Origin of the sequence: Microbacterium sp. SORGH_AS_0888, assembly GCF_030818905.1 — a bacterium.
Lineage (GTDB): Bacteria > Actinomycetota > Actinomycetes > Actinomycetales > Microbacteriaceae > Microbacterium.
This window is the reverse complement of the sequence record NZ_JAUTAZ010000001.1, coordinates 1019251-1248566: the sequence shown is the minus strand read 5'-3', so window position 1 is coordinate 1248566 and position 229316 is coordinate 1019251. Positions and strand designations below refer to the sequence as shown.

Here is a 229316-nt window from a genome sequence, read left to right as displayed (position 1 = left end):
ACCGCCGCGATCCCCACTCCGTACGAAGACCTCATGCGCGACGTGCTCGCCGAGGGAACCCACAAGTCCGACCGCACGGGCACGGGGACCACGAGCGTGTTCGGGCGTCAGATCCGGTTCGACCTCTCGCAGGGCTTCCCGCTCGTGACGACCAAGCGCCTCCACCTCAAGTCGATCGTCTACGAGCTGCTGTGGTTCCTCCGCGGCACCTCGAACGCGCGCTGGCTGCAGGAGCGCGGGGTCACGATCTGGGACGAATGGGCCGACGCGGAGGGCGAGCTCGGGCCGATCTACGGTGTGCAGTGGCGTTCGTGGCCTGCGCGCAACGGCGAGACGATCGACCAGATCTCCCAGGTGATCGAGCAGATCCGCACGAACCCCGACTCCCGTCGTCTCATCGTCTCGGCGTGGAACCCGGCCGACATCCCGCAGATGGCGCTCGCGCCCTGCCATGCCTTGTTCCAGTTCTACGTCGCCGACGGCAAGCTGTCGTGCCAGCTCTATCAGCGCAGCGCCGACATGTTCCTCGGCGTGCCCTTCAACATCGCCTCCTACGCGCTGCTCACGCTCATGATCGCGCAGCAGACCGACCTGGAGCCGGGCGACTTCGTCTGGACCGGCGGCGACTGCCACGTGTACGACAACCATCTCGAGCAGGTGCGCGAGCAGCTCACGCGCGAGCCCTACCCCTACCCCACGCTGCGCTTCGCACGCCGCCCCGCGTCGGTGTTCGACTACGAGTACGACGACATCGTGGTCGAGGGGTACCAGCACCACCCGACCATCCAGGCGCCCGTCGCCGTATGACCGGCACGGGGCTCGTGTGGGCGCAGGCCCGTGGCGGCGTGATCGGCCGCGACGGCACCATGCCCTGGCACGTGCCCGAGGACCTCGCCCACTTCCGGCGCCTCACGGGCTCCGACCCGGTCGTCATGGGGCGCCGCACGTGGGAGTCGCTGCCGGAGCGCTTCCGGCCGCTTCCGGGACGTCGCAACGTGGTCGTCACGCGACAGGCCGACTGGGCGGATGCCGGCGCCATCCGGGCCGCATCGCTCGACGACGCCCTGTCCGCGGCGGGGGAGCGGGCGTGGGTCATCGGCGGGGGGCAGCTCTACGCCGAGGCGATCGGCCGTGCCGATGTGCTCGAGGTCACCGAGCTCGACGTCGAGATCGACGGCGACACGCACGCGCCGTCGACGACGGGATGGGTCCCGGTCGCGGTCGACCCGGAGAGCGGGTGGCACCGCTCAACGAGCGGCATCCGGTACCGCTTCCTCACGTACCGGAGGTCCGCGTAGATGCCCACGGCCCTCATCACCGGCGCCAGCTCCGGTCTCGGTGCGGAGTACGCCCGTCGATTGGCGGCTCGCGGAGCCGACCTCGTGCTCGTCGCGCGCGACGTCCGGGCGCTCGAGGAGGTGGCGACCGAGGCGAGAGTGCGATGGGGTGCCTCGGTCGAGGTGCTCGCCGCCGACCTGCTCGTGCCCGAGGAGCGCGCGCTGGTCGAGCGACGGCTGCGCGACACGCCGGTGGACGTGCTGATCAACAACGCCGGCTTCGGGCTTCCGCTCTCCTTCGAGACGAACGACATCGAGGCCGAGGCGCGGCATCTCGCGCTTCACGTCGAGGTGCCGATGCGGCTCATGCACGCGGCTCTGGGGCCGATGCTCGCGCGCGGCCGCGGTCGCATCCTCAACGTCGCCTCCGCCGCCGCGTTCATGCCGCGTTCGACGTACGGCGCCTGCAAGCGCTGGCTCGTCTCGTTCAGCCGGTGGGCCGACGCCGAGTACGCGCCGCGCGGCGTCCGCGTCACGGCCGTGTGCCCGGGCTACACGCACACGAGCTTCCACGAGCGGATGGGCCTGGCGCCCGGTCGTGAGGGCGTCCCCGGATGGATGTGGCTCGACGCCGGCACCGTGGTCGAGCAGTCGCTTCGTGACCTCGCCCGTGGTCGCGCCGTCTCGATCCCCTCCCTGCGGTATCGCGTGCTCACCGTGCTCGTACGGCTGCTGCCCGATCGGATCGCGGCGCGGCAGGGCCGTCGGGGGCGCTGACCGCTACGCGAAGCGGCCCAGGCGGATGCCGGCCATCGCGACCGCGGCGATCGTCTCCCCGTCGGTGAGCCGGTCGTCGGCGATCATCCCGACGACCTCGGCGAAGGGCACCCAGGCGAGCTCGTCGATGCCCTCCTCGTGCTGGGTGGCCGCGGCATCCGTCGCCTCGCGCAGCCCCCGGGCGAGGAACACGTGCTCGGGCGCGTCCGCGATGCCGTTGAGCGCGGTCATCGAGCCGAGCGGCGTCCACTCGTCAGCGGCGAGGCCGGTCTCCTCCGCCAGCTCCCGCCGCGCGGCGACGAGCGGCTCCTCGCCGTCGCTGCCCCCGGCGGGGACCTCCCACGAGGGCCCCACGGTGTACCGGTCGACGCGGACGAGGCAGACGCGCTCCTCGTCGTCGAGCGCCACCACGAAGACGGCAGGATGCTGCATCCGCACGACGCCGTAGATGCCGTCGCCGTGCGGCCCCGTCACCTCGTCCTCCCGCACGTGGATCCAACGGTTCTCGTAGACGGTGCGCGTCGCGCGCGTTCGCCAGGCCATACGGCTCAGCGTAGGGGGTCCCGTGAACCGATAGCCTGGAGGCATGTCGCACACGAGCAACCCCTTCGGTCAGGTGCTCGTCGCGCTCGTCACCCCCATGACGGCCGACGGCGAGGTCGATTGGCCGGCCGTCGAGAAGCACATCGACGACGTCATCGTCTCCGGTGCGGACGGCATCGTCGTGACCGGCACCACCGGCGAGACCAGCACCCTGACGGACGCCGAGAAGCTGCGCCTCGTCGAGGTCGGCAAGGACGTCGCGGCCGGCCGCGCGAAGATCATCACGGGCGGCGGCTCGAACGAGACCGCGCATGCGATCGAGCTCTACAAGGCCAGCGAGAAGGCCGGTGCGGACGGGATCATGATCGTCACGCCGTACTACAACAAGCCGACGCAGGCCGGCATCCTCACCCATTTCCGGCTGGTCGCCGACGCGACCGACCTGCCCGTGATCCTCTACGACATCCCCGGCAGGACGGGCGTGCCGATCAGGTACGAGACGATCCTGCGGCTCGCCAAGCACCCCAACATCCTCGCGATCAAGGACGCCAAGGGCGATTTCAGCGAGGTCAGCCGGGTGCTGAACCAGACCGACCTCATATACTTCTCGGGCGACGATGCGAACGTGCTCCCGCACCTGTCGATCGGCGCGACCGGCATGATCGGCGTCACGGCGAACATCACCGCCCGCCCGTACCGCACGATCGTCGACGCCGTGAACGCGGGCGACCTGACGGCGGCGACCGCCGCCCACCGCAAGCTCGAGCCCCTCGTGCGCGCGGTCATGACCCACATCCCCGGCACCGTGAGCGCCAAGTACATCCTCCACGGCCTCGGTCGCATCGGCAGCCCCCGCGTGCGGCTCCCGCTCGTGGGCCCGGAGGAGTGGGAGGCTGCTCTGATCGAGGACGAGCTCGCCCTCGTGCACGATGTCCCGGGCGTCGACTTCTCCAACTTCCGTCCCGATCGCAACGCCGCCGCCGGCGGCGCGCTGCCGAAGGTGCACGGGACCACGCGCTGACACACGCCGGCAGGAGCCGGCACCACATGCGTCGCCAGACGCGAAGAACGGATGCGGTGACAGACCGCCTCCGGAAAGGCAGGCATGGCCACCACTGTTTACGATCCGCCCGCCCTCGACTCCGGAACCCTGCGCGTGACACCGCTCGGGGGGCTCGGCGAGGTCGGACGCAACATGACGACGTTCGAGTACGACGGGAAGATCCTCATCGTCGACTGCGGCGTGCTGTTCCCCGAGGAGCACCAGCCGGGCGTCGACCTCATCCTCCCGGACTTCGCTCCGCTCCGCGGGCGCCTCGACGACATCGTGGGCGTCGTGCTCACCCACGGACACGAGGACCACATCGGGGCGGTTCCCTACCTCCTCAAGCTCAAGAACGACATCCCCCTCATCGGCTCGCAGCTGACCCTCGCCCTCACCGAGGCCAAGCTCAAGGAGCACCGGATCAAGGCGTACACGCTCACGGTCGCCGAGGGACAGCGGGAGAAGGTCGGCCCGTTCGATCTGGAGTTCGTGGCCGTCAACCACTCCATCCCGGATGCGCTGGCGGTCGCGATCCGCACGCCCGCCGGGCTGGCGCTGGCAACCGGCGACTTCAAGATGGACCAGCTGCCCCTCGACGGCCGCCTCACCGACCTGCGCTCCTTCGCGCGACTCGGGGAGGAGGGCGTCGACCTGTTCCTCGTCGACTCGACCAACGCCGACGTGCCCGGCTTCACGCCCACGGAGCGATCGATCGGTCCGGTGCTCGATCAGGTGATCGCGCGCGCGCCGCGCCGCGTCATCGTCGCGAGCTTCTCGAGCCACGTGCACCGTGTGCAGCAGGTCATCGACGCCGCCCACGCGAACGGACGCCGCGTCGCATTCCTCGGGCGCAGCATGGTGCGCAACATGACGATCGCCGAGAACCTCGGCTACCTGACGGTTCCCGACGGCGTGCTCATCGACTACAAGAAGGCGCGGGACCTGCCGGACGACCGGATCGTCTACATGTCGACGGGCTCGCAGGGCGAGCCGATGGCGGTCCTCAGCCGCATGGCGAACCTCGACCACGAGATCGAGCCGGGACCCGGCGACACCGTGATCCTCGCCTCGAGCCTCATCCCGGGCAACGAGAACGCCGTGTACCGCGTGATCGACGGGCTCACGAAGCTCGGCGCGAACGTCGTGCACAAGGCCAACGCGAAGGTGCACGTGTCCGGACACGCCGCCGCGGGGGAGCTGCTGTACTGCTACAACATCCTCGGTCCGCGCAACGTCCTCCCGGTGCACGGCGAGTTCCGCCACCTCATGGCCAACGCCAAGCTCGCCCGTGAGACCGGTGTCCCCGCCGACCGCACGATCCTCGGCGAGAACGGCACGGTCGTCGATCTGCGCGACGGTGTCGCACAGGTGGTCGGACAGCTCGACCTCGGATTCGTGTACGTCGACGGATCGACGGTGGGCGAGATCACGGACGCCGACCTCAAGGACCGCCGCATCCTCAGCGAGGAGGGGTTCATCTCCGTCATCGCCGTGGTCGACGCCGCGACCGGCCGCGTCATCACGGGGCCCGAGATCCACGCTCGCGGCTTCGCGGAGGACGACGCCGTGTTCGAGGACGTGAAGCCCAAGATCGCGGCGGCACTGGCGGAGGCGTCGGCGTCCGGTGTGCGAGACACGCACGCGCTGTCCCAGGTGATGCGGCGCACGATCGGGCGCTGGGTCAACCAGCGGCTCCGCCGGCGTCCCATGATCGTGCCGCTCGTCATCGAGGCCTAAGCCTCGCCGCGCGCGGCGACCGCCGCTGTGCGGATGTCGCAGAATCGCGCGGATGTCGCAGCCAGGGGCCGAGGGGCTGCGACATCCGTGCCGTTCGGCGACGTCACGGTCGGAGCCCGGTCGGTAGGATGCGGGCATGCCGACGTTCCGCATCCGTCCTGCCGTGCAGGGCGACGGCGCGTTCCTCGCCGACATGGTGGTCGAGGCGGCCAACTGGCACGCGGGCGCGGCCGCCCCGCGTCACGAGGTGCTCGCCGACCCGCGCCACGGCCGGTACCTGGCCGGCTGGATGCGGCCCGGTGATGCGGGGGTCGTCGCGCTCGACGCGCAGGACGACCCGATCGGCGCGAGCTGGTACCGGATGCTGCCGCGTACCGAGCCGGGGTTCGGCTACGTGGGAACCGGGGTTCCGGAGCTCATCATCGGCGTGCGTCCGATCTGGCGCGCGCACGGCGTCGGGCGGGCACTGCTCCAGGCGCTCGTGGAGCGCGCCAAGGCGCAGGGGCACTCCCGTCTGAGCCTCAGCGTCCAGCGCGGCAACTACGCGGTCACGCTCTATCGCAGCGAGGGCTTCGTCGTGACGGAGGCCGGAAACGGCCGAGACACGATGGTCAAGCGGCTGCACTGAGCGGGATAGCCGCGTCGCTGCCCGCGGATGTCGGCGGGGCGGCCTACCGTGGGATCCATGGCCAAGAGCACGGGGACGACCACGCGCGGCCGCACGAAGTCACAGGCGTCGTCGCGGGCGGCGAAGCCTGCGCCGGCGCCCAAGCGCTACGTCGGCGAAGAAGAGAAGCCGCCGCTCGCCGCGCGGGCGTGGATGGGTCTCGCACACGGCGTCGGCGCCCTGTTCCGGGCCTTCGGCCCGGAGAACCTCGAGAAGGAGCAGCGGCGAGACGGCTTCCCGTTCTTCCTCGTGCTCCTCGCCATCGCCGGCGCGGTGGTCGAGTGGTTCTTCATCGGCGCCGAGGGGGCGACGCTCGTCAGCGCCTACACCGTGGGTCTCCTCGTGGGGCGCGTGGCGTTCCTGCTGCCCGTCCTGCTCGTCCTCCTCGCCGGCTGGCTGTTCCGACACCCGCCGTCGGTGCACGACAACGGGCGCATCGGCATCGGCTTCGCGCTGTTCATCGTCACGATCGCCGGGTTCTGCCACGTCTTCGGGGCGAGGCCCGCGCCGAGCGCGGGCCTGCCCGCCCTGAGCGCCGCCGGCGGTCTGTTCGGCTGGATGGTCGGCGAGCCGCTCGCGACACTGTTGACGCCCATCGGCGCCGCGATCGTGCTCGGGCTGTTCACCGTGCTCAGCGTGCTCATCCTCACCAAGACGCCGCCGAACCGCATCGGCAGCCGACTCGGCGACCTCTACGCCTGGATGTTCGGCGCCGAGCGCCCGGCAGCGGCCGAGCCCGCCGCCGGGACGGGCGCGGTCACGAAGTCCCTCGCCCCCGCCGACGACGTCCCCACGGAGTCGATCCCGTGGTGGCGCCGCACCAAGAGCGGCCGCGAGGAGGACCCCGACAGCGCGTCGGGAGACGACCTGCTCGGCCTGCTCGACACGACCGGTCCCGTCGCGGGCGGCTTCGACCAGGCACTCGAGCCGGCGCCCGCCGCTCCCGACGCGCTCACCGAGGTCATCGACCCCGCGGTGCTCGCCGCCGCCGAGCGCGCCGCCGCGGAGCACGGTGCGACCTCGCTGCGAGACGACGCCGACAGCGGCGAGATCGAGCCGCTCACGCTGCCGGATGCCGCCGGCTACGGCGCCGACGGTGACCGCCTGCCGCCCTCTGCCCCCTATGTGCTGCCCTCGGTCGCGGCCCTCGCCGCCGGAAGCGCGCCCAAGGCGCGGTCCGAGGCCAACGACCGGGTCGTCGCGGCGATCACGGGCGTCTTCGAGCAGTTCGGCATCGACGCCCGTGTCACGGGCTTCTCGCGCGGTCCGACCGTCACGCAGTACGAGGTCGAGGTCGGCCCCGGCGTCAAGGTCGAGCGCATCACGGCGCTGACCAACAACATCGCCTACGCCGTCGCCTCGAACGAGGTCCGCATCCTCGCCCCGATCCCGGGCAAGAGCGCGATCGGCGTCGAGATCCCCAACGCGGATCGCGAGATCGTGACGCTGGGCGACATCCTCCGATCGCCGGCCGCGCAGCAGGCGACGCACCCCATGACGATCGGCGTCGGAAAGGACGTCGGCGGCGGGTTCGTCGTGGCGAACCTCGCCAAGATGCCCCACCTGCTGGTCGCCGGCTCCACCGGCTCGGGCAAGTCGAGCTTCGTGAACTCGATGATCACGAGCCTGCTGATGCGCGCCAAGCCGAGCGAGGTGCGCATGGTGCTGATCGACCCCAAGCGGGTCGAGCTCACGAGCTACGCCGGCGTGCCGCACCTCATCACGCCCATCATCACGAACCCGAAGAAGGCCGCCGAGGCGCTGCAGTGGGTCGTGAAGGAGATGGACATGCGCTACGACGACCTGGCGTCGTTCGGGTTCCGTCACATCGACGACTTCAACAAGGCCGTGGTCGCGGGCTCGATCCAGCTGCCCCCGGGCAGCGAGCGGGTGCTCAAGCCCTACCCGTATCTGCTGGTCGTCGTCGATGAGCTCGCCGACCTCATGATGGTCGCTCCGCGCGACGTCGAGGACTCGATCGTCCGCATCACCCAGCTCGCCCGCGCCAGCGGCATCCATCTCGTGCTCGCCACGCAGCGACCCTCCGTCGACGTCGTGACCGGTCTCATCAAGGCGAACGTGCCCTCCCGTCTCGCCTTCGCGGTGACGAGTGTGACCGATTCCCGCGTCATCCTCGATCAGCCGGGCGCGGACCGGCTGATCGGCCAGGGCGACGGCCTGTTCCTGCCGATGGGCACGTCCAAGCCGATCCGCGTGCAGGGCGCCTGGGTCAGCGAGCCCGAGATCGAGAAGGTCGTCGCGCACGTCACCGGTCAGGCCCGGCCGGAGTATCGCGCGGATGTGGCGGCGGCGGCCGAGAAGAAGGAGATCGACGCCGACATCGGTGACGACCTCGAGCTGCTCCTGGCGGCGGCCGAGCAGATCATCTCGACCCAGTTCGGGTCGACCTCGATGCTGCAGCGCAAGCTCCGCGTCGGATTCGCGAAGGCCGGCAGGCTCATGGACCTGCTCGAGTCGCGCGAGATCGTGGGCCCCTCCGAAGGGTCGAAGGCGCGCGATGTGCTCGTGACGCCCGACCAGCTGCCCGAGGTGCTGGCGCGGCTGCGCGGCGACGAGCCGCCGACGACGGCGGCATCGGTGCCCGCGGGCGATCCCTACGGCCCGGACGCGGTCCAGGCGCAGTACGACGGCTACGAGACGATCGATGGCGACGAGGGCTCCGAGGACGCCTGGCAGCTGACCGGGCGCGACTGACGCCGCGGCGGCGGGTGCCGAGTCGCTAGGCTCGCAGGGTGGGAGTCCCGAGGCAGTTGCCCAACACGATCACGATCGTGCGCATCCTGTGCGCGCCGGTCTTCCTGTGGATGCTGCTGGCCGATGCCGGCGCGGACGGGGGACTGCGGTGGGGTGCCGCCGTCCTCTTCATCGTCGCGATCGCGACGGACGGGATCGACGGCCACCTCGCACGGCGCTACGAGATCGTCACCGACCTCGGAAAGCTGCTCGACCCGATCGCGGACAAGGCCCTCACCGGATGCGCGTTCGTCGGACTCTCGATCCTGGCGGAGCTGCCGTGGTGGGTCACGATCATCGTCCTCGTGCGCGAGATCGGCATCACGGTGTACCGGCTGGCCGTGGTGAGCGATCACGTGCTCGCAGCGGCCTGGATGGGCAAGCTCAAGACCGTCGCCCAGGCCGTGGCGCTCTCGTTCGCGCTCCTGCCGCTCGCCGCCGTGGCGGGGGAGTGGGTGGTCTGGGTGAACGTCGTGACGATGTGGATCGCGGTGATCCTGACGATCGCGAGCGGAATCGACTACGTCGTCTCCGAGGTACGGGGCGCGCGTCGTGCGCGCGCCGCGGACGGACGGGGCTGACACGGTGTTCGACGAGGAGCCCCTCGACGGCGCGACCACGATCGTGCGCCGCGGCCGGCGCACGGATGCCGAGCGCGTGATCGAGCGGCTCGGCGAGCTCGGGTGGAGCGTCGGCGTCGCGGAGTCGCTCACCGGAGGGCTGTTGACCGCGGCTCTGGTGGAGGTGCCGGGCGCGTCCGCGTGCGTGCGGGGCGGGGTCATCGCCTACGACAGCGCGATCAAGCACAGCCTGCTCGGGGTGGACGCCGATTTCCTCGCCGAGCATGGCGCCGTGCAGCCCAAGGTGGCCCGGCAGATGGCCGACGGCGTCCGCGACGCGCTCGCGATCGGCGGCGGCCGGGCCGACGTCGGAGTGTCCACGACGGGGATCGCCGGTCCCGCCTCGCCCGACGGCCAGCCCGTGGGCACCGTGCACATCGCCGTCTCGACCGCGCTGGGCACCCGGGTGGAGTCGGCGCTGTTCGAGGGCGGCCGCGCGGAGATCCGCGAGCAGACCGTGCGCCGCGCGCTGTGGCTGCTGCTGGAGGCGCTCTGACGGAATACGCCGTGTGTCGCCTCGGTTACATTCGGTGATTCTGACCCCGTCCTCAGCGAGCGGGTTTAGATTTGTCAGCACCGGGTGCGGTACCGTAGGCCACCCGGACGACGCGAGAGAGACGAGGAGGGGACCCGACATGATCCTGGTACGCCACGAGATCGGTGACGTCCTGCGGGATTTCCGGCAGCAGAAGGGTCGCACCCTTCGTCAGGTCGCGAGCCGCGCCAGCGTCGCGCTCGGCTATCTGAGCGAGGTCGAGCGCGGGCAGAAGGAGGCCTCGAGCGAGATCCTCGCCGCGGTCGCCGAGGCCCTCGACGTGCCGATCGCGATGATCATGCGCGAGGTGGCCGATCGCCTTTCCGTGCTGGAGGGGCTGCAGGTGTTCCCGGATGTCGTCCCCGACGATCTGGTCGCCGAGGTCGAGCCCGAGCTGTCGCTGCGCTGACGCCGTCGTGCGTCGCAGCGAGTTCGACCGTGCCGTCGCCGAGGAGTTCGGAGCGCAGGCGGGGCACCTGCTCGCCGACCTCTCCCTGACCGCCTGCGGGGGTCTGAGCGCGGGAGCAGCGCTCGACGCGGGAGCCCCTGTGAAAGACGTCTGGCTCGCACTGTGCGAGGAGATGGGCGTGCCGAGCGAACGCCGCTACGGCGTGGGACGACTCGAGCCTCGTCGACACTGAGCGCGCGGCGTGTCGTCGAAGATCTGTTCGATCACTGCGTAGGCTCCTGCACAGGAGTCGTCGATAGGACGTCTCTCCACGGATGCGGAGGATCCGCCGGCCGATGTCGGAGGCCCCTCGTACCGTGTGAGACAAGACGACCCCTCCGCCTTGTCGCAGCACACGGGCCACCCGGTCCGGGGCGCGACAGCCTACAGGCGACGGAACGCGAGCAGAAGGAGCACGTCATGCCATCACCCGCCGACCGCGAGAAGGCCCTGGAATCGGCCCTCGCCCAGATCGACCGGCAGTTCGGGAAGGGCTCGGTCATGCGGCTGGGCAGCGATGACCGAGCCCCCGTCGAGGTCATCCCCACCGGCTCCATCGCCCTCGACGTCGCCCTCGGCGTCGGCGGCCTGCCGCGGGGTCGCATCATCGAGATCTACGGGCCGGAGTCGTCGGGTAAGACCACTCTCACCCTGCACGCGATCGCCAACGTCCAGCGTGCCGGTGGCATCGCGGCGTTCATCGACGCCGAGCACGCGCTCGACCCCGACTACGCCAAGAAGCTCGGCGTCGACATCGACTCGCTTCTGGTCTCCCAGCCCGACACGGGTGAGCAGGCGCTCGAGATCGCCGACATGCTCGTCCGCTCCGGGGCCATCGACCTGGCCGTCATCGACTCCGTCGCGGCGCTCGTGCCGAAGGCCGAGATCGAAGGCGAGATGGGAGACTCGCACGTCGGCCTGCAGGCACGGCTCATGTCGCAGGCGCTGCGCAAGCTCACGGGTGGCCTGAACCAGACCAACACGACCATGATCTTCATCAACCAGCTGCGCGAGAAGATCGGGGTGTTCTTCGGCTCGCCCGAGACCACGGCCGGCGGCAAGGCGCTCAAGTTCTACGCATCGGTCCGCCTGGACATCCGTCGCATCGAGACCCTGAAGGACGGCACCGAGGCGGTGGGAAACCGCACGCGTGTGAAGGTCGTCAAGAACAAGATGGCGCCGCCGTTCAAGCAGGCGGAGTTCGACATCCTCTACGGCACGGGCATCTCGCGCGAGGGCTCACTGATCGACTTCGGCGTCGAGCACGGCATCGTCAAGAAGTCGGGCGCGTGGTACACCTACGACGGCGAGCAGCTGGGGCAGGGCAAGGAGAACGCCCGCAACTTCCTGCTGAAGAACGCCGATGTGGCCGCCGAGATCGAGACGAAGATCAAGCAGAAGCTCGGCATCGGCGCGCGTGGCGCGACCGACGAGGCGGCTGTGGCCGACGAGCTCGCGGCGCGGCGCCCGGCCTGAGCCGATGGTCCGATTCGTCGAGGATGACGGGGGAGAGGAGCCCCTCGCCCCCGTCATCCCGCTCTTCGGAACGGGGCACGGCGTCGACCGTCCGGTGTCGGGGCCGGCCGTGACGGCCCCCGGTGTCGAGCCCGCCCGGCCTCGGGACGTCGGCGGCCGCGCGTCCGATGCCGAGGCGACCGATGGGGCCGCCGAGGCCGAGCGCGTGCTGCTCAAGCGGCTCCGGCTCCGCTCGCTGTCGATCCGGGAGGCCCGGGCCGTGCTCGCCGCGGAGGGGCTCGATGCCGAGGCGGCCGATGAGCTGGTCGAGCGGTTCTGCGAGCGCGGATATCTCGACGACGCCCGGCTGGCGGAGCAGCTGGTATACGCCGGCGTCGACCGCAAGAGACAGGGACGCCAGGCCATCGCGCAGACGCTGGCCAAGCGCGGAGTGCCGCGTGAGATCGCAGACGAGGCGCTCGACGCGTTGCCGGACGATGACGACGACCGTGCGCTCGACTACGCGCGGAGCAAGGCCGCGTCACTCGTGAGCCTCGATCGCGACACGGCGCTGCGCCGGCTGATCGGGCAGCTCGCGCGGCGCGGTTTTCCCGGCTCGGTTGCGATGCGGGCCGCCGGCGCCGCGCTCGACGAGGCCGGAGCGGCGCGGGGCGGGTCCGGCGTCCGATTCCGCTGACGACGCCGACGAGCAGAGCGACCGGGCCGATGTCGCCCGAACGTAGAATGGGGCATCATGTCTTCGCCGTCCGCCACCCCCACGCTCATCGAGGCGTCCGTCGCCGCCGTCGCCGCTGACGGCCGGGCGCGCACCTATGAGGTCCGCACGTTCGGCTGTCAGATGAACGTGCATGACTCGGAGAGGCTGTCGGGCTCGCTCGAGTCGGCCGGCTATGTCCGCGCGGCGGAGGGCGTGGAGGCCGACGTCGTGGTGATCAACACGTGCGCCGTCCGCGACAACGCGGCCGGCAAGCTGTACGGCACCCTGGGGCATCTCAAGTCCCGCAAGGACAAGCACGACGGCATGCAGATCGCGGTCGGCGGCTGCCTCGCGCAGATGGACAAGGACGTCGTCCAGCAGAAGGCGCCGTGGGTCGACGTCGTGTTCGGAACCCACAACATGGGCTCTCTCCCGAGTCTGCTCGAGCGGGCGCGCCACAACGGCGAGGCGGAGCTGGAGATCCTCGAGTCGCTCGAGGTGTTCCCTTCGACGCTTCCCACCAAGCGCGACAGCGTCCACAGCGGCTGGGTCTCGATCTCGGTCGGATGCAACAACACCTGCACGTTCTGCATCGTGCCGAGTCTGAGGGGCAAGGAGAAGGACCGGCGCCCCGGCGACATCCTGAGCGAGATCCGGCTTCTGGTCGACGACGGCGCGGTCGAGGTCACGCTCCTCGGCCAGAACGTGAACTCCTACGGCGTCGAGTTCGGCGACCGCCAGGCGTTCGGCAAGCTGCTCCGGGCGGCGGGCGAGATCGAAGGTCTCGAGCGCATCCGCTTCACCAGTCCGCATCCGGCCGCCTTCACCGACGACGTGATCGACGCGATGGCAGAGACGCCGGCCGTGATGCCCCAGCTGCATATGCCGCTGCAGTCGGGAAGCGACCGCGTCCTGCGCGCCATGCGCCGCTCGTATCGCAGCGAGCGCTTCCTCGGGATCCTCGATCGCGTGCGGGAGCGCATCCCTCACGCCGCGATCTCCACCGACATCACTCGTGGGCTTCCCCGGCGAGACCGATGAGGACTTCGAGCAGACGCTGCGGGTCGTCGAGCAGGCGCGGTTCGCCAACGCCTTCACGTTCCAGTACTCGATCCGCGAGGGAACGCCTGCGGCGACCATGCCCGACCAGGTGCCCAAGCACGTCGTGCAGGAGCGCTACGAGCGTCTCGTCGCCCTGCAGGACCGCATCTCGCTCGATGAGAACCAGAAGCAGGTCGGCCGCGAGGTCGAGGTGCTCGTCTCCACCGGCGAGGGCAAGAAGGACGCGGAGACGCGCCGACTGACCGGCCGAGCCGAAGACAACCGGCTCGTCCACTTCGAGGTGCCGGACGGATCTGAGCTGCCGCGTCCCGGTGATGTCGTCTCCGTCACGGTCACGCACGCGGCGCCGTTCCACCTGCTGGCGGACTCCGTGGACGGCGCGCCGCTGCGCATCCGCCGGACGCGCGCGGGCGATGCCTGGGATCGCGCGCAGTCGGAGTCCTGCGCCGTCCCGACCGAGCCCGGCGCCCCGCGTCCCGTCTCGCTCGGCCTCCCGTCGCTCCGCGCCCCTCGCTGAGCCGTGCCCTCCGCCGGCACGGCGACGCCGCCGCCCAGCCTCTGGGCGCTCGTCGGGGCGACCGGAACGGGAAAGTCTGCGCTCTCGCTCGATCTCGCCGAGGGGCTCGCGGCCCGGGGACGTCACGCCGAGATCGTGAACGCGGATGCCATGCAGCTCTATCGCGGCATGGACATCGGGACCGCCAAGCTGCCGGTGGCCGAGCGACGGGGCATCCCTCACCATCTGCTCGACGTGCTCGACGTCACCGAGGAGGCGGCGGTCGCACGCTATCAGGAGGACGCCCGCGCAGCCATCGCGGCCGCGCACGCACGCGGCGCGGATGCGATCCTCGTGGGCGGATCGGGCCTGTACGTCTCGGCGGTGCTCTTCGACTTCCGGTTCCCGCCGCGCGATCGGGCCATCCGGGCCGCGCTGGAGGCCGAGCTCGACGCCCACGGTCCCGGCGCCCTGTACGAGCGGCTCAGCGCGCAGGACCCCGCCACGGCGGCACGGGTGGACCCCCGCAACGGACGCCGGATCGTGCGTGCCCTCGAGGTGCTGGCGCAGGGCTCCGCCACCCACGGTGCGGCGCTGCCCGAGGAGCCCGCGCTCTGGCATCCACGCACGCGGATCGTGGGGCTTCAGACGCCGCGGGACGTGCTCGTTGCGCGGCTCGACGCCCGTGTCGAAGGGATGTGGCGCGACGGCCTGCGCGACGAGGTGGCGGCGCTGCGCGACCAGGGGCTCGAGAGCGGGGTCACGGCCGCGCGTGCGATCGGCTACGCCCAGGCGCTCGCGGAGCTGCGCGGCGAGCTCACGCGGGAGGAGGCGATCGCCCAGACGCAGGCGCTGACACGTCGCTACGCGCGACGGCAGGTCTCCTGGTTCCGCCGCTACCGAGATGCCCTGTGGCTGCCGACGGGCGCGACGGCGGCGGAGCTCCTCACGGACGACCGCTGAACCGGCGAGGGGAGCCGTCCCGTCGCTAGACTCGTCCCATGGCGCATTCCCTCCCGTTCACCAAGGGCCACGGGACGGGAAACGACTTCGTGATCGTCGCCGACCCCGACGGTGAGCTGGCGCTGACCGACGACCAGGTCGCGGTCCTCTGCGACCGGCGGTTCGGCGTGGGCGGCGACGGCATCCTGCGGGTCGTCCGTTCGCGGGCGATCCCCGAGGGCGCCGACGCGGCAGCCGCCGGCGCGGAGTGGTTCATGGACTACCGGAACGCCGACGGATCGGCCGCTGAGATGTGCGGCAACGGCATCCGGGTCTTCGCACGCTACCTGACCGAGTACGGACTCGCCGAGATCGGGACGGCGCCGGTCGGCATCGGCACGCGAGCAGGCGTCAAGTCGCTCACCCGCACGCCGGACGGGTTCGAGGTCGACCTCGGCGCGTGGACGGTCGACGAGAGCGACCTGCTCGTCCAGGCCCGGGGCCTGTCGGTGGCCCGGCCCGGTCTGGGCATCGATGTCGGCAACCCGCATGCGGTCGTCGCCCTCTCCGGGGACGAGGAGCTGACGGGACTCGATCTCGCCTATCAGCCGGTGCTGCACCCCGCGCCGCCCCACGGGGCGAACGTCGAGTTCGTCGTGCCCGCCGATCCGCTCGTGCGCGCCGGCGTCGGTGCGATCCGCATGCGCGTGTTCGAGCGCGGCGTGGGGGAGACGCTCAGCTGCGGCACCGGGGTCGCCGCGGCCGCTCTCGCCGTGCGGCACTGGGCGGGCGCCGCCGCCCCCGACGACTGGGAGGTCGAGGTGCCCGGAGGCACGCTGCGCGTGCGCATGCGCGACGGCCGCGTCCTCCTGGCCGGGCCCGCGACCCTCGTCTACACGGGCGAGCTGACGCTGGCCTGACCCGATCAGGCCTCGCGGACCATCCGGCGGCGGGTGGCCGTCGTGATCGCCGCGGTCAGTCCGAGCAGGAGGAGCACGGATGCCGCGGACACCACGACCGTGAAGCCGCCGGCGGAGCCGCCCACCTGGGCGAGTGCGCCGGCGACCGCCGACCCGAGCGCGATGCCCACGACGACGCCGCTCGCCGTCAGCGTCATCATGACGCCGCCGCGCCCCTGCTCGGTGACCGATCCCGAGGCGCCGAAGATCGTCAGCAGCAGCGGACCCTGGAACGCCCCCGCGATCACACCGGCGATGATGACCATCGGTATCGTGCTCGCGGCCATCATCAGCACACTGCCCGCCAGCATCCCGGCGGCCGACAGCCACCAGCGCGTCCACGGACCGATCCGCTCCGGCACGAGCACCATCGAGAGGGTGGTGGCGGCCGAGCCGACGGCCATGACGGCGTACAGCAGAGCGCCGGCGTCGGGGACGCCCGCCTCTGCGGCGAAGGCGGTGAGACTCGTCTGCGTGGCGCCGAAGAACGTCCCCATCGCCACCATGCCGGTGAAGGCGATCAGCATGACGACTGCTCGGCGGCGCGCGCTGATCCGGGGGGTCGCGACATCCGCGTCCCCGGTCTGCGGCTGGCGTCGTGGCACGAGGCGGTGCGTTCGGTGCACCGCGAACTGCGTGACGAACACGCCGACCAGCACGGCGGCCACCAGAACGGCCGCGTGCGGTCCCGCGGCGACGGCCAGGATGCCCACCAGCGCCGGACCGAAGATGTAGACGAGCTCGTCCATGACGCCCTCGAACGCGAACGCGGTGTGCACGTCGTCCGGAGCCATCGCGAGCCACCGGGCCCGGGAGAGCGCGCCGACCTGCGGCAGGGTGAGACCCGCGGCCGCGGCCAGTGCGATCGTGACCGCGTCGGGGGACACCCCGGCGGTGAGCGTGAAGGTGCAGAGCACGGCGAGGTTGACGACGACGCCCACCAGCAGCACCGGGCGCTGGCCGAGACGATCGGTCAGCGCCCCCGAGAGCGGGGCGCCGACGGCCTCACCGAGCGCCGCGGCCGCGGCCGCGAAACCGCCCACCGCGATCGACCCGGTCGCGGAGGTCGCGAGAGTCAGGATCGTCAGCGGGATCATGGACATCGGCAGCCGGCCGAGCGCGGTCGCGACGAGATAGCCCCACCCGGCGATGCGGGGGAGGGCGGCATAGCCGGACATGCCGGCGGGACGAGTGGACACGGGACTCCTCACCGGCGCGTCCCCCACCCGGATCGCGCCCTCGTCCCGCGCAGCGCTCCGCGCCGCGTCGTAGCGATGCTAGCAGCAGGCGGTCACGGCAGCGCGATCGGTGCCGTCGCGGGTGTGCCGTGGCGTCGCACCTTCAGGACGCGGTAGCCGCGCGCCGTCGCGGCGCGTTGCACGCTGTATCGGCGGGGGAAGGATGCCGCGAGCCACCGCTGCAGCGAGTCCGCGCCCAGATTGCGCGCGACCACGAGCCACGCGTCGGAGCGCTCGTCCAGGCGTGGCAGCCATGTCTCGAGCATGTCGTGCAGCACGTGCTTGCCGACGCGGATGGGGGGATTAGACCGGATCGACCGGAAGGCGATGTCCTCCGGGACCTCCTCCGGCGTGACCGCCCTGATGTTCGGGAGCTCCAGCGCCTCGGCGTTGCGTCGGACGAGGTCCAGTGCGCGCTGATTCACGTCCACCGCCCAGACGTCCGCGTGCGGTGACAGCATCGCGACGCTCAGCGAGATCGGTCCCCAGCCGCATCCGAGATCCAGGACGTGGCCGCTCGGCGGCGGGGGCGGGGTGTGCGAGAGCAGCACGGCCGTGCCGGCGTCGAGTCGGTCCGGACTGAACACCCCGCTCGCGGTCGTGACCTCGACATCGCGATCGGCCAGCGTCACTCGCAGGGGGCGGAGGTTCTCGGGACTGGCTGGCGACGCGCTGAAGTAGTGGTCGCTCGGCATGGAGCGAGCGTAGCGGAGCGACGGCCGCCGCGGGAGGCTAGAGTTGTCCTCTCGTGGCCCGAGCCCACGGAAAGGCGATATGACCGACAGCACAGACGCGCCGGACCAGGATTTCTCCGATCCCGTCGACCGGGTGCTCTCCCGTGCCCAGCCGCGCGCGACCGTGCGGCTGGCGGGCGAGGCGCAGGCGCTGCAGGATGCCGCGACGGCTGCGGGAGCGGACACCGACGGCGAGCAGTGGGACCGTGAGGAGCGAGCGGCCCTTCGCCGCGTTCCGGGCCTGTCGACCGAGCTCGAAGACGTCACCGAGGTCGAGTACCGACAGCTGCGGCTGGAGAACGTCGTCCTGGTGGGAGTGCATCCGCAGGGCGCGACCGAGGACGCCGAGAACTCGCTCCGCGAGCTCGCCGCCCTCGCGGAGACGGCGGGCGCGGTCGTGCTCGACGGCGTTCTCCAGCGGCGTCCGCATCCGGACCCCGCGACCTACGTGGGTCGGGGAAAGGCGGAGGAGCTCCGCGGGATCGTCGCCGCCGTCGGCGCCGACACGGTCATCGCGGACACCGAGCTCGCCCCGAGCCAGCGGCGCGCGCTGGAGGACGTCGTCAAGGTCAAGGTGATCGATCGCACGACCGTCATCCTCGACATCTTCAGCCAGCACGCGAAGAGTCGCGAGGGCAAGGCGCAGGTCGAGCTGGCACAGCTCGAGTACCTGCTGCCGCGGCTGCGAGGCTGGGGCGACTCGATGAGCCGGCAGGCCGGTGGACAGGTCGGTGCGGGCGGCGCCGGAATGGGCTCGCGCGGCCCCGGTGAGACCAAGATCGAGCTCGACCGCCGCCGCATCCGGACGCGGATGGCGCAGCTGCGCCGCCAGATCCGCGACTTCGCGCCCGCCCGCGACGCCAAGCGCGCCGAGCGAAAGCGCAACGTCGTCCCCGCCGTCGCGATCGCCGGGTACACGAACGCCGGCAAGTCCAGCCTGCTCAACCGCCTCACCCACGCGGGCGTGCTCGTCGAGAACGCGCTGTTCGCCACGCTGGATGCGACCGTGCGCCGCGCCGAGACCGAGGACGGCCGCGTGTACACGCTCACCGACACGGTCGGGTTCGTGCGCAACCTGCCGCACCAGCTCGTGGAGGCCTTCCGTTCGACGCTCGAGGAGGTCGGCGACGCCGATGTCATCGTGCACGTCGTCGACGGGTCGCATCCGGACCCGGCGGCTCAGCTGGCCACCGTCCGCGACGTGATCGGCGACGTCGGCGCACGGGACACGCGAGAGATCGTGGTGTTCAACAAGTCGGACCTCGTCGACGAGGACGCACGGTTGCTGCTGCGGGGGCTCGAGCCGACCGCCCTGTTCGCCTCGTCCCGCACGGGCGAGGGCATCGACGAGCTCCGGGCGGCGATCGAGGCGGCGCTGCCGCTGCCGGCGGTCGAGCTGCGTGCGCTCGTGCCCTACGACCGGGGCGACCTGGTGTCCGCGGTTCACGAGCAGGGCATGATCCTCGGTCAGGAGCACGAGGCCGGGGGAACGGCGCTGCACGCGCGCGTGCCCGCCGCCCTCGCCGGACGCCTCGCCCCCTACGTCCGCTGAGCCCGCGCGCCTACGCTCCGTCGAGCGCCGGCAGGAGGACGGCGAGCCCGCTCTCGTCGACCGGGGTGAAGCCGTGGGCGGCGAAGACGGCCGCCCACGCCGCATCCGGGGTGCGGACGTAGAGCGGACGGACCGGCTCCCGCGACACGGCGGTCGCCACGTCCCGATCGCCGTGATCGGAGGCGGCGGCGCCGGGGGCGATCACGAGCTCGCGGCCGTGCGCTCCCTCGGACGAGGTGATCGCGCCGACCGTGAGGGGGAAGGGCGGGACGTCGGGGGTCGCGAATCCGAACACCTCGCCGAGGAAGGCGAGCTCGGACTCGAGCGCATGGACGACGGTCTCCCGGCGGCGGAACCCGTGCCCCTCGCCGGGGTAGAGCACATAGCCGTAGGGCACGCCGCGGGCGGAGAGCGCCGCGCGGATCGCCTCGGCCTGCGCGGGCGGCACGACCGCGTCCTCCTCGCCCTGGAGGATCAGCAGCGGCACCCGGAACCGTTCGGGGTGCGACAGCGGCGACCGTTCGATGTACATGTCCTCCGCCTCCGGCAGCGGCCCGATGAGGGCATCGAGGTAGCGGGACTCGAAGTCGTGGGTGTCCTCCGCCAGCGTCCGGGCATCGCCGACGCCGTAGCGGGAGACGCCCGCCGCGAAGACATCGGTGTTCACGAGCGCGGCGAGAACGGTCCAGCCGCCCGCCGAGCCGCCCTCGATCGCGAGCCGGTCCGGGTCTGCGGCGCCCGAGGCAGCGAGCCCCTCCGCGGCGGCCGCGACGTCGTCGACGTCCACCACGCCCCACTGGCCCAGCAGCCGCTCGCGATAGGCCCGTCCGTAGCCCGTGGAGCCGCCGTAGTTCACGTCGAGCACGCCGATGCCGCGGCTCGTGAAGTAGGCCACCTTCGCCGAGGCCGCCGGCTGCGCCTGGCTCGTGGGGCCGCCGTGCACCCAGACGAGATAGGGCGGCAGCTCGCCGGCGGGCGCGGCGACTCGCGGGTTCTTCGGCGCGTAGTCGATCGCATGGACGGGGCCGTGCGGACCGTCGACCGTGATCTCCCGCGGCGTCGGCAGCCACGAGCGGTCCCAGGGCGCCGCGGATGCCGTCACCGGCTCCGCGGAGCCGGCATCCACATCGACCAGCCACACCGCGGACTCCGTCGTCGCCCCCGCGCCGATGACGAGCGCGCGGGTGCCTCGCACGTCTTCCACGGCGACGCCGGCGGTCAGGTCGAGGCCGAGGTCCGTGGCCGCGCCGTCCGCGTCGATCACGACGAGCCGGCTCGCGCCGTCGGTGCGGACCGCGAGCACGCGTCCGTCCGCCAGGACGCCGTACCAGCGGGCCCCGAGCACCCAGAGCGCCCCGCCCGTGTCGGCGTCGGCGGGCGAGAGGGGCGCCGGAGCGCCGTCCGACATCCGGAACAGGTTCCAGCGTCCATCGGGGTCGTCCGCGAACAGCAGGCTCTCCCCGTCCCATTCGGGCTGCAGCGGGGCGGTGCCGCGGTCGACGAGCGTGACCGCATCGGCGCCGAGCTCGCGCACGCACAGGCGCGTGCGGTCCCACGGCATCGCCGGATGATCCCACTCGATCCACGCGAGCCGGCGCCCGTCGCTCGAGAGCGCGGGCTGGGCGAGGAAGTCGGCACCACCGGCCAGCACGTCGATCCGCGACGGGTCGGCGGCGGCCGAGCCGTCCAGGGGCACGGCCACGATCTCCCGCCGCGGGTTACGCGCCTCGCCCTGCGTCTCGCGGATGCCGAGCAGTCGCGCGGACTGCCAGCGCAGGCCGCCGTAGCGCTGCGCCGGGTCCTCCGGAGTCAGGGGGCGCGGCCGCTCGTCCGGACGGCAAGCCCACAGCCGGCCGTCGGCGCGCTCGACGAACACGAGCTCGCCGTCGTCCGTGACGGTCCAAGCACCGCCGCCGTACTCGTGGACCGAGGAGCGGGCGTTCCAGGGCGCGGGAAGAACGGTCTCGATCGTCCCGTCCGCGCGTCGCCGTCGCACCGCGACCCGCCCGCCCTCGTCCGGGACGGATTCGCCCCACCAGATCTCCTCGCCGGCGAAGCGAGCACCGTCGAGACGGGGAGCGGCCGCGGTGACCGCCTCGGCCGTCAGGGGCGAGGGCCAGGATCCATACGGAAGTGCGTCCACCCTGCCACGCTACGGTGCGTCGGCGTCGGACGCGACCGGAGGAGCCGCGCTCCGCGCGACGACGACGCTCTCGCCCTCGCCGTCCTCGGGACGCCCGAGCGTGCCCGCTTCGGCGGCGGTGGTCGCGGCATCCCCCGGGTCCTGGACGAGGAGCTCGAGCACGAGCCAGGCGACGAGCACCCCCGCGGTCGTCCCCAGCACGACGCCGGTCGTGAGCGGCGTGGCGAGCGCGAGGACGAGGATCGCGAGCACCAGGAGCACGATCCGCACGAGCGGGCGCCGGGAGAAGAGCCATCGTCCGATGCGGCCCGTGTCGACGCCGCGGACCCGGAGACCGCGGCGTGCACTCGCCGTCAGCGACGACGACACCGCCCGGATGCGGCGGGCCGGCGCCCAGTGACCCGCGAGCCAGGCGGCGAGCCCCACCACGATGCCCAGCACCATGAGCACGACGGCCGTGTCCTGCATCCGGCCGACGACGGCGTCGTAGACCGCGCGCAGCGTGGCGGCGGGGACCCCGAGCGCCGGCGCCTGCAGCGAGAGCGCCACGCCGCCGATGCCGACGCCCGCGGCCACGGAGCCGGCGCCGAGGACGAGGCCGACGCCGGTGCCGAGCGCGGCCGTCGAACGCCGTCGGGCGACGAGGACACCGAGCAGGAAGAGGGCCACGGCGACCAGCGGCAGCACGAAGCCGACGGTCGCCGCGAGCACGTAGAGCGGTCCGACCAGCGTCAACGCATCCGACCGGGCGACGACGATCGAGACGTCGATGGCGGGGATCGCGGCGGCGAGCGCGAACCCCTGCTGCGCGAGGGTCGACCTGACCTCGTCGATGACGGGCCCCAGCTGCACGCGGAGCTCGCCGGACCCGGAGATCGCGAGGACGTCGCCGTCGCCCCCCGTCGCGGCCGCCGCCAGGGCACGGTGCGCCGCGACCAAGGATCTGTTCCAGACGGTGGCGAAGGCGTCGGACTGGACGACGCGCGTGACCGCCGAGGTCACCGCACTCCGCGCCCCGGCGGCCGCGGGCGCGCGCAGCAGACCGAGCGCCCGCTGCGACGCGGCGGGGAGATCGAGCGTCGCGATGCCGTCGAACAGGTCGTTCGTCAGGCCGTCGATGTCGATGGCCGCATCCAACGCGGAGCTGGTCCGATCGATCACGAGCGCCTGCACGGCCGGGTCCTTCGCCAGGGGTGCGAAGGTGTCGACGAAGCGCTGCTCGTCGACCAGCTGCGCGCGCGTCCAGCCGCCCACGACGGACACGGGCACCAGCAGGGTCGCCAGGACGATGCACAGCGCCGAGACCCACGCACGCCAGCGCCGGCCGGCCGGTGCGGACCGTACGGCGCGTCCGGGAGACGGGGCCGCGGAACGCAGCTCGGCGTTCTCGTCGCGGAGCCGCTCGACCTGCTCACGCAGGCGCTCGATCTCGGTGCTCGTCACGCGCGTGCCTCCCCACGGGACCGCTTCCCCCTCGGGGGCACCCTAGGGCCTGTCTGCTCGTGGCCGATCCGTCGGCGGCCGATCGACGCCTGGAACCGGAGGAGATAGCCGTCGGGATCGGTGACGAGGAACTGTTCGACGCCGGCCTCGGTACGGTCGTCGATGCGGTACCACTTCGTCTCGGATGCCAGGAAGAGCGGGTGGCCCGCGTCTTGCAGGGCGGTGAGGATCGGCTCCAGGCTCGGGACACCGATCTGGAGGTTGACTCCTCGCCCCAGGGGCGGTTCCAGCGGTCCGGTGATCCAGTTCCGGCCGACGCCCTGCTGCTCGAGCATGACGTGGGCGGACCCCAGCGAGATGTATGCGAAGCCCTCTTCGGGGCGCTGGTAGCTGACACGGAACCCGCAGAGCCCGCACCAGAACTCGATGCTTCGTGCCGCATCGCTGACCAGCAGCTCGGGCACCAGTGCCGGGTCGGCGGGTGAGTCATCCACCCGCTCATCGTCGCAGACCGGGCCCGCCGGCCGCAGGGGGCGTCTCAGACGGCGCGCATGAGGGCGACGACCTTGCCGAGCACGACGGCCTCGTCGCCCAGGATCGGCTCGAAGGCCGAGTTGCGGGGGAGCAGCCAGGTGTGGCCGTCGCGCTGCCGGAAGGTCTTGACCGTCGCCTCGCCGTCGAGCATCGCGGCGACGATGTCGCCGTTCTCGGCCGTCGACTGCGACCGCACGACGACCCAGTCGCCGTCGCAGATGGCGGCATCGATCATCGACTCGCCCGCGACCTTCAGCATGAACAGGTCGCCCTTCCCGACCAGCTGGCGGGGAAGCGGGAAGACCTCCTCGACCTGTTGATCCGCCGTGATCGGGACGCCGGCCGCGATGCGGCCGACCAGCGGCACGAGAGCGGCGTCGCCGACGGCCGGTCCCGTGTCGGCCGGGTTCTCCGCGGCGGTGCCGGGCAGATCGATCAGGACCTCCATCGCCCGGGTCTTGCCCGGGTCGCGCCGCAGGTAGCCGCTGAGCTCGAGCTGGTTCAGCTGGTGGGTGACGCTCGAGAGCGACTTGAGGCCGACGGCGTCGCCGATCTCGCGCATGCTCGGCGGATACCCGTGCCGGGCGATCGAGGTCTGGATCACCTCGAGGATCGCGAGCTGCTTGTCGCTGAGGCTCTTCCGGCGTCGGGTCTGAGGCTTCTGCGGTGCGCTCATGTCCGTGTCTCCCTGGGTCCGTACCGCTCGCCCCTTCGAATGTCGGAGGTCGGTGATTCGGTGTTGGTGTCGAAACCGTATCCGCTCCGGCGGCGGCACGAGGGGAGGACTCCCGCGTGTCGCCTTCGAAGGTCGAAGGATCCGATCCGGTCTTGACATCGTCCAGTATCGAATATAGCTTCGGAAGAGAGATTCGCATCCGACCTCCCCGGCCGGAAGCCGGATGCGAATCTCTCCCCGGAAAGGAGCCGAGATGTCCACGATCCAGTACCCCGCACCCGCGGTCTCGACCGTGCGTCTGCGCCTGACGCCTCGCGGTCGCCGCGTCATCGCCGCGCTGGCCGCGACCCCGATCGTGATCGCGATCGGGGCGGCTGTCCTGTTCGGCGGCTCCGCGCTGGCCTCCGGCGAGCAGGGCGCCTCGACCGGCTCCTTCCAGACGGTCACCGTGCTGGCGGGCGAGTCGCTCTGGTCGATCGCCGAAGAGGTCGCTCCGAACGCCGACCCGCGCGATGTGGTGGCGGACATCATGCGCCTGAACGCCCTCGACGACTCCGATGTGTCGGCGGGCGCTCGCATCGCCATCCCGGCCGAGTACGCACAGCGATAGGCGTTCTGGGCTCTCCTGGCGCCGCCGTCGACCTGATCGTGTGCGCGATTCTCTACGATTGAGGGATGAGCACCCGACTCGAAGACCTCCCGATACGCGACGATCTTCGCGGTATGGTCCCCTACGGCGCACCGCAGGCGCCGCTGCCCGTCGCGCTCAACGTCAACGAGAACACGCACCCGGTGCCGCAGGAGGTCGCCGACGACATCCTCGATCAGGTGGCACGCGCCCTCGGCGACATCAACCGTTACCCCGACCGCGAGTTCACCCAGCTGCGGGAGGCCTTTGCCAACTACCTGGGCGAGGGCCTGTCGCGTGACCAGCTCTGGGCAGCCAACGGCTCCAACGAGGTGCTGCAGCACCTGCTCCAGGCCTTCGCCGGCCCGGGGCGCACGGCCATGGGATTCGCACCCACCTACTCGATGTATCCCCTGCTGACACGGGCCACGGGCGCGGCGTGGATCGCGGGAACGCGGGACGCGGGATACGGCTTGAGCGCGGAGTCGGTCTCGAGCCAGATCCGTGAGGCAGACCCGGACATCGTCTTCCTCTGCGCGCCCAACAATCCCACCGGGACCCCCCTCACGATCGATGTGATCGCTGCGGCGTACGAGGCCGCGCGGGGCATCGTCATCGTGGACGAGGCGTACCACGAGTTCGCGCCGCGAGAGGCGGCATCGGCCGTCACGCTGCTGCCCGGCCGCGAGCGGCTGGTCGTCTCGCGCACCATGAGCAAGGCCTTCGCCTTCGCCGGCGCCCGTGTCGGCTATCTCGCCGCCGACCCGGCGGTCATCGACGCGCTCCGGCTCGTCCGGCTTCCATACCACCTGAGCGCCCTCACCCAAGCCGCCGCTCTCGCCGCGCTGCGCCACGCCCCGCTCATGCTGTCGATGGTGGACGAGATCGTCGGCCAGCGCGACCGCATCTCCGCGACCCTCGAAGCGCTCGGCTACCAGCCGCACGAGTCCTGGACGAACTTCGTGCTCTTCGGCGGCGTCTCCGACACGGCCGCCGCGTGGCAGGGGCTGTACGACCGGGGCGTGCTCATCCGCGACGTCGGCATCCCGCACCACCTGCGCGTGACGGCCGGCACGCAGGCCGAGACGACCGCGTTCCTCGACGCCCTGGCCTCGGTAGGATCGGCCGCATGACCCTCCTCTACTCCCGCACGGCCTCGATCCGTCGTGCCACGAGCGAGTCCGCCGTCGAGCTCGAGCTGGATCTCGACGGCACGGGTGCGAGCACGATCGATACCGGCGTGCCGTTCTACGACCACATGCTGACGGCGTTCGCGAAGCACTCGCTCACGGACCTCACGGTCCGCGCGAGCGGAGACATCCAGATCGATGCCCACCACACGGTCGAGGACGTCGCGATCGTGCTGGGGCAGGCGATCCGGCAGGCGCTCGGCGACAAATCCGGGATCGCGCGATACGGCGATGCGCTCGTGCCCCTCGACGAGGCCCTGGCTCAGGCCGTGGTCGACATCAGCGGTCGTCCCTACCTCGTGCACACCGGTGAGCCGGCAGGCTTCGAGCACCACCTGATCGGCGGTCACTTCACGGGATCGCTCGTGCGTCACACCTTCGAGGCGCTCGCCTTCAACGCGGGGCTGACCGTGCACCTCACGGTCCTCGGGGGCCGCGACCCGCACCACATCGCCGAAGCCGAATACAAGGCGTTCGCGCGAGCGTTCCGACAGGCCAAGGCGTTCGATCCGCTCGTGTCCGGCATCCCCAGCACCAAGGGCGCGCTGTGAGCGCTGCCCCGCTCGTCGCGGTGCTCGACTACGGCTCGGGCAACGTCCACTCCGCCGTCAAGGCGCTCGTCGCCGCCGGCGCCGACGCGCGGCTCACCGCTGACCGTGCGCTCATCGAGGAGGCCGACGGGCTGGTCGTCCCCGGCGTCGGTGCCTACCGTGCCGTCATGGACGCCCTGCGCGCGAGCAGGGGCGACGAGCTCATCGATCGCCGCCTCGCCGGCGGCCGGCCGGTGCTCGGCATCTGCGTCGGCATGCAGGTGCTGTTCGGCCGCGGCGTGGAGCGCGGCGTGGACACGGACGGGCTCGGCCAGTGGCCGGGCGTGGTGACCGAGCTCGACGCGCCGGTGCTTCCCCACATGGGCTGGAACACCGTCAGGCCGGATGCCGGGTCCGCGCTGTTCTCGGGCATCGAGCAGGAGCGCTTCTACTTCGTCCACTCCTTCGGCGCGCGTGACTGGCTCCTCCAGACGCAACCGCCCTTCCCGCAGCCGCGCCTGACCTGGTGCGATTACGGCGCCCCGTTCCTCGCCGCGGTCGAGAACGGACCGCTCTCGGCGACGCAGTTCCACCCCGAGAAGTCCGGAGCCGCGGGCATCCGACTCCTGGCCAACTGGCTCGGCACCCTCCGCGCCGACTAGTGTCGTACCTCGTGCGCGGCGGGTGTCCGCGCGAGTCCCGAGGAGCTATGAACGATTTCGCGTCCACGCCCGCATTGACACTGCTGCCCGCGGTCGACGTCGCCGACGGCAAGGCCGTGCGCCTCACCCAGGGTGAGGCCGGCAGCGAGACCCACTACGGCGATCCGGTCGACGCCGCCGTCGAGTGGGCGCGCCAGGGCGCCGAGTGGATCCACCTCGTGGATCTCGACGCCGCGTTCGGTCGCGGCAGCAACGCCGCGACCATGCGCAAGGTCATCCGGCAGGTCAAGGGTGTCCAGGTCGAGCTGTCCGGCGGGATCCGTGACGACGCCTCGCTCGAGGCCGCGCTGGAGTCCGGCGCCGCTCGCATCAACCTCGGCACGGCCGCTCTCGAGAACCCCGAGTGGGCCGCCGATGTGATCGGCCGCTACGGTGACGCGATCGCCGTCGGGCTCGACGTGCGCGGCACGACGCTCGCCGCGCGCGGCTGGACGCGCGACGGCGGCGATCTGTGGACCGTGCTCGACCGGCTCGAGGACGCGGGCTGCAGCCGCTACGTCGTGACCGACGTGACGAAGGACGGCACCCTCAAGGGGCCGAACATCGAGCTGCTGCGCGAGATGACCACGCGCACCCCCAAGCCGGTCGTCGCGTCCGGTGGCATCTCCAGCCTCGACGACATCGCCGCCCTCCGCGAGCTCGTGCCCCTCGGGGTCGAGGGCGCCATCGTCGGCAAGGCGCTGTACGCCGGGGCGTTCACGCTGGCCGAGGCGTTGGATGTCGCCGGAGGCTGAGCACGCGCCCGACGCCGGGCACGCGTGCGGCACCGACTCCGCCGGAGTCCCCTGGGAGGGACGCCGGTTCGAGCCGAACCCGCACGCGGGCGATGACGGCTCAGCCGATCCGGCCCTCGCCGCCGCGTTACGGGCCTTCCGTGCGGGCGAGGGCGACGAGGTCGCCGTCGTCGACGCGTACCGCGACGCGCGTCTGCTCATCCCCCTCGTCGCCGAGAAGGGCGACGAGGGCATCGGGCCCACCGGCCTCGTCGTCGACAAGACGCAGGAGCTCTCGATCGTCACGGTCGCCGCCCCCGACGGGCGGCGGGTGCTCCCCGTCTTCACCTCGGTGGACACGCTCGGCCGCTGGGATTCGGTCGCCCGTCCGGTGCCCGTCGAGGGGATCAGGACAGCGCTGGCGGCCGTCGTGGACGACACCGACCTGATCGTGGTCGATCCCGGCTCGGACACCGAGTTCGTCGTCCGCCGCCCCGCCGTGTGGGCGATCGGGCGGGGAGAGCCGTGGGAACCCTCATGGCGCAGTCCGGAGGTGTTCCGCGGCCTCCAGGAGAGCATCGGCGCGGAGCTCGCGGTGCTCGATCTGGGCGTCGAGCCGGGGGATGCCGGCGCGCGCGGCGCAGGGCCGGAGCTGATCGTGCACCTGGAGCTCACGGACGGGCTCGAGCAGCAGGAGCTCGACGCCGTCCTCGCGCGGCTCGCGCGCCGGTGGGCGGCGGATGACCGCATCGCGACCCTGGTGGACTCGCTCACGGTGAAGCTCCATCGCTCCCGCTGACGAGCATGTCCCCGCGTGAACCGCCGGCGAGCCTGCGCCATCGCTTCCGCTGGCGAGCATGTCCCAGTTTGAACCGCTGAGCGTGCCGCCGAGCGGTCACAACTGGGACACCGACCGTTCGAAAGTGGGACATGGTCATGGTGCCTCCCTCCCGCGGTGCGGGCCGGCGCAGGGCGGGGCGGGGGCGCGGGGCGCGGGAGGGCGCAGGGCCGGGCGGGGACTGGGCCGGGCGAGGGCGCAGGGCCGGGCGGGGACTGGGCCGGGCGAGGGCGCAGGGCCGGGCGGGGACTGGGCCGGGCGAGGGCGCAGGGGGAGGGGCTCAGGTGACGGGGCCGGTGTACTTCTCGCCGGGGCCCTTGCCGATCGGGTCGGGGATCACGGAGGCCTCGCGGAAGGCGAGCTGCAGCGACCGCAGGCCATCGCGGAGCGAGCGGGCGTGCATGTCGCTGATCTCGGGCGCGCCCGCCGTGATCAGCCCCGCGAGCGCGTTGATGAGCTTGCGTGCCTCGTCGAGATCGGTCTGTGTCGCGGGGTCGTCGGCGAGGCCGACCTTGACCGCGGCCGCGCTCATGAGGTGCACCGCGGTCGTCGTGATGACCTCGACCGCCGGGACGTCGGCGATGTCGCGAGTGGCGGCGGATGCGGCTCGCTCCTGCTCCCGCCACCGCTCCTCGCGGGCGTCGTCGGAGTGGGAGGAGGCGGGAGTCGAGTCCACGGCGTGCTTTCTGCTAGACTATGCGGGCACCGGAGCGTCTGCTCCGTTCGAAAGAGGATCACATCCCACCCGCGTTGGCCGTTCCAGGCTACCGGGTCATCGTGCCCCGTTCTCCCGTCAGGGAGCAGACGAGGGTGCATGAAGTCGGCGCGAGAGCGTCGGCGGGTGGCGTGCGCTCTCTTTCGCCCGCGCCGCACCCGTGGCGTGGTGGCAGAGTTCGCTACGTCAGAGGAGTTCCGCATCAGCGATCCCCGCACCAACGACCGCATCCGCGTCCCTGAGGTCCGCCTCGTCGGCCCCGCGGGTGAACAGGTCGGCGTCGTCCGCATCGAGGTGGCGCTGCGCCTGGCTCAGGAGGCCGACCTCGATCTCGTCGAGGTGGCCCCCAACTCGAAGCCTCCCGTGGTCAAGATCATGGACTACGGCAAGTTCAAGTACGAGGCTGCGCAGAAGGCCAAGGAAGCGCGTCGCAACCAGGCGAACACGGTCCTCAAGGAGGTCCGTTTCCGTCTGAAGATCGAAGCTCACGACTACACCACCAAGCTCAAGCGCGCCGAGGGCTTCCTGCAGGCCGGCGACAAGGTCAAGGCCATGATCCTGTTCCGCGGCCGTGAGCAGCAGCGTCCCGAGCTGGGCGTGAAGCTGCTCCGCAAGTTCGCGGAGGACGTCGAGGAGTTCGGCACGGTCGAGTCGAACCCCACGATCGACGGTCGCAACATGGTGATGGTGATCGCCCCGCACAAGAACAAGTCCGAGGCGAAGGCGGAGCAGAACGCCCAGCGCGCCGCCAACAAGGAAGCGGCGCGACAGTCGCGCACCCCCGGTGCGACGCCGGCTCCGGCCGAAGCGGCGCCCACGGCCGAGTAAGGCCCCCACGACTCCCGCTCCGCGGGAAACACAACGAAGGAAGAGAAATGCCGAAGCAGAAGACGCACTCTCCGGTGCCAAGAAGCGCTTCAAGGTCACCGGTAGCGGCAAGATCAAGAAGCAGCAGGCGAACCTCCGCCACAACTTCGAGGGCAAGCCCACCAAGCGCACCCGCCGTCTGTCGGCGGACAAGATCCTCGCCCCGGGTGACGCCAAGGTCGCCAAGAAGCTCCTCGGCATCTGAGCGCCCCGCACGATTGGAATAGATAGACATGGCTAGAGTCAAGCGGGCAGTAAACGCCCACAAGAAGCGTCGGGTCATCCTCGAGCGCGCCTCCGGTTACCGCGGCCAGCGGTCCCGCCTGTACCGCAAGGCGAAGGAGCAGGTCACCCACTCCCTCGTCTACGCCTACCGCGACCGTCGCAAGCGCAAGGGCGACTTCCGTCGTCTGTGGATCCAGCGCATCAACGCTGCGGCCCGCCAGAACGGCCTCACCTACAACCGCTTCATCCAGGGCCTCGGCCTCGCGGGTGTGCAGGTCGACCGCCGCATCCTCGCGGAGCTCGCCGTCAACGAGCCGGCCACCTTCGCCTCGCTCGTCGCGACCGCCAAGGGTGCGCTGCCGGCCGATGTGAACGCCGCCAAGGCCTCGGCCTGATCATCGTTCGGAAGGCGCCCGCCGTTCTCGGCGGGCGCCTTCCGCATTCCCGGGCGGTCGGCGCGCCCTAAGCTGGTGTCGTGCTGGAGAACCCGCGATCACCGCGCGTGCGTGCCGTCGCGAAGCTTGCCAAACGCAGTGCGCGCGAAGACACCGGGCTGTTCCTGCTCGAAGGGCCGCAGGCCGTGCGGGAGGCCATCGCCTTCCGCCCCGAGTCGCTCGTCGACCTGTTCGCCACGCCGACGGCGATGGAGCGGCATCCGTCCCTCCGCGACGACGCCCGCGCGGCCGGCATCGAGGTGCAGTACGCGAGCGAGAGCGTGCTCGACGCGATGGCCGACACCGTCACCCCGCAGGGGATCGTCGCCGTCGCACGGCAGTTCCCCGTCGCGCTGCGCGATGTCCTCGCGGACGCGCCGCGGCTGCTCGCCATCTGCGAGGAGGTGCGCGACCCCGGAAACCTCGGAACGATCATCCGGGCGGCGGATGCGGCGGGCGCAGACGCCGTCGTCCTCACCGGACGCACGGTCGACCCCTACAACCCCAAGGTCGTGCGGGCCACGACAGGCTCGCTCTACCACGTGCCGGTGGCGCGCGCGGGCGAGCTCGCCGACGTCGTGTCCGCCGTGACCGCGGCCGGCCTGCGCGTCATCGCCGCCGACGTGAAGGGCGACGATCTGCTCGAAGCCCGCGGCAGCGGACTGCTGGCGGCGCCGACGGCGTGGCTGTTCGGCAATGAGGCGCGCGGCCTCGCCGACGAGGCCCTCGCCCTCGCGGAGACCGCGCTCCGACTGCCCATCTATGGCAAGGCGGAATCGCTGAACCTCGCGACCGCCGCCAGCGTCTGCCTCTACGAGTCGGCGTTCGCGCAGCGCGCGGCATCCTCGTGAGAAGACCTCTCATCTTGATGAGAAGAAGATGAGAGCACGATGAGATACCTGTGGATAACCATGAGCGAGGCCTGATCGCTTCCTAGCCTGTCGAGATGACGGCCTCGGACTCTGCGGCACCACGCACCTCGAACATCACCGTTCGACGGGGCGATCCCCTCGTCGTGCTCTCAGGCGTTCAGAAGCATTACGGCGACTTCCATGCCCTCAAAGACATCGACCTGACAGTGCACCGCGGCGAGGTCGTGGTCGTGATCGGCCCGTCCGGGTCGGGCAAGTCGACGCTGTGCCGCACGATCAACCGACTCGAGACCATCACCAGCGGCACCATCACGATCGACGGGCAGGAGCTGCCGCGCGAGGGCCGTGCGCTCGCCGCGCTGCGCGCCGACGTCGGCATGGTGTTCCAGTCGTTCAACCTGTTCTCCCACCTGACGATCCTGGAGAACGTCACGCTCGGACCCGTCAAGGTCAAGAAGATGCGCAAGGCGGATGCCGAACGCGAGGCGCGGACGCTCCTCGAGCGCGTCGGCGTGGCCGCCCAGGCGAGCAAGCTGCCCGCGCAGCTGTCGGGCGGCCAGCAGCAGCGCGTCGCGATCGCCCGTGCCCTGGCGATGCAGCCGAAGGTCATGCTCTTCGACGAGCCGACGAGCGCGCTCGATCCCGAGATGATCACGGAGGTGCTGGAGGTCATGACCTCCCTCGCCGAAAGCGGCATGACGATGATCGTCGTGACGCACGAGATGGGCTTCGCCCGCAAGGCCGCCGATCGGGTCGTGTTCATGGCGGACGGCCAGATCGTCGAGGAGGCGGCGCCCGAGCAGTTCTTCACCTCACCGCAGAGCGACCGCGCCAAGGACTTCCTGTCGAAGCTGTTGGCGCACTAGGCCTCCGCGCCCGCACCGGCGCGGCGGAACACACGGATACGGAACCAGGAGGACATCACATGCGACACAGAGGATTCACACGGGCCATCACGGCCGCCGCGGGCGTCGCGGTCGCGGCGCTCGCGCTGGCCGGCTGCAACAGCGGGGCGCCGGGAGCGTCGGGCTCCGACGCGGCATCGGGGAGCACCCCGTGGGAGGTCGCGAGCGGCGTCACGATCGAGGGCAGCCCCACGTTCGACCGCATCAGCGCCGCGGGCGGCGTCACGATCGGGGTCAAGGAGGACCAGCCGGGACTCGGATACCTCGACCCCGTGTCGGGTCAGCGCAGCGGCTTCGACATCGACATCGCGCGCTGGATGGCGGCATCCCTCGGCTACGACGAGAGCAAGATCACCTTCAAGGCGATCCCCTCGGCCAACCGGGAGCAGGCGATCGTGAACGGCGACATCGACATGTACGTCGGCACCTACTCGATCACCGACAAGCGCAAGCAGCAGATCTCGTTCGCCGGCCCCTACTTCGTCACCGGACAGGGTCTGCTCGTCGCCGCCGACAACACCAGCATCACGGGCAAGGACTCGCTGACCGCCTCGGACACGGTCTGCTCGGCGACGGGATCGACCTCGATCCAGCGGATCAAGGAGGAGACCCCCGCCAAGACGAAGGAGTACGACACGTACTCCACGTGCGTGGAGGACCTCAAGTCCGGCCAGGTGGATGCGGTGACCACCGATGAGGCGATCCTCATCGGCTACGCCGCCCAGGACCCCTCGAACCTGAAGGTCGTCGGCGACGTCTTCAGCGAGGAGCGGTACGGGATCGGCATCCCGAAGGGCGACACCGCCTTCCAGTCCTTCCTGGACGAGACGCTCACCAACGGCGGCTCCACGTGGCAGGCGATCTTCGATCGCAACCTCGGCGCATCCGGTGTGAGCGCGACCCAGCCCGCGGTCGACGCCGTCGGCTGACCGCGTGATCGGGCGGCGGGGTGCGCTCCGCCGCCCGATCCCTCGGCACACGTGAACCGGAGAAGCAAGGGAGGACGCGCATGGGGATCATCACGGACAACCTCGACCTGTGGGGCGAGGCGATCGTCGGGACGATCGCGCTGCTGGTGGGCGGCGGCCTCATCGCGATCGTCCTCGGTCTCGTCGTGGGGGCGATGCGCGTCTCGCCGATCCCCGCGGCGCGGGCCGTCGGCACCGTGTACGTCAACTGGATCCGCAACACCCCGCTGACGCTGGTCATGTTCTTCTTCGCGTTCTGTCTGCCGCAGCTCCTGGAGCAGCGCATCGACTCGATGCCGCTCGCGATCGGCGCGCTCGGGGTCTACACCGCGACCTACGTCGCCGAGACGCTGCGCTCGGGGGTCAACACGGTGCCGCTCGGTCAGGCGGAGGCGGCCCGCGCCCTCGGTCTCACCTTCACGCAGGTGATGAGCCAGGTCGTCCTGCCCCAGGCTGCGCGCTCGGTGATCCCGGCGGGGATGAGCGTGCTCATCGCCCTCCTGAAGAACACGACGGTGGCCGCGGGGTTCTCCGTGCTCAACCTCGGCTCGGTGCGCTCCTGGCTGAGCGAGCGCGGGGAGAACCAGCTCGCGGTCCTCCTGTGGGTCATGGTCGTCTTCATCGTGCTCGCCCTCCTGCTCGGGTGGGTGCAGCGATATGCGGAGCGCCGATGGAAGGTGGCACGATGAGCGGCTCGGTCCTCTACGACGCCCCGGGTCCCCGCGCGATCGCGCGCAACCGGATCCTCGGCGTGCTCACGATCATCGTCGTGGCCGCCATCCTCGGCTGGGTGATCTGGCGGTTCGCCGCCAGCGGTCAGTTCACGGCCGAGAAGTGGCAGATCTTCTCGTACGGCACGATCTGGCTGCAGTTCGTCGAAGCCGCCGGCCGTACGCTCGCCGCGTTCGCCGCGGCGGCGGTCGGCGCGGTCGTCCTGGGCCTCGTGCTCGCCATCGGAAGCCTCTCCGACCACGCCTGGATCCGCGTGCCGGTCGGCGCCGTCGTCGAGCTGCTGCGTGCCGTGCCGGTGCTCGTCTTCATGATGCTGCTCTACTACGGCCTCCCGGTCGTCGGGATCAAGATGCCGACCTACTGGGCCGTCGTCATCGCCCTCGTCGCCTACAACGGCTCGGTGCTGGCCGAGGTCATCCGGGGCGGCGTGCAGGCGCTTCCCCGTGGGCAGAGCGAGGCCGGCTACGCCCTCGGGCTGCGGAAGGCCGGCGTCCTGCGGCTCGTGCTGCTGCCGCAGGCGGTGCGGGCGATGCTGCCCGTCATCATCGCCCAGCTGGTGGTGACCCTGAAGGACACCGCGCTCGGCTTCATCATCACCTACCCGGAGCTGCTGTTCCTGGTCAAACAGCTCGGCTCCAACGCCCCGTACGGCTCGCCGCTCATCCCCTCGGCGATCGTCGGCGGTGCGATCTACGTCGTCCTCTGCCTCGCGCTGTCGTACGTGGCCTTCGTCGCCGAGCGCGCGACGCGTCGTTCGCCCCGCACGCCCTCCCTCGAGCCGGAAGGGGATGCGGAACCCGCCACCGCGACCGAGACGATCGCCGCCCAGCGCGGACTCGGCAAGTTCGACGGCACGGCGGGAGGCGCCGCAGGCTGAGCTTCCCGTCGCCGCGTAGACTCGATCTCCGTGTCCGACACCCCTTCGAACCCGATCACCCCGGAGGCGGTCGCCCAGGCGACCGACGATGCGCTCGCCGCGATCGCGGCCGCATCCGACTCCGCCGAGCTGAAAGCGGCACGCGCCGCGCACCAGGCCGAGGGCTCACCGCTCGCACGTCTGAACGCGAGCCTGCGGGACGTGCCGAACGAGCGCAAGGCCGAGTTCGGCAAGCTCGTCGGGCAGGCCCGAGCGCGCGTCACGCAGGCGTTCGCCGCGCGTGAGGCCGAGCTGCAGGCCGCCGAGACCGCCGCGCGGCTGGAAGCGGAGCGGGTGGACATCACGGCCGTCCCCTCGCGCACGCGCGTGGGCGCGCGCCATCCGCTCAGCCTGCTCCAGGAAGAGGTCGGCGACATCTTCGTCGGCATGGGCTGGGAGGTCGCGGAGGGCCCGGAGCTCGAGCACGAGTGGTTCAACTTCGACGCGCTGAACTTCGATGTCGACCACCCCGCGCGCCAGATGCAGGACACCTTCTTCGTCGCGCCCGAGGAGCGGCACCTCGTGCTGCGCACCCACACGAGCCCCGTCCAGGTGCGCTCCATGCTCGAGCGCGAGCTGCCGATCTACGTCGTCTGCCCGGGTCGGGTGTACCGCACCGACGAGTTCGACGCGACGCACCTTCCGGTGTTCAGCCAGTTCGAGGGGCTCGTCGTCGACCGCGGCATCACGATGGCCCACCTGCGCGGCACGCTCGACCACGTCGCGCGACAGCTGTTCGGGTCCGAGGCCAAGACGCGGATCCGGGCCAACTACTTCCCCTTCACGGAGCCGAGCGCCGAGTTCGACCTGTGGCACCCCACCTTCAAGGGCGGGGCGCGATGGATCGAATGGGGCGGATGCGGCATGGTCAACCCGAACGTGCTGCGCGCCGCGGGGATCGACCCGGAGGTGTACTCCGGGTTCGCGTTCGGGATGGGGTTCGAGCGGACCCTCATGTTCCGCAGCGACGTGAAGGACATGCGCGACATGGCAGAAGGCGATGTCCGCTTCAGCGAGCAGTTCGGGATGGTGGTGTGATGCGCGTCCCGCTGTCGTGGTTGCGTGAGTTCGTCGAGGTGCCCGCGGAGGCGACCCCGGAGGACGTCCTCGCCTCCCTCGTGAGGGTCGGCTTCGAGGAGGAGGACGTCCACCGCTTCGAGCTCGAGGGCCCGATCGTCGTGGGTCAGGTGGTCTCGTTCGAGCCGGAGCCCCAGTCCAACGGCAAGACGATCCGGTGGTGCCAGGTCGACGTCGGTCCCGAGCACGGGGGAGTGCGCGGCATCGTCTGCGGCGCCGCCAACTTCTTCGCCGGTGACAAGGTCGTCGTGACCCTCCCGGGAGCGGTGCTCCCCGGGCCTTTCCCGATCGCTGCGCGCAAGACCTACGGCCACGTCTCGGACGGCATGATCGCCTCCGCCAAGGAGCTCGGGCTCGGCGCCGACCACTCCGGCATCCTGCGCCTGGTCGAGGTCGGGATCGACGCGCCGGTCGGCACGGACGCGATCTCCCTGCTCGGGCTCGACGACGTCGCGGTCGAGATCAACGTCACGCCCGACCGCGGGTATGCGCTCTCGCTCCGCGGGGTCGCCCGTGAGTACTCGCACGCGACCGGCGCGCCCTTCCGCGACCCGGGCCTGCGCGACAGCGCGGAGGTCCACCCGGGGGAGGGCTTCCCCATCGCGGTGCGCGACGACGCCCCGATCCGCGGCCGCGTGGGCGCGACCGAGTTCGTCGTGCGCGTGGTCCGGGGCGTGGATGCGTCCCGCCCGACGCCCGCGTGGATGGTCACCCGGCTGACGCTCGCCGGCATCCGTTCGCTGGGCGTGCTCGTGGACATCACGAACTACGTCATGCTCGAGCTCGGCGCTCCGATCCACGGCTACGACCTCGCGAGGCTCACGGGTGGCCTCACGGTGCGACGCGCGGCGCCCGGCGAGACGCTTCGGACCCTCGACGGGCAGGTGCGCACGCTCGATCCGCAGGACCTCGTGATCGCGGACGAGAGCGGCCCCGTCGGCCTGGCCGGCGTCATGGGCGGAGCATCGACCGAGATGAGCGTGGCGACGACCGACGTGCTGGTCGAGGCGGCGGTCTTCGACAGCGTCTCGATCGCCCGCACGGCGCGCCGCCACAAGCTGTCCTCGGAGGCGTCGCGCCGGTTCGAGCGCGGCGTCGACCCGGCGATCCCCTTCGTGGCCGCGCAGCGCGTGGTCGACCTCCTGGTGCAGTACGCCGGCGGCACGGCCGATGCCACCGGCGGCGCGCTCTACACCGAGATCGAGCGTCCCGTTCTCGAGCTCCCCGAAGGCTTCGTGTCGGGGCTCATCGGTGTCGACTACACGCCCGAGCAGGTGCGGGGAGCGCTCGAGCGGATCGGCTGCGACGTGCGCGAGGAGACGTGCGGCTGGGAGGTCGTGCCGCCCACGTGGCGACCCGATCTGACGGACATGTGGACGCTCGCCGAGGAGGTCGCCCGGATCGACGGGTACGACCGCATCCCCTCGGTCCTCCCGACCGCCCCGTCCGGGCGCGGGTGGACCCCTGCGCAGCAGGGGCGCCGCCGCATCGCGAACGCGCTCGCCGCGACGGGCTTCGTCGAGACGCCGTCGTTCCCGTTCACGACCGAGGAGGAGAACGACCGTCACGGCTCGGCGTCGGGCGGACACCTTCCCTCGGTGACGCTGGCGAATCCGCTCGCCGGCCAGGCGCCGGCACTGCGGCGCTCGCTCGTGCCGGGTCTGCTGCAGGTCGCACACCGCAACGTCTCGCGCGGTCTCACGGACCTCACGCTGTTCGAGGTCGGCACCGTCTTCCTGCCCCAGCCCGGCGTGGCCTACGGCACCGTCTCGGTGCCCCCGCTCGCGGTTCGGCCGTCCGCGGCGACCCTGACCGAGCTGGACGCGGCCATCCCGCCCCAGCGCCGTCACCTGGGCCTTCTGCTGGCCGGTCTCGTGTCGCCGAAGCAGCCGGGCCGCGCTCCCGAGCCGGCCGGTCTCACCGAGGCGCTCGACGCCGTCCGTGTGATCGCCGTCGCCGCGGGGGTGGAGATCGAGGTCACCCAGGGGGAGCGGAGCGCACTGCACCCGGGGCGCACCGGCGTGCTGACGGTGCAGGGCACGGAGGTCGGCTACGTCGGGGAGCTGCTGCCGGATGTCGCGGCCGCCGCAGACCTGCCCGGCCGCGTCACGGTCGTCGAGCTCGACCTCGACCTGCTGCTCGAGCGTGCGGGGGAGCGGGTCGTCGTCGCGTCGCTGTCGGGGTATCCCGCCGCGACGCAGGACGTCTCGCTCGTCGTGCCGGTCGCGGTGCCCGCCGCGGAGGTCTCCGCCGCCCTCGCGGAGGGAGCGGGGGACCTGCTGGAGTCGCTGCGGCTCGTCGACGACTACCGTGGCGCGGGCGTCGAGGAGGGCACGAAGAGCCTCACCTTCGCCCTGCGCTTCCGCGCCCCTGACCGCACGCTGACCTCGGCGGAGGCGAGCGAGGCGAAGCTCGCCGGCGTCGCCGTCGCCGCCGAGCGGTTCGGAGCGGTCCTGCGCGACTGACCCGCCCGCCCGGCGTGCGCCGGCCCCGGTGCCGGATCAGGAAGGGTGGCGGTGCCCTCCTCCTGGCCCGGCGAGGTGTCCTGATCCGGCGCAGCGGAGGCGTGCCCGGACGGCGGCGATTTGCCGCGGACGCCGTGGACGGATAAGGTCTCGGCATGCCCGTCGGTCAGAATGTCGCCGCCCCCCTCGTGGGCCGCGCTCTGCCCGGGCGACGTCAGGGCGGCCGCCGACGCTAGGCGACCCCCGTCCTCCCGCCGTGCGGCGGGTTCCGCCGAGCGCGGGAACGGGTGTCGCCCAGTAACGACCCCGACCCAGACTCTAAGGTGGAATCCATGACCTATTCGGTCGCCGTCTCCGGCGCTTCCGGCTACGCGGGTGGCGAGATCCTGCGGCTTCTCGCCGCCCATCCCGATATCGAGATCCGCACCGTGACCGCGCACTCGAACGCGGGCCAGCCTCTCGCGCTGCACCAGCCACACCTGCGTTCGCTCGCCCACCTCACGCTCGAGGACACGACGCCCGAGGTGCTCGCCGGACACGACATCGTCGTGCTGGCGCTGCCGCACGGCCAGTCCGGGCAGTACACCGATGCGCTCGCGGACGTGCCGCTCGTGCTCGACGCCGGTGCCGACCACCGGCTCACCTCGCCCGAGGCGTGGGACGCCTTCTACGGCGGCGCGTTCCACGAGCCGTGGGCCTACGGCGTGCCCGAGCTCCCGGTGGCGGGCGGCAAGCAGCGCGAAGCGCTGCGGGGTGCCACCCGCATCGCCGCGCCCGGCTGCAACGCGTCGACCGTGTCGCTGAGCCTCGCCCCGGGCGTCGCCGCGGGCGTCATCGACCCGGGCGACATCGTCAGCGTCCTCGCCGTGGGGCCCTCGGGGGCGGGCAAGAGCCTGAAGCCGCATCTGCTGGGAAGCGAGATCCTCGGCAGCGCGAACCCGTACGCCGTTGGAGGCACGCACCGGCACATCCCCGAGATCCAGCAGGCGCTCGTCGCCGCCGCGTCCGCCGAGGCGACGGTGCGGATCTCCTTCACCCCGGTGATCGTGCCGATGGCCCGCGGAATCCTCGCGACCTCCACCGCCCCGATCGCCCCCGGCGCGACGGATGCCGACATCCGCGCCGCCTGGGAGGCCGCCTATGCGGGGGAGACGTTCGTGCAGCTGCTGCCGGAGGGGCAGGTCCCCCGCACCGCCGACGTCCTGGGGGCGAACACGGCTCTCCTCGGCCTCGCGATCGACCGGGCGGCGAATCGTGTCGTCGTCGTCGCCGCCGTCGACAACCTCGTCAAGGGCACTGCCGGCGCCGCCGTGCAGTCCATGAACATCGCGCTCGGCCTCCCCGAGGACCGGGCCCTGACCGTGAACGGAGTGGCACCGTGAGCGTCACCGCAGCCCAGGGCTTCGAGGCGGCGGGAGTCGCCGCGGGATTGAAGTCCACCGGCAAGAACGACGTCGCGCTCGTCGTGAACCGTGGCCCCCTCAAGGTCGGCGCCGCCGTCTTCACGACCAATCGCGCCAAGGCCAACCCCATCCTCTGGTCGCAGCAGGCGATAGCGGACGGGACGGTCGAGGCCGTCGTGCTCAACTCCGGCGGGGCCAACTGCTTCACCGGCTCCTTCGGGTTCCAGACCACGCACCAGACCGCCGAGCGTGCCGCCGAGCTCCTCGGTGTCAGCGCGGGCGACGTCCTCGTCTGCTCGACGGGACTCATCGGCACGGGCGACGAGGTCTTCCGGCAGAAGGTGCTCGCGGGCGTCACGGCCGCCTCGGCCCAGCTCTCCGCCGACGGCGGCGAGGCGGCCTCCCTGGCCATCATGACGACCGACTCGCGGCCCAAGCGCTCCGTGCGGGCCCGTGACGGCTGGACGATCGGCGGCATGGCGAAGGGCGCGGGGATGCTGGCGCCCGGACTGGCGACCATGCTCGTCGTGATCACGACCGATGCGGTGCTCGACGCCGCCGAGGCCGATGCGGCGCTGCGGCAGGCCACGCGGGTGAGCTTCGACCGGCTCGACTCCGACGGCTGCATGTCGACGAACGACCAGGTGACGCTCCTCGTGAGCGGGGCCTCCGGGGTGACGCCCGACGCGGACGCCTTCGCGGCGGAGCTTCGCGAGGTCTGCCTGGACCTCGCACGTCAGCTGCAGGGCGACGCCGAGGGCGCCAGCCACGACATCACGATCCGCGTCGAGAACGCCGCGAGCGAGCTCGACGCGGTCGAGGTGGGCCGCTCGGTCGCCCGCAACAACCTGTTCAAGGCTGCGATCTTCGGCAACGACCCCAACTGGGGCCGGGTGCTGGCGGCGATCGGGACGACGGGCGCGGCCTTCGACCCCTACGACGTGGATGTCTGGATGAACGGCGTGCGGGTGTGCACGGCGGGCGGTCCGGACGCTCCGCGTGAGGCGGTCGATCTGACTCCGCGGGCCACCGAGCTCGTGATCGACCTGCGGATCGGCGACCACACCGCCACGATCCTCACCAACGACCTCACCCACGACTACGTGCACGAGAACAGCGCCTACTCCTCATGACCGAGATCGATCTCCAGGACACCGACCCCGACGAGGCCAGCGCCAAGGCGGCGACGCTCATCGAGTCGCTGCCGTGGCTGCAGCGCTTCCGCGACCAGATCGTGGTGGTCAAGTACGGCGGCAACGCGATGGTCTCCGACGAGCTGCAGGATGCGTTCGCCGCCGACGTCGCCTACCTGCGCTACGTGGGCGTCAAGCCGGTGGTCGTGCACGGCGGCGGCCCGCAGATCTCGAGCATGCTCGATCGCCTCGCGATCCCGAGCGAGTTCAAGGGCGGTTACCGCGTCACCTCGACCGAGGCGATCAGCGTCGTCCGCATGGTGCTGACGGGCCAGATCAACCCGCAGCTCGTGGCGAAGATCAACGCCTACGGCCCGGTCGCGACGGGGCTCTCCGGCGAGGACGCGGGGCTGTTCGGCGGACGCCGCCGCGGCGTCGTCGTGGAGGGCGTCGAGCACGACCTCGGCCGGGTGGGCGATGTCGTGACGGTCGATCCGCAGCCGGTACTGGACCAGCTCGAGGCGGGGCGCATCCCCGTGGTGTCCTCGATCGCTCCGGATCTCGACCATCCCGGCCACTCGCTCAACGTCAACGCCGATGCCGCCGCCGCCGCCCTCGCGATCGCGCTCGGCGCGACCAAGCTCGTCGTGCTCACCGATGTGCCCGGACTGTACGCCGACTGGCCGAACCGCGACTCGCTCGTCTCACATCTGACGGCGGACGAGCTGCGCGAGATGATGCCGCGGCTGGAGTCCGGCATGATCCCCAAGATGCAGGCGTGCCTGGACGCCGTCACGGCGGGGGTCGAGACGGCGGCGATCATCGACGGCCGTGTGCCGCACTCGGTGCTCGTCGAGATGTTCACTCAGAAGGGGATCGGAACCGAGGTGGTGGCGAAATGACCGAGCACGATTGGCGGGACGACGCGGGACGGGATCTCGTCCGCAACTCCGGCGACCGGATGGCGCTGTTCGCGCGCGGGGAGGGCGCCTACCTCTGGGACGAGGAGGGCAATCGCTACCTCGACTTCCTCGCCGGCATCGCGGTCGACTCGCTGGGCCACGCGCATCCCGTGTTCGTGGATGCGGTCTCCCGGCAGGCCGCGACCCTCGCGCACGTCTCGAACTACTTCGCGACGCGCCCGCAGCTCGAGCTGGCCGCCCGCCTCAAGCGGCTCGCCGGCACGGGCGAGCGGGGCCGCGTGTACTTCGGCAACTCGGGCGCGGAGGCGAACGAGGCGGCGTTCAAGCTCGCCCGCCTGCACGGCGGAGCCGAGCGCCCCCGGATCCTGTCGCTGAAGGACGCCTTCCACGGTCGGACGATGGGCACCCTGGCGCTCACCGGGAAGCCCTATATGCAGGAGCCGTTCGGCCCGATGGTGCCCGGTGTCGAGTTCATCGACTCGACGATCGACGCGCTCACCGCGGCGATCGACGATCGCGTCGCGGCGCTGTTCGTCGAGCCCATCAAGGGCGAAGCCGGCGTGGTGGAGCTTCCCGAGGGCTTCCTCACGGCCGCGCGCGAGCTCACGTCCCGTCACGGCGCGCTGCTCATCATCGACGAGATCCAGACCGGCGCCGGGCGCACGGGCGAGTGGTTCGGGTTCCAGCACGAGCAGATCGCCCCGGATGCGATCACGGTCGCCAAGGGCGTCGGCGGCGGCTTCCCGATCGGTGCGCTCATCACCTACGGCGACGCGAGCGACCTGTTCTACCCGGGCACGCACGGCTCGACCTTCGGCGGCAACGCGCTCGCGACCGCGGTGGCCAACGCCGTGCTGGAGGAGATCGAGCGGGCGGATCTCGTCCGCGCCGCCGCCGTCCGCGGGCAGCAGGTGCGCGAGGCGATCGCGGCGATCGGATCGCCGTTGGTCGAGTCCGTCCGCGGCACCGGCCTCCTGCTCTCGGCGTGGCGTTGACACATCCCGTCGCCGGCGCCGTCACGGCCGCCGCGCAGCAGCACGGCCTCATCGTCAACGCCGCGAACGAGCGGACGGTGCGTCTGGCTCCGCCGCTGATCATCGGCGACGTCGAGATCGACGAGTTCGCGCGGCTGTTCGCCGCGGCGCTCGCGACGGCCGCCGACGCCCTCCTCCTCGAAGACCAGCCCGCCGCGGCATCCACTCCCGAAAAGGCACGCACATGACCCGACACCTGCTGCGCGATGACGACCTCACGCCGGCCGAACAGGCCGAGATCCTCGATCTGGCGGCCGAGCTGAAGACCGACCGCTGGAAGCTCAAGCCGCTCGAAGGCCCGCAGACCGTGGCCGTCATCTTCGACAAGTCCTCCACCCGCACCCGCGTCTCGTTCGCGGTCGGCATCGCGGACCTCGGCGGCTCGCCGCTCATTATCTCCACCGCCAACAGCCAGCTCGGCGGCAAGGAGACCCCGGCCGACACCGCGCGGGTGCTGGAGCGCCAGGTCGCGGCGATCGTCTGGCGCACCTACGCGCAAGCGGGGCTGGAGCAGATGGCCGCCGGCACCCGGGTGCCGGTCGTCAACGCGCTGAGCGATGACTTCCACCCGTGCCAGCTGCTCGCCGACCTGCTGACGATCCGTGAGCACAAGGGGGAGCTCGCCGGCCTCACGCTCGCCTTCTTCGGCGACGGCCGCACGAACATGGGGCAGTCCTATGTCCTGGGCGGGGTCACCGCGGGGATGCACGTGCGCGTCGCCTCGCCGGTCGCCTACGCGCCGCGGGAGGACGTCGTGGCCGATGCCGACCGTCGCGCAGCGGAGACGGGCGGCTCCGTGACGCTGTACACGGATCCGATCGAGGCGGCGGCGGGCGCCGATGTCATCGTCACCGACACCTGGGTCTCCATGGGCAAGGAGGACGAGAAGCTCGAGCGTCTGCGCGATCTCACGCCCTACAAGGTCTCGCAGGAGATCATGTCCCTCGCCGCGGACGATGCGATCTTCATCCACTGCCTGCCCGCCGACCGCGGCTACGAGGTCGACGCCGAGGTCATCGACGGGCCCCAGAGCGTCGTCTGGGACGAGGCGGAGAACCGTCTCCACGCCCAGAAGGCCCTCCTGGTCTGGTTGCTGCGTCAGGGCTGAGAGAGGGCATCGGCCGGTGAGCGCGCGTACGGAGAGCTCCCGGCCGGTGTCCCCGCGCGGGCGGATGGATGCGATCCGCCGCCTGGACGGCCCGGCGCGGCTGGCGGGCGTCGACCTCGCGCGGGGACTCGCCGTCGTCGGGATGCTGGCGGCGCATCTGCTGGTGATCCGCCCGTTCACCTGGGGCGACCCATCGACGTGGATCGGAGTGGTGGACGGCCGGTCCTCGATCCTCTTCGCGCTGCTGGCGGGAGTGTCGATCGGCCTGACGACGGGAGGCCCGCGTCCCGTCGGCGGTGTCGCTCTCACGGCCGCACGCTGGCGGCTGGCGCGTCGGGCGGGTCGCGCTCTGGGTCATCGGGGTGCTCCTGATCCTCACCGGCGTCCCCGTGTACGTCATCCTGCCGGCCTACGCCGTGCTCTTCCTGCTCGCGATCCCGATGCTGCGTCTGCGGGCTCCTGCGCTGCTCGTCACGGCCGGGATCGGACTGGTCGTCATGCCCTTCGTGCAGGCGGCGCTCGACATCCTGCCCTTCTGGCAGACGGCTGAGGGGGAGTCGATCGCGCTCGCGATCGGGTGGGCGTATCCGTTCCCGCTGTGGTGGGTCTATCTCGTGGCGGGGCTCGGCATCGGGCGGCTAAAGCTGCGGGACCCGTTCGTCCAGGTGCTGCTGCTCGTCGCCGGTGCGGGGGCGGCGATGGTCGGCTATGGGATCGGGGGGATGTTCAGCACGGGGGCGGATGTCGTCCCCGCGGCCTACCTCGACCGGGTGGTCAGCGTCCTCCCGCACTCCGGCGGACTGCCGGAGGCCCTCGGGTCGACCGGGTTCGTGATCGCGGTGCTCGGGCTGTGCCTGCTGGTGTGCCGAGGGCCCGCGCGGTGGGCGCTGCTCCCGCTGCGAGCTGCCGGGAGCATGCCGCTGACCGCCTACACCGCACAGATCCTCGTGTGGGCGGTGTGGGCGTTCCTGGTGCTGGGCGGCACCGGCGATCTCGGGGCCTTCCGTGCTCTGCAGCCGTTCTGGCCGATCGCGATCGGTGTCGTCGCCGGATGCACGGTGTGGGGGCTGACGCTCGGACGGGGCCCGCTTGAGTCGCTTCTCGCGCGCCTGCGCTGATGCGAGCCCGTTCGGCCGGCGCCGAGAGCGGAGCCGGCGGGCGAGGGACGCGCGCGGGGCGTCGATAGGCTGTCGGGGTGAACGACGAAACAGCTGAGGGCCCCTACGACGCCGCGATTCGGGCGGACGGCCAGGACGCGCGTGAGTCCCGGGCCAAGGACGAGGGCACGAACCAGGGGGCGCTGTGGGGCGCCAGATTCGCCTCGGGCCCCTCGCCGGCGCTCGCCGCGCTGAGCCGTTCCACGAACTTCGACTGGGCGCTCGCCCCCTACGACCTCGCCGGCTCGCACGCGCACGCGACGGCGCTCGCCGCCGCCGGCTACCTGACTCCGGATGAGGCGGAGCGCATGCACGCCGGGCTGGACGCGCTCGCCGCCGCGATCGCCGACGGCATCCTGGTTCCCGACCCCGCCGACGAGGACGTGCACGGCGCGCTCGAGCAGGCGCTGATCCGCACCGTCGGGCCCGAGCTGGGCGGCAAGCTGCGCGCGGGCCGCAGCCGCAACGACCAGATCGCAACGCTCGTGCGCCTCTACCTGCTCGATCACGCGCGCACCGTCGCCCACGGCATCCTGCGGGTGATCGATGCGATCGTCGCCCAGGCCGAAGCGGCGGGGGATGCCGTGATGCCGGGCCGCACGCACCTGCAGCACGCGCAGCCGGTTCTGCTCGCGCACCACCTGCAGGCCCATGCCTGGCCGCTGGTGCGCGACCTCGAGCGGCTCCGCGACTGGTCGGCGCGCGCCCGTGTCTCGCCCTATGGCGGGGGAGCGCTGGCGGGGGCGACCCTGGGCCTCGACCCGCAGCTGGTCGCGACGGAGCTCGGCCTCGACCGCCCGGCGGAGAACTCGATCGACGGGACGTCGTCGCGCGACGTGGTGGCCGAGTTCGCGTTCGTGGCCGCCATGATCGGCATCGACCTGTCGCGATTCGCCGAGGACGTCATCATCTGGAACACGAAGGAGTTCGGCTTCGTGCGGCTCGACGACGGGTACTCGACGGGGTCGAGCATCATGCCGCAGAAGAAGAACCCCGACATCGCCGAGCTGACGCGCGGCAAGGCGGGTCGCCTGATCGGCGACCTGGCGGGCCTGCTCGCCACGCTCAAGGGCCTGCCGCTCGCGTACAACCGCGACCTGCAGGAGGACAAGGAGCCCGTCTTCGATCAGGTCGCGACGCTGGAGCTCGTGCTCCCCGCCTTCGCGGGCATGGTCGCGACGATGCGCTTCGACACGGCGCGGATGGCGGAGCTCGCACCGCAGGGGTTCTCGCTCGCGACGGATGTCGCGGAGTGGCTCGTCAAGCGCGGTGTGCCCTTCCGCGATGCCCACGAGGTGTCGGGGGCGCTCGTGCAGGCGTGCGAGAAGCACGGAATCGAGCTGCATGAGGCGACTGACGCCCTGCTCGCGGAGGTGTCGCCGCTGCTCGCACCGGAGGTGCGCGAGGTGCTGGTGGTCGCGGGGAGCGTGGCGAGCCGCGACGGCATCGGGGGCACGGCTCCCGTGCGGGTCGACGAGCAGCGGTCGCACCTGGTGACGCGTGCGCAGGAGCTCGCGCACGCGCTCGGTCTGTAGCGCGGGGCAGGCCGTCCGGCACGTGCTCCTCAGAAGGGGATCTCTTCGGGTGGGTCGGTGCCCTCGGCTGGGTTGGTGTCTTCCGGGGGGTCGCCGACGGTCCGCAACCCGCTGACCCCCACTTCGTCCCCTCCCGTTCACCCCTCCGTCGTCCCCACGTGGCCGAGGGCGGGCACGATCCTGAGCGATACCCAGCCCGCTCCGGGGTATCGCATAGGGGGATGTCAGGTGTCCGCGCAGTTCGTCGTGGCGCGCTTTCCGAGTGACACCCACCGCGCGGCCATCGACTGGCTCCGTGCGGTGGACGACATCGTCTCCGTGCACGGTGGCGACCTGATCGTGGCGACACGGGGGGAGCCGCCGTCGGGAGCGGTCGCCGGATGGCGGCTCATGAGCGACAACCATCGCGAGATCGCCCGGGGCGCGGCGCTGTTCGCTTCGGAACGTCTGGCGCAGGCTCATGCGGTGCGCGTGCGTGAGAACGTGGCGGGCCTCGCCGTCCACGCCGCCGTCGAACCGCGCCTTCGAACGACGGGGTGGTTCGCAACCCACGACGACGAGCTCGTCATGGTCGGTGCACGGCGATACGAGAACCGGTCCGTCGCGCGCAACGCGGGCGCTCTCGCACTTCGGCTGATCGCCGCGATGGCGGTGCCTCCCGGATCCATCGGTGTCACCCCGGCGGGTCTCACACGATGAGCGGTCGGCGGTCGTGATCGACGGACTGGTGGCGGGCCGGTTCGCCATCCGTCGTCTTCTCGGCAGCGGCGGCACGGCGGCCGTCTTCGCCGCCTGGGACCAGCAGCGGGGCCACGAGGTCGCCCTGAAGCTGCTGCACCCGCATCTCGCGGACGACCCGCGGGTCTGGGACGCCTTCTTCGAGGAGGTCGGCGCGGCGCAGTCGATCTCCCACCCGGCGCTCGCCGAGGTGTACGACGCGGGCGCCGACGAGCAGCGGCCGCCCGTCGTGTGGATCGCGATGGAGCTCGTCCGGGGCGTGACGCTCGCCGACCACGTCGCCGCCCAGGGTCCGCTCGCGACGGCGGATGCCGTCACGCTGGCCGACCGTCTGCTGGCGGCGCTGGCGGCGGCGCACGAGGGCGGTGTCGTGCATCGTGACCTCACCCCGGCGAACGTCATGTTCGATCCTGACGCGCGAGGGGACGTGGGCCGCTTCGGCGACAGCGTTCGACTGCTCGACTTCGGGCTCGCCGATGTGCCCGGGCGCAGCACGATCGGTGCGGACGCCTTGCTCAGCGACACCGCGGCGCCGGCCGGCGTCGTGGCGAGTGCCCCGTACGCGTCGCCGGAGCAGCTGAGCGGCGCGGCCGTGACCGAGGCGAGCGACATCTACCAGGCCGGCGCGACGCTGTACTTCGCCGTGACCGGTCAGGCACCGTTCTCCGGGACCACAGCGGAGATCGTGCGCGCCCACCTGTCGGCGCCTCCGCCGGTCCCATCGGTCCGGCGCCGGCGCATCGGGCGCGACTGGGATCGGGTCCTCACGACCGCGATGCTGAAACGTCCGGGCGATCGATACTCCTCCGCCGCAGCCATGGCGGCAGCGCTGCCGCGTGCGACGACGGATGCGTCCGCCGTCACGGCGCCTGTCGCTCCGGCGCCCGCCGAGACCGGCCTGACCCGGGTGTACCGCACGAATCTGCCCGAGGTCGCGTCGCCGGTCTCCGGGCCGCCGGCCGGCTACGAGCGCACGCGCGGGTCACGCTGGCCCATCTGGGCGGCGACGATCACGGGTGCGGCGGCGATCGTCGGGGTGATCGCCCTCTCGGCGACGGCGGGGTCGGCTCCCTCGCCCGTGCCCACCGCATCCGTGTCCCTCGCGCTCCCCAGCCCCACGGCGTCCCGGGAGCCGACGCCGACCGCCGCCGCGCTGGTGACGGTCCCGGTGCTGAGCGGGCTCTCACTCGCCGACGCGACGTCGCAGCTGACACGGAACGGGCTGACGACGGGGGCGATCACCCGCGTGAGCGCGGCGCTCGCGGCGGACACGGTGATCTCCTCCGAGCCCGCCGCCGGCGTCCCGCGCCCCGCGGGCTCGAGCGTCGCGCTCCAGGTCGCGTCCGGAAGCAATGCGGTGCCCCCCGTGGTGGGGCAGACGGTGGCCGACGCCACCGCTGCGCTGACCGCGGCAGGCTTCGCCGCCGTCGTGAGCGAGACCGGGGGAGGGACGCCCGACACGGTCACGGCGTCATCGGTCGCCGCGGGGCAGGTGCTCGCGATCGGCTCGACCATCGTGCTCTCGACGCCGCCGAGGCCGCCTGTCGTGACCCCCACACCGGCGCCGACCGCCAGTCCTTCCCGTACCGCCACGCCGACGCCGAGCGGGACGGCCACGCCGTGAACGGACGTCGTCACCTGCGCAGGCGCATCCGGTCACGGCGCAGACACCCGTGCAGCATCTCGCGTTCAGATGCCGCCGAGATGCTGACATCCGAACCCTGGGGATGCGTCCGCGTGTCCGAAGTGCGGAGGAACGCGTGAGCGACAGCGTGACGGAGGTGATCCCTCCCGCCGACTGTTCGTCGCAGGCTCCCGTGCGCTCCCTGCGGTCGTTGCCGGTGTTCTCGGACCGCGTGTTCCGCACCGTCTGCTACGCGGCCGGCGGCGTGACGGTCGCCATCATGCTCGCCGTGGGGATCTTCCTGACCGCGCGCGGCGGACAGGCGCTGGCCACAGCCGGTCCGAGCTTCCTGTGGACGCAGCAGTGGGAGCCCGTTCAGGGAGCGTCGGACTCGTTCGGCATCGCCGCCGTGCTCTTCGGCACGGTCACGATCGCCGTCGTCGCACTCGGCTTCTCGTTCCCGCTCGCCGTCGGAACGGCTCTGCTCATCAGCGAGGTACTGCCGGAAGCGATCAAGCGCCCCATGATCACGATCGTCGACCTGATGGCCGCGGTCCCGAGCGTCGTCTTCGGACTGTGGGGCGTGCAGTTCCTTCAGGCCAACGTCATCCCGGTCTCGCAGTGGATCTCGACCTACGTCGGCTGGGTACCGATCTTCGCCGTGACCGGCGACGACGGCACCCGGCTCACGGATGCGAGCGCGTTCACCTCCTCCGCCCTCATCGCGGGCATGGTCGTCGCTCTCATGGTGCTGCCCACTCAGACCTCCATCATGCGGGAGGCGTTCTCACAGGCACCCGTCGGGGAGCGCGAGGGCGCGCTCGCGCTCGGGTCCACGCGCTGGGGGATGATCCGCACGGTCGTCCTGCCATTCGGACGCGGCGGTGTGATCGGGGGCATGATGCTCGGTCTCGGACGAGCGCTCGGCGAGACCATCGCGGTGTACATGATCATCTCCCCGATCTTCACGATCAACTGGCAGGTCCTGAAGACCGGAACCAACTCGGTGTCGGCTCTCATCGCGCTCCGTTACGGCGAGTCCAACGAGTTCGGGCTGTCGGCCCTCATGGCGGCCGGACTCGCGCTGTTCCTCATCACGCTCGTGATCAACTTCAGCGCGTCATCCATCGTCGCTCGTTCGCGTTCCGGGGCGGAGAGCAACGGATGACGATGATCGATGAGTCCACGTCGCCGCGGCAGGCCGTACGGTCTGACTCCGTCCGCACGACGACGCCCGCTCCCGTCGAAGGGCCCAGGCCCGAGCGGCGTCGCCCCGGCAGAGCGGCCCTCGAGGACGGGTTCAACGTCGTCGGCGCCCTGCTCGCCGCCGCAGCGGTCGCGACCTTGCTGTTCGGGTGGCTGACACCGATGACCGGCGTGATCGGCTGGATCGCGGTGGCATTCCTCGTGTTCATCGTCGTCTACGCCGTGCTCGTCTCGCTCCGGGCAGATGCCAAGGCGGTGCTCGATCGTGTGGTCACCGTCCTGCTGTACAGCGCCGGCGGCGTCGTCATCCTGGTCTTGGCCTTCGTCGTCGCCTATACCCTGCTCCGCGGGGTGCCCGCGCTGTCGAACGTCAGCTTCTTCGTCCAGACCATGCGGCTGGCCGGTCCGCTCGATCCGCTCGATGTGGGCGGTATCGCGCACGCGATCGTGGGAACGCTCATCCAGATCTCCATCGCCCTGGCCATCACGGTGCCGCTGGGCATCACGACCGCGGTGTTCCTCAACGAGATCGGCGGTCGGTTCGCGCGTTTCGTGCGCACCATCTCGGACGCGATGACGGCGCTCCCCTCGATCGTGGCTGGCCTGTTCGTCTACGCCGCGATCGTCACGCTCGTGACCCATCAGCGCTCCGGCTTCGCCGCCTCGCTGGCGATCACGGTCATGATGCTGCCGATCATCATCCGCTCGGCCGATGTCGTGCTGCGTCTCGTGCCGCACCAGCTGCGCGAGGCCTCCTACGCGTTGGGGTCGTCGCGATGGCGGACGGTGTGGCGGGTCGTCCTCCCGACCTCGCGGTCCGGACTCGCGACGGCGGTCATCCTCGGAACCGCCCGCGGGATCGGCGAGACCTCGCCCGTGCTCCTCACCTCGGGGGTGACTGCCGAGATCAACACGGATCCCTTCAACGGGCCCATGATCTCCTTGCCGCTGCAGGTGTTCACCTTCGTCCAGTCGCCGGAGCCGAGCATGATCGTCCGCGGCTTCGGGACGGCTGCGGTCCTGATCCTGCTGGTGCTGAGCCTGTTCGTCGTCGCCCGCCTCATCGGCGGACGCGGCGCCGGCGTCCTCTCCGACGGCCAGCGACGTCGCGCGGCCCGCCGTTCGCAGGACGATCTGATGCGGATGGTCCGGCGGACCGCCGCGTCGGGGGACGACGACGCCTCGCGCCCCTCGCGGGCGATACCGGAAACGACCCGTCTGCAGGAGAAGCCGTGAACCGTCGGCCCCATCGCATCCTCCGTGGCGCCATCGTCGCGTTTCTGCTCGCGGGCGTCGTCACGGGTGTCACGGTCCCGGCGCACGCCGACTCCTACGTCGCCATCGCCGGCTCCGGCTCGACATGGTCGCAGAATGCGCTCGACCAGTGGCGCCGCAACGTCGCCAGCAACTACGGCATGACCGTGAACTACTCCGGCAACGGCTCGTCGGCGGGACGCAGCGACTTCATCAACGGCACGGTCGATTTCGCGATCAGCGAGATCCCGTTCCAGACGCAGTCGACTCCCGACAACCCGGTTCCCGAGAACCCGCCACGCGGCTACGCCTACCTGCCGATCGTGGCCGGCGGCACCTCGCTCATGTACAACGTCAAGGTCGCGGGCAAACAGGTGACGAGCCTGCAGCTGTCCGGTGAGACGATCGCCAGGATCTTCGCCGGCCAGATCACGAAGTGGAACGACCCGGCCATCACGGGCGCGAACCCCGGTCTGGATCTGCCGGAGAAACAGATCACGCCGGTCGTGCGCTCCGACGGCTCCGGCTCGACGGCGCAGTTCACCAAGTGGATGTCGACTCAGTACCCGTCGGTCTCCTCCTCGATCCTGCCGAACGGCATGACCTCGTACTTCCCGGCCAACAGGCTGCCCAACTCCAAGGCGCAGAGCGGCTCGCTCGGCGTCTCGGGGTACGTCGCGCAGGGGTACGGCGAAGGCTCGATCACATACGTCGAGTACTCCTACGCCCTGAAATCGGGGTTCCCCGTGGTGAGCGTGCAGAACCCCGCCGGCAACTACGTGCAGCCCACGGCGTCCAACGTCGCGATCGCGCTGACCCGCGCTCGGATCAACGAGGACTCGTCGTCGCCGGACTACCTCACGCAGATCCTCGACGACGTCTACAACAACGGGGATCCCTCGTCCTACCCCATCTCCAGTTACTCGTACATGATCGTCCCCACGGCTCCCGGCGGAATCTTCACGGCGCAGAAGGGCGCCACCCTGGGCGCGTTCCTGAAGTACGTCCTCTGCGACGGCCAGGATCAGGCGGGGCCGCTCGGCTACTCGCCGCTGCCGATGAACCTCGTCACGGCGGCATTCGCCCAGATCAAGCGAGTGCCGGGGTCGAACGTGGGCGATTTCGACGCCAACACCTGCACGAACACCGGGGCGGCCCCCGACGGGGCCGCCGGCGGAAACGGCGCCGGCGGTGCAGGAGGGGGCGAAGCGGCCGCCGCGACCGCGACCGCGGCGGCCGGCGTAGCCGCGGGAACCGGCGACGCCGTCTATGACGCCAACGGGAACCTGGTCTCCGGTTCCGGAGCGGGTGCCGCTGCGACGTCGTCCCGGTTCGCGCTCGCCTCCCACGCGTGGGGCCCGGCCCAGGTCGGGATGGCGATCGCGGGCATCATGCTGTTGGCCGTCGTCGTCCTGCCGCCGCTGCTGCTGCGTCGTGCCAAGCGGTGACGTCGGCGTCACCCGTCGTTCACGCGCCGCTCGGTCACTGGCCGTCTGCCCGAATCCGGTGTTCCCAGGCTGGACATAGCCGATTCGTACCGGATCTCTAGCTTTGCCCCGAGGCTGCCGGAGCGGCCGGAACTGGGGTGTCGAGCAGTGAATCATCAAGGCCGAGGGCGCATTTGGCTGCGTTCGCTGATCGCCGGTGCGGCCGCGTTCGGACTGGTGTTCATCGCGTCGGTGTCGCTGGCCACGGGTGCCTCCGCCGACGACTCCTCGGCGGTCACGGTGGCGGCGCGCGACAGCGGGCAGGACCCGAACTGGGCCAGTTCTCCGATGCCGAATCTCCGTGTGAAGGTGTCGCAGACCCGCAATCTGCTCGCTCAGGCGATCACGATCGACTGGAGCGGGGCCCCCGGCGGCTCTACGCGCCCCAGCGGTCAGACGGGTGGGGAGAGCTACCTGCAGATCATGCAGTGCTGGGGCAACGTCAAGATGTCCGACGGCACGCTCGGACCCGACCGGACGACGTGCCAGTTCGGCGGCTTTCTAACCCCGGGAGCGACCCGAGACCTCATCCGGGACAGCCCTTCGGACGTCGACCCCGCCGATCGGCTGTACACCACGACCGGCGCATCCGAGCACCCGTACACCGGCATCCCCTTCAAGGCGGCCGTGATCGATCCCGACACCGGGGCCAACACGGTGATCGAGAAGGTCGACGCCCAGGGCAGGCAGATCGCCGGCGTCGACCTCAACACGAACCAGTTCTTCACGAAGTACACGACGAACGAGATCCCGTGGGCGGGCTCCGCCGCGGACGGCACCGGATCGATCACCTTCGAGACCCAGACCGCCCTGCAGGCGCCGGGGCTCGGCTGCGGCGCGTCGGAGAGCGGCGCTGCCGCCTCGGGGACGGGGAAGCCCTGCTGGCTCGTCATCGTTCCCCGGGGCTCGGGCACCAACACCAGATCGCCGCTGTTCGCAGACGTCTGGCAACATCGACTCGCCGTACGACTCGACTTCCAGCCCGTGGGCGAGCACTGCGCGATTGGCGCCGTCGAGCAGCAGCTCGCGGGATCGGAGCTCGCTTCCGACGCGGTGTCGTCCTGGCAGCCCGCCCTGTGCGGCGCGGCAGGCGGAAACGCCTACACCCTGCTGACGACGACGGATGCGGACGCCGCGGCGTCCGCGAACACGATGCCCGACGCCCCGCTCGCCCTCACCTCCGGCGCGCTCGAGACGAGCGGCGGTGCCACGGACAACCTGACCTATGCGCCGATCGCCCTCACGGGCGTAGCGGTGACTTTCGCCATCGACCAGTTCCCGTCCTCGAACGCGCCGGCCCAGGCGCAGGCTCGGGCACGGCAGCCGCTGACGTCCATGAACCTCACGCCGCGGCTGCTGGCGAAGCTCCTCACGTCGTCGTACACGGGCTCGCTCCCGACGAACGCCCTGTATCTCGCCGGCAATCCTCGGAACCTGCTGTTCGATCCCGACTTCCTCGCCATCAACGACGCGGTGTGGCGTGATCAGGCGATCGTGAGTGCCTCCGTCTCGGATCTCATGGTGACGCAGGGGCGCTCCGGATACGCCGAGGCGATCTGGAAGTACATCCTCGCCGACGCCGACGCCCGCGCCTTCCTGTCCGGGACGCCAGACGAATGGGGGATGAAGGTCAATCCTTACGCCTCGACTGACGCCACCGTCAACCCGAACGGCTCTCCGTTGGACCTTCCGCGCTCGGACTTCCCGAAGGTCGATCCGAGCGAGCTGTACTCCGGTCAGCCGCAGGCGCTCAACTCCGTCACCTGGCGCCCGTTCATCTCCGACCTCGCGTCGGGCGCGTACCTGACCCTCCGGGGTGACGGTGTGACGTTGGGCGACTGGGACCCGACCGCCCAGCCGCCGCGGTACACGAAGAACCCCCGCAAGCTCGTGGGCGAGCGCAGCGTGATCGCGCTGACCGACACCTCCGCGGCGAGTCGCTACTCGACAGTGACGGCGGCGCTGCGCAACCCGGCCGGCTCCTACGTGACGCCGACGGCGGCCGCGCTGTCCGCAGCCGCCGCGGTGATGACCCCGGTCCCCGGACAGCCGCAGGTGGTGAGTTTCGACGCATCCTCCCGCGCCGCCGCCGATCGGACGTCCGCGGACGCGATGTCCGCGTATCCGCTCGCCATCCCGGTGTACGCGGCGACGAACGTCGCAGTGAACTCGGCCAGCGTTCGCAAGGGCTATAGCCGGTTCGTGCACTACGCCGTGAGCGACGGCCAGACGCCCGGCGCACAGGAGGGGCAGCTGCCGGCCGGCTATGCGCCGCTGCCGCAGAGCTGGCGCATGCAGGCCCTGGACGCGTCCGAGAAGATCGCCGACGGCGGCGTCGCCACCGGCTGCCGCCGCGGCAGCCGCGAGCGCGCCCGCCGCGGCGGTCCCGAAGCCCGCGGCGGCCGCTGCGGCCCCGGCGCCCGCTGCGGCCCGCGCCGACCCCGCCGCGTCCGGCGTATCCGCGAAGGCGCTCTCGTCCGGATCGACCCCGGCGGATCCCGACCTCGGGCCGCTCTCGAGTGCTCTGCCGCTCAGCGTGCTCGCCGGCGTGGCGGCGGCCGGTGCCGTTCCGTTCGTCGGCCGTCTGCGCCGCCCCTGACTCTTCCGACGCACCTTCCCAACCCGAAAGAAAGAGAAGCTCATGAAGTTCAAGCGGTTCGCCGCTGTCACCGCGGCGCTCGGCGTCATGGTGGCCGGTGGCATCGTGGCGAGCTCGGCCAACGCCGACGTCGTCTCCAACAGCTATGTCATGGTCGGTTCGGACACGCTCCAGGACGCGGCCAACGCCCTCGCAAACGGAACCACGATCACCGGACCGCGCGTCCGCGTGACCGCTTCCGGCGAGACCATCGGATCCTTCAATGCCTTCCCCAGCACGGGCACGGGCAGCATGATCCAGACCAAGCCCACGGGTCCGTACTTCCTCCGCCCCTCGGGATCGGGCAACGGTGTCACCGCTCTGCGTGCCTCCATCACCGGGGCAGCGTGGAACGGTGCGACGATCACCGGTCAGATCGACATCGCCCGGTCCTCCAGCGGTGCCGGCAGCAACGCCAACGCGGACGGCAAGCTCGCCTACATCCCCTTCGGCCGTGACGCGGTCGCCTACATCTACACGGGCGGCACCTCGGCGTGGGCCAACCTCACGCCCGCGCAGCTGAAGCAGGTCTACGAGGGCACGCTCACCTCGATCGACGGTGTCGCGGTCACTCCGCGTCTGCCGCAGGTCGGCTCGGGAACCCGTTCGTTCTTCCTCTCCGCGATCGGCAGCCCCGCCCTGCCTGCGGGCTTCGACAGCGGCAACACGACGGCGGAGAACGACGCCACCGTGCTCGGGGCGAACCAGATCATCCCCTTCTCCGTGGCGAGCTGGACGGCCCAGTCCACCGGCGCCGCGCCGTCCACTCTGGGCGGTGCCTCGGTGAGCCTCGGCAGCCCTGTCTCGGGCGTGGCGCCGGTCTCGGGCGCCGGCACCTCGACGGTGCCCAACTCGGCCTACTACGCGAACACCACGTTCGGTCGCGACACCTATCTCGTCGTCGAGCGCGCGCGCATCACCTCGGGCGATGCGAAGTACGACCCCACCCTGGCCGCGCTGGTGAACTCCAGCCTCGGAACCAGCCTCACCAACTTCACCGCCACGCTGTCCGGCTCGCCGCGCCGCGTGAAGGAGAAGTTCGGCTTCCTGGCCCCGTCATCGACGGCGCCCATCTACGCCTTCGCCACCCTGTGATCCCGCATCGGATAAGGAACAGAACTGACATGAAGATCTCCCTCAAGAAGGCCGCCGCCGCGGTGCTCGCCGTCTCGGTGGGCCTCGGTGCGGCTGGTCTCAGCGCCACGGCGGCCAACGCCGCCGTGGGCGACTGGACCCCCGATGGCACGCCCGAGCCCTACTTCCTCTACTCGCTGGACACGGGCGCGGTGGTCCCCTCCGGCACGCAGCTCGAGTACACCTCCGGGCTCGTCGCCGCCCCGTCGCCGACCGATCCCGACCAGCGTTTCGCCGATGCTCCGTCCGACGCGACGTCGACGTACATCTTCATCGCCCCTTACGGTGGCGAGTCGACGATCTCGCAGTGGCTGTCCAAGGTCGACATCGGCTTCGAGCCCGGCACCAAGCGCGCCTACCAGCCGACCGCCCAGCTCTCGCAGTTCCCGGCCAGCACCTTCGGCGCGGTCAAGGCCGCCGGCGGCGACTACAGCCTGGGCATCGCGTACACCAAGAACAACGGCGTGACGTTCGTCGGTCTCGGCGCGTTCGTCCACGTCCACATCACCGCGGGCAGCGGCGCGTGGACGTACGACTACCCGACCGCGATCGCGCCGCAGCCTGCGGCGGACACCACGGGCGACATCGCGCTGAGCGCGCCCGTCGTCCTGCCGCCCGACGGCGCGCTCTCGCTGACGGTCCCCTCGGGCGCGACCGCTGCGCTCGGGAGCGCGACGATCGCCAATGGTCAGTCGACCGCGACCGGCACGCTGCCCACCTTCTCCGTGAACGACAAGCGCTACTCCGCGAAGCCGGGCTGGACCGTCAACGCGTCGGTCGCCCAGTTCGCGAGCGGCAGCAACGTGTTCAATCCGAACGCGCTGTCGATCGTCCCGGCCATCGTGTCCGGCTCGACCGCACCCGGTGTCACGACAGTCGCCTCGCTCGTCGGCTCGACCACCGCCGCCAAGTTCGCCGAGGCGGCGGCAGGAGCCGGTGTCGGCGTGACCAACCTGAACGCTGCGCTGACCCTGGCCGCTCCGGTGGGCACTCCGGCGGGCACCTACACCTCGACGATGACGGTCACCGTCGTCTCGAAGTGATCCTGGGGGAGGGGCGGAGGTGCAGCCGTCCCTCCCCGTCGGCCGTGCCCGGGCGCAGCCCGGGCACGGCATCCCGCCGTGCGTGCGTCGCCGGCAGTTCACGTCTCGGACGCATCCGGGACAGCCCGATGTGGAGTAAATAGTCCGTGTTCACGACCCGCCCCCGAACGGGCCTTCTTCGCGCGCGCTTCCTCTCGATCGCGCTGGTGACGGCCGTGCTGAGCGCGTTCGCCCTGGGGGTGATGCCGCCCGATCCCGCCCATGCGGACGAGACGGAGTCGATCGCCGGCGCGCCGTGCGGTGACGCCGGGCAAGCCGACGGCCGCTCGCGCTTCACCTACCAGGCAGAGCCCGGCCAGGTGGTGACCGACTGCTACCTCGTGGAGAACACCGGCACGACGCCGCAGCGGGTCACGGTGTACGCGACCGATGCGTTCAACACAGAAGACGGCGACTTCGCCCTGCTGGACTCTGCTGCCGCTCCCACGGATGCGGGATCGTGGATCGCGCTGGAGGACGGGTCTGCCCGGATGCAGTTCGACCTCGGCCCCGGCGAGAGCCGGCCCGTGCGCTTCACCCTCGCCGTCCCCGACAACGCGCGACCCGGCGACCACGTCGGCGGCCTCATCGTCTCGGCGCAGTCGCCGTCGAACCAGATCCTCGTCGACCGTCGCGTAGGCACCCGCCTCTACACGCGCGTCGCCGGCGATCTGCAGTCGCTCCTCAGCATCACGGGGATGACCGCGACCTACAACCCGAGCCTGAACCCCTTCGACGGCACGACGTCGGTGACGCTCACCGTCACCAATCAGGGCAACGTCGCTCTCGCACCCTCTCTCGTGCTCGCGGTGAAGAGCTTCTTCGGCTCCGAGCTCACCGAACGCAGGCTCGAGATCCTCGACGAGATGCTCCCCGGCGCCTCCCGGACGGTCACGTACGATCTCGGCCCGGTGGGACAGTACGTGTACGTCTCGCCCATCGTGTCCCTGTACTCGCGCGGCGATCAGACGGGCGCTGCCGGTGCGGTCCCCGACGCGCCGCAGGTCGACCGAGAGGTCGGCGTCTGGGCGATCCCCTGGGTTCTCGTCGGCGTGCTCGTCCTGGTGGCGGGGTTCTTCCTCTACCGGCGCTGGCGCCGCCGCAGCGACGAGATGCGTGCAGCCGAATGGATGGCGTTCACGCAGGCGGAGGCGCGTCGTGCCGCCGCCGCGGAACGCGCCCCCGCCCGGGTCGGCGGCCCCCGTTCGGGAGACTGAGATGGGAACGCGAGCGATGCGGGTCTGGATGCGGCTGTTGGTGACCGCCGCCGTAGCCCTCGCGGCGGCGACATCCGTCGTGGCCCCGGCGGTGGCCGACGACGGACAGCCCGGATCCGACATCGGCGTCGGGATCTGGGTTCCGGTCCTGCCGACGCACGCGAAGACGCCCCCGCCCGCGGCGTCCGGCGGCGCGGGCGCTGGTGCGGCGGCCTCTGCGCCCAGTTCCGTCATCACTCAGACCCAGAACACGCCGGGGCCCGGCGACATGGTCATCGCGGGCGGTCTGTACCTCAGCGATGTGAACGCCGCATCGCGGCCGACGCTGAATCCCCTCGAGGGCAGGACCGAGCTGTGGTTCACGGTGCGCAACCTGTCGACCGACACCGTCGATGCGACGTCGGACTTCTCGCTCGCGACGTTCTACGGAGAGCGCATCGACGGCGCACGCGTGGACGTCTCGGCGTTGAGGCCGGGAGAGACGCGGGTCGTCGGCACGACGCTGCAGGGAAGCGGTCAGTGGCCGTTCGTCATCGGACGGGTGACACTCGATCCGCCCGACACGATCGGCGGGCAGAAGACGGCGCCGGTGAGTCGTGCGACGGTGGTCTACGTCTTCCCGTGGCTCCTCGCGATCGTTGCGGTGCTCCTGGCGCTCGCGGTGGTGCTGCGCAAGCTGTCCGCCAGCGTCCTGGGCGCCACCACGGTCCCGGCGGCGAGCAACGCATGAGTCTTGACACTCGGGACCCGGAGTCCCGGTCACCCGCGGGTGCCGTCTCGCCCTCGCTCACGTCGCAGGGTCGGTCCCCGCGGCCGCCGCGGCGCCCGCCGGCGTTACCGAGACCGCCCCTGACGAAGCAGCAGGCCGTGACCCGCGGCATCCTGCTGCTCCTCGCCTCGCTCGTGGTGATGTTCCTCCTGTCGATCCTGGTCTTCGGGCACGTGTCGTACCGCGCTGCTCAGCAGCAGCTGGAGGATCGCTTCGCCGCGGAGCTCGGAAGCGGGACCGCCCCCGTCAGCGAGGGCGACTTCGAAGACACACTGCTCCCGGACGGCGCGCCGGTCGCGATGCTCAGCATTCCGTCGATCGGCCTCTACGACGTCGTCGTGGAAGGCACCTCGTCGGCGGTGCTGATGAAAGGTCCGGGTCACCGCAGGGACTCGGTGCTCCCCGGACAGGCGGGAGTGAGCGTGGTCATGGGAAGAGCGCTGGCCTACGGCGGCCCGTTCGGCGGGATCAGCGGACTGACGCCGGGCGAGCGTTTCAGCGTGATCACCGGCCAGGGCGAGCAGGTCTTCGAGGTCATGGGTACGCGGTACGCGGGCGACCCCGCGCCCGCCGCGCTCGCGTCCGGCGAGAGCAGGCTCATCCTCATGACCGCCCGCGGCGGCCCGCTCGCGCCGGTGGGTGTGGAGTACCTGGACGCGAAGCTCGTCGGAAAGGCGCAGCCGCAAGGAGCGCGGCAGACAACCGGGGTCTCGCTCCCGCCTGAGGACAGACCCCTGGCGACCGACACTCGCACTGTCTGGGCGTTGGTGTTCGCCCTGCAGTTCCTGGTCGCCGCGGAGATCGGCGCGATCTGGTCCCTGCGCCGGTTCGGCTGGCCCCAGACCTGGATCGTCTTCGTGCCCCTCCTGCTGCTTGCGAGCCTGGTGACCTCGTCCCAGGTCGCGGTCCTCCTTCCCAACCTGATCTGAATCGGAGCTTCCATGTCGATGTCCCAGAACCGGGATGAGTCGGCCGATGAGACCATCACCGAGGTGGTCTCGAGGGTCGGGTCCGAAGCCGAGTATCCACCACAGGCGGAGTGGGAAGCACCCGGTGTGCCCCTCACGGCTCCGTTCGAACCCGTCCTAGGGACATCCTTCGAGTCCATGCCCGGCGTCGTCCCTCCTTCCGCCTCGGAGCCCTCGCTCGCCTCGTCGCGGCGTGCGCAGCGTCCGAAGGGCCACCGCTTCCTCGGCCGTGCGATGAGGCGTCGCGAGGGCACGGGGAACCCGACGGCGTCGGCTGTGGTGTTCACGGGCAGCGCGAGCATGGACGCCGAGCATCGTGCGACGCCTGAGGTGGACGCGTCGGGCGGTCTCGCTGGCCTCGGTGTCGCCTCTGACCCAGCATCGCTGGACGCACGGCTGATCTCGGCCTGGTTCGGCGAGCATCAGGTGTTGCAGGACGTGTCGCTGCGGATGCCGGCTGGTCAGGTGACGGCGCTCATCGGCCCGTCGGGGTGTGGCAAGTCGACCTTTCTCCGCATCCTCAACCGCATGCACGAGCTGGTGCCGTCGGCGACCCTCGCCGGGGAGGTGCTGCTGGACGGCGATGACATCTATGAGGCGACGTTGCCGGTGGTCGAGGCCCGTAAGAAGATCGGCATGGTCTTCCAGAAGCCCAACCCCTTCCCGGCGATGTCGATCTACGACAACGTGCTCGCCGGGCTCGCCCTCACCGGCATCCGGGCGGACCGCGACCGCAAGGACCACCTGGTCGAGACCTGCTTGACCAAAGCCGGGCTGTGGAACGAGCTCAAAGATCGCCTCCGAGCGCCGGGAGGCGGTCTCTCGGGCGGCCAGCAGCAGCGTTTGTGCATCGCTCGCTCGCTCGCGGTGCGACCTCGGGTGCTGTTGATGGATGAACCGTGCTCGGCTCTCGACCCGACCTCGACGCGCGTGATCGAGGAGACGATGGGGGAGCTCGCGCGAGAGGTCACGATCGTGATCGTGACCCACAACATGCAGCAGGCGCAGCGCGTGTCGCAGCAGTGCGCGTTCTTCCTGGCCTCGCAGGGCCAGCCCGGGCACATCGTGGAGCACGGCGACACGGATGCCATGTTCAGCGAGCCCATTGACCCTCGTACCTACGACTATGTCAACGGGCGTTTCGGATAGCCGACGATGCAAATATCAGTAAATGCCTAATTTAGTCCAAATATAAGTAAATAGCTGATACCATGACGACATGGTCGCCGCCATCACCGCCGACATCATCGGCTCCCGCGAACTCGAGGACCGCGCTGCCGCGCAGACCGCGATCGAGCAGGCTGTCGCCCGGGTCGAAGCAGACGCGCCGAGCGCCGTTCGCCCGTTGACGGCTACCGTGGGCGACGAGCTCCAGGGTGTGTACCCCACGCTCGAGGCGGGACTCGCCGCCGTCTTGCTGCTGCGTCTCGCTCTCCCCGACGGGGTGGACTGCCGCTTCGGGATCGGGGTGGGCGAGATCGGCACCGTGCCCTCGGCATCCGGCGACATCGCGGAAGGCCCCGGATGGTGGGCGGCGCGCGAGGCCATCGACGCCCTTCACGCGCGACAGGTGCGCGCCATGCCGCACGCACGCACCTGGATCGCCGCCGCGCCGGGCGCGGACGAGCCGATCCGGGATGCGGTGCGCCTGGCCAACGCCTACGTCTGGGCGCGCGACGAGCTCGTCACCGCGATGAGCGCACGCACGCGGCGTCTCGTCTACGGGCGCTGCCTCGGCCATCCGCAGCGCCGGCTCGCCCAGCAGGAAGGCATCACCCAGTCGGCCGTCTCCCAGGCGCTCACGAGCGCCGGGGCATCCGTCGTCGTCGCCGGCTACCTCCAGCTCAGACCGAAGTGACGCTTCACCAGAGGGCGAGCCGTACGAGCGCACCCACGAGGCAGGCCCAGAGCAGGCTCGCGAGGGTGCCCACGATGAACCGCTCGCGCGCCGCGGCGGAGGCCAGCTCCGAGAAGCGGCCGATGCCCTTCACGGCCACGACCACCGCGATCGCCTCGGGGTAGCCCGCGATGATCGCCACGACGACCGACAGCCGTTCGAGGTATCCGATCACGGCGCCCCCGCGCATGACCTCCTGCGGGTCGGCGTCCGCACGGGACTCGAACACGAGGATGCCGCCGGCGGTGCCTTCGCGCACCTGGCCGCGCGTGGCGATCGTGAGGATGCGCCGCGTCATCGGATCGCCGCCGATCACGGCGACGGCCACCCCGAGCACAGCCAGGATCACGCCGAACATCGGTGCGGCGTTCTCCGGGACGACGACCACGGTCATCAGGCACAGCACGACGAGAGCCGCGGCGACGCCGAGCGGCAGGTTGGCCGGCTTGCGCAGGCTCACGGTCACCAGGATCAGCGCTGCGCAGAGCGCGAGGAACAGCGCGATCGAGACGATCGCCGTCACGAGGGCATCCGGGGTGAACGTCAGCATGCGTCCAGTGTGGCATCGGCCTCCGACGCGGCCGCCGGAGCGCTGCGGAGTCCCGCTGATATCGTGGGACGCGTGTCTACGCCCGTCGTGAGCGCGACCGCCCCCGCCAACGATCCCACGTTCGAGAACGTCTGGGATGAGCTGGTCTGGCGCGGACTCGTGCATGTGTCCACCGACCCCGAGGCGCTGCGCGCTCTCCTGGCCGGAGACCCGATCACGTATTACTGCGGTTTCGACCCCACGGCCCCGAGCCTCCACCTGGGAAACCTCGTCCAGCTGCTGACTCTGCGCCGTCTTCAGCTCGCCGGGCATCGTCCCCTGGGACTCGTCGGGGGCTCGACCGGTCTCATCGGCGACCCGCGTCCGACGGCGGAGCGCACGCTCAACACCCGCGAGACGGTCGAGCAGTGGGTGGACCGTCTCCGCGCCCAGGTCGAGACCTACCTCAGCTTCGAGGGCGACAACGCCGCCCGCATCGTCAACAACCTCGACTGGACCGCCCCGCTGTCGGCCATCGACTTCCTGCGCGAGATCGGCAAGCACTACCGTGTCGGGACGATGCTGAAGAAGGATGCGGTCGCCGCACGCCTGAACTCCGAGGCGGGGATCAGCTACACCGAGTTCAGCTACCAGATCCTCCAGGGGCTCGACTTCCTCGAGCTCTACCGCGAGTACGGGTGCGTGCTGCAGACCGGCGGCTCGGACCAGTGGGGCAACCTCACCAGCGGCACCGACCTCATCCACCGCGTGGAGGGCGCCTCGGTCCACGCGATCGGGACCCCGCTGATCACCAACAGCGACGGAACCAAGTTCGGCAAGAGCGAGGGCAACGCGATCTGGCTCGACCCGGAGATGTGCAGCCCCTACCGCATGTACCAGTTCTGGCTGGGCACCACGGATGCCGACGTGATCGATCGACTCAAGGTGTTCACGTTCCTCACCCGTGAGGAGATCGAGGACTACGCCCGACAGGTCGAGGCCGAGCCGTTCCGGCGGGCGGCCCAGCGTCGCCTCGCGCTCGAGGTGACCGCGACCGTGCACGGCGCCGAGGCGACCGCGTCGGTGATCGCGGCATCCGAGGCGCTGTTCGGTCGTGGCGACCTGCGCACTCTCGATGCATTGGCGCTGCGTTCCGCGCTCGAGGAGCTCCCGCACGCCGAGGTGTCGCTCGAGACGACGGTCGCGCAGGCGCTCGTGGAGACCGAGCTGGTCGCCTCCCTCTCGGAGGCACGCCGCGCGATCGCGCAGGGCGGCGTCACCCTCGACGGCGAGAAGGTCGACGACGAGGGCGCTCTCGTGACCGGAGCGCTGCCCGGCGGCGTGTCCGTGCTGCGTCGCGGCAAGAAGACCTTGGCCGGCCTGTTCGTGTCGCCGGGAGCCGGCGCCGGTCGCTAGCGGCAACGACTGAGGAGGCTGCCGATGCCGTTCACCCCGAGCCACGCGGTCGTCGCGCTGCCGTTCGTGCGCACACCGCTCGTTCCTGCGGCGATCGCGGTCGGGGCGATGACTCCGGATCTGCCCCTGTTCGTGCGCGGCACGCTGTTCGACTATGCCGTCAGCCACTCGTTCGTGTGGATGCCGGTGACGGTCATGGTCGCCCTCGTGCTGCTGCTCGTGTGGCGGTGCGTGCTGCGTCCGGCGGCGACCGAGCTCGCGCCGCGGTGGCTCGCCGCCAGACTGCCGAGGGCGTGGGATGCGGGTGCTGCTCGCGGTGCGCACGAGACGTTCGCGCGTCGCGGCAGCACGGTGGTCTCTACCGGGGGAGTGGCGCTGCTGGTCGTGTCGCTCGCCCTCGGGGCGGCCTCGCACATCGCGTGGGACCTGTTCACCCACGAAGGACGGTGGGGAACCGTGATCCTTCCGGTGCTCGATCGTCCGTGGGGACCCTTCACCGGCTACAAGTGGCTGCAGCACGGCTCCAGCGCGGCCGGACTCGGCGTGCTGGGCGTCTGGGGGATCCTGTGGCTCCGCCGTGCCCCGGCTCGACGCGTCGCACGGATCGTGCCGGATGCGGTGCGGCTGCTGTGGTGGGCATCGCTGCCCGCCGCTCTGCTCGCCGCGGCCATCGGCGGGTACGTCGCCCTGGGGCCGTTCTCGCCGGAGTTCACTCCGGCCCACCTCGGCTACGCGGTGCTGCCCCCTGCCTGCGCGGCGTGGGGGGTCGTCACGGTCGTGCTGTGTCTGCTCGTGCAGCGCGCACGCGGGCGTGTGGCGAGCCCGTGACGCGCGACACGCCCGGGGTCCGATGCGGATTTGCCGACGGGCGCGGTGTCACGTAAGTTATTACTTGTTCGCCCCACAGGGAGAGCGGTGAGGCCGAGAGCCTGCGCCCCCTCAAGCGGAGAACGAATCCCCATCCGATCGAGTCGCTCGCTTGCATGAGTGTGCGTCTGGGATATAAGATGGGGGTCTTGGCTCGTGAGGGCCGGATCTGGGACCACTGCATCGATACGTCGAGGCGAAGCGCCGATCCGATACCTCGTTCGAGACAGGATGTAGTGAGGTTGCCCAGCGGTGATGGTCGTGAGACTTGATGGTTGGAGCGTCCGTTCCTTGAGAACTCAACAGCGTGCACTTGTCAAATGCCAATTTTACCTCGTCCTGGCCTTTTTGGTTGGGTTGAGATTCCTTTGGATCAAAGTCCTCCTTCTTTGTGGGGGAGGCGTTTGGATCGTCAGTTTTGATGGTTCAGCTTTGGTCAGATTGAACTCGCTGCATTGTCGTTTTCCCGATGGTGTGGCTTTTTTCTTTTACGGAGAGTTTGATCCTGGCTCAGGATGAACGCTGGCGGCGTGCTTAACACATGCAAGTCGAACGATGAAGGGGTGCTTGCACCTTGGATTAGTGGCGAACGGGTGAGTAACACGTGAGCAATCTGCCCCTGACTCTGGGATAAGCGCTGGAAACGGCGTCTAATACTGGATATGCACCAGGGCCGCATGGTCATTGGTGGGAAAGATTTTTTGGTCAGGGATGAGCTCGCGGCCTATCAGCTTGTTGGTGAGGTAATGGCTCACCAAGGCGTCGACGGGTAGCCGGCCTGAGAGGGTGACCGGCCACACTGGGACTGAGACACGGCCCAGACTCCTACGGGAGGCAGCAGTGGGGAATATTGCACAATGGGCGGAAGCCTGATGCAGCAACGCCGCGTGAGGGATGACGGCCTTCGGGTTGTAAACCTCTTTTAGCAGGGAAGAAGCGTGAGTGACGGTACCTGCAGAAAAAGCGCCGGCTAACTACGTGCCAGCAGCCGCGGTAATACGTAGGGCGCAAGCGTTATCCGGAATTATTGGGCGTAAAGAGCTCGTAGGCGGTTTGTCGCGTCTGCTGTGAAATCCCGAGGCTCAACCTCGGGTCTGCAGTGGGTACGGGCAGACTAGAGTGCGGTAGGGGAGATTGGAATTCCTGGTGTAGCGGTGGAATGCGCAGATATCAGGAGGAACACCGATGGCGAAGGCAGATCTCTGGGCCGTAACTGACGCTGAGGAGCGAAAGGGTGGGGAGCAAACAGGCTTAGATACCCTGGTAGTCCACCCCGTAAACGTTGGGAACTAGTTGTGGGGTCCATTCCACGGATTCCGTGACGCAGCTAACGCATTAAGTTCCCCGCCTGGGGAGTACGGCCGCAAGGCTAAAACTCAAAGGAATTGACGGGGACCCGCACAAGCGGCGGAGCATGCGGATTAATTCGATGCAACGCGAAGAACCTTACCAAGGCTTGACATACACCAGAACACCGTAGAAATACGGGACTCTTTGGACACTGGTGAACAGGTGGTGCATGGTTGTCGTCAGCTCGTGTCGTGAGATGTTGGGTTAAGTCCCGCAACGAGCGCAACCCTCGTTCTATGTTGCCAGCACGTTATGGTGGGAACTCATGGGATACTGCCGGGGTCAACTCGGAGGAAGGTGGGGATGACGTCAAATCATCATGCCCCTTATGTCTTGGGCTTCACGCATGCTACAATGGCCGGTACAAAGGGCTGCAATACCGTGAGGTGGAGCGAATCCCAAAAAGCCGGTCCCAGTTCGGATTGAGGTCTGCAACTCGACCTCATGAAGTCGGAGTCGCTAGTAATCGCAGATCAGCAACGCTGCGGTGAATACGTTCCCGGGTCTTGTACACACCGCCCGTCAAGTCATGAAAGTCGGTAACACCTGAAGCCGGTGGCCTAACCCTTGTGGAGGGAGCCGTCGAAGGTGGGATCGGTAATTAGGACTAAGTCGTAACAAGGTAGCCGTACCGGAAGGTGCGGCTGGATCACCTCCTTTCTAAGGAGCATCTGACTCTTCGGAGTCCAGAACCCAGGTCGAAGGCGTATGTTCTTCGCTGGGAGCTCATGGGTGGAACATTTGACATGCCGTCAGCGCGGTTGACTCCAGTTAGTACGGTCTTCGGATCGGGAACGGTGGGGGATGCAAGCGGGCGGCTGCACGCTGTTGGGTCCTGAGGGACCGGGCCGGCCTTTTGGTCGAACTGGGACTTCTGGGCCTTTTCTTGTCTCCTGTTTTTGGGGGGTGGGGGAGGGTACCGCCCGTACTTTGAGAACTACACAGTGGACGCGAGCATCTTCGAGATGATTTTTCATCTCGTGAAGATGATCTTAAAGATCATTAGTCAATTTCGATTGACGATTCGAACTCATGTGATTTCAAGTCTTTAAGAGCAAACGGTGGATGCCTTGGCATCTGGAGCCGAAGAAGGACGTAGCAATCTGCGATAAGCCTCGGGGAACTGATAAGCAAGTTTTGATCCGAGGGTGTCCGAATGGGGAAACCCCGCCAGGGCGCGTGCGTACCTGGTGACTCCCGTCTGAATATATAGGGCGGGTAGAGGGAACGTGGGGAAGTGAAACATCTCAGTACCCACAGGAAGAGAAAGCAACCGCGATTCCGTGAGTAGTGGCGAGCGAAACCGGAACAGGCTAAACCTAGCGTGTGTGATAGCCGGCAGGTGTTGCACGTTGGGGGTTGTGGGACTTTTCTGATCATTCTGCCGAGTGGTCGGCGTTACAAGAAGGTATAGACGAACTGGTTTGAAAGCCAGGTCATAGAGGGTGCCAACCCCGTAGTCGAAATGCTTCTCTTGGCGTGAAGAGTATCCCAAGTAGCACGGGGCCCGAGAAATCCCGTGTGAATCTGTCAGGACCACCTGATAAGCCTAAATACTCCCAGATGACCGATAGCGGACAAGTACCGTGAGGGAAAGGTGAAAAGTACCCCGGGAGGGGAGTGAAATAGTACCTGAAACCGTTTGCTTACAAACCGTTGGAGCCTCCTTGGTAGGGGTGACAGCGTGCCTTTTGAAGAATGAGCCTGCGAGTTAGCGATACGTGGCGAGGTTAACCCGTGTGGGGTAGCCGTAGCGAAAGCGAGTCTGAATAGGGCGATTGAGTCGCGTGTCCTAGACCCGAAGCGAAGTGATCTATCCATGGCCAGGCTGAAGCGACGGTAAGACGTCGTGGAGGGCCGAACCCACTTAGGTTGAAAACTGAGGGGATGAGCTGTGGATAGGGGTGAAAGGCCAATCAAACTTCGTGATAGCTGGTTCTCTCCGAAATGCATTTAGGTGCAGCGTTGCGTGTTTCTTGCCGGAGGTAGAGCTACTGGATGGCCGATGGGCCCTACAAGGTTACTGACGTCAGCTAAACTCCGAATGCCGGTAAGTGAGAGCGCAGCAGTGAGACTGTGGGGGATAAGCTTCATAGTCGAGAGGGAAACAACCCAGACCACCAACTAAGGTCCCTAAGCGCGTGCTAAGTGGGAAAGGATGTGGAGTTGCTTAGACAACCAGGAGGTTGGCTTAGAAGCAGCCACCCTTGAAAGAGTGCGTAATAGCTCACTGGTCAAGTGATTCCGCGCCGACAATGTAACGGGGCTCAAGCACGCCACCGAAGTTGTGGCATTGACATTTTTGGTAGGCCTTCGTGGTCCAGCCGTGTTGATGGGTAGGAGAGCGTCGTGTCGCGAGTGAAGCGGCGGGGTGACCCAGCCGTGGACGCGACACGAGTGAGAATGCAGGCATGAGTAGCGAAAGACGTGTGAGAAACACGTCCTCCGAAAGACCAAGGGTTCCAGGGTCAAGCTAATCTTCCCTGGGTAAGTCGGGACCTAAGGCGAGGCCGACAGGCGTAGTCGATGGACAACGGGTTGATATTCCCGTACCGGCGAAGAACCGCCCAAGCTAATCCAGTGGTGCTAAGTGCCCGAATCCAGTGGCTCAACCCTTCGGGGAGCGGCTGTTGGGCTAGCGCATGACCCCATGCTGGTGCGGTTAGCGTATTAACAGGTGTGACGCAGGAAGGTAGCCCAAGCCAGGCGATGGTTGTCCTGGTGCAAGTGCGTAGGCTGAGTGATAGGCAAATCCGTCACTCGTGAAGGCTGAGACACGATGCGGATGAAAAGTGGGTGATCCTATGCTGCCGAGAAAAGCATCGACGCGAGGTTCTAGCCGCCCGTACCCCAAACCGACTCAGGTGGTCAGGTAGAGAATACCGAGGAGATCGAGAGAATCGTGGTTAAGGAACTCGGCAAAATGCCCCCGTAACTTCGGGAGAAGGGGGGCCATCCACTTATACGGACGTGCTCCGAAAAGGGTGTGGTGGCCGCAGAGACTAGTGGGTAGCGACTGTTTACTAAAAACACAGGTCCGTGCCAAGTCGCAAGACGATGTATACGGACTGACGCCTGCCCGGTGCTGGAAGGTTAAGAGGAGGGGTTAGCGTAAGCGAAGCTCCGAATTTAAGCCCCAGTAAACGGCGGTGGTAACTATAACCATCCTAAGGTAGCGAAATTCCTTGTCGGGTAAGTTCCGACCTGCACGAATGGCGTAACGACTTCCCAACTGTCTCAACCGCGAACTCGGCGAAATTGCATTACGAGTAAAGATGCTCGTTACGCGCAGCAGGACGGAAAGACCCCGTGACCTTTACTACAGCTTGGTATTGGTGTTCGGTGTGGCTTGTGTAGGATAGGTGGGAGACGGTGAAGCATGGACGCCAGTTCGTGTGGAGTCATTGTTGAAATACCACTCTGGTCACTCTGGATATCTAACTTCGGACCGTAATCCGGTTCAGGGACAGTGCCTGGTGGGTAGTTTAACTGGGGCGGTTGCCTCCCAAAAAGTAACGGAGGCGCCCAAAGGTTCCCTCAACCTGGTTGGCAATCAGGTGTCGAGTGTAAGTGCACAAGGGAGCTTGACTGTGAGACTGACAGGTCGAGCAGGGACGAAAGTCGGGACTAGTGATCCGGCAGTGGCTTGTGGAAGCGCTGTCGCTCAACGGATAAAAGGTACCTCGGGGATAACAGGCTGATCTTGCCCAAGAGTCCATATCGACGGCATGGTTTGGCACCTCGATGTCGGCTCGTCGCATCCTGGGGCTGGAGTAGGTCCCAAGGGTTGGGCTGTTCGCCCATTAAAGCGGTACGCGAGCTGGGTTTAGAACGTCGTGAGACAGTTCGGTCCCTATCCGCTGCGCGCGTAGGAAGTTTGAGAGGATCTGACCCTAGTACGAGAGGACCGGGTTGGACGAACCTCTGGTGTGTCAGTTGTTCCGCCAGGAGCACCGCTGATTAGCTACGTTCGGGATGGATAACCGCTGAAAGCATCTAAGCGGGAAGCCGGCCTCAAGATGAGACTTCCATACCTTCGGGTGAGAGGCTCCCAGCCAGACTACTGGGTTGATAGGCGAGATGTGGAAGCGCAGTAATGCGTGCAGCTGACTCGTACTAATAAGCCGATGACTTGATAACACACCGTTCTAGGTGCCCGCGTCCACTGAGTGGTTCTCGATGTACGGTCGAGAACCACACGACAAACGACTTTTGTTGTGTGTTTTTGGTTGAAACATCAATAGTGTTTCGGCGGCCATAGCGAGAGGGAAACGCCCGGTCCCATTCCGAACCCGGAAGCTAAGCCTCTCAGCGCCGATGGTACTGCAGGGGGGACCCTGTGGGAGAGTAGGACACCGCCGGACTTCTTTCAGGAAATGGCCACCCAACGCAGGGTGGCCATTCCCCGTTAACAGACCATGGAGGAGTCGAGATGAGCGATCGTTCCGCAGACGGCGACAACGCGCCCGAGGGGCGGCGTCCGCCGCGCTCTCAGGACCGCTCCAGCTCGGCTCGTCCCGACAGGGCGTCGTCGCGTGACGGACGTGACGGACGTCCCGCCCGCGACGGCGCGTCGCATCGCCAGGGCGGTCCCCGTCGCGAGGGTGGTCCGCGCCGCGACGCCGCCCCGCGTCGTGACGACCGGCCGCGCCGCGACGACGCGCCTCGCGGCGGCGGCGCTGCGCGCTACGGCGGCGGCTCCCGGCAGGATGGTGCTCCTCGTCGTGATGGCGTTGCCGGTCGTGACGGCGGGTACCGCAGGGACGGTGCTGCTCGTCGTGATGGCGCGCCGCGCGGGGATGGTGCTCCTCGTCGTGATGGTGCTGCCGGTCGTGACGGCGGGTACCGCAGGGACGGTGCTGCTCGTCGTGATGGCGCGCCGCGCAGGGATGGTGCTCCTCGTCGTGATGGCGCCCCGCGCCGCGACGGCGGCCCGCGCTATGACGGCGCCGGGCGCCGCGACGGCGGGCTCCAGCGCGGGGGCGACCGCCGCCCGTCGCGCGACGGCGGACGCACGTCGCGACCGCCGCGCGGTTCGGAGGAGAGGGTCGCACGCAACGCGGACCCCGTTCTCCCCGACGAGATCACGGCGCGCGACCTGCACCCGAGCGCCCGCAACGAGCTGAAGACGCTCAGCAAGGAGAATGCGGATTCCGTCGCGCGTCACCTTGCCATGGCCGCCCGCCTGATCGACACGGATCCGACGCTGGCGCACGCGCATGCGCAGGCCGCCGTCCGCCGTGCCGGCCGTGTGGCGGTCGTCCGCGAGTCGGCGGCGATCACCGCCTACGCGATCGGAGACTACGCGCTCGCTCTGCGTGAGCTGCGCACCTATCGCCGCATCTCGGGACGCGACGACCAGATCGCCCTGATCGTCGACAGCGAGCGGGGCGTCGGACGCCCCGACCGTGCGATCGAGGAGGGGCGTGCCGTCGACCGGTCGACGCTGCCGCCGGCGGCTCGCGCCCAGCTCGCGATCGCGCTCTCCGGTGCCCGCCTCGACCTCGGGGAGCCCGAGCGCGCGCTCCGCGAGCTCGACATCCCCGAGCTGGACCCTGACAACGCGTTCGAGTGGAGCGCCGATCTGTTCGCCGCCCGCGCCGCCGTGCTCGACGAGCTCGGGCGCTCCGCCGAGGCGGCCGAGTGGGCGCGCCGCGCCGAGATCGCTGCCGAGGTCTGGGCGCAGGCACTCGGTGTGGGGGAGGACGAGGAGATCCTCGTCGAGGAGGAGTTCCTCGACGATCCCGAGCTCTCCGCGGACCCCGAGGCAGACGCCATGGGGCATCCGACCGCCGAGGGCACGCCGGACGCGCCTCCCGAGGCCGCGGACGAGCCCGCGTCCACCGAGGGTGAGGATCGGGAGGGCGAGGAGTGATCGGACTCCGTTCGCGTTCGCGCACACCGCTCGACGGTGTCGACGTCGTCCTCGCCGACCTCGACGGCGTCGTGTACGCCGGTGCCGGCGCGCTGCCGCACGCGGTCGAGAGCCTCAACCGAGCGGGCGAGTCCCGTCGACTCGGCTACATCACCAACAATGCGTCGCGGACGGATGCGTCCGTCGCCGCCCACCTGCGCGAGCTCGGGCTGACGGTCGCCCCGGAGGACGTCGTCACGAGCCCGCAGGCCGCCATGCGACTGCTGGCCGACCGCATCCCCGCCGGATCACGCGTGCTGGTCGTCGGCGGCGAGGGGCTCGTCGTCGAGGTCGAGAAGGCCGGATTCACGGTCGTCCGCAGCGCGGACGACGATCCCGCGGCGGTCGTCCAGGGATTCGCGCCCCACGTCGCGTGGACGGATCTGGCCGAGGCCGCGTTCGCGCTGAAGACGCCCGAGGAAGAGGGCGGCGTCCCCTGGATCGCGACCAACACCGACTGGACGATCCCGCAGGCCCGCGGCATCGCGCCCGGAAACGGGACGCTCGTCTCGGCCGTGCACACCGCGGTCGGCCGCCTCGCGACGGTCGCGGGGAAGCCAGAGACGCCGATCTTCCGCGAAGCGGTCGCGCGCTTCGACGCGCAGCATCCGCTCTTCATCGGAGACCGTCTCGACACCGACATCGCCGGCGCGCAGGCCGCCGGGATGGAGTCGGCACTCGTGCTCACCGGAATCGATCGCCCCAAGCACGTCCTGGCGGCACCGCCGACCTCGCGTCCGACCTACATCCTCTCCGACCTCCGCGAGCTGTTCGAGCCCTACCCCGCGGTCAAGGTCAAAGGCGATGTGACGACGGTGGGATCGGCGGCGGTGCGCATCGACGGCGCCGACGTCGTCATCCTCAGCGCGGGGGAGCGGCCCGTCGACCTCGTCCGCGCGGGCGCGGCGGCGATCTGGGCCACCGGCCGACAGATCTTCGGATTCCGCGTTCCCGAGGCGCTCTACGCCGATCCGTTCCACCGCGTCTGAGGCCGGTCCGCGTATCCTGGGCGCATGCCAGGTGAGGATGCGGTGAACGCCGCGGACGGACTGCTGCCCACTCTCGAGGTCATCGAGCAGCAGCCCCTCCCGCAGCGGGCTGCGGCCTATGCGGCGCTGCTCGACGACCTCTCGCGGCGCCTCGAGTCCGCGCCGCCCACCGCATGACCGAGCGGCTCGACGCGGCCCTCGCCTCCCGCGGGCTCGCCCGCTCCCGAACACATGCGGCTGCGCTGGTGGCCGGAGGCCTCGTGAGCGTCGACGGACGACCCGTCGTCAAACCCTCCGTCCGCGTCGCAGTCGACGCCCGGCTGGAGGTCGCCGGCGCCGACCACTACGTCAGCCGTGCCGCGCACAAGCTGCTCGCCGCGCTCGACGGCTTCGGCATCGAGGTCGACGGTCGCACCGCGCTCGACATGGGCGCATCGACCGGAGGTTTCACGCAGGTCCTCCGAGAGCGCGGTGCCGCTCCCGTGATCGCGATCGACGTCGGACACGGCCAGCTCGCCCCGGAGATCGCCCGCGACCCCGGCGTCGTCGCGATCGAGGGGATGAACGTGCGCTACCTCACTCCCGAGTCGCTGCGTGCAGCCAGCGGCGTGGACGCGGCGCCCGGCGTCGTCGTGGGCGACCTGTCGTTCATCTCGCTCGTGCACGTGCTCCCGGCCGTACGTGCGGTCGCCGCCCCTGCTGCGGAGATCGTCCTTCTGGTCAAGCCGCAGTTCGAGGTCGGGCGCACGGCCGTGCGCGGCGGTCTCGTGACCGAGCCGCCGCTGCGCGCGGAGGCCGTCGAGACCGTGCTCTGGGCCGCGTGGGATCAGGGGCTGCGCACCCGCGGCCTGCTGCCCTCGCCGCTGCCCGGCACGCACGGCAATCGGGAGTACCTGGTCCGGCTGGCCGCCGAGGACGGCGAGTCTCCGACAGAATGGATGGCAGAGATCCAGCGCATGACGGGAGACGGATGAGCGACGGGGAGCGACACATCCTCGTCGTCGCGCATGCCTACCGGGAGGACACCGTCGAGGCGGCGCAGCGGGTGATCGCCGCGCTCCAGGCCGCCGGCGCCACGCCGGTGCTCGCGATCGAGGATCGCAGCGAGCTGCTGCCGTTCCTGCCCGAGGTCTCCCAGCTGCCCGCTCTCGGCGCCGACGTGCCGCTCGACGACGTCGAGCTGGCGATCGTTCTCGGTGGCGACGGCACGATCCTGCGAGCGGCCGAGCTCGTCCGGGGTGCCGCAGCTCCCGTGCTCGGCATCAACATGGGCCATGTCGGCTTCCTCGCCGAGAGCGAGCGCGACGACATGGACGCCGCCGTCGACCGCGTCATCACGCGCGACTACCGGGTGGAGGAGCGTCTGGCGCTCTCGGTCCGGGTCAAGGACGTCTCCGGCACCGTCATCTACGAGACCTGGGCGTTGAACGAGGCCACGGTCGAGAAGGCGAGCCGCGAACGCATGCTCGAGGTCGTGATCGAGATCGACGCGCGTCCGCTGTCCAGCTTCGGCTGCGACGGCGTGGTGGTGTCGACGCCGACGGGCTCCACGGCATACAACTTCTCGGCCGGTGGACCGGTCATCTGGCCCACGGTCGAGGCCATGGCGGTCGTGCCGCTGTCGGCGCACGCCCTGTTCGCCAAACCGCTCGTGGTCGGGCCCGAGGCGGCCGTCGCGATCGAGGTGCTCGCGCGCAACGCGGGAACCGGCATCCTCTGGTGCGACGGTCGGCGCTCCCACGAGCTGCCGCCCGGCGCGCGGGTGGTCGTCCGGCGCTCGACGCGGCCCGTCCGGCTGGCCCGCCTGCATCCGCCGGCTTTCACCGAGCGGCTCGTGCAGAAGTTCCACCTGCCCGTCTCCGGCTGGCGCGGTCCGGACAGCACCTCGATCGGCGGACCCTCGTGATCGAGGAGATGCGCTTGCGCGACCTGGGTGTGATCGCGGACGCGACCCTGCCCCTCGGCCGCGGCTTCACCGCCATCACCGGGGAGACCGGTGCCGGCAAGACCATGGTCGTTGCGGGCCTGGGACTGCTGCTCGGTCAGCGGGCCGACTCCGGGGCGGTGCGTGCGGGCGCCGCGCAGGCCGCTGTCGAGGGCACCTGGATCGTGCCGGCAGAGGGGCCCGTCGCCGACCGCGTGACGGAGGCGGGCGGCGATCTGGAGCCGCTCGGCGACGGACGCGCCGAGCTCTTCCTCGGGCGAACGCTGAGCGCGGAGGGGCGCAGCCGCGCGACCGTCGGAGGACGCACGGCTCCCGCTGGTGTCCTCGCGGATCTCGCCGACCACCTCATCGTCGTACACGGTCAGTCCGACCAGCTGCGGTTGCGCTCGGCCGCCGCCCAGCGCGACGCGCTCGACCGTTTCGCGGGCGCCCCGGTCGCGGACGCCCTCGCCGCCTACACCGCCGCCTTCGACCGCGCCCGGTCGATCGACGTCGAGCTCTCGGAGCTCGTGCGGACCCGAGACGAACGCGCCCGCGAGGCGGCGGATCTGCGCGCGGCTCTCGCGGAGATCGAGGCCGCCGACCCGCAGCCGGGAGAGGACGCCGAGCTCGCCCTGCGCGCCGAGCGCCTCGGAAACCTCGAGCAGCTGCGGATGGCCGCCGCGACCGCCCATGACGCGCTGTCGAACGAGGACGACGCCCCCGACGCGGCCACGCTCCTCGCGGAGGCCCGCCGCTCGCTCGAGCGCGGCGGTGATCCGGCGCTCACGACGTTCGCCGCCGAGGCCGAGGAGCTCGGCTACCGCGTCGCCGAGCTCGCGGCATCCGTGGCCGGCTACCTCGCCGATCTCGACGACGCCGGTCCCGCCGAGCTGGCCGCGGTCGAGGAGCGCCGAGCCGTGCTGGCGGCGCTGGTCCGTGCACACGGCAGCCTCGACGCGGCCCTCGACCTCGCGCGCGACGGCGGGCTGCGTCTGCTCGAGCTCGACGACGACGGCTCGCGCATCGAGCGGCTCGAACAGGAGCGGGATGCCGCCGCGGCCGTCCTGGACGAGACCGCCGCCGCGCTCACGGCCGCTCGGACCGAGGCCGCCGCACGCCTTGCGACCGCGGTCACGCAGGAGCTGCGTGCCCTGGCGCTGCCGGATGCGCGTGTCGAGGTCGCCGTGACCGCGACCTCGGCCACGGCGACGGGGAGGGACGAGGTCGCGATCCTCCTCGCGCCGCACCCGGGCGCGGAGCCACGACCGGTGGCGCGGAGCGCGTCCGGCGGCGAGCTCAGCCGCGTCATGCTCGCGATCGAGGTCGTGATCGCCGCGGGCGACCCCGTTCCCACGTTCGTGTTCGACGAGGTCGACGCGGGCATCGGCGGTGCCGCGGCGATCGAGGTCGGCCGGCGCCTGGCGACCCTCGCCCGCAGCGCGCAGGTCATCGTCGTCACCCATCTCGCTCAGGTCGCCGCGTTCGCCGACAACCACCTGCGCGTCGTCAAGGCGAACGACGGGTCGGTGACCGCCTCCAGTGTGCAGACACTCGACGGCGCCGACCGCGAGGCCGAGATGGCCCGTCTGCTCTCCGGGATGCCGGATTCCGAGGTCGCGCTCGAACACGCCCGTGAACTGCTCGCGCTCGCCCGACCCGCCCACTGATAGGATGGAAGCCCGTGACGAACTCTCCTGGATCAGGTCCCCACGGCAGCTCTTCAGACGACACCACCAAGCACATCTTCGTGACCGGCGGTGTCGTCTCCTCGTTGGGGAAGGGCCTGACGGCCGCGAGCCTCGGCAACCTCCTCACCGCACGGGGACTGCGCGTCGTCATGCAGAAGCTCGACCCGTACCTGAACGTCGACCCGGGCACCATGAACCCCTTCCAGCACGGCGAGGTGTTCGTCACCGATGACGGCGCCGAGACCGATCTCGACATCGGCCACTACGAGCGCTTCCTCGACATCGAGCTGAGCCAGGCCGCGAACGTCACGACCGGACAGATCTACTCGCAGGTCATCGCGCGCGAGCGCCGCGGCGAGTACCTCGGCGACACCGTGCAGGTGATCCCGCACATCACCGACGAGATCAAGCGCCGGATGCGGCTGCAGGCCGACGAGACGCCGAAGCCCGACGTGATCATCACCGAGGTCGGCGGCACCGTCGGCGACATCGAGTCGCAGCCGTTCCTCGAGGCCGCGCGCCAGCTGCGCCACGAGCTCGGGCGCGACAACGTGTTCTTCGTGCACGTCTCACTCGTGCCGTTCATGGGCGCGTCGGGCGAGCAGAAGACCAAGCCCACACAGCACTCCGTCGCCGCCCTCCGCCAGGTCGGCATCCAGCCGGACGCGCTCGTGCTCCGCAGCGACCGCCCGGTGAGCGAGAGCAATCGGAACAAGATCGCGCTCATGTGCGACGTCGACGTCGAGGGCGTCGTCAACACCGTCGACCTGCCGAGCATCTACGACATCCCCTCGACCCTGAACGACCAGGGGCTCGACGCCTACATCGCGCGGCGTCTCGGCCTCGCCGACAAGGCCACGGAGGTCGACTGGACGCGCTGGAGCAAGGTGCTCGACGCCGTGCACAACCCGAAGCACGAGGTGACGATCGGCCTGGTCGGCAAGTACATCGACCTGCCGGACGCGTACCTCTCGGTCACCGAGGCGCTGAAGGCCGGCGGTTTCGCGCAGGAGACCAAGGTCCAGGTGCGGTGGATCGCGTCCGATCTGTGCGAGACGCCGGAGGGCGCCGAGAAGGCGCTCGCCACGCTCGACGGCATCGTCGTCCCGGGCGGGTTCGGCATCCGTGGCATCGAGGGCAAGCTCGGGGCCCTGCGCTTCGCCCGCGAGCAGCGCATCCCGACCCTCGGGATCTGCCTCGGCCTGCAGTGCATGGTCATCGAGTACGCGCGCAACGTCGCCGGCATCGAGGGCGCGTCCTCCAGCGAGTTCGACCCCGACACGGCTCACCCCGTCATCGCGACGATGGCGGAGCAGGTCGACATCATCGACCACGGCGACATGGGCGGCACCATGCGCCTGGGGCTGTACGAGGCGGAGCTCGCGGAGGGATCGCTGGCCGCCGAGGTGTACGGCGCGAGCCGCGCGAGCGAACGCCACCGTCACCGCTACGAGGTCAACAACCACTACCGCGACCGGATCGCGGACGCCGGCATGTGGTTCTCGGGGCTCTCGCCCGACCACGGCCTCGTCGAGTACGTCGAGCTGCCCCGCGACGTCCACCCCTACTACATCGCAACCCAGGCCCACCCCGAGCTTCGCTCGCGTCCGACCCAGGCGAACCCGCTGTTCCGGGGCCTGATCGCTGCGGCGCTCGCGCGGCACCGTGCGAGCGAGCTGTTCGACGTCGACAATGGCTGAGCTGCGCGACGAGCCGTTCACGCCCGAGGTCGTCTCGAGCGAGCTCGTGTACGCGGGCCGGGTCTGGGACGTGCGCAGCGACACGGTCCGCTACGGCGACGGGGAGATCGTGCGCGACTACGTCGACCATCCGGGGGCGGTCGCCGTCGTCGCGGTGGACGAGCAGGGGCGCGTGCTGCTGATCCAGCAGTATCGGCACCCGATCCGTCACCGCAACTGGGAGGTGCCCGCCGGTCTCCTCGACGTCCCGGGAGAGCGTCCCGTCCAGGCTGCGCAGCGTGAGCTCGCCGAGGAGGCCGACCTCGCGGCCTCGCGGTGGGATGATCTCGTCAGCATCTTCACGACGCCCGGCGGCAACGACGAGGTCATCCACCTCTTCCTCGCGCGGGATCTGCGCCCCGTGGGCGAGACGTTCGCACGCGAGGAGGAAGAGGCCGACATCCGGATGGAGTGGGTGCCGCTGTCCGAGGCGGTGGAGGCCGTGCTCGCGGGACGCATGCACAACGGCATCCTCGCGGTCGGTGTGCTCGCCGCGGCGGAACGGCTGCGGCGCGAGGACTGAGATGCGTCTCGACCGGGCCGTGGACGTGTATCTGCGGCACGTGACGATCGAGCGGGGGCTCGCGGCCCACACGGTCGCCGCCTACCGGCGCGACCTCGCGGGCTACGTCGGGTGGCTCGCGGATCGCGGCGTCGCCGAGATCGAGGCGGTGAGCGCCGAGCTCGTCGCCGCCTTCGCCGCGGACCGGGCCTCGGCCGTCCCCCTGCCGGCGGCGTCGAGCCTCGCCCGACTGCAGTCGTCGGTGCGGGGGCTCCACCGGTTCCTCGCACAGGAGGGGATCGTCGAGACCGACCCCGCGGCGAAGCTGCGGCCGCCCAAGCTCCCGCAGCGGCTCCCGAAGGCGCTCACGATCGATCAGGTCGAGAGGCTGCTGGCCGCGGCCGGTCCGGAACCGGGCGCCGACACGGTCGCGGACGCCGCGGGGCTGCGCGACCGCGCGCTGCTCGAGCTGCTCTATGCGACGGGCGCCCGTGTGAGCGAGGTCGTGCAGCTGGATGTCGACGACCTCGCCCACGGCGATGTGCTGCGCGTGCGCGGCAAGGGGTCGAAGGAGCGCATCGTCCCGGTCGGCTCCTATGCGCGGGCGGCGGTGGCGGCCTACCTCGCCCGGGCACGCCCGGGGCTCGCGGCGAACGGTCGAGGCACGCCACGGCTGTTCCTCGGGATGCGGGGCGCCCCGCTGTCGCGGCAGAGTGCCTGGCTCATCATCCAGCGGGCGGCCGAGCGGGCGGAGCTGACCGCGCACGTCTCGCCGCACACCCTGCGGCACTCGTTCGCGACGCACCTGCTGCAGGGGGGTGCCGACGTGCGTGTCGTCCAGGAGCTCCTGGGGCATGCCTCGGTCGCGACGACGCAGATCTACACCCACGTGAGCGTGGACGCGCTCCGCGACGTCTACACCACGGCGCACCCGCGGGCGCGATAGCGCACCCCCGCATGCGCGGTCGCGCGCATCTGCCGGGAGAACGGCGTCCGGATTCGTCCGGACTCGGCGGCGGGGCCGGGCCGGAAGGGTTCTCGCGGCGCGGGATTCCTCGTGTGAGGGGATGAGCGCCGACAACTGCCCGTGACCTCCTCGACATCCCCATCGAAAGGATCCGACGATGTCTTCTGACCCGCTGCACACGCTCGTCCGCGTCGACGGCGGCAACCCCTCGCCCTGCGAGCCGCCGGCGGCCGACCTGGCATGGGCGGCCGGCCGCCTCCGCAAGGCGGGGCACAAGATCTACGAGGTGTATGCCACCTCTCGGATCTTCCATCTGCTCGACGACCCCGAGATCGAGGTCGTGACCCAGCAGCTCGTGCGTCGGCCCGACGGCACCCGGGCGCTCATGGACGTGTATTTCCCGCAGTTCAACCTGTTCGTGGAGATCGACGAGCCGTACCACGGCGGCGCGGACCAGGCACGCGCGGACCGCGCCCGCACCGAGGATGTCCTCAAGGCTCTCGCCACCCGCCAGTCGTCCATGATCGACGCCCCGGCGGAACCCGAGCGCCTCGTCGTCGCCGGCAAGACGATGGCGCAGTTCAACGCACAGATCGACGCGCTCATCGCTCGCGTTGCCGCCGTGAAGCAGGCGAAGACCGCGGCGGGGACCTTCGAGCCGTTCGCGTTCGGCCGTCGCGCCAGTGTCGCCCACTGGCGGGAGCGCGGCACGATCCATGTGAGCGACCGGACGGAACTGCACAGCCCGGGCCGACGTCGGGGAGCTGTTCGGGGTCCGGCCGAATCAGATGAAGGCCGTATGGCGGGTCAGCGCGGACACGATCCTCTGGTGGCCGAAGCTCTACGTCAACGACCTCTGGTCGAACGTCCTCTCGGCCGACGGCACCGAGATCGTCCAGACCGACAAGCGCGCGAACGCGGGGGCCGGGCCGTCCCGCCCCAGCCGCAACGATCCGCGGCCTGGCGACCGCTGGATCGTGTTCGCGCACACCGTCGACGAGCAGTTCGGCGGCATCTACTACAACTTCGTCGGCGTCTTCACGGTCCGGGAGTCCCTGGGGGACCGCACGACGTACGTCCGTGTCGCCGACCGTGTCGACCTCGTCGCCGAGCGGACCCGCCGCGGCGGATCCGACGCGCTCGACGGCTCGTGACGGTCGCCCGCCTCGGTCCTCGCCGGTCCGGGGACAACGGCGGGCCTCCGCGAGGAGAAGCTCGCCCCGACTAGAATCGACCGAGCATGTCTATGGCGGGAGTATCGGTGGCGGACAACAGTGCCCGGGCGAAGAAGAAGGATGGTGTCATCCTCGGCGAGACGGGCCGCCCCTACCACGGCTTCCCGACGCCTCCGGCGCTCGCCTCGCACGGCCCGGCCCGGATCATCGCGCTCTGCAACCAGAAGGGCGGGGTGGGCAAGACCACCACGACCATCAACCTCGCGGCATCCCTCGCCGAGTACGGCCGCCGGGTCCTCGCGGTCGATTTCGACCCGCAGGGCGCGCTGTCGGCAGGCCTGGGCATCCAGGCGCACGACGCGCCCACGGTCTACGACCTGCTGCTGGACACCAAGCGCGACGCGCACGAGGCGATCGTGCACAGCTCCGTCGAGGGCCTCGACGTGCTGCCCGCGAACATCGACCTGTCCGCCGCCGAGGTGCACCTGGTCAACGAGGTCGCCCGCGAGACGATCCTCTCGCGGGTGCTGCGCCAGGTCACGGCCGAGTACGACGTCATCCTCATCGACTGCCAGCCCTCGCTCGGGCTCCTGACGGTCAACGCGCTCACCGCGAGTCACGGCGTCATCATCCCGCTCGAGTGCGAGTTCTTCGCGCTGCGCGGTGTCGCGCTGCTGATCGAGACGATCGACAAGGTGCGCGATCGGCTGAACCCCACGATCACCCTCGACGGTCTGCTCGCGACCATGTACGACGCCCGCACCCTCCACTCGCGCGAGGTGCTCGAGCGGGTCGTCGAGGCGTTCGGCGACGATGTGCTGGAGACCGTCATCGGCCGTACCGTGAAGTTCCCGGACGCGTCCGTCTCGGGCATGCCGATCACCGAGTTCGCCCCCGAGCACGCGGCGGCCCAGGCCTACCTGCGACTCGCGCGGGAGCTGGTCGCCCGTGGCGCCGTCGCCTGACGAGACGTCGGAGACGTCCGAGGGGCAGGATGCGGTCGAGCCGGGCTTCCGAGTGTCGCTCGGCGTGTTCGACGGGCCGTTCGATCTGCTCCTGAGCCTCATCTCCAAACACGAGCTCGACATCACCGAGGTCGCTCTCAGCACCGTCACCGACGAGTTCATCTCCTATCTGCGCGGCCTCGGCCCGGAGCAGGAGCTCGATGAGGCCTCCGAGTTCCTCGTGGTCGCCGCGACGCTGTTGGACATGAAGATCGTGGGCCTGCTGCCGCAGGGCGAGCTCGTGGACGCGGAGTCGGTCGCCGTGCTCGAGGCCCGCGACCTGCTGTTCGCCCGCCTGCTGCAGTACCGCGCGTTCAAGGAGGTCTCGGCATGGTTCGCCCGCTGCCTCGACCGCGAGGGCAAGCGGCACGTGCGCAGCGTGCGGCTCGACGAGAAGTACCGGCAGCAGGCGCCGGAGCTCGTGTGGACGCTGACGCCCGACGACTTCGCGGCCCTCGCGATGCTGGCGCTCGCGCCCAAGGAGATCCCCTCCGTCGGGCTCGACCATCTGCACGCGCCGCTCGTGAGCATCCGCGAGCAGGCGGCGATCGTGGTGACCCTGCTGCGAGATCGTGGCACGCTGACCTTCCGGGAGCTCGTCGCGGGAGTGACGGCGCCCGGCGTGGTGGTCGCCCGCTTCCTCTCCATCCTCGAGCTGTACCGGCACGCCGCGCTCTCGTTCGAACAGCTGGAGCCGCTGGGCGAGCTGACTCTCCGGTGGAGCGCGCAGCGGTGGTCCGATGAGAACCTTGCGACACTGGGAGCCGACTATGACCGATGAGCCCACCGCATCCGTGCCCGTCCTCGCCCGCCAGCTCGAGGCGATCCTGTTCGTCGTCGACGAGCCGCAGAGCCTCGTGAGCCTCGCGACGGCCGTGGCGGCCCCGGTCGCCGCCGTGCGGCAGGCGATCGAGACCCTGGTGGCCGACTACGACGGGGAGGCGGGCGGTCCTCGACGCGGGTTCGAGCTGCGCGAGGTCGGCGGCGGCTGGCGCATCTACGTGCGCGACGACTACGACGACCTGGTGGCCGCGTTCATCGGGGGACAGACACCGTCGCGGCTGTCGCAGGCGGCGCTCGAGACGCTCGCCGTCATCGCCTACAAGCAGCCCGTGACCCGCGGGCAGGTGGCCTCGATCCGTGCCGTCAACGTCGACTCCGTCGTGCGCACGCTCGTCGCGCGCGGCCTCATCACCGAGGTCGGGCAGGACCCCGAGACGGGGGCGATCCTGTACGGCACGACGGACGCTCTCCTCGGCCACCTGGGGCTGAACTCGCTCGAGGAGCTGCCGCACATCTCGCCGCTGCTCGACGACGGTTCCGACGGCTTCGACGAGGAGCTCGTGCGATGAGCGTCGCTGTGCCCGCCGCATCCGTTGCCCGTCCCGCATCATGTCCCACTTCGTGCCGGGCGGTGTCCCACTTTGGACCGCTGGCAGGACCTCCCAGCGGTCCAAAGTGGGACATGGATGAGGCGAGCGAGCGGGGAGAGGAGCGATGATGAGCGGAGCGGAGGAGCGGCGCGTGGAGACCGAGGGCGTACGGCTGCAGAAGGTGCTCGCGAACGCTGGGGTCGCGTCCCGGCGTGTCGCGGAGGACATGATCGTCGCGGGTCGCGTGCGCGTGAACGGCGTGACCGTCACGGAGCTGGGCTCCCGCATCGACCCCGAGAACGACCTCGTGGATGTCGACGGCACCGCGGTGCAGCTCGACCCGAGCAAGCGCTACGTCATGCTCAACAAGCCCACCGGGGTCGTGAGCACGATGCGCGACGAGCACGGTCGCCCCGACCTCCGCCGCTTCACCGCCGACTGGGAGGAACGGCTCTTCAACGTCGGCCGCTTGGACGCGGACACGAGCGGCCTGCTCGTGCTCACGAACGACGGCGGTCTCGCGCACGTCCTCGCCCACCCGTCGTTCGGCGTGACCAAGGTCTACATCGCGCGCGTCGCCGGCCGTGTCGCCCCTCAGACGATCGCGCGTCTCACCCGCGGCGTCGAGCTCGACGACGGCCCCATCGCCGCGGACAAGGCCAGACTGCTCGACGCGAACGCGGACTCCAGCCTGGTGGAGCTGACGCTGCACTCCGGGCGCAACCGCATCGTCCGTCGCATGATGGCCGAGACCGGCCACCCCGTGCACGACCTCGTCCGACGGCAGTTCGGCCCTCTGCACCTGGGCACGCTCCCGGTGGGCAGGGCGAGGGAGTTGACTACAGTGGAACGCGGCGCGCTGATGACCCTCGCGCGTCGTGCGGCGGACGAGCCGCCGTCCGGCCAGGAGACCCCGTGAGCAACCCCTCGATCGCGCATGAGCGCGTAGCCGCCCGCACCACCGGGACGGTGCGCGTGGTCGGCGCGGGCCTGCTCGGCGCGAGCATCGGCCATGCGTTGACCGCGCTCGGCGTCGACGTGGCGCTCGCCGACACCTCGCCCGCGCAGCTCCGGCTCGCGATCGACTACGGCGCCGGCCGCGCGGAGCGTCCCGATGACGTGCCCGCCATCGTCGTGGTCGCGGTTCCCCCGGATGTCGTCGCCGACGTCGTCGAGCGGGAGCTGCGGGACCACCCCCGACGCCGTCGTGACGGATGTCGCGAGCGTCAAGCTCGAGCCGTACCTCGCGTTGCGCGAGCGCGGCGCCGACCTCCATCGCTACATCGGCTCGCACCCGCTCGCGGGACGAGAGCGGGGCGGCGCGATCGCTGCCCGCGCCGACCTGTTCGTCGGACGGCCGTGGGTCGTGTGCCGGGATTCGGAGACCAGCGCGGCCGACCTCGCCCGCGTCGAGGGGCTCGCCCTCGACCTCGGTGCGACTCCGATCGAGATGGGGCCCGAAGAGCACGACCGCTCCGTGGCACTGGTCTCGCACACACCGCAGCTGGTCGCGAGCCTGCTCGCGGCCCGGTTCGTCGACGCCCCCGACGGCGCCCTCAGCCTGGCCGGACAGGGCGTCCGCGACACGACGCGCATCGCGGCCTCCGCCCCGGAGCTGTGGGTGCAGATCCTCGACGCGAACGCCGCGCCGGTGGTCGAGGTGCTGGATGCGCTCGCCGCGGATCTCGCCACGGTCGCCGACGCGCTGCGTGACCCCGCAGCCGCCGGCGCGCGCCGGACGATCGCCGACACGATCCGCCGGGGCAACCGCGGCGTCGAGCGGCTGCCCGGCAAGCACGGCCAGAACCGGCGGTTCGAGCAGATCGTCGTCATGGTCGACGACCGCGCCGGCCAGCTCGGCCGGCTCTTCGGCGAGCTCGGCGAGCTCGACGTCAACGTGGAGGACCTGCGGCTGGAGCACTCGCCCGGCGCGCAGTTCGGTCTGGCCGAGATCAGCGTCGACCCCGCCGCGGCGGGCCGCGCCATCGCGGGCCTGACCGATCGGGGCTGGAGGATTGCGAGCATGAGCAATGAGTGAAGCGACACCGACCGTCGTCGCGATCGACGGGCCCGCCGGCAGCGGCAAGTCGTCGGTGTCGAAAGAGGTCGCCCGCCGTCTCGGTTACGGCTACCTCGACACCGGCGCCGCCTACCGTGCGCTCGCGTGGTTCGCGCTCGACCGCGAGCTCGACACGTCCGACGCGACGGCTGTCGTGGATGCGCTCGGCGCGTTCGACTACACGATCTCCCTCGACCCCGACGACTTCTGGGTGCGAGTGGGGGAGACCTCCGTGACCGAGGCGATCCGCGAGCCGCGGGTGACCGACGTCGTCAGCGGCGTCGCTCGGATCCCGCTGGTGCGACAGGCGGCCACCGCGCTGTTCCGGCACCTGATCGAGACCTCCGGGCGTTCGGGGGTCGTGGTCGAGGGACGCGACATCACGACCGTCGTCGCCCCGGATGCGCCCGTGCGCATCCTTCTCACCGCCGCCGAGGAGGTGCGCGCCGCACGGCGCAGCGCCGAGACGACGGCGCAGGATGCGGCGGCCGTCGCCGCATCGCTGCAGCGGCGTGATGCCTCCGACGCCACCGTGTCGGAGTTCATGACCGCCGCCGACGGCGTCATCGTCGTCGACTCGACCCACCTCGACTTCGACGGGACCGTGGACGCGGTCCTCGCCGTCGTGAGGGAAAGGAATGACCAATGAGCGGTGACGAGGAGTACGAAGGCGGGCCCGATCAGCTCGCCGAGCGTCTCGCCGAGATCGATGAGACCCTCGCCGAGCAGCGCGCGGAGGCCTTGCGCGCCTCCCTGGCCGACTACGACCTGGATGCGGACGACGCCGCTCTGCTCGAGGGCCTCACGGGCGCGGACGACGGCATCGAATACCTGCCGGCGCTTCCGGTCGTCGCGATCGTCGGGCGCCCGAACGTCGGCAAGTCGGCGCTCGTGAACCGCATCCTCGGCCGCCGCGAGGCCGTCGTGGAGGACACCCCGGGCGTCACGCGCGATCGCGTGACCTACAAGGCGGAGTGGATGGACCGCCGATTCTCGCTCGTCGACACCGGCGGATGGGAGCCCGATGCGCGCGGCATCGACAAGTCGGTCGCGGCACAGGCCGAGATCGCGATCGATCTCGCCGACGTCGTGCTCTTCGTCGTGGACGCCATGGTCGGGGCCACCTCGACCGACGAGCAGGTGGTGCGCCTGCTCCGCCGCAGCGGCAAGCCCGTGCTGCTGGTCGCGAACAAGATCGACGACGCCCGGCAGGAGCCGGAGGCGGCGGCGCTGTGGAACCTCGGGCTGGGGGAGCCGCACGCGGTCTCCGCCATCCACGGTCGCGGTGTCGCCGACCTGCTCGACGAGGTCATGAAGGTGCTGCCGGAGGTCTCCGCGGTCGCCGGGCACGAGATCGGCGGTCCGCGCCGGGTCGCGATCCTCGGTCGCCCGAACGTGGGCAAGTCGTCGCTGCTGAACAAGGCGGCGGGCGAGGAGCGCGTCGTCGTGAACGAGCTCGCGGGCACGACCCGCGACCCGGTCGACGAGATCGTGGAGCTCGGCGGCAGGCTGTGGCGCCTGGTCGACACCGCCGGCATCCGCCGCCGCGTGCACCTGCAGCAGGGCGCCGACTTCTATGCGTCGCTGCGCACCTCGGCCGCGCTCGAGAAGGCGGAGGTCGCGGTCGTCGTGCTGGATGTCTCGCAGCCGCTCAGCGAGCAGGACGTGCGGATCATCGACATGGTGCTCGAGTCCGGCCGGGCCCTCGTGCTCGCGTTCAACAAATGGGACCGGCTGAACGACGACGACATGGAGGGCATCGACCGGCGTCGCTACCTCGAGCGGGAGATCGAGCAGGACCTCGCGCACGTGTCGTGGGCGCCGCGGGTGAACATCTCCGCGCGCACCGGCCGTCACCTCGACAAGCTCGTCCCGGCGCTGGAGACGGCGCTCGAGTCGTGGGACCAGCGGATCCCGACCGGCAAGTTCAACGCGTTCCTCGCCGAGCTGGTCGCCGAGCACCCGCATCCCCTCCGCGGCGGCAAGCAGCCCCGCATCCTGTTCGGCACGCAGGCGGGCACCCGTCCGCCGACCTTCGTGCTGTTCACGACCGGATTCCTCGACCCTGGCTACCGCCGGTTCATCCAGCGGCGGCTGCGCGAGCTCTACGGCTTCGAGGGCTCGCCGATCGTCGTCAACATGCGGGTGCGGGAGCGTCGCCAGAAGCGCTGACGGCCGGGTGTCTCCGGTCGCTGCGGCGGCGAGCTTCTGTGACGATGCGCAGCGACGTGCGCCCGCGGTGTGAAAAGCTGAGGGCGTGACGATCGTGCCCCCGCAGCCCGGAGAGCCGCGCCGCCCGCACGGGCCTCGCGATCCCGGTGATGCGTGGGTCGTGGCCGACGACGGGACGCGGTACTGGGGGCGCTTCGGTGCCGCGGGGCTGCTCGCGATCGATGCGCGGCGCGGCGTGCTCCTGCAGCACCGGGTGGCGTGGAGCCACTTCGGCGACACGTGGGGACTCCCGGGCGGTGCGCGTCACGAGGGCGAGTCTGCCGTGGATGGCGCGCTCCGCGAGTCGGCCGAGGAGGCGGGGGTTCCCGCCGGGGCCGTGCGACCGCGCTTCATGAGCGTGCTCGACGAGACCGTGTGGACCTACTCGACCCTCGTCGCGGATGTCGCGGCCCCGTTCGAGCCGGTCATCAGCGACCCGGAGAGCCGAGAGCTGGCGTGGGTCCCGGTGGACGAGGTCGACTCCTATCCGCTGCATCCGGGTTTCGGGGCGGCCTGGCCCATGCTGCGCGGGCTGCTGTCGGTACGCCCGGCGGTCGTGGTCGATGCCGCGAACGTCGTCGGCTCCGTGCCCGACGGCTGGTGGCGTGACCGGGCGGGTGCGACGGCTCGCCTGCTCGAGCGCCTGGGCGCTCTCGTGGACGACGGCGTGGCGGCGCAGCGGCTCGGCTTGGCCGCCGATCGCTGGTTCCCCGAGGTCACGGTGGTCGTGGAGGGCCAGGCGCGCGCGGTCGAGGACGTCGCGGACATCGCCGTCGTCCGGGCTCCGGCCTCCGGCGACGACGCGATCGTCGCCGAGGCGCAGCGGCTCGTGGAGGCCGGGCGCGAGGTCACGGTCGTGACGAGCGACCGGGAGCTGCGGGAGCGGGTCGCGGCGCTCGGTGCCCGCACGCAGGGTCCGTCCTGGCTCGCCGCGGGGGAGTGAGCCGGTCCGCACGCCGGAGGATCGTCGCGGCGGCACTCGCCGTCGTCGCGATCGTCGCGGGGCTTGCGGTGCACGCGGGGCCGGCATCGGCGGCGACCGACGTCGCGGGCGACGCGCTGTACGCGGCGCTGGTGTACCTGCTCGTCGTGCTGCTCGCGCCACGCTGGTCCGTGTGGGGCGCGGGTGCCGTGGCCGCTGCGTGGTGTGTCGCGGTCGAGCTGTTGCAGCTGACGGGGCTTCCCGCAGTCTGGAGCGCGGCGGCGCCGCCGGTGCGGCTCGTGCTCGGCACGGGCTTCGATGTGCGCGACATCCTCGTCTACGCGGTGACGGCGGTCGTGTGTGCGGGGTTGGATGCCGGCATCCGACGGTTCGCGTCGTGCCCGCGCTGATGCTGACTCAGCGGTCTGCGCCGAGACGGCGGGTGAGGTCGGCGATGCCCGCCCGGACCTCGTCGTAGATCGTCCGAGCGGGTGTGTTCAGGCCGAGCTCGGCGCAGCGGGACCACTCGTCGAAGGTGAGGCGGATGGCGAGGGCGAGCGTGGCGATGCCCGCGCGGAGCGTGAGGGGATCCGCATCCGTCGCCTGTGCCGCGGCCTCGGTCAGCTGATCGATCTGCTCGGCTTCGCGGCGCAGCGCGACGGCGAGGAGCGTCGGCTCGCCGATGATGAGCCGGCGAATCCGCAGGAAGCGGGTGTGCTCGTCGCGGCGGTCGTCGAAATCGTCGAGCATCAGCATCCACTGCGCCTCGATCGCGCGGAACGTGTCCTCGCCGCCGTGGATCGCCGCGATCGCGACGCGGACGAACTCCTCGGACTCGTCGGCGCTCGCGAAGATCGCCTCCTCCTTCGTGGCGAAGTAGCGGAAGAAGGTGCGGGGTGAGGCGCCGGCGCGTCGCGCGATGTCGTCGACGGTCGTGCCGTGGACACCGTGCTGCTCGAACAGGTCCATCGCGGCGTTGGAGAACTCGAGGTAGGTCTCGCGGCGTCGGCGTTCTCGCAGGCCTGGCTGCGCGGCGGCGGGGGAGGACATGCGGCCATTGTTGCATAGATTGACAAAGTGGCAGTAACTGCCATATTCTTTCAGGGCGCGGAAGCGGCTCATTCGCGCCCCTGCGTCCTTTGAAAGGCTTCGATGTCCCTCGGCACCCGTTCTCCCCACTCCTCCACCGTTCCCACCGCTGTGCGCAGCGGGCCGGTTATCGCCCTGCTCGTGGTCTCGGCGTTCGTGGTGATCTTGAACGAGACGATCATGAGCGTGGCGCTGCCGCGGCTGATGGTCGATCTGTCGATCAGCGCCGCGACGGCGCAGTGGCTGACCACCGGGTTCCTGCTGACGATGGCGATCATCATTCCGCTGACGGGCTTCCTCCTCTCGCGCTTCCCGCTGCGGAGCCTGTACCTCACGGCGATGATGCTGTTCGCGGTCGGGACGCTGATCGCCGCGCTCGCTCCCGGGTTCGGGATGCTGCTTGTGGGCAGGATCGTGCAGGCGATGGGAACGGCGATCATGATGCCGCTGCTCATGACCACCGTGCTGACCGTGGTCGCGCCCGAACGTCGCGGGCGCATGATGGGCGTCATCAGCATCGTGATCGCGGTCGCGCCCGCGATCGGTCCGACCGTGTCGGGTCTCATCCTTTCGGTGCTCGACTGGCGGTGGATGTTCTGGATCGTGCTGCCGATCGCGATCGTGGCGCTGATCCTCGGCGCGCTGTGGGTGCGTAACGTCACCGAGACCCGCGACGCTCGCCTGGACGTGCTCTCGCTCGTGCTGTCGGCGTTCGGCTTCGGCGGGATCGTGTTCGGGCTGAGCTCGATCGGTGAGGCGGCATCGGGCGAGGCGGCGATACCGCCGGCCATCCCGCTGGTCGTCGGTGTGATCGCGCTCGCCCTGTTCGTGTGGCGTCAGCTGCTGCTGCAGCGCACGGATTCGGCGCTGCTCGACCTTCGGACCTTCCGCTCGCCCTCGTTCAGCATCGCCGTCGTGCTCGTGGTCGTCATGATGGCCGCGCTGTTCGGCACGCTCGTGCTGCTCCCGATGTATCTGCAGCAGGTGCTCGGACTCGACACGCTCACGGTCGGGCTCATGCTCCTGCCAGGCGGGGCGCTGATGGGGCTGGTAGCACCGCTCGTGGGCACCCTGTTCGACCGGTTCGGGCCGAGGCCCCTCGTCATCCCCGGCGCCGCGGTCGCGACGGCCGGTCTGTGGGCCATGACGACGTTCGACCAGACGACCTCGATCGGCTGGGTCATCGCCGCACACATGATGTTGAGCCTCGGTCTCGGCTTCGTCCTCACCCCGCTGATGACCTCCGCGCTGGGAACGCTGCCGGTCTCGCTGTACTCCCACGGCAGTGCGACGGTCACGACGCTCCAGCAGGTCGCGGGCGCGGCGGGCACAGCGGTGTTCGTGACCCTGCTCGCGGTGGGTTCCGCATCCGCCGCACAGAGCGGTTCCGCAGCGACCGAGGCGATGGCGCACGGCGTCCACATCGCGTTCCTCACCGGGGCGATCGTCGCGTCCGTCGCGTTCCTGCTCTCGTTCTTCGTGCGGCGCCCCCCGCGCGCGGCCGGCGTCACCGAGAGGGCCGCCGCCCACTGATCCCGGCTCAGTCGCGACCGCGGAGCCGGTCGATGTCGCGCCGTTCGCGCTTGGTGGGACGGCCGGCGCCGCGGTCGCGCACCGGCACGGACGCCGTCAGCTCCCGGGGCGGGGGCGGAGGGGTGAGGTCGTCGTAGGCGGTCGCAGCCACGGGTGCGCCGACCCGCTTGGTCAGCAGCTGACGGACGACGAGGATGCGGTCGAAGCCCTGGATGCGCACGCGCAGCTCGTCTCCCACCCGCACCGGCTGCGCGGCCTTCGCGCGGTCGCCGCCGACACGGACGTGCCCGGCGCGGCAGGCCGTCGTGGCGGCGGATCGAGTCTTGTAGACGCGGATCGCCCAGAGCCAGACATCGACGCGGACAGCGGTCGCGGCATCCGTCATCGTGGGACCTCCGGGCGGTGGACGAGCAGCGCGGCGCTGCCGGCGACGAGCAGACCCTGGCCCAGGCAGTACGCGACCATGACGAGCGGGCTGGTCCAGCCCGGCATCGAGTCGGGGGTGAAGAGCCGGAACGCCAGCACGGTGTCCGAGCACAGGAACAGCGCGCCTCCGAGGGCGATCGCCGGTGTGCAGCGGGCGGCGGTCGCGGCGGTCGCCGCCAGGAGAAGTCCGTAGACGGCGACGCCGACGAGGAGCCCGACGCCGCCGGCGGGGAGCAGCGCAGGGCCGAGGAGCAGCAGCATCCCGATCCACCACAGTGCGTAGACCGCGCTCCAGCGGGGCAAGCGGCGTCGCGCGAGCCGGCGGGAGAACAGCACGAGGTAACAGATGTGCGCCGCTCCGAAGCAGAGGAGCATCGCGGGGACGGTGGGGGCGAACGGGAAGAAGGTCGCCGCACCGTCGCCGAGCCAGGAGAAGGCGAGCGCGGCGAACAGCAGGGCGAAGGGCGTTCCCCACGACGTTCCTCGGCCCGCCCAGAGGAGGGCGAGGGCGAGAAGCGGCATCAGGGTGAGCTTCGTGAATGACGCGAGCGGTTCCGCATCGACCGCAAGGGCGCCCACGTGCACGGCGCTGAGGGTCGCGTAGGGGAGGAAGCCCCACCAGCGGCCCCGTGCGGGGGTCGAACCGGCGATGCGCATTCGCTCACGCTACCGCGCTCGGCATAATCGTCGGCATGACTTCGAGCCTCGGCATCCTCGGGCTGCGTCGCGTGCGCGCCCGCGACAACTCCGCCCGCGGCCGCGTCGCGACCCCGCTCGAGCTGCTCTTCGACCTCGTCTTCGTGGTCGCGGTGTCGCAGGCCTCGGTGAATCTCCACCATCTGCTGGCCGAGGGGCACATCGGTGACGGCGTGCTCTCGTACCTCATGGTCTTCTTCGCGATCTGGTGGGCCTGGGTGAACTTCACGTGGTTCGCGTCCGCGTTCGACACGGACGACTGGGCGTATCGGATCGTGACGATCGTGCAGATGGGCGGTGTGCTCGTGCTCGCCGCGGGCATCCACGATGCGATGGTCTCGCAGGACTTCTTCTGGGTCACGTGGGGCTACGTCATTATGCGGTTGGCGATGGTCGCGCAGTGGGTGCGGGCGGCGGTGTCGGACCCCGGGTACCGGGCGACGGCGTGGACGTTCGCGGTCGGCATCACGATCGTGCAGGTGCTGTGGGTCGCACGGATCTACCTGCTCGACGCGCGGTGGCAGTTAATCACCTTCTTCGTGCTGATGGTGGCCGAGATCGCGGTGCCGGTCATCGCGGAGTCGCGCCGGGCGACCCCCTGGCACCCGCACCACATCGCGGAGCGGTACGGTCTGTTCACGCTGATCCTGCTGGGCGAGAGCCTGCTGGCGTCGGCGACGGCGATCTTCGAGGCCGTGGGCGAGGGCGAGCACGTCGGAGAGCTGGTGTGGCTGGCGGTGTCGGGGCTCGTGGTCGCCGCAGGGATGTGGTGGATCTACTTCGCCCGAGAGCCCGCGGAACGGCTGACGTCGTCGCGGGCCGGCTTCTTCTTCGGCTACGGGCACTACCTCGTCTTCGCCGCGGCGGGTGCCGTCTCGGCGGGCGTCGAGGTCGAGGTCGACCACATCCTGGGCACTGCTCATCTGGACGCCGAGGCCGCCGGCCTCGCGCTCACGATCCCCGTCGCGGTGTTCCTCGTGTTCACGTGGCTTCTCGTGCTGCGCGGTTCGCTGTCCGTGCCCGCCTCCGTCGCCGTGCTGGGCGGAGCGGTGCTGATCCTGTTCGCCGGGATGCTGCCGGTCGCCGAGTACGCGGTCGCCGCTGTCCTGCTGGTGCTCGTCGTCGCTGCGGTGGAAGCGGATGCCGTCGTGCGACGGCGCCGGAACGGCTTCGAACATGCCATCTGAGGTCGCGTTCGCCGTGGCTGCTCGGACCGGGTAGGATAGTGGAGTTGTCCGCGTGCGGGCAGCTCGACCGGGATGTGGCGCAGCTTGGTAGCGCACTTGACTGGGGGTCAAGTGGGTTAGCGGCTGTTTCAGCCTGAAAAGTGAACAACGGGATGTGGCGCAGCTTGGTAGCGCACCTGACTGGGGGTCAGGGGGTCGCAGGTTCAAATCCTGTCATCCCGACAGAAAAGCACCGATGAGAAGCCATTTCTCGTCGGGGCTTCGTCGTTCCTGTGGCCGCTTTCGGAGGGTTTATGGAAGCATCCGCGCCCCCTTGCCGGTGCACCCCGAGGAACCCTGGCGGCGGCTCTTATCCAGAGCCGGGACCTGGCCGGGACCTGGAGCCCGTTTTCCACGCCTCTACCGCCCCGGCGACGGCCTGCGGCGTGACACATAGGGCGCGTCCTGGGCTGGGGTTTCGGTCTGTGCGTTGAGGAACGCGTTGGCCTGTGTTGCGGCATCGGCGAGGTGCCGGTGGTCGGGGTGGAGGTATCCGCGCGTGGTCTCCAGTGACTTGTGCCCGAGGATGCCTTGCAACACATGCAAGGGGACTCCTGCGTCGGCGAGCCAGGTTGCTCCGGTGTGGCGGAGGCCGTGTCTGGTGAGGTTGGGCAGTCCGAGCTCGGCGACCACGTCGTCCCATTTCGTCGCGTCGCGGACGGTCGCCGTGGTGAGCACCCCGCCGCGTGGCCCGGTCAGGAGCCGCTCGTCCGGCTCCCGGCCGGTGGTGAGGCGCTCGAGGATCGGGACGAGGGGTTCCAGGACGGGGACGCGGCGGATGTCGCGTCCCTTGGTCTGCTTGGTGACGAGCCCTCCCGCGCCGGGGAAGGTTTGCCTGCGGATCGTGACGATCCGGGTGTCGTGGTCGATGTCTCCGACTTGGAGGCCTGAGACCTCCGAGCCGCGGGAGGCGAGGAGCGCGCAGAGCATGACGAAATCGGAATATGACTGGTGCACGCTCCCGCAACGTTCGGCGAGCTGGTTCAGCGCCTGGAGGTTCGGGAGCGCGTGCGCCCTGGGCGAGGCGTCTTTCTCGACCAGGGTCAGCGCGGACTTCCCGAAGCTGCGGCGGGAGCGTTGCCGGGCGGGGTTGGTGGCGATGAGCTCGTCCCGGACAGCTTCGTCGAACACGCGCACGAGCGGCGCGATCGTGTTCTTCAACGTCGATGCGGAGTGGCGCAGTTCCCACTGGTCGATGGTGCGATCGATCATGCCCGCACTGATGTCGGATAGCGGCAGATGCCCGAGCGCGGGAAGCACCCGCAGACGCAGCCCAACCTTGTAGCCGTCGAGGGTGGAGGTCGGATCCAGCCCGCGCGCCCACCGGTCACCTATCATCTCGACGTAGTCCGCGAGGGGGATGCGGGTATCGATCCCGAGCCGCGCGGACGCGCGTAGCCCGGTGAAGAACTCTTCCGCGGCATCTTCATCGGGGACGACGAGTGCGCGGGTGACTCGCTTCCTGGTGTGTGGGTCGATCCAGCGGGCACGGGCGCGGATCCCGGAGGGGCGGTGTTCCAGATCGGTGGTGACTTTCACCCCGATCGGCGGCACCGGCTGCGGACCGCTCGGTTCAGCCGTGCTCATCGGCATCAAGGGAATTCAGCCATCGTTCGACCTGTTCGATGCGATACCGGGTCACACCGCCGATCCGGATGAACGGGGGACCTTTCCGCTCGGCCCGCCATCGCGACAGCGTGGACTCTGACACCCGCAAGAACGCGGCTACCTCCCGGCTATCCCGCAGCGGGGAGACGAGGCTATCGGGGGCGTGTTCGTTCATGGTCGCTCGCTCCAGTCGATGTTCACGATCTCCCGGATCGTCGCGTCCTGCTCGGCAACCCGTGACGTGACCTGTTCTTCGACGAAGGCGACGAAGTCCTTGGTGCGTTCGATGACTCGCTTCTCCGTGCTCTCCGGCGCGACCCAGCCCTCGGCTTCCCCGCCGGGCCAGGCGGCCACGGGTGTGGGCCGGTCCCGGTCCAGGCGGGTGCCGGAGATGGTGACCCAGTCGCGGAGGCGTTCGCGTGCGACGGCGAAGTCGTGGTGCCAGGCGAGTGCCTGGTTGCCCTTGGCTGCGGGGTCGAAGCAGAACAGCCAGTGCTGCCGCAGCGCGGACAGTTCCCACAGTAGCTCCGGGTGCCGGTGCCACATCGGCGGGACCACCTGCGCGGGCAGCCCGTAGGTGTGCCGGAGCCAGTCGACCCATTGGTTCAGCTCGAGGAGCTCGCGTTCGAGATCGCCAGGCGGGAGGGTGCGCCAGTTGATCGGCCGGGGCGTGGCGGACAGGACCTGGGTCATCTCCGAGGTGAACTGTTCCTTCGCGATCCGCTTCGCCTCGGCCACGATCTCCGGCGGCAGGTCATCCGGACGCATCGTTCCCGGATGCGGGGCCGGCGGCTCGTCCTCGGCTGGCGGTGGAGTCGGGGTGTCGCTCATCAGAAGCTCCATGGGGTCAAAGGAAGAACGAGGGCCGCGCCCGTGCGGGACTCGGTGCGTCGGAGGGTGCGGGTGTGGCGGCCAGGTGGAGGCGTTGGGCTGGTCGCCGCACCCGCGGCTTATCGGGTGAGGGCTTCGCGCTGCACGCTGGTCGTGCTCGCGGAAGGCTCCGGGTCGGGCTCCAGCGCCGCCTCCCGCGCCGCGACCGCCTGCTGCGCTGTCTCCTGCGCGGCCGGCTCCCGGGAGGCCGTCTCCCGACCCGGGGTCTCGCGTTCGGCGCCGTCGCGTTGGGGCGGGGTGCGGTCGACGCTGTAGCGGGTGATGTTGTTGTCGTGCCCGATGCGGGAGGCGACGAACTGCTCGCGCTCGGCACCGTCCTGGCCGGTGTAGGTGCGGGTCTCGCCCTCGGCGATGAAGTTGTCGCCCTTGCGGAACTGGTCGTGGGCGCGTTCGGCGGACTTGCGGAACATCACCAGGTCCGTGAACGTCGGGTCCAGCTGCGTGAACGTGCCGTCGTCTTCGAACTTCACCTGCGGCTGCCCGACCCGCAGGTACAGGCGGGCATCGCCCTTGCTGGTGAACGTCAGCTCCGGGTCGGAAGCGACGAAACCCGAGAGGGACTCCTTCGTGCGGATCACCATGACTGCTCTCCTTGTCGATCACGCCCGCCCGGCGGGGCGGGGCTAACCGACAGGTACGAAGCCCACCCCGGATCACTCCGCCGCCGGCGTCGTGCCGGCCTGGAGGGCCTTCTCGATCTCGCCCCGCTGCGCCTTCAGGGCGTCGGCGTCGGGCCTGGCCGGCCAGGGGCGAAGGCGGGTGATGATGGGGCGTGCGGTGCGGAGCATCACGACTCCGGTGCCGAACGGGAGGGTGCGCAGCACGTCGGGCGGGAGGATCGGCACTCGCCGGATCGACCGCTGGTTCGAGTGCGCGCCGTACGCGTCGGTGGTGACGGAGTCGGTGGTCTCATCCCTGTCCCCGATCAGCGTGGACAGGTCCTGGAGGTCGCGGGAGTTGGAGGCGCCGCCGAGGATGATCTTCACGATGGAGGCGTCCCAGATCGCGTTCGCCTGGTTCTCACCCCACTTCTCCCGCGCCTGCGCCAAAGACTGCAGCACGGGCAGCGAGGTGATGCCGGTGCCGCCGCCTTCGGCCATCAACGTCGGAAGGCTGGGCAACGGTGCGAGGTTCCCGATCTCGTCCAGGGCGAGCAGCAGCGGCGGGTCCATCCGCGCGCCCGGGGAGCGGGCGGCGATCTTCCGGGCTGTCTCGACGAGGTCTTCAATGAACGCCGCCACCAGCGCCGACGATGCGCCGGCCCCCGCTCCCGTGGCGAGGAGGTAGAGGGTGCCGTTGCCGAGGAGGAACGTCTCCGGATCGAACTCCTCACCTTGTGCGGGTGAGACGGCGTCGAGGACGCGGGGATCGGCCAGCGCCGCGAAGGCGAGGGAGACGCCCTGCCAGATCGAGTCCCTCGTGCGCGGATCGGACTGCACCATCGCATCCAGGCTGTCCGCCCAGCCTTCGGCGGCGTCGGGGTGGGAGGAGAGGATCCGGACGGCGTCGGCGGCGAGCGTCGGATTGAGAGCCCACTGGTAGAGGGTCTTCGCATCCCGCCCGTCGAGTGCCGCGGCGTGCAGGAGCGCTTGGATCGCTGCGGTGGTCTTCCCTTCCCAGAACCCGGCGTCCTGCACCCCGCCAAACCCGGTCGCGGTCGCCAGTCCTTTCGCGCGGATCATCGCCGTCAGCGGGTCCTGGCAGCCCCGCACCGGCGACCACCGCATCCCTGCCGGCAGCCCTGGCGCGAGATGCTGCGGATCGAACACCGCCACCTCACCCTTCTTCTGTCGGGCTTTGAGCGTGGCGGTGAGGTTGTCGGGCCGGGTGGAGGTCGTGATTACCGCCCCGGGCGCGTCGAGGATCGCGTTGATCACCACATGCAGTCCCTTGCCCGACCGGGGCGGCCCGATGAGGAGGATCGAGTCCTCGACCGTCGCCCACACCTGCCCGCCCTTCGACGTCCCCAGCAGATATCCGACGTCCTCGGGCTGCGCCTTCTCGCCTGCGAGGGATGGCCGCAAGGTCGCGGCCTTCTTCACCAGCGCCTTCCGGGACGCGACCGCGGCGGCCTCCGCACCGGTTGCGGTACCGGCGAGCCGATGCGGATCGACCCGGCCCCGGCCTCGGAGGATCGCGCGGGCGATGAAGAATCCCGCCGCGGTGAGGGCGGTGAGGAAGACAGCGACGACGAGCCAGTACAGAAACGCGTTCAGCCCCGCCGCCCCCAACGCGGCCCCGGGGTCGAGGGGTGAGGCGAGGACGGCGATGCCGGAGCTGACACCGCCGGTGGGCTGCGGGAGCCCGGCGAGGAACGCCGTCACCGACCCCGCAACACGCAGGAGACCGGCGAAGCAGGCAGCTGTGACGATCGCGCCGAGGGCGAGGTTGATGAACAGGTCGTTCGCGGGTTTCGCCTGCACAGGACCAAACATGACAGAAGTGCCTTCCTGCCCCACACACGTCGGTGATGGCGAGGGGCAGGAGAACAGGTGCGACACCCGACACCGCGCTCCGACAGCGCCTCGCGGAGCCGGTGTCTTGTTCAGTCAGTGCGGTGGATCGACAGCGTCTCGGAGATCCGCCCGAGCAGGATCAGCTCGCCGGACGCGTCTGCGAGCTCTGCCCGGTCGAGGAGGGCACGGGCGTGGCCGGTGTGGTCGGCGGACGTGTGCCGGAGAATCACCGCGATCGCGACGTCCTCACCGGCCACGTACCCGTCCCCGGCGAATTCCACGAGCTCCGGTGCCGCCCGCCGCGCCGTGTCGGGCTCGCTGGCTGCCCGCCCATCGGCAGCTTGGGCGGGTGGGGTGAGGATGTCGGCGTAGACGGTGCCGTCCAGCTCTCGCACCTCCACGCGTGTCGGTGCCCCGAGGTGAGCGACGAGCTCGGTGACCGCCGTGTGGACCTCGGTCCTGGCGATCGGGGTGGCGTTTATCCTGTCGCCGTTCACGGTCGCGATCAACGTGTCGGCGCTGACCGCCTTGAGAACGATCTGCGGCAGAACCGGCGGGACTGCGCGCTGTCGCTGATCTTGTCCACGGCTAGTGCGGTGCTTCCAGGGCGGGGTGTTCTTGCGAGCCATATTGCACAGGTACGCGGCAGGAGCGGAGCAGGCCTCACCTCAGTGGCCGGACCCGTGGGGACGTCAGAAGTCGCTGTTACAAGAGAGGGATGGATCCGACCGAGTTCATCACGAAAGCGAACACGACCGCGAATAGCGTGCTCGACATCCTGAAGAAGAAGTGGTTCATCACGCTCCTGTTGTGGGCCGTGCTCTTGCTGGCACTGGCCGTGCTGTGGACGGGCCATCCGCCGCAGGACGTACTCCGAGACACGCTCATCGAGAAACTGCAGCTGAGTCTGCTGGACCCCGTCGTCACCTGGCTGGGCACCGTGATCGATGCAGCCGCAGACCCCCACTCATCGCGGCGACAACGCTCATCGTTGGTGCGATCCTTGCTCTCGCGAGCGTGGCGGCGTTCTGGCGCGACGGGCGAGCGCTGTCGAGGACAGTCGAGGTCGACATCGCCCCGAACAACGACATGCTGCGATTCGTCGTACTGGTCGGATACGCGGCACTCGGGGGCAGTCTGACGATGATGTTCATTGCCCTCGGTATCGCCGAGGTCGCGTACGCCCTGGGAGCGGCGAGCAGTTTCCCTTACCAGCGGCTCGGCGCGTTCTTCGGATCGCTCATGTTCTTCGCGCTGTTCCTTGTCGTGGCGCTGTTCGCGCCCGTTGCGCTCGCGACGATTGGACTTTGGAACGCACTGATGTGACGTCCCGGAACATGCGCACCCTCCCGCCGGGGCGCGTCACATAGAGCGATCCGTCGGCGGTCGTGTCGCCGAAGCCGTGTCAGCGACACGAACTGGGTCGGGGGCAAGCGATTGTTCGCGTTCGAGCGCTGCGCTGAGAGCTTCTGCCCACCCTTCCGCGATCTGCAGAAGGATGGCATAGTCGGCCGAGGCGACCTCGCCTTCGCCGTGCGGCACCCACATATAGGAGCCGTCCGGTTGGGGCAGATACGCCTCGGCCACCCACGTCCATGACGTCGGTACTCGACCCTCATCGGACCAGTCGACCCCGAGCGGATACTGCTCCTCGATCGCGAACCGAGGCGACGAGCCGTCCACGGGGTAGAGGACGAAGTGCCCGCCGCCGAAGGTCAGCGGGTCCTCGTCGAAGAACACGACGTGCTCGTCGAACTGCTTCTCGATGCGGTGCAGACCGTCATCGAGCGCCATCATGTTCCGCGCCAACTCCTCCTCACTCAGCACCACGGGACCATCTCCCGGGGCGAGGACAAGCCGGATCCCTGGTGCGAAACGGGAATGAGACGTACGCTCATCACAGGCCCCATTTCGGGGCTTCTGCGGCGTTTTTCCGCGGGATCTGGCCCATGCGCTGGGTCGTGTCGAAGGCCCGCAACTCCTCCGGATGCAGCTGGTGCTGAACCACATAGCTGGACTCCTTGATCCGCCACAGCCCCTGCCCCGTCCCGAGCGTCGGCAGCAGCTTCTGCTCGGTGCCGGTCAGGCCCAGCATCTTCGCGGTCGTCCCGATCTGATCCGACTCCTGCCGGTAGATGATCCGCGACTCGGCATTCGCCAACAGCGAGTTGGCGAGGCTGCGCATGGCCGAGCCCTGGTCGCCGACGTTGTCGAGGTCGGTGAGCTTGTGGAAGATCAACAGGTTCGCGATCCCGTAGTGGCGGGCGAGCCGCCAATGCGCGTCCATCCGCCGCAACAGGGCCGGGTGGGACATGAGCCTCCAGGCCTCGTCGTAGACGACCCACCGCTGCCCACCGTTCGGGTCCAGGAGCGCGGATTCCATCCACGCGGACGAACACGTCATCAACACCGAGATCAACGTGGAGTTCTCCACCACGCGGGACAGGTCGAGAGTGATCATCGGCAACGACGGATCGAATGACACCGTGCTGGGCCCGTCGAACAGGCCCGCGACGTCACCTGCAACCAGGCGCCGGAGGGCGTGACCGACCAGGCGCCCGTCCTCGGCGAGACGCTCGTCCCCGCCCGGGTCGGGGGTGAGGATGCGGTCGACGACCATCGGCAGGATCGGCACCGACGCCGTCGACACCACGGCTTGGAGGGCGATGTCGATGACCGTGTGCTCCAACGGAGACAGCGCACGTTCCAGCACGGTCTCGGCGAGGGCGCCGATGAGGTCGCGGCGGCGTGCGGCGACGGTGGATGCCCATTCGGCGTCGCTGAGGCCTGCGGGCCGGTAGCCCTCATCCAGGGGGTTGAGGCGGTTGCGGAGCCCGTGGCCGAGGACGATCGCCTTCCCGCCGACGGCTTCGGCGACGGGCGTGTGCTCGCCTTTCGGGTCGCCGGGGACGTAGACGCGCCGACCGAACGGAATCGACCGCGTGTAGAGCGACTTTGCGAGCGAGGATTTCCCGGAGCCGACGATTCCGGCGAGGACGAGGTTCGGGGCGGTGATGATGCCCCGCTGGTACAGCCGCCACGGGTCGTAGACGAAGCTGCCGCCGGAGTACATGTCCTGGCCGATGAACACGCCCTGACTGCCGAGGCCGCCTTCGGCGAGGAACGGATACGCGCCCCGTAGCGCCGCCGACGTGTCCTGATGCGCCGGCACTCGGAACGGCCGGTACGACCTCAACCCCGCCTTCCCCGGCTCCCCGCCGGGCGGCAGGTAGAGGGTCGAGCGGGCCTCCGCGCGCTCCGCATCCGCGCGCTCCCGGGCTTGCCGGCGCTGGGTGGCGTGATCGCGGGCGACGACCTGGCGGGCGGCGCGTTCCCGCGCGCGGCGGGCGCGTTTCTCCGTGCCGTCCTCGACGAGCACTGTCGAATAGAGCTGCTTCTTCGAACCGTCGGTTCCCATGCGCAGGTGCCTTCCTCTGAACGAACGTGGGACATCCGTCAGGTACGCCGATCAGCCGCTGTCGGGTCGCTCGGCTCAGATCCCGCGGCACAGTGGCAGTGCGGCGGCGACGAACGCTTGGGCCTGTTGCCCGACGAGGCGCCTGGTCTCGCAGGAGGCCTGGATCGCGGCTTGTTCGATCGCGGCGACCGCGGCCTCGAGCTCTTCCGTGGTGGGTGCGGAGATGGCGATGAGGCCGGTGTATCGCAGGACGCCGTGGCCGGTGGTGAGGTCGGCTTCCTGCTGGAGGACGTCCTGGTATTCGGCGGTCTGCTGGGCGTCTTCGATCTGCCCGACCTTCTGCCGCTGGGCGGCGTCGGAGATGTATTCCGTCTTCTTCTTGCGGATGTCGCGGGCGGCCTGGTCGGAGCGGATCGGGTCACACAGCAGCGTGAACGCCCGCCGGATCCCGGAGCTCAGCAGCAGTGGGGCGAGGAACCCCGGATACACCAGCGCCCGCGGCCACTCGCTGATCCACAGCACCACGTGATGCGCGGAGTCGGACCGCAGCCCGTCCCACGTTTCCTCGACGGCGACGGGTCCTGCGGCGGCGAGGTCTTTGCCGATGTCGCCTGCGCGTTCGAGGGTGGTGGCGATGGCGGGGTCGTAGGCGGAGCGGAGGATGATCGCGAGCTGCCCGGGCGTGTACCACGCGCTGGGTTTGAGGTCGGCGGTGCGCAGCGCCGTGGTGAGGGTGTTCATCTCCTGCCGTAGCACTCCGGCTGCGCCTGTGAGGCCGCCGCCGGCGGCGCGGATCGGCCGGGTGGCTGCGCGCATGTCGAGGGAGAGGGAGATCGTGGAGATGTGGCGTTCCCCGGTGGGTCCTGCCCGGTCGATGAGCTCTCGGTAGGTGCGGGCAACCCAGGAGTCGTCGTCGGTGCCCTGCTCGGCCCACCATTGCGCCAGTCCTTGTCCGGAGTCGGGGACGGTGCGTTCGAGGACCTGGAGGCGGGCGATGCGGATGGAGCGGCACGCGGTGGACAGCACCCGGCCCCAGGCGTGGACACGGCGTTCCTGCTCACCGGGGTCGAGGAGGATGAACGACGGATGCGTCACCTCCACCAGAACGGTCAGGGTCTGCGCGTGCGGGTCGTGGACCATCACCGCCCCGGTGTCGGGGTCCTCGTACTGGCGAAGCGGCGCCGCATCCCCTGGGAGTGCGAGCGTCCCCGCGGGTCGGGGTTTGGCGATGCGGCGCCGGTATCGGGTCTGCCCGAGCGACGACCGTGCCACCCAGTGCAGGCTGATCGGCACCCACTCGACGAGCTTGCGCCCGCCGACCCCTGCCCAGGTGAGGGCGAGCGCGGTGCCCCAGACGGGTGAGGTGTAGAGGGCGGCGGGGCCGCCGGTGTAGAGGGAGGCGACGAACACTGCCACCGCGACAGCGAGCGCGATCACCTGCGGCAGTGACAGGCCCAGGATGATCCCGCGCTTGGTGAGGCGGGAGAACTTCACCGGGGACAGTTCGAACTCGTTCACAGGGGATGCGGTAGCCATACGGAGCTCCAAGACGGGTGAAGGATCGGTGGTCGCCGGTCAGGTACGCGCCCAGGAATGGCTGTGGGCGGCAGCACGATCTCGTGCTGCCGCCCACACCGACGGAACTTGTCATCACCTCCCTTCTCCTGGCTGATGCTCTGGGCCTATGGCTTCGGTTCCGGAGGTGGCGGGGGCTTCGGCGCCCCACCGTCCCCATGCGGCTTCGGTGACGAAGACGGTGGCGGCGGTGTCGACGCCGGCGGAGGAGTCTGCGGGGCGTCGGCCGGCGGCGGGCTGCTCGGCGGTGTCGGCCGGGCGGGCTGGTTCCCGGGGGTGTTTGGTGGCGGGGCCTGTCCATCGGAGGCGGCGTCCGCGTGGCCCTCCGCGGCCCGGCCGATCGCGTTCCCGGCCTTCGGGCCGGCCTCCGCAGCGCCCTTGACGACTGCTGCGCCACCGACGACCGCGAGCCCGACCGGGCCTGCCGCAGCTCCGGCACCACCCGCAGCCGCGCCGCCACCGCCCGCGGCAGCTCCGCCACCCGCAGCTCCGGCCGCGCCTCCGCTCCCAGCGGCCGCCGTCTCGCTCGCTCCTGCGCCGGCCGTCTCGGCAGACGCAGGCGACGGCCCACCAGGAGGCGGCGGGGGAGGGTTTCCGCCTCCGCCGTTGCTCCCGCTTGGCGGATTGCCGTCGCCGGCCCCGTCGAGGATCTTCTTCGGGCCGTCGCCGTCGGGTTTAGTCGGCAGCGGCATGGGTCGGTTCATGGACTGCTTGGCTTCCTGTTCGGCGGACATGACGTGGTGCAGGTCGAAGCCGACGAAGCTGATGAACTTGTAGACCATGTACGGCGCGAACGCGGCGACGAACATCAGCACGATGCCCGCGACCGGGTCCGCGATGGATGCCAGGTCGAGGTCGATGGGGGCGTTGACCTGGTTAATCGCGACGAGGAACACGATCACGATCACGAGCTTCGAGAAGATCAGGGCGAGCACGAACGACGCCCATTTCCCGAACCAGCCCCGGGTCGCATCCCACGACCCACCGGCTAAGGCGATGGGCGCCATCACGACCGCGACCAAGATGAGGGCTTTGCGGATCAACAGCGAGAACCACACGATCGCTGCGGCGCAGATGGCGAGGAAGCTGAGGAAGATCGTGATCATCGCTCCCGCCCCGGGAGCGGTGAGGTTGATCGCGGTCAGTCCAGCGATGAGGACGCCGATCTTCCCGCCCATCTCCTCCAGAGTCGTCCCGGTCGCCTGGATCACCCCAATGGTCAGCTGGTCCACGACCTCGAGGAGCGTCGCGGTCAGCGTGATCACTAGGAACGACCCGAGCACGCTCTTGGCGAGTCCGAGGGCGGCGCGGGAGAGGGATCCGGGGTCGCGGCGAATGAGGCCGATGATCAACTGGAGGCAGAAGAAGATCAACATGATGAAGATGCCGATCCCGAAGATCACGTTGTACACCCCGATGTAGCCCGGATCGGACAGGTCGACGAGGGTCGTCGTGTCGAACAGCGCCCACACGCCCTGGAACAGCCAGGACGCAGCCGCGCCAATGGCTTGGGCAAGCCAGTCGAACGGGGCGCTGATCAGGGTGGCTGCGCCTTCGCCGACGGTGTTGCAGACGTTGCTGATGATGGGGACGTCACAGATGCCAGCCACGTCACCCCTCCCTTCGTGAGGTCGAGGTGGTGGTCAAGAGACGGTCTGGCCGACGTTCCAGAAGAAGTTGATCAGCGTCACGGACGCTCCGGTGATGATCGCGGCACCGCAGGAAATCAGCACGCCGATCTTGCCGCGCGAGGCCAGGTGCGGGTTCGAGCTGTTCGCGCCGAATCCCCACACGATGGCGGAGATGATCAGAGCGAGGACAGAGAGGATAAGACCGATCGTCATCACCGCCCCGACGATGGTGCGGAGAGCTGCGATCCCGGGTAGGCCCGAGTCGTTCGGGGTGACGTCGATCTCCGCGGAGACCAGCCCGGCAGCGGCGGGGAAGGCGGTGGTGAGGGTGTCGAGGACGGCAGACATGCAAGGCTCCTTCACAGGCGGTCCCTCTCCGGAGTGGGAGGGGTCACCTGGACAGGTGCGTCTGCCGGCGCTGCGGCGTCAGTGGCCGCGGTTGCGGAGGATGTCGGCCATGCGGGTGAACAGGTCACGGTCGACCGCCTCGAACGGGACGCCGTCCACGGTGCCGTCAGCGAGGTACTGCTCGACCTGTTCAGCGGGCGGCAGGCCGCGCGGGTCGATGCGGATCGTCTCGCGCAGCGAGTGGTCCTTCGCCCAGTCCTCGGGCCACCCCATCACGGACACGGGGAACTTCTCCACCGGCACTGCTGCGCCGGCGACCGTGTCGTCGTCGGCGTCGTTGATCTCGTGGAAGAGGTCCTCGTCGAAGCCGATGATCGTCACGTGCCGACCGAACGCGTCGGTGCAGAAAAACGCCGGCAGTGCGGGGCCCTTGCCCATGCCAAGAAACTCCAGCACCCACTCCGGAAGGAGACGTCCACCCTGAATGGTCAGCTGCATCCTGCACCTCCTCGCCGTCCTTCCACGGTAATCCGCCGAACCGGCCGCGTCACGGAACACCCAGGCCGGAGCCTGATCGTTAGAGCGTGTCGCCGAGGTTCAGAAGGAAGTTCATCCACGCGACCCCGGCGCCTGCGAGGGCGGCAGCCCCGACGGCGACCAACAGCCCTGCCTTGCTTTTCGCGGCGGTGTGGGAGTTGCCGTGGTCGGAAGAGACCGCCCAGACGATCGCCGAGACGATGAGCATCAGCACGGCAACGATCAGCACGAACGTCAGCAGCGCCCCAACGATGGATAATAGAGTCTCCTTGCCGCCGACGCCGCTGAGGTCCGGGTAGACGTTCTCGGCCTGGATCAGCGTGGCAAGGACATGCATGGGTGGGGCTCCTGACGAACGGCGGGGCGGGCGGGCATCTGTCAGGTGCGCCACCCGCCCCGTGTCCGTCCCTGGCGGTCAGATGGTGCAGGAGGGCCTGCCACCGGTCGGAGCGTCGATACCGGCGACGTCGTGCTCTGCGAGCCACACCTCTGGGTCGACCGCGGGGTCGTCGGCACCGCCCGGATGGACTTCGAAATGGAGGTGAGGGCCGGTGGATTGGCCGCTGCTGCCGACGTCACCGATGTGCTGACCTGCGATCACGTGGTCCCCGGCTTGGACGTGGATGCCGTGCGCCCACATATGGATGTAGATCGTCGCCACCGGGTGCCCGTCGATGGTGTGCTCGATCGTGATCTGCCCGGACGTGCCGCCGACCATGCCCGCGTAGGTGACGACACCGTCTGCGAGGGCGAAGATCGCCGTCCCGTCCGGGGCTGCCCAATCCACTCCCGCGTGTAGACGGACCTTGCCGGTGATGGGGTGTACGCGGGGTCCGAACCCGTCGGTGCGGACGTAACTGCCTGTCGGCAGCGGGAACACCAGGCGGCTCGTCTCCGGGATCCCCCTGTCTGCGCCGTTCGTTTCGGGGCTGGAGGTGAGGGTGTCGAGGATGATGCGGGCGACGGGCTCGTAGTTGTTGTACCGGTCCGGGTACGCCGACACTTCCACGGCTTGCGCGGCTTCGCCTTTTCCCATCTGTTCCCAGCCAGGGATGTCGAGCAGGCCGCGCGGGGAACCACCGTTCGGGCCGTCGGGTCCGCCATAGAACGCCTCGGCCTGGTAGCTCGGGTCCATCAGCTCGGCGACGGTGCCCCACCCAGACTGCGGCCTCATCTGGAACAGGCCTAAGGAGTCGTGGTCGGAGCCGTTGCCATCGTTGGGGTAGTTCCCGGACTCCGGGTAGGTGCCCGTGTTCGCCAGCTGCCGTAGCGTCGATTCCGTCAGCGCCGCCATCAGGGCGATGAGGATCCCGTCCCGCCCGACCCCGGGTGTTGCGGCGCCGGTGATGATGATGGTGGCGGCGTGGGTGAGCTGCGTCTTGTTCAACGTGAACGTGTGCCCGCCGGCGATGGTGACCTCGAGCTCGTCCGGCACCGGACCGAGCTGCACATCCGACGCGACACACGCCGCCTGGCTCGTGATGGCAGGGTTCATGAGCACACCGACGCTGAGCAGCCCGAGCACCGGTGCGAGGAGGAGCCCAACGAGCCCGAAGGCGAGGAGCTTCTTCACGACAACACCCCCTCTCAGCGGAGGGGGTTGTCGAGCTGGGACAGGCGCAGCAGGTGACACCGGTCGAACACGGGCTCGCACGCGACGAACACGGTGAACACGACCGGGTGGTCGCTTGCGACCGGGGCGTCGTACCAGACGCCTTCCCGGTGTCGGGTGCCCTCGATCGTGTACGCGATCGTGCCGTCCGTGATCTGCCCGTTCGCCGCCGCGACCGCCTCGTCCCACTGCTCCGGTACGAAGATCCGATCGATCATGAGGGACTGCCGGGTGCGGTACTCGGACAGATCCCGCCACGTCTCAACCGAAGGGACGTACCCGTCGAGGTCGGTGACCAGGCCGGGCGTCTCGGTGCCGGACGGGTCCGCGTCGTCGATGAGCACGGCGCGGTGGTCGGCGGGGGTGTGAAGGGTGAAGGTGTCCCAGTCGAACAGGGCATGCGCGACCGCTCCCGCGTACTCCTGCGGGTCATCCGTCGCAGGCAGCCCCGGCAACGCCCCGACCGTGGGCTGGGCGCTCGGGCTCACGGTCGGGGTCACGGGCGTGCTGCTCGTGGCGACCGGTGGCGGGGTCTGGTCGGGGCGGGCGACGAACCCGTAGATGCCGACGCCGGCGAAGGTCAGGACGACCAGGCCGGTCGCGGTGAGGGTGATGATCAGCCGGCGCCGCCGGCGCAGGCGGTCATCGGTGAGAGGTGACGACATGACAGGGTTCCTTCCCGGGAACGACAAGGGGTGGCACACCCGGTAGGTGCGCCACCCCTGTCGACCCGCGGTCCTACCTCGTCACGCCACGCCTCTCACCACGCCATGCGGACTGCGGCTCGGGACGGGGTCGAGAGCAGCGGCGCGTTCCTCAAGCACTTCGGACAGCACGGTCGAACGGACAGGTCGCCAGGCGATGTGCCCGTTCTCGCCCTGCGCAGCCATCACCGTGTCGGCGGCCTGCCCGACGGCCGCGGCTGCCGCGGAGAGCCATGCTGCGGCCTTCGTCGTGTGGGTGTTCCCGGTGTGGCGGTCCCCATCGTCGGTCGCCGCGTCCTCCCGGTGCGACTGGTGCCAGGCGGCGAGCTGGACGAGGCCCTGCTGCAGCCTGGTAAACGACAGATGCAGCGCCCCGAGCACCTCGTACGTATCGGCCGGGGTGTCGACGAACCGGGTGGCGTATGCGAGCGCCCGCGCGGTCTCGGCCAGCTCGTCCGCATCCCGCTTCGGGTCCTCATACGTCGGCACCGGGCACCCCCTCCGAGGAGTCTCCGTCAGCAGGACCGTCCGCGTCCTCGTCCTCAGCATCGACCTCGTGGTGAGCAGTGGCGTGATCGCGGGCGGTGCGGGCGTGGTCGAGGAATCGGGCGGCTTCGGTGATGCAGGTCTCGACGAGCTCCCACTGCTCGTCGTCGGCGTACTTCCCGAAGTCGGCGGGGTCGTAGCGGTCCCACCAGCCGTGCTCGCGGCGGAGCAGGTCGACGAGCTTGCGGATCGCGTGCTTCTCCCGCAGCAGCGGATCCGCGTCCTTCCACCCGGCCGGCCCGGCTGCGGCTGCGACGTCTGCGCGCAGCTGGGTGAGGTACCCGATCGCACGGGTGGCTTCCTTCAGCGCGTCCTTCGGATGCTCCTGCCCTTCCAGCAGGGCGAGCTCTGACGTGGCCGCCGCACGGACGGGGTCGGGTTCATCCGGGTGCGTCGCCCACCGGCGCAGCGTGTGGATCGCCTGCAGCAGCTTCACCCGCAGGAACCGGCCGTTGACCTTCCCGTCCGTGTTCAACTCCAGCAGCGCCTCGGCTGCCGCCTGCCGCACCTCGGGGTGCTCCGCCTCGCTGGCAGCGATCTGCTTCAGTTCCACGACCTGGTCGAGCATCCCGTGCGAGTCCCGCCCGGTGACGGCCTTCGCCGCCTGCACCCGCGTCTTCTGCCCCTCACCTCTCGGGGGTAACGGTGGTGTCGAATCGACACCACCGTTACCCCCACCCGAACCCTGGGACGGGGGCACGCCCCCGCTCGGCGACTCGGACGGTGTGGTCGCACCGAACTGGGTGGCTTCCTGCTTGCGGGCGTTCTCTTCCGCGTAGAGCTCTTTCAGCTCTGCGTAGAGCTCGGCTTGCTCGAGTGGGGCGAGCATCTTGTGGAGGGTGTTCTCGTCTTGGATCGCGAGGACCATCGACAGCTTGTCTGAGACCCCGGGGACGATCCAGACGGGCACGGTGCGGTGCCCGAGGGTGCGCATGACGGCCAGGCGCCGGTTGCCGGAGATGAGGACGTTGCCGGTGGTGATCACGATCGGTGAGAGCAGCCCGAACCGGCGGACAGACTCCGTCAGCTCCTCCAGGTCGCCGAGGTCGCGGCGGTAGGAGTGGCCCTCGGTGATCTGGTCGATCGCGTGCTCGAGCACCAGATGCCCACGGCTCATGACACACCCCCGTTTCGCTCCCACTTGTCAGGTACGTGCGCGCTCCGGCGGGACGCCGCAACGAGGTCATCGTCGCGGAGCAGGTCGGCGACGTCATCGCCGAGGAGCACACGGGCGAACAGTCCGTACTGCCCGGTGCGGCGCCGGCCGGTGTTCGTGCCGACCACGAGCCGCACCAGTGCTGCCCAGGCTTCGGGCGTGTATCCGAGGCGCAGGGCGATGTGCAGGTCGCGGGAGACGACGTCGACGGCGGAATCGCCGGAGGACAGGCCGGTGGCGCGGTGGGCGATGTACTCCACGGCCTGCTCGACGGGACGGGCAGGCCAGTCGGTCAGGACGAGGAACACGCACGTCGCGCGGATCACCCGATCCACCGAATGATCCCCATCCGCCGCATCGGCGAGGGGCGGGGTGTGGGGGTGGATGTCGTAGAAGAACTCCTCGTAGTGCCCGGCGCGCACCGGTTCCTCGTCGGGACGCCTCTCGGGACGGCGGGCCTTGTCCTGGCTGGTCATGTTGCGGTCGGCGTGGACTTCGGCGGCGATGCCGAGCGCGACCGCGCGGGTGATCGCCGCCCACGGGTCATCCGCCTTGGTGGTGGTGCGCTTGCGCATCGCGATGAACGCCTCGTAGGCGGCGTCCTCCGGGGCCCGGTGCCAGGCCTTCGCGAGGGGTGCGTACTTGCGGGTGGCGTAGGCCATCAGCTCAGCCGCGACCGGGCTCGTCGCCCACGCGTCGTGCTCGTTCAGTTCCCGCAGCAGCGCGCGCAGGCCCTCGCTGGTCGTGAAATCCGGGCCCGATGGTGTCGGGTTCATGGTGACTCCCTGAAGATGAAGAATCCGTCGGTATCTGGAAGGTGCGACACCCGTCCCGACACGACCCCGTCTCTGCCTCGTACCGAGCTGGGCGGGCTGCGAGAGGGCGAGCGGGACCGTCAGACCGGCCCTGGTGATGGGGGTCTGCGTGTGGTGCCGGCTGGTGCGACGGTGAGGCAGCCGGCGGCGGTTGTGGTTACGGGGTGCGGGTGTGTTCTGGCAGTCGGGTGCGGCCAGGACAGTGAGAGGTCACCGGCTCACCCCCGTCCTGGCGAGCGGGCGCTCCCGCGTCGTCGGGCCCGTCGTCGTAGCTTCCGGTTCGAGGTGCGTCTGGCGGTGGGCGAGCCGGTCGGCGAGGTTCGCGCGCAGCTCACGCAGCCCGTCGGCGACGGCGTCATGTAGCTGCGTGTTCGCGGCTGCGCCCCGGGCGAGCACGGCCGCGCCGGCCTGGGCTGCGAGGTCGGTCGGCCGCACCCACCGCACCCCGGCAGGCTGCGGCCCCTCCGGAGCGTCGGCGGTGGTCGTGGTGCTGGGGTCGCCGCGGGTCGCGAACGGGGACGCCCGCTCCGGATCACCCTCCGGGGTGTGCTCGCTGGTGTCGGCCTCCCGGTCCTCGTCCAGAGGCCGGTCGGTGCCTGGGTCGCGCGAGTCCAGATCCGCTGGGTGGGCCGTTGGCGGGGTGGGGTCAGTCATCGTCTGCTCCGTCCTGTTGACGGTCAGGTGCGTGCTCCCACCGGCCGACCGTCGTCGGATGCACCCCGAGCTCCGCCGCCACCGCACGACGCGACAACCCCCGCGCACGCAACTCCCGCGCCCGCTCCCGCAGCTCCCGCCGACGCGGCATCCCCGACCCGACCGGCCCGGGCTCATCCTGCGGCTCGGCGCGCGCGGTCGGGGTGTCCGTGCTCGCGTCCGCGCGCCAGGCACGATCCCGCTCGTATCCTTCGCCGCTGGAGAGCGGCGGCAAGGCATCCGGGCGGCTTCTCGGCGCCTCGGATGGCTGTGCGCTGTTGCGGGTGAGTTCGACGGTGAGGTGGGTCATCGCCAGGAGCACCAGTGGGGGCACGGACGCGACCAGCGACGCGATGAGCGCCGGGACCTGGGTGTGGGCGGTGACGATCGCGTGGGTGATGTTCGCTGCGACGGATACTCCGGCGCCGGCGGCGAGCAGCACCCACGCGAATCGCCGCGCGGGGCGGGCGGAGTTGCGCAGCGCGACGACGCTGATCGTCGCCTCGAGGATCACCCCGTCGACGATCAACGGCCACACCCATGCTTGCCCCTCGGGGATCCCGGAGAGCACGGCGAGATCCCGGAGGGTCGTGAACGACAGCCAGAACGCCCCCAACGCCAGCAGCACCGTCCCGGCGACAGCGAGCGTCACCACGCCACGGGTCACCCCGCCGCCGGGCCCGCCGGATACTCGGCCGACGGTCTGCTGGGGCGGGTGCTGTTCGAGGGAGGTCATCGCCCGGCCTCCGGACTTGCGGATGCCCGTCCGGATGATGAGGACACGGCGCCGCCGCTGTTGCTGCCGGTAATGGTGCGGTGGGCGGAGTGGATCGTACCGCGCGTCTCCCGCACCTCCAGCCCGGTCGACAGCGCCGCAGTCTCGAGGGCGGCGGTCGTCTCGTCTTCGCTGAGCCCGGCTTCGGCGAGGCGGCACGCCGCCCAGAACAACCCGGCGTTCCGGTTGCCCTCCGCCAGCCGTGCGACCCAGTCGGAGAGGCGCTCGGCGATCTGCTCGTCCACCCCGCCCGACGGGAGCTGGCGCTGGGGGGCCGGTGGTGGCGTTGGGGTGAGGATGTCGCGGAGCGTGTCGGCGTCGACCGGTCTCGGGCGCCGCCCGTGCGCGATCATCTCGTATGCCGCGGTCGTGCCGTCCGGGGCGGTGATGGTGGAAGGCGGGGCGATGATGTAGCCGCCGGTGCCACGGAAGTCCACATGCGACCGTCCACGCGACCACGACCCTTGTGGACGGTTCGGGTCGGACGGGTAGTAGAGGTGCAGGCCGCCGGACGGGGAGCGGACCGCCGCGCCCCACCCGTCGATCAGCCCGTCTCGTTGCAGCGTCCGCAGCACCGGGAACCCGTTGCCGACGCCGTGCACGTCCACGTCGACGACATCGATGCGGGTGCCGGTGCGCAGGGCGATGTTCGCCTCCGGCATCCATGACCACCACGACCGGATCCGCCGAGGATCTGTCGTCGCATCGTGGAACCCGCGCGTCGTCAGTGGCGTCTTCGCGCTCGGCGCGCACGGGAACACCGACACACCCGCCGCCGCGTAGGCGAGCGCCGCATCGAGGTGAGCACCGGGAAGGGTGGTGGGCAGGTTCCAGCCGGTAGGGTCGGGAACGGTCACGAGCAGCACCTCCTTCCGGGACACGGCGCACGAGGGGTGGGATGCTCGTGCGCCGTGTCACCTGGAAGGTGCGGCAGCAATGCCACCGACCGGGGTCGGGTGTTGCCGGCTCACGAGCATTCTCGGGAGACGAGAGACCTCAACCCCTACCCGCCGTCGTCCTGCCAACGCGAGCGATTCCTGGCAGGATGCGCGGAAAAGTCTGGAACATGCCAGAAATCGTCAACTCGCGCGTCGCCACGTCGACAGATCAGAAGCTGCGCCCAGGTGGTTTTCCGCCCGGTGCGGGGCGGTCCGGATCGTCGGGTTCGGGGCTGAGTCGGCGTTCCCGTTCGGCGAGGAGTTCGCTGAGCAGTCCGCCGCGCTCGAGCAGCGTCGGCGGCTCTACAGGTTGCGGGGTCAGCATGCCGGTACGGCCTGTGTGGAGGATCGCCTGGTTGATCTGCGCGAGCACCTCGGCTGGGGTGTGGTTCTCGGTGTGCTGTTCGAGGATTCGGGCGATCTCGTTCACGACCGTGCTGTCGTGCTCCGCCGGCGGGAACGCCGCCGACGCCGTCCGCTCGCGCCCATTAGGGACGGGTCCGACGACGAGCCGGAACTCGCCCTGCCCGTCCGGCCCGGTCGCGTCATACACACCCCTGTCGATCCATGCGTGCGCGTCCGACGCGGGCCCTTCATAGATCGGCGGCCCCGCCGGGTCATCCGGATCCGGAACCCGCACGTCGGGGTCGGCGGCGAACAGCATGGCCTTCAGCTGCTCCTGCACAGGAACGGGTAGCAGCGATGCACTGGGGCCGGTCGTGTCGTGTTCGACGAGCTCGCGGAGCGTCTGGATCGCGAGCAGATCGGCCGGCGCGACGACACCGAACTCTGCCACGGTAGACGACGGCTGTCCGTTCTCGGTAAGGAGGTCCCGTAGGGCGGTCTCATGGCGAAGAGCGGCGGCTTTGAAGTCCGCTTCCCACTGGACGTGGTCCCACCGGTAACGGGCGTCCTCGTACTCGCCCTCATAGCTCGGGGACACCGTCACGAGGTAATCCTCCTTCCTCGGCTCTACCGGCAGCGGATCTCGCTCCAACAATTCGATCAACCCGGCGCGTACCCGCTCGGCACGGTCGATCCCCTTGAGCGCCTCTGGCAGGCGCGAGGCGGCCACGGCGAGATCGAGGCATTCGTCGCGCCACTGCTCCCGTGCATCCTCCAGCCTGTCAACGTCCACCGTCCCGTCCGGGCGCCGGTAGTCGGCCTCAGCGGGTTCGGGTGGAAACATTCCGGCGACGATCTCCGGGATCCCCGACCCCTCAAGCGCCGCCCACTCCACCGACGGCACCCCCATCGCACCCGCGCCCAGCGCGGTGGCGGGGCCTGGGGCCCAGGAGAAGATGTGGGAGACGTCGTCGCCGAAGTCCTCCCCGAACACACGGTCCCCGTCCGTGCGAAGTTGATCCGGCAGTCCGGCGAACTCCGCGATCAGCACCTCCTGAACCATGTGCTCCGCTTCGGCGTCCGAGCGGGCGAGGACGTCGAACTCGATCACCACGCGGCGCGGCTCGAGCGGTTCGGGCGTATAGCCCAGGGGTGGCGCGGTCTCGTCATCAGGCATGGTAGTGACCTCCTTTGATCAGTGGGCGAGCCGTCGGCCGCGGGGCGGAGGGCTCGGTGCGGGCGTGCGACCCGGGCAGTAATGAGCGGTCGGAACCTGAGTTACCCGCAGGACGCGTGCACGCGAAGGGATCTCGAGGAAGATGCGCGCTGGAGTCGCAGATATGCGTCGAATCGTCGCCTTCTCACCCGGCGGGGTCCTCATGACAGTCATCGCGTGAGGCCCGGGCGCGGCATCTGAGCACCGCCCGGCCCGGCGGGAGCATCCGCGGTGAGCGCGCGTTCACGCTCCTGCATCGCGTGATGGAGGGAGGCAGCGGCGTCGTCTCCCTTCTCGTTGCCGCCGCCGACGGGGATCTGGTGGAACGAGTACGCCGGGTGCGGGGTCGCCTCCCGAAGCGCTTCAAGCCAGGCATCGACGTCCTCGGGGGTGCGCCAGTCCCGAGGACCGCGGTGCGTCTCGAGGAACTCCGACGCGCCCACATAGGCCGGCGAATCCTCAAGCACCTCGTGGATCGCCAGCGCCGTAGCGTGCGCGACCACCACGGGGCTGTCGTGCGCGAGGACGGTCGGTTCGACATCCGGGTCATCCGACCAAACGACCACCCCGAGACACAGCATCCGCGGCCGCCCTGCGTCCCGGTTCGTTTCGGCTCGTGGTGCCTGGGTGATCTTGGCAGGGTCGATGTCCATCTGTGCTCGTCCTCCCATTTCGAGATCGCCCGGGCGGAACCGCCCGGGCCTCTCGATAGGTAGGCGGATAGGGCAGGTCTTGAGGCGAGATCTGACCGGCAGGTCACCGGCATGGTCTCTTCTCCGCGGAACGATTCGAAAGCCCGTCGCGCGTGCCCGGACATGTGGCGGCAGTGGCGGATGGTGGGCTTGCGTTGGAGTGAACTCCAGGACATAGCGTTGCCGCATGAGCACACAGGTCGCATTCGAGGTGCTGGACGATACGGACGCGAGCCTCGGCATCGCAGAGGTCGCGCGGCTGAGCGGGCTGAGTCAGGACACCCTGCGCTGGTACGAGCGGGAAGGGCTGCTGCCCGCGGTACGCCGGGGACCGGATCGCCGCCGCCAGTACACGCGCAGGGACGCGGCGCTGGTGGAGATGCTCGCCAAGCTCCGCGAGAGCGGGATGCCGACGGAGGAGATGCGGGAGTTCTCCCGCCTGGTCACCGGCGGCGCCGCGACGCACGGGCGACGCCTGGCGATCCTCGAAGCCCACCGCGATCGCATCCACAGGCGGCAGGCGGAGCTCGATCAGCACCTTGTCTCCCTGGAAGAGAAGGTGACCCACTACCGCTACCTGATCGGTGCGGGCCTCGACTGCGACGGCCGCCCCGTCTCGCCCGAAGTCGCCGCCGTGCAGCCCCTCACCGCAACAGAAGGAGAACCACGATGACTGTTCCGATGACCCTTCTCGGCGACGGTCTGACCGTCAGCCGCCTCGGGTTCGGCGCGATGGCCCTGACCGGTGTGTACGGCGCCAGCACGCACGGAGAGAACCTGGACGCGCTGAACCATGCTCTCGACCTTGGGGTCACGTTCATCGACACCGCCGACATCTACGGCGACGGCGACAGCGAACGCACCGTCGGAGAGGTCGCGAAGACCCGCCGCGGGGAGATGACGATCGCCACCAAGTTCGGCATCACCGGCTCCATCGCGAACAAGACCATGCGCGCCCGCAACGACCCCGCATACGTGCGCGAGGCCGTGGACGCGAGCCTCACCAGGCTCGGCATCGACACGATCGACCTGTACTACCTGCACCGTCGCGAGGTCTCGGTACCGATCGAGGACACCGTCGGCGCGATGGCCGAGCTAGTGGCTGCTGGCAAGGTCCGCCATCTGGGGTTGTCGGAGGTGACCGCCGACGAACTGGAGGCCGCGCACCGGGTCCATCCCATGACGGCCGTGCAGAGCGAATGGTCGGTCTGGAGCCGCGACGTCGAACGCGCCGTCGCACCGACAGCCGCCAGGCTCGGGATCGGCTTCGTGCCCTACTCACCCCTGGGGCGAGGCTTCCTCACAGGAGCCCTGAGCGATCCCGCTGTCTTCGCCGGTGACTGGCGGGCAGGGCTCACCCGGTTCACCGGCGATGCCTTCGCGGGCAACCAGACCGTCGTCGCAGCGCTGACCGGGATCGCCGGCGACCACGAGGCGACGCCCGCGCAGATCGCGCTGGCCTGGCTGTACGCAGCGGGCGACCGGCTTGGCGTGCCGGTTGTTCCCATCCCCGGAACCCGCCGCCCCGAACGCATCGCGGAGAACGCCGCCGCCATATCGATCGTCCTCACCGCCGACGAGCTACACGTCCTCGATGACCTGTCGGCCCAGGTCAGGGGTGAGCGCTCGGACTTCGATGACCCGAACTGGACCAGCGACACACGCGAACGCGCCGACACGTAACTGCCAGCGGCCACCAGCGGCCCGAGCGGTCGCGCAGGCCGCTGGTGGCCGTGCTCAGATCTGGCGGTCCACCCGGGAGGCAACGAGCGGGATGTAGTCCTTGTCGCGTTCGATGGCGACCACTCGGCATCCGGCCATGAGGGCCGCTTCGACCGTCGTTCCCGAACCGGTGAACGGCTCGAGCACGACACCACCGGGCGGGGTGAGCAGGGTGACGAGCCACCGCATCAGTCCGAGCGGCTTCACCGTCGAATGCGAGATGCCGAACGCGCGGGGCCGCTCGCGGGCGTCGGGCTTGTGCTCGAACCGGAAGATCGGGAACTTCCGCGACAACGACTCGCCCTGCCACGTTCCCGTCAGCACATCCAGCGCGTCAGCCTGCCCGGGGTCGAGGGCGACGTTCATCGGCCACCGGTCATCGGCGAACCGGGCCTGGTCGATGTTGATCCCGCCGACGCCGTGGGCGAGGACGTTTCGGAGTGTGTTGCCCTCCGGGGGTTTGCGGGCGATGACGATCGGCTCGAACGCCGGCCGCAGTCCCGTGCCCCATCCCTCCCACCGCTGCGCGTCCTCGGTCACCGGGGTGCCCTTGGAAGTGACGGTGCGAGTCGCGCCCAGCACGCCGTCGCGGTCATCGGTCTGCACGGTGCGGTCGGGGCGGTGCGCGCCGTGGTGCTTATCGATCGCGTGCGAGAGGTCTATACTCTTGGGCATCCCGGTGGTGTGCAGCCACGCGATCTGGTCGCGGATCTCGAACCCCGCATTCTCGATGCCACGCACCATGCGATGCCACGTGCGTGCACCACCGAACGCTGCAACGTGTGCACCGGGCTTCAGCGCGTGCAGTGCACCTGCAGCCCAGGCCGTGCACCACGCCTCGAACACCTCCGGTGCACTCATGCTGCTCGTGTCCACGTGCGGCAGCGAATCGCGGAACCCGGATGCGTCGTCCCACGTGTGCCCGTTGAAGCTCAGCCCGTAGGGCGGGTCGGTGACCAGCGCGTCGATGCTCCCCGCGGCCAGCAGCGGGAGGAACTCGACGGCGTCCCCGAGGTAGAGGGTCGCGCGGTCGTGGGTGAACACCGGCGCCGGAAGCTCGGTCAGACGACGGGTCGGCGATGACGGATCGGACATAGGCGGAGGCTCCCTGCTGTTCGGGCCCTGTCCGCCTTCGTGTGCGACGAACAGGATCACCCAGCAGGTACGGGGCCGCCCAGCAGAACGCGCGCCCGTACGAGCGCGCCTGGGCCGCTCCTACCCAGGCGCGATTTCCGCGTCCTTGCCATCGCGCCAGCCGACTTCGAGACGTTGCCCTCCAGCGCCAGGCTTCTCCCACACACGACCGGCAATCAGCGCTGGAACGGGATTTATTCGATCAGATGTCACAGCCCGCGCCACTGCTGGTCACGACGTTCTCGGACGGGATCGACTTCCGCACTGTCCATCACCGCCGGTGGGACACGCCGCCGCTTCTTGTAGGGGTGAGTGTCGAGCACTCGCAGCGTCACCCCCAATGGGCTGAGATGGACATCGAAGCCCGTTACGATTGCTCAGTTTATTTGAGCCGCGCGAATGGTGGTCATTGGCCTCACGCTGTTGCGTGGTTCTCGGCGGGCTCGTCGAGTGTTGCATCCGGCACATGCATACTGGGGGCACTGCGGAAATGTCCGCTGACCGCGAGTACGAGACCGACCAGCGTCCACCCGGCGAGGATCCACCACTGGCCGGACGGGTCGGCGTCGGGGAAGTAGCTGAGCGTCCGCAGCAGTGTGTTCGCCGCGCCGGGCACGAAGAATTGGCCGATCGCTCCCCAGGGCGCGGCGAGGAACTGCCATGGCACGGCAGCGGCCGCGAGCGGGTTGCCGACGAGCATGGTGAGCACTGCGCCGATTCCAATGCCGGGGTTGCCTATCAGCGAGGTGCAGCCGACGATGAAGGCCGATGTTGCGAGCACCGACATACCCATCGCCAGCGCAATGACCCAGAAGTCCCCCTGCAGGTAGCCGAACCAGGTGTGGAGCACGAGAGAGAGCAACAGCCCCGCGGCGACCGCGAAGCCGGCAAGTGCAACGAGCCGCCGGAAGACGCCTACGACGAGGAGCGAGATCAGGATGCCGCCGATCATCCCGCCCATCGTCAGCGGGAACGACGCGGCTGTGAGGCCTGTGCCGTTCGGGTCATCGGCGGACAACGACACGACAGGGGTCACGGCGACCGAGACGGTGCTCGCATCGCCTCCTGCGGTTGCGACCTGCTGCGTCAGCTGGGCCTGCAGTCGTGCAGCGACGCCCCCGAGCAGCTGAGCAACCGTAGTACTCGCTGCCGGCGCCGTGAGCACCTCCGGCGCCCCTGATGAGAGCACGATCGCGCCATAGGTTTGGCGTGTCTGGATCTGGGAGATGGCACCATCCCGGTCGGACGCGTCGACGAAAGCGAACACGCCGTCCGCGTTCTCGTCCAGCGCCTGCTCGATCGCCGATACAGCTGGCGTCGGCCCGGTGATGCCGATCGGGATGTCGTGGGCCTTGGCGGTCTTGGTTGGCCAGAGGAAGGCGAGTACGACGAGTGTCACGACGAGGGCTCCGACAACGCCGAAGCCGATCGCGAGCGCCCATCGGGTGTGCGGACGAGCAGAGGACATGAACAGCTCCAAACAGAATGATTATTCTCTTGGGGCATGTTAGCAGAGCGGATATTCTTCTTGTATGCCCCGACTCACGGAAGCCACGCGTCATGATCGGATGTCGCAGATCGCGGACGCAGCTCGACGCTGTTTCGCGCGCAACGGCTTCGCCGGCACCTCGATGGCCGACATCATCACCGAGTCGGGACTCTCGGCCGGGTCGATCTACTCGCACTTCCCAGGCAAAGCAGAGCTCACCCGGTTCACTTCCGAGTCGCTGCTCGAGGCGCGTCGGGCCTCGCTCGCCGCGATGACGCGCGAGGGCGCCGCGCCGACGCCGGCTGAGATCCTCGTCCGTCTCTACGACGAGATGGCCGGAGCCGGCGTGACTGAGATGCTCGTCCAGATCTGGGCCGAAGCGCCCCATGACCCGTTGCTTGCCGGGCTCGCCCGCGACAAGATCGCGCAGGTGCGGGAGCTCCTCCACGAGGCGCTGCTTCCGTGGGCCGCGACCCAGGATGGTGACGTACAGCGGCTCGCTGCCGACGCGACCGAAACGATCATGCTCCTTTTCCAGGGCGCGACGGTACGTCAGACCTTGGAGCCGGAGGCCGACGCTCACGTTCTGCTGGCGGCGGTCGTTCGACTTCTACGCTAGGGTCAGCATCACCCGGGGCCCCGCGTGATGGCGCTGGAACTGCCCCCTTGCCCGAGCAGCTGCTCTTTCGGTGGGACCGTTGGCTCCGAATACGGCAGCCGTGCGGATCTCGATGCTTATGAAGTCATCGTCGAGTCGGAGGGTGAGCCTGGGTCAATGTCGTGTGACTCTCGATCGATCTCTTCTGAGGATGCCACGATTACGCCACTTGCCTCCGAAAGGAACCGGGTGAGTGCGTCCAGCTGATCGGGCGTCCAGGAGGCCAGGAGGCCAGCGAGGCGCTCGTTTACCCTCGCGTATGTGTTGCCCAGACGGTCGACGCCGGTCGCGTGGATACGTGCCGAGCGGCCGTCGTTCTCGTTGCGGTGTCGCTCGACCCATCCGGCGCGTTCAAGGCGAGTCAGTATGCCGGTCATGGTTGCGATATGGGTCCACGTGCGGCGCGCTAGCTCGGTGGGTGTCTGCGGCCCATCCTGATGCAACGAGTCCAGCACGGCGAGGTCCCCGTCTCGGATGTCGAGCCGTGCTCCGACGACACGGTTACTCACGGTCAATGCACTGTTGAGCCGCCGCAAGGCCAGCACCGCCTGCTCGACCGTCGGGTTCCCGCCGGGGGTCGTCTTGTACATGCCACCTCGTTTACTATGGTTCTCATAGTACATGTGTGATCAGGAAGTGTCGGTTCGTCCGCGCGAGTGCACAGACCGGATGATGAGGAGATGCGATGAGCAGAGTAATCCAGTACCGCCGGTTCGGCGGTACTGAGGTGCTGGAGATGGTCGACACAACCGCCGAAGAGCCCGGACTCGGCGAGGTGCGGATCAGGGTCGAGGCAGCCGGACTCAACCCGATGGATGAGAAGGTCTTTCACGGCGCTCCGCCTGTGCGAGTGGTCGGCTTCGTCGCCGCACTCTCCAAGCCCGCAGAGTGGTTCTCGCCGAAATTCCCCAAACGAGTCGGGCACGACTTCGTAGGGACCATCGACGCAGTCGGAAGCCAGGTCAACGACTTCGCCGTCGGCGACGTGGTCCTCGGCACCTTGCGAGGTGCCCCAGGTGCAAAGACCAAGCGCGGCTCACTCGCAGAGAGCCTGATTGCCCCCGTCGATGACGTTGTCCACAAGCCCGAGTCTCTCAGCATCGAGAGCGCCGCGACGCTCGGCGTCAGCGCTCAGACGGCCTGTGGGGCCCTCCGCGAAATCGATGTCCGGAGTGGCGACGTCGTCGTAATCAGTGCTGCGGCGGGCGGTGTCGGGTCGCTTGCCGTGCAACTCGCGACTCACCGCGGCGCTACGGTCATCGGCATCGCAGGCGAAAGCAACGCCGACTTCCTGCGCTCACTCGGGGTCATCCCCGTGGCCCACGGCGCAGGCGTGAAGGATCGAGTCCTCGCAGCGGCCCCCGGCCCCGTCACGAAGATACTCGACTGCTACGGCGGAGAGTATGTCAAGCTCGGTTTCTCGCTCGGGCTCCGCGGCTCCACCATCGGAACCCTCGTGCCCTCCCCGAAAGCGATCCTCCGCGGTGCCCGGTTCACGGGCTCACGGCACGCGCAGCCCGGCGATCTCGAGGAAGTCGCTGCCCTGGTAGCGAGCGGTGCCGTCAAGACGGCGATAGCGCGCGCGTATCCCTTCGAGATCGCGGCGGTACGCGAGGCGTTCACAGAACTGGCCACCGGCCACGTTCGTGGCAAGCTCGTCATCGACATCGCAGCGAGGTAGCTGACCGGCCGTGATCCGATCAGCCTCGTCACTAGGTTCTTGTCGGGAACTGAGGATGCTTGTCTGTCGAGCTAGCCTTGTTTTTTCGTCGGTCCGCCGAGGCGGGTTGATCTGTCGATCGCGGCGAACATGGTCCCTGCCCATCGAGGTCGGTGGGAGAGGTACAGGATCGCGCGTCGGCCGTGTCGGGCGAGGGCTGCAGGGAACGCGAAGAGCCCGGTGCCGGAGGTGCTTGAGCTCCCGCTGGCACGCCTCGTGCTGCGGGTGGGCGCGGAGTGTGGCCCACGCTGACAGGTCGGTGGCCAGGGCGACGATGCCGCACCAGATCCGGTTCAGATCGAACCCGCGCAGGGGGGAATCGACCTCGACGGCCAAACTGGCACCGTCGTGATCCGTGACCTGCTTCGCGCCGCCGCACCCCGACCCGGCAACGCGTGATCAAACGTGCGATCTCGAAGTGCCACGCCAATGGAAGCGACACCGATCGCTGCACCCACCCCGCGATATTCCACACCACGATCTTGACAGGGACTGGCCAGTCCTCCACGGGACTGGAGTCGCATGCTAATCTTAGTCCCGAAGGTGGAATATCCGAGTGCGGGACTAAACCGGTCGTGCGGACGCTGCGGAGGAGGAAACGATGCGTATTTTGGTACCGGGAGCAACGGGCTCCGTGGGTCAGCAAGTTGTGCAACAGGCGCTTGATCGAGGGCACGATGTGGTGGCGATTGCCCGCAAGACGACGACGCTAACGATGGACCATCCAGCCCTCACCAAGGTTGCGGTCGACATCCTAAACGCGCGTGACGTCGAGCCTCTTGTAGCCGGCGTGGATGCAGTCATTAGCACTGTTGGTATAGGTGCTTCGAAGTCCCCCACGAAGCTCTACTCCGCAGGCACCAAGAATCTGATCGAAGGCATGCGGGCTCATGGTGTAACGAGGCTTGTGGTGATCTCTTCAGAGGTAGCTGAGCATTGGGCACATCAAGGTCTGTTTAAGCTTTGGGTCGTCCTTCCTCTGCTGCAGCACTTCATAGGCGCGACGTACGACGACATGCGTCGTATGGATGTCGTTCTGTGGGAGAGCGATGTGCAGTGGACGGCGATTCGTGCCCCGCGCATCCGGCCAAAGGAGGGCAAAGGCGACTACCGACTGAGTGCTGACGGCCCACTGGCGCGTGGCTGGGCTATCACGGCGACCGATATGGCCGCTGCGCTGATCGACATCGCTGAGCGCGGCGACCTCGGGAGGAAACATGTCTATGTTGCCAACTAAACGTTCGGCCGCGTCGACGGGGCGAACATGATTCGCCGTCGCGACCGGGGGCTGGCTGGCGGACAGGTCGTACCGAGGACACTTGGGCTGTCGGCGATCTTCTTCGTCCTCCTCCATCCTGCCGCGCTCCTCGGCGTTGCCTGGACGGTCGGCACTGTCACAACATCGCAAACGCTCGAAGGGGCGACACCTGGGGCGTGGATCACTGGAGTGATCGGGTGTCTCGCTCTAGCGTTCTGGCCCTCGAACTCGACGACATATCTACGTACGAGGGTCGTGTGCTTCGTGCTTTCTGAAGGGCTGTTGCTTGGCGGGGTCGTGACTCACGGCGAGAGCATCCTTCCGGGTATCGCGATCCAGCTGTCCTTTGCGGCGTTCTCGACAACCATCGGTGCGCTAGCGGTACTCTCCACTGCTCGCGTTCGCTCGACTTCCCAGCTCAATCGGGTGGCACTCGTTGCCGTTACCGCGTATCTGGTCTTCGTCCTTCACAACCTCGGCTTCGCCGGCATGGGTTTGCCTATCCAGGCTGCTTGGGGCGCAGGTTCGCAGATTCTTCTCGGGATCCCGATCGGCCTTCTGCTGGGGCTGTTGCTGGTCCCGCTCGCTTCCTGCGCCCTTGTACGTCGTGTCGCGCGAGCTGATCTGGTCCACTTCGACGACGTGGAGCCGACCCACCCCTGGCGAGCTGCCCAGGGCATCATCGCCACCATCATCTGGCCCTGGGGAGACGCGCCTCGCAAGCTGCTGCGACGCGGCCTGGTAAGATCGGGATAATACACCATGTGGATTGTCCCGTCGAGGGTGATTAGGGAGTGTGGCGACACATGACGAGAGATCAAGTTGTAAGAGTTCGCGTTGCACTACAAGAACAGCTAGTGACAGCCATATTGGGCAACGAACGTGTTGCTCGCAAGTACGGTCTGCTCGTGACAGATCTTCAGACTCTACATCTCTTAGTCATGCGTTCGGACGTGCGGACGCCCCGTCAGATCAGCGATGTTACGGCGATGCCAACGAGCACTGTGACAAAGCTCATCGATCGGCTTGAATCTGCTGGTTACGTCCGGCGGACATCTGATCCAACCGATCGGCGTCGGACTGTCCTGGAACTGGTCGAGGAGAACATCGCTCCCCTGCATCACTTCTACGGCCCAACGACCGACAAGTTCGACGAGCTCAGCTCAACCTTCTCCGTGGAAGAGCTCGATGCAGTTGCTCGATACCTTGAGGCGGTGAGCTCCTTCTACAGGCTGGACCCGGGAGCTCCCTCGTCCGACGACGAGTAGGGGCTGACATCTCGTTCGCGCACGATAGCAGCCGTCAAAAGGAAGCTCTCGGCGACAAGCCACCATCTTCCTTCGACGTGGTCGACCGAGGCCCCTGGTATGGAGACGACGAATTGGCCACCGTCTTGCGTCTCCATCATTACTGTGACTGTCATAGAGAGGATAGGCACCAAACGCTGGATGGAGCTCAGTGCTTTGAATGCGGCTTCGCGTGCCGAAAATCCCACGCGCGATCCCTCAGCCTGCAGTTCTGCGGCTGGTCCGACGAAGCAGTCCTTCGCCAGCGCAAGGGAGGATGCTTCCGGAAGCGGAAGGTTCGGTTCGAGGTCCACGCCGATGCCGTGCAGCAGTGTGGTTCTCGCTACGCAGGCGATGACCACTCGTCGCGTATGAGTAATGCTCCCGGTCCAGCCATTTGGCCACGCGACGGATCCGTCGGGCAGACGCTCGAGGTTCTCGTGGCGGCCCCCTAGCGTCTGGATTGCCGTGCGTGCACAGACCCGGCCGATGGCGAACTCGGCAGCGCGATGAGACGACATCGTCGTGGTGATTGCGTGGTTGGTGGCGGGGGAGCCATCAAGATCATGTACTGCGTCGTTACTCCACGACACTGCCAGGAGCCCGGTGGAAGACACCCATGTCTGAGGTGGGCGCACCGCGTCAAAGCCTCCAGTCATCGATATATCCGTCGGGTCGAAGAAGACGAGGATGATCACCTCGGAATCCGTGATCGATCTCGACTCTGACGGAACGCTCGTGCAACTCCGGATTACCGGGGACGGAGTAGCCGCCTGGCACCACCAGGACGTGCTTGTACTTGCGAAGGCCCTCAAGGACCTCCCGGTTGCTCATGAGTTCACTTGCGAAGGTCCCTGCGTGACGGTCGAGAGCGAATCGTCGAAGCGAGCGAGAGAGCATTGCCGAGTTCGTTCCCGAAATCGATCGTCCTAGCCCGCGTTCTATCAGGTCCTTCAAGGGTCTGATCCTTGCCGCACCGGCCAGCAGCGTGTCCTTAATGGACGCCGAAATACCACTGCGTCTTGTCGCTTCGCGGATAAGCTGCCCAGAGTCTTTGACGGCTCGGTGACCCAGTGGCCGCATCTCTCGCTCGTAGGAGTCGAGAAGCGCCACCGGAGCCCCCCGGCGCAGAACGGCGCCGACTTTCCAGCCGAGGTTGACGGCATCTTGGAGGCCAAGGTTCATCCCCAGTCCGCCTGCGGGCGAGTGGACATGTGCGGCGTCCCCGATGAGGAAGGCATTGCCACGTCGGTATGTCGTTGCGACGCGCTCGTGGCTACTGAAGCGCGATATCCATCGCGGATCGTTGATACCAATGTCTTCTCCGAGGATGTTGGCGACCATCAGGGCAAGCCGATCGAAGTCCTGGGAGTCATCGTCATGTGGCGTTAGGCTGGCGTCCCAACCAAGCACCCGGTGGTAGCCGTCTCCGAACGGCGCGATGAAGACGAAACCTTTTGCGTTGGCGACAAGCGACAGGGGCTCGGACGAGGGGCGCGATAGCCGGGCGTCAGCGATGATGACCGACGGTAAGACGCACGAGCCGACAAAGTCAATACCCAGGGTGTGGCGCACGCCGCTATGATGGCCGTCTGCACCGACCAGATACTCGGCCTGAATGCTCTCCTCTTGGTCCCGATGCCGAAAGCGCACCGATATCGAATCGGTCGCCTGTTCCATGCCGAGGAACTCCGCGCTGTACGTGATTGAACCTCCAAGCGCTAGAAACTGCTCGAGTAGAACTCTCTCGATCTCAAATTGTGGAATGACGAGCATCTCCGGAAAAATTGACCCGACGCGATCGAAGCGCACATGCATGCCCCACAGCAGAGGGATAGAGCTAACTGGTCGACCTTTGGATCGTATAGCGTCGGCGAGTCCACGCGTGTGGAGGATCTCGAGCGTACGTGCATGCACTGAGAATGCACGAGTTAGATTAGATTCGATCGAGTTTCGCTTCTCGAGGATCATGCATCTGACGCCTTGCTTAATCAGATCGAGGGCTAGCATCAGTCCGCTTGGTCCGGCCCCGACGATTACCACTTCGGTAGTTCTCATCGAATTCTCTCCTTTGGCTGTGATCTCGTCGCTCGATAATTCATCAGTAGAAACTGAACCGTAGTAACGCCTTCGAGAAATTCGCGGAGCCGATCGAGCTCTCCTTCCGAGCAGCGGGAGAGTTCTTCTTCGATCTTGTTCTTAGCCGGGGCGAATTGCGCGATGATTGATTCCACACGCTCGGGCACTGTCGAAATCAGTCGAAGCCGCCGGTCTTCCAAGGCCGCGAGGCGGACGATGAAGCCGCGTTCCTCAAGACGATCGAGGATTCTAGTCATGGTGCTGGAGGGCAAGCCTGACATGGAGCATAGCGTGGCTGCCGTTGTGGGTGAGCTTCTCAGATGAATGAGATGCAGAATCTGAAGATCGGTAGACTTCAGGTTGAAGTCGCGCGCAACTTGACGGCAACTGGGGAGTGTATATAGTACGAATTTCTTGACGGTCTTCAAAGCGCGTTCTGCTGAACGTTCCATCGAGTCCGAGGTGTCGCGAATTCCCATTACAGGCTATTCTTCTGGACATACTGGATCTTCTCGACCCAGTCAGTGAAAGAGTTGGCGCCTTTGGTGGGCATAAGTGAGACGACCTCGGACTGCCCTGATCTCACCTTCGGATGGCTCGCGGCGATCGCCGAGAGGCCTGTGCCCGGACCAAGATCGACGATGATCCAGTCGTCGTTGAGCAGCATGTCCAGGGCCGACCAGAACTTCACAGGCCGCCACAGTTGCTCGGCCCAGAAATTGGCCTGTTCACTCTGCGCGTCAGAAACCCAACTCCCGGTCGAACCTGAGACCATCGGGACTCGCAGGCTGGATAGACGGGCCGTGCTTAGTGACTCTTCGAGCTGGAGTGCCTTCTCCTTCACAAGCGGCGAGTGGAACGGCATGTCGGACATCGCGGGAACTGTAAGGATCGATCGCGCTTGCGCTATTTCTGCAAGTTTTTCTAGAACGCCGAGTTCCGCGGAGACAAGGCACTGTGTGGGGGAGTTCTCTGCTGCTATCCATGCCCGAAGACCGTGTTCTCGAAGCAGCGAGGTAATTGTTTCAGAGTCACTTCGTACGGCCCGCATCGACCCACTCGGGCCCTCATCCAGAATTTCGGATCGACGTGCAAGCACAACCCGTGTAGCCTCGTCATCAATCAAGCCGGCAAAGACAGCGAGCGAGAACTCTCCTGCACTGTGCCCGAGTAGGGCGCTCGGATAGAGCCCGCGGGATGCGAGGGACCGCGCCGATGCGATGCCAAGCGCGACCAGCAACGGCTGCGTGTAGGCAGACCGCGTGAATGCCTCTTGCGAACCCTCCAGCCAGGCATCGAGGATCGAAGCCAACCGTGGTCCTGCAAGCAGAGCCTTCACGGTGCTCCGGAACACGACGTCATTCTCGAATTGCGCAATACCCATCCCGACAAATTGCGAACCTTGACCCCCAGAGAGGAATGCAATAGGACGTCGTACCGAGGCGCTCAACGCTTCTCTCCTTCAAATAATTATCGTTCGTATGTTGCTGCTCAGACTGCTCGGTTCGAATAACCGGCGCGTCTGAGAATGCTCGTCATCCCTCGATCTGGGAAGATCAGTTCCAGTGAGAAGTCGGAATGCTCAGCCGCGATGGATCCGAGAGTTCGAACCCAATCCACGCGATGAGTAAGGATTTCCGCGAGGGCCAGCCGGACATCGTCCGCGCCTGAAATGCGTCCTGAGCGTGTGGAGAGATACAGTGGGACCCTCGGATGCGCGATCGATATTCTCCGTAAGGTGGCGTGCATCGGATCGTGACCGGCATAGATCGACGAGTGTGCCGCCCCAGCGATACCGAGACGAACGACCCGCTTCCCCTCCCTGGTCTGGGCGCGTCGTTCCAGTTCCTCCACGCACCGGAGATCGCCACTGACGACGATTTGATCGGCCAGGTTGACATTGGCGATCCCCAGCGCACCCGGGACAGCGCCAAGGGCGTCTGCGCACAGCTGCGATGTCTCAGTCACGTTGAAACCGAGCAGGGCGCTCATCGCGCCCGGCCTGATCCGGTGCACGGCGTCCATAACCATGCCACAGCGCGAAACTAACCGAAGGCTGTCGGGCCAACTCACCGATCCGGCGATCGCGATGGCCAGAAACTCGCCGAGGCTGTGGCCAGCGACGCCGTCGACAATCCTGTGGTGGTCATTGACCGACGTCCAAGCGGCATAGCCGAGAAGGAACTGAAGAGGCTGTGCGAAGCGATTCGCTAGAGGCTCTGCCTTTCCGTATGCGGCCAGAGCGCGTTTCAGGTCAAAGCCAGCATCGCGCGAGAGGGCCGTGATGGAATTTCGCTGATTAGGGATACTGATATAGTGCTCAAGTCGCCGCATTACATCATTCATCGATGATGCATGGCCTGGGGCGATGGCGATGTGCGTCGTCATATTCACCTCCCTTTTTTTAGACTGTGTCTAAGCATTGGTCAGCACGTACCCGTCGGGTCGCACGAGAAGGAAGTCCTGATCCGAAGTCGGACCATGGAGTTCGGAACGCTGCTCGATGTTGCGCAGCTTCTGCAGTGACGGAGAAGCCCGGAAGGATCCATCAATTGAGCCGATGCGGCTGTACTGGAGTGACCTTTGCGCGTCCTTAAGTCCGAGTAGCTGCGAGTGAGTAAGAGAGACTCTGGCAGGCGACAGCAGTTTCTCGGTATTCGTCCCGCACGACGAATAGTCGATGTCAGTACCTGAGAGGAACGCGGCTGGGTCTTGTACTCCCGTGGCCGACGACGTACCGGCCGAGCCACGATCGATTAGATAAGTCTCGTAGAGCTCCTGCACCTGTGTGTTCACCAGTTCGTGGAGTCGCCGCGCTGCGAATTTGCGTTCGGCAGCATAGTCATCGAGCAATCGCGACGTGCCTGTGTCGATGGTGTGCTTGATCCTCCAGGCGAGGTTGAAGGCGTCCTCTATCCCGTAATTGAGCGAGCACCCACCCACGGGAAGCTGACTGTGAGCCGCGTCGCCGGCGAGGACGACCTCGCCGTCACGGAACGAATCCGACACAACTCTGCGGTCCGTTTGTAACCCCCACGAGAGGACCTTCCCTTGGAGCGGTGCCCCCGTCGTCTGGGCCCATGCAATCTCCACGTCGCGCGCAGTAGTTATAGCGGGTGCCGCAGCGGGAACATGCATCATGATCCGGTGCAGCTGATCTTCGATCTGTCCTGAGCTGACCACAGCCCCGTCGGCAAACGGCTCGAACCTGTAGGTCGGCATGTCTGCAGCACGCACATTCGCGGTGACGAACCGTCGCTCACCGGCGACCGCTGTCTGCCCCATTCCCGTCCACAAGCGCACCGCGCTGTCTTCACCGTCGCACCCGACCAAGATGCGGGAGCTGCTTGACTTGATGAGGCTGCCGCTGAAGGCAGCGTGGACCATGCCGTCAGGGCGCATGCGCGACGACAGGTAGCGTGTGCCGCGCACGAGTTGTGCACCCGCCTCGAGGGCCCAATCGATCAGCGCTTGGTTAAGGGCCTGTTGAAGAATCGGCCACATTCCGGGCCACGGAGTGTCAACGCAACCGAGATCCACCTTCTGGCGCCCGTAGTGGCCGAAAGCGGACGGCGACGCCGTAAGGAGACCATCCTTGAGATCGAGAACATCGAAGATCTGCGCCGCGCGGGCGTTCACAGCCATAGCACGCGGACCTTCGAGGACGTCGACACTCTCGTCGAAGATGCACACGTCGATGTCGTTGAGGGCGAGTATCCCGGAGAGCAAGGAGCCGACTGGTCCCGCTCCGATCACGCTCACCTCAGTGTCGACATGCGCTTGAGTCTGCGTCACTCAGCGACCTTCGCGGTTGTAGAGCCGATCAGTTTGATCGTCTGCGTGCTGTTGTGCATAAGGTTCGTGCCGGCGATTTCGATGGCCTTGGCGAGTGAGGCCTCCGGGCCGAGGAGATTCGTCACAGTCGCCCGGGTTACCGCGTACTCATGCACGCTCTTCACGAACGTCTGGCCGTCTTCCGCGAAGACGTGCCACTCTCCACGATGGCTGACTAGCGCTCCAGGGGTTTCTATCTGCTTGTACACGATCGACGAATCAGACAAGACCACACGATACGAAGCGGTCTCGTGGGTGGATCCATCCTTCGCCTGCGTGACGAGCCGGAGTAGCTCCCCACCGGTGTCGAACCGCGTCAGGGTCGCATCGACGACATGCGGAATCCGCTCAGCCCATCGATCGGCTCGAAGAAGGAACTCGAACGCGTCATCTGCCGACGCTGACACCGGCAGCGCTTCCTCGACACGTCCATGTAGATACTCAGCCTCCGGAACCGCGAAGAACTCTCGGAGAGATTCCAGCTCTTTTTGACTGTTCGTGTCTACGGCTGCATCGATGAAGTCGGCGTCGTCTTTCGTGTGCGCGGTGAAGGCATGCCCGAGTTTCACAATTGAGGTGCCTTCTCCCTCAGCGAGAATTTCCCACGTTCCCGACATCTCGATCACCGGCGCAGCGGACTGCGTCTGAGCAAACGTGATTCGCAGCTTCTCCGGTTCGAAGGTACGGCGGGATCGCCAGGTGCGTACGGTGCCGTTTGCCGTCGCCCAGATCTGGATGAGTTCCTGACGCTCGGACGATTCCACTCGCTCGGCGTATATGGTCGGCGGAAAGATGTCAGCCCACCGAGTTACGTCCGAGAGGAAGTCGTAGATACGCTCAGCGCGGGCCTCGACACGAATCTCGTGGGCGGTTTCTCGTTCGATCATTCGAGTTTGTCCGTTCAGTAGTTGCCCAGGCCGCCGCAGACGTTCAGAGCTTGGCCAGTGATCGACGCCGCATCTCGAGTCAGTAGGTAGAGCACGAGACCAGCGACCTCCTCGGGCGTGCTGTAACGTCCCAGCGGGATCTTGGCCGAGAATGTGTCGAGGATCTCCGCCTCGGTCTTCTTGTAGTGCTCGGCATACCCCTCTCGAACGCGTTGAGCCATGGGGGTTTCCACATATCCGGGGCATACCGCATTGACGGTGACGCCACGCGGAGCGAGTTCTTTGGCGAGCGACTTGGTAAAGCCGATCACCGCGTGCTTTGACGCCGAGTATGGCGTCGCATATGCGATCCCCTGTTTGCCGGCAGTGGAAGCGATGTTGACGATGCGCCCGAAGTCGGGGATGAGATCCGCACGGGACAGGGCCCGTGTGACAAAGAAGACAGAGTTGAGGTTTGTCGACAGGATACGGTTCCAATCCTGATCGCTAATGTTGCCCAGCTCACCTCCACCGTTGGTTCCGGCGTTGTTGATGACAGCGTCGATGATGGTTTCTCGTTCAGAGATCGATGTGATCCAGGAGTCCACTTCTGAAGAGTTGGACACGTCGACGGTGGTTCCTTCGATCGAGACGCCCTCCTTTCGGAATCGTTCCTGGACGTCACGAACAGCATCCGCCGATCGTGCGCAGAAGTAGATTCGGTATCCCAAGGTGGCCAGTCGCTCAACGATCGACAGTCCTATCCCGCTCGTCCCGCCGGTGACGACCGCAGTTCTTGCGGGCTCTTCCTTCGCTCTCGTGTTGGGAATGCTCATTGCTGCTGTGCCCCTTCGGCGGTTTTCGCCGGGAGGTGAGAGTTGATCAGGTTGATCAGCTCCTGGGCCGTCTGGGCGTTGGCGATCTGCGTGTCGGGGACATCGGCACCACTGTCGCGGCGCAGCCGCAGCCCCGTCTCGAGGACGGCCAGCGAGTCGTACCCGAGTTCGTCGAAGGACCTTGTCTCGAGTGCGGTGAGGAGGGCGTCCGCGTCGTCTGTGCCCGAACCTTCGACCAGCGCGGTCCAGACGTCCTTGATGTCGATGTTCGTACTCATTGCTTCCTTCTCCCTGCTTGTGGTGGGTTATGTCGGGTTATTCCGCGCTGATGACTAGCGCGGAATTGAATATCGGCACTCCGCGCGCCAATACAAGCGCATGACGCGCAGATGGTAGCTTCCTGCGAGCCGTAACGAGATCGAGTCCTGTTCCGTTCTTGATGGACACCCCGGGTGTCGGAGGGATCGTCTTGGACCGCAATGTGAGCGCCGCGAGTACGGAATCGAGAGCGCCCACTCCCGAGCCGGCGCGACCGAAGCCAGTCTTCGGCGCGGTTACGGGGACGCCCTGTTCTCCAAAGACCTCAGTGATCGCCGCTGCCTCCTGATCGTCTTCGGACTTCACTCCGGCTCCGTCGGCGAAGACGATATCGATGTCTTGCGGCGTCAGCTCCGCACTTTCCAGCGCGAGTCGGATCGCTCTAGCAAGCGCCTGCGAACCTAGCTCGTCAACCGTCATCGTCTTACCGTGACCGCTGATGCGAAGCGCTTTGCCGACCTTCTCATCAGGTCGATTTGGACTTAGGAGGAGATAGGCGCCACCTTCAGCTGGAACGAATCCTCCTGCGCGTTCGTCGAAGGGAAGATACGACTCTGAGGGATTGCGCCGCTCACTTACCCGACCCGTACTTTCCATGGATACCCACGCCAATGGCGAGAAGAAGCTCTCGATTGCTCCCGCGAGGACGATTTCCTGGCCTTGACGCAGCAGACGCGCGCCCTCCCAGATCGCATCGAGTCCGCCGGCCGAATCAGCGACGAGCGTCGAGCACCTCCCCTTGAAGCCGTATCGAATGGAAAGCTGCCCAGTATTTACCGCGTAGAACCAGGCGTAAGACTGGGCGGTGCTTACGTACGAAGGGCCCCTCTGGTAGAGATGGCGTAGCTCTTTCTCGCCGAACGCATACCCGCCGGCTGAGTTTGCCGTCACGATGGAACGGCGATACGGGTCCGTTTGGTGATAGTCATCGGCCGCGCTCTCAAGGGCACGCTGGGCAGCGACGAGCGCCAGCTGGGTGGAGCGGTCGGTACGGGGACGGAGCATCCCTGGCACGTCCTCGAGAGAAAAGTCTGATACCTCACCCCCCAGCGAGGCACGGTAAGACGATGCGTCGAATGCACTGACCTCGTTGATGGTGACGTCACCGCGTAGCGCGCTCCGCCACAGTTTCGTGACGGTGCTGCCATGAGGACTTGCCACGCCCACTCCGGAGATCCAAGCGTGCGATTCACTCGGCATATTCAGCCCTTTCGATCACGAGTGCGCTCTGAAACCCGCCGAACCCGCTCGCAATCGACACCACACGATCGACCTTCTCCGAGCGGCCCTCGTTCGGCACGTAGTCGAGGTCGAGAACAGGGTCGATCTCATTGAGGTTCGCGGTCGGCGGGATAAAGCTGTCCCGGATGGCGAGGACACATACCGCCACTTCGATCGCACCGATTGAGCCCATAGAATGCCCCGTCATTGACTTCAGTGAGCTGACTGGTACGTCGTAGGCCCGCGCCCCCAGCGCCTTCTTTATCGCCTCTGTCTCGTGAATGTCGTTTTGGGTGGTACCCGAGCCGTGCGCGTTGACGTAGTCAATCTGATCAGGTTCGATGCCGGCGTAGGCGAGCGAGGCAGAGATAGCCTCCGCGAGCTCGGTGCCGTCGTTCTTCAGGCCCGTCATGTGAAAGGCATTCGCTCGAGCACCGTAGCCGGAGATGGTGGCGTATGTACTCGCGGTCCTACGCTCTGCGTGCTCACGGCTTTCGACGATCATCACGGCGGCGCCTTCTGCCAGCACGAAGCCCGCGCGCGTGGCGTCGTAGGGCCGAGATGCCGACTCGGGGGTGTCGTTGAGATTGGAGGTAGCCATGATGGAGTCGAAACACGCGAAGGTGATCGGTGCGATCGGGGCTTCCGTCGCTCCTGCGATCGCTACGTCGACATCGCCTCGACGCACTGCCTCCATCGCTTGAGCAAGCGCGTCGATACCCGAGGTGCAACCGTTCGAGATCAGTTCTCCCGGTCCACGAGCCCCGAACCGGCGGGCGATCTCCGCCACGAACGAGCTGGGGACAAAGTACTGGTAGAGGTCACGATCCAAGATCTCGTCGACCTCAATCAGTTCACCGTCTCGTGACGTGAGCCGGTATATCTCCTCCATCGACATCGTTGCTCCCACCGCTGACCCGATGTAGACGCCGATTCGCTCAGGACGCACATCGTCTAGAGCTCCGCTCGAGTCCGCAACCGCTTCGGCGGCCGCGGTAACGAGGAGTTGTGCAGCACGATCGAGAAACTCAGCCTCTTCTGAAGAGAGTCCGCCGGCGATCGGGTCGAAGTCCACCTCACCAGCGATCTTTGACCGGAACGGAGAAGGATCGCAGAGCGTGGTTGTCCTTGTCGCAGGCTGGCCGCGGCGCGTGTTTTCCCAGAAGCTCTCCCGGGTGGCCCCTCCAGGTGCGACGATGCCTACGCCTGTGACGATCGCGTCAAGCCGGTCACCCACGAGAACGCTCCCAGTGGTAAAAGCGGTTCGCGATCGCGTCCTTCGGGCTCTGCCAGTTCGGGTCATAGGGCTCGAAGTACTGGCGAAGATCCTTGCTGATCTGCACGAAAGCCGGGTCCGTCTTTGCGGATTCGATGCGATCAGTGCCGTCTTCGGTCTCGAAATCCTGCAGGTGAAAGTAGAGGTCGTGGAAAGTGAAGAGTTGCCGCCGCACGGTGCCCATTCGTTCTGGCATGTGTGATCGGTCGAACTCGGTGAACAGGTTTCCGATTTCGTCGAGCCGATCCGTGTTCAGTTTTGCGACGATGAGAGACGTGTGAAGCGGCATGGAGCGATTCCTTTCTTAGTCGTGATCGATTCCGATGGCCCAATGGCGAAGGACCGCATCGATCGAAGCGTTTGTACGATCGGTCCATGCGACGACACCGTCGGGACGCAACAGGACCGCGAGGCGATCCTGTTGCCCTCGTCCCGTCTCGAGCAGGATGGCGCTCGTCTCAAGACAACGGACATCGGCACCCGTCAGCAGAGCGCTCTGCTCCGGATCGGGCCTATCGGTCGAGACGAACAACCATTCGCCGTTCCTCTGCAGACCGGAGGCTTTCTCCTCGCGCGTCACAGCGGGGAAGCTCCCCGACAGCGCCTGCCACCCAATCGCGTCGTCGTCCTCCGCGTAATCGAAGGCATACTTGACGTCGATGCTGCTCACCGCCCGCGCGAGTTTCGCGGCACTGCGAGGCTCATCGAGCAGTGTCGCGAACACCCCTCGTAGCGAGTCCACTTCGGCGCCACGCAGGAAGAGCTGCCCTTGAGCCTGCGTGTTCGTGATGAGAGCGCGCGCCGCAGCCGACCTCTCGTCATCGAACGTACTTAGGAGATCTGGCGAGTCATGACGAACGGCCTGGGCGAGCCGCCAGCCAAGCCCCGCCGCATCCAGGATGGACACGTTCATCCCCTGACCTCCCGCAGGAAGGTGAATGTGTGCGGCGTCGCCGATGAGGATCGCGCGTCGGTCAACAAGCGACTCGGCCAGACCCGACGAGTCGGTGAAGGAGCTGCCCCAGTGAAGGGCCTTCCAGGTGAACCTCTCACCGAGCACGCGTTCGTAGGCGTCCGCGATCTCTTCTCCTTCGAGCGTCTGTCCACGTTCAAGAAGAGGAGCACCGAACTCCGCGACGATGACTCGTACCGCGCCGTTACCGATCGGTCCCGACATGACCATGCCGCGCTCGTTCCTCTTGCCGAACGGGTTGTCGGAGAGGTCGCTGTCGAGGAAGTCGCCAAGCAGCATTTGTACGGAGGGCTTCGAGATCTCGAAATCGAGGCCTGCGATCGAACGGACGGTGCTCTTTGAACCGTCGCACCCCACGATGAACTTCGACTTCACTTCCGTCCGAACCTCATCGTCGTCGGCCAGCAGGCTCACTACGCCGTCATCGTTCTGTGAAAAGTCGATGAGCTCCTGGCCTCGAGTGATCGAACCGCCGGCTTCCTCCAACCACGCTGTCAGGATCTCCTCGGTGCGGAACTGAGGGACCTCGATCGCGGGCGAGAGATCAGATGGGATCGCGGCCGTTGAGAGTGGGAATCCGGCGAAGTGCACCTGGTCGCGCCCTCGAAGCTCTCCAAACCTGCCGATCTGGCCTCGGGAGAGCAGATACTCCAGGGTGCCGATCGTCAGACCCAAGGCCCGGGATTCGGGGGTCGCACGATGCTCACGGTCCACGAGCACGACAGAAATGCCACGGAGCTCCAACTCTGTGGCAAGAGAGAGCCCGGAGGGCCCAGCACCCACCACCAGGACGTCCGCGGACAACTTCTTGCGGTGGGGCATACGTGAACTCCTCGTTCGGGTCGTCGGTAGACAGGCGTCACCGCTCGCGTTTTCGAACCTGTAGCCTTGGCTTAATCGTTGGATGGCGCCGTCCGTCCCGCGGCTGCGACGTACGATGAATCGGATGTCGACCTCACCTCGTCGCGGACGACCGCCGCTCACCTCTCGCACGGCGATTCTGGACGCCGTGCTGGAGCTCGGGCTCGATCGGGCCACGACCTCGGCGGTGGCCCATCGGCTCGGCGTCGACCAGTCCACGCTCTACCGGTACATCGCGAACCGTGAGGAGATGCTCGACGCGGCGGTCGAGGTCGCCGTCGACCGTGCGGTCTGGCCGGAGCCGGGCGATGACTGGGCGCAGTACCTGCGGGAGTGCGCGCACACCATGTGGACGATGTTCTCGTCGACGCCGGGGCTCGCCCAGCGTCTTCGCGGTGCGATGTCCGCACCGGAGAGCCTCGCATCCCAGGCCTATCGCGTGGTCGAGTATCTCCATCGGCGGCTCGGGATCCCGGTCAGGGAGGCCGCGCTCGTCGTCGACACGATCGGGGACATGACCGCCGACTCCTATCTGACCGTGGCTGCGCTCGACCGTCGGGTGGACGGCGAGCGCACCCTTCGCGAGCGTACGCTCGCCGCGATCGAGGCGGCAGGACCCGTCACGGGGCGCGGTGCCGTGGCGTCGGAGTACGTCGACGCCCTCCGCGACGCCATGGGTGAACCCGGCGTCCCGAGCACCTGGTGGATCGAGAAGGTCGATCTCGTCATCGACGGAGTGAGACGACGGATCGAGGACCGGGACCACTGAGGTCGCCGGGCCGAGGACGCCCGGGTCCGGAAGGCAGCCGAGGTCGCCGCCGCCTCGCCGTCTCGGGCGCTGACCGGGGACCGGCGCGCCGCGTTGGCGGCGGCGCGGCCCGCCCATGGTCTCCTTGGCGGCCTCCTGCAGTTCGCGGTCGTGTGCGATCTCGCTGAGCACGCGGGCGAGGAGCAGGCTTGCCCGGTCGCCCGTCTCGGAGAGGTGCAGGGACACGGTGAGGAGGTCTTCGCGGAGGTCGCCGGTGTCGGGGGGATCGATACGCCGTTGGACGGCGGACACTGCCGCGACGACCAGGTCGGCGTTGGTCGTCCGTCTGCGGTGTATCGCCGACTTGCCGCATCGTGCGCGGCGGGCCGCCGCCTCGATGGTGGTGCCGGCGTAGCCGTGATCCGCCAACAGGTCCTGCGTCGCAGCCAGGATGGCGCAGGCTTCACGGCAAGGAAACGAGCGCCGTCGGCGCGGGAGATCTCGGACGGCCTTCGCCCCGGTCGGCGACTCGTCCGCCCGCTCTTGCCGGTCGGGGCGATCCTGACTCAGCTCGGTGCGAGGTCCGCCGCCGCCACCGCCGGCATGGCGGCCGGTCAGAACCAGTCGGTCTCGTGCGAGATGACCGATCTGCTGGCCGACGCCGACGCACTGATCTATTACACGAACAACGACGGCACGCCGGCGAGCAACATCGACGAGCTGTTCGCGCTGAAGAGCTACCAGGATCTGCCCGCCGTCGCCGCCGGGCACGAGGTCGGCACCTCCGACGTCCTCCTCGGTTCGTGCTCCGACGCGCTCGGAGCGTTCGACGCGATCGAGAAGAACCTGAAGACGTTCTCCTGACGCGTATCGACGGGAGTTCGACGCGCCTCGGCGAGCTCGCGGCGGGACGACGGGTAGCGTTACGGATCGACATGCGCTGGACCATCACCCCTACCCCGTTCGACGACCCGGATGCGGACTCGCTTCGGCGTGCGCAGCGGAAGGAGCTCGATGCGCGCTACGGCACGAGCGATCACGAGCCGGGTGTCCCACCGTCGGCCGCCGAGGTCCCGGTGTTCCTCGTCGCGAGAGATGCGGACGGCTCCGCGATCGCCTGCGGCGGGCTGCGTCCGCTTCCGGACGCGGTGCTCGGTGCCGGCGTGGTCGAGATCAAGCGCATGTACACCGTGCCGTCCGCGCGCGGGAGCGGTGTGGCGGCGGCGGTGCTCCGTGCGCTCGAGAGCGAGGCGCGCCGCCTCGGCGCGCGCCGCCTCGTCCTCGAGACCGGCACCGCTCAGCCCGACGCGATCCGCTTCTATCAGCGGGAGGGGTACGGCCCGATCCCGCTCTTCGGCTCCTATGCGGGTTCGGACAACTCCGTCTGCTTCGGTCGGGAGCTGAGCGCGGAGGATCCCGGGGGCGCGTGATCGGCGGCCGGTCCTCGGTGCGTCAGTCGGCCGAGCTCCGCGCGTGCTCCACCAGGACGTCGTAGACCTCGCTCAGTCGCCCGCGGATGTCGATGCTCCCCGGTGTGAGCAGCCACTGGACCTGCAGCCCGTCCTGTGTCGCGAGCAGGGTGGTCGCGACGCTGTCGGCGCGGCTCCGCGCCACGCCGTCCTCCTCCAGCCAGGACGCGACGATGCGCCGGGTGCGTTCGTACCGGGCCCGGAAGTACTCGTGGGCGGGGTGGGCCGGATCGGCTGCCTCGACCGAGAGGCGGGCGAAGAGCTGGATGAGGCCGGGCTCGGCGGTGTTGAACGCCGCCACGCCCAGGATGCGTTCGCGCGGGGACTCGCCGCGCTCGAGCTGGGCGGAGACGCGCGCGCGGCTGCGCTCCTCGCGGCGCTGCAGCACTGCGAGGAGCAGCTCGTCCTTGGTGGCGAAATGGTGCCGGAGACCGGGATGCGACACCCCGGACTCGGCCGCCATGTCCCGCAAGGAGGCGCCGTGGTAGCCGTGGGCCGCGAAGTGCGAGAAAGCCGCGTCCAGGATCGCCTCCCGCGTCCGCCGTCCCCGCAGGTAGCCCGCCGATCGTGCCCCGGACACATCGCCTCCTCATGCCCGCCCGAGCCTACCCGCGGACCCGGATGCCGACGGCGTGGAACTGAATACTTCCCAGATGGGTTGTATTCAGATAGCGTAGCCCCGACGAGGAAGGGGAGGTCCATGGCAGAGCCGCCCCGATCCACGATGACGCCGGCCCCGCCCCTGCGGATCGACGAGGTGACCGTGATCGATCCCCGGGACGGCAGCATCCGGCCCGGCACGTCCGTGCTGATGCGCGAGGGCCGGATCGCGCAGGTGATCCCGACGGCCGAGACGTCCGCCGTCGCGGGCGTGCGCGTGATCGACGGGCGCGGTCGCTACATCGTGCCCGGGTACATCAACATGCATACGCACGTGCTGCAGGAGAAGCGGTCGAGCCTGTTCCTCGCCACGATGCTCGCGGAGGGGACGACCGGCATGCGCCAGATGGCGGGCTCGAAGACGATGCTGCGTCGTCGCGCCGAGAACCGGCTGGGCCTCGGGGACGGCGCCCCCGGGCTGCTCGCCCTTCCGGGCGCGCTCCTGATGCCCTTCAACGCGCCCGATGCCCGCCGCGCCCGGAAGGAGATCAGCCGTCAACGCGAGCTCGGTGCCGACTTCATCAAGCTGATCCAGGTCGAGCGCGAGGTGTTCTTCGAGGCGGTGGACTGGGCGCACCGCAACGGCCTGCGGGTGGCGGGGCATCTGCCGCCCTCGGTGAGCCCGCGAGAGGCGTCGGAAGCCGGCTTCGACTCCCTGGAGCACCTCGGCACGAGCAGCAACCTCTGGATCGAGACCTCTGCAGAGCGGGTCGTGCTGCGCCGCGAGGAGGACACCTCGGGACCTTTCCCGAACTGGCTCGGGTATGTGCCCTTCGCCCAGAAGATCTTCTCCAGTGAGCTGGCGGCGAAGGCCATCGCGAAGACCTTGATCAATCCGGCTCTGTCCAACTCGGCGGAGCTCGTGACGATCCTGCAGCGCGCGTTGGACTCGTTCGACGAGGATGCCGCGGACCGGCTGGTGGAGGTGTTCGCGACGAACCGCACGTGGCAGACGCCGACCCTGGTACGGCTGCGCACCGAGTATCGCGTCGACGATCCCGCCTACGCGGACCATCCGTGGATGAGGATGATGTCTCCGCGGGCACGTGCGGACTTCCTCGAGGCGCGCGAGAGGTTCATGGCGTTGCCCGCCTCGACGCGGGAGACCTATCACCAGTACTACGAGATGACCCTGATGATGGTGAAGCGGATGCACGATGCCGGCGTCCCCCTCCTGTCGGGGACCGACGGTCCCGGAGGCAATCCGGGGCAGGATCTGCAGTCCGAGTTCCGCGAGCTCGCAGCGGCAGGGATCGCGCCGCTCGACATCTTGCGGGCGGCCACGACGCTTCCTGCGGAGTTCCTCGGGCGCGCCGATCGCATGGGCGCCGTCGCCGAGGGGATGGACGCCGATCTGGTCCTGCTCGATGCCGATCCGCTGCAGCACGTCGACAATCTCGCCGCGATCGCCGCCGTCGTGCGGGGCGGGCACCATCTCCCGCGCGAGACGCTCACCGCCGAGATCGATCGGCTCCTCGCCGCGGCGCCGTCGTGATGGCGGCGGAGACCCGCTGCGCCGAGGGCTGCGCGGCGGCCACGGCGTTCGCGGCGCGTACGACCGCGTCGACGGTCGCGCTCAGCGTCGAGCCGTCGCGTCCGGCGGTCCATGCAGGGCCGTCGGAGGAGCGGTACTCGACGAGGGTGAGGGCATCGGCATCCGCCCCGGAACGCATCGAACTCTGATGCAGTGACAGGATCTCCAGTTCGATTCCGACCTCGGCGAGCGTGCGGACGATCGCGTCGACCGGCCCCGTTCCCTCGTGCGCGCGGTGGTGTTCAACGCCGTCGACGACGACCGTGACCTCCGTGAGGGCGGCAGCCTCGTCGACACGCAGCGCCGCTAGGCGGACAGCGCCGTCGGCGGACTCGGTCAGATAGCCGGCGGTGAAGATCGCCCAGATCTCGTCAGCGGTGACCTCGTCGCCGGTCGCATCGGTGTGGTGCTGCACGCGGCGGGAGAGGTCGATCTGCAGGCGCCGGGGCAGCTCGATGCCGTACTCGGCGCCGAGCAGGTACGCGATGCCGCCCTTCCCGGACTGCGAGTTGACGCGGATGACGGCGTCGTAGGTGCGCCCGATGTCGGCGGGGTCGATCGGGAGATAGGGGACACGCCAGTCGATCTCCCGCTCGGGCCGACCTGTGGCGGCGGCGCGCGCCCGATGTTCGGCGAAGCCCTTCTTGATGGCGTCCTGGTGGGTGCCGCTGAACGCGGTGTGCACGAGATCTCCCACGTAGGGGTGGCGAGGGTGGATCTCGATGCGGTTGCAGTGCTCGACCGTGCGGCGGATGGCGTCGATGTCCGAGAAGTCGATCATCGGGTCCACGCCCTGCGCGTGCAGGTTCAGGGCGAGCGTCGCGAGGTCGACGTTGCCGGTACGCTCGCCGTTCCCGAAGATGCAGCCCTCCACGCGCTGGGCGCCGGCCAGGACCGCCAGCTCGGCACACGCGACACCCGTGCCGCGGTCGTTGTGCGGGTGCACGGAGAGGATGACCGCATCCCGGCGAGCGAGTCGGGTGTGCATGTACTCGATCTGGTCGGCGTAGACGTTCGGCGTGGCGACCTCGACCGTGGCGGGCAGGTTGAGGATGACGGGACGGTCGGGGCGCGCCTCCCACAGCTCGGTCATCGCGTCGCAGATCTCGAGGGCGTAGTCGGGCTCGGTCAGGGTGAAGACCTCGGGCGAGAACTCGAACCGGACGTTCGGCAGGTCGCCCGCCAGCTCCCACACGTCCCGCCCGCCCGCCAGGATCAGCTCGCGCAGCTCTGTGCGGTCCTTGCCCAGCACGGTGTCGCGCCAGGTCGGCGCGGTGGCCGTGTACAGGTGGATGACGACGTCGTTGGGGATGCCGCGGATCGACTCAACGGTCCGTTCGATCAGGTCTCGACGTGCCGGGGTGAACACGACGATCGTGACGTCGTCGGGGGCGAGGCCGCCGGCCGCGATGAGCCGGACGAAGTCGTAGTCGGTCTGGGAAGCGGACGGGTAGCCGACTTCGATCTCGGTGTACCCCATCCGTACCATGAGCTCGAAGAACCGGCGCTTGCGGGCGGGGTCCATGGGCTCGGCGAGAGCCTGATTGCCGTCGCGCAGATCGACCGGGACCCACAGCGGCGCCTGGCTGATCCGGCGGGTCGGCCACCGTCGCTCGGCGTCGGTGAGGGGGATGTCCACGCGTGAGTAGACGTCGGCGTAGCGGTGCGAGGGCATGCCGGAGGGGCGCTGCCGGTTCCAGGCGGGGGTGGTCGTGTCCATGTCGTCGGTTCCTTCAGTGCGGTACGGGAGGTGACCGGCGCAGCGTTGGGCTCCACGACGGGGAGCCGGTCCGGCTATGCCCCGCCGTGGCGGCGAAGAAGGAGGAGTGCGAGGGTGGACACGTACGAACTGTAACATAAGTCCGCAGACAAGTAGAGGAGACGTCGATGACTCAGCTCAGACGTGTGCCGCTCGCCGATCAGGCGGCCGAGGTGCTGCTCGACCGCATCCGGGCGGGGGAGTGGACGCTCGGGTCGAAGCTTCCCGGTGAGACGACGCTCGCGCCGCAGCTCGGCGTGGGGCGTTCGACCGTGCGGGAGGCGATCCGCCAGCTCGCGGGCCGCGGCATCCTCGACTCGCGGCAGGGCTCGGGTGTCTATGTGACGGCCCTCGATGTCCCCGAGGACTGGGACCATGTGCTCCGCCGTGCGGACATCGTGACGGTGATCGAGGCGCGCACCGCCATCGAGGTCGAGGCGGCCGGGCTCGCCGCGGAGCGTCGCACCCCCGCCGACCTGCGCGCGATCCGGCGGGCGCTCCAGACCCGCACGGCGCCGGGCCAGAGCGTGGAGGAGCACGTGGACGCCGACATGGTGCTGCACCGGACGATCGTCGTCGCCGCGCACAACGAGGTCCTCACCGAGCTGTTCGACGGGTTCGTCCCGCGGGTCCGTCGCGCGATGGTCGACATGCTCCGCATCCGCCCCGTCGCCGATGAGGACGCCGACCACGACGCCCACGCGGCGATCGTGGCGGCGATCCTCGATCGTCGGCCGGAGGACGCGACGCGGGCGAGCCGCGCACACCTGGCCGCGCTGAAGGCGGGATTCGCGTGAGCGCCGATCCCGTCGTCGTGCTCGAGGACGTGACCTTCCGCCGGGGCGACCGCAACATCCTCGACCGCGTGTCGCTGCGGATCCTGCCCGGCGAGCACTGGGTGCTGATCGGCCCGAACGGGGCGGGGAAGAGCACGATCCTCCGGTTCGTGGGCGCGCAGACCTTTCCGACCAGCGGCACGGTCGACCTGCTCGGGCAGCGGATCGGCCGGGTCGAGCTGTTGGCGCTTCGCCGACGTATCGGCCACGTGAACCCCCGGCATCCGCTCGATTCTCCGCTCACCATCACCGAGGTCGTGCTGACCGGCATCACCGGCACGACCGAGCTCATGATGCGGTGGGAGCCGGATGAGGTCGCTCGGTGCCGCGCCGCGGAGCTGATCGAGCTCCTCGGCCTCGGCGACAAGGCCGAGTGCACGTGGCCGACGCTGTCGCAGGGGGAACGGGGGCGCGCGCTGATCGCCCGCGCGCTCATGGGCGAGCCCGCGCTGCTGCTGCTCGACGAGCCGTCGACCGGCCTGGATGTCGCAGCCCGGGAACAGCTGCTCGAGACCTTCGACCACCTCGCCGCGAGCCGTCCTGATCTCGCGTCCGTCCTCGTGACCCACCACCTCGAGGAGATCCCCGAAGCCGCGAGCCACGCGCTCCTGCTCGCCCACGGCTCCGTCGTCGCCGCCGGTCCGGTCGCTGACACGCTCACCACGGAGCTCGTCAGCCGGGCTTTCGAGCACCCCATCGTCGTCGACCGCAGTGACGGTCGATGGCGGGCGCGCAGTCTCCGCTCGGCACGCTAGAGATCGTGCAGGGCGTCACCGGGCGCTCACCTCGGGCCGCACGCTCCTCATCGGCTCCGATCGCGCAGGGGTCTGCGCGCCGTCCACCGGGACGATCGGGCGCGTTCCCGTCGGACGGCTCCGGCCCCTCGCGCACCGCTGCCGCGTGCTCAGGGGATGTCCGCGGTGGCCCCATCCCACAGCAGGTCGCGAGGGACGCGGTGCAGAGTGACCGCTCCCACGGCATCGAACGGATGCAATGGGTCGGGCTCGCACGCGCCGGTCGGGCCGCCGAGCTCGGAATGGGCGAGCGCGCTCATGACCGTGTACGCGTCCATGGTCTCCCATCCGCTCGCGACGAACGCGTCGAACGCGTCCTCGTACCCTCGCTGCACGCTCTCCTGAACGGTGGCGCCGAGGCCGACGAAGATCCACTCCTCGGCCGTTCGGATCCGTGGCGCACGCAGCCGCAGCGACGACACCACGTCGACGCTCACGACGACGGTGCCCTCGGCCTCGATCGCGACGAACGAGGACTCGCCCCGAGCCATGATCGCGTGCACGTCGCCGATCGCGAGCAGGGCGCCCTCGACCTCGACCGGCAGCAGCACGGTGGCCCCGGGAGCGATGTCGGGGACGTCCATGTTGCCGCCGATCGCGTGTGCGGGCATGACGGTCGAGGCGGTGCCCGACGCCGGCGCGGTCCCGATGCAGCCGACCATGGGGCGAGCCGGCACCGCGAGCGACTCCGTGAGATGCACACCGGCCGCATCGATCGGGATGCGGCGGGTGACGACCTGGTCCGGCATCCGGTCGCGGAGCGCCCCGACACCGGGCAGGCTCATCGCCCACCCGGTGTCGGTCAGCCGGATCTGGTGGATCGTCACCGCCAGCGCGTCGCCCGGCCGTGCACCCTCGACGTACACGGGCCCTGTGACAGGGTTCATCGGGGCCGACAGGGCCGCCAGGCTGCCGTGCGTGTGGAGCTCGCGATAGACCGCGTCATCCGTCTGGAACGCGATGGTCTCACCGGTGCCCGGCGCGATGCGCAGGACCGGGGGGACTCGGGCGTCGTGGCCCGCGCGGCCGTGCTCTTTGCCGAGGCGGTGGTCGATCCTCACCGTGCATCGACCTCCGCGCCGCCTTCGCCCGCCACCGAGGCCGCGTGCTCGGGAGCGGGCGCGGGGCTCACGCCGTACTTGCGGGCGAAGAACAGATAGACCACCCCGCCGATCACGAGCCAGACGATGCCGCCGATCTTCGCCGCGACGTCGGCGTTGAGCAGCACATAGCCGATGATGACGAATCCGATCGCAGGCACCACCAGGTGCAGCAGATAGTTCTTCGATCGCTTCTTGCCGAGGTAGTACACCGCCACCGAGACGTGCAGCAGGAGGAAACCGAGCAGGGCGCCGAAGTTCACCAATGACGAGATGACCGCGATCTGTCCGACGAAGAACAGCACGAGCACCAGCGAGATGCCGCTGACCAGGAGGATGGCCGCGAGCGGCACCTGACGGGCGTTCACCTTCGACAGGAATGCGGGGAGGCGCCTGTCGCGACTCATCGAGTACAGCAGGCGCGAGGTCGCCGCCTGAGCGGCGACGGCGTTGGCGATTCCGACCGCGATGACGTTGACGGCGAGGAAGGCGGTGGCCCACCCGCTGCCGGCGGCCTGGGCGACCAGCAGGAAGAACGCGTTGTTCACGTCGTCGTCCGAGAACGACACGGTGCCGGCCGCGAGCGCGCTGGCGAACCACGTCTGGACGATGAAGAGGACGGCGACGACGAGCAGCGCGATGATCATCGCCCTGCCCCCCGAGGTGCGCGTGCCGGTGGACTCCTCGGCCATCGTCGAGATGCCGTCGAAACCGAGGAAGCTCAGAACCGCGATCGAGAGCGCCGTGGCGATGAGAGCGGGATCGACCTTGCCGGCATCCCACAGCGGAGCCATCGTGAACTCGGCACCGGGGACGGTGCCGGCGCCGAGCGCGATCATGGCGATCGCGACGAAGATCACGATGAACGCCAGCTGCACCACGAGCATGACGCGGTTTGCCAGCTTGATCGAGCCGATGCCGGCGACGTTGATGGCGGTGTTGACGATGACGAAGGCCACCGCCCAGATCCACTGCGGCACGTCCGGGAAGATGCCCGCCATCGACGACGCCGCGAAGACATACAGCAGAGTCGGGACGAGCAGGTAGTCGAGCAGGATCGCCCACCCGGCGAAGAAGCCGACCGTGGGATGGATGCCGCGACCGACATAGGAGAACACCGACCCGGCGATCGGGAAGGCCTTGGACATCTGGGCGTAGGCGAGGGCGGTGAAGATCATCGCGACCACGCCGACCAGGTAGACCAGCGGCACCATCCCGGAGGCGGCGTTGTAGACGACGCCGAAGATCGCCCACGGCGCGATGGGCACCATGAAGACGAGGCCGTACACGACGAGGTCGAGGGTGGACATGGAGCGCTTGAGCTCTTGCTTGTAGCCGAAGGACTCCAGCTGCTGCTGGGTCTCGGGAGCGTCGTTCGACATGGGACTCCTGTTCGGGTGAGGTGGAGCGGGGCGGGCGTTGGCGGAGCGGATCAGGGCAGCGGGGCGAGGAAGTCGGCGATCACGGCGAAGAACTCCTCGGGCATCTCGAGATGCGTGCAGTGGCTGGCGCCGGGGAAGACGTGCGAGCGGGCGCCGGGGATGTGGTCGACGAACGGCTGCCAGGTCTCGGGCGTCGCCTCGTCGAACTCGCCCGCGACGACGAGAGCGGGCACGGCGACCTGCGGCAGGCGGTCGATGATCGTCCAGTCACGACCGGTTCCGACGACATGGAACTCGTTGGGGCCGTTCATCGTGTGGTAGACCGTCGGATCGGCCAGCATCTGCGTCTCGCTGTCGACGAAGTCCTGCGGCATGGGGGTGATGCGGCACACGTGTCGCTCGTAGAACTGTCGAGTGGCGTCGACGTAGTCGGGGTGGTCGATGGTGCCGTCGGCCTCGTGACGATCGAGTGCTTCTCGCGCGTCGGCGGGCAGCTCGGAACGCAGCCGTGCGGCGCCGGCGAGCCAGAGGGCCATGGACGCGGGCGAGTTGCAGATCTCCAGGCTCCGCAGCCCCGCGGGTCGCCGCACCGCGATCTCTGCGCCGAGCATTCCACCCCAGGACTGTCCGAGCACGTGGTACTCGTCGATTCCGAGCGCGGTGCGCAGGCTGTGGAACTCGTCGACGAACAGCTGCGGCACCCAGCGGGAGACGGGGGCGTCGGGGTGGTGGGAGCTGCGTCCGCAGCCGATCTGGTCGTAGTGCACCACCGTGCGGCCGGTGATGTCGGCGAGGGCTGAGAGGTTCGCCACGTAGTCGTGTGCCATTCCGGGGCCGCCGTGCAGGATGAACAGCGGCGCTCGCCCGGTCGGGGCGGCGGGCTCCGTCAGCCGGGCCCAGGTGAAGCCTTCGTCGAATGGAACCGTGATCTCGCGTTGCATGCAGTCATCGTGAACCTCTTAAAGGTTCGTTGGCAAACCTTTTTGTCGGATTTAACATGAAAGAAATGACGGGGAGCGCATGACCGACACCGACGACGCATCCCTCGTGGAGCGGGTGACAGAGCGACTGATAACCGCGGTCGCGGTCGGCGAGTTCCTTCCCGGCACGCGGCTCCCGCCCGAACGAGATCTCTCGCCCCTGCTCGGCGTCGGTCGAACCACCGTGCGCGCCGCGCTCGACGACCTCTCGGCGCGGGGGCTCATCGAACGCCGCCGCGGGCGTGCGGGCGGGACGTTCGTGGCCGAGGAATGGCCGGCGTCGGTCGTCGTGGGCGTCGACCGGTGGTTCGCCGAGCGGTGGGACGAGATCGTCGATGCCTGCACGGCGAGCTCGCTTCTGCACTCCTCGATCGCGCGTCTGGCCGCGGAGCGGCGGACGGACGCCGACATCGTCGCGATGCGGGATCGGCTGGCGGCGTTCCACGCGGCCGAGTCCGGCGACGCGAAGCAACGCGCGGACAGCCTGCTCCACCTCGCGATCATCGACTCCGCCCACAATGCCGCGCTCCGCGACATCGTCCTGGGACACGAGAGCCGCCTCTCGCTGTCGGCTCCGGCGCATCCGTGGGGCGACCGCGAGAGCCACCGGCGGATGGAGTCGCGGGCGGCCCGCGAGCACGACGCGATCGTCGAGGCGATCGTGTCCGCGTCTCCCGACGCTGCAGCCGATCTCGCGCGACGGCACGTCGGGATCGACCTCGAGCTGTTCACCGAGGCGCGTGAGTTCGCGCGCCGACGCGCGGAGGCCGCCGCGGGGTGATCCGGTCAGCCCGGCCCGTCGCTCGACGCGGCGAGCAGCGCCACGACCAGATCGCTGATCGGGGTGGGGATGTCGTGGCGCCGGCCGAGGCGTGAGATCACTCCGTTGCGGATGTCCCACTCCAGCGGCCTGCCGGCTTCGCGGTCCGTGAGGATCGAGGTGCTCATGTCCGGCGGGAAGCCCTGGAACAGCGCCAGGATCTCGGCGGGGACGGTGTCGTCCAGCTCGGCCCCCTCGGCGCGGGCGACGGCCAGGCACTCGCGCAGATACGAGAGCGTGAGCTCGGCGATGTCCTTCCGGGTGAACATGCCGGCGCGGCGGCCGGTCAGCGCCATCCATCCGGCTGCCGCGTTCTGAAGGAGCTTCCGCCACGCGAGGGTGCGGAAGTCCGGGGCGATCTCCGCCCGGCATCGCGTCCCGCCGAGAGCCTCGACGACCCGCTGCGATGCGGCCGACACGGGGACGCTCAGGCGCGGCTCGCCGCGCAGCAGCACCGTGCCGTCGGCCCGCGCCTGTGCGGGGAACCAGACGACGGAAGCGATGGCCTCCGTTCCCTCGGGCAGGTGGGGGGCGACCATCGACGTCTGCTCGACCCCGTTCTCCAGGACGCACACGACGGTTCCGGGGCGGCACAGCGCCGGCAGCCAGGACGACGCGGCCGCCTCGAGCTGTGTCGCCTTCACCGCGAGGAAGACGACGTCCACTGCTGCGGCCGAGGTCTCCGGATGCGTGTTCACCGGGCCGGGAACGACGATCACGTCGTCGCCCGCGATCAGCTCCAGGCGATCGCGTCGCGACCGCCCGCACAGCAACGGCGTGCGACCGGCTTCGTGCAGCGCCGCCGCGATCGTGGTTCCGATCGCCCCGGGGCCGACGATCGCGACGGTCTCCCTCGGATGTGCTCCGGAGACCCGATCGACGCTCGTCACGGCCACCACGCTACTCACGCCGGCTCGTGCACCACAACGGTCCTCCACCACGGCGGACTGCATCGTGTCATAGTCTTCACTCATGTCGGAAGCCGCCTCCTCGCGCCGGGGTGTGTCAGCCCGGCGCCGCGCGGACGAGGACGGTCCCGCAGCGGCGGCCCGCGTGCTCGGAGCCCGCATCAGGGCGCTGCGTCAGAGCCGAGGCATGACGCTGACGCAGATGGCCGCGGAGGCCGATCTCTCGCACTCGTTCCTCAGCCAGGTCGAGCGTGGGCTCGAGCGCATGAGCATGACCTCGCTGTTCCGTGTCGCCCAGGCGCTCGGCACCACGCAGCAGGCTCTGCTCACAGACGACACGGATGCCGCGCCCCGGAGCGCAGGCGCGTTCCACGTCTTCCGGGCGAGCGAGGCGACGCCACTGGACGCCGGCGGCAGCCCCGTGCGCGTGCTCGCGCGGGACCATCCGCGGTTCGTGCCCATGGTCATGTCGGGAACCTTCGCCGAGGACCTGTGGTGGGTCCACGACGAGGAGGAGTTCGTCTACGTGCTCGAGGGACGCCTCGTCGTCGTGCTCGACGGTGAGGAGCTGGCCCTCGAGGTCGGCGACGCCGTGTACTACCAGGGCGGTGTGCGCCATCGCTGGCGCACCGAGCCGGGCGAGACGACGCGGGTTCTGACCGTCAAGGAAGGCAGCCCGGGGTCGCACTGAGACCCGTCACGAACCGCCTCCGAGCTCGCGCGCCACGGTTGCGAGGTCGGAGGCGTACGCGACCTCCTCTCCCAGTCGCGCGCCGCCCGCGATCACGACGCCCCCGACCAGGCCCGTGCCCAGCAGTGCGTGACCGTACCCGACCGCGCGCCGGATGCCCTCCGCGCGGATGTCGCGCGCCGAGAAGAGGCGGTCGATGAAGCCGACGGGCAGCTTGGCGGCATGGAACGAGGCGAGCAGCGCCGCGCCGTCGCGGTCGACGACGAGCGGTACTCCGGGCAGAACGGGAGCGCTCGCTCCGGCCGCCCGGCAGAGCTCGACGAAGGCGGCGACCTCGTCCGCATCCCCGGCATACTGCGTGAGGCACATCCTGCCCCCGGCGCGCTGCTTCTGCGCGACCCGGGCGCCGCGCTCGGCGATCGGAGGAGCCGCCGGCGACTCCGCGAACGACGTGAGCAGCCCGAGCGCGCGAGCGCGGGGGAGCACCGTGGTCGACTCGAGATCGAACACGGGTCTCGCGTCGGGACGATCGCCGGTTCGCGTGTGGTCGCCGGTCACGCAGTGGACGCCGGCGACGCCGAGGGCCTGGAGCGACGCCAGCTCCCGGTCCAGGGCGGTGCGATTGCGGTCGCGGGCGTTGAACCCCATCCACAGGCGCAGCCCCGTCGCGGTGATGAGCGCGGCACGGTAGGAGGGCGGGAACTGCACGCGCGAGCGGCCGGCGTCGCCGGAGAGCACGGCATCCGTGCTGCCCGAGAGCGCGGCGGCGGTCGCACCGACGGCGTCCGAATGCAGGGCACGAACGGGGAATCCCGTCATCACGAGCGGACGCCGCCGGGCGATCGCCTGCAGTTCCCGGCCGGATGCGGTCGTGATCTCGTCGAGGTCCGCGCGGTCGTCGCCGTCCCACCGCACGGGCAGATCCCGCTGCAGGAACACGCAGGGCGCGGGCTCGACCTCGCACGTCTCGTCGGCGTTCACGCCGCCGCACGGCCCGTAGGCCATGGCTTTCGGGCATGCGGCCAGGCGCACGGGCGGATGCGTGCGGCCCGCGTCCGGAACGGTCGGTGTCGTCATCGCGTCGGCTCCCTGGCCTCCGCATCGGTGAGCAACCGCTCGCGCAACAGAGTGTTCGTCCGGACGATCGCCGTCACGGCCGACATCCCCGTCGGATCACTGTCGTCGACGACGGCCGACAGGTGCACCCCGACCACCCCGGGCACGGCCAGAGCGCGCCGCGCCCACTCCGCGGCGGCACGCGCGCCGGACTCCGCGGCGTCATGGGCATCGGCTGAGGCCACCGCCGCCATGAGGTCGGCGGGCAACGACACGCCGGGCAGTGTGCCGAGCCGGCGCGTCGCGGCACGCGAGGCGAGCACCGGCACCGACACGCTGATGGGGAGGGGCGCGGCCGTCCGTGCCACCCCCGCCGCGAAGCGTGCGATGTCCTCGATGTCGCCGCAGAGGTTCAGGATGCCGAGCTCAGCCCCGGCCTGCGCCTTGAGGGCGAGCCGCGCCGGACGGTAGGCGACCGGGGGTGCGGCCGGCTGCTCGGCGACGGCGACGAACAGACCCGCGCGGCGGGCGAGAGCGGCGACGCGCGTCGAGTCCAGGTCGAAGACCGGCCTCGCGTGCGGAAGGGCGGTGGATGCGGGATGGTCGCCGGTGACGGCGAGGACGCCGGCCACTCCGAGATCGGCGAGGGCGGCGAGCTCGCCCTCGATCGCGACCCGGTTGCGGTCGCGGCACGTCATGCCGGCGATGACGGTCGCTCCCGCCGCGACGAGGACGAGTGCCTTGTGCGTCGGGCTGAGGGCGTCGCGCAGGCCCGGCGGCTCGCCGGCGATGACCGCCGTGAGGCCGGCCAGCCGGACGCCCGCCTCGGTCAGCAGACCCGGATCGGTGCCACGGACCGGGAGGTCGGCGGTGATCATGGGACCGTCGCCGATGCGGGCGGCGAAGGCGGCGGAGGCCGGGCGTCTCGTCCCGACGGCGAGTGCGTCGCCGCTCTCCCGGGCGCTCTCCGGCACCGCGACGTCGGAGGGGGCGAAGGCGAGGCCGTCCAGGAGCTCGCCGTCGTCGACGAACGAGCACCGGAGGTCGGGGATCTCGCATCCGCCCTGTGCGGACACCCCGCCGCACGGGCCGTAGACCATGCGCTTGGGGCAGCGTCGCGATGCGTCACGCAGGCGCAGATCGAGCGTCACAGCGCTTCCTTTCGCGGTGAGGGCTCGTCGATGCCCCGCCCCCTCGAGCTCGGGAGGCGGGGCATCGACGCGACCGGGTCAGCCCATCTTGATCGAGGTGTCGATGAACTCGTTCGTGTAGAGCGCGGACGGATCGATCGCCGACGCGGCCGCCTGCGTGATGCTTCCGGCCGTCACGAGGAAGGGCGTGAAGTCCTTCACGATCGCGGACATGCGCTCAGGGTCGAACTGGCCGAACACGCCCGACGCCGTGTCGTTCGTGACCAGACCCAGCTTCTTCTGCTGCTCGACCGAGAACTGGGCGACGCCCTCCGAGTAGGTCCATCCGGTGTCGTACTTCTCGACGAGGTCGAGGATCACGGCGTTGCCGTGCTCGGGGGCGTTGAGGAAGTCGATCTGCGACTGCTGCATGATCGGGACGAGCTTCTTCAGGCAGTCCGCCTTGTCGGTCACGTCGGCCTTCCGCACCGCCAGCGGCTCGGGGTAGATGTTGTAGCCGAGCTCGGACAGCAGCTGGTAGCCGACCGGCTTGCCCCACTGCGAGATCTCGTTCTCGTAGATGTACGGCTCGGCGGTCGCGAAGCCCTGCTGCAGGATCTTCGGGTCGGAGACGAACCGCTGCGGGGTGCCCTCGTAGCTCGTGTCGATCTGGGACGAGGTGATGACGCCCTGCGACAGCAGCAGGTTCGGGATGACGTCTCCCGAGGTGACGACCGGGTCGCCGCCCGCCGCCGCCTCCTTGATGGTCGTCGCACCGTTGTGGCTCTCCGGGTCCCACATGAGGATCTGCGGGCTGTAGGTGAGCTGCGACGTCACGGCGACCGTGGGCTGGTCCGCGTCCGCGACGATCGCCGCGTCCGTGTTGACGGCGCCGATCAGGATGTCGGTGTCGAGGTACATGAGTGCGGGGACCGGCTGGAAGTTGACCGCCGGACCGCCGGAGCGGACCTCGATCTTCACCCCCGTGTCGGTGCCGTTCACGACGAGCGGCCCCGTCACGGTCTTCTTGTCGGTGTCGACGGTGTAGCCGTCGCCGACGAGGTTGTACATGGCGCCGTGCTCCGACTCGGGCTGCCAGTCCTGCTGCATCACGATCGTCGCGGGGCAGACGCTCGCGAGGTCGAGGGGTCCGCCCTTCTCGGCGGCCGTGCCGGCGGCGGCCGACGACGGGGCCGCGGGGTCGGCGCCGGAGCATCCGGCGACCACGATGACGGATGCGGCGATGGCGCCGATCGCGAGGGCGCGCACGGTGGCGCGGCGGGGGAGCGGGGTGGGCTGTGACACGGTGTCCTCCTGGAGGGCTTCGGGCGGGTGGGGACGGGCGGGTGGTGCGGGTCGTACGGTCGTGCGGGTCGGAGACGCGATGGGGCGGCGCCGTGCGCCGGGCGTGCGGCGGTCAGCGGGCGGCGACGCCGAACAGGCGCCCGACGATGAGGCGGTCGAGGGCGGCGAAGACGGAGAAGACGATCACGCCGAAGAGGGCCGTGAAGATGATCGCGAGGAAGAGGGGCTCCATGTTGAGGCGCAGCGTGTAGGTCCGGAGCAGACCGCCGATCCCCTGACTGCCCTGCTGGAAGAAGAAGTCGCCGACGATCGCACCGATCACGGCGAGGCCCGCGGACTGGCGCAGGCCCGTGAAGACCGAGGGGATGGCGGCGGGAAGCATGAGCTTGGTCATCCGCTGCCACTTGCCGGCCTTCTGCAGGGTGAACAGATCGTGCGCCGCCGGGGTCGCCGACTGCAGCCCGAACAGCGTGTTCGAGATCATCGGGAACACCGCGATGATGACGCACACCACGATGCGCGCCGGCAGCCCGTAGCCCATCCAGATTCCGATGAGCGGGGTCAGGGCGAGGATGGGGATCGTCTGCAGGATGACGGCGTAGGGGTAGAGGATCTTCTCGGCGAGGCGCCATTGCGACATCACGATCGCCCATCCCATGCCGATCACGACGGCGATCGCGAGCCCGATGAGGGCGACGGTGATCGTCTGCCCGAGAGCGGCGATCATCGGACCGATCACCTTGTCGTTGCCCACCGTCTCGGTCAGCACCTGATGCGGAGGGGGCAGCAGGAAGCGGCGGCTCTCGCTCAGCAGGAGGTACGACACGGCGTACCAGATCGCGATGATCCCGATCACGGCGGCGATGATCGGCATCGTCCGCGACCAGATGCCGCGAACGACGCCGGCGGCGCCACGCGACCGCGGCCGAGGCGCGGCCGGCGCCCCGCCGCCGGCGTGCGGAGTCGATGGCGCGAGCGGTCGGTCCTCCGGGGCGGCGGGTGGGGTGAGGACGAGGTCATGGCTCACGAGTGCGCCTCCAAGGCGTGCGAGAGGTGGCCGACGATCCGCCCGAACTCGGGTTCGTAGCGCAGCTCGGGGGACCGGGGGTAGGACCAGGGCAGGTCGATGTCGTCGACGATGCGTCCCGGACGGCCGCTCATGACGACGACCCGGCTCGAGAGGTAGACGGCCTCCGAGATCGAGTGCGTGATGAACATGGCGGCGAAGCCCTTGAGCTGGAACAGCCGCTGCAGCTCGGTCTGCATCTTGAGCCGGGTGATCTCGTCGAGCGCCCCGAACGGCTCGTCGAACAGTGCGAGCTGCGGCTCCGCGACCAGGGCACGGGCGATCGACACGCGCATCCGCATGCCGCCCGACAGTGCACGCGGATGCTGATTCTCGAAGCCCGTGAGCCCCACGAGCTCGAGCGCCTCGGAGGCGCGGCGACGGCGTTCGGCTCTGCCGACCCCGTCGAGCTCGCCGACGAGCTCCACGTTGCGCTGGGCGGTGCGCCACTCCAGCAGCGTCGCCTCCTGGAAGACGAAGCTCGTCGTGTCGGCGCGGACCTCGACCGTGCCCTCGGTCGCGCCGTCGAGTCCGGCGGCCAGACGCAGCAGCGTGGACTTTCCGCAGCCCGAGGGACCGACGACCGAGACGAACTCACCCGGCCGGACGTCCAGTGACACCTCCTCGAGCGCGCGGGTGCCGGTGTCGAAGACCTTGGCGACGTCCGTGAAGGACAGCGTCGGGGCCACGGCGGCGCCGGCCCCGCTCGTCACGGACCCGACGGGCTCGGTGCTGCCGTCGACGGCGGTCGTGCTCATATCAGGGCTCCTTCGGAGGTCGGCGCGGAGGACGGGGCCGACATCGGTGGCCGGTCGAGCACGCTGCGGGTGATGCGGCGTCGTACGGCGATCACCCGGCCGTCACGGACGACGATCCGATCCGGAGCCCGCTCGGCCAGCGCCTCGGCGGCGTGAGCGGCCCGGACGAGCACGACATCGGCGACCTCGCCGACCCGCCCGCGCGCCGGCGGCAGCCCGAAGGCGGCGCGACCGCCGCCGGAGCTGACGTGCCACGCCTCGGCGGGCGTCAGGTGGCCGGCGGTGACGAGCTCGGCCGCGACGTCGACCATGTCGGCGTTGCCGAGGGGGTTGAACGGGTCTTGCACATTGTCGCCGCCCGCGGCCAGGACGATTCCGGCATCCAGGATCTCGCGCAGCGGCGGGATCCCCCGGGGCGTGCCGACCGGGTGCTGCCAGCCCTGGAGGTAGAGGTTCGTCAGCGGATTGGTGACGATCGAGACGCCGGCCTCGGCCACGGCGGCGAGCGTGCGGGCGCGCGTGGCGGCATCCTGGGTGGACAGGCTCACGCAGTGTCCCGCGGAGCGGATGACCTCCGCCGGCCAGTGCCGTGTGCGTGCCGCCAGGTCCGCGAGGCCGTGCGAGGCCGGATCGAGGGTCTCGTCGGTGTGGAGGTCGACGCCGAGCCCGAACTCCTCCGCGAAGGCGGCCGTCCGCTCCAGGTCTGCGCTCGGGTCCTCCGCGAGATGGGGGAAGCCGCCGACCAGGTCGATGCCGAGCATCACGGCTGCGCGTCCCAGGTCATCGGGGCCGTCGGAGGGGCCGGGGCTGGCGACGATCTGCAGGTCGACGAGACCGGCGAACTCCTCCCGGAGCTCGACGAGGGCCCGGACGCCGCGCAGCGGGTCATCGCCCAGGTGGTAGTTGGCGTGCGAACGCACGGCCGTCACCCCGGAGTGCAGGGCTGCGAGCAGATGGCGGCGGGCACCGGCTTTGATGTCGGCGAAGGAGTGGCTCGCGCCGTGGTCCATCCAGCAGGTGATCGCGTCGTCGAGCGAGCCCTCCGGCTGACCGAAGGCGCTCCACGTGTAGCCCTTGTCGAGGTGGGCATGCAGGTCGGCGAGCGGTGGAAGGGCGACCCACCCCGAGGCGTCGACCGTCTCGCCCATCGGGTGGGGGAAGGAGGTCGCGTCGACGACGCGACCCTCCGCGAACGTGAGCGTGTCGGCGACATCCCCGGTGGCGGCGAGCCCGGTGATCCTCCCGATCCGCTGTCCGGGCTCGAGGAGTTCCGCATCCATCGGTTCGTCTCCTCGCTCCGCAACGCTGTTGGTATGACCAACATCACTTTCGATCAGTAAACGCTCGACGTGTTTCGCTGACGTTCCTGCGGGGATTGCGGCCGTGTTAAATCCGGACCCGTCGCGATCTCCACCCGATCTCCACCCCGGTGGGGGAGGCGGAGCTGCGCCCGCCGGACGAGGCTCGAGCCATGAACCTCGACATCCTCGGAGACATCGTCCTCGTCGTCCTGCTCGTCGGCTGGCTCGGGTACCGTCAGACCACCTGGCGGCCGGTCGTGCCCTCGCGCATGTGGCGCACGCCCCTCGTCCTGGCCGTGATCGGAGTGGTCGTCCTGGCGCACGGCGGCGTCGCGATCGGCGCGCTCGACGTCGCCGTCCTGGTGATCCAGCTCGTGCTCTCCCTCGGGGTCGGCGCGTGGATGGGCTCGCTCGCGCATTTCCGGCCGCTCGATCCGCCCGTCGTGGGCCGCCGTGGGGAGCGCGCCGTCTTCGAGTCCCGCACCGGCTGGTGGGGACTGGCCCTCTGGGTGGTCCTGCTGCTCGTGCGGATCGGGCTCGACGTCGGCGCGACCGCGCTGGGCGCCAAGGCGATCGGCGGCGCCGGCGTCATCCTGCTCGTCCTGGCCGCCAACCGCGGCGCACGCAACGCCGTGCTCGCGGCACGCCTGGGGAACCTGCCCGTCGGCGGTGGCCGCCGTGGGGGTGCCCTCGCGCGCTGACGAGACCGAGGCCCCGGTGTGCCGCAGCCGTCGCGGTCCGTCGAGGCGTCGCGCCGGCCGAGGGACGCCTCCGCCGCATCCGCCGGGCGACGGCACCGTCGACCGGGGCCCGATCGGCGTGCGTCACGATGTCCGCGCGTACTCCGGGTGAGCCTCGCGCAGCTCGCGCTGGCGATAGCGCGACGGCGGACATCCGTGGGCGCGCGTGAACGCGCGGCTGAACGAGGCCGCGTCGGCGAACCCGAGCCGTCGTGCCACCTGCGTGGTCGGCACGCCGTCGCGGAGAAGGCGTCGCGCCCAGCCCATCCGCGTGCGCGCCCGCCAGACCGGCAGGGTCGTCCCGGTGAGCGCGCCGATCGCGGTGCGCAGCTCGTCGGGTTCGAGCGCGTTCTCGTGCGCGAGCTCGAACGTCGTGCGATCGTCGGCCGGATCGCTGCTGAGCTGCGCGAGGACGGCGTGCGCGGCGTCGGCGACGTGCGGGGCCAGGCCCTCTGCCGCTCCGACGCCGAGGAGCGCCTCCAGGGTGTGACGAGGATCACCGGCGCCGATCGGACCGAGCCCGGTGTAGGTCCAGGCCGCGAGCCGGATGAGCGCATCCGTGCTCTCGGGACCGGCGTGAGCGACGATGCCGGCCGGGAGCGCGGTGCCGCCGGGCAGCCATCCCAGCGGCACCACCGCGGACCCCGGCTCGGCGCGGTAGCCGATGATCGCTCCGGCAGGGAGACAGACGAGGTCCCCGGCGTGCGCCGCGGTGACCGTGTCGTCGATCTGCAGGGTCGCACATCCGGCGGCGACCCACAGCACCACGTGATAGCCGGTGCACTGCGGACCGAGAACGGCGGCGCGCCGGTCGGCCACGACGGCCGCGCACCGCGTGGCGAGCAGCTCGCTCGGCGAGATGCCCCACTCTCGACGGAACGCCCGCGCGAACGCCTGTGGTCCCGAGTATCCCGTCACCGCCAGACCGGCCGCGACGCCGCCTTCCTCCCGGATGCGTGCCGCCGCACGCGCCAGCACGCTGCGCGTCTGCCAGCGCCGGGGCGTCCAGCCCGTCTCGACACGGAAACGTCGCGTCAGCGCACTCTCGCCGAGTCCCTGGGCGCCGGCGACGTCGGACGGCGAGGCCGTCGGGGAGCCCAGCAGGCTCTCCGCGACGCGGAGCAGATCGGGAGAGCGGGGCAGGGCGGGCGCCGCGATCCCGTGCTGGTGCTGTCCCAGCCCGTGCAGCAGCGCGGCGGCGCGGACACCGCCGCCGTGGAGCACGCCGAGACTGCGGGCGAAGGCGGCGAGCAGCAGCGGCTCCTGCTCGCTCGCCACCGCGAACCTCGTCACCGCCAGCGGTCCCGCATCGCGGTCGGAGCCGCGCACGCGCACGGGCAGCACGCTCGAGCCCGCTGCGCCGCGGACGACGACGTGGCGCGACGCCGGAAGCCACAGCGCCTGACCCGAGGCGAGTCGCTGCGGCACGCCGTCGACCGTGACCTCGGCCGTGCCCGTTCGCACCCAGACCAGCGTGGGAGCGGTGGTGTCGACGGCGGTGCGGGTGGATGCGGGGGGAATCGCTGCGGGCTGGAGGCGGAGTGAGGTCAAGGATTCGCCGATCCGGGTGAAACCAGTGAGGTAAGGGCATCCTAACCTTTAGATGAGCCTCCATGCTCCGCGTCGAAGATGCCGCGCCACAGCCCCGCCCCCGGCGGATGACGGCACCGTCGATCAGGTCGGCGGTGCGATGGGAAGGAAACATGTCCTCACAGCGACCACTGCGCCGTCGCCTCACGGCACTGATCACGCTCGCCGTCGCGAGCGCTCTCGCCCTGAGCGGGTGCGCATCGACAGCGGCCTCCGACACGGCCCCCGCGTCGAGCTCGTCGGATGAGGCGGCGTGGCCCCGCACCTTCACCAACGCCGACGGCACCACGACGGAGATCCCGGCGAAGCCCGAGCGCGTCGTCTCGACCGCCGTCTCGGTGACGGGCACGCTGCTCGCGATCGACGCCCCGGTGGTGGCGAGCGGGTCGCAGCTCGGGGGCGTCTGGTTCGACCAGTGGGCCGATGTCGCGACCGAGCGAGGCGTCGCCAACCTGTGGAGCGTCGGCGAGTTCAACCTCGAAGCGGTCATCGCGCAGGACCCCGATCTGATCGTCGTGGCCACCAGCGGACGTGACGCCCTCACCGGGAACGTGGGCGACCTGAGCGCCATCGCCCCGACGATCGTCGTCGACTACGGCGGGCAGACCTGGCAGGACCTCGCGGTCGAGCTCGGCCACGCCACCGGGCTCGAGGCGCAGGCCAAGAAGGCCGTGGACGACTTCGACGCCGTCGTGCGCGAGACGGCCTCGGCGATCACGGTGCCCGAGGGCACGGTCAACGTCATCTCGTTCAACGGACCGGGGCAGGACAACCCGATCGCCCGCGCGGGCGGACCGCACGCCGACCTGCTCGCCTCGCTCGGCTTCCGTGTCGAGGACCCCGATCCGTCGTGGCATACCCAGGCGCAGCAGCGGTCCGACTTCGTCTGGGCGACGTACGAGAACCTGCTGAAGCTCACGAGCCGCACGACCTTCATCCTCTCCGTCGACGACGAGAAGGCGCAGGCGTTCGCCACCGACCCGGTGCTGGCCAATGTGCCCTCGGTCGCGGCCGGCCAGGTGTACGGGCTCGGCAAGAACTCGTTCCGGATGGACCCGTACAGCTCCCGCGAGATCGTGGAGCACGTGAAGGACCTGTTCTCCTGACCCTCTCGCCGCCCTCCGCTCGCGGAGGGCGGCGACCACCCCCTCATGACTGCGCTCTCCTCCTCGCCCTCATCCCTTTCCGCGACGCCCGCACCGGCGCGGCCCCGTGCCCGCCGGCGACTGCTCGTCGTGTCCGTGGCCGTCGCGCTCGGCATCGTCCTGCTCGTGGTGCTCAGCTCGGTCGTCGGAACCCGCATGCTCGGCCCGCTCGATCTCTGGCGTGCGATCACGGCGTTCGATCCCACCGATGACGCCCACCTGCTCCTGCTCAACCGTCGCCTGCCTCGCGCCGCGCTGGCCGTGCTCGTGGGCGCTGCGCTCGGTGCCGCAGGTGTCGTGATGCAGTCGCTCACCCGGAACCCCATCGCCGAGCCGGGCCTGCTGGGGGTGAGCGCCGGGGCGGCCGTCGCGGTCGCCGTGGCGGTCGCGGCGTTCGGGATCGTCACGCCGGTCGCCTACTTCGGCGCGGCGCTGGTGGGGGCGGCGATCGCCGGAACGCTCGTGATGCTTCTGGGCGGCGTCCGTCGAGGGTCCGACCCCGTCCGGCTCGTGCTGGCGGGAGCCACTCTCTCGGTCGTGCTCGGCGCCGTCGCGCAGATCGTGATCGTCAACGGCGACGACCAGATCTTCGACCGTTACCGGGCCTGGGCGGTCGGGTCGCTGGCGGGACGCGACCTGGACGTGCTTCCCGCCGCCGCGGCGTTGATCGGTCTGGGCGTCGTGCTGTCGTTGCTGCTGTCGCGTGCTCTCGATGCCGCAGCCCTCGGCACCGAGACCTCGCGCGCGCTGGGCGCGCGTCCCGCGGCGGTCTGGGCGGCGGCCGGGGTCGCCGTCGTCGTGCTCTCCGGCGCGGCGACCGCGGCGGCGGGGCCCATCGCCTTCGTCGGCCTGACCGCGCCGCACGTGGCGCGCCTGCTCGTCGGCTCCCGTCACGGACGCATGCTGCCGGTCGCGATGGCGCTGGGGGCGGCGCTCGTGCTGATCGCCGACCTGCTGGGACGCGTCGTCGCGCCCCCGGGCGAGGTGGGGGTGGGCATCATGGTGGCGCTCCTGGGGGGACCCTTCTTCGTCGCCCTCGTGCGGCGGCGCCGGATGGCGCTGCTGTGACCGGGATCACGGCCCAGCGCGCACCGGGCGCTCGGCGCGCACTCCGTGTCGGGAACGTGGTCATCCTCGTCCGTCCGCGCACGGCGATCGTCACCGCGGTCCTCGTTCTCGCGGCGCTCTCGGCCGGCGCGACGGCGATCACGGTGGGGACCTTTCCCGTGCCTCTCTCCGAGGTTCCGGCCGGCATCCTCGGCGTGTCGGACGACCCGACGATCGTGCGGGTGATCCAGGGCATCCGCCTGCCGCGCGTGCTGAGCGCGATCGGGGCGGGGGCGGCGCTCGGCATCTCGGGGGCGATCTTCCAATCCCTCGCCCGGAACGCGCTCGGCTCGCCCGACGTGATCGGATTCACCACGGGCGCCGCAACCGGTGCCCTCATCCAGATCGTGCTCTTCGGGGCGCCGCCGACGCAGGTCGCCGCCGGCACGATCCTCGGCGGGCTGGTGACCGCCGGCATCGTGCTGCTGCTCGCACGCCGGGGCGGGGGACTGCCGGGCCGCCAGCTGATCCTCGTGGGAATCGGTGTCGGGGCCATCGCCTCGGCCGTGAACGGTCTGCTGCTCGTGCGTGGCACGATCGATGCCTCGAGCCAGGCCAACCTGTGGCTCTCCGGCTCGCTCGACGCGCGCCAGTGGGGCCATGCGCTGCCCGTGCTCGCCGGGGTCGGCCTCGTGCTGCCGATCGTGCTGATCCTGTCGCGACGCGCGGGCCTCATGGAGCTCGGCGACGACACCGCCGAACAGCTCGGTGTGCGGGTGGAGCGCACGCGGCTCGTCCTCATCGTCTGCGCCGTGGTGCTGGCAGCGCTCGCCACGGCCGCGGTCGGGCCCATCGCCTTCATCGCGCTCGCCGCCCCGCAGCTGGCGCGGCGGCTGCTGCGCAGCGCGGCACCGCCGACGGTGAGCTCCGCGGCCATGGGAGCGGTGCTGCTGCTCGCTGCCGACGTCGTGACGCAGGTGCTGCCGGTCACCTTCGCCGTGCCGATCGGGCGGATGACGGGGGTCATCGGCGGCGTGTACCTGTTGTGGCTGCTCATGCCGAGCCGAGGCTCGGCCGAAGGAAGGGGATGGCGTTGATGTCCGACTCGCTCGCGGCCGAGGGGCTCAGCCTGCGCTACGCCGACCGCGTCATCGTGGACGGGCTCACGGTGACTCTGCCGGAGGGGAGGATCACCGTGATCCTCGGCGCCAACGCGTGCGGCAAGTCGACGTTGCTGCGCGGTCTCGCCCGGCTCCTCAGTCCGTCATCGGGACGGGTCCTGCTCGGCGGGGACGACATCCGGGATCTCGCCCCGAAGGCGCTCGCGCGCCGGGTCGGCTTCCTCCCGCAGGCGGCGTCGGCTCCCGGCGGCGTCACGGTGGCGGAGCTCGTCGCCCGCGGTCGCTACCCGCATCAGCGGCTGCTGCAGCAGTGGTCGCCCGCCGACGCGGACGCGGTGAACGACGCGTTGCGCGCCACGGGCGTCGCCGGCCTCGCCGATCGGCCCATCGACGAGCTGTCCGGCGGCCAGCGCCAGCGCGCCTGGATCGCGATGCTCCTCGCGCAGCAGACCCCCGTGATGCTGCTGGACGAGCCGACGACCTACCTGGATGTCGTCCACCAGCTCGAGGTGCTCGAGCTGTGCCGACGGCTCAACCGCGAACAGGGGCGCACCGTCGTGCTCGTGCTGCACGACCTCGATCAGGCGTGTCGGTACGCCGATCACCTCGTCGTCATGCGGGAAGGCCGCATCATCGACGCCGGCCCGCCGGCGGAGGTGATGTCGGAGCGGCTCGTCGCGGACGCCTTCGGCCTGGAGGCGCTCGTGGTGCCCCACCCCGTGGCGGGAACACCGATGGTCGTCCCCATCGCGCCGCTGGCCCCTGCCGCGGAGGGGGCGATCGCATGAGCCTCGTGACGGGCTTCTCCGCCGCGCCCACCTGGATGCGGGCAGCGGCGTGGCGTCGTGCGGACTCGCGCGTCGAGCATCTTCTGTCCGGGACGCCGATCGTCGAGGCCGTCGTCCGGGCCGAGCGGGCCGGCTTCGACCTCTGCTTCCGCCCGGATGCCCTCACGCTGCCGCGCGAGACGATCGGCCACGACCCCGCGCACCTGGGGCTCGACCCGATCGTGCAGGCGGCCCAGCTCGCGGGGGCCACCAGCCGGATCACCCTGATCACGACGGTGTCGGCGACCTTCACGGAGCCGTATCCGCTCGCTCGGCAGCTCGTGTCGCTGGAGCATCTCGCACCGGGCAGGGTCGGGTGGAACGTCGTGACCTCCCGATCCGGAGACGACCAGTTCTCCGTCGCGCGGCTGCCGGACTCCGCCGCGCGCTGGCGCCGCGCGGCGGAGCTCATCGACGTGGTCGAGGCGCTGCGCGCGAGCTTTCCGGACGGCGCGCTCATCGCCGATCGCGAGAGCGGGACGCTGGTGGATCTCGATCAGGTGCACGGAATCGACCACGTCGGCGAGAGCTTCCGCGTCGCCGGCCCACTGCCCCTGCCGGCGCGCACGCGGGAGCCGCTTCCGCTGCTGGTCGCCGGCGGCGGGGCCGCGACGGTCGCGCTCGCGGCGCGTCGCGCGGACGCCGTGTTCGGCGCCGCGGTCGAGACGGCCGACAGCGTCACGCAGCGGGAGGCCATCCGGGCGGCGGCCGCGGAGGAGGGACGTTCCCGCATCCCGCTGTTCCTCCCGGGGCTCAGCCTGCTCCTCGCCGACACGCGCGAGGAGGCCGTCGAGATCGCGCGTGAGACGTACGAGCCGGGGCGCCGCGCGATCGGCCCGCACTGGTCGGTCGTCGGCACGCCCGCCGATGCCGTCGCATCCATCGCCGCACGTGCCCGTGCCCAGGCGATCGACGGATTCATCGCGTTCCCGATCGGCTCCTGGCGATCGGTGGAGCTGGTGTGCGAGGTCGTCCTGCCGAGGCTGCGCGAGCTGGGGCTCGTCGGTCCCCTGCCCCCGCCGCCGAGCCGTCACTGAACGCGCCAAACGAGGCGGGGATGGCGCGTTCAGCGACGGCTCGGCGGGGAGCGATGACATCATTGCTGCCGATGTCCTCCTATGCCTCACGTCCCTGGCTCTCCGCGTACGCGGAGGGTGTGCCCCACGAGATCGAGCCGGTGACCCAGACGCTGCCCGACATGCTCGCACAGGCCGTCGCGCACCACGGACGCCGCACGGCGCTCGTGTTCTTCGGCGCGACGACCACCTACCGGGAGCTCGGCGACCAGGTCGCGCGCGCCGCGGAGGGGCTGCGCCGGCTCGGTGTCCGGGCCGGCGACCGCGTCGCCCTGGTCCTGCCGAACTGCCCGCAGCACGTCATCGCCTTCTACGCGGTGCTGCGGCTGGGCGCCATCGTCGTCGAGCACAACCCGCTCTACACGGCGTCCGAGCTGCGTCATCAGTTCGAGGACCACGGCGCACAGGTGGCGATCGTCTGGGACAAGTCCGCGGCGACCGTCGCGGGGTTCCCGGCCGCGGTGCGGCCCCGGCGGATCGTCACGGTCGACATGACCGAGGCGATGCCGTTCGGCAAGCGTTTCGCGCTGCGGCTGCCGCTCCCCGCGGCACGGGCCGCGCGCGACAGGCTCAGGGCCTCCGCACGGGTCCGGCGGACCCTGCGGTGGCAGAGCCTCCTCGATCACGGCCGCCTCTCCCGGCGGGTGCCGGGGCCGACGCTGGAGGACACCGCCCTGCTGCAGTACACCAGCGGCACCACCGGAACGCCGAAGGGCGCCATCCTCACGCATCGCAATCTGCGTGCGAACGCGATGCAGGGGCGGGCGTGGGTGCCGGGCCTTCGGGAGGGCCAGGAGGTCTTCGCCGCCGTGCTTCCGCTCTTCCATGCGTACGGTCTGACGCTCTGTCTCACGTTCGCGATCAGCATCGGGGCGCGCATCGTGCTGCAGCCGACCTTCGACGTCGACCTGTTCGCGGCGGCGAACGCCAAGCATCCGACGACGTTCCTCCCGGCGGTGCCGCCGATCTACGACCGTCTGGCGCGCGCGGCGGTCGACGGCGGGCTCGACCTGTCCCGGGTCCGCTTCGCGATCTCGGGCGCCATGAGCCTTCCCGCGGCGACGATCCGGCGCTGGGAGGACGTCACCGGCGGGCTTCTCGTCGAGGGGTACGGGATGACGGAGACCTCGCCCGTGGCGCTCGGGAACCCCATGGGACCCACCCGCCGTGCCGGCACGGTCGGCGTCCCGTTCCCCTCCACCGAGATCCGTGTCGTCGACCCAGACGACACGGCCCGGGACCTGCCGCCGGGTGAGCCGGGCGAGCTCCTGCTGCGCGGGCCGCAGGTGTTCGCGGGCTACTGGAACCGCCCGGCCGAGACGGCGGAGACGCTGCTCGACGACGGCTGGCTGCGCACCGGCGACATCGTCACCGTGTCGCCCGACGGCTTCGTCACGGTGGTCGACCGTCGCAAGGAGCTGATCATCACGGGCGGCTTCAACGTCTCGCCCTCGGAGGTCGAGGAGGTGTTGCGCTCGCATCCCGACATCGAGGATGCCGCCGTCGTCGCCCTTCCGCGTGAGGACGGGTCGGAGTCGGTGGCGGCGGCGGTCGTCGTCCGCGCGGGCATCTCGCTGACCCCGGATGTCGTGCGCGGCTTCTGCCGCGCCTCGCTCACCGCGTACAAGGTGCCGCGGACCGTCGTGATCCTCGACGAGCTGCCGCGCTCGCTCGTGGGGAAGGTGCTGCGACGCGAGGTCAGGGAGCAGCTGATCGCGCGACGGGCCGCGTCCGGAGCCTGAGCCCCCGCGGGCCGCGGGCGCGACCGGTCACCGCCGGAAGGTGAGATGGATCGTGCCGCTCTCGGCGATCTCCGTCGCGGCCTCGTAGCCGGACTCCAGGCCCCGCAGGTCGTCCCAGAGGCGGATGCCGCGACCCAGGAGGATCGGCGCGATCCCCACGTGGAGACGATCGACCAGGCCTGCCGCGAGGAAATCGCGCACGACCGTCGCCCCGCCGCCGACCCGGACGTCCTTCCCTCCCGCGACCTCGAGGGCGCGGTCGAGGGCCTCCTGGGGAGTGGCGCTGAGGAAGTGGAAGGTCGTGCCGTCGGCCATCTCGATCGAGGCGCGCGGCGTGTGCGTCAGCACGAAGACCGGCACGTGGAACGGCGGCTCCTCGCCCCACCATCCGCGCCAGTCGGGGTCGTCCGGGTGATCGTGGAGCCCGAACATCCCCGCCCCCATGATCTCGGCGCCCACCTCGTCGAAGTAGGCCTGCGCGTAGGCGTCGTCGACCCCCGTCGTCCCCGAGCCGGAGTCGTCGTGCAGGACCCGCTCGCGGAACGTGCGGGTGCCGACGTACGCCGAGACGAGTCGGCCCCAGTCGTCGCCGAACGGGTTCTCCGGGGTCTGATCCGTGGTCGTCACGAAACCGTCGAGCGAGATGTTGAGGTCGACACGGACCGCCATGGGCCACCTTCCGATGCGTGCTCCGTGCCGTCGGCACGTGTGGCAGTCACGATATCGGGGGAGCGCCACGCGCACGAGCACGTCCGCGTGGCGGCGTTCGCCCCCGCCGTCGGAGTACGCTATGGTGGATGTCAGGTTGTTGAAGTCGTGTTTCTGCTGGACACCTCGTCCAGACCGGCTCTCGGGTCCGGAGATCGTTCCGGACAGACGTTCATCTCCTTCCTCCGCGTGCGTCGTGTCCGCGGGTACGTGCTCTTCTTGATTGGTTTTTCATCTTTTCCCCCTCGGCTCTTCGAGCTTCTTCCCCCCTCCTCTGGCGGCAGGCCGCCCACGACGTCCACGTCGGCACGAGAGACGGCGACTTCGCCGGCTACGTCGCCGAGGACGCGGGCCGCTTCCTCGCACACGATTCCCGCAGCCGGCTGCTCGCCGCGGCGTCCTCGATCGACGAGGCGCGCGCGCTCGTCGCCGATGCCGGAACCGCGTGTCCGCTGCCCTCCCACACTCCGCGACGGCGACGTCGTCGCGGCCTCCCGGATCACGTCCGTGGTCCCAGACAACGAAGGAATGACGTCATGGCCACTGGCACCGTCAAATGGTTCAACTCCGAAAAGGGCTTCGGCTTCATCGCGCCCGACGACGGATCCGCCGACGTGTTCGCGCACTACAGCGCGATCAACAGCAGCGGCTACCGCAGCCTCGAGGAGAACCAGAAGGTCTCCTTCGACGCCGAGCGCGGCCCGAAGGGCATGCAGGCCGCCAACATCCAGCTGGTCTGACACCCACCGCAGCGGGCGCCCCGCGAGCCTCTGTGCTCGCGCGGCGCCCGCTGTCGCGTTCCGCGGCGCCCCGCGACCCGGGCGACGGTATCGTGAAGGCGCGACGGCCCCGTCGCCGCGAACCGCGCAGACCCACCAGGAGGGGAGCGTCCGACATGCCCGAGCTGAGCAAGGACACCACGCTGTGCATCTCGCTGGCCGGCCGGCCCTCGAACATCGGCACCCGGTTCCACAACTACCTCTACGCCGAGCTCGGCCTCGACTTCGTCTACAAGGCGTTCACGACGACCGACATCGCCGGCGCCATCGGGGGAGTGCGAGCTCTCGGCATCCGGGGCTGTTCCGTCTCCATGCCCTTCAAGGAGGCCGTGATCCCGCTCGTCGACGAGATCGAGCCCTCCGCTGCGGCGATCGGCTCCGTCAACACGATCGTCAACCGTGACGGTCGGCTCGTCGCCTCGAACACCGACTACGAGGCCATCGCGGAGCTCATCGCCCGACACGCGCTCCACCCGGCGTCCGCCGTCCTCGTGCGTGGCTCGGGCGGCATGGCCAAGGCCGTCGTCGCGGCCTTCCACGGGGCCGGCTTCGCCGACGTCACCGTGCTCGCCCGCAACGCGGAGAGCGGTCGCGCGCTGGCCGCCGCGTACGGCTACCGGTGGGTTCCGCAGGATCCCCCGCCGGGTGCGGCGATCATCGTGAACGTGACGCCCCTGGGCATGGACGGACCGGATGCGGATGTCCTCGCGTTCGGCGCGGAGCACGTCGCCGCGGCGCGCACGGTCTTCGATGTCGTGGCCTTCCCGGCCGAGACGCCGCTCATCCGCGCGGCCCGCGCCGCCGGGGTCGAGGTGATCACGGGCGCCGAGGTGATCGCTCTGCAGGCGGCGTCCCAGTTCGCCCGCTACACCGGTGTCACGCCGACGCCGGAACAGATCGTCCGCGCCTCCGCGCACTCGCGCGCCGTGTAGCCGGCGGCCGCGCTCCGAGAGTGCCTCGGGCCGGACCTGGTCGCTCACATCCCGCGGATAGCTCGCACAGGGAAAGCCCCGAGCGGGCGCCCCTACGTTCGCCGTCGTGTCCGAACACGCGACTCTTCCGCGCTGGTGGCGCGAGTCCTGGTGGGCGCGCCTCACGCTCGCCGCCATCCTCCTGGCCGCCATGGTGCTCATGTCCTGGAACCTCGCCCGCGGCGGCGACTTCGCCTTCTATGAGGCGTCCGCCCGATCGATGTCGGAGTCGTGGAAGGCGCTCTTCTTCGGAGCGTTCGACCCGGGCGCGACCGTGACCCTGGACAAGCTGAGCGGATTCGCGGTGCCGCAGGCGCTCAGCCTCCGCCTCTTCGGCGACTCGACGTCCGCTCTCGCGCTGCCGCAGGTCGTCGAAGGACTCGTCACCGTCTGGGCATGCTCGCTCGTGGCCCTGCGCTGGCTCGGCCGTGCGGGCGGGCTTCTCGCCGCGGCGGCCGCCGCCTCGACGCCCATCTTCGTCTCGATGTTCGGGCACCCGATGGAGGACGGCCTGCTGACGATGTCGCTCGCCGTCGCGCTCGTGTGGTGGCAGCGCGCGGCTCTCACGGCGCGCTGGTGGCCGCTGCTGCTGGCCGGGCTGTTCGTGGGGATCGGATTCCAGGCCAAGATGATGCAGGCCTGGTTCCTCCTGCCCGCGCTCGCCCTCGGCACGTTGCTCGCGCTCGGCTGTCCCTGGGGCCGCAGGATCGGGCGCGCCGCGACGGTGACCGGTGCCGCGGTGGTCTCCTCGATCGCCTGGATGGTGGTCGTGGAGCTCATCCCCGCATCCTCACGACCCTTCGTCGACGGCTCCACGAACGACGACGTCTTCGCGATGGTCTTCGGGTACAACGGCATCGACCGTCTGCTGCCCAACGCCGTCGCCGGCGCCGTGGAGGCGGGCGGTGGCGCGGGCCACGGCACGGGCCCGCAGGACTCCTTCGTCAAGCTCCTCGATCCGCTGTACACGACGCAGATCGGCTGGCTGTACCCGGCAGCGCTCGCCGGGATCGCCCTCGGGCTCTGGCGGTGGTGGCCGCGTCGGGCCGCGGCCGCGCGCACCCCGGCCGATCGAGTCGGCTTCGCGAGCGTCGTCACGCTGTCGGTGTGGCTCGTGACGGCCGCGGGCGTGCTCTCGGCCGCGCGCATGCCGCACACGGCATATCTCGCGGCTCTCGGCGTCCAGCTCACGCTCCTCACGGCACTCGCGGCGGCCGAGGGGCTCCGGCTCCGACGCTCCCCGCACGTCGCCGCGCGGTGCGTGCTCCCCGCCCTCATCCTGGTGCAGGGGGTCTGGGGCGCCGTGCTCGCGGCCGCGGGGGAGATGCCGATCGCGCTCGCGGCGCCGATGTACGTGCTGTTCGCCCTCGGCCTCCTCGCTGCCGTCGCCGCGGCCGTGCGCGGGCCGGTCCCGGCCTCTCGTCGCGGGGCGCCCGCGCTCGCCGCAGCCGCGCTGATCGCCGTCGTGGCGGGGCCGGCGCTCTTCAGCGCGCAGGTGCTCGATGCCGCGCGCGACGGCTCGGGGGGTGACGCCTCGGTCGGAGTCCGCAGCGCGGCGGCGCGCTTCGGCGAGGTCTCGGGATCGGAGACCCCGGGCTTCACGATCTCGGCACCCGCGATGTGGGGCGGCGACTCGGCTCTGTCGACGTCGATGAGCCAGCTGCTCACGGACGTCCGCGCGCACGGGGGCGGATCCGACGGCGCTCCGCTGCTGATCACCGATGCGTGGAGCGTGGCGGCTCCCCTCATCGATGCCACCGGACAGGACGTGCTCACCGACGGAGGCTACTCGGGCCAGGCGGAGGTCTTCACGGAGGCGCAGGTGCGTTCGCTCCTCGCCTCCGGGGAGGTCCATCTCGTCGTCGTGAAGGACCATGCCGCGCAGAACGACCCCGTCCGCCAGGCCGTCGACGACGACGCGTGCGCGACCGTGCAGTCCTGGGAGTCCCCCGTGGGCGAGGGGCCGGTCGCGGACCAGTCGTCGCACGAGCAGGTCTCCGTGCGTGACGACGGGGATGCCGCGTCCTCGGCCCGCGCCGGGGTCCGCAGCCGCGACGCCGACGCCGGGTCGCGCGGCGGATCCTCTCAGGCGCTCGGATTCACGCTCTACTCGTGCCCCTGAGCCACGGCCGCGCGCTCGCCGCCCCTGAGCCACGGCCTCCGTCCTCGTGTCCCTGCGCGGCGGGTCGTGAAGCGGCGCACATCTCGGTACGGTCGAAGCCATGGCTCGGACCGGTGACTCAGAGGCGACGCGGCGCATCGACTGGCGAGCGGGCGCGTGGACGCATCCGCCCGTCGCGACCCGAAGGACGCACGACGGCGCGCTCCTGGTCACCGCCGTCGAAGGCAGCGATGCATGGCGTCACACGGCCTACGGCTTCGTCCACGACAGCGAGCACGCCCTCGTGGTCCCCTTCGAGCACGACAGCGCGATGGAGGTCGAGTTCGGCACGCCGTTGACGACGCAGTTCGACCAGGCGGGCATCTTCGTCCGCGCGTCCGACGAGCACTGGGTCAAGGCGGGCATCGAGTTCGCGGACGGGGTGCCGGCGATCGGCGCGGTGGTCACGCACGGTCGCTCGGACTGGTCGGCGACACCGGCTCCGGAGTGGCTCGACCGGCGTGTGACGTTCCGCGTGAGCTGGGCCGGTGACGCGCTCACGGTGCGTGCGCGCGTCGAGGACGCGGCCTGGCAGCTCGTGCGGCTGCTGCCCCTCGACGCGCGGCGCGGCGTGACCGCGGGGCCCTTCCTCTGCGCGCCGACCCGCGGCGGACTCGAGGTGCCGTTCTACGACTGGCGGGTCGGCGCGCCCGACGCCTCGCTGCACTGAGGGGCCGCCCCGCGGTGAACGCATAGCCGCGACGCGCACAGTGGGCGGATGCAGACACGACGCGCGTTCCTCGTCTCGGGCACGGCGGCAGCGGGGCTGCTCCTGGCGGGCTGCGCATCGGGGACATCGCCGGACGTCGCCGCCGAGGGGACGTCGCCGGGCAACGCCGGGCCGCTGGTCATGCTCATCCGCCACGGCGAGAAGCCGGATGACGGTGGGACGCTCGGAGTGCTTCCCTCGGGCGCTGCGGACGACCACTCGCTCACCGTCACCGGCTGGACGCGCGCGGGCGCGCTGGTCGACCTGTTCGATCCGCGCACGGCGGCGGGGCCCGTGCCGGTGCGCACCGGGCTCTCGCGACCCGCGGCCGTCATCGCCGCGAACCCGGCCGGCGCGAGCAGACGGCCGGCGCAGACCGTGGCACCGCTCGCCGCAGCACTGGGTGTCACGCTCGCGACCGATCTGGCCAAGGGGCAGGAGAAGGACCTCGCCGAGCGGCTGCGGCGCGTCACCTCGCCCACGCTCGTCTCGTGGGAGCACGAGGCGATTCCCGCGATCGTCGCGCACCTGGGCGCCGTCGACCCGGCCCCGCCCGACGCATGGCCGGACGATCGGTTCGATCTGGTCTGGTGCTTCGCGCCGAACGGCGGCGGGTCCTGGTCCTTCGCCCAGATGCCGCAGCTCCTGCTCGCGGGGGACCGCTCGACGCCCGCGTAGCGGTGGCGCGTCGCCCGTCGGCGAGGGCGGGTCCGCGTGCCGCCCTCGGCCGGTGCACGGCGCGGGGGCGGCACGGGTCGCTCAGGCCAGCGCCTCGGAGAGGAAGCCCACCGCCTGAGCGACGGCGGCCTTGGCCGCCTGCGTGTCGTGCAGTGCGTTGACCATCACGAAGTCGTGCACGATCCCCTGATACCGCACCGCGGTCGTCGGCACGCCCGCGCGGCGCAGCTTGGCGGCATACGCCTCGCCCTCATCGCGCAGCACATCGGCCTCGGCGGTGATCACGAGCGCCTGCGGAAGGCCGGCGAGCTGCTCGAGGCTGGCTCGCAGGGGCGAGGCGGTGATCTGAGCGCGGTCGGCGTCGCTCGTCGTGTACTGGTCCCAGAACCACCGCATCCCCTCGCGCGAGAGGAAGTAGCCTTCGGCGAACCGGTCGTAGGACTCGGTCTCGAAGGCGGCGTCCGTCACCGGGTAGAACAGGACCTGTGCGGCGAGGTCGAGGCCCCCGCGTTCCTTGGCGAGCAGGGTCAGCGCGGCCGACATGTTGCCGCCCACCGAGTCGCCGGCCACGGCGACGCGGGCGGCATCCAGGTCCTTCGATGCTCCCGTATCGACGATCCACCGTGCGGTCGCCCATGCCTGCTCGATCGCGTGCGGGTAGCGCACCTCGGGCGATCGATCGTATTCGGGGAAGACGACGGCCGCGCCGACCCCGACCGCCAGGTCGCGGACGAGGCGGTCGTGCGTGTGTGCGTTGCCGAACACCCACCCGGCACCGTGGAGGTAGAGCACGACGGGCAGTGCGCCGGTGGCGCCGCGCGGGCGGACGATCCGCACCCGCACCGAGCCGCTCGGGCCACCGGGCACCTCGATCCACTCTTCGTCGATCTCGGGCAGGAAGATCGGGGCGTCCTGCACCTGGTCGACCGCGGCCCGACCCTCGGCGGGCGGCAGCTGATAGAGGAAGGGCGGCTCGCTGGTCGCATCGACGAACTCCTGCGCAGCGGGTTCGAGGGCGAGGGCGTGCGGGTTTCCGGACATGATCGTCTCCCTTTCGTGGGGTGTCGACGCGGTGAGAACGATCGTTCTCACCGTCTTTGGGAACTCTAGAGAACGATCGTTCTCGCGTCAAGTAGACTGTCGACGTGACCGACCTCCGCCTCCGTATCGTCGATGCTGCCGACGCCCTCTACTACAGGAGGGGGATCGGCCAGGTCGGGATGGACGCCGTGCGCGACGCGGCGGGGGTCTCGCTGCGCGCCCTGTACAAGGAGTTCCCCTCCAAGGACGATCTGATCGTCGCGGTGCTCGAGAAGCGCCACCGCATGTGGGTGGACGGCGTGACGACCGCGGTGGAGCGGATCGAGGACGCGCGTGAGCGTCTGCTCGCCGTCTACGACTACCTCGCCGGCTGGTTCGACGAGGCCGACTTCCGGGGCTGCGGATTCATCAACGCCTTCGGCGAGCTCGGCGCCGCCAATGCGGACGTGGCACGCGTCGTCCGTGCGCACAAGTCCGACTTCCAGCGATACGTCGCCGGTCTCGTACGGGACGCCGGGGGGCCGGAGTCGCTGGCGCCCCAGCTCGCGATCCTCGCCGAAGGGGCGCAGACGACGGCGGCGATCGCCGGCACCCCGGATGCGGCGAGTCAGGCCCGGGCGGCGGCCGCGATGCTCATCGACGTCGCGTTCGGAACATCCTCGCACTGACGCAGGTCGCGGGCCATGAGAAAGGTTAGGCTAACCTAAGAACCTCCCCATCTGAGAGGTTCCCGTGTCACGTGCTCCATCGTCCCGACGTCTGCCGCTCGCCATGATCGGCATCGTCGGGCTCCTCGCCTCCGTCGCCGCTCCCGCGACGGCGGACGCAGCCACTGCCCCCGCATCGCTCTCCGTCTTCGAGACGACGCCCCTCGCGCGCTCCGCGGTCTCCGCGAACGCGACGATCACCTACGCCCGCAGCGACGGGACGGGGCCGCTCGCCCTCGGCGGGAGCGGTCTGCGGGCCGTCGTGGATCCCGCGAACGGCGTGCGCGTCGAGGTCGTCGGCTCCGAGACGGGCGAGGTGCGCTCGGCACTCGACCTCACGGGGCGGCTGGACACCGTCGTCGCGATCACCCAGGTCAACGACGACGACAACGGCGGCCGTCTCGTGGTCTTCCTCCGGGGAACGCGTGAGGGAGCGCCACGGCTGCTGCGCGTGACCGCGACCGGCCAGGACTCGCTCCGGGGCGCGACCGTCGACGAGCCCACCGGGACCGCCGTCGACCCCGCCCGTCTGGTCCTCCTCGACGGCGCCTCCAGCGGGTTGCTCGCGGTTCACCGCGCCGACGACGGCACGTACTCGGCGCAGCGCATCTCCTACGCGCTCCGCCCGGTCCGCAGCGCCGTGACGCTGCCGTTGCGCGGCGCCGGGACGCGGACGTTCGCGATGTCGCCCGACACCGGCAGCCTCTTCTCCTTCCGAGAGGGCGGCGTCGACGTCGTCTCGATCTACGACCCCGCCACGGCGCGGTCGACGGATCTGCCGGGCGTCGGCGTGCCTGCGCGGGTGCGCGTCGACGGCGCCCGTGTCGCGCTGGCCGACGCCTCCGGGAACGTCGTCCTCGTCGAGACGGATGCCGACGGCGCGCCGATCGTGCGTCGCTCGCTCTCGCTCGACGCCGCGCCGCGTGCCCTCGACGTCAAGGACGCCTTCGACGAGCTCGTGATCGTCACCGCCGACGGCCACACGGTCCGTCGCTTCCCCGTGGGGGAGGGTGACGAGCGCCCGTCGCGGTCGTTCGACGGGATCCGCATCGTCGAGGGATCGCTCACCAGCGGGAGGTGGTACGAGCACGCGTCGAGCTTCATCGCGGCGGCCGGCGACGCCACCTATCGCTACACCGATGCCTATCTGCTCGCCCCGGTCCCGGCGGAGGCGACGATCTCGTCACCCGAGAGGGTCGGCGATCCGATGGACTGGTCGATGTCCGCCTACGCGTCCGGCGACGTCGACGGAGTGTGGGAGTACAGTCTCGACGGCGGCGCCCACTGGGCCGCGCGCGGCGCGACCTGGGAGACGGCCGTCCCCGACACCGGGGACGTCGTCGCCGAGCGGCCGGCGCTCCCCGCGCCGCTCGACGGCGTCGCCCCCTCCTTCCGCTCCGAGCAGGTCCCGGTGCCGCTCGCCTGGAGCACGTTCGGACAGGGCGAGTACGCCGTGTCCCTCCCTTCGAGCGGATACGGTGCCAGCTGGCGGCCCCGCTTCACCAGCGCGCTCGGATCCGTGACCGGTCCGGTGCAGACCATCTCGCTCGTCACGCCGCCGCAGTCCGACGGCGCGCCGGTCATCACGCGGCACCCCGCCCCGGCCCACGCCGTCGCCGGCACCACGGCGACCTTCCAGGCCGCGGCCAGTGGCGACCCCGCGCCCGCGATCTCCTGGGAGCGGTCCTCGGACGGCACGACCTGGACGGCGGTGGCGGGGGGCTCCTCCACGACGCTGTCGCTGCCCGCGACGCTCGGCGACAGCGGCAGCCGGTTCCGTGCCGTCTTCACGGCGAACGGGCTCTCCACGACGTCGGAGGCGGCTCTGCTGACGGTGGCGCCGGCGCCGGCGCCCGTGGTCGGCGCGGCTCCGGAGGGCGCGGTGAGCCTCGCGAACGTCGAGGCGACCTTCGACCTCAACGACTACGGCCGGGACTGGGCGCGCGCAGTCTCGGGCCCGGGCGTCCGTCTCGCGGACCGCGGGTTCGTCTTCGACGGCGGCAGCGGATGGCGTGACCCCCTCACGGGGGAGTTCCAGGCGGTCTGGGAGGGCAGCGCGATCTATCGCCCCTACGGCGGGCTGAACGGTCTCCATCTCACCTTCACGAACCCCTACCTGGCGATCGACGGCGAGGGACGCGGCACGCTCACGGCGGAGGTCTCGTGGAACAACGGCGGCGGCATGGGCGGCGCACAGGGCAACAAGGACAGCGGAGGCGCGCGCCGCGTGGTCGTCGCGACGTTCACCGGTGCCGCCCCGGTGGCGGACGCGGACGGCACGTTCCGGTTCGCCTGCACGCCGGAGTGGGCCGACCGCCCCTACGTGAAGCCCGGGCTGGGCGATGCGCGCACCTACACGCACAGCTACCCGGCCTCGTTCCTGGACTACCTCGACGACGACCTGCGCGGGTGGTTCCTGACCACGGGCAACTCGAGGGACCCGGAGAAGGCGCCCCGGCAGATCACGGCGTCCTTCGCCGCGACCACCGTCGCCGCCTCGCGCGAGGGGGCGGTCGTCAGCGCGACCGACCCGCTGGCCGACGGCGCGCAGCACTTCGCCGACTCCGCGCCCCTGATCACCGCGCAGCCCGTGCCGGTCACCGTCGCCGCGGGCGGCGCCGCCACCTTCGAGGTCGCGGCGGACGGCATCCCCGCCCCCGAGGTGACCTGGCAGCAGCTCGTCGGCGACACCTGGATCGACATCGCCGGGGCGACGACGTCCGTGCTGCGCGTCGAGGACGTCGCGGCGGGCACGCAGACGCTTCGGGCACGGGCGACCAGCCGCGCCGGAAGCGCCACGAGCGACGCCGTCACCCTGACCGGATCGATCCCTCGCCCCGAGCCCTCGACCGGGCCGGGACCCGGGGAGGGCACGGCGACTCCCGCGCCCGACGGCGCCCCGGCCGCTCCGGTCGCGGAGGGTTCCCAGCTCGACGGTCTGCCGCGCGGCGGCATCACCGCCGCATTCGCGGGCGGCACCCTCACGGTCTCGGGCCTGGCGCCGGACGCCTGGTTCCACCTCACGGCCTACTCGTCGCCGACGCCGCTCGGGTGGTCGCGGTCGTCCGCGACCGGCACGGTCGCGCTCACGCTGCCGCAGGGCATCGGCGCGGGGCCGCACCGGGTCGCCGTCCAGGACGCCTCCGGCACGCTCGTCGGATGGGCCGCGTTCGAGGTGACGTCGACGTCGACCCAGGCGCCGGTCAGCACCGTCTCCGGGCGCCAGCTGGCCGTCACCGGCGGCTCCGACCCGGCACCCGGCGTGGCGTGGGCCGTGCTGCTCGTCCTCGTCGGGGGCGGGCTCCTGCTCGCCCGCCGCGCTCGGCCCCAGCGCTGAGACGCGCGCTCGCCCGGTCCCGGATGCCGGGGGCCGGGCGAGCGCCGTCAGTGCGCGGCGTGGAAGCTCGCGCCGGTCTCCTCCGACTTCCAGTACCCCTTGATGACGACCTTCTCGGCGTCGAGCCCCCACCGCTCCAGTGCGAGCGCCCTGCCCGTCCTGACGATCGACTGCTCCGCGGCGACGAAGACGAACACGTCCCCGCCGGGTCGGTCGACGGCATCGAGCGCCTCGAGGCGGCGGATGAGGGCGGAGCCCGGCGCGTCAGCGCCGCGGTGCACGAACTCCACCGGGACGGGGGACTCGATCGCGAGCTCGCGCGCGGCGTCCGCCACCTCGATGAGCACGCGCCCCGTGCTCGATGGCGACATCCGTCGGCAGTAGCGGCGGACCTGTGCGATCGCGGTCTCGTCCGCGGCGAGGAACCAGGCATCGGGCTCGCCATCGATCGCGATCGTCCCCCGCGGCCCGCCGACACCGATCTGTGCGCCGATCGGGGCGGTGGCCGCCCACACGCCGGCGACGCCGTCGTCGCCGTGGAGCGCGAACTCCAGGTCGAGCCACGCCCGCTCGCCGGACCCGCCCCACGCGAGCGGCGTGAACTCACGGCTCGGCTGCGCGCGCATCGCGTCGACCGTGTCGACGTCCTCCGAGGGGAAGAAGAGCCGCACGTGGTCGTCGTCCGCGCTCGCCGCGCCGAACCCCTCCAGATCGCCGCCGCCGACACGGAGTCGCACGTAGTCGGGGCTCAGCGACACGCGCTCCACAAGTCGGGCGAACCGGAATCGCAGGTCGAGGGGGTGCCGCTCGAGCGTGAAACGAGGCGTGGGTAAGGTCACCCTCACAACCTACTCCGGTCGTGTCGGCCCCGGACGTCCGCCCGCGCGGCTCAGGGTGCCGCGGGGGCGTCCCGCCAGACCCGTCGGATCGGGAGGGCCGTGCCCAGCACGCGGCATGCGGCGCGATGGCCCGAGCACAGGGCGGCGGTGACGGTCGCGGGATCGTCCGTCCAGGTCGCCTCGCCCGCCAGGTGGAGGACCCCGCCGACGGGGGTCGCCAGGTCGTCGTGGTCCGCGGTCGTGGATCCCCGCGTCATGTAGGCGTAGGAACCGCGAGCGAAGGGATCGTCCTGCCAACGGGTGACGTGCACGCGCCGGGGACCGGGTACCCGCTCGCCGTACAGTCGGCGCAGCGGGGCGAGCACCGCGTCCGCGATGCGCCGGTCCGACCAGGCGCGCACCGCCCTGGCCGCGGGACCGGCCGCGAAGGTCAGCAGCGTGGGCGTCCCGTGCAGCGCCGTGAGGTCGTACCAGGAATGCCACCAGGCCCCCGCCGGCCCCTGTTGCCGGATCGCGTACACGTCCTCGTCCCAGAACCGCGTGTCGAAGCGCAGGAACACCTTCTCGAAGGCGTTCATCTCGAGCCGTGAGAGAGCTCCGGCGACCGGCTCCGGCAGCGGCGGCTCGATCACGACGTCCCCCGATCGCAACACGCCCACCGGCAGCGTCACGATCGCGTGCGCGGCAGAGAGGACGCCCGCGGACGTCGTCGCCTCGACGCCCGCGGGCGACCACCGCAGGTGCGAGACGGGCGTCGAGAGCCGGATGTCGAGTCCGCTGGCGAGCGCGCGGGGAAGCGCGTCGTACCCGTCCGGGAACACGACCTCGTCGCCGTCGATCGCGTCGTCGTCCAGACCGTGGGCGGCGAGGTCCTCGATCGCTACCCCGTACTGCTCCTCGCTGCGGTGCTGCAGGTACTCGCGCACCCGCTCGATGCGCTGTGCGTCCCACCCCTGCGCGCCGAGCGCCTCCTCCGTCACGTCGCGGTAGGAGGCATGGCTCGGCGAGCGGGCGATGACGGGGCCGAGCGTGGCGTCGACGGCGTGGATGTCGTCCGCGAACCGCCGCGCCTCGGCATCCGTCAGCCGCGCAGCGTCCGGACCGTAGTAGGCGATGGGGCGGCTGTCGGGCTGGTAGCCGCCGACCGTGAACTCCACCGTGCGCATGCCGAGCGCCTCGGCGGCGGCGGCGACCGGGCTGCCGGCGACGCCGTGGATCCAGGAGGCGCCGAGATCCGTCGCCTCGTCGCCGTCGCGGACGGTCCAGACCCGTCCCCCCACGCGGTCACGGGCCTCGAGCACCGCCACGCGCCGGCCCGCCCCGGCGAGCACGCGAGCGGCGGCGAGCCCCGCCACGCCGGCGCCGACCACGATCGTGTCCACCCGTTCCACCCCAGGCCCCCTTCGCCGGTGGCATCGACCTTAGCGCCGAGACGCCCGGGGGGGACCGCGTCCACCGCGCGCGAAGCGCGGGCGCGTGCTCAGCCGGCGAGCGCGCTCCAGTCGACCTCGGCCGAGGCCGGATCGGAGGGCGGGACCCTGGCGGGCGCACGGAAGCCGACGGTCGGCCACGCCTTCACGGCGAACACGCCGGTCGTCGTGATCCGGCTTCCGGGCAGCCCCGGCGCGGAGAGCTCGAGCTCGACCGTCGCCTCCTGGTAGCGGCCGCGGCCCGACGGCGCGGAGACGGAGACGACCTCGGCCTGGCCCCTCACGGCGTCCGCCAGCGGGTCGTGCAGGATCTTCTCGAGCTGCTCCGCCGCCTCATCCGTCCAGTGCATGCCGCGAGCCTACCCGGCGTCCGGGCGCGGGGCGCACGCGCGCGGCGAACGAGGGCGCGGCCGGGGGAGCAGGGAGCCGGGCTACCATCGGGAGGTGGGCGATCGACTGCAGCGGATCTGGACCGGAACCGTCCGCATCGCCCCCCACCGCGGTGACCACCGCGTCGCGATCCGCGCCGCCGTGAGCGTCGCGGTTCCGCTGCTCGCACTGTGGGCCCTCGGCCGGCTCGACCTCAGCGTCTACGCGACCTTCGGCGCGTTCGCCGGGCTCTACGGTCGGTTCGACCGTTACGCGGACAGGGTCCGGATGCAGCTGGCCGCGGGCGGGACGATGATCGCCGCCATGCTCATCGGCACCGCGCTCGCCGTGTCCGGCGTTCCCGCCATCGTCTCCGTCATCGTGGTGGCCGCCGTCGCCGCTGCCGTGACCGCCCTCGCGCAGGCGGCGCGCTGGCACCCGCCGGGGGCCCTGTTCGCGGTGTTCGCGGCGGGGGCCACGGCGACCCTGCCGGCGGACCCGCTCGGCTTCGTCGAGGTTCTCGTGGTCGGCGGCGCCGGCGCCGTGTTCAGCGTGCTCGTGACGGCGACGATCGCCGCGGTCCGGCGCGGGCCGAGGGTCCTCCTCGCGCCCGCGGAACGGCGTCCCGCACCCGTCGACGCCGTCGTCGCGGCGACCGTGGGGGTCGGCGCCGCGCTCGCGGGCATCGCGGGGCTCACCTTCGTCGGCACGCACTGGTACTGGGCGATGGTCGCCGCCGTCGCGGCGCTCGGCGGCCCGCACGTGAACGCCCGCATCGCGCGGGGCGTGCAGCGGCTCGCGGGCACGCTCGCGGGCGTCCTCGTCGCGGCCGGGCTCCTCTCCCTCCACCTGCCCCCGGTCGCGACCATCGCCGTCGCCGTCCTGTGCCAGATGGGTGCCGAGCTCTTCATCAGCCGCAACTACGGCATCGCGATGGTCTTCATCACCCCGCTCGCGCTGCTCATGATCGAGCTGGCGGTGCCCGCCGATCCCGCCCAGCTGCTGCGGGACCGCGTGCTGGACACCGTGATCGGGGTCCTCATCGGCACGGCCGTCGCGGTCGGCTCCGCGGCGATCCGCCGTCCTCGCGCCGGCTGAGCGAGCCCGCCACGCCGCATCGGATTGCACGGTGGGGGATCGGAGGCGACCATGGAAGCATGCCTCCCGTCTCGAGCGCACGCCGCCGCGTCGTCCCGCTGGCCATCGCCGCCGCGATCGTGGTCGCCGCCGCGGGCGCGCTCGGCATCGGCGTCGCAGTCTCGCGCAGCGCTCCGCCGGCCGTGGCGGCGCCCGCGTCGACGGTGACCCCGACCGTCGCCGCCTCGCCCACGCCGGCGCCCACCCCGACCGGGCCCGCCGCCGACACGGCGGCGTACGACCTCGCGGGCCTGCCGACCGCCGATGTGTTCGCCGTCAACCCCGCGCTCCCGGTCGACGACGATCCGCGCGGCGCCCCGACCGGCCTCATGGCCCACCCCGCGACGGACGCGATCCCGGTGTTCGCCGAGCCCGGCGGGAAGCCGGTCGCCGTGCTGCCGGCCGCTCTCACCTTCGGCGGCACGACCGTCCCCGTCATCCGGCGCGAGGACAACTGGGTCCGTGTCATGCTCAGCGGCCGGCAGGGGACCCCTCCCGAGGGCAACCCCGCCCAGCTCACGGGGTGGCTGCGCGCGGCGGACGTCGTCGTGCAGAGCAACGACGCGCACGTCGAGGTCAATCTCTCGACGCGCACCATCGCGATCGTGACCCCTGCCGGGGTGGAGACGGTGGCGACCGACTTCGGCTCCGGCGCGGACGGCACGCCGACGCCGCTCGGGAGGACGTTCATCATGCACACCGCGGTCGTGCCCGCCTTCGGCTACACGCGCGGCAATCCGCTGATCTACCTCGGCATCCAGTCGCCCACCCTTGCGGGCTTCGACGGCGCCGCCGTGGCGGTCACGGCGCTGCACTATCACGACGACCGCTCGGGGGCGATCTCCAACGGCTGCATCCGCGTGGATGCGGCGACAACCGCCCGGCTGTCGCAGCTGCCGCTCGGAACGCCTGTGTACATCACGGGCTGAGTCCCCGCAGCCGCGGGTAGGGTGAGGCTGTGCCGAGCCCGATCCGCATCGCGGTCGTCATCCCGTGTCGTGACGACGCCCATATGCTCGATGCCTGTCTGACGGCGCTCGCGGCGCAGACCCGGCCGGCGGATCTCGTGCTGGTGGTCGACAACGCGAGCACCGACGACTCCGCCGACGTCGCGCGTCGACACGGGGTCGAGCTGGCGGAGCAGCCGCGGGTCGGGATCTGGCCGGCCGCGGCCACCGGCTACGACCTGGTCCGTGACCGCGCGGACGTGATCGCCCGGATCGACGCCGATTCGCGGCCGCACCCGGACTGGATCGCGCGCATCGAGCGGGCCTTCCTCGCCGACCCCGGGCTCGGTGTGCTCACCGGCGGCGCACAGTTCTACGACGTCGATCCCGTGCGGGCGTACCTCGGCGCGCACTGGTACATCGGCGGGGGCCGGTTCTGGGTCAAGGCCTGGCTGGGGATCCCGCTCGTGTTCGGGTCGAACTTCGCGATGCGGACCGCGATCTGGGAACGCGTGCGCACAGAGGTCCGGCGTGACGACGCCCGCGTCCACGACGACCTCGACCTGACCATCCATCTGCGCGCGTCCGACGGCGTCCGATGGGACAGGGATCTGCGGATGCCGGTGTCGGCGCGGCCGATCACCTCGGTGCGGGCGCTCGCCCGCCGGGTGTGGCGCGTCGTGCCGACGTTCGCCGCCAGCTGGCCGCGGGGGCGGTTCCGCGCGGCGGTGCGGGAGGACCAGCCCCCCGAGCCCTGGGGCGAGCCGGACGACCTGGCTCCGCACTACGGGCGCTGACCATGGACGTCGGGGACCTCGCGACGCTCGTCGCCTACGCGGCCTTCGCCGTCGTGAGCGTCGTGCTCGCCCTCATCGACCTGCGCGTCCACCGGCTGCCGCATGCGATCGTGCTGCCCTCCTACCCGGTCGCCTGGCTGCTGCTGGGAGCGGCCTCGGTCGCCCGGGGCGACGGCGGGGCGTTCCTGCGGGCGCTCGGGGGCATGCTCGCCCTGTTCGCCTTCTACCTGGCGCTGCGGCTGGCGCAGCCGGGGGGACTGGGCGGGGGAGACGTCACTCTCGCCGGGCTCATCGGCCTCCTCCTCGCCTATCTCGGCTGGGATCCGTTGCTGATCGGCGCGGTCGCGGGATTCCTCGTCGGCGGGATGTTCTCGCTCGTCGTGCTCGCGACCCGGCGCGGCGACCGGCGCACCCGCATCCCGTTCGGGCCCTGGATGCTGCTGGGCGCCTGGATCGGCATCGCCTCGCACGCGCTGCCGACCTGAGCGCGGTGCACGCCGCTGTCAAGCGCATCCGTGCCGCGGGCCGACCGGCGCTAGCGTGAACGCATGAGCGAGCGCGACATCCCCGCCCCCTCCGGCGCGCGTCCGGGCCCGATCCCGCGGATCATCGCCTGGGCCCTGCAGCGCACGGCGGTGCGTGCCTTCCTGCGCTACAGCGAGAGCCGCGGGCCGGCGCTCGCCGACAGCGTCACCTACCGTGCGCTGTTCAGTCTCTTCGCGGCCGTGCTGCTCGGCTTCTCGTTCGCCGGGCTGTGGCTGGCGGGGAACCCCGACGCGCTGGAGGCCTTGCAGGAGGCGATCCAGCGCACGATCCCCGGCATCGGTGACGTCATCGACTTCGGTGCCGCCTCGAGCGGGCTCGCCACGGCCGGGATCGTCTCGATCATCGGTCTGGTCGGCGCGGCCATCGGGGCCATCGGGTCGCTGCGGGCCGCGTTCCGCACGATCGCGGGCAAGGTGCACGACGACACGTTCTTCCTCTGGGTGCTCTTGCGCAACCTCCTGCTGGCGGTCATCCTCGGTGCGCTCCTGGTCGCCTCCGCCGTCGTCGGCTTCGTCGCGTCGTTGTCGATCGCGACCGTGACGGGCTGGCTCGGCCTCTCGTCGGACTCCTGGATCGCGCAGGCTGCCGGGCAGGCCGCCACGCTCGTGGTGATGCTCGCGCTGAACACCGTGACGATCGTCGTCGCGTTCCGCTTTCTCGCCGGCGTCCGGGCGCCGGCCCGGGCGCTCTGGACGGGCGCGCTCTGGGGCGGCGTGGGCCTGGTGGTCCTGCAGCGGCTCTCGGGCCTGTTCGTCGGCGGCGCCGCCGCCAACCCGCTGCTGGCCACCTTCGCCTCCCTCATCGCCCTGCTGCTGTGGCTCAACCTGTCGGCACAGGTCATCCTCATCGCCGCCGCCTACATCGTCACCGGCGCCGAGGAGCACGAGGACAGGGTGCGCGAGCGGTACGGGGCGGCGACGTTCGCGCAGCGGCGCGTGCGGCGCGCCGAGGCCGCCGTCCAGGCGGCGGCGGACGAGCTGCGTGCGGCGCAGGAGGCGGAACACGAGGAGCGTGTCACGGCGGCCGCGCCCCGCAAGTCCGCCCGGGATCAGCGGGCGTAGCGTCCGACGAAGGTGCGGAGCATCCGCGACGGCTCGGTCACGGACGTCCTCCGGACAGCGGCGAGCGTGTGATCGAGCTCGTCGGCGGCGAAGTAGCCGAATCCGGCATAGGCGTGGATGCGGGTCGTGATCCCGTCCACGTCGAGCTCGGGGTGGAACTGCGTCGCGTACACGTTCGTCCCGGCGCGGAACGCCTGGACGGGGCAGGTCGGGGAAGAGGCGAGGAGCGTCAGGTGCGAGGGCAGGCGCCGGACCGCCTCCTTGTGGCCGACGAACGCGGCGAAGGAGGCCGGCATCCCGGCGAAGAGGGGGTCGGCGCGGCCGTCGGCGGTGAGGGTGACCGGCACGATCGAGATCGGCTCCCCGTAGGTGCGGTCGATCTCCGCCTCCTCGTGCGCCCCCACGGTCCCCACGCCGTAGCAGGCGCCCAGGAACGGGAAGTCGCGCGCCAGGACCCGATCCAGCAGGACGTCGAACTCGGCCTCGACGCGCCGTTGCACGTGCGACTTCGCCGCCTCGGGATCCGAGGCGTTGAAAGGACCGCCGCCGACGAAGATGCCCGAGAGCCCGTCGAGGTCCAGGTCCGGCAGCGGGCCGGCCTCCATCCGGATGCGGCGGAGCTCCGACTCGCGCAGGCCCGTGTGTCGCAGGAACAGCTCGTACTCCTCGTCGGCCGGACCGTCCTCGGCACGGGTCGCGAGCAGGACGAAGGGCTTCACCCGCCCGATTGTAAAGGGCCGGACCCGTGTCGGCACCGCTCGCTACGCTGGGTCCATGGCTATCGCACGTCTTTCCGGAGGCCCGCTCGACGGGCAGGTGATCCCCCTCGACGACACCGTCGACGACGCCTACATCGTCCCCTACGGCGAGGGGCAGCTCGTCTACCGTCGGGAGGGCGACGACATCCACACGGGTTCCGGCGACGGTCCGACCGAGGCGTCGTTCGCCTACGTCGAGGCGACGGAGGACATCGACCCCGACCCCGACGGTCGCGACGAGTGAGCCGAGCCGAACCGGCGCACAGCGTCGAGATCGAGCGCAGCTACGACGTCGACGATTCGGTCGCGCTGCCGGACTGGGCGGTCCTGCCCGGCGTCTCGCGGGTCGACGAGGCGGAGGTGCGCGAGCTCGACGCGCGCTACCTCGACACCGACGACCTGGCCCTCGGGCGGGCGCGCACCGCGCTCCGTCGGCGCACGGGCGGACCGGATGAGGGCTGGCACGTCAAGGTCTCCGGCGTGGAGGGTCGACACGAGTGGCACTGGCCGCTCGGCGACGGCGACGACGTCCCCGCAGAGCTCGCGGCCCTGCTCGCCGACACGGCGACGGGTCCGTTCACACCGCTCGCCCGCATCCGCAACCGCCGGATCGCCTACGCGCTCCGCGACGCCGACGGCGCGGTCGTGGCCGAGATGGTCGACGATCACGTCACCGCGACCGCCGAGCGCACCGGCCGGGTCACCTCCTGGCGCGAGTGGGAGGTCGAGCTCGGCCCGGCAGCTCCCGACGACCCGCAGTGGCAGGCCGCGTTCTTCGAGGCCGTCGACGGCCTCGTCGCCGCCGCGGGCGGTCGTGTCGCGGCGTCCGACTCGAAGCTCGCCCGTACCCTCGGCCTCTGAGCCTGCCCGGACCGACGATGAGAGGCGCGCCGCCCTCGTGGGCGGCGCGCCTCTCATCGTTCGGGGAGCCTCAGAAGTTGATCATGTGACCGGCGAGGCCGTGGAACGCCTCCTGCAGCGCCTCCGACAGCGTCGGGTGCGTGTGCACGTTGCGGGCGAGCTCCAGGGCCGTCAGGTCCCACTTCTGGGCGAGTGTCAGCTCGGGGAGGAGCTCGGAGACGTCGGGGCCGATCATGTGGCCGCCGAGGAGCTCGAGGTGCTCGGCGTCGGCGATGAGCTTGACGAAGCCGACGGGCTCGCCGAGACCGTGCGCCTTGCCGTTGGCCATGAAGGGGAAGGTCGCGACCTTGATCTCGCGGCCCGTCTCGCGCGCCTGCGCCTCGGTGAGGCCGAACGAGGCCACCTGCGGCGAGCAGAACGTCGCACGCGGCATCATGCGGTAGTCGCCGAGCGCCATGGTCTCCGCGCCGCCGATGGTCTCGGCCGCGACCACGGCCTGGGCCTCGGCCACGTGGGCGAGCTGCAGCTTCGCGGTGACGTCGCCGATGGCGTAGACGCCCTCGACGTTCGTGCGCATGAAGTCGTCGATCTCGATCGCGCCGCGCTCGGTGAGCTTGACGCCGGTGTTCTCGAGGCCGTACCCGGAGACGTTGGGCGCGAACCCGACCGACATGAGCACCTTGTCGGCGTCGATCGAGGCGCGGGCCCCGTCCTTGCCGGTGTAGGTCACGGTGACGGAGGACCCGTTGTCGACGACGGACTCGACCTTGGTCGAGGTCAGGATGTCGATCCCGTAGTTCTTGTACTGCTTCGCGATCTCCTTGGAGACGTCGGCATCCTCATTGGGAAGCGCCCGGTCCAGGAACTCGATGATCGTGACCTTCACGCCGTAGTTCGACATGACGTAGGCGAACTCCATGCCGATGGCGCCCGCCCCCACGATGACGATCGAGGAGGGGAGCTCGCGCGAGAGGATCTGCTCCTCGTAGGTCACCACGTTCTCGCTGAGCGAGACGCCGGGGAGCAGGCGCACGGTCGACCCGGTCGCGATGATGACGTTGTCGAAGGTGACGCGCTCGGTCGTGCCGTCGGTCTTCGCGACATCGATCGAGTGCGCGTCGACGAAGGTTCCTCGTCCCGAGTACTCGGTGACCTTGTTCTTCTTCATGAGGAAGTGGATGCCCTTGACGCGGCCGTCGGCGACCTCGCGGCTGCGGTCGAACGCGACGCCGTAGTCGAAGGTGACGGAGCCCTCGATGCCGAACATCTTCGCCTTGTGCGCGAAGGTGTGGGCGAGCTCGGCGTTCTTGAGCAGCGCCTTCGAGGGGATGCAGCCGACGTTCAGGCAGACACCGCCCCAGTACTTCTCTTCGATGATCGCGACCGAGAGGCCGAGCTGCGCGCTGCGGACTGCTGCGACATAGCCGCCGGGGCCCGCGCCAAGGATGACGACGTCGTAGTGAGGCATGCTCAAAGCCTATCGCCCGCCGAGATCGTCGCGTCCCTCGGTGCGGTTGCGGACGGTGTCCTTTCCCTGTCGTGCGCGAGCGACCATGAGCGCGATCACGGCGATGATGGCAGCGGCCGCGACGATGCCTCCGATGACCCACGGCAGGACGTCGGATCCGCCGCCGGCGGAGGCCGAGATCGGCGCCGCGCTGGCGGTCGGCTCGGTCGTCGCGGTCGGCGCCGGAGCCGAGGAGGCCGGCGGGGTCGCAGGAGCCGCGGAGGGGGAGGCGGCGCCGGCGACCGTGAACGAGAACGAGTCCGAGACCGGGTGGCCGTCGCTCGAGACCACGCGCCAGGTGACGGTGACCTCGCCGGACGCGGTGCCGCTGAGCGGCTGCGTCACGGTGTTCTGCGACACCACGGGATCGCCGGCCGTGAGGGAGGTGCCGGCGGCATCCTGCACCTGGACGATCGTTCCGCCCGGCTCGTCGAGCACGACGGCGTTGAAGGCGAGCGTCACCTGCGCGGGCAGGGCCTGGACGGTCGAGCCCGCGGCCGGATCGGTCGAGATCAGCGTGTCGTGGGCGGAAGCGGGCTGTGCGCCGAACAGCACGGCCGCGCCGGCCAGGGCGACGGCGGCGATCCAGGCGAGCGAGCGGGGGAGTCTGCGAGTCGGGTGTGCGGTCACGATGCGAGCCTAACCAGGTCTTCCCGAGGGCACACTCAGACGCATAGCCTGGGCGCGTGCGGGCGGCCCCGCCCGCGGGACGAACGAGAGACCGGAGGCGAACCATGGACGCGATGATGATGGGCGTGATGTCCGACGAGATGATGTCGATGCCCGGCGGTGCCACGATGGACATGACGATGATGCAGGCCTGCATGGATGCGTGCGCCGCCTGCGAGCAGGCGTGCACGATGTGCGCGATGGAGATGATGTCGTGCGCTCCCGCATGCATGAACTGCGCCGACATGTGCCACACGATGATGCGGTCGATGCTCCGCATGCAGGGCATGACGCCGCCGGTCATGATGGCGATGCTCGACGCCTGCATCGCCATGTGCCAGATGTGCATGGACGAGTGCATGGAGCACACCGGCGACGCCGTGTGCCAGATGTGCGCACAGGCCTGTCAGGCGTGCATGGACGCCTGCATGGCCGTCAAGGAGTCGATGGCCGCCTGAGCGGCGGATCAGCCGATCTCACGCAGGTTGAACCGGCGGCGGCCGACGGCGAGCACGCGGTAGCGGGCGTGCACCGCGACCGGCTCGTCGCGGGCGACGGACGCCGCGGCGCCGGCGGCGTTCTCGAACGTCGTCACGACGCCCTCGAGCGTGCGCACGGTGAGGACGCCCGCATCCGGATCGGCGTTCACGACGAACCCGTCGACCCACTCGCCCGGGGTCGCGGCGGCGAGGCGTGCCTGCACGAGGTGCAGGGCGTGTCCGGGCTGGTACGAGGTGCAGGGACCTCCCACGTGGCACATGCACTCCGCGGCCGATCGCTCCTCGACGGGGCGGGCGGGACGGAACGGACGGGACACGGTGATCTCCTGGGGTCGGTGGATGACGGCGACGCTACGCGGGCCGCGTCCGCTCCGCATCCGGGATGACACATGAGGCAACAATGGGGACCCGCGGCCGGGGGACCGACATCGTTCCCCCGGTTCACATCCGATAGGCTGGGATGCGGAGGGAGGACGACATGGAACAGCAGCACGATGACGGCATCCGTCGGGCCGGCGAGAAGCCGCGGCACGACACGACGCAGACGTTCGGACATGATTCCGACCTGTCGTTCGTCCCGTTCGGCAGTGAGCTCACCGACGCCGAGATGGAGGCGATCGAGGCCCTGCCGACGCGGTCCGCACTGCTGATCGTCCGTTCCGGCCCCACCACCGGCGCACGCTACCTGCTCGACACCGACGTCACGACGGTGGGCCGCCACCCCGACGCCGACATCTTCTTCGACGACGTGACCGTCTCGCGCCGGCACGCGGAGATCACCCGCGTGGGCACGTCTTTCGAGATCGTGGATCAGCGGTCCCTCAACGGCACCTACGTCAACGGCGATCGCGTCGACCGTTCCGCTCTCGCGAACGGTGCCGAGGTCCGGATCGGCAAGTTCCGCCTCACCTTCTTCGTCTCGCCCGCCGACCTGGCGGCCGACGCCTGATGGCCTCTGCCTCCGCGCGCGGCAGAGGGGCGGCGCAGGGGCTGCTGAGCATCGGTCAGGTGCTCGCGTCGCTCTCGCCCGAGTTCCCCTCGCTGACCTCCAGCAAGCTGCGGTTCCTCGAGGTCCAGGGCATCGTCACCCCGCGGCGCACCGAGTCCGGGTACCGCAAGTTCACCTCGGCGGATGTCGAGCGGCTGCGGGCGGCGCTCACCCTCCAGCGTGACCACTATCTGCCGCTGCAGGTGATCCGCGAGTACCTCGACGACCTCGACGCGGGTCGCTCACCCGCGACGCCGACCGCCGTGCCCCCCTCGATCGTGCCCCCGCAGCGCCGCTATCGACGCGACGACCTGCTCCGCGAGGCCGGCGCCGCCCCCCAGCTGCTCAACGACGCGATCGGTCTCGGTCTCATCACGGGCGCGGACAGCTACGACGAGCGCGCGCTGTCGCTGCTGCGCTCCCTCGTCGCGCTCGACCGGCACGGCATCGAGCCGCGTCATCTGCGCGCGCTGCGTCAGAGCGCGGAACGGGACGTGGCGCTGGTGGAGTCCGCGCTCATGCCCCTGCGGCGCCGCACCGACAGCGCGTCCAGGGGGCGTGCGGCGGAGGTCGCGCCGGAACTGGCGCGACGGCTGGCCGAGGTGCGGGACGCGCTCGTGCGCTCCGCGCTCGACCGTCTCGAATGAATCGGCGACACGCCGGGTGCTGCGCGCGGATGTCATTGCTCCGTCTGGGGTGCTCCTCTAGCGTGGAGGGGAACATGTGGAAAAGGAGGGCCCCGGTATGACCGCAGGCGATTCGGGCTTCGCGGACGACCTCCTTTTCACGGACGGTCTGCCCGAGATGAGTGACGAGGTCGGATACCGGGGGGCCGTCGCCGCCCGCGCAGCGGGGATCACCTACCGCCAGCTCGACTACTGGGCCCGGACGGAGCTCGTCGAGCCGACCGTGCGCGGTGCCAGCGGCTCGGGATCCCAGCGGCTCTACGGCTTCCGCGACATCCTCGTCCTGAAGCTCGTCAAGCGACTGCTGGACACCGGCATCTCGCTGCAGCAGATCCGGACCGCTGTCGAGCAGCTGCGCGCCGCGGGCATCCGTGACCTGACGGGCACGACGCTCATGAGCGATGGCGCCTCGGTGTACCTGTGCACGTCGAACGACGAGGTCATCGACCTCGTGAGCCGCGGGCAGGGCGTCTTCGGCATCGCCGTCGGCAAGGTGCTTCGCGAGGTCGAGTCGACGCTCGTGGACTTCGACCCGCAGTCTCCCGATCAGGCCGACGAGCTGGCAGCGCGCCGCGCGCGCCGTACGGCCTGACCCGCGTCACCGTCCCGCGAGTCCACATCCCCTCACCGACTCCACATCCGAGCGCGTTGATCGGATGTGTATTCGTGATGCGCGTGCGCCTTCGCAAGGAGGAACGGGGATGACGGGGCGCGTCAGGACGCGGGGGTGTCCTCGGGGGACGGGATGCGGCCGATGCGCATGATGCGGTCCAGCAGCGCGTCGAAGTCGCCCGCGAGCTCCTGTGCCGACTCGCCCGGCCAGATGTGCAGCGGCTTGGCCGCTCCCTGGGCCTGCTGCAGCGAGGTTCGCTCCGGCAGCTGGGGGGAGAGCACGAGCGGCCCGAACATGTCGCGCAGCTCCTTGATACGGAACTGGTGCTCGATCGACTGCGGTCGCACGCGGTTGACGACGATGCCCAGCGGCTGCAGCCGCGGTGAGAGCCCGCGACGGATCTCCTCGATCGCCCGCAGTGCGCGGTCGGCGGCGGCGACCGAGAACAGGCCCGGCTCGGTGACCACGACCACGCGGTCGCTCGCGGCCCACGCGGTGCGGGTGAGCGCGTTCAGGGAGGGTGCGCAGTCGATGAGCACGAGGTCGTAGTCGGCCTCGACGCCCGCGAGGGCCTCCTCGAGCTTCCACACGTCGCGGACGCTCGGGTGCGGCCCATCGAAGTTGATGGCCGACGGGCTGCCGATGAGCACGTCGATCGTGCCGGGATGGACCTTGGTCCAGCCGCTGGAGGTGATGGCCTGGCGGACCACCTTCTCCTTCGGGTTGGCCAGCACGTCGGCGATGTTCAGGCGCCCCGCGACCTGGATGTCCATGCCGGTGGACACGTCGGACTGCGGGTCGAGGTCGACGACGAGAGTCCGCACACCCCGGGCGAACGCGGCGGAGGCGAGACCCAGTGTGACGGTCGTCTTGCCGACACCGCCCTTGAGCGAGCTGACGGAAAGGACATGCACGATCGTCTACGTTACCTTCCCCTAGGCTGTGAGCACACTCGGTCCGCGCAACGGTCGGCGTGGACGTCCGACATCCCTTCCCTGGATGCGAGGTTCTTGCATGTTCCAGAAGATCCTGGTCGCCAACCGCGGTGAGATCGCGATCCGCGCCTTCCGTGCGGCCTACGAGGTGGGGGCGCGCACGGTCGCCGTCTTCCCGTGGGAGGATCGCGGATCGCTGCACCGGCAGAAGGCCGACGAGTCCTACGAGATCGGCGAGCGCGGGCACCCGGTCCGCGCGTATCTGGACGTCGACGAGATCATCCGCGTCGCGCTCGAGGCCGGCGCCGACGCGATCTACCCCGGTTACGGCTTCCTCTCCGAGAACCCGGAGCTCGCCGAGAAGGCGGCCGCCAACGGGATCGTCTTCATCGGCCCACCCGCGTCCGTGCTGGAGATGGCGGGCAACAAGGTCACCGCGAAGCAGCACGCGATCGCCGCCGGGGTTCCCGTGTTGCGCTCGACCGAGGCGTCGGACGACGTCGACGCGCTCGTCGCGCAGTCCGACGGGATCGGCTTCCCCATCTTCGTCAAGGCCGTCGCCGGCGGCGGCGGGCGGGGGATGCGTCGCGTCGAGACGAAGGACGAGCTCGCGCCCGCGATCGCCGAGGCGATGCGCGAGGCCGGCAGCGCCTTCGGCGACGCCCGCGTGTTCCTCGAGCAGGCCGTGCAGCGCCCGCGCCACGTCGAGGTGCAGATCCTCGCGGACGGCGCGGGGGAGACGGTGCACCTGTTCGAACGCGACTGCTCGGTGCAGCGGCGTCACCAGAAGGTGATCGAGATCGCGCCCGCGCCGAACCTCGACCCGCGGGTGCGCGCCGACCTGCACCGCTACGCCGTCGCCTTCGCCCGCTCGATCGGATACCAGAACGCGGGAACCGTGGAGTTCCTCCTCGAGACGGCGGGACCGCGCGCGGGCGAGGTCGTCTTCATCGAGATGAACCCGCGCATCCAGGTCGAGCACACCGTCACCGAGGAGGTGACGGATGTCGACCTCGTCCAGTCGCAGATGCGCATCGCCGCCGGAGCCACGCTCGAGGAGCTCGGCCTCAGGCAGGAGGACATCCAGCTGCGCGGCGCCGCGCTGCAGTGCCGCATCACGACCGAGGACCCCTCGCAGGGGTTCCGCCCGGACACCGGTCGGATCACGACCTACCGTTCTCCCGGCGGCGCCGGCATCCGTCTCGACGGCGGCACCACCGCCGCCGGCTCCCAGATCAGCCCGCACTTCGACTCGATGCTCGCGAAGCTCACGTGCCGCGGTCGTGATTTCCCCGCCGCCGTCGCCCGAGCTCGGCGGGCCCTCGCGGAGTTCCGCATCCGGGGCGTGTCCACCAACATCCCCTTCCTCCGTGCGGTGCTCGACGACCCGGCCTTCGCGGCCGGCGACCTCAGCACGTCGTTCATCGACGAACGCCCGGAGCTGCTCCGGCGCGACCCCTCGCGCGACCGTGCGACGAAGCTCCTGAACTGGCTCGCCGACGTCACGGTCAACCGCCCCTACGGCGAGAAGCCGGTGTCGGTGTCGCCGGGCAGCAAGCTGCCCGCGATCGATCTGTCCTCGCCGCCGCCCGCCGCGGCCCGCCAGCGCCTGCAGGAGCTCGGACCCGCGGGCTTCGCGCGGGCGCTGCGCGAGCAGACGGCGCTCGCGGTCACCGAGACGACCTACCGAGACGCTCATCAGTCGCTGCTCGCGACCCGGGTGCGCACGCGCGATCTCGTGCGGGTAGGGCCCCACGTGGCCCGCATGACGCCCCAGCTCCTCTCGGTCGAGGCCTGGGGCGGGGCGACCTACGACGTCGCCCTCCGCTTCCTCGCCGAGGACCCGTGGGAGCGGCTGGAGGCGCTGCGCGAGGCGATGCCGAACATCCCGATCCAGATGCTGCTGCGCGGGCGCAACACGGTGGGCTACACGCCGCGCCCGGTCGAGGTGACGGATGCGTTCGTGCGGGAGGCGGCGGCCACGGGAGTGGACGTCTTCCGCATCTTCGACGCGCTCAACGACGTCTCGCAGATGCGACCCGCGATCGACTCCGTGCTCGAGACCGGCACCACGCTGGCCGAGGTCGCGGTCTGCTACACCGGCGACCTGCTCGACCCGGCCGAGACGCTCTACACGCTCGACTACTACCTGCGCCTGGCGGACGAGATCGCCGCGTCGGGCGCGCACGTGCTCGCCGTGAAGGACATGGCGGGCCTCCTGCGTCCCGCCGCCGCCGCCCGGCTCGTCCGGGCGCTGCGCGAGCGCTTCGATCTGCCGGTGCACGTGCACACGCACGACACCGCCGGCGGACAGCTGGCGACGCTCCTCGCCGCATCCGCCGCCGGCGCGGATGCGGTCGACGCCGCCGCCGCGCCGCTGTCGGGAACCACGAGCCAGCCCTCGCTCTCGGCGCTCGTGGCCGCGCTCGCGCACACCGACCGCGACACGGGCCTGGACCTGCAGGCGGTCAGCGACCTCGAGCCCTACTGGGAGGGCGTGCGTCAGCTCTACCGTCCGTTCGAGTCCGGGCTCCCGGCCCCGACCGGGCGCGTGTACCACCACGAGATCCCGGGCGGTCAGCTCTCGAACCTGCGTCAGCAGGCCATCGCACTGGGGCTCGCCGACGACTTCGAGCGCATCGAGGACATGTACGCGGCCGCCGACCGCATCCTCGGCCGCATCCCCAAGGTGACGCCGTCGTCGAAGGTCGTGGGCGACCTCGCGCTCGCCCTCGTCGCCGCCGACGCCGATCCGGCAGATTTCGAGCAGAACCCGCAGAGCTACGACATCCCGGACTCCGTCGTCCGGTTCATGGCGGGCGAGCTCGGTGACCTTCCCGGCGGGTGGCCGGAGCCGTTCCGATCCCGCGTGCTGGCCGGTCGCGAGGTCTCGATCGGGGTGCAGCCGATCAGCGACGAGGAGCGCGACGCGCTCGCGGGCGACGCCGACGGACGCCGGCGCACGCTCAACCGTCTGCTGTTCCCCGGACCCGCGAAGGAGTTCGAAGCCACCCGTGAGGCCTACGGCGACCTCTCCAAGCTCGGCACGCCGGACTACCTGTACGGCCTGAAGCCGGGTGAGGAGCACGTCGCCGAGATCGACCCCGGTGTGCAGCTCTACGTCGGGCTCGAGGCGATCGGCGAGGCGGACGAGAAGGGCATGCGCACCGTCATGACGACGCTGAACGGTCAGCTGCGACCGGTCTTCGTGCGCGATCGCAGCATCACGGTCGAGGCGCGTCCGACAGAGAAGGCGGACACGAGCAGGCCCGGCCAGGTCGCGGCGCCGTTCTCGGGCGTCGTGAGCCTGAAGACGGCGGTCGGCGAGACGGTCGCGGCCGGCCAGGCGATCGCCTCGATCGAGGCGATGAAGATGGAGGCCGCCATCACGAGCCCGGTCGACGGGGTCGTCGAGCGCCTGGCGATCCCGGCGACGGCGCAGGTGGAGGCCGGCGACCTTTTGGTCGTCGTCCGACCCGCCGGTTAGCCTGTTCCGGGCGCGATGGCGCCTGATAGGAGTCTCACAGCATGCCTGATCGCCCCGAACCCGACCCCGAAGACCTCGAGGTCGTGCCGAGCGCGAGCGTCGATGCCGCCGCGATCGACCTCGGAACCCAGACCGCTCAGGTCTCCATCGTGCTCCCGGTCGAGCACGCCGACGACGACCTGGTCGAGGACGACCTGCCGTGCCCGATCGCCGCGGAGACCGAGGACGGCGAGGACGTCGTCATCGCCGAGGCCGAGCCCCTGCACGACGTCCCCGCTCCCGTCACCGTCCGTGCGGTCGAGACGCTCGCGGTCGAGGCCGTCACGGTCGAGCCGGAGGAGCCGTCCCTCGCGTCGCGCGAGTCCGATGCCGCCCCCGTGCCGGACGCCGCCGCGGCCGTGGTGCCGAACGTCGTCGAGGCCGAGGCCTCCGAGTCCGAGCCCGTCTCGCGCGCGGAGTCGGTCGAGGCGCGGGATGTCGCCGACCGCGGCGCCGAGGATCGCGTCGCCGCCTCGCATCCGGCCGAACCCGACCCCGTCACGAACGCCGCGCCCGTCGAGGCGGATCCCGTCACGGTGACGGGCGCCGCCGCATCCGCGCCCGCGTCGACATCCGTGCCCGCGCTCCGTCGCCATCACGTCGACACCGCGACGGTCGCGCTGGCCGCCAAGCGCGTGGGGGAGCGCACGGCCGACCGTGAGAGCCCCGACCTGCTCACGCACGATCGCCTCGTCGAGACGGGCCGCCTCCCCAAGGCCGAGCCCGCGGGGCTCTGGCCGCACCTCGTATACACGTTGAGCGCCCGCCGCATCAACCTCGGCGACAGCCGTCGTGCCCGCGAGCGCAAGGCGCTCGACGCGCGCATCGCCGCCCCGCTCTCCGGCGGCGCCCGGTTCGTGGCCGTGCTCTCCCGCAAGGGCGGCGTCGGCAAGACGACCGTGACGACGCTTCTCGGCATGGCCCTCGCCGACGCCCGTGAGGACCGTGTGATCGCCGTCGACGCCAACCCGGATCGCGGCACGCTCGCCGACCGCATCGGCGCCGCGGGCGGCAAGACCGTCCGCGACCTCTCCCGTGCTCGCACGCAGGTGCACGGCTTCAACGAGCTGTCGGCGGTCGTCGCGCGCGACCGCACGCGCCTGGACGTGCTCGCCTCCGACGCCGATCCCCGGGTGTCGGAGGCCTTCAACGACAGCGACTACCGCGACGTCGCGGAGCTGGCCGCGCACTACTACTCGATCGTGCTCACCGACACAGGCACCGGAATCGTCCACTCCGTCATGGACGCGACGCTCACGGCGGCCGACGGGCTCGTCATCGTGGCGGGCCTCAGCGTGGACGAGGCCCGGCTCGCGTCCGAGACGCTCACGTGGCTCGAGACCAACGGCTACGGGGAGCTCGCCCGTGAGGCGGTCGTCGTGCTCAACACCTCCCGCCCCGGCGTGCCCCTCGTGCGCGCGACCGAGGTGGAGGAGCACTTCCGCACGCGAGTACGCGCCGTCGTGCGCATCCCGTACGACGCGCTCCTCGCGACCGGCGGCGTGATCTCGTTCGCCGACCTCGAAGGCGCCACGCGCGAGGCGGCCCGTCAGCTCGCCGCGACGGTCGTCGAGGGCCTGGCGCCCCGCACCGTGACGGCAGCGTGAGCAGGCCATGACGGTCCGTCCCATCCGCCTGTTCGGCGATCCCGTGCTGAAGTCCCCGAGTGCGGCGATCGAGAAGATCGACGACGGGGTGCGCGCACTCGTGCGCGACCTGCTCGACACGGTCGAGCTCCCGGGCCGCGCGGGCGTCGCTGCCCCCCAGATCGGCGTCGGCCTGCGCGCCTTCAGCTACAACATCGACGGCGACATCGGGTACGTGCTCAATCCCGTCCTCGTCTCGGTCGAGGGCGAGCCGGAGCTGACGGGCGAGGGATGTCTCTCGGTCCCCGGGCTCTGGCACGAGGTCATGCGCCATCCGCACGCGCGGGTGGAGGGCATCGACCTCGACGGGCGACCGGTCGTCCTGGAGGGGGACGGACTGCTCGCGCAGGCGCTGCAGCACGAGACCGACCACCTCGACGGGCACCTCTACCTCGACCGGCTCGACGCGCAGCGCCGGCGCACAGCCCTGCGAGAGGTGCGCGAGAGCGACTGGTTCTGAGCCCGCCCTCGCGGACCGGGCCTCAGGGCAGCGAGACGTTCGTCGTGTTCGCCGGCTCGCTGTAGATCTCCTCGATCTCGTCCGCGAAGTCGTGCAGGATGACGTTCCGCTTGATCGAGAGCTTCGGAGTCAGGTGCCCACTGGCCTCCGTCCACTCCGTCGGCAGGATCGTGAACTTGCGGATCGACTCGGCTCGGGAGACGCCCTCGTTCGCGCGATCGACGGCTCGCTGCACCTCGGCACGGACGGCCGGGTGGGACGCGGCGTCCTCGAGCCTCATGTCCTTGGGCAGCCCGTTGTTCTCCAGCCACGCCGGCAGCATCTCGGGATCGAGGGTCACGAGCGCCGCGATGAACGGCTTCTGATCGCCGACCACGACGACCTGTCCCACGATGGGGTTCCCGCGGATCGGGTCCTCGAGCGCCGCCGGGGCGACGTTCTTGCCGCCCGCCGTGACGATGATCTCCTTCTTGCGGCCCGTGATGGTGAGGAACCCCTCGGAGTCGAACGAGCCGATGTCGCCCGTGCGGAACCACTCGCCGTCGAAGGCCGCCGCGGTCGCCTCCGGGTTGCGCCAGTACTCCTTGAAGACGTTGATGCCGCGCACCTCGATCTCGCCGTCCTCGGCCGTGCGCACCCCGACGCCCGGGAGCGCGGGCCCGACCGTCCCGATCTTGGCCTTGCGCGCCTGGTTCACGGTCGCGGGAGCGGTCGTCTCGGTCAGGCCGTAGCCCTCCAGGATCGTCACGCCGAGGCTGTGGAAGAAGTGTCCGAGACGCGGGCCGAGCGGGGCCGAGCCCGAGATCGCGTAGACCACGTTGCCGCCCATCGCGTCGCGCAGCTTGCCGTAGACGAGCTTGTCGAACAGCGCGAACTTCAGCTTCAGGCCGAGCGGGATCCGCTCCCCGTCCTGCAGCCGTCGGGAGTGCTCGACCGCCGCGGCGACCGCGGCGCGGAAGATCTTCCCCTTGCCGCCGGCCTCGGCCTTCTGCTCGGCGGAGTTGTAGACCTTCTCGAACACGCGCGGGACGGCGAGCAGGAACGTGGGCTTGAAGGTCCCGAGCGCCTCGACGAGGTGGCGCGTGTCGGGCTGGTGCCCGGTCTTCACCCCGGCATGGATGTCGAGGATCGAGATGAACCGCGCGAACACGTGGGCCGTCGTGATGAACAGCACGGTGGAGGCGCCCGGGGTCTCGACGACCTCCCGCAGCGAGGTCGCCGCGTTGCGGGCGAGCTCGACGAAGTTGCTGTGCGTGAGCACGCATCCCTTGGGCCGTCCCGTCGAGCCCGAGGTGTAGATCAGGGTGGCGATGTCGGCGCCCACGGCGAGGTTCCGGCGCCGTTCGATCTCCTCGTCAGGGATGTCGGCGCCCGCGGCCGAGATCCGGTCCAGGTCGCCCGCATCCATCCGCCAGCTCTCGCGGATCATCGGCAGCTTCCCGCGCACCTCCTCGAGACGCGCGGCGTGCTCGGCGCTCTCGACGAGGCACGCGATCGCGCCCGAGTCCGACAGGATCCACTCGATCTGGCTCGGCGAGCTCGTCTCGTAGATCGGGACCATCACGGCCCCGGCGTAGAAGAGCGCGAAGTCGACCAGTGTCCAGTCGTAGGTCGTGCGGGCGAGGAAGCCGACCTTCTCGCCGGGCTGGATGCCCGCTGCCACGAACCCCTTCGCGAGCACCTGCACCTGGCGGCGGAACTCGGCTGCGGTGATGTCGCGCCAGCGGTCGCCGTCCGGGACGGCGAACAGCGCGCGGTCGGGCGTCGCGGCGACCCGCTGCTCGAGCAGATCGGTGATGTTGTCGTTCGGGGCCGCGGGAACGATCGCGGGGATGTCGAACTTTACGACGGTCATGGGCGGCAGCTCCTTCGATACCGGTGCACTTCGTGAGACTTGAGTCTACTCACACGTGAGACTCAGTCCCACTGTGATGCGGTGTTCCGGATGCCGTCCGGTGCGCGCGTCTGCGGTGCGGGGCGTGCGCACTACGCTGTTGGAGGCCGAACGACGGAGGGACGAAGCGTGCGGGCAGTGGGTATCGACATCGGCGGCACCAAGATCGCAGGGGGTGTCGTCGACCCCTCCGGTCAGATCGTCCGGCGTGCGCGGGTGGCGACTCCGGCATCGGTGTCGGGCATCCAGACTGTCGTGGCCGACATGATCACCGAGCTGGCCGACGGCGAGGAGGCCGTGGCCGGCGTCGCAGCCGCCGGCTTCATCGACCGCGACCGTTCGACCGTCTACTTCGCGCCGAACATCGCCTGGCGCGATGAGCCGCTGCGCGACAAGCTGCAGGCGCTGACGGGGGTGCGGATCGTCGTCGAGAACGACGCCAACGCGGCCGGCTGGGCGGAGTACCGCTTCGGCGCCGGCGAGGAGCTCAGCGATGTCGTCATGCTCACCCTGGGCACCGGTGTCGGCGGTGCGGTCGTGATCGACGGCGAGCTCTTCCGCGGCGGCCACGGGATCGGCGCCGAGCTCGGGCACGTGCGGCTGATCCCCGATGGACGCACCTGCGGCTGCGGCCGACGCGGCTGTCTCGAGGTCTACGGCTCCGGCCGGGCGCTGCAGCACGAGGCCGAGGAGATCGCGCGGGATGCGGCCTTCGGCATCGGGGCGGGACTGCGTGCCGTGCGGGACAAGCTCGGCCACATCCCGGGCGAGGAGATCTCGCGGCTCGTCGCGGCATCCGATCCGGGAGCGCGGGAGGCGCTGCACCGCGTCGCCACCGCCGTCGGGACCGCGTGCGGGAGCCTGGCCGCCGTGCTGGACCCGGAGCGGTTCGTGATCGGCGGGGGAGTCTCGCAGCTGGGGGACGTGCTGCTCGCGCCCATGCGGGAGGCGTTCGCCGCCGCGATGCCGGCGTACGGATCCCGTCCCGTCGCGGACTTCGCGGTCGCGCGACTGACCAACGACGCGGGCGTGATCGGCGCGGCGGATCTCGCGCGCCGGGCCCTCGCTCCGCAAGACTGAGCACCATGTTCTACTGGCTGATGAAGTACGTGCTCGTCGGGCCGCTGCTCAAGGCCACCTTCCGGCCGTGGATCGTCGGCCGGCGGAACGTGCCCGCCTCGGGGGCGGCGATCCTCGCGAGCAACCATCTGTCGGTGTCCGACTCGATCTTCCTGCCGCTCATGATCGACCGGCCGATGGCGTTCCTCGCCAAGAGCGACTACTTCACCGGGACGGGCCTCAAAGGCTGGGCGACGCGCATGTTCATGAAGGCGACGGGACAGATCCCGATCGACCGCTCCGGAGGCCAGGCATCCGAGGCCGCTCTCAACACGGGGCTTCAGGTGCTCGGCCGCGGTGACCTGCTGGGCATCTACCCGGAGGGCACGCGCAGTCCCGACGGCCGCCTGTACCGCGGTCGCACGGGCCTTGCCCGGATGGCGCTGGAGGCGAAGGTCCCCGTCATCCCCGTCGTGATGGTCGACACCGACCAGGTCATGCCGATCGGGCGCACGATCCCGCGCATCGGACGTGTCGGGATGATCATCGGCGAGCCGCTCGACTTCTCCCGCTTCGAAGGGTTCGAGGGCGACCGCTACGTCCTGCGATCGGTCACGGACGAGATCATGGTCGCGCTGCAGCGTCTGGGCGCGCAGCGCTACGACGACGTCTACGCGTCCAGCGTGAAGGACCGTCTCGCGGCACCGGCCGACGCCGCCGCGCCACTAGACTGATCCGATGCACTCCCTGCCCGACACGCTCGACGACTGGCGTGCCCTCCCGATCAAGCAGCAGCCCCAGTGGTCGGACCCCGGCGCCGTCGCCGCGGTCTCCGCCGAGCTCGCCACGCTTCCTCCGCTGGTGTTCGCCGGCGAAGTCGACATCCTCCGCGACCGGCTCGCCGCCGCCGCCGCCGGACGCGCCTTCCTGCTCCAGGGCGGCGACTGCGCCGAGACCTTCGCGGGCGCGACGGCGGAGCAGATCCGCAACCGCATCAAGACGGTCCTGCAGATGGCCGTCGTGCTCACGTACGGCGCGTCGATGCCCGTCGTCAAGATGGGGCGCATGGCGGGGCAGTTCGCCAAGCCGCGCTCCAGCGACACCGAGACCCGCGGTGATGTCACGCTTCCCGCCCTACCGCGGCGACATCGTCAACGGCTACGACTTCACGGAGGCCTCCCGACGCGCCGATCCGGCGCGCCTGCTGAAGGCGTACCACACCTCGGCCTCGACGCTGAACCTCATCCGCGCGTTCACGCAGGGCGGCTTCGCCGACCTCCGCGAGGTCCACAGCTGGAACAAGGGCTTCGCGGCGAACCCCGCGAATCAGCGCTACGAGCGCCTCGCGACCGAGATCGACCGGGCGATCAAGTTCATGGAGGCGGCCGGCGCCGACTTCGACGAGCTCCGCCGCGTCGAGTTCTACACGGGCCACGAGGGTCTGCTGATGGACTACGAGCGACCCATGACGCGGATCGACTCGCGCACGGGAACGCCGTACAACACCTCGGGGCACTTCCTGTGGATCGGCGAGCGCACGCGCGAGCTCGACGGTGCGCACGTCGACTACTTCTCGAAGATCCGCAACCCCATCGGCGTGAAGCTCGGGCCCGCCACGACGCCCGAGACGGCGCTCGCCCTCATCGACAAGCTCGACCCGGAGCGGGAGCCCGGCCGGCTCACGTTCATCACGCGGATGGGCGCGGGCAAGATCCGCGACGCGCTGCCGCCGCTGCTGGAGGCCGTGAAGGATGCGGGAGCCACCCCGCTGTGGGTCACCGACCCCATGCACGGCAACGGCATCACCTCGCAGAACGGCTACAAGACGCGACGCTTCGACGACGTCGTGGACGAGGTCCGCGGCTTCTTCGAGGCGCATCGCGCCGTCGGCACGTTCCCCGGCGGCATCCACGTGGAGCTCACGGGCGACGACGTCACGGAGTGCCTGGGCGGGTCGGAGCACATCGACGAGGCGACCCTCGCGACGCGCTACGAGAGCCTGTGCGACCCGCGCCTCAACCACATGCAGAGCCTCGAGCTCGCCTTCCTCGTCGCCGAGGAGCTCGAGCGGCTCTGAGCCGCCATCGGCGCATGAACGCGCGGAGGTCGCAGGATTCCTCGAGAAACCTGCGACCTCCGCGCGTTTCTGCGACCGCGGGAGCGGGGGATCAGAACGAGCCGCTGATCGACAGCGTCACGGTCGTCCCCTTGGCGCGCTGGCTGTTCGCGGCGGGGTTCTGCGCCGTCACCGAGGTCACGGAGTCCGGGAACAGGTTCCAGCTCGCGTTGTAGGTCACCTCGAAGCCGGCGATCTCGAGCTGCTGCTTGGCTCGATCGCGCGTCATGCCGACCACGTTCGGCACCGGGAACAGCTGCGGTCCCTTCGAGACGCGCAGGGTCACGGTGTCGCCCGGTCGCCAGTTTCCGCCGCCGTCGCGGTCGCCGATGCCGATGACCCTGCCGCTGTCGACGCTGTCGCTGTACTCCTCGGAGGACTGCACCTTCATGCCGACGCCGCTGAGGATCGTGGATGCGTCCGCGACGCTCTTGCCTGTCACGTCCGGCAGCGGGCCGAGCGAGGCGGTCAGCGCGGCGGTGTCTCCCTCGTGGACCGTGCAGCCCTTCGTGCAGTCGACGGCGTCGCCGCCGCCGCGCGGGGTCACGGTCGCCGAGAGGACGGTGTCCGCCGGCGCATCCGAGAACTCCTTGGCAGCGTCGCCGAAGGTGACCACGGCCGCGGAGAGGGCGTTCCGGGCCTCGGAGAGCGACATCCCGCCCAGTGCGGGGAGATCGTGCGGCTGCGGGCCGATGGAGACCACGAGCCGTACGGTCGAGGCCTTGTCGACCCGGCTGCCGGCATCCGGCTCGCTGCGGATCACGAGCCCGCTCGCGACGTCGAGCGCGTACTCCTCGCCGCGCTCGACCTGCAGCCCCTGCGCGGTCACGACCCCCGCCGCCTCGTCGTAGGGCAGGTCGGACACCGCCGGCACGGAGATCAGGGAACCGGGTCCGGACCCGAACCACCAGCCGCCCGCGCCCGCCGCCGCCGCGAGCAGCAGCACGAGCACGAGCAGCCACCCGCCCCGGGCGGCGCGACGACGCGACCCGCGTCGCAGCAGGGCCGCGTTGTCGGCCTCCGCGGCCACCGGGATCCCGGCGGTGACGGTCATCGGCATCGCCTTGGTGACCTCGCCCGAGTCGAGACCGGCGCGCTCCACGGCCGTCCCGACCGCGAGGGTCCGCGCGACCTGCGGTGCGATGCCGAGCTCGGCCTCGATGTCCCGGAGGCGGCGCAGCATCTCGTCGGCGTCGGCGGGACGCCCGTCGGGGGAGCGCTCCGTGGCCCACAGGACGAGCTCGTCGAGCTGATCCGGCACACCCGGGTTCTTCGCGCTCGGGCGTGGCACCGAGTCGGTCGCGTGCTGATAGGCGATCTGCATGGGCTGCTCGCCCTTGTACGGCTGCTCGCCCGTGAGCATCTCGTAGAGCATGATCCCGAGCGCGTAGATGTCGCTGCGTGCGTCGGCGGTCCCGCGCGTCACGAGCTCGGGAGCGAGATAGGCGATCGTGCCGAGCAGCATCTGGCCGCTCGCCGTGTTCGCGGTCGTGGCGCGGGCGAGGCCGAAGTCGCCGATCTTGATGCGGCCGTCCTCGGCGAGCAGCACGTTCTCGGGCTTGACGTCGCGATGGACGATCCCGGCGCGGTGGGCGGCCGCGAGACCCGACAGGATCGCATCCATGATGGTGATCGTCTGCGGCACGCTCAGGCGCCGCTGCTCCCGCATGAGGTCGCGCAGCGTCATGCCCGGCAGATACTCCATCACGAGGTACGCCATGTCCTCGTCCTGGCCCTGGTCGAACACGTTCACCACGTGCGGATCGGCCAGACGTGCGGCCGCACGGGCCTCCTGGATGAATCGGCTCTGGAACACGCTGTCGTCGCTGAGGTGACCGTGCATGACCTTCAGCGCGACGCGGCGCTCCAGTCGCAGATCGGTCGCGACGTACACGGTGGCCATGCCGCCGCGGGCGATCCGGGCGCGCACGCGGTAGCGCCCGTCGACCAGTCGGCCGATCAGCGGATCCGCGCGCTGGCTCGTGTTCACGGTGAGAGTCTACGGAGGCATGCCCGTGAGGCCGCGGAACGGCTCGCCCCCCGTGCGGAGCCGGTCCGCGGCCTCACGCGGCGGCGCGAGGCCGCATCCGGTGCGATAGTTGCTGTGTGGCAGAGACGACCGAACCCCTCGACACCGCCTGGCTGACCCTTCCCGACCTGGTGTCGGTGCTGGACGAACCGCTCGGACGCGTGCGGAGAATGCTCGACGACGCGCAGCTGATCGGCTCGCGGCGCACCGGCGTGTTCGCGGTCCCGGCGGCGTTCATCGTGTCGGGCCGTCCGCTCGCCTCGCTTCGCGGCACGGTCTTCGCGCTGCGCGACGCGGGCCTCAGCGACGACGAGGCGATCGACTGGCTCTTCGCGGTGGACGACACGATCGGGCAGCCCCCGCTCGCGGCGCTGCGTGCCGGCCGGAAGAGCGAGGTGCGCCGCGTGGCGAGGACGCTCGCCTGATCAGGATCGGCGTTCGGTCGCGGCGCGCGCGAGGTCGCGGAGCCGCCCGACGGCGCGGGTGCCGAGGTCGGCTCCCGCGAGAGCGCGGTCGGCGGTTCGCGCGTAGTCGGCGATGAGCCGCTCGACCCGGTCGACGGCGCCCGACTCGACCAGGGTCCGCTGCAGCGAGCCGATCTGCTCGGCGTCGAGGGCGGGATCGCCCAGCAGCTCGTCCATCGTCCGACGTACTGCGGCGGGGACGCCCTGGCGGGCGTAGGCGATCAGAACCGTGCGCTTGCCCTCGCGCAGGTCGTCTCCGGAGGGCTTGCCGGTCTCGCGCTCGTCGCCGAAGACGCCGAGGACGTCGTCGCGCAGCTGGAAGGCCATGCCGATGGGATGTCCGAACCCGCTGAGCGCCGCGCGCTGGCCCTCGTCCGCGCCGGCGAGCGCGGCACCGATGAGGAGGGGCTGCTCGACGCTGTAACGCGCCGACTTCAGCGATGCCACCCGCAGCGCCCGCTCGGCGTGCTCCTCGTCGGGGGAGACGGCGAAGGCGGACTCCTCCGCGATGTCGAGGAACTGCCCGACCGTGACATCGCGCCGCATGATCGCGTACTGGCGGCGCGCGTCGGGGGCGCAGGCTCCGGCGTGCGCGAGCCCCGACTCGAGCAGGTCGTCGCTCCACGCCACGAGCAGGTCGCCCAGCAGCACGCCGGCGGAACGGCCGAAGGCGGCGGCGTCGCCGTGCCAGCGCGCATCGCGGTGCGCGCCCTCGAGCTGCCGGTGGGCGGCGGGGCGTCCTCGCCGGGTGTCGGAGTTGTCGATGATGTCGTCGTGCACGAGCGCGGCGGCGTGGAAGACCTCGAGCGCGGCGGCGGCGGAGACGACCGCCTCGGGCGGAGAGGAGAGGTCGCCGTGCGTCTCGGCCACGGCCTCCCAGCCCGTCAGGCAGAAGCGCGCGCGCAGCCGCTTGCCGCCGGCGACGGTGGATGCGGCGACCTCCAGCAGCGCGGCCGCCTCGGGTCCCCACGACTCCGTCTCCTGACGCTGAGCGGCGAAGAAGGTACTCAGACGCTGGGAAACCGCCTCGATCGGATCCGGGGAGCTCGACACGGGCCTAGCCTAGTTCCCGAGGCCCCGCGTAGAATCTGGGCACGATCATCATCCGAGGGGGATGCATGCCACTCTCCGAACAAGAGCAGCGTCTGCTCGATGAGATGGAACGCCATCTCATGGGCAACGACGCAGACGTCGTCAAGGCGGACGGCGGAACGCGCGCGCTCAGTTACCGCAACATCGTCATCGGCTCCCTGCTCGTCCTCGCCGGACTGGGCGTGCTCGTCTTCGGCCTCTCGTCGCAGATCATCGTCGTGGGCGTCGTCGGGTTCGTCGTGATGCTGGGCGGCGTCGTGTTCGCCCTCACCCCCTCCCGCCACCTCCGCAGCAGCGTCGCCCACGCGCCGCGCGCGGCCAAGCCGTCCGGGGCCTCGTTCATGGACCGTATGAACGACCGATGGGACCGCCGCCAAGAAGGCCGCTGAGTCTCCCGCACCACCCCGCTGAAAGGCGCCGACCCCCGGGTCGGCGCCTTTTTCGTGCGCGCGCACGGCGCTCGTGGGGGCAGATCGTGCTCTGGTGGAGCGTGAGGGTAGTGATGTGGAGGAACGTGGAGTATGGTGGAGCCACCTCGTGGCCGGACGAAGGAGGGTGGTGATGTTCGGATGCTGCTCGGCACCCACACCCCCAAGCTCGACGACAAGGGCCGGCTCATCCTCCCGGCCAAGTTCCGCGACGATCTCGGAGACGGCATCGTGATCACGCGGGGCCAGGAGCGCTGTCTCTACGTGTTCAGCACGAGCGAGTTCGAGCGCGTCCACGACCGCATCCGTGAGGCGCCGCTGACCAACAAGCAGGCGCGGGACTTCCTGCGCATGTTCCTCTCCGGCGCGAGCGCCGAGACCCCCGACGGCCAGAACCGCGTCACCATCCCGCCGGCACTGCGCGCCTACGCGGGACTCGAGCGTGAGCTCGTGCTCACGGGCGTCGGAGCGCACGCCGAGATCTGGAACGCGGAGGCGTGGAACGCCTACGCCGCCAGCAACGAAGAGATCTATTCCGACATGGAGCAGGAGGTGATCCCGGGCCTGTTCTGAGCCCTCGGCTGCGACTCCCCGCCGCTCACGCCCTGACGCACTTCCCCGGCGCCAGGTCGACGAGCGGAGGGGGATCGGAGCCGAGGGAGCGGCCCTCGAGACCATGAGCCTCCGCGACATCCACACCCCCGTCCTGCTCGAACGCTGCGTCGAGCTGCTCGCCCCGGCGGCCTCCGTGCCCGGCGCGGTCGTCGTCGACGCGACGCTCGGCATGGGCGGGCACACCGAGGCGCTCCTCGAGCGCTTCCCGGGACTCCACGTGATCGGCCTCGACCGCGACACCGACGCGCTGCGTGTCGCCGGCCGGCGCCTCGCCCCGTTCGGCGACCGCGTGACGTTCGTGCACACGGTCTACGACGGGATCGCCGAGGCGGTCGCCGGTGCCGGCCTCCAGCGCGTCGACGGCGTGCTGTTCGATCTCGGCGTCTCCTCGTTGCAGCTGGACGAGGCCGACCGAGGGTTCGCGTACGCACGCGACGCGCCGCTGGACATGCGCATGGACCAGACGACGGGGACCACCGCCGCCGACGTCCTCGCAACCTATGGCGAGGGCGACCTGCGCCGCATCTTCGAGCGATACGGCGAGGAGAAGCTCGCCGGGCGCTATGCCCGAGCCATCGTCGCGGCGCGCGCGCAGGCGCCGATCGACCGGTCGGCGCGACTCGTGGAGATCCTGGATGCCGCGACCCCCGCGGCGCTCTCGCACGCCGGGCACCCGGCCAAGCGGGTCTTCCAGGCACTGCGCATCGAGGTCAACGGCGAGCTGGCCGTCCTCGAGCGCGCCGTTCCCGCCGCACTCGACCTGTTGCGCGTGGGTGGGCGCATCGTCGTGATGTCCTACCAGTCGCTCGAGGACCGGCTGGTCAAGCGAGTGCTGCAGGCCGCGTCCGCGTCGACCGCGCCCGCGGGCCTGCCCGTGGAGCTCCCGGAGCACGCGCCGCGGTTCCGCCTGCTCGTGAAGGGGGCGGAGCTCGCCTCCGAGGAGGAACGTGCGCGCAACCCGCGCGCGACGCCGGTGCGCCTGCGCGCCGCCGAGCGGATCAGGGAGGCCGCATGAGCGCCGCGACCGGCGTGCTCCGCGCCCCCGGACGTCGACCCGAGGAGGTCGGCGCGGACATCCCGCGCCGCATCCTCACCCCGGTGCCCGCGCCGACGCGCCGCCGACGTCCGCGTCTGGCCTACGGCATCCTCGCTCTCACGGGCGCCCTCGCGATCGTGGGCGCGCAGATGCTGCTGTCGGTTCTGTCGACGCAGAGCTCGTTCGAGATCTCCGCGCTGACCCAGCAGCAGACCGAGCTCACCTGGCAGAAGCAGATCCTGGCCGACGACATCACGGGGCTCAGCTCGCCCCAGTACCTCGCCGCGAACGCGACCGCCCTCGGCATGGTGATCGACGAGTCGCCGAGCTATCTGCGGCTCAGCGACGGCGCGATCCTCGGCGCGCAGCAGCCCGCCGCGCCCGCGTCGTCGGTCGACGCGCTCCACCGGGGGCTCGTGGGCAACAACCTCATCGCCCAGACCCCCCTGGTCACCGCGCCGGATGCGACCATCACGGGCGTCGAGAAGCCCGCGACGTCCACGCCGCCGACCGCCCCAGAGACCGTGACACCCCCGACGCTGACCGAAGGCCTGCCGACACCGGCCACCCATTGAGAGCATGACGACCAGAAGCACCCGTACCCCCCGCCGCCGGACCGTCGTCGCGCTCGGCGTCGTCCTGGCGATCGTCATCGCGTTCGTCGTCAGGCTCGTCGACATCCAGGTCGTGAACGCGGATGCGAACATCGCCCAGTCGCTGTCGATGGGGATCGGCGTCAGCAAGCCGATCGACGGCACGCGCGGGTCCATCGTGGACGAGAACGGCACGGTGCTGGCAGACAGCATCCTCACCTACGACGCCCAGCTGGATCCGAGCACGGTCGGTCCCGTGAAGCGGATCGGCGCCGACGGCACGACCACGACCGTCGACTGGCCGACCGCCGCGGGCCAGATCGGTGCGATCACCGGACAGAACCCGGACGACATCCAGAAGCTCGTCTCCGATGCGCTCGCCAAGGATCCGGGCTCGCAGTACGCGCCCCTCGCGACCGGGCTCTCGACCGCGAAGTACGTCGCCCTCAAGAACCTGAACCTCCCCTTCCTCGCGTTCCGTGCGAATCCGGCGCGCGCCTACCCGGCGGGCGCCGTCGCCGGCAATCTCGTCGGCTTCGTCGGCAGCGACGGCAATCCGCTCGCCGGACTCGAGGACGCGCAGAACCAGTGCCTCTCGCCGACCGCCGGCAGCGTCACCTACGAGCAGGGCATGGACGGCAACATCATCCCGGGCACCGAGACGGAGAAGCCCGCCGTCGACGGCGGCACCTTGAAGCTCACGATCAACAGCGATCTGCAGTGGTACCTGCAGCAGCTGGTCGCTCAGAGTGTGCAGGACATGGGCGCGAACTACGGGACCATCACGGTCGTCGAGGTCAAGACCGGCAAGATCCGCGCCGCCGCCGAGTACCCGACGGTCGACCCGAACAACATCAACGCCCCCGGCTCCTACCTCTACAGCCGGATCTTCAACAGCACGTTCGAGCCCGGGTCGACCTTCAAGGCGATCACCGCGTCGACCCTCATCGACGCGGCGGGACAGTCGCCCACCTCGACCGCCGAGGTCCCCGCGGCCAAGTCCTTCGACAACGGTGCCCGTGTGATCGACGCCGACATGCACCCGACCGAGAACTACACGCTCGCCGGCGTGCTGATCAACTCGTCGAACGTGGGCGCCTCGGTCTTCAGCGAGCGCGTCAGCCCGCAGACCCGATACGACTATCTCCAGCGGTTCGGCATCGGCTCCGGCAGCGCGGTGAACTTCCTCGGCGAGGCGAAGGGCCTGGTCTACCCGCCCGACCAGTGGAACAACCAGATGCTCTACGACACCTCCTACGGTCAGGGTCTGACCACGACCATCCCGGAGCTGATGGACGCGTACGTCGGCATCGTCAACAACGGCCAGAAGGTGCCGCTGTCGCTCGTCGAGTCGTGCACGCACCCCGACGGCACGGTCGACACGCCGCCCGCCCCGGCCACGACGCAGGTCGTCAGCCCGGACACCTCCGCGCAGATGCGCGAGATCCTCGAGAACGTCGCGCTGCAGGGCTCCGTCGCCGACCAGGTGAAGATCCCCGGCTACCGCATCGGGCTGAAGACCGGGACGGGGCAGAAGACCGACGGCAACGGCCACTACAAGAGCGACGTCTACTACACCTCGCTCATCGGGTTCGCCCCCGCCGACGACCCGCAGTACCTCGTGGCCGTCACGCTCGACGAGCCGACTGCGGTACGCTCGTCTGCGGCCAACGCGCCCGCCTTCCAGAAGGCGATGACCCAGGTGCTCAAGACCTTCCGGGTCCCGCCGTCCACGACCCAGCCGGTCGTGCTGCCGCAGACAGGCTGAGCGCGCCCCCTCTCACATGACTCCTTTCCCCCTGCATCGCATCGCCCATATCGTCGGCGGAGAACTCCGCCTCTCGGGGGCGGACACCCCCGACACGATCGTCGACGGCCCCGTCGACACCGATTCCCGTCAGATGGTCCCCGGCGGCGTCTTCGTCGCCAAGCCCGGCGCGGAGACCGACGGGCACCTGTTCGTCCCGGCGGCGGTCGCCGCGGGCGCCGTCCTCGCGATCGTCGAGCGGCCCGTCGACACGCCCGTCACGCAGATCGTCGTCCCGGACGTCGTCGCCGCCCTCGCCGACCTCGCCCGCGCGGTCGTCGCGGAGGTCCGTGCGACGGGACGGCTCCGGGTCGTCGGGATCACCGGCTCCAACGGCAAGACGACGACGAAGAACCTGCTGGCGCGGATCATGGCGGGCGCCGGCGAGACCGTCGCCCCCCGGGCCTCGTTCAACAACGAGGTCGGAGCGCCCCTCACGATGCTGCGTGTCGGTCCCGCCACGCGGTTCCTCGTGAGCGAGTTCGGCGCGAGCGGTCCCGGTGAGATCGCACGCCTCGCGGGGCTCGTGACCCCCGACATCGGGATCGTCCTCATGGTCGGGCTCGCGCACGCCGGCGGCTTCGGCGGCATCGAGGAGACCTTCCGCGCGAAGTCCGAGCTCGTGCAGGCCGTGCGCCCTGGCGGGCTCGCGGTGCTCAACGCGGACGATCCGCGTGTGCGCCGGATGGCGCCGATCGCCGCCGATCGCGGCGTCGAGGTGCGCTGGTTCGGCCTGGACGCCGACGCCGCCGTGCGAGCCCACGACGTCGAGGTCTCCGCATCCGGCACCCGGTTCGTGCTCACGGTCGACGGCGCGTCGATGCCCGTGAACCTGCGGGTGCTGGGCGCCCACCACGTCATGAACGCCCTCGCCGCCGTCGCGGCGGCGACCGCGCTCGGTGTCGAGCCTGCCGACTGCGTCGCGGCCCTGGAGACCGTGGAGATCGCGGAGCGCTGGCGCATGCAGCCGCTCGGCTCCGACCGGGTGCGCATCATCAACGACGCCTACAACGCGAGCCCCGACTCGATGGCGGCCGCCCTGCGCACCCTCGCGCAGATCACGGCGCCGGGCGAGCGCGCCGTCGCCGTGCTCGGGGCGATGAGCGAGCTCGGCGAACAGGCCGGCGAGGAGCACGACCGCATCGGCGAGCTCGCCGTCCGGCTGCGGATCCCGCGCATCGTCGTGATCGGCGCGGAGGCCCGCCGCATGTACCTCGCGGCCATCGCGGAGGGATCATGGAGCGATGAGGCGGTCTTCTTCGCCACCGCCGACGAGGCGTTCGAGTACCTTCTCGGCGAGCTGCGCGACGGCGACCGCGTGCTCGTGAAGTCGTCGAACTCCGCGGGTCTGAGGTTCCTCGGCGACCGTCTGGGAGAATCGTTCTCGTGAGATCCCTCCTGACCGCAGCGGCGATCTCGCTGGCCTTCACGCTCTTCCTCACCCCGGTGTTCCTGCGCCTGTTCCGCGCCTGGGGCTGGGGACAGGTCATCCGCACGCCCGAGGACGACCACAATCCGAGCCATGCGGCCAAGCGCGGCACCCCCACGATGGGTGGCACGATCTTCATCGCGGGTTCCCTCGTCGGCTACTTCGTAGGGACCTACGCCGGCAACAACCCGCCGACGATCTCCGGGCTCCTGGTGATCTGGATGATGCTCGGCTTCGGGATCGTCGGCTTCATCGACGACTTCATGAAGGTCCGCAGGCAGAACAGCCTCGGCCTCTCCGGCTGGCGCAAGGTCGGCGGCCAGGTCGTCGTGGTCGTGGTCTTCGGCGTCGTCGCGCTGAACTTCCCCAACGGCGACGGCCAGACCCCTGCGAGCGCATACGTATCGGTGTTCCGCGACATCCCCGCCCTGTCGTTCATGGCGTTCGGGCTCGTGATCGGCTGGATCCTCTACCTCGTGTGGCTCTCGCTCATCGGCGTCGCCGCGTCCAACTCGGTGAACGTCTCGGACGGGCTCGACGGACTGGCGGCGGGCTCGGCGATCTTCGTCACGAGCGCGCTCGCGCTCATCGCGTTCTGGCAGTTCAAGCAGCCGTGCGACCTCGACGCGCTCGAGCGCGGGCTGCAGGCCGCGTGCTACCAGACCCGCGACCCCTTCGACCTCGCGATCATCGCCGCGTCCTTCATCGGCGCGCTCGTCGGGTTCCTGTGGTGGAACGCGCCCAAGGCGCAGGTGTTCATGGGGGACGTCGGGTCGATGGCGATCGGCGGCGTGATCGCGGCGCTCGCGATCCTCACCCGCACCGAGATCCTGCTCGCCGTCATCGGCGGCGTGTACGTCATCGCCTCCGGCTCGGTCATCCTGCAGCGTTTCTACTTCAAGCTCACGCGCGGGAAACGGCTGTTCCTCATGAGTCCGCTGCACCACCACCTCGAGATGCGCGGCTGGAGCGAGATCACGATCGTGGTGCGGATGTGGCTCATCGCGGGACTCCTCGCGCTCAGCGGCGTCGGGCTGCTGTACGTGGAATGGCTCGTGCGGGCATGAGCGAGCGGATCGACGCGCTCACCAGCTGGCACGCCGACTGGAAGGGCGTCCGCATCGCCGTCCTCGGCTCGGGCGTGACCGGCTTCGCGGTGGCCGACACGCTGACCGAGCTCGGCGCCGACGTGCTCGTGGTCACCGAGTCCATCGACGAGGAGTACGCCCGGCTGCTGCCGGTGATCGGTGCGCGCGTGGACACCGGACCGCTCGACGCGCCGCCCGCGGCTCTGCTCGACCACCGGCCCGAGATCGTGATCGCCTCGCCCGGCTTCCCGCCGCACCACCCCGTCATCGCCTGGACGCGGGATGCCGGCATCCCGCTGTGGGGCGACATCGAGCTGGCCTGGCGCGTGCGCGACAAGGTCCTGCGCTCGGATGGGACGCCCGCGGACTGGGTTCTCGTGACCGGCACCAACGGCAAGACGACCACGACGCGGATGGCCGCGACGATGCTCCGCGAGGGCGGACTCCGCGCCGCGCCGTGCGGCAACATCGGGGTGCCCGTGCTGGATGCCGTGCGCGACCCCGGTGGCTTCGACGTCCTGGTGGTCGAGCTCTCCAGCCACCAGCTCTGGTACCTCGGCCTCCAGACGGGACCCGATCCGCTCTCGCCGCTCGCGAGCGTGTGCCTCAACCTCGCCGACGACCACCTCGAATGGCACGGCTCCTTCGAGGCGTACCGGGACGCGAAGGCCGTCGTCTACCGTCACACGCGGGTCGCGTGCGTCTACAACCGTGCCGACGAGGCGACCCGCCGGATGGTGGAGGACGCCGACGTCGTCGACGGCGCCCGCGCGATCGGGTTCGGCCTCGACGTCCCGGGGCCGAGCGACCTCGGGATCGTCGAGGGCATCCTCGTGGACCGGGCGTTCCTCGCGGAACGCCGGACGTCGGCGCTGGAGCTCACGACGCTCGAGGAGCTGGCGGAGGCGGGGCTCGCCGCGCCGCACGTCGTGGCCAACGTCCTCGCGGCCAGCGCACTCGCGCGCGCCGCCGGCGTCGAGCCCGCCGCGATCCGCTCGGCGCTGCGCGCGTTCCGCCTCGACCCGCACCGGATCGAGATCGTGGCGCGCGCGGGCGGCATCACGTGGATCGACGACTCCAAAGCCACCAACCCGCACGCCGCGGCGTCCTCGCTCGCGGCGTTCCCCGGCGCCGTGTGGGTCCTCGGCGGCCTTCTGAAGGGCGTCGACATCTCGGAGCTCGTCGCAGGACGCGGCCAGGGCGCGAAGGCCGCGATCGTGATCGGAGTCGATCGCGACCCCATCACGGCGGCGTTCGCGCGACACGCGCCGACGGTGCCGCTGGTCGAAGTGGATCACACCCAGACTGAGGACATCATGGCGGCGGTCGTCGAAGCGGCGATCTCGCTGGCGGCGGATGGCGACGTCGTGCTCCTGGCACCGGCGGCGGCGTCCTTCGACCAGTTCGCCTCCTACGGTGACCGCGGTCGACGATTCGCGGAGGCGGTGCGGGCGAGATTCGGAGAGGATGAGGATGACGACCACGATCCGTCCTCCCCGGCAGTCCCCGGCCGCTGAGCCGGCACCCCGCGGCGGACTGGCCGCCCGCATCCGTCTCGGCCGGGTGTTCGCACCGGTTCCGCCGGAGTTCATCTTCATCCTCTCGTCGGCGCTGATCCTGACGGGCTTCGGGATCGTGATGATCCTCTCCGCCACGAGCGCGACCTCGGTCGAAGCCGGTGGCGGCCCCTACGACGATGCGATCAAGCAGGCGATCTACGCCGCGATCGGCATCCCGCTCATGCTCATCGTCTCCCGCGTGCCCACGCGGTTCTGGAAGCGGATCGCGTGGCCGCTGCTGATCGCCGCGCTGTGCGGGCAGCTGCTCGTGTTCGTGCCGGGCCTCGGCGTCACCGACTACGGCAACACCAACTGGATCCACATCGGCGGCATCCAGGCCCAGCCCAGCGAGTTCATCAAGCTGGCGCTCGCGATCTGGATGGGCACCATCCTCGCGCGGAAGGGGCCGCTCCTTCGCCGCTGGAAGCACGTCTACATCCCGGTCATACCGGTCGCGATCCTCGCCATGGGCCTCGTGCTCAAGGGCGGCGACCTGGGAACGACCATGATGCTCGTGCTCGTCTTCCTCGGTGCGCTCTTCTTCTCCGGGGTGCGGCTGCGGATCTTCATCCTGCCCCTGCTGGGGATGGCGGCCGCCGTCGCTGTCGCGGCCGTCACGAACCCCAACCGGATGCGGCGCATCCTGAGCTTCCTCGACACCGACACGGCGGCCTGCTACCGCGACATGTGCTACCAGTCGCTGCACGGGATCTGGGGACTGTCGGCCGGAGGGGTCTTCGGGCTGGGGCTCGGCAACTCGAAGCAGAAGTACAGCTGGCTGCCCGCGGCCGCCAACGACTACATCTTCGCGATCGTCGGCGAGGAGCTGGGGCTCATCGGATGCCTCGTCATGATCGGGCTGTTCGTGCTGATGGCCGTCGGGATGTTCCACGTCATCCGTCGCACACAGGACCCCTTCGCCCGCATCGTGACGGGCGCCGTCGTGACCTGGATCATCGGCCAGGCCGCGATCAACATCGCGGTGGTCCTGCGCGTCTTCCCCGTCCTCGGCGTCCCCTTGCCCTTCGTCTCGCAGGGAGGGACCTCGCTGGTCTCGGTGCTCGTGGCGTGCGGAGTCATCCTCGCATTCGCGCGGGATCTGCCGCCGCGCGCGCGGGCGGTCGCGCGGTGACCACCTACCTCCTGGCCGGCGGCGGGACCGCGGGCCACGTCAATCCGCTGTTGGCCGTCGCCGACGCGCTGCGCGCACGCGATCCCGACGCCGTCGTCCTCGTGCTCGGCACACGCGAGGGGCTCGAGGCCAGACTCGTGCCCCAGCGCGGCTACGAGCTCCTCTTCGTCGACAAGGTGCCCTTCCCGCGGCGGCCGGACAGGGCGGCGCTGGCCTTCCCGTGGCGGCTGCGCCGCGCGGTCGCGGGCGTCCGCGCCCAGCTGCGCGAGCACCGCGTCGACGTGGTCGTGGGCTTCGGCGGGTACGCCGCCGCCCCCGCGTACCTCGCGGCGCGCCGCGAGCACGTCCCCGTCGTCGTGCACGAGGCGAACGCGCGGCCCGGCATGGCCAACGTTCTCGGTGCCCGCCGCGCGGCGGCCGTGGGGGTGGCTTTCGCGGGCACGCCGCTGCGGGGAGCGCGAGTGGTCGGGATGCCGCTGCGCCGCGAGATCGTCGACCTGGACCCCGCGGCGCTGCGCGCCGACGCGGCTGCGCACTACGGGCTGGACCCGGATCGGCCCACCCTGCTCGTCTTCGGCGGCTCGCTCGGCGCGCAGCGCCTGAACGAGGCGTTCACGGGGTCCTTCCGGGGCGTGCTCGCAGCCGGTTATCAGCTCGTGCACCTCACGGGTGCCCGCTGGACGGGTGCCGATCCCGGGGTCGCGGGATACGTCGTGCGCCCGTACGAGGACAGGATGGACCTCGCCTTCGCGATCGCCGACGTCATCGTCTCGCGCTCCGGTGCGGCGACGGTGTCCGAGATCAGTGCGCTCGGCATCCCCGCCGTGTACGTGCCGTACGCGGTCGGCAACGGCGAGCAGGCGCTCAACGCGCGTTCGGCCGTCGAGGCCGGCGCGGCCCTGCTCATCGCGGACGCCGAGCTGACACCGGACCGGGTGAGGGCGGAGGTCGTGCCGCTGCTGGCGGATGCGCCGCGCCTGGCTGCGATGCGCCGCGCCGCGGCCGTCGTCGGATCCCGCACGGGCGCCGAGGACGTCGTCGCCCTCATCGACGACGCCCTCGCCGGACGCTGAGGCGTTTCGTCCGCGCCGGGCGTGCCCGCGGCTCACTCCGAGCCGCGCGAACCTAGACTTGTCGGGCCATGATCCGACCCGATCTCACCCTCCCCATCCCCGAGCGCATCGGGGCCGCGCACTTCATCGGCATCGGCGGCTCCGGGATGTCCGGGCTCGCGCGCATGTTCCTCGATCGCGGCATCCGCGTGTCCGGCTCGGACCGCTCCGACTCCGCGGCGCTCCGGGATCTCGCCGCGCGGGGCGCGCAGGTGTTCGTCGGGCACGACGCGGCGCACCTGCCCGACGACGCGGACACGGTCGTGCACACCGGCGCGATCTGGCCGGAGAACCCGGAGTTCCTCGCGGCGAAGGAGCGGGGGCTGCACGTCATCCACCGTTCGCAGGCGCTGCACTGGCTCATCGGCGGCCGCCGTCTCGTCGCGGTCGCGGGTGCGCACGGCAAGACGACCTCGACCGGCATGATCGCGACGGCCCTGCAGCGGCTCGGCGCCGATCCGAGCTTCGTGAACGGGGGCGTCGTGGCGGGCCTGGGCGTCTCGAGCGCCGGCGGCGCCGATCCGCTCTTCGTCATCGAGGCCGACGAGTCGGACGGCACCTTCCTCCTCTACGACACCTCGGTCGCGCTGATCACGAACGTCGACCCCGACCACCTCGACCACTGGGGCACGCGCGAGGCGTTCTTCGACGGCTTCGTCCGGTTCGCGGATGCGGCGAGCGAGGCGGTCGTGATCTCCGCCGACGACCCCGGCGCCCAGCGCGTGGCCGCCGCCCTGACGCACCGGCGCGTCACGACGTTCGGGACGGCCGCCGACGCCGACGTGCGACTGGACGAGATCGACACGGACGGTCCGGTGGCCTTCAGAGTCTCCGCCGGCGGCGAGTCCGCCCGTGTCCGCCTGGGCGTGCCCGGCGTCCACAACGCGATCAACGCCGCCGGGGCGGTCGCGGTGCTCCGAGCGCTCGGCCATCCGCTCGGCGCGGCGGCCGCGGCGCTGGAGGGATTCGCCGGCACGGTGCGCAGGTTCGAGCTGCACGGGACCGTGCGGGGCGTGAGCGTCTACGACGACTACGCCCACCACCCGACCGAGGTGGAGGCCGCGCTCTCGGCGGCGAGGACGGTCATCGGCGACGGACGTCTCATCGCGATCCACCAGCCGCACACCTACTCGCGTACGCAGCTCATGTCGCCCCAGTTCGCCGAGGTGCTCGAGCGTCTCGCCGACCAGACCGTCGTCCTGGACGTCTACGGCGCTCGTGAGGACCCGGTTCCGGGCGTCACGGGCGCGCTCGTGAGCGATGCGTTCGCCGACCCGGCGCGGGTGCGGTTCGTGCCCGACTGGCAGGAGGCGGCCGACTACACGGCACGCATCGCCCAGCCGGGCGACTTCGTCATCACCCTCGGATGCGGCGACGTCTACCGGCTCATCCCGCAGGTGCTCGAGGCGCTCGACCGCCCCGCCGCCGCGAACGGCTGACCGTGCGTCGCCCGACGCCGCTGCCGCCCCCGCCGGGGGGAGAGGAGCCGCGCGCCTCCGTTCCGCCCCCGTCCCGGGTCCCGGATCGCCCGATCACGCCCCGGACGCCGGAGCCATCGGTCGCCGACGAGCAGGAGACCGCACCGATCGCACCCCTGCTGACGCTCGCCGACCCGGTCGCCGCCGGGCCGGACGAACGCACCGACGGCGAGCGGCAGCTCGGCCTGGGCGACCTGTGGCGTGCGTCGCGGGCCCGGCGCCGCGCCCTGCGGGCGGAGGTGCGCCGCTTCACGGCCCGCAGCCGGCGACGGCGGCGCATCTGGCTCGGAGTCGTGGCCTCGCTCGTCCTGCTCGTGCTGGTCACGGTGGGCGCGGCGTACAGCCCGCTGTTCGCGGTCGAGCAGATCCAGGTCGTCGGCACGTCCCAGCTGGACCCCGCGTCCGTGGAGAGCGCGCTCGAGGGACAGCTGGGCACGCCGCTCGCCGCGGTCGACGAGTCGGCAGTGAAGGCCGCGATGGTCGCCTTCCCGCTCGTGGAGTCCTACACGCTCGAGGCCGTGCCGCCGCACGAGCTCGTCGTGCGCATCGTCGAACGCACCCCGATCGGCGTGCTCCCCTCGGCGGCCGGGTACACCCTCGTCGACGCCGCGGGAGTCGCGCTCTCGACCACGGCGACGGCGCCCGCCGGCTATCCGCAGCTCAGCGTCGACGGCGGCGTGGGCTCGCCCTCGTTCGCCGCCGTCGGAAGGGTCATGCGCGCCTTGCCGGCCGAACTGCGGGCCACGGTGACGGCCGTGTCGGCCTCGACGCCGGACGACGTCACGCTCACGCTCGGCGGCACGAAGGTCGTGTGGGGGAGCGCGGACCGCTCGGCCCTCAAGTCGCTCGTGCTGCAGAAGAGCATGGCCGCCCGTCCCGGCGCCGCCTCCTACGACGTGTCGTCGCCGGACGCCGTCGTCATCCGCTGACACGCGGATCCGAGGACGTTCTGCGCGACACGCCGCGCGCATCCCGGCGCGCGGGCTCGTGGACCGTACTTTCGATCCAGGAATTGCATACCGAGTATAACTTTAACCTTACAGTAAAAGGTGAAAGTTGAGGCGGATGCGGCAGAGCGGTTCGGGACGAAGACGGAGGCCGGCATGAGCCAGAACCAGAACTACCTCGCGGTGATCAAGGTCGTGGGCGTCGGCGGGGGGCGGCGTCAACGCCGTCAACCGCATGATCGAGCTCGGCCTTCGCGGCGTGGAGTTCATCGCCGTCAACACCGACGCCCAGGCGTTGCTGATGAGCGACGCCGACGTGAAGCTGGATGTCGGCCGCGAGCTCACGCGCGGGCTCGGCGCGGGCGCCGATCCCGAGGTCGGCCGTCGCGCCGCGGAGGATCACGCGGAGGAGATCGAGGAAGCCCTCGCCGGGGCCGACATGGTCTTCGTGACCGCGGGCGAGGGCGGCGGCACGGGCACGGGCGGTGCGCCGGTGGTCGCGCGCATCGCGAAGTCGATCGGCGCGCTCACGATCGGCGTCGTCACGAAGCCGTTCTCCTTCGAGGGCCGCCGCCGTCAGAGCCAGGCGGAGGCGGGTGTCGCCAAGCTCAAGGAAGAGGTCGACACCCTCATCGTCGTTCCCAACGACCGCCTGCTCGAGATCAGCGATCGCGGGATCTCGATGATCGAGGCGTTCGCCACGGCCGACCAGGTCCTGCTGGCCGGTGTGCAGGGCATCACCGACCTCATCACGACCCCCGGTCTGATCAACCTCGACTTCGCCGACGTCAAGTCGGTCATGCAGGGCGCCGGCTCCGCGCTGATGGGCATCGGCTCCTCGCGGGGCGCCGACCGCGCCATCAAGGCCGCGGAGCTCGCGGTCGAGTCCCCGCTGCTCGAGGCCTCTATCGAGGGCGCGCACGGGGTGCTGCTGTCGATCCAGGGCGGCTCCAACCTCGGAATCTTCGAGATCAACGACGCCGCGCAGCTGGTCAAGGAGGCCGCGCACCCGGAGGCGAACATCATCTTCGGAACGGTGATCGACGACACGCTCGGCGACGAGGTGCGCGTCACCGTCATCGCCGCGGGCTTCGACGGCGGCGAGCCCTCGCCGCGCATCGAGCCGGTCACAGCGGTGCGCCCGGCCACGGCACCCGTGGCCGTCGAGGAGAAGAAGGAAGCAGCGGGGGAGGCGCCCGTCGAGACGCCCGCCGTCGCCGTGCCGGTCGCCGCCGGGCTCTCCGAGCCGGCGTCCTACGACTCCGCGTTCGGCGATGACGACCTCGACATCCCCGACTTCCTGAAGTAACCCGCCGTGGCCGACGACCTGGCCGCGCGCCTGGCCGCGGTCGACGCGCGGATCGCCGAGGCGGCGCGGGCCGCCGGGCGTGCGCCCGCGGAGCTCACGAGGATCGTCGTGACGAAGTTCCATCCGGCCTCCCTCGTCGCGGAGCTGCATCGCCTCGGCGTGCGCAGCGTGGGGGAGAACCGGCAGCAGGAGCTGAGTGCGAAGGCCGCGGAGCTCCGTGCGCTGCCGGATCTCGAGTGGCACTTCATCGGGCAGGCCCAGACCAACAAGGCGCGGGCGATCCGCGAGGCGGCGGCGGTCGTGCACTCGGTCGACCGTGATCGTCTCGCGGATGCGCTCCATCGCGCCGCGGAGCCGGAGGCTCCCGTGCTCGACGTGCTGCTGCAGGTCGCCCTCACGGCGGATGCGGGTCGCGGCGGCGTGGCGCCGGACGGCCTCGAACGGCTGGCCGACCATGTGCAGGCGGCCTGCCCCTCCCTACGGCTGCGCGGCGTGATGGCCGTCGCCCCGCTCGGCGAGGACCCGGCGCGCGCTTTCGCCCGGCTGCACGAGTGCTCCGAGCGGCTGCGCGTCAGCGCGCCGACGGCGGACTGGATCTCCGCCGGCATGACCGGCGACTTCGTCGAGGCGATCGCCGCAGGCGCGACACACCTGCGCATCGGCTCGGCAATCACGGGGCCGAGGCCCCTGCACGGATAGCCTCTCTGACAGACGAGCAAACGGAGGATGCGATGTCGAACCCGCTGAAGAAGACCATGGTCTACCTCGGACTCGCCGACGAGGAGGAGGCCTACGAGGAGCAGGCGCAGGCCCGCCCCGTGCGAAAGAGCGAGCAGGTCGAGAAGCCCGCGGCGCCCGTCACGCCGCTGCACCGCCCTGCCGTCGTGCGCCAGCCCGCCGTGGGCCCCGTGTCGGAGATCCTCACGGTGCACCCCAAGCAGTACCGCGACGCCCAGGTGATCGCCGAGAACTTCCGCGACGGCATCCCCGTCATCATCAATCTCTCGCAGATGAGCGATGCCGATGCCCGCCGTCTCATCGACTTCGCGAGCGGTCTCTCGCTCGGGCTCTACGGGCGCATCGAGCGGGTCACCAGCAAGGTGTTCCTGCTCTCGCCCGAGAACGTCGCCGTCTCCGGTGACGGAGCCGTGGCACAGGCGGACCCGGAAGCCGCGGGCTTCCCCCAGCAGTAGCAGCCCGTGGAGGTCGTCCGCCTCGTCGCCCAGATCGCGAACACCCTTCTCCTGATCTACCTGCTTCTGCTGCTCGTCCGGCTCGTCCTCGAGTACATCCCGGTCTTCAACCGGGAATGGCGGCCCAAGGGCGCGGGTCTCGTGGCCGCGGAGCTCGTCTTCACGGTCACCGACCCGCCCATCAGGCTGTTCCGGCGTGTCATCCCTCCGCTTCGCATCGGTCCCGTCGCGATCGATTTCGCCTTCGCGCTGACGGTGCTGCTGTGTTTCATGTTGCTTTCTGTGACTCGGGTGCTCGGCAGTGTGTGAGCTTCGACACCCTGTGACGCCCGGACTATGCTGGATTCAATCGGTCCGCACTGCGGGCACCAACCCCCCGGCCCCGCCGTACGCCTGAAACGAGGAACACCATGGCATTGACTCCGGATGACGTCGTCACCAAGCAGTTCCAGCACGTCCGGTTCAAGGAAGGCTTCGACCCCGATGAGGTCGACGACTTCCTCGACGAGATCGTCGTCGAATGGCGCAAGACGATCGCCGAGAACGAGGAGCTGAAGGCGAAGCTGGCCGCGTACGAGTCCGGCGAGGCCGCCGCGCCCCAGGCCGAGGTCGTCGAGGAGAAGGTCGTCGAGGCACCGGCGCCCGCCCCCGTTCCGGCTCCCGCCGCCGAGAGCGGCACCGCCGCGACCGCGGGCATCATCGAGCTGGCGCAGCGTCTGCACGACGAGCACGTCGCAGAGGGCAAGGCGCAGCGCGACCAGCTCATCTCCGAGGCGAAGTCGCAGGCGGCGTCGATCCTCGCCGAGGCCGAGGCCAAGGGACGCGACGAGATCGCGCGTCTCGAGAAGGAGCGCGTCAACCTCGAGGGACGCATCACGGAGCTCCGCCAGTTCGAGCGCGACTACCGCTCGCAGCTGCGCGACCTCATCGAGGGCAAGCTTCGCGAGCTCGACAGCAGCGCGAACTCTTCGGGCTCCACGCCCGTGTCGGCGATCGGGCTCTAGGCCCGGCAGGTGTCGGCACGGCCCACGCTTCGCCCCGCGACGGCCGGCATCCTCATCGCGATCCTCGCGGTGACGGTGCTGGCCGTCGACCAGTTCACGAAGTATCTCGCGATCACGTTCCTGCCGCCGGAGGAGCTCGTCCCCGTTCTGGGCGATGCCTTCGGGCTCTACCTCATCCGCAACTCGGGAGCGGCCTTCTCCTTCGGTGCGGGGTTCACCTGGATCTTCACGATCGCGCTGGCCGCCGTCGCGATCGTGATCGTGGTCACCGCGACGCGGGTCCGCTCGCGTGCCTGGGCGGTGGTGCTGGGCCTTCTCCTGGGCGGCGTCGCGGGCAACCTCGGCGACCGGCTGTTCCGTGAGCCGGGTTTCGGCGTCGGGCACGTCGTGGACTTCGTCTCGACGCCGTGGATGTGGTTCTGGACCACTCCGGCGATCTACAACGTCGCCGACTGCTTCATCGTCACCATGATGATCTCGATCGCCGTCCTGGTCCTCACCGGACGCCGGCTGGACGGCACGCGCGAGAAGCGGGCGGAGCCGGACGCCGTCGTCGCGCCGGCCGACGACGCGGCGCCCAGGGACTGAGCATGGAATCGCGTTCCGTCCCCGTCCCGGACGGCCTCGACGGCGTGCGCGTCGACGCGGCCCTGGCCAAGATGCTCGGCTTCTCGCGGACGTTCGCGGCGGAGGTGGCGGACGCCGGAGGCGTCGAGATGGACGGCCGGGTGATGGGGCGGTCCGACCGCCTGCGCGCCGGCGGCTGGCTCGATGTGTCCTGGCAGCCGCGTCGCGAGCCCGAGATCGTCCCGATGGCCGTGCCCGACCTCGGTGTCGTCTACCACGACGACGACATCGTGGTCGTGGACAAGCCCGCGGGCGTCGCAGCCCACCCCTCGGTGGGCTGGGAGGGGCCCACGGTCCTCGGAGCGCTGGCAGCCGGGGGCTTCCGGATCGCGACGACCGGCGCCGCCGAGCGGCAGGGCGTCGTGCACCGCCTCGACGTCGGCACGAGCGGGCTCATGGTCGTGGCCGCCAGCGAACGCGCCTACACGGCGCTCAAGCGGGCGTTCAAGGAGCGGGAGGTCGACAAGATCTACCACGCCGTCGTGCAGGGGCACCCGGATCCGCTCGCCGGCACGATCGACGCGCCGATCGGACGGCATCCCTCGCATTCGTGGAAGTTCGCCGTCGTGCCCGATGGCAAGGACTCGATCACGCACTACGAGACGCTCGAGGCGTTCCCGGGCGCGTCGCTGCTGGAGATCCACCTGGAGACCGGTCGCACGCACCAGATCCGCGTGCACATGGCCGCGCACCGGCATCCCTGCGTCGGCGACCCGTTGTACGGCGCCGACCCGACCCTGTCGGCGCGGCTCGGGCTCTCCCGACAGTGGCTGCACGCGCACGAGCTGTCCTTCACGCATCCGGGCACGGGTGAGCGGGTGAGCTTCACCTCGCCGTACGCGCCGGACCTGCAGCACGCGCTCGAGGTGTTGCGCGGCGACTGAGCCGCCCGCGGCCGGTCCCCTCAGCGACCGCCTTCGAAACGGGCGGGCCCCGCCTCCCCGAGCGCGGAGAGGATGCGGGCGCGCATCTCGTCGTCCACGAGCGACAGATCGGCGAGCGGGTACCAGCCGACCTCGGTCATCTCGCCGTCCGCCGGATAGGGCTCGCCGGAGAGCCAGCTGCACCGGAACGTGAGGTCGAGATAGTCGGTCTGGTCGCCGTTGGCGTAGGTCACCCGCGGGATCTGGTGCACCCAGGCGAGACGGTCGACGCGGATCGCGACGCCGGCCTCCTCGAGGGCCTCGCGCCGCGCCGCGTCCGCCGGCTCCTCATGGGGATCCACGATGCCGGTGACGGGCGTCAGCGCGCCGTTGTCGCTGCGTCGTCCCAGCAGGATCTCGTCGCCGCGGACGATCACCGCGGTGACGCCCGTCAGCGTCAGGGGATGCGTGCCGACCATGCGGCGCAGTTCCAGGATGAAATCGGGGGTGGCCATGGCGCCACGGTAGTCCACGCGGCGTGCGACGCGTCCGCAGGGGGATGGCGGCGCGTACCCTGGTCGGGTGGCAGCCGACTCCTTCGTACACCTGCATGTTCACAGTGAGTACTCGATGCTCGACGGAGCCGCGAAGATCAGTGCGATGACACAGGCGGCGGCCGAGTACGGGATGCCCGCCATCGCCGTCACCGACCACGGCAACACCTTCGCCGCATTCGAGTTCTACAAGGCGGCGCAGGCCTCGGGAATCAAGCCCATCATCGGGCTCGAGGCGTACGTGACGCCCGGGACCCACCGCAGCGACAAGTCGCGCGTGGCCTGGGGCTCCCCGGACCAGAAGAGCGACGACGTCTCCGGCTCCGGTGCCTACACCCACATGACGATGTGGAGCCAGGACACGGCCGGAATGCACAACCTCTTCCGGCTCAGCTCGCTCTCGAGCATGGAGGGGTACTACTTCAAGCCGCGCATGGACCGCGAGCTGCTGCAGACCTACGGCAAGGGCCTCATCGCCACGACCGGGTGCCCCTCCGGCGAGGTGCAGACGCGCCTGCGGCTCGGACAGTACGACGCGGCGCGGGCGGCGGCGGCCGAGTTCCAGGACATCTTCGGCAAGGAGAACTACTTCGCCGAGATCATGGACCACGGGCTCTCGATCGAGCGCCGCGTCATGACCGATCTCATCCGTCTCGCAAAGGACCTCGACATCCCGCTGGTCGCGACGAACGACTCGCACTACACGCACCAGCACGAGGCCGATGCGCACGAGGCGCTCCTGTGCGTGCAGTCCGGATCGACCCTCGACGACCCGAACCGCTTCAAGTTCGACGGGGACGGCTACTACATCAAGACCGCCGCCGAGATGCGTCAGCTCTTCCGCGACCACCCGGAGGCGTGCGACAACACCCTCCTGATCGCGGAGCGGTGCGAGGTGGAGTTCAACACCTCGGCGAACTACATGCCGCGCTTCCCGGTGCCCGACGGGGAGACCGAGGACAGCTGGCTCATCAAGGAGGTCGAGAAGGGGCTGCACTACCGCTACCCGGACGGCATCCCGGACCGCGTGCGCAAGCAGGCGGAGTACGAGACCGGGATCATCCTGCAGATGGGATTCCCCGGCTACTTCCTCGTCGTCGCCGACTTCATCAACTGGGCCAAGGACAACGGCATCCGAGTCGGTCCGGGCCGCGGCTCGGGCGCCGGCTCCATGGTGGCCTACGCCATGCGCATCACCGACCTCGACCCCCTCGAGCACGGGCTCATCTTCGAGCGCTTCCTCAACCCGGACCGCGTCTCGATGCCCGACTTCGACGTCGACTTCGACGACCGTCGCCGCGGCGAGGTGATCGACTACGTCACCGAGAAGTACGGGTCGGAGCGCGTCGCGCAGATCGTCACCTACGGCACGATCAAGTCCAAGCAGGCGCTGAAGGATGCCGGACGCGTGCTCGGCTTCCCCTTCAGCATGGGGGAGAAGCTCACCAAGGCCATGCCGCCCGCCGTCATGGGCAAGGACATGGAGCTCGGCGGCATGTTCAACCCGGAGCACCCCCGCTACAAGGAGGCGAGCGAGTTCCGCGCGCTCATCGAGAGCGACCCCGAGGCGAAGACGGTGTTCGACCGCGCGCTGGGACTCGAGGGGCTCAAGCGGCAGTGGGGCGTGCACGCCGCGGGCGTCATCATGTCCAGCGAGCCGCTGCTGGACATCATCCCGATCATGCGTCGCGAGCAGGACGGGCAGATCGTCACCCAGTTCGACTATCCGTCGTGCGAGACGCTCGGTCTCATCAAGATGGACTTCCTGGGGCTGCGCAACCTCACGATCATCTCCGACGCCCTCGAGAACATCCGGAGCAACCGCGGCGAGGAGCTCGATCTCGAGCACCTGGCCCTGGACGACCGGGCGGCGTACGACCTGCTCACCCGTGGCGACACGCTGGGAGTGTTCCAGCTCGACGGCGGGCCGATGCGCTCGCTCCTGCGCCTCATGCGTCCCGACAACTTCGAGGACATCTCGGCCGTGATCGCGCTCTACCGCCCCGGGCCGATGGGCGCGAACTCGCACATCAACTACGCGCTGCGCAAGAACGGCCAGCAGCCGATCACCCCGATCCATCCCGAGCTCGAGGAGCCGCTGCGGGACATCCTCGACACCACCTACGGCCTGATCATCTATCAGGAGCAGGTCATGGCGATCGCGCAGAAGGTCGCGGGGTTCTCGCTCGGCCAGGCGGACATCCTCCGCCGGGCGATGGGCAAGAAGAAGAAGTCCGAGCTCGACAAGCAGTACGAGGGCTTCTCGGGCGGCATGAAGGAACGCGGCTTCGGCGAGGGGGCCATCCAGGCGCTGTGGGACATCCTGCTTCCCTTCTCCGACTACGCGTTCAACAAGGCGCACTCGGCCGCCTACGGCCTCGTCTCCTAC

At 70.0% G+C, this 229316-nt stretch carries 214 protein-coding genes, 1 tRNA gene, 3 rRNA genes and 9 pseudogenes (2 of these 227 only partly in view); 148 read left to right on the top strand and 79 right to left on the bottom strand.

Going from position 1 to position 229316, the window contains the following annotated elements; genetic code table 11:
* The 3 genes in view from QE381_RS06185 to QE381_RS06175 are tightly spaced (each overlapping or abutting the next) and all read left to right on the top strand, a layout consistent with a single transcriptional unit that may run on beyond the window.
* On the top strand, positions 1–807 hold the 3' portion of the coding sequence (locus QE381_RS06185; RefSeq protein ID WP_307216432.1) for a thymidylate synthase. Its footprint begins 33 nt before the window's first position; the window shows 807 of its 840 coding nt (coding positions 34–840); its start codon lies off the left edge, out of view; the stop codon is at positions 805–807.
* Positions 804–1298: a dihydrofolate reductase gene (locus tag QE381_RS06180; protein WP_307216430.1), complete on the top strand. Its 495-nt coding sequence runs from the start codon at positions 804–806 to the stop codon at positions 1296–1298. The genes QE381_RS06185 and QE381_RS06180 overlap by 4 nt, the downstream gene beginning before the upstream one ends.
* Positions 1299–2054, top strand: a complete 756-nt coding sequence (locus QE381_RS06175; RefSeq protein ID WP_307216428.1) for an SDR family oxidoreductase — start codon at positions 1299–1301, stop codon at positions 2052–2054.
* A gap of 3 nt (positions 2055–2057) precedes the next feature.
* Here the strand turns inward: QE381_RS06175 and QE381_RS06170 are convergent, their stop codons facing one another.
* Entirely contained in the window at positions 2058–2597 is a 540-nt protein-coding gene (locus QE381_RS06170) for an NUDIX hydrolase (RefSeq protein WP_307216426.1), read from the bottom strand.
* Positions 2598–2640: 43 nt separating this feature from the next.
* Here QE381_RS06170 and dapA point away from each other — a divergent pair, with 43 nt between their 5' ends.
* The 13 genes and pseudogenes from dapA to dapF all read left to right on the top strand — a co-directional run bounded on the left by dapA (position 2641) and on the right by dapF (position 15996).
* The gene (gene dapA, locus QE381_RS06165; protein ID WP_307216424.1) at positions 2641–3618 is read left to right on the top strand and encodes a 4-hydroxy-tetrahydrodipicolinate synthase; all 978 of its coding nucleotides are present in this window, start codon (positions 2641–2643) and stop codon (positions 3616–3618) included.
* An 84-nt stretch (positions 3619–3702) separates the two neighbouring features.
* Entirely contained in the window at positions 3703–5379 is a 1677-nt protein-coding gene (locus QE381_RS06160; RefSeq protein WP_307216423.1) for a ribonuclease J, read from the top strand.
* Between the two features lie 136 nt (positions 5380–5515).
* Positions 5516–6007 (top strand): GNAT family N-acetyltransferase, encoded by a 492-nt coding sequence (locus tag QE381_RS06155; RefSeq protein WP_307216421.1) that lies wholly within the window; start codon positions 5516–5518, stop codon positions 6005–6007.
* Between the two features lie 57 nt (positions 6008–6064).
* The gene (locus tag QE381_RS06150) at positions 6065–8761 is read left to right on the top strand and encodes a DNA translocase FtsK (RefSeq protein ID WP_307216418.1); all 2697 of its coding nucleotides are present in this window, start codon (positions 6065–6067) and stop codon (positions 8759–8761) included.
* A 38-nt stretch (positions 8762–8799) separates the two neighbouring features.
* Entirely contained in the window at positions 8800–9381 is a 582-nt protein-coding gene (gene pgsA / locus QE381_RS06145; RefSeq protein ID WP_307216415.1) for a CDP-diacylglycerol--glycerol-3-phosphate 3-phosphatidyltransferase, read from the top strand.
* Positions 9353–9916, top strand: coding sequence for a CinA family protein (locus QE381_RS06140; RefSeq protein WP_373426918.1), 564 nt, complete (start codon positions 9353–9355; stop codon positions 9914–9916). The genes pgsA and QE381_RS06140 overlap by 29 nt, the downstream gene beginning before the upstream one ends.
* Positions 9917–10055: 139 nt before the next feature.
* Positions 10056–10364: a helix-turn-helix domain-containing protein gene (locus tag QE381_RS06135; protein WP_307216413.1), complete on the top strand. Its 309-nt coding sequence runs from the start codon at positions 10056–10058 to the stop codon at positions 10362–10364.
* A gap of 7 nt (positions 10365–10371) precedes the next feature.
* A complete protein-coding gene (locus QE381_RS06130; protein WP_307216411.1) occupies positions 10372–10596 on the top strand; it encodes a DUF3046 domain-containing protein in 225 nt (74 codons plus the stop codon).
* 227 nt (positions 10597–10823) lie between these two features.
* On the top strand, positions 10824–11879 hold the full coding sequence (recA, locus tag QE381_RS06125) for a recombinase RecA (RefSeq protein ID WP_307216409.1): 1056 nt from the start codon (positions 10824–10826) through the stop codon (positions 11877–11879).
* Between the two features lie 4 nt (positions 11880–11883).
* Positions 11884–12555, top strand: coding sequence for a regulatory protein RecX (locus tag QE381_RS06120; protein WP_307216408.1), 672 nt, complete (start codon positions 11884–11886; stop codon positions 12553–12555).
* 57 nt (positions 12556–12612) lie between these two features.
* A pseudogene (miaB, locus tag QE381_RS06115) lies at positions 12613–14155 on the top strand (tRNA (N6-isopentenyl adenosine(37)-C2)-methylthiotransferase MiaB).
* Positions 14156–14158: 3 nt separating this feature from the next.
* On the top strand, positions 14159–15097 hold the full coding sequence (gene miaA, locus QE381_RS06110; RefSeq protein WP_307216406.1) for a tRNA (adenosine(37)-N6)-dimethylallyltransferase MiaA: 939 nt from the start codon (positions 14159–14161) through the stop codon (positions 15095–15097).
* Between the two features lie 38 nt (positions 15098–15135).
* Positions 15136–15996, top strand: a complete 861-nt coding sequence (gene dapF, locus QE381_RS06105; protein ID WP_307216404.1) for a diaminopimelate epimerase — start codon at positions 15136–15138, stop codon at positions 15994–15996.
* A 5-nt stretch (positions 15997–16001) separates the two neighbouring features.
* Here the strand turns inward: dapF and QE381_RS06100 are convergent, their stop codons facing one another.
* Positions 16002–17234 (bottom strand): MFS transporter, encoded by a 1233-nt coding sequence (locus QE381_RS06100; protein ID WP_307216402.1) that lies wholly within the window; start codon positions 17232–17234, stop codon positions 16002–16004.
* Between the two features lie 92 nt (positions 17235–17326).
* Positions 17327–17968, bottom strand: coding sequence for a class I SAM-dependent methyltransferase (locus QE381_RS06095; RefSeq protein ID WP_307216400.1), 642 nt, complete (start codon positions 17966–17968; stop codon positions 17327–17329).
* Between the two features lie 79 nt (positions 17969–18047).
* Here QE381_RS06095 and hflX point away from each other — a divergent pair, with 79 nt between their 5' ends.
* Complete coding sequence (hflX, locus tag QE381_RS06090) at positions 18048–19559, top strand: GTPase HflX (protein WP_307216398.1); 1512 nt, start codon at positions 18048–18050, stop codon at positions 19557–19559.
* 10 nt (positions 19560–19569) lie between these two features.
* Here hflX and QE381_RS06085 read toward each other — a convergent pair whose 3' ends face one another.
* From QE381_RS06085 to lexA, 4 genes are read right to left on the bottom strand one after another with little or no spacing between them, the layout of a single operon-like run.
* The gene (locus QE381_RS06085; protein ID WP_307216396.1) at positions 19570–21702 is read right to left on the bottom strand and encodes a prolyl oligopeptidase family serine peptidase; all 2133 of its coding nucleotides are present in this window, start codon (positions 21700–21702) and stop codon (positions 19570–19572) included.
* A gap of 9 nt (positions 21703–21711) precedes the next feature.
* On the bottom strand, positions 21712–23145 hold the full coding sequence (locus QE381_RS06080; RefSeq protein ID WP_307216394.1) for a hypothetical protein: 1434 nt from the start codon (positions 23143–23145) through the stop codon (positions 21712–21714).
* Positions 23142–23639: a VOC family protein gene (locus tag QE381_RS06075; RefSeq protein WP_307216392.1), complete on the bottom strand. Its 498-nt coding sequence runs from the start codon at positions 23637–23639 to the stop codon at positions 23142–23144. The genes QE381_RS06080 and QE381_RS06075 overlap by 4 nt, the downstream gene beginning before the upstream one ends.
* A gap of 44 nt (positions 23640–23683) precedes the next feature.
* Positions 23684–24355, bottom strand: coding sequence for a transcriptional repressor LexA (lexA, locus tag QE381_RS06070; protein WP_307216390.1), 672 nt, complete (start codon positions 24353–24355; stop codon positions 23684–23686).
* 253 nt (positions 24356–24608) lie between these two features.
* Here lexA and QE381_RS06065 point away from each other — a divergent pair, with 253 nt between their 5' ends.
* The 6 genes from QE381_RS06065 to QE381_RS06040 all read left to right on the top strand — a co-directional run bounded on the left by QE381_RS06065 (position 24609) and on the right by QE381_RS06040 (position 28937).
* Positions 24609–24965, top strand: coding sequence for a LysM peptidoglycan-binding domain-containing protein (locus QE381_RS06065; protein WP_307216388.1), 357 nt, complete (start codon positions 24609–24611; stop codon positions 24963–24965).
* A gap of 65 nt (positions 24966–25030) precedes the next feature.
* Positions 25031–26116 (top strand): histidinol-phosphate transaminase, encoded by a 1086-nt coding sequence (locus QE381_RS06060; protein ID WP_307216386.1) that lies wholly within the window; start codon positions 25031–25033, stop codon positions 26114–26116.
* Entirely contained in the window at positions 26113–26724 is a 612-nt protein-coding gene (gene hisB / locus QE381_RS06055) for an imidazoleglycerol-phosphate dehydratase HisB (protein WP_307216385.1), read from the top strand. The genes QE381_RS06060 and hisB overlap by 4 nt, the downstream gene beginning before the upstream one ends.
* The gene (hisH, locus tag QE381_RS06050; protein WP_307216383.1) at positions 26721–27365 is read left to right on the top strand and encodes an imidazole glycerol phosphate synthase subunit HisH; all 645 of its coding nucleotides are present in this window, start codon (positions 26721–26723) and stop codon (positions 27363–27365) included. Before hisB ends, hisH begins: the two co-directional genes overlap by 4 nt.
* Before the next feature lie 47 nt (positions 27366–27412).
* Complete coding sequence (gene priA, locus QE381_RS06045) at positions 27413–28159, top strand: bifunctional 1-(5-phosphoribosyl)-5-((5-phosphoribosylamino)methylideneamino)imidazole-4-carboxamide isomerase/phosphoribosylanthranilate isomerase PriA (RefSeq protein ID WP_307216381.1); 747 nt, start codon at positions 27413–27415, stop codon at positions 28157–28159.
* Complete coding sequence (locus QE381_RS06040; protein WP_307216379.1) at positions 28143–28937, top strand: SseB family protein; 795 nt, start codon at positions 28143–28145, stop codon at positions 28935–28937. Before priA ends, QE381_RS06040 begins: the two co-directional genes overlap by 17 nt.
* 319 nt (positions 28938–29256) lie before the next feature.
* Here the strand turns inward: QE381_RS06040 and QE381_RS06035 are convergent, their stop codons facing one another.
* Positions 29257–29652, bottom strand: a complete 396-nt coding sequence (locus tag QE381_RS06035) for a DUF1844 domain-containing protein (protein WP_307216377.1) — start codon at positions 29650–29652, stop codon at positions 29257–29259.
* 207 nt (positions 29653–29859) lie between these two features.
* Between QE381_RS06035 and infC the strand changes: the two genes are divergently transcribed.
* The 29 genes and pseudogenes from infC (at position 29860) to QE381_RS05890 (ending at position 63420) form a co-directional block, all read left to right on the top strand.
* Positions 29860–30519: a translation initiation factor IF-3 gene (gene infC, locus QE381_RS06030; RefSeq protein WP_307216375.1), complete on the top strand. Its 660-nt coding sequence runs from the start codon at positions 29860–29862 to the stop codon at positions 30517–30519.
* Between the two features lie 47 nt (positions 30520–30566).
* A pseudogene (gene rpmI / locus QE381_RS06025) lies at positions 30567–30763 on the top strand (50S ribosomal protein L35).
* A gap of 28 nt (positions 30764–30791) precedes the next feature.
* On the top strand, positions 30792–31178 hold the full coding sequence (rplT, locus tag QE381_RS06020) for a 50S ribosomal protein L20 (protein ID WP_307216373.1): 387 nt from the start codon (positions 30792–30794) through the stop codon (positions 31176–31178).
* Positions 31179–31258: 80 nt separating this feature from the next.
* Entirely contained in the window at positions 31259–32068 is an 810-nt protein-coding gene (locus QE381_RS06015; RefSeq protein WP_307216371.1) for an RNA methyltransferase, read from the top strand.
* Between the two features lie 95 nt (positions 32069–32163).
* Positions 32164–32955: an amino acid ABC transporter ATP-binding protein gene (locus QE381_RS06010; RefSeq protein ID WP_307216369.1), complete on the top strand. Its 792-nt coding sequence runs from the start codon at positions 32164–32166 to the stop codon at positions 32953–32955.
* 59 nt (positions 32956–33014) lie between these two features.
* Positions 33015–33923 (top strand): glutamate ABC transporter substrate-binding protein, encoded by a 909-nt coding sequence (locus QE381_RS06005; RefSeq protein WP_307216367.1) that lies wholly within the window; start codon positions 33015–33017, stop codon positions 33921–33923.
* Positions 33924–34003: 80 nt separating this feature from the next.
* The gene (locus tag QE381_RS06000; protein ID WP_307216366.1) at positions 34004–34651 is read left to right on the top strand and encodes an amino acid ABC transporter permease; all 648 of its coding nucleotides are present in this window, start codon (positions 34004–34006) and stop codon (positions 34649–34651) included.
* On the top strand, positions 34648–35571 hold the full coding sequence (locus QE381_RS05995; protein WP_307216364.1) for an amino acid ABC transporter permease: 924 nt from the start codon (positions 34648–34650) through the stop codon (positions 35569–35571). Before QE381_RS06000 ends, QE381_RS05995 begins: the two co-directional genes overlap by 4 nt.
* Before the next feature lie 30 nt (positions 35572–35601).
* Positions 35602–36648 (top strand): phenylalanine--tRNA ligase subunit alpha, encoded by a 1047-nt coding sequence (pheS, locus tag QE381_RS05990; protein WP_307216362.1) that lies wholly within the window; start codon positions 35602–35604, stop codon positions 36646–36648.
* Positions 36648–39152 (top strand): phenylalanine--tRNA ligase subunit beta, encoded by a 2505-nt coding sequence (pheT, locus tag QE381_RS05985; RefSeq protein WP_307216360.1) that lies wholly within the window; start codon positions 36648–36650, stop codon positions 39150–39152. Before pheS ends, pheT begins: the two co-directional genes overlap by 1 nt.
* 332 nt (positions 39153–39484) lie before the next feature.
* Positions 39485–40534 carry an N-acetyl-gamma-glutamyl-phosphate reductase gene (gene argC / locus QE381_RS05980; protein ID WP_307216357.1) on the top strand — a complete coding sequence of 350 codons (1050 nt, stop codon included), beginning with the start codon at positions 39485–39487 and terminating at the stop codon, positions 40532–40534.
* Entirely contained in the window at positions 40531–41688 is a 1158-nt protein-coding gene (gene argJ, locus QE381_RS05975) for a bifunctional glutamate N-acetyltransferase/amino-acid acetyltransferase ArgJ (protein ID WP_307216355.1), read from the top strand. Before argC ends, argJ begins: the two co-directional genes overlap by 4 nt.
* The gene (argB, locus tag QE381_RS05970) at positions 41685–42590 is read left to right on the top strand and encodes an acetylglutamate kinase (RefSeq protein WP_307216353.1); all 906 of its coding nucleotides are present in this window, start codon (positions 41685–41687) and stop codon (positions 42588–42590) included. The genes argJ and argB overlap by 4 nt, the downstream gene beginning before the upstream one ends.
* Positions 42587–43833, top strand: a pseudogene (locus QE381_RS05965) (acetylornithine transaminase). Before argB ends, QE381_RS05965 begins: the two are co-directional and overlap by 4 nt.
* Positions 43830–44753 (top strand): ornithine carbamoyltransferase, encoded by a 924-nt coding sequence (gene argF / locus QE381_RS05960; protein ID WP_307216351.1) that lies wholly within the window; start codon positions 43830–43832, stop codon positions 44751–44753. The pseudogene QE381_RS05965 and the gene argF overlap by 4 nt, the downstream one beginning before the upstream one ends.
* A gap of 296 nt (positions 44754–45049) precedes the next feature.
* A complete protein-coding gene (locus QE381_RS05955; RefSeq protein WP_307216349.1) occupies positions 45050–45871 on the top strand; it encodes a DUF418 domain-containing protein in 822 nt (273 codons plus the stop codon).
* Between the two features lie 116 nt (positions 45872–45987).
* Positions 45988–47445 carry an argininosuccinate lyase gene (gene argH / locus QE381_RS05950; protein WP_307220413.1) on the top strand — a complete coding sequence of 486 codons (1458 nt, stop codon included), beginning with the start codon at positions 45988–45990 and terminating at the stop codon, positions 47443–47445.
* Between the two features lie 228 nt (positions 47446–47673).
* Positions 47674–48144, top strand: a complete 471-nt coding sequence (locus QE381_RS05945; protein WP_307216346.1) for a hypothetical protein — start codon at positions 47674–47676, stop codon at positions 48142–48144.
* 13 nt (positions 48145–48157) lie between these two features.
* Complete coding sequence (locus tag QE381_RS05940; RefSeq protein WP_307216344.1) at positions 48158–49807, top strand: serine/threonine protein kinase; 1650 nt, start codon at positions 48158–48160, stop codon at positions 49805–49807.
* Positions 49808–49943: 136 nt separating this feature from the next.
* On the top strand, positions 49944–50975 hold the full coding sequence (gene pstC, locus QE381_RS05935; RefSeq protein WP_307216342.1) for a phosphate ABC transporter permease subunit PstC: 1032 nt from the start codon (positions 49944–49946) through the stop codon (positions 50973–50975).
* Positions 50972–52249, top strand: a complete 1278-nt coding sequence (gene pstA / locus QE381_RS05930; RefSeq protein WP_307216340.1) for a phosphate ABC transporter permease PstA — start codon at positions 50972–50974, stop codon at positions 52247–52249. Before pstC ends, pstA begins: the two co-directional genes overlap by 4 nt.
* Positions 52246–53715 carry a phosphate ABC transporter substrate-binding protein PstS gene (gene pstS, locus QE381_RS05925; protein ID WP_307216338.1) on the top strand — a complete coding sequence of 490 codons (1470 nt, stop codon included), beginning with the start codon at positions 52246–52248 and terminating at the stop codon, positions 53713–53715. The genes pstA and pstS overlap by 4 nt, the downstream gene beginning before the upstream one ends.
* A 2929-nt stretch (positions 53716–56644) precedes the next feature.
* Positions 56645–57487, top strand: a complete 843-nt coding sequence (locus QE381_RS17815; RefSeq protein ID WP_373426917.1) for a substrate-binding domain-containing protein — start codon at positions 56645–56647, stop codon at positions 57485–57487.
* Positions 57488–57516: 29 nt separating this feature from the next.
* Entirely contained in the window at positions 57517–58569 is a 1053-nt protein-coding gene (locus QE381_RS05915) for a hypothetical protein (RefSeq protein WP_307216334.1), read from the top strand.
* A gap of 146 nt (positions 58570–58715) precedes the next feature.
* Entirely contained in the window at positions 58716–59825 is a 1110-nt protein-coding gene (locus tag QE381_RS05910) for a hypothetical protein (RefSeq protein ID WP_307216332.1), read from the top strand.
* 1 nt (position 59826) lies between these two features.
* Complete coding sequence (locus QE381_RS05905) at positions 59827–60555, top strand: hypothetical protein (protein WP_307216330.1); 729 nt, start codon at positions 59827–59829, stop codon at positions 60553–60555.
* A gap of 137 nt (positions 60556–60692) precedes the next feature.
* Positions 60693–61523, top strand: a complete 831-nt coding sequence (locus tag QE381_RS05900; RefSeq protein WP_307216328.1) for a sortase — start codon at positions 60693–60695, stop codon at positions 61521–61523.
* A gap of 339 nt (positions 61524–61862) precedes the next feature.
* Entirely contained in the window at positions 61863–62711 is an 849-nt protein-coding gene (locus QE381_RS05895; RefSeq protein WP_373426985.1) for a phosphate ABC transporter ATP-binding protein, read from the top strand.
* A gap of 70 nt (positions 62712–62781) precedes the next feature.
* Positions 62782–63420, top strand: a complete 639-nt coding sequence (locus QE381_RS05890; RefSeq protein WP_307216326.1) for a SatD family protein — start codon at positions 62782–62784, stop codon at positions 63418–63420.
* Positions 63421–63424: 4 nt separating this feature from the next.
* On the opposite strand, the gene QE381_RS05885 is transcribed toward QE381_RS05890, so the two are convergent.
* Complete coding sequence (locus QE381_RS05885) at positions 63425–64009, bottom strand: hypothetical protein (RefSeq protein ID WP_307216324.1); 585 nt, start codon at positions 64007–64009, stop codon at positions 63425–63427.
* Between the two features lie 72 nt (positions 64010–64081).
* On the opposite strand from QE381_RS05885, the gene tyrS reads away from it, so the two are divergent.
* The 26 genes and pseudogenes from tyrS to QE381_RS05760 all read left to right on the top strand — a co-directional run bounded on the left by tyrS (position 64082) and on the right by QE381_RS05760 (position 90501).
* Entirely contained in the window at positions 64082–65404 is a 1323-nt protein-coding gene (gene tyrS / locus QE381_RS05880; protein WP_373426916.1) for a tyrosine--tRNA ligase, read from the top strand.
* A 24-nt stretch (positions 65405–65428) separates the two neighbouring features.
* A complete protein-coding gene (locus QE381_RS05875; protein ID WP_307216322.1) occupies positions 65429–66232 on the top strand; it encodes a DUF4184 family protein in 804 nt (267 codons plus the stop codon).
* 526 nt (positions 66233–66758) lie between these two features.
* Positions 66759–68281 (top strand): 16S ribosomal RNA (locus QE381_RS05870).
* A gap of 378 nt (positions 68282–68659) precedes the next feature.
* Positions 68660–71761, top strand: a 23S ribosomal RNA gene (locus QE381_RS05865).
* Between the two features lie 107 nt (positions 71762–71868).
* Positions 71869–71985: ribosomal RNA gene (rrf, locus tag QE381_RS05860) — 5S ribosomal RNA — on the top strand.
* Together the 16S, 23S and 5S rRNA genes form the textbook arrangement of a ribosomal RNA operon.
* A 171-nt stretch (positions 71986–72156) precedes the next feature.
* Positions 72157–72747: a hypothetical protein gene (locus QE381_RS05855; RefSeq protein ID WP_307216320.1), complete on the top strand. Its 591-nt coding sequence runs from the start codon at positions 72157–72159 to the stop codon at positions 72745–72747.
* A gap of 47 nt (positions 72748–72794) precedes the next feature.
* The gene (locus tag QE381_RS05850) at positions 72795–73496 is read left to right on the top strand and encodes a hypothetical protein (RefSeq protein ID WP_307216318.1); all 702 of its coding nucleotides are present in this window, start codon (positions 72795–72797) and stop codon (positions 73494–73496) included.
* A complete protein-coding gene (locus tag QE381_RS05845; protein WP_307220407.1) occupies positions 73496–74524 on the top strand; it encodes an HAD-IIA family hydrolase in 1029 nt (342 codons plus the stop codon). Before QE381_RS05850 ends, QE381_RS05845 begins: the two co-directional genes overlap by 1 nt.
* Positions 74525–74548: 24 nt before the next feature.
* Complete coding sequence (locus tag QE381_RS05840) at positions 74549–74701, top strand: hypothetical protein (RefSeq protein ID WP_307216317.1); 153 nt, start codon at positions 74549–74551, stop codon at positions 74699–74701.
* Complete coding sequence (locus QE381_RS05835) at positions 74698–75498, top strand: TlyA family RNA methyltransferase (RefSeq protein WP_307216315.1); 801 nt, start codon at positions 74698–74700, stop codon at positions 75496–75498. Before QE381_RS05840 ends, QE381_RS05835 begins: the two co-directional genes overlap by 4 nt.
* Positions 75495–76430 carry an NAD kinase gene (locus QE381_RS05830; protein ID WP_307216313.1) on the top strand — a complete coding sequence of 312 codons (936 nt, stop codon included), beginning with the start codon at positions 75495–75497 and terminating at the stop codon, positions 76428–76430. Before QE381_RS05835 ends, QE381_RS05830 begins: the two co-directional genes overlap by 4 nt.
* Positions 76427–78118 (top strand): DNA repair protein RecN, encoded by a 1692-nt coding sequence (recN, locus tag QE381_RS05825; protein ID WP_307216311.1) that lies wholly within the window; start codon positions 76427–76429, stop codon positions 78116–78118. The genes QE381_RS05830 and recN overlap by 4 nt, the downstream gene beginning before the upstream one ends.
* Before the next feature lie 14 nt (positions 78119–78132).
* Complete coding sequence (locus QE381_RS05820; RefSeq protein ID WP_307216309.1) at positions 78133–79839, top strand: CTP synthase; 1707 nt, start codon at positions 78133–78135, stop codon at positions 79837–79839.
* On the top strand, positions 79832–80401 hold the full coding sequence (locus tag QE381_RS05815; RefSeq protein ID WP_307216307.1) for an NUDIX hydrolase: 570 nt from the start codon (positions 79832–79834) through the stop codon (positions 80399–80401). The genes QE381_RS05820 and QE381_RS05815 overlap by 8 nt, the downstream gene beginning before the upstream one ends.
* Before the next feature lies 1 nt (position 80402).
* Entirely contained in the window at positions 80403–81326 is a 924-nt protein-coding gene (gene xerD, locus QE381_RS05810; protein WP_307216305.1) for a site-specific tyrosine recombinase XerD, read from the top strand.
* A 178-nt stretch (positions 81327–81504) separates the two neighbouring features.
* Positions 81505–81861, top strand: a pseudogene (locus QE381_RS17810) (AbaSI family restriction endonuclease); the annotation flags it as partial.
* A gap of 247 nt (positions 81862–82108) precedes the next feature.
* Positions 82109–82501, top strand: a pseudogene (locus tag QE381_RS05805) (hypothetical protein); the annotation flags it as partial.
* A gap of 92 nt (positions 82502–82593) precedes the next feature.
* Positions 82594–83487 carry a ParA family protein gene (locus tag QE381_RS05800; protein ID WP_307216303.1) on the top strand — a complete coding sequence of 298 codons (894 nt, stop codon included), beginning with the start codon at positions 82594–82596 and terminating at the stop codon, positions 83485–83487.
* Positions 83471–84307 (top strand): ScpA family protein, encoded by an 837-nt coding sequence (locus tag QE381_RS05795; RefSeq protein WP_307216301.1) that lies wholly within the window; start codon positions 83471–83473, stop codon positions 84305–84307. The genes QE381_RS05800 and QE381_RS05795 overlap by 17 nt, the downstream gene beginning before the upstream one ends.
* Entirely contained in the window at positions 84297–84878 is a 582-nt protein-coding gene (scpB, locus tag QE381_RS05790; protein WP_307216298.1) for an SMC-Scp complex subunit ScpB, read from the top strand. Before QE381_RS05795 ends, scpB begins: the two co-directional genes overlap by 11 nt.
* Before the next feature lie 145 nt (positions 84879–85023).
* Positions 85024–85818, top strand: a complete 795-nt coding sequence (locus QE381_RS05785) for a pseudouridine synthase (RefSeq protein ID WP_307216297.1) — start codon at positions 85024–85026, stop codon at positions 85816–85818.
* A gap of 11 nt (positions 85819–85829) precedes the next feature.
* Positions 85830–86937, top strand: a pseudogene (locus QE381_RS05780) (prephenate dehydrogenase).
* On the top strand, positions 86930–87607 hold the full coding sequence (gene cmk / locus QE381_RS05775) for a (d)CMP kinase (protein ID WP_307216296.1): 678 nt from the start codon (positions 86930–86932) through the stop codon (positions 87605–87607). Before QE381_RS05780 ends, cmk begins: the two are co-directional and overlap by 8 nt.
* Positions 87604–89130 carry a ribosome biogenesis GTPase Der gene (gene der / locus QE381_RS05770; protein ID WP_307216295.1) on the top strand — a complete coding sequence of 509 codons (1527 nt, stop codon included), beginning with the start codon at positions 87604–87606 and terminating at the stop codon, positions 89128–89130. Before cmk ends, der begins: the two co-directional genes overlap by 4 nt.
* 85 nt (positions 89131–89215) lie before the next feature.
* Positions 89216–90112, top strand: coding sequence for an NUDIX domain-containing protein (locus QE381_RS05765; protein WP_307216293.1), 897 nt, complete (start codon positions 89216–89218; stop codon positions 90110–90112).
* Positions 90109–90501 (top strand): DUF2809 domain-containing protein, encoded by a 393-nt coding sequence (locus tag QE381_RS05760; RefSeq protein WP_307216291.1) that lies wholly within the window; start codon positions 90109–90111, stop codon positions 90499–90501. The genes QE381_RS05765 and QE381_RS05760 overlap by 4 nt, the downstream gene beginning before the upstream one ends.
* A gap of 7 nt (positions 90502–90508) precedes the next feature.
* On the opposite strand, the gene QE381_RS05755 is transcribed toward QE381_RS05760, so the two are convergent.
* Positions 90509–91141, bottom strand: coding sequence for a TetR family transcriptional regulator (locus tag QE381_RS05755; RefSeq protein WP_307216290.1), 633 nt, complete (start codon positions 91139–91141; stop codon positions 90509–90511).
* 102 nt (positions 91142–91243) lie between these two features.
* Here QE381_RS05755 and QE381_RS05750 point away from each other — a divergent pair, with 102 nt between their 5' ends.
* A complete protein-coding gene (locus QE381_RS05750; RefSeq protein WP_307216288.1) occupies positions 91244–92713 on the top strand; it encodes a DHA2 family efflux MFS transporter permease subunit in 1470 nt (489 codons plus the stop codon).
* A 7-nt stretch (positions 92714–92720) separates the two neighbouring features.
* Here the strand turns inward: QE381_RS05750 and QE381_RS05745 are convergent, their stop codons facing one another.
* Positions 92721–93098, bottom strand: a complete 378-nt coding sequence (locus tag QE381_RS05745) for an RNA-binding S4 domain-containing protein (protein WP_307216286.1) — start codon at positions 93096–93098, stop codon at positions 92721–92723.
* Positions 93095–93796 carry a lysoplasmalogenase family protein gene (locus tag QE381_RS05740; RefSeq protein ID WP_307216284.1) on the bottom strand — a complete coding sequence of 234 codons (702 nt, stop codon included), beginning with the start codon at positions 93794–93796 and terminating at the stop codon, positions 93095–93097. Before QE381_RS05740 ends, QE381_RS05745 begins: the two co-directional genes overlap by 4 nt.
* Positions 93797–93831: 35 nt before the next feature.
* On the opposite strand from QE381_RS05740, the gene QE381_RS05735 reads away from it, so the two are divergent.
* Together QE381_RS05735 and QE381_RS05730 are read left to right on the top strand one after the other, a co-directional pair.
* Positions 93832–95022 (top strand): low temperature requirement protein A, encoded by a 1191-nt coding sequence (locus QE381_RS05735; RefSeq protein ID WP_307216282.1) that lies wholly within the window; start codon positions 93832–93834, stop codon positions 95020–95022.
* A 148-nt stretch (positions 95023–95170) separates the two neighbouring features.
* Positions 95171–95244: transfer RNA gene (locus tag QE381_RS05730), tRNA-Pro, on the top strand.
* Positions 95245–95421: 177 nt separating this feature from the next.
* Here QE381_RS05730 and QE381_RS05725 read toward each other — a convergent pair.
* From QE381_RS05725 to QE381_RS05700, 6 genes are all read right to left on the bottom strand, one after another.
* The gene (locus QE381_RS05725; RefSeq protein ID WP_307216280.1) at positions 95422–96648 is read right to left on the bottom strand and encodes a site-specific integrase; all 1227 of its coding nucleotides are present in this window, start codon (positions 96646–96648) and stop codon (positions 95422–95424) included.
* Positions 96635–96844, bottom strand: coding sequence for an AlpA family transcriptional regulator (locus QE381_RS05720; RefSeq protein ID WP_307216278.1), 210 nt, complete (start codon positions 96842–96844; stop codon positions 96635–96637). Before QE381_RS05720 ends, QE381_RS05725 begins: the two co-directional genes overlap by 14 nt.
* A complete protein-coding gene (locus QE381_RS05715; protein WP_307216276.1) occupies positions 96841–97500 on the bottom strand; it encodes a hypothetical protein in 660 nt (219 codons plus the stop codon). Before QE381_RS05715 ends, QE381_RS05720 begins: the two co-directional genes overlap by 4 nt.
* A 119-nt stretch (positions 97501–97619) precedes the next feature.
* The gene (locus tag QE381_RS05710; RefSeq protein ID WP_307216274.1) at positions 97620–98141 is read right to left on the bottom strand and encodes a single-stranded DNA-binding protein; all 522 of its coding nucleotides are present in this window, start codon (positions 98139–98141) and stop codon (positions 97620–97622) included.
* 72 nt (positions 98142–98213) lie between these two features.
* A complete protein-coding gene (locus QE381_RS05705; protein WP_307216272.1) occupies positions 98214–99995 on the bottom strand; it encodes a type IV secretory system conjugative DNA transfer family protein in 1782 nt (593 codons plus the stop codon).
* A 110-nt stretch (positions 99996–100105) separates the two neighbouring features.
* A complete protein-coding gene (locus QE381_RS05700; protein WP_307216270.1) occupies positions 100106–100645 on the bottom strand; it encodes a hypothetical protein in 540 nt (179 codons plus the stop codon).
* Positions 100646–101033: 388 nt separating this feature from the next.
* On the opposite strand from QE381_RS05700, the gene QE381_RS05695 reads away from it, so the two are divergent.
* The gene (locus tag QE381_RS05695) at positions 101034–101342 is read left to right on the top strand and encodes a hypothetical protein (protein ID WP_307216268.1); all 309 of its coding nucleotides are present in this window, start codon (positions 101034–101036) and stop codon (positions 101340–101342) included.
* 36 nt (positions 101343–101378) lie between these two features.
* Here the strand turns inward: QE381_RS05695 and QE381_RS05690 are convergent, their stop codons facing one another.
* From QE381_RS05690 to QE381_RS05610, 17 genes are all read right to left on the bottom strand, one after another.
* On the bottom strand, positions 101379–101846 hold the full coding sequence (locus tag QE381_RS05690; RefSeq protein WP_307216266.1) for a hypothetical protein: 468 nt from the start codon (positions 101844–101846) through the stop codon (positions 101379–101381).
* Between the two features lie 67 nt (positions 101847–101913).
* On the bottom strand, positions 101914–103434 hold the full coding sequence (locus tag QE381_RS05685; RefSeq protein WP_307216264.1) for an ATP-binding protein: 1521 nt from the start codon (positions 103432–103434) through the stop codon (positions 101914–101916).
* A 75-nt stretch (positions 103435–103509) separates the two neighbouring features.
* Complete coding sequence (locus QE381_RS05680) at positions 103510–104970, bottom strand: SCO6880 family protein (protein ID WP_307216262.1); 1461 nt, start codon at positions 104968–104970, stop codon at positions 103510–103512.
* Positions 104971–105116: 146 nt separating this feature from the next.
* Complete coding sequence (locus tag QE381_RS05675) at positions 105117–106619, bottom strand: conjugal transfer protein TrbL (protein WP_307216260.1); 1503 nt, start codon at positions 106617–106619, stop codon at positions 105117–105119.
* A gap of 33 nt (positions 106620–106652) precedes the next feature.
* Complete coding sequence (locus QE381_RS05670; protein ID WP_307216258.1) at positions 106653–106988, bottom strand: DUF6112 family protein; 336 nt, start codon at positions 106986–106988, stop codon at positions 106653–106655.
* Positions 106989–107066: 78 nt separating this feature from the next.
* On the bottom strand, positions 107067–107486 hold the full coding sequence (locus tag QE381_RS05665; RefSeq protein ID WP_307216256.1) for a hypothetical protein: 420 nt from the start codon (positions 107484–107486) through the stop codon (positions 107067–107069).
* Positions 107487–107565: 79 nt separating this feature from the next.
* A complete protein-coding gene (locus QE381_RS05660) occupies positions 107566–107862 on the bottom strand; it encodes a DUF6112 family protein (RefSeq protein ID WP_307216254.1) in 297 nt (98 codons plus the stop codon).
* Between the two features lie 78 nt (positions 107863–107940).
* Complete coding sequence (locus QE381_RS05655; RefSeq protein WP_307216252.1) at positions 107941–109050, bottom strand: M23 family metallopeptidase; 1110 nt, start codon at positions 109048–109050, stop codon at positions 107941–107943.
* Positions 109051–109112: 62 nt separating this feature from the next.
* Complete coding sequence (locus QE381_RS05650; RefSeq protein WP_307216250.1) at positions 109113–109802, bottom strand: hypothetical protein; 690 nt, start codon at positions 109800–109802, stop codon at positions 109113–109115.
* Between the two features lie 81 nt (positions 109803–109883).
* A complete protein-coding gene (locus tag QE381_RS05645) occupies positions 109884–110330 on the bottom strand; it encodes a hypothetical protein (protein WP_307216248.1) in 447 nt (148 codons plus the stop codon).
* Entirely contained in the window at positions 110317–111504 is a 1188-nt protein-coding gene (locus QE381_RS05640; RefSeq protein WP_307216247.1) for a ParB N-terminal domain-containing protein, read from the bottom strand. The genes QE381_RS05645 and QE381_RS05640 overlap by 14 nt, the downstream gene beginning before the upstream one ends.
* A complete protein-coding gene (locus tag QE381_RS05635; RefSeq protein ID WP_307216245.1) occupies positions 111501–112319 on the bottom strand; it encodes a hypothetical protein in 819 nt (272 codons plus the stop codon). The genes QE381_RS05640 and QE381_RS05635 overlap by 4 nt, the downstream gene beginning before the upstream one ends.
* Before the next feature lie 249 nt (positions 112320–112568).
* Positions 112569–113012, bottom strand: a complete 444-nt coding sequence (locus QE381_RS05630) for a hypothetical protein (RefSeq protein ID WP_307216243.1) — start codon at positions 113010–113012, stop codon at positions 112569–112571.
* Positions 113005–113787, bottom strand: a complete 783-nt coding sequence (locus QE381_RS05625) for a DUF2637 domain-containing protein (RefSeq protein ID WP_307216242.1) — start codon at positions 113785–113787, stop codon at positions 113005–113007. Before QE381_RS05625 ends, QE381_RS05630 begins: the two co-directional genes overlap by 8 nt.
* On the bottom strand, positions 113784–114707 hold the full coding sequence (locus tag QE381_RS05620) for a bifunctional DNA primase/polymerase (RefSeq protein ID WP_307216240.1): 924 nt from the start codon (positions 114705–114707) through the stop codon (positions 113784–113786). The genes QE381_RS05625 and QE381_RS05620 overlap by 4 nt, the downstream gene beginning before the upstream one ends.
* A gap of 226 nt (positions 114708–114933) precedes the next feature.
* Positions 114934–116286 (bottom strand): hypothetical protein, encoded by a 1353-nt coding sequence (locus QE381_RS05615; RefSeq protein WP_307216238.1) that lies wholly within the window; start codon positions 116284–116286, stop codon positions 114934–114936.
* A 209-nt stretch (positions 116287–116495) separates the two neighbouring features.
* Positions 116496–116978 carry a hypothetical protein gene (locus QE381_RS05610; RefSeq protein ID WP_307216236.1) on the bottom strand — a complete coding sequence of 161 codons (483 nt, stop codon included), beginning with the start codon at positions 116976–116978 and terminating at the stop codon, positions 116496–116498.
* 226 nt (positions 116979–117204) lie between these two features.
* Between QE381_RS05610 and QE381_RS05605 the strand changes: the two genes are divergently transcribed.
* Both QE381_RS05605 and QE381_RS05600 read left to right on the top strand, forming a co-directional pair.
* A complete protein-coding gene (locus QE381_RS05605) occupies positions 117205–117690 on the top strand; it encodes a MerR family transcriptional regulator (protein WP_307216234.1) in 486 nt (161 codons plus the stop codon).
* Complete coding sequence (locus tag QE381_RS05600) at positions 117687–118700, top strand: aldo/keto reductase (protein ID WP_307216232.1); 1014 nt, start codon at positions 117687–117689, stop codon at positions 118698–118700. Before QE381_RS05605 ends, QE381_RS05600 begins: the two co-directional genes overlap by 4 nt.
* A gap of 54 nt (positions 118701–118754) precedes the next feature.
* Here the strand turns inward: QE381_RS05600 and QE381_RS05595 are convergent, their stop codons facing one another.
* The gene (locus QE381_RS05595; protein ID WP_307216230.1) at positions 118755–119834 is read right to left on the bottom strand and encodes a site-specific DNA-methyltransferase; all 1080 of its coding nucleotides are present in this window, start codon (positions 119832–119834) and stop codon (positions 118755–118757) included.
* A 454-nt stretch (positions 119835–120288) separates the two neighbouring features.
* Positions 120289–121353, bottom strand: a complete 1065-nt coding sequence (locus QE381_RS05590) for a hypothetical protein (RefSeq protein ID WP_307216228.1) — start codon at positions 121351–121353, stop codon at positions 120289–120291.
* A gap of 52 nt (positions 121354–121405) precedes the next feature.
* Here QE381_RS05590 and QE381_RS05585 point away from each other — a divergent pair, with 52 nt between their 5' ends.
* The gene (locus tag QE381_RS05585) at positions 121406–121981 is read left to right on the top strand and encodes a TetR/AcrR family transcriptional regulator (protein ID WP_307216226.1); all 576 of its coding nucleotides are present in this window, start codon (positions 121406–121408) and stop codon (positions 121979–121981) included.
* 116 nt (positions 121982–122097) lie between these two features.
* On the opposite strand, the gene QE381_RS05580 is transcribed toward QE381_RS05585, so the two are convergent.
* The gene (locus tag QE381_RS05580) at positions 122098–122610 is read right to left on the bottom strand and encodes a MarR family winged helix-turn-helix transcriptional regulator (protein WP_307216224.1); all 513 of its coding nucleotides are present in this window, start codon (positions 122608–122610) and stop codon (positions 122098–122100) included.
* Positions 122611–122705: 95 nt separating this feature from the next.
* On the opposite strand from QE381_RS05580, the gene QE381_RS05575 reads away from it, so the two are divergent.
* The 4 genes from QE381_RS05575 to QE381_RS05560 all read left to right on the top strand — a co-directional run bounded on the left by QE381_RS05575 (position 122706) and on the right by QE381_RS05560 (position 126266).
* On the top strand, positions 122706–123701 hold the full coding sequence (locus tag QE381_RS05575; RefSeq protein ID WP_307216222.1) for an NADP-dependent oxidoreductase: 996 nt from the start codon (positions 122706–122708) through the stop codon (positions 123699–123701).
* A 640-nt stretch (positions 123702–124341) separates the two neighbouring features.
* Complete coding sequence (locus QE381_RS05570) at positions 124342–124977, top strand: NAD(P)-dependent oxidoreductase (protein ID WP_307216220.1); 636 nt, start codon at positions 124342–124344, stop codon at positions 124975–124977.
* 27 nt (positions 124978–125004) lie between these two features.
* Entirely contained in the window at positions 125005–125754 is a 750-nt protein-coding gene (locus QE381_RS05565) for a Bax inhibitor-1/YccA family protein (protein ID WP_307216218.1), read from the top strand.
* Positions 125755–125906: 152 nt separating this feature from the next.
* Complete coding sequence (locus QE381_RS05560; protein ID WP_307216216.1) at positions 125907–126266, top strand: MarR family winged helix-turn-helix transcriptional regulator; 360 nt, start codon at positions 125907–125909, stop codon at positions 126264–126266.
* On the opposite strand, the gene QE381_RS05555 is transcribed toward QE381_RS05560, so the two are convergent.
* Genes QE381_RS05555 through QE381_RS05495 form a run of 13 tightly spaced genes read right to left on the bottom strand, consistent with a single transcriptional unit; the run spans position 126224 to position 138509 of the window.
* Positions 126224–126982: a 4'-phosphopantetheinyl transferase gene (locus QE381_RS05555; RefSeq protein ID WP_307216214.1), complete on the bottom strand. Its 759-nt coding sequence runs from the start codon at positions 126980–126982 to the stop codon at positions 126224–126226. The two genes, QE381_RS05560 and QE381_RS05555, sit on opposite strands and share 43 nt — an antisense overlap.
* Positions 126927–128342: an FAD-dependent monooxygenase gene (locus QE381_RS05550; RefSeq protein ID WP_307216212.1), complete on the bottom strand. Its 1416-nt coding sequence runs from the start codon at positions 128340–128342 to the stop codon at positions 126927–126929. The genes QE381_RS05555 and QE381_RS05550 overlap by 56 nt, the downstream gene beginning before the upstream one ends.
* Positions 128339–128842, bottom strand: a complete 504-nt coding sequence (locus tag QE381_RS05545; protein WP_307216210.1) for a MarR family winged helix-turn-helix transcriptional regulator — start codon at positions 128840–128842, stop codon at positions 128339–128341. Before QE381_RS05545 ends, QE381_RS05550 begins: the two co-directional genes overlap by 4 nt.
* On the bottom strand, positions 128842–129813 hold the full coding sequence (locus QE381_RS05540; RefSeq protein WP_307216208.1) for an acyltransferase domain-containing protein: 972 nt from the start codon (positions 129811–129813) through the stop codon (positions 128842–128844). Before QE381_RS05540 ends, QE381_RS05545 begins: the two co-directional genes overlap by 1 nt.
* Positions 129814–129854: 41 nt before the next feature.
* Positions 129855–130751 (bottom strand): ACP S-malonyltransferase, encoded by an 897-nt coding sequence (locus QE381_RS05535; RefSeq protein ID WP_307216206.1) that lies wholly within the window; start codon positions 130749–130751, stop codon positions 129855–129857.
* A 27-nt stretch (positions 130752–130778) separates the two neighbouring features.
* Complete coding sequence (locus tag QE381_RS05530) at positions 130779–132158, bottom strand: NAD(P)/FAD-dependent oxidoreductase (protein ID WP_307216204.1); 1380 nt, start codon at positions 132156–132158, stop codon at positions 130779–130781.
* Entirely contained in the window at positions 132155–133084 is a 930-nt protein-coding gene (locus tag QE381_RS05525; protein WP_307216203.1) for an SRPBCC family protein, read from the bottom strand. The genes QE381_RS05530 and QE381_RS05525 overlap by 4 nt, the downstream gene beginning before the upstream one ends.
* Positions 133085–133098: 14 nt before the next feature.
* Positions 133099–133899 (bottom strand): SDR family NAD(P)-dependent oxidoreductase, encoded by an 801-nt coding sequence (locus QE381_RS05520; RefSeq protein WP_307216200.1) that lies wholly within the window; start codon positions 133897–133899, stop codon positions 133099–133101.
* Entirely contained in the window at positions 133896–134177 is a 282-nt protein-coding gene (locus QE381_RS05515; protein ID WP_307216198.1) for an acyl carrier protein, read from the bottom strand. Before QE381_RS05515 ends, QE381_RS05520 begins: the two co-directional genes overlap by 4 nt.
* 37 nt (positions 134178–134214) lie before the next feature.
* Positions 134215–135384: a beta-ketoacyl synthase N-terminal-like domain-containing protein gene (locus tag QE381_RS05510; RefSeq protein WP_307216196.1), complete on the bottom strand. Its 1170-nt coding sequence runs from the start codon at positions 135382–135384 to the stop codon at positions 134215–134217.
* A gap of 22 nt (positions 135385–135406) precedes the next feature.
* The gene (locus tag QE381_RS05505) at positions 135407–136675 is read right to left on the bottom strand and encodes a beta-ketoacyl synthase (protein ID WP_307216194.1); all 1269 of its coding nucleotides are present in this window, start codon (positions 136673–136675) and stop codon (positions 135407–135409) included.
* Positions 136668–137003, bottom strand: coding sequence for a TcmI family type II polyketide cyclase (locus QE381_RS05500; RefSeq protein WP_307216192.1), 336 nt, complete (start codon positions 137001–137003; stop codon positions 136668–136670). The genes QE381_RS05505 and QE381_RS05500 overlap by 8 nt, the downstream gene beginning before the upstream one ends.
* Positions 137004–137018: 15 nt before the next feature.
* Entirely contained in the window at positions 137019–138509 is a 1491-nt protein-coding gene (locus tag QE381_RS05495) for an FAD-dependent oxidoreductase (RefSeq protein WP_307216189.1), read from the bottom strand.
* A gap of 124 nt (positions 138510–138633) precedes the next feature.
* Here QE381_RS05495 and QE381_RS05490 point away from each other — a divergent pair, with 124 nt between their 5' ends.
* A complete protein-coding gene (locus QE381_RS05490; protein ID WP_307216187.1) occupies positions 138634–139317 on the top strand; it encodes a TetR/AcrR family transcriptional regulator in 684 nt (227 codons plus the stop codon).
* A gap of 375 nt (positions 139318–139692) precedes the next feature.
* Here QE381_RS05490 and QE381_RS17805 read toward each other — a convergent pair.
* Positions 139693–140067 (bottom strand): annotated as a pseudogene (locus tag QE381_RS17805) (hypothetical protein); the annotation flags it as partial.
* A 164-nt stretch (positions 140068–140231) separates the two neighbouring features.
* Here QE381_RS17805 and QE381_RS05480 point away from each other — a divergent pair.
* The gene (locus QE381_RS05480) at positions 140232–140726 is read left to right on the top strand and encodes a GNAT family N-acetyltransferase (protein WP_307216183.1); all 495 of its coding nucleotides are present in this window, start codon (positions 140232–140234) and stop codon (positions 140724–140726) included.
* 22 nt (positions 140727–140748) lie between these two features.
* On the opposite strand, the gene QE381_RS05475 is transcribed toward QE381_RS05480, so the two are convergent.
* Positions 140749–141345 carry a TetR/AcrR family transcriptional regulator gene (locus tag QE381_RS05475; protein WP_307216181.1) on the bottom strand — a complete coding sequence of 199 codons (597 nt, stop codon included), beginning with the start codon at positions 141343–141345 and terminating at the stop codon, positions 140749–140751.
* Between the two features lie 120 nt (positions 141346–141465).
* Between QE381_RS05475 and QE381_RS05470 the strand changes: the two genes are divergently transcribed.
* Positions 141466–142920 (top strand): amidohydrolase family protein, encoded by a 1455-nt coding sequence (locus tag QE381_RS05470; protein WP_307216179.1) that lies wholly within the window; start codon positions 141466–141468, stop codon positions 142918–142920.
* Here QE381_RS05470 and QE381_RS05465 read toward each other — a convergent pair.
* Positions 142877–144679 (bottom strand): 2-isopropylmalate synthase, encoded by a 1803-nt coding sequence (locus QE381_RS05465; protein ID WP_307216178.1) that lies wholly within the window; start codon positions 144677–144679, stop codon positions 142877–142879. The genes QE381_RS05470 and QE381_RS05465 overlap by 44 nt on opposite strands.
* Before the next feature lie 167 nt (positions 144680–144846).
* Between QE381_RS05465 and QE381_RS05460 the strand changes: the two genes are divergently transcribed.
* Positions 144847–145515, top strand: coding sequence for a FadR/GntR family transcriptional regulator (locus tag QE381_RS05460; protein WP_307216176.1), 669 nt, complete (start codon positions 144847–144849; stop codon positions 145513–145515).
* Positions 145512–146309, top strand: a complete 798-nt coding sequence (locus QE381_RS05455; protein WP_307216174.1) for an ABC transporter ATP-binding protein — start codon at positions 145512–145514, stop codon at positions 146307–146309. Before QE381_RS05460 ends, QE381_RS05455 begins: the two co-directional genes overlap by 4 nt.
* A 149-nt stretch (positions 146310–146458) precedes the next feature.
* Here QE381_RS05455 and QE381_RS05450 read toward each other — a convergent pair whose 3' ends face one another.
* The 3 genes from QE381_RS05450 to QE381_RS05440 are packed head-to-tail and all read right to left on the bottom strand — an operon-like array spanning position 146459 to position 149771.
* On the bottom strand, positions 146459–147409 hold the full coding sequence (locus tag QE381_RS05450) for an acetamidase/formamidase family protein (protein ID WP_307216172.1): 951 nt from the start codon (positions 147407–147409) through the stop codon (positions 146459–146461).
* On the bottom strand, positions 147406–148830 hold the full coding sequence (locus QE381_RS05445; protein ID WP_307216171.1) for an APC family permease: 1425 nt from the start codon (positions 148828–148830) through the stop codon (positions 147406–147408). The genes QE381_RS05450 and QE381_RS05445 overlap by 4 nt, the downstream gene beginning before the upstream one ends.
* Positions 148831–148880: 50 nt before the next feature.
* The gene (locus tag QE381_RS05440) at positions 148881–149771 is read right to left on the bottom strand and encodes a proline iminopeptidase-family hydrolase (RefSeq protein WP_307216168.1); all 891 of its coding nucleotides are present in this window, start codon (positions 149769–149771) and stop codon (positions 148881–148883) included.
* Positions 149772–149850: 79 nt separating this feature from the next.
* Here QE381_RS05440 and QE381_RS05435 point away from each other — a divergent pair, with 79 nt between their 5' ends.
* Positions 149851–150591 (top strand): FadR/GntR family transcriptional regulator, encoded by a 741-nt coding sequence (locus QE381_RS05435; protein ID WP_307216166.1) that lies wholly within the window; start codon positions 149851–149853, stop codon positions 150589–150591.
* 5 nt (positions 150592–150596) lie between these two features.
* Here the strand turns inward: QE381_RS05435 and QE381_RS05430 are convergent, their stop codons facing one another.
* Positions 150597–151604 carry an oxidoreductase gene (locus tag QE381_RS05430; RefSeq protein ID WP_307216164.1) on the bottom strand — a complete coding sequence of 336 codons (1008 nt, stop codon included), beginning with the start codon at positions 151602–151604 and terminating at the stop codon, positions 150597–150599.
* On the opposite strand from QE381_RS05430, the gene QE381_RS05425 reads away from it, so the two are divergent.
* Entirely contained in the window at positions 151603–152229 is a 627-nt protein-coding gene (locus tag QE381_RS05425; protein WP_307216162.1) for a helix-turn-helix domain-containing protein, read from the top strand. The two genes, QE381_RS05430 and QE381_RS05425, sit on opposite strands and share 2 nt — an antisense overlap.
* Before the next feature lie 6 nt (positions 152230–152235).
* On the opposite strand, the gene QE381_RS05420 is transcribed toward QE381_RS05425, so the two are convergent.
* From QE381_RS05420 to QE381_RS05395, 6 genes are all read right to left on the bottom strand, one after another.
* Positions 152236–153306 (bottom strand): methylenetetrahydrofolate reductase C-terminal domain-containing protein, encoded by a 1071-nt coding sequence (locus QE381_RS05420; RefSeq protein WP_307216160.1) that lies wholly within the window; start codon positions 153304–153306, stop codon positions 152236–152238.
* A complete protein-coding gene (locus QE381_RS05415) occupies positions 153303–154436 on the bottom strand; it encodes a methylenetetrahydrofolate reductase C-terminal domain-containing protein (RefSeq protein WP_307216158.1) in 1134 nt (377 codons plus the stop codon). The genes QE381_RS05420 and QE381_RS05415 overlap by 4 nt, the downstream gene beginning before the upstream one ends.
* 78 nt (positions 154437–154514) lie before the next feature.
* The gene (locus QE381_RS05410) at positions 154515–155720 is read right to left on the bottom strand and encodes a hypothetical protein (protein ID WP_307216155.1); all 1206 of its coding nucleotides are present in this window, start codon (positions 155718–155720) and stop codon (positions 154515–154517) included.
* A gap of 112 nt (positions 155721–155832) precedes the next feature.
* Positions 155833–156747 carry an ABC transporter permease gene (locus QE381_RS05405; protein WP_307216154.1) on the bottom strand — a complete coding sequence of 305 codons (915 nt, stop codon included), beginning with the start codon at positions 156745–156747 and terminating at the stop codon, positions 155833–155835.
* A complete protein-coding gene (locus QE381_RS05400; protein WP_307216152.1) occupies positions 156744–157544 on the bottom strand; it encodes an ABC transporter ATP-binding protein in 801 nt (266 codons plus the stop codon). Before QE381_RS05400 ends, QE381_RS05405 begins: the two co-directional genes overlap by 4 nt.
* On the bottom strand, positions 157541–158824 hold the full coding sequence (locus QE381_RS05395; protein ID WP_307216149.1) for an amidohydrolase family protein: 1284 nt from the start codon (positions 158822–158824) through the stop codon (positions 157541–157543). The genes QE381_RS05400 and QE381_RS05395 overlap by 4 nt, the downstream gene beginning before the upstream one ends.
* A 191-nt stretch (positions 158825–159015) precedes the next feature.
* On the opposite strand from QE381_RS05395, the gene QE381_RS05390 reads away from it, so the two are divergent.
* A complete protein-coding gene (locus QE381_RS05390; protein ID WP_307216148.1) occupies positions 159016–159546 on the top strand; it encodes a hypothetical protein in 531 nt (176 codons plus the stop codon).
* A 123-nt stretch (positions 159547–159669) separates the two neighbouring features.
* On the opposite strand, the gene QE381_RS05385 is transcribed toward QE381_RS05390, so the two are convergent.
* Positions 159670–161136: a helix-turn-helix domain-containing protein gene (locus tag QE381_RS05385; RefSeq protein WP_307216146.1), complete on the bottom strand. Its 1467-nt coding sequence runs from the start codon at positions 161134–161136 to the stop codon at positions 159670–159672.
* A gap of 152 nt (positions 161137–161288) precedes the next feature.
* Here QE381_RS05385 and fepB point away from each other — a divergent pair, with 152 nt between their 5' ends.
* The 6 genes from fepB to QE381_RS05355 all read left to right on the top strand — a co-directional run bounded on the left by fepB (position 161289) and on the right by QE381_RS05355 (position 168133).
* Positions 161289–162281 (top strand): Fe2+-enterobactin ABC transporter substrate-binding protein, encoded by a 993-nt coding sequence (gene fepB / locus QE381_RS05380; protein WP_307216144.1) that lies wholly within the window; start codon positions 161289–161291, stop codon positions 162279–162281.
* Positions 162282–162410: 129 nt separating this feature from the next.
* Positions 162411–163388 carry an iron ABC transporter permease gene (locus tag QE381_RS05375; RefSeq protein WP_307216142.1) on the top strand — a complete coding sequence of 326 codons (978 nt, stop codon included), beginning with the start codon at positions 162411–162413 and terminating at the stop codon, positions 163386–163388.
* A complete protein-coding gene (locus QE381_RS05370) occupies positions 163385–164464 on the top strand; it encodes an iron chelate uptake ABC transporter family permease subunit (RefSeq protein ID WP_307216140.1) in 1080 nt (359 codons plus the stop codon). The genes QE381_RS05375 and QE381_RS05370 overlap by 4 nt, the downstream gene beginning before the upstream one ends.
* On the top strand, positions 164455–165276 hold the full coding sequence (locus tag QE381_RS05365) for an ABC transporter ATP-binding protein (protein WP_307216138.1): 822 nt from the start codon (positions 164455–164457) through the stop codon (positions 165274–165276). Before QE381_RS05370 ends, QE381_RS05365 begins: the two co-directional genes overlap by 10 nt.
* On the top strand, positions 165273–166352 hold the full coding sequence (locus QE381_RS05360) for an LLM class flavin-dependent oxidoreductase (protein WP_307216136.1): 1080 nt from the start codon (positions 165273–165275) through the stop codon (positions 166350–166352). The genes QE381_RS05365 and QE381_RS05360 overlap by 4 nt, the downstream gene beginning before the upstream one ends.
* A gap of 71 nt (positions 166353–166423) precedes the next feature.
* Positions 166424–168133 carry a long-chain-fatty-acid--CoA ligase gene (locus QE381_RS05355; protein ID WP_307216134.1) on the top strand — a complete coding sequence of 570 codons (1710 nt, stop codon included), beginning with the start codon at positions 166424–166426 and terminating at the stop codon, positions 168131–168133.
* A 27-nt stretch (positions 168134–168160) separates the two neighbouring features.
* On the opposite strand, the gene QE381_RS05350 is transcribed toward QE381_RS05355, so the two are convergent.
* Positions 168161–168802, bottom strand: coding sequence for a dihydrofolate reductase family protein (locus QE381_RS05350; RefSeq protein WP_307216133.1), 642 nt, complete (start codon positions 168800–168802; stop codon positions 168161–168163).
* Positions 168803–169377: 575 nt separating this feature from the next.
* Between QE381_RS05350 and QE381_RS05345 the strand changes: the two genes are divergently transcribed.
* The 5 genes from QE381_RS05345 to QE381_RS05325 all read left to right on the top strand — a co-directional run bounded on the left by QE381_RS05345 (position 169378) and on the right by QE381_RS05325 (position 174139).
* Positions 169378–169581 carry a cold-shock protein gene (locus QE381_RS05345; protein ID WP_307216131.1) on the top strand — a complete coding sequence of 68 codons (204 nt, stop codon included), beginning with the start codon at positions 169378–169380 and terminating at the stop codon, positions 169579–169581.
* Between the two features lie 155 nt (positions 169582–169736).
* Positions 169737–170552 carry a shikimate 5-dehydrogenase gene (locus QE381_RS05340; protein WP_307216129.1) on the top strand — a complete coding sequence of 272 codons (816 nt, stop codon included), beginning with the start codon at positions 169737–169739 and terminating at the stop codon, positions 170550–170552.
* A 106-nt stretch (positions 170553–170658) separates the two neighbouring features.
* A complete protein-coding gene (locus QE381_RS05335) occupies positions 170659–172713 on the top strand; it encodes a glycosyltransferase family 39 protein (RefSeq protein WP_307216127.1) in 2055 nt (684 codons plus the stop codon).
* Positions 172714–172813: 100 nt separating this feature from the next.
* On the top strand, positions 172814–173422 hold the full coding sequence (locus tag QE381_RS05330) for a DUF1349 domain-containing protein (RefSeq protein WP_307216125.1): 609 nt from the start codon (positions 172814–172816) through the stop codon (positions 173420–173422).
* A gap of 48 nt (positions 173423–173470) precedes the next feature.
* Positions 173471–174139: a hypothetical protein gene (locus QE381_RS05325; protein WP_307216123.1), complete on the top strand. Its 669-nt coding sequence runs from the start codon at positions 173471–173473 to the stop codon at positions 174137–174139.
* Positions 174140–174220: 81 nt separating this feature from the next.
* Here the strand turns inward: QE381_RS05325 and QE381_RS05320 are convergent, their stop codons facing one another.
* Positions 174221–175180 (bottom strand): alpha/beta hydrolase, encoded by a 960-nt coding sequence (locus QE381_RS05320; protein WP_307216121.1) that lies wholly within the window; start codon positions 175178–175180, stop codon positions 174221–174223.
* 104 nt (positions 175181–175284) lie between these two features.
* Between QE381_RS05320 and QE381_RS05315 the strand changes: the two genes are divergently transcribed.
* On the top strand, positions 175285–175848 hold the full coding sequence (locus QE381_RS05315; protein WP_307216119.1) for a TetR/AcrR family transcriptional regulator: 564 nt from the start codon (positions 175285–175287) through the stop codon (positions 175846–175848).
* A gap of 64 nt (positions 175849–175912) precedes the next feature.
* Complete coding sequence (locus QE381_RS05310) at positions 175913–179224, top strand: hypothetical protein (RefSeq protein ID WP_307216117.1); 3312 nt, start codon at positions 175913–175915, stop codon at positions 179222–179224.
* A 47-nt stretch (positions 179225–179271) separates the two neighbouring features.
* On the opposite strand, the gene QE381_RS05305 is transcribed toward QE381_RS05310, so the two are convergent.
* The 3 genes from QE381_RS05305 to QE381_RS05295 form a co-directional block, all read right to left on the bottom strand.
* Complete coding sequence (locus tag QE381_RS05305; RefSeq protein ID WP_307216116.1) at positions 179272–180063, bottom strand: siderophore-interacting protein; 792 nt, start codon at positions 180061–180063, stop codon at positions 179272–179274.
* A gap of 50 nt (positions 180064–180113) precedes the next feature.
* Positions 180114–181454 carry an NAD(P)/FAD-dependent oxidoreductase gene (locus tag QE381_RS05300; RefSeq protein ID WP_307216114.1) on the bottom strand — a complete coding sequence of 447 codons (1341 nt, stop codon included), beginning with the start codon at positions 181452–181454 and terminating at the stop codon, positions 180114–180116.
* Positions 181455–181543: 89 nt separating this feature from the next.
* Positions 181544–181843, bottom strand: a complete 300-nt coding sequence (locus QE381_RS05295; RefSeq protein ID WP_307216112.1) for a hypothetical protein — start codon at positions 181841–181843, stop codon at positions 181544–181546.
* A 94-nt stretch (positions 181844–181937) separates the two neighbouring features.
* On the opposite strand from QE381_RS05295, the gene QE381_RS05290 reads away from it, so the two are divergent.
* The 5 genes from QE381_RS05290 (at position 181938) to QE381_RS05270 (ending at position 186350) form a co-directional block, all read left to right on the top strand.
* Positions 181938–182960 (top strand): FUSC family protein, encoded by a 1023-nt coding sequence (locus QE381_RS05290; protein WP_307216110.1) that lies wholly within the window; start codon positions 181938–181940, stop codon positions 182958–182960.
* A 59-nt stretch (positions 182961–183019) separates the two neighbouring features.
* The gene (locus QE381_RS05285; protein WP_307216108.1) at positions 183020–183928 is read left to right on the top strand and encodes a L,D-transpeptidase; all 909 of its coding nucleotides are present in this window, start codon (positions 183020–183022) and stop codon (positions 183926–183928) included.
* 29 nt (positions 183929–183957) lie between these two features.
* Positions 183958–184743, top strand: a complete 786-nt coding sequence (locus QE381_RS05280; RefSeq protein WP_307216106.1) for a glycosyltransferase family 2 protein — start codon at positions 183958–183960, stop codon at positions 184741–184743.
* 2 nt (positions 184744–184745) lie between these two features.
* Positions 184746–185228 carry an A24 family peptidase gene (locus QE381_RS05275; RefSeq protein ID WP_307216104.1) on the top strand — a complete coding sequence of 161 codons (483 nt, stop codon included), beginning with the start codon at positions 184746–184748 and terminating at the stop codon, positions 185226–185228.
* 63 nt (positions 185229–185291) lie between these two features.
* Entirely contained in the window at positions 185292–186350 is a 1059-nt protein-coding gene (locus QE381_RS05270) for a YihY/virulence factor BrkB family protein (protein ID WP_307216102.1), read from the top strand.
* Here the strand turns inward: QE381_RS05270 and QE381_RS05265 are convergent.
* The gene (locus tag QE381_RS05265; RefSeq protein ID WP_307216100.1) at positions 186338–187069 is read right to left on the bottom strand and encodes a glutamine amidotransferase; all 732 of its coding nucleotides are present in this window, start codon (positions 187067–187069) and stop codon (positions 186338–186340) included. The genes QE381_RS05270 and QE381_RS05265 overlap by 13 nt on opposite strands.
* 55 nt (positions 187070–187124) lie before the next feature.
* Between QE381_RS05265 and QE381_RS05260 the strand changes: the two genes are divergently transcribed.
* Positions 187125–187352: a response regulator gene (locus QE381_RS05260; protein WP_307216098.1), complete on the top strand. Its 228-nt coding sequence runs from the start codon at positions 187125–187127 to the stop codon at positions 187350–187352.
* Positions 187349–187969: a CYTH domain-containing protein gene (locus QE381_RS05255; RefSeq protein ID WP_307216096.1), complete on the top strand. Its 621-nt coding sequence runs from the start codon at positions 187349–187351 to the stop codon at positions 187967–187969. Before QE381_RS05260 ends, QE381_RS05255 begins: the two co-directional genes overlap by 4 nt.
* Before the next feature lie 70 nt (positions 187970–188039).
* Here the strand turns inward: QE381_RS05255 and lpdA are convergent, their stop codons facing one another.
* Positions 188040–189437 carry a dihydrolipoyl dehydrogenase gene (gene lpdA, locus QE381_RS05250; protein ID WP_307216094.1) on the bottom strand — a complete coding sequence of 466 codons (1398 nt, stop codon included), beginning with the start codon at positions 189435–189437 and terminating at the stop codon, positions 188040–188042.
* A gap of 9 nt (positions 189438–189446) precedes the next feature.
* On the bottom strand, positions 189447–190106 hold the full coding sequence (locus tag QE381_RS05245) for a copper resistance CopC family protein (RefSeq protein WP_307216092.1): 660 nt from the start codon (positions 190104–190106) through the stop codon (positions 189447–189449).
* Positions 190107–190210: 104 nt separating this feature from the next.
* Between QE381_RS05245 and QE381_RS05240 the strand changes: the two genes are divergently transcribed.
* On the top strand, positions 190211–190603 hold the full coding sequence (locus QE381_RS05240; RefSeq protein WP_307216090.1) for a hypothetical protein: 393 nt from the start codon (positions 190211–190213) through the stop codon (positions 190601–190603).
* 8 nt (positions 190604–190611) lie between these two features.
* On the opposite strand, the gene QE381_RS05235 is transcribed toward QE381_RS05240, so the two are convergent.
* Positions 190612–190962 (bottom strand): hypothetical protein, encoded by a 351-nt coding sequence (locus QE381_RS05235; RefSeq protein ID WP_307216088.1) that lies wholly within the window; start codon positions 190960–190962, stop codon positions 190612–190614.
* A 161-nt stretch (positions 190963–191123) separates the two neighbouring features.
* On the opposite strand from QE381_RS05235, the gene QE381_RS05230 reads away from it, so the two are divergent.
* The 3 genes from QE381_RS05230 (at position 191124) to QE381_RS05220 (ending at position 192911) form a co-directional block, all read left to right on the top strand.
* The gene (locus QE381_RS05230) at positions 191124–191594 is read left to right on the top strand and encodes an FHA domain-containing protein (protein ID WP_307216086.1); all 471 of its coding nucleotides are present in this window, start codon (positions 191124–191126) and stop codon (positions 191592–191594) included.
* Positions 191594–192280: a MerR family transcriptional regulator gene (locus QE381_RS05225; protein ID WP_307216084.1), complete on the top strand. Its 687-nt coding sequence runs from the start codon at positions 191594–191596 to the stop codon at positions 192278–192280. Before QE381_RS05230 ends, QE381_RS05225 begins: the two co-directional genes overlap by 1 nt.
* Positions 192281–192377: 97 nt before the next feature.
* Positions 192378–192911 (top strand): MerR family transcriptional regulator, encoded by a 534-nt coding sequence (locus QE381_RS05220; RefSeq protein ID WP_307216082.1) that lies wholly within the window; start codon positions 192378–192380, stop codon positions 192909–192911.
* Between the two features lie 122 nt (positions 192912–193033).
* On the opposite strand, the gene QE381_RS05215 is transcribed toward QE381_RS05220, so the two are convergent.
* Positions 193034–193846 (bottom strand): ParA family protein, encoded by an 813-nt coding sequence (locus QE381_RS05215; protein WP_307216080.1) that lies wholly within the window; start codon positions 193844–193846, stop codon positions 193034–193036.
* Positions 193847–193946: 100 nt separating this feature from the next.
* Between QE381_RS05215 and QE381_RS05210 the strand changes: the two genes are divergently transcribed.
* The 3 genes from QE381_RS05210 to def are packed head-to-tail and all read left to right on the top strand — an operon-like array spanning position 193947 to position 199499.
* On the top strand, positions 193947–197354 hold the full coding sequence (locus tag QE381_RS05210; protein ID WP_307216078.1) for a pyruvate carboxylase: 3408 nt from the start codon (positions 193947–193949) through the stop codon (positions 197352–197354).
* A 41-nt stretch (positions 197355–197395) separates the two neighbouring features.
* Positions 197396–199000: a MinD/ParA family protein gene (locus tag QE381_RS05205; protein WP_307216075.1), complete on the top strand. Its 1605-nt coding sequence runs from the start codon at positions 197396–197398 to the stop codon at positions 198998–199000.
* 7 nt (positions 199001–199007) lie between these two features.
* Positions 199008–199499: a peptide deformylase gene (gene def, locus QE381_RS05200; RefSeq protein WP_307216074.1), complete on the top strand. Its 492-nt coding sequence runs from the start codon at positions 199008–199010 to the stop codon at positions 199497–199499.
* Between the two features lie 22 nt (positions 199500–199521).
* Here the strand turns inward: def and QE381_RS05195 are convergent, their stop codons facing one another.
* On the bottom strand, positions 199522–201354 hold the full coding sequence (locus QE381_RS05195) for a long-chain fatty acid--CoA ligase (protein WP_307216072.1): 1833 nt from the start codon (positions 201352–201354) through the stop codon (positions 199522–199524).
* A 168-nt stretch (positions 201355–201522) separates the two neighbouring features.
* Between QE381_RS05195 and QE381_RS05190 the strand changes: the two genes are divergently transcribed.
* From QE381_RS05190 to QE381_RS05180, 3 genes and pseudogenes are all read left to right on the top strand, one after another.
* Entirely contained in the window at positions 201523–202473 is a 951-nt protein-coding gene (locus QE381_RS05190) for an ROK family glucokinase (RefSeq protein ID WP_307216070.1), read from the top strand.
* Between the two features lie 5 nt (positions 202474–202478).
* Complete coding sequence (locus QE381_RS05185; protein ID WP_307216067.1) at positions 202479–203186, top strand: 1-acyl-sn-glycerol-3-phosphate acyltransferase; 708 nt, start codon at positions 202479–202481, stop codon at positions 203184–203186.
* A 4-nt stretch (positions 203187–203190) separates the two neighbouring features.
* Positions 203191–204529: pseudogene (locus QE381_RS05180) on the top strand (class II 3-deoxy-7-phosphoheptulonate synthase).
* A 91-nt stretch (positions 204530–204620) separates the two neighbouring features.
* On the opposite strand, the gene pknB reads toward QE381_RS05180, so the two are convergent.
* On the bottom strand, positions 204621–206558 hold the full coding sequence (pknB, locus tag QE381_RS05175) for a Stk1 family PASTA domain-containing Ser/Thr kinase (RefSeq protein ID WP_307216065.1): 1938 nt from the start codon (positions 206556–206558) through the stop codon (positions 204621–204623).
* A 116-nt stretch (positions 206559–206674) separates the two neighbouring features.
* Between pknB and QE381_RS05170 the strand changes: the two genes are divergently transcribed.
* Positions 206675–207022 carry an Rv2175c family DNA-binding protein gene (locus tag QE381_RS05170; RefSeq protein WP_307216063.1) on the top strand — a complete coding sequence of 116 codons (348 nt, stop codon included), beginning with the start codon at positions 206675–206677 and terminating at the stop codon, positions 207020–207022.
* On the opposite strand, the gene QE381_RS05165 is transcribed toward QE381_RS05170, so the two are convergent.
* On the bottom strand, positions 207023–208114 hold the full coding sequence (locus QE381_RS05165) for a polyprenyl synthetase family protein (protein ID WP_307216062.1): 1092 nt from the start codon (positions 208112–208114) through the stop codon (positions 207023–207025).
* Positions 208115–208179: 65 nt separating this feature from the next.
* On the opposite strand from QE381_RS05165, the gene QE381_RS05160 reads away from it, so the two are divergent.
* From QE381_RS05160 to QE381_RS05070, 19 genes and pseudogenes are all read left to right on the top strand, one after another.
* Positions 208180–208542: a DUF3040 domain-containing protein gene (locus QE381_RS05160; protein ID WP_307216061.1), complete on the top strand. Its 363-nt coding sequence runs from the start codon at positions 208180–208182 to the stop codon at positions 208540–208542.
* A gap of 180 nt (positions 208543–208722) precedes the next feature.
* A complete protein-coding gene (gene mraZ / locus QE381_RS05155) occupies positions 208723–209154 on the top strand; it encodes a division/cell wall cluster transcriptional repressor MraZ (RefSeq protein WP_307216060.1) in 432 nt (143 codons plus the stop codon).
* A 103-nt stretch (positions 209155–209257) separates the two neighbouring features.
* Positions 209258–210211, top strand: coding sequence for a 16S rRNA (cytosine(1402)-N(4))-methyltransferase RsmH (gene rsmH, locus QE381_RS05150; protein ID WP_307216058.1), 954 nt, complete (start codon positions 209258–209260; stop codon positions 210209–210211).
* Entirely contained in the window at positions 210208–210807 is a 600-nt protein-coding gene (locus tag QE381_RS05145; RefSeq protein WP_307216056.1) for a hypothetical protein, read from the top strand. The genes rsmH and QE381_RS05145 overlap by 4 nt, the downstream gene beginning before the upstream one ends.
* 4 nt (positions 210808–210811) lie before the next feature.
* Entirely contained in the window at positions 210812–212593 is a 1782-nt protein-coding gene (locus QE381_RS05140) for a penicillin-binding protein 2 (RefSeq protein ID WP_307216054.1), read from the top strand.
* 16 nt (positions 212594–212609) lie between these two features.
* Positions 212610–214022: a UDP-N-acetylmuramoyl-tripeptide--D-alanyl-D-alanine ligase gene (gene murF / locus QE381_RS05135; protein WP_307216052.1), complete on the top strand. Its 1413-nt coding sequence runs from the start codon at positions 212610–212612 to the stop codon at positions 214020–214022.
* Complete coding sequence (gene mraY / locus QE381_RS05130) at positions 214019–215128, top strand: phospho-N-acetylmuramoyl-pentapeptide-transferase (RefSeq protein WP_307216050.1); 1110 nt, start codon at positions 214019–214021, stop codon at positions 215126–215128. Before murF ends, mraY begins: the two co-directional genes overlap by 4 nt.
* Positions 215125–216666, top strand: a complete 1542-nt coding sequence (gene murD / locus QE381_RS05125) for a UDP-N-acetylmuramoyl-L-alanine--D-glutamate ligase (RefSeq protein ID WP_307216049.1) — start codon at positions 215125–215127, stop codon at positions 216664–216666. Before mraY ends, murD begins: the two co-directional genes overlap by 4 nt.
* On the top strand, positions 216623–217840 hold the full coding sequence (gene ftsW / locus QE381_RS05120; protein ID WP_307216047.1) for a putative lipid II flippase FtsW: 1218 nt from the start codon (positions 216623–216625) through the stop codon (positions 217838–217840). Before murD ends, ftsW begins: the two co-directional genes overlap by 44 nt.
* The gene (locus tag QE381_RS05115; protein ID WP_307216045.1) at positions 217837–218913 is read left to right on the top strand and encodes a glycosyltransferase; all 1077 of its coding nucleotides are present in this window, start codon (positions 217837–217839) and stop codon (positions 218911–218913) included. The genes ftsW and QE381_RS05115 overlap by 4 nt, the downstream gene beginning before the upstream one ends.
* A 68-nt stretch (positions 218914–218981) precedes the next feature.
* Positions 218982–220391, top strand: a complete 1410-nt coding sequence (gene murC, locus QE381_RS05110) for a UDP-N-acetylmuramate--L-alanine ligase (RefSeq protein WP_307216044.1) — start codon at positions 218982–218984, stop codon at positions 220389–220391.
* A 2-nt stretch (positions 220392–220393) separates the two neighbouring features.
* Complete coding sequence (locus QE381_RS05105) at positions 220394–221359, top strand: FtsQ-type POTRA domain-containing protein (protein ID WP_307216042.1); 966 nt, start codon at positions 220394–220396, stop codon at positions 221357–221359.
* 174 nt (positions 221360–221533) lie between these two features.
* Positions 221534–222686 (top strand): annotated as a pseudogene (gene ftsZ, locus QE381_RS05100) (cell division protein FtsZ).
* Between the two features lie 6 nt (positions 222687–222692).
* Positions 222693–223385, top strand: coding sequence for a YggS family pyridoxal phosphate-dependent enzyme (locus tag QE381_RS05095; protein WP_307216040.1), 693 nt, complete (start codon positions 222693–222695; stop codon positions 223383–223385).
* Positions 223386–223417: 32 nt separating this feature from the next.
* Positions 223418–223879 (top strand): cell division protein SepF, encoded by a 462-nt coding sequence (locus tag QE381_RS05090; protein WP_307216038.1) that lies wholly within the window; start codon positions 223418–223420, stop codon positions 223877–223879.
* A 6-nt stretch (positions 223880–223885) separates the two neighbouring features.
* Positions 223886–224188 (top strand): YggT family protein, encoded by a 303-nt coding sequence (locus QE381_RS05085; protein WP_307216037.1) that lies wholly within the window; start codon positions 223886–223888, stop codon positions 224186–224188.
* Positions 224189–224289: 101 nt separating this feature from the next.
* Entirely contained in the window at positions 224290–224883 is a 594-nt protein-coding gene (locus QE381_RS05080) for a DivIVA domain-containing protein (RefSeq protein WP_307216036.1), read from the top strand.
* Between the two features lie 9 nt (positions 224884–224892).
* On the top strand, positions 224893–225471 hold the full coding sequence (gene lspA / locus QE381_RS05075; RefSeq protein ID WP_307216035.1) for a signal peptidase II: 579 nt from the start codon (positions 224893–224895) through the stop codon (positions 225469–225471).
* A 2-nt stretch (positions 225472–225473) separates the two neighbouring features.
* Positions 225474–226394 carry an RluA family pseudouridine synthase gene (locus QE381_RS05070; RefSeq protein ID WP_307216033.1) on the top strand — a complete coding sequence of 307 codons (921 nt, stop codon included), beginning with the start codon at positions 225474–225476 and terminating at the stop codon, positions 226392–226394.
* Positions 226395–226414: 20 nt separating this feature from the next.
* On the opposite strand, the gene QE381_RS05065 is transcribed toward QE381_RS05070, so the two are convergent.
* Positions 226415–226888, bottom strand: a complete 474-nt coding sequence (locus tag QE381_RS05065) for an NUDIX domain-containing protein (protein WP_307216031.1) — start codon at positions 226886–226888, stop codon at positions 226415–226417.
* A 115-nt stretch (positions 226889–227003) separates the two neighbouring features.
* On the opposite strand from QE381_RS05065, the gene dnaE reads away from it, so the two are divergent.
* Positions 227004–229316 carry the 5' portion of a DNA polymerase III subunit alpha gene (gene dnaE / locus QE381_RS05060; RefSeq protein ID WP_373426984.1) on the top strand. The gene runs 1158 nt beyond the window's last position, so 2313 of the gene's 3471 nt are visible here — the first part of the coding sequence; the start codon lies at positions 227004–227006; the stop codon falls past the right edge of the window.

Excerpts from the sequence above, each read along its gene's own strand:
- QE381_RS06175 (WP_307216428.1), top strand. The coding sequence starts at position 1,299 with ATGCCCACGGCCCTCATCACCGGCGCCAGCTCCGGTCTCGGTGCGGAG.
- dapF (WP_307216404.1), top strand. The coding sequence starts at position 15,136 with ATGGCGCATTCCCTCCCGTTCACCAAGGGCCACGGGACGGGAAACGAC.
- rplT (WP_307216373.1), top strand. The coding sequence starts at position 30,792 with ATGGCTAGAGTCAAGCGGGCAGTAAACGCCCACAAGAAGCGTCGGGTC.
- QE381_RS05145 (WP_307216056.1), top strand. The coding sequence starts at position 210,208 with ATGAGCGCCGCGACCGGCGTGCTCCGCGCCCCCGGACGTCGACCCGAG.
- QE381_RS05500 (WP_307216192.1), bottom strand. The coding sequence starts at position 137,003 with ATGCCGCTTCACACGTCTCTCATCGTCGCAAAACTGAACACGGATCGG.
- QE381_RS05420 (WP_307216160.1), bottom strand. The coding sequence starts at position 153,306 with ATGACGACACCGACCGTTCCGGACGCGGGCCGCACGCATCCGCCCGTG.
- murD (WP_307216049.1), top strand. The coding sequence starts at position 215,125 with ATGAGCGAGCGGATCGACGCGCTCACCAGCTGGCACGCCGACTGGAAG.
- QE381_RS05575 (WP_307216222.1), top strand. The coding sequence starts at position 122,706 with ATGAGCAGAGTAATCCAGTACCGCCGGTTCGGCGGTACTGAGGTGCTG.
- cmk (WP_307216296.1), top strand. The coding sequence starts at position 86,930 with ATGAGTGAAGCGACACCGACCGTCGTCGCGATCGACGGGCCCGCCGGC.
- QE381_RS06060 (WP_307216386.1), top strand. The coding sequence starts at position 25,031 with ATGAGCACCCGACTCGAAGACCTCCCGATACGCGACGATCTTCGCGGT.
- QE381_RS05755 (WP_307216290.1), bottom strand. The coding sequence starts at position 91,141 with ATGTCCTCCCCCGCCGCCGCGCAGCCAGGCCTGCGAGAACGCCGACGC.
- QE381_RS05640 (WP_307216247.1), bottom strand. The coding sequence starts at position 111,504 with ATGAGCCGTGGGCATCTGGTGCTCGAGCACGCGATCGACCAGATCACC.
- QE381_RS05260 (WP_307216098.1), top strand. The coding sequence starts at position 187,125 with ATGGCTATCGCACGTCTTTCCGGAGGCCCGCTCGACGGGCAGGTGATC.
- QE381_RS05295 (WP_307216112.1), bottom strand. The coding sequence starts at position 181,843 with ATGCACTGGACGGATGAGGCGGCGGAGCAGCTCGAGAAGATCCTGCAC.
- argF (WP_307216351.1), top strand. The coding sequence starts at position 43,830 with ATGACCCGACACCTGCTGCGCGATGACGACCTCACGCCGGCCGAACAG.
- QE381_RS06180 (WP_307216430.1), top strand. The coding sequence starts at position 804 with ATGACCGGCACGGGGCTCGTGTGGGCGCAGGCCCGTGGCGGCGTGATC.
- QE381_RS05710 (WP_307216274.1), bottom strand. The coding sequence starts at position 98,141 with ATGGTGATCCGCACGAAGGAGTCCCTCTCGGGTTTCGTCGCTTCCGAC.
- dapA (WP_307216424.1), top strand. The coding sequence starts at position 2,641 with ATGTCGCACACGAGCAACCCCTTCGGTCAGGTGCTCGTCGCGCTCGTC.
- QE381_RS05735 (WP_307216282.1), top strand. The coding sequence starts at position 93,832 with ATGACTTCGAGCCTCGGCATCCTCGGGCTGCGTCGCGTGCGCGCCCGC.
- QE381_RS05080 (WP_307216036.1), top strand. The coding sequence starts at position 224,290 with ATGGCATTGACTCCGGATGACGTCGTCACCAAGCAGTTCCAGCACGTC.
- QE381_RS05355 (WP_307216134.1), top strand. The coding sequence starts at position 166,424 with ATGTCCTCCTATGCCTCACGTCCCTGGCTCTCCGCGTACGCGGAGGGT.
- QE381_RS05670 (WP_307216258.1), bottom strand. The coding sequence starts at position 106,988 with ATGTCTGCCGTCCTCGACACCCTCACCACCGCCTTCCCCGCCGCTGCC.
- QE381_RS05240 (WP_307216090.1), top strand. The coding sequence starts at position 190,211 with ATGGACGCGATGATGATGGGCGTGATGTCCGACGAGATGATGTCGATG.
- QE381_RS05595 (WP_307216230.1), bottom strand. The coding sequence starts at position 119,834 with ATGTCCGATCCGTCATCGCCGACCCGTCGTCTGACCGAGCTTCCGGCG.
- QE381_RS05325 (WP_307216123.1), top strand. The coding sequence starts at position 173,471 with ATGCAGACACGACGCGCGTTCCTCGTCTCGGGCACGGCGGCAGCGGGG.
- QE381_RS05465 (WP_307216178.1), bottom strand. The coding sequence starts at position 144,679 with ATGGACACGACCACCCCCGCCTGGAACCGGCAGCGCCCCTCCGGCATG.
- QE381_RS05750 (WP_307216288.1), top strand. The coding sequence starts at position 91,244 with ATGTCCCTCGGCACCCGTTCTCCCCACTCCTCCACCGTTCCCACCGCT.
- QE381_RS05350 (WP_307216133.1), bottom strand. The coding sequence starts at position 168,802 with ATGGCGGTCCGTGTCGACCTCAACATCTCGCTCGACGGTTTCGTGACG.
- QE381_RS06040 (WP_307216379.1), top strand. The coding sequence starts at position 28,143 with ATGTCGCCGGAGGCTGAGCACGCGCCCGACGCCGGGCACGCGTGCGGC.
- QE381_RS05525 (WP_307216203.1), bottom strand. The coding sequence starts at position 133,084 with ATGATCGAACGAGAAACCGCCCACGAGATTCGTGTCGAGGCCCGCGCT.
- QE381_RS06135 (WP_307216413.1), top strand. The coding sequence starts at position 10,056 with ATGATCCTGGTACGCCACGAGATCGGTGACGTCCTGCGGGATTTCCGG.
- rsmH (WP_307216058.1), top strand. The coding sequence starts at position 209,258 with ATGAGCCTCCGCGACATCCACACCCCCGTCCTGCTCGAACGCTGCGTC.
- QE381_RS05885 (WP_307216324.1), bottom strand. The coding sequence starts at position 64,009 with ATGCTGACGTTCACCCCGGATGCCCTCGTGACGGCGATCGTCTCGATC.
- murF (WP_307216052.1), top strand. The coding sequence starts at position 212,610 with ATGACTCCTTTCCCCCTGCATCGCATCGCCCATATCGTCGGCGGAGAA.
- mraZ (WP_307216060.1), top strand. The coding sequence starts at position 208,723 with ATGCTGCTCGGCACCCACACCCCCAAGCTCGACGACAAGGGCCGGCTC.
- QE381_RS05800 (WP_307216303.1), top strand. The coding sequence starts at position 82,594 with ATGGCGGGAGTATCGGTGGCGGACAACAGTGCCCGGGCGAAGAAGAAG.
- QE381_RS05435 (WP_307216166.1), top strand. The coding sequence starts at position 149,851 with ATGACCGACACCGACGACGCATCCCTCGTGGAGCGGGTGACAGAGCGA.
- QE381_RS05210 (WP_307216078.1), top strand. The coding sequence starts at position 193,947 with ATGTTCCAGAAGATCCTGGTCGCCAACCGCGGTGAGATCGCGATCCGC.
- QE381_RS05400 (WP_307216152.1), bottom strand. The coding sequence starts at position 157,544 with ATGAGCACGACCGCCGTCGACGGCAGCACCGAGCCCGTCGGGTCCGTG.
- QE381_RS05715 (WP_307216276.1), bottom strand. The coding sequence starts at position 97,500 with ATGAGCGACACCCCGACTCCACCGCCAGCCGAGGACGAGCCGCCGGCC.
- QE381_RS05520 (WP_307216200.1), bottom strand. The coding sequence starts at position 133,899 with ATGAGCATTCCCAACACGAGAGCGAAGGAAGAGCCCGCAAGAACTGCG.
- lexA (WP_307216390.1), bottom strand. The coding sequence starts at position 24,355 with ATGAGCGCACCGCAGAAGCCTCAGACCCGACGCCGGAAGAGCCTCAGC.
- QE381_RS05545 (WP_307216210.1), bottom strand. The coding sequence starts at position 128,842 with ATGGGAATTCGCGACACCTCGGACTCGATGGAACGTTCAGCAGAACGC.
- QE381_RS05605 (WP_307216234.1), top strand. The coding sequence starts at position 117,205 with ATGAGCACACAGGTCGCATTCGAGGTGCTGGACGATACGGACGCGAGC.
- QE381_RS05625 (WP_307216242.1), bottom strand. The coding sequence starts at position 113,787 with ATGACCTCCCTCGAACAGCACCCGCCCCAGCAGACCGTCGGCCGAGTA.
- QE381_RS05785 (WP_307216297.1), top strand. The coding sequence starts at position 85,024 with ATGATGAGCGGAGCGGAGGAGCGGCGCGTGGAGACCGAGGGCGTACGG.
- QE381_RS05270 (WP_307216102.1), top strand. The coding sequence starts at position 185,292 with ATGAGCGAGCGCGACATCCCCGCCCCCTCCGGCGCGCGTCCGGGCCCG.
- QE381_RS05895 (WP_373426985.1), top strand. The coding sequence starts at position 61,863 with ATGGACGCCGAGCATCGTGCGACGCCTGAGGTGGACGCGTCGGGCGGT.
- QE381_RS06160 (WP_307216423.1), top strand. The coding sequence starts at position 3,703 with ATGGCCACCACTGTTTACGATCCGCCCGCCCTCGACTCCGGAACCCTG.
- QE381_RS05830 (WP_307216313.1), top strand. The coding sequence starts at position 75,495 with ATGAGCGACGGGGAGCGACACATCCTCGTCGTCGCGCATGCCTACCGG.
- der (WP_307216295.1), top strand. The coding sequence starts at position 87,604 with ATGAGCGGTGACGAGGAGTACGAAGGCGGGCCCGATCAGCTCGCCGAG.
- QE381_RS05685 (WP_307216264.1), bottom strand. The coding sequence starts at position 103,434 with ATGGGAACCGACGGTTCGAAGAAGCAGCTCTATTCGACAGTGCTCGTC.
- QE381_RS05275 (WP_307216104.1), top strand. The coding sequence starts at position 184,746 with ATGGACGTCGGGGACCTCGCGACGCTCGTCGCCTACGCGGCCTTCGCC.
- argC (WP_307216357.1), top strand. The coding sequence starts at position 39,485 with ATGACCTATTCGGTCGCCGTCTCCGGCGCTTCCGGCTACGCGGGTGGC.
- QE381_RS05395 (WP_307216149.1), bottom strand. The coding sequence starts at position 158,824 with ATGGATGCGGAACTCCTCGAGCCCGGACAGCGGATCGGGAGGATCACC.
- ftsW (WP_307216047.1), top strand. The coding sequence starts at position 216,623 with ATGACGACCACGATCCGTCCTCCCCGGCAGTCCCCGGCCGCTGAGCCG.
- fepB (WP_307216144.1), top strand. The coding sequence starts at position 161,289 with ATGTCCTCACAGCGACCACTGCGCCGTCGCCTCACGGCACTGATCACG.
- QE381_RS05195 (WP_307216072.1), bottom strand. The coding sequence starts at position 201,354 with ATGACCGTCGTAAAGTTCGACATCCCCGCGATCGTTCCCGCGGCCCCG.
- QE381_RS06000 (WP_307216366.1), top strand. The coding sequence starts at position 34,004 with ATGGGGATCATCACGGACAACCTCGACCTGTGGGGCGAGGCGATCGTC.
- pstA (WP_307216340.1), top strand. The coding sequence starts at position 50,972 with ATGACGATGATCGATGAGTCCACGTCGCCGCGGCAGGCCGTACGGTCT.
- QE381_RS05745 (WP_307216286.1), bottom strand. The coding sequence starts at position 93,098 with ATGACGGATGCCGCGACCGCTGTCCGCGTCGATGTCTGGCTCTGGGCG.
- QE381_RS05440 (WP_307216168.1), bottom strand. The coding sequence starts at position 149,771 with ATGCAACGCGAGATCACGGTTCCATTCGACGAAGGCTTCACCTGGGCC.
- lpdA (WP_307216094.1), bottom strand. The coding sequence starts at position 189,437 with ATGCCTCACTACGACGTCGTCATCCTTGGCGCGGGCCCCGGCGGCTAT.
- QE381_RS05665 (WP_307216256.1), bottom strand. The coding sequence starts at position 107,486 with ATGCAGCTGACCATTCAGGGTGGACGTCTCCTTCCGGAGTGGGTGCTG.
- QE381_RS05345 (WP_307216131.1), top strand. The coding sequence starts at position 169,378 with ATGGCCACTGGCACCGTCAAATGGTTCAACTCCGAAAAGGGCTTCGGC.
- QE381_RS05065 (WP_307216031.1), bottom strand. The coding sequence starts at position 226,888 with ATGGCCACCCCCGATTTCATCCTGGAACTGCGCCGCATGGTCGGCACG.
- murC (WP_307216044.1), top strand. The coding sequence starts at position 218,982 with ATGATCCGACCCGATCTCACCCTCCCCATCCCCGAGCGCATCGGGGCC.
- QE381_RS05205 (WP_307216075.1), top strand. The coding sequence starts at position 197,396 with ATGCCTGATCGCCCCGAACCCGACCCCGAAGACCTCGAGGTCGTGCCG.
- QE381_RS05875 (WP_307216322.1), top strand. The coding sequence starts at position 65,429 with ATGCCGTTCACCCCGAGCCACGCGGTCGTCGCGCTGCCGTTCGTGCGC.
- QE381_RS05140 (WP_307216054.1), top strand. The coding sequence starts at position 210,812 with ATGACGACCAGAAGCACCCGTACCCCCCGCCGCCGGACCGTCGTCGCG.
- hisB (WP_307216385.1), top strand. The coding sequence starts at position 26,113 with ATGACCCTCCTCTACTCCCGCACGGCCTCGATCCGTCGTGCCACGAGC.
- QE381_RS05740 (WP_307216284.1), bottom strand. The coding sequence starts at position 93,796 with ATGCGCATCGCCGGTTCGACCCCCGCACGGGGCCGCTGGTGGGGCTTC.
- QE381_RS06120 (WP_307216408.1), top strand. The coding sequence starts at position 11,884 with ATGGTCCGATTCGTCGAGGATGACGGGGGAGAGGAGCCCCTCGCCCCC.
- QE381_RS06095 (WP_307216400.1), bottom strand. The coding sequence starts at position 17,968 with ATGCCGAGCGACCACTACTTCAGCGCGTCGCCAGCCAGTCCCGAGAAC.
- QE381_RS05445 (WP_307216171.1), bottom strand. The coding sequence starts at position 148,830 with ATGTCGAACGACGCTCCCGAGACCCAGCAGCAGCTGGAGTCCTTCGGC.
- QE381_RS05915 (WP_307216334.1), top strand. The coding sequence starts at position 57,517 with ATGAAGATCTCCCTCAAGAAGGCCGCCGCCGCGGTGCTCGCCGTCTCG.
- QE381_RS05550 (WP_307216212.1), bottom strand. The coding sequence starts at position 128,342 with ATGAGAACTACCGAAGTGGTAATCGTCGGGGCCGGACCAAGCGGACTG.
- def (WP_307216074.1), top strand. The coding sequence starts at position 199,008 with ATGACGGTCCGTCCCATCCGCCTGTTCGGCGATCCCGTGCTGAAGTCC.
- QE381_RS05225 (WP_307216084.1), top strand. The coding sequence starts at position 191,594 with ATGGCCTCTGCCTCCGCGCGCGGCAGAGGGGCGGCGCAGGGGCTGCTG.
- QE381_RS05650 (WP_307216250.1), bottom strand. The coding sequence starts at position 109,802 with ATGTCGTCACCTCTCACCGATGACCGCCTGCGCCGGCGGCGCCGGCTG.
- QE381_RS05330 (WP_307216125.1), top strand. The coding sequence starts at position 172,814 with ATGGCTCGGACCGGTGACTCAGAGGCGACGCGGCGCATCGACTGGCGA.
- QE381_RS05515 (WP_307216198.1), bottom strand. The coding sequence starts at position 134,177 with ATGAGTACGAACATCGACATCAAGGACGTCTGGACCGCGCTGGTCGAA.
- QE381_RS05425 (WP_307216162.1), top strand. The coding sequence starts at position 151,603 with ATGTCGGAAGCCGCCTCCTCGCGCCGGGGTGTGTCAGCCCGGCGCCGC.
- QE381_RS05340 (WP_307216129.1), top strand. The coding sequence starts at position 169,737 with ATGCCCGAGCTGAGCAAGGACACCACGCTGTGCATCTCGCTGGCCGGC.
- QE381_RS05635 (WP_307216245.1), bottom strand. The coding sequence starts at position 112,319 with ATGAACCCGACACCATCGGGCCCGGATTTCACGACCAGCGAGGGCCTG.
- QE381_RS05285 (WP_307216108.1), top strand. The coding sequence starts at position 183,020 with ATGCCTCCCGTCTCGAGCGCACGCCGCCGCGTCGTCCCGCTGGCCATC.
- QE381_RS06005 (WP_307216367.1), top strand. The coding sequence starts at position 33,015 with ATGCGACACAGAGGATTCACACGGGCCATCACGGCCGCCGCGGGCGTC.
- QE381_RS05720 (WP_307216278.1), bottom strand. The coding sequence starts at position 96,844 with ATGAACGAACACGCCCCCGATAGCCTCGTCTCCCCGCTGCGGGATAGC.
- QE381_RS05220 (WP_307216082.1), top strand. The coding sequence starts at position 192,378 with ATGACCGCAGGCGATTCGGGCTTCGCGGACGACCTCCTTTTCACGGAC.
- QE381_RS05600 (WP_307216232.1), top strand. The coding sequence starts at position 117,687 with ATGACTGTTCCGATGACCCTTCTCGGCGACGGTCTGACCGTCAGCCGC.
- QE381_RS05090 (WP_307216038.1), top strand. The coding sequence starts at position 223,418 with ATGTCGAACCCGCTGAAGAAGACCATGGTCTACCTCGGACTCGCCGAC.
- xerD (WP_307216305.1), top strand. The coding sequence starts at position 80,403 with ATGCGTCTCGACCGGGCCGTGGACGTGTATCTGCGGCACGTGACGATC.
- QE381_RS05580 (WP_307216224.1), bottom strand. The coding sequence starts at position 122,610 with ATGTACAAGACGACCCCCGGCGGGAACCCGACGGTCGAGCAGGCGGTG.
- QE381_RS05160 (WP_307216061.1), top strand. The coding sequence starts at position 208,180 with ATGCCACTCTCCGAACAAGAGCAGCGTCTGCTCGATGAGATGGAACGC.
- QE381_RS05815 (WP_307216307.1), top strand. The coding sequence starts at position 79,832 with ATGGCTGAGCTGCGCGACGAGCCGTTCACGCCCGAGGTCGTCTCGAGC.
- QE381_RS05840 (WP_307216317.1), top strand. The coding sequence starts at position 74,549 with ATGCCAGGTGAGGATGCGGTGAACGCCGCGGACGGACTGCTGCCCACT.
- QE381_RS17815 (WP_373426917.1), top strand. The coding sequence starts at position 56,645 with ATGATCCAGACCAAGCCCACGGGTCCGTACTTCCTCCGCCCCTCGGGA.
- QE381_RS05535 (WP_307216206.1), bottom strand. The coding sequence starts at position 130,751 with ATGACGACGCACATCGCCATCGCCCCAGGCCATGCATCATCGATGAAT.
- QE381_RS05680 (WP_307216262.1), bottom strand. The coding sequence starts at position 104,970 with ATGGCTACCGCATCCCCTGTGAACGAGTTCGAACTGTCCCCGGTGAAG.
- QE381_RS05070 (WP_307216033.1), top strand. The coding sequence starts at position 225,474 with ATGGAATCGCGTTCCGTCCCCGTCCCGGACGGCCTCGACGGCGTGCGC.
- QE381_RS05390 (WP_307216148.1), top strand. The coding sequence starts at position 159,016 with ATGAACCTCGACATCCTCGGAGACATCGTCCTCGTCGTCCTGCTCGTC.
- QE381_RS05630 (WP_307216243.1), bottom strand. The coding sequence starts at position 113,012 with ATGACTGACCCCACCCCGCCAACGGCCCACCCAGCGGATCTGGACTCG.
- QE381_RS05360 (WP_307216136.1), top strand. The coding sequence starts at position 165,273 with ATGAGCCTCGTGACGGGCTTCTCCGCCGCGCCCACCTGGATGCGGGCA.
- QE381_RS05490 (WP_307216187.1), top strand. The coding sequence starts at position 138,634 with ATGTCGACCTCACCTCGTCGCGGACGACCGCCGCTCACCTCTCGCACG.
- QE381_RS06065 (WP_307216388.1), top strand. The coding sequence starts at position 24,609 with ATGTCCACGATCCAGTACCCCGCACCCGCGGTCTCGACCGTGCGTCTG.
- QE381_RS05890 (WP_307216326.1), top strand. The coding sequence starts at position 62,782 with ATGGTCGCCGCCATCACCGCCGACATCATCGGCTCCCGCGAACTCGAG.
- QE381_RS05835 (WP_307216315.1), top strand. The coding sequence starts at position 74,698 with ATGACCGAGCGGCTCGACGCGGCCCTCGCCTCCCGCGGGCTCGCCCGC.
- QE381_RS05460 (WP_307216176.1), top strand. The coding sequence starts at position 144,847 with ATGACTCAGCTCAGACGTGTGCCGCTCGCCGATCAGGCGGCCGAGGTG.
- pheT (WP_307216360.1), top strand. The coding sequence starts at position 36,648 with ATGCGCGTCCCGCTGTCGTGGTTGCGTGAGTTCGTCGAGGTGCCCGCG.
- QE381_RS05565 (WP_307216218.1), top strand. The coding sequence starts at position 125,005 with ATGATTCGCCGTCGCGACCGGGGGCTGGCTGGCGGACAGGTCGTACCG.
- QE381_RS05610 (WP_307216236.1), bottom strand. The coding sequence starts at position 116,978 with ATGGACATCGACCCTGCCAAGATCACCCAGGCACCACGAGCCGAAACG.
- QE381_RS06155 (WP_307216421.1), top strand. The coding sequence starts at position 5,516 with ATGCCGACGTTCCGCATCCGTCCTGCCGTGCAGGGCGACGGCGCGTTC.
- QE381_RS05585 (WP_307216226.1), top strand. The coding sequence starts at position 121,406 with ATGCCCCGACTCACGGAAGCCACGCGTCATGATCGGATGTCGCAGATC.
- QE381_RS05660 (WP_307216254.1), bottom strand. The coding sequence starts at position 107,862 with ATGCATGTCCTTGCCACGCTGATCCAGGCCGAGAACGTCTACCCGGAC.
- QE381_RS05480 (WP_307216183.1), top strand. The coding sequence starts at position 140,232 with ATGCGCTGGACCATCACCCCTACCCCGTTCGACGACCCGGATGCGGAC.
- recA (WP_307216409.1), top strand. The coding sequence starts at position 10,824 with ATGCCATCACCCGCCGACCGCGAGAAGGCCCTGGAATCGGCCCTCGCC.
- priA (WP_307216381.1), top strand. The coding sequence starts at position 27,413 with ATGAACGATTTCGCGTCCACGCCCGCATTGACACTGCTGCCCGCGGTC.
- QE381_RS05850 (WP_307216318.1), top strand. The coding sequence starts at position 72,795 with ATGGCCGCCCGCCTGATCGACACGGATCCGACGCTGGCGCACGCGCAT.
- QE381_RS05320 (WP_307216121.1), bottom strand. The coding sequence starts at position 175,180 with ATGTCCGGAAACCCGCACGCCCTCGCCCTCGAACCCGCTGCGCAGGAG.
- QE381_RS05570 (WP_307216220.1), top strand. The coding sequence starts at position 124,342 with ATGCGTATTTTGGTACCGGGAGCAACGGGCTCCGTGGGTCAGCAAGTT.
- argB (WP_307216353.1), top strand. The coding sequence starts at position 41,685 with ATGACCGAGATCGATCTCCAGGACACCGACCCCGACGAGGCCAGCGCC.
- QE381_RS05905 (WP_307216330.1), top strand. The coding sequence starts at position 59,827 with ATGGGAACGCGAGCGATGCGGGTCTGGATGCGGCTGTTGGTGACCGCC.
- QE381_RS05470 (WP_307216179.1), top strand. The coding sequence starts at position 141,466 with ATGGCAGAGCCGCCCCGATCCACGATGACGCCGGCCCCGCCCCTGCGG.
- QE381_RS06010 (WP_307216369.1), top strand. The coding sequence starts at position 32,164 with ATGACGGCCTCGGACTCTGCGGCACCACGCACCTCGAACATCACCGTT.
- scpB (WP_307216298.1), top strand. The coding sequence starts at position 84,297 with ATGACCGATGAGCCCACCGCATCCGTGCCCGTCCTCGCCCGCCAGCTC.
- QE381_RS05230 (WP_307216086.1), top strand. The coding sequence starts at position 191,124 with ATGGAACAGCAGCACGATGACGGCATCCGTCGGGCCGGCGAGAAGCCG.
- QE381_RS05725 (WP_307216280.1), bottom strand. The coding sequence starts at position 96,648 with ATGAGCACGGCTGAACCGAGCGGTCCGCAGCCGGTGCCGCCGATCGGG.
- QE381_RS06170 (WP_307216426.1), bottom strand. The coding sequence starts at position 2,597 with ATGGCCTGGCGAACGCGCGCGACGCGCACCGTCTACGAGAACCGTTGG.
- hflX (WP_307216398.1), top strand. The coding sequence starts at position 18,048 with ATGACCGACAGCACAGACGCGCCGGACCAGGATTTCTCCGATCCCGTC.
- QE381_RS05705 (WP_307216272.1), bottom strand. The coding sequence starts at position 99,995 with ATGTTTGGTCCTGTGCAGGCGAAACCCGCGAACGACCTGTTCATCAAC.
- QE381_RS05495 (WP_307216189.1), bottom strand. The coding sequence starts at position 138,509 with ATGCCCCACCGCAAGAAGTTGTCCGCGGACGTCCTGGTGGTGGGTGCT.
- QE381_RS05995 (WP_307216364.1), top strand. The coding sequence starts at position 34,648 with ATGAGCGGCTCGGTCCTCTACGACGCCCCGGGTCCCCGCGCGATCGCG.
- QE381_RS05700 (WP_307216270.1), bottom strand. The coding sequence starts at position 100,645 with ATGGCTCGCAAGAACACCCCGCCCTGGAAGCACCGCACTAGCCGTGGA.
- QE381_RS05430 (WP_307216164.1), bottom strand. The coding sequence starts at position 151,604 with ATGAGTGAAGACTATGACACGATGCAGTCCGCCGTGGTGGAGGACCGT.
- QE381_RS05185 (WP_307216067.1), top strand. The coding sequence starts at position 202,479 with ATGTTCTACTGGCTGATGAAGTACGTGCTCGTCGGGCCGCTGCTCAAG.
- QE381_RS05615 (WP_307216238.1), bottom strand. The coding sequence starts at position 116,286 with ATGCCTGATGACGAGACCGCGCCACCCCTGGGCTATACGCCCGAACCG.
- QE381_RS05365 (WP_307216138.1), top strand. The coding sequence starts at position 164,455 with ATGGCGTTGATGTCCGACTCGCTCGCGGCCGAGGGGCTCAGCCTGCGC.
- QE381_RS06150 (WP_307216418.1), top strand. The coding sequence starts at position 6,065 with ATGGCCAAGAGCACGGGGACGACCACGCGCGGCCGCACGAAGTCACAG.